Annotated in this window: 145 protein-coding genes, 1 tRNA gene, 3 rRNA genes and 2 pseudogenes (2 of these 151 running past the window's edge); 86 read left to right on the top strand and 65 right to left on the bottom strand. The window is 59.1% G+C overall.

Going from position 1 to position 194680, the window contains the following annotated elements:
- The 3 genes from ACZZ0D_RS23615 to rrf (ACZZ0D_RS23605) all read left to right on the top strand — a co-directional run.
- A 23S ribosomal RNA gene (locus ACZZ0D_RS23615) occupies positions 1-2296 on the top strand; it begins 600 nt to the left of the window's first position.
- A gap of 173 nt (positions 2297-2469) precedes the next feature.
- A 5S ribosomal RNA gene (gene rrf, locus ACZZ0D_RS23610) occupies positions 2470-2585 on the top strand.
- 105 nt (positions 2586-2690) lie between these two features.
- Positions 2691-2806, top strand: a 5S ribosomal RNA gene (gene rrf / locus ACZZ0D_RS23605).
- 72 nt (positions 2807-2878) lie between these two features.
- On the opposite strand, the gene ACZZ0D_RS23600 is transcribed toward rrf (ACZZ0D_RS23605), so the two are convergent.
- The 4 genes from ACZZ0D_RS23600 to ACZZ0D_RS23585 all read right to left on the bottom strand — a co-directional run bounded on the left by ACZZ0D_RS23600 (position 2879) and on the right by ACZZ0D_RS23585 (position 8229).
- Complete coding sequence (locus tag ACZZ0D_RS23600; RefSeq protein ID WP_463554421.1) at positions 2879-4057, bottom strand: PepSY-associated TM helix domain-containing protein; 1179 nt, start codon at positions 4055-4057, stop codon at positions 2879-2881.
- 77 nt (positions 4058-4134) lie between these two features.
- On the bottom strand, positions 4135-6639 hold the full coding sequence (locus ACZZ0D_RS23595; protein WP_463554420.1) for a TonB-dependent siderophore receptor: 2505 nt from the start codon (positions 6637-6639) through the stop codon (positions 4135-4137).
- A gap of 88 nt (positions 6640-6727) precedes the next feature.
- Complete coding sequence (locus tag ACZZ0D_RS23590) at positions 6728-7729, bottom strand: FecR domain-containing protein (protein WP_463554419.1); 1002 nt, start codon at positions 7727-7729, stop codon at positions 6728-6730.
- On the bottom strand, positions 7729-8229 hold the full coding sequence (locus tag ACZZ0D_RS23585; protein WP_026000801.1) for a sigma-70 family RNA polymerase sigma factor: 501 nt from the start codon (positions 8227-8229) through the stop codon (positions 7729-7731). Before ACZZ0D_RS23585 ends, ACZZ0D_RS23590 begins: the two co-directional genes overlap by 1 nt.
- 360 nt (positions 8230-8589) lie before the next feature.
- Between ACZZ0D_RS23585 and ACZZ0D_RS23580 the strand changes: the two are divergent.
- Positions 8590-9615 (top strand): annotated as a pseudogene (locus ACZZ0D_RS23580) (HAMP domain-containing protein); the annotation flags it as partial.
- Positions 9616-9684: 69 nt separating this feature from the next.
- A complete protein-coding gene (locus ACZZ0D_RS23575) occupies positions 9685-10470 on the top strand; it encodes a methyl-accepting chemotaxis protein (protein WP_463554836.1) in 786 nt (261 codons plus the stop codon).
- Positions 10471-10581: 111 nt separating this feature from the next.
- Here ACZZ0D_RS23575 and ACZZ0D_RS23570 read toward each other — a convergent pair whose 3' ends face one another.
- The 5 genes from ACZZ0D_RS23570 to ACZZ0D_RS23550 form a co-directional block, all read right to left on the bottom strand.
- On the bottom strand, positions 10582-11049 hold the full coding sequence (locus tag ACZZ0D_RS23570; protein WP_463554418.1) for an SRPBCC family protein: 468 nt from the start codon (positions 11047-11049) through the stop codon (positions 10582-10584).
- Between the two features lie 22 nt (positions 11050-11071).
- On the bottom strand, positions 11072-14464 hold the full coding sequence (locus tag ACZZ0D_RS23565) for an amino acid adenylation domain-containing protein (protein ID WP_463554417.1): 3393 nt from the start codon (positions 14462-14464) through the stop codon (positions 11072-11074).
- A 10-nt stretch (positions 14465-14474) separates the two neighbouring features.
- Positions 14475-15404: a diiron oxygenase gene (locus ACZZ0D_RS23560; protein WP_463554416.1), complete on the bottom strand. Its 930-nt coding sequence runs from the start codon at positions 15402-15404 to the stop codon at positions 14475-14477.
- Positions 15401-16177, bottom strand: a complete 777-nt coding sequence (locus ACZZ0D_RS23555) for a DUF3050 domain-containing protein (RefSeq protein ID WP_463554415.1) — start codon at positions 16175-16177, stop codon at positions 15401-15403. The genes ACZZ0D_RS23560 and ACZZ0D_RS23555 overlap by 4 nt, the downstream gene beginning before the upstream one ends.
- A gap of 769 nt (positions 16178-16946) precedes the next feature.
- A complete protein-coding gene (locus ACZZ0D_RS23550) occupies positions 16947-17657 on the bottom strand; it encodes a GntR family transcriptional regulator (protein ID WP_053116428.1) in 711 nt (236 codons plus the stop codon).
- Positions 17658-17850: 193 nt separating this feature from the next.
- Between ACZZ0D_RS23550 and lapG the strand changes: the two genes are divergently transcribed.
- Both lapG and lapD read left to right on the top strand, forming a co-directional pair.
- Positions 17851-18543: a cysteine protease LapG gene (gene lapG, locus ACZZ0D_RS23545; RefSeq protein ID WP_053116429.1), complete on the top strand. Its 693-nt coding sequence runs from the start codon at positions 17851-17853 to the stop codon at positions 18541-18543.
- A gap of 14 nt (positions 18544-18557) precedes the next feature.
- The gene (lapD, locus tag ACZZ0D_RS23540) at positions 18558-20504 is read left to right on the top strand and encodes a cyclic di-GMP receptor LapD (RefSeq protein WP_463554414.1); all 1947 of its coding nucleotides are present in this window, start codon (positions 18558-18560) and stop codon (positions 20502-20504) included.
- Between the two features lie 169 nt (positions 20505-20673).
- Here lapD and ACZZ0D_RS23535 read toward each other — a convergent pair whose 3' ends face one another.
- Positions 20674-21012, bottom strand: a complete 339-nt coding sequence (locus ACZZ0D_RS23535) for a hypothetical protein (RefSeq protein WP_053116431.1) — start codon at positions 21010-21012, stop codon at positions 20674-20676.
- 148 nt (positions 21013-21160) lie between these two features.
- The gene (locus ACZZ0D_RS23530; protein ID WP_463554413.1) at positions 21161-38293 is read right to left on the bottom strand and encodes an immunoglobulin-like domain-containing protein; all 17133 of its coding nucleotides are present in this window, start codon (positions 38291-38293) and stop codon (positions 21161-21163) included.
- A 358-nt stretch (positions 38294-38651) separates the two neighbouring features.
- Between ACZZ0D_RS23530 and ACZZ0D_RS23525 the strand changes: the two genes are divergently transcribed.
- From ACZZ0D_RS23525 to ACZZ0D_RS23470, 12 genes are all read left to right on the top strand, one after another.
- Positions 38652-40001 (top strand): TolC family outer membrane protein, encoded by a 1350-nt coding sequence (locus ACZZ0D_RS23525; protein WP_463554412.1) that lies wholly within the window; start codon positions 38652-38654, stop codon positions 39999-40001.
- A 33-nt stretch (positions 40002-40034) separates the two neighbouring features.
- Positions 40035-42191 carry a type I secretion system permease/ATPase gene (locus ACZZ0D_RS23520; RefSeq protein WP_463554411.1) on the top strand — a complete coding sequence of 719 codons (2157 nt, stop codon included), beginning with the start codon at positions 40035-40037 and terminating at the stop codon, positions 42189-42191.
- Entirely contained in the window at positions 42181-43548 is a 1368-nt protein-coding gene (locus tag ACZZ0D_RS23515) for an HlyD family type I secretion periplasmic adaptor subunit (RefSeq protein ID WP_463554410.1), read from the top strand. Before ACZZ0D_RS23520 ends, ACZZ0D_RS23515 begins: the two co-directional genes overlap by 11 nt.
- 361 nt (positions 43549-43909) lie before the next feature.
- A complete protein-coding gene (locus ACZZ0D_RS23510) occupies positions 43910-44806 on the top strand; it encodes a TauD/TfdA dioxygenase family protein (protein WP_463554409.1) in 897 nt (298 codons plus the stop codon).
- An 18-nt stretch (positions 44807-44824) separates the two neighbouring features.
- The gene (locus tag ACZZ0D_RS23505; protein WP_053116437.1) at positions 44825-45850 is read left to right on the top strand and encodes an ABC transporter substrate-binding protein; all 1026 of its coding nucleotides are present in this window, start codon (positions 44825-44827) and stop codon (positions 45848-45850) included.
- Between the two features lie 5 nt (positions 45851-45855).
- Entirely contained in the window at positions 45856-46716 is an 861-nt protein-coding gene (locus ACZZ0D_RS23500; RefSeq protein ID WP_053116438.1) for an ABC transporter ATP-binding protein, read from the top strand.
- Positions 46717-46737: 21 nt separating this feature from the next.
- A complete protein-coding gene (locus tag ACZZ0D_RS23495) occupies positions 46738-47604 on the top strand; it encodes an ABC transporter permease (protein WP_212546384.1) in 867 nt (288 codons plus the stop codon).
- 173 nt (positions 47605-47777) lie between these two features.
- Positions 47778-48695 (top strand): LysR family transcriptional regulator, encoded by a 918-nt coding sequence (locus ACZZ0D_RS23490; RefSeq protein WP_053116440.1) that lies wholly within the window; start codon positions 47778-47780, stop codon positions 48693-48695.
- Between the two features lie 225 nt (positions 48696-48920).
- On the top strand, positions 48921-50459 hold the full coding sequence (locus ACZZ0D_RS23485) for an MFS transporter (RefSeq protein WP_463554408.1): 1539 nt from the start codon (positions 48921-48923) through the stop codon (positions 50457-50459).
- Positions 50460-50486: 27 nt separating this feature from the next.
- On the top strand, positions 50487-51557 hold the full coding sequence (locus ACZZ0D_RS23480; protein ID WP_463554407.1) for an HlyD family secretion protein: 1071 nt from the start codon (positions 50487-50489) through the stop codon (positions 51555-51557).
- A gap of 65 nt (positions 51558-51622) precedes the next feature.
- The gene (locus ACZZ0D_RS23475; RefSeq protein WP_463554406.1) at positions 51623-53122 is read left to right on the top strand and encodes an efflux transporter outer membrane subunit; all 1500 of its coding nucleotides are present in this window, start codon (positions 51623-51625) and stop codon (positions 53120-53122) included.
- Between the two features lie 94 nt (positions 53123-53216).
- Complete coding sequence (locus tag ACZZ0D_RS23470) at positions 53217-54797, top strand: glycosyltransferase family 39 protein (protein ID WP_463554405.1); 1581 nt, start codon at positions 53217-53219, stop codon at positions 54795-54797.
- Positions 54798-54835: 38 nt separating this feature from the next.
- On the opposite strand, the gene ACZZ0D_RS23465 is transcribed toward ACZZ0D_RS23470, so the two are convergent.
- Positions 54836-55594 carry a slipin family protein gene (locus ACZZ0D_RS23465; protein WP_007917711.1) on the bottom strand — a complete coding sequence of 253 codons (759 nt, stop codon included), beginning with the start codon at positions 55592-55594 and terminating at the stop codon, positions 54836-54838.
- 2 nt (positions 55595-55596) lie between these two features.
- Positions 55597-56133, bottom strand: coding sequence for an NfeD family protein (locus ACZZ0D_RS23460; RefSeq protein WP_463554404.1), 537 nt, complete (start codon positions 56131-56133; stop codon positions 55597-55599).
- A gap of 173 nt (positions 56134-56306) precedes the next feature.
- Here ACZZ0D_RS23460 and ACZZ0D_RS23455 point away from each other — a divergent pair, with 173 nt between their 5' ends.
- The 14 genes from ACZZ0D_RS23455 (at position 56307) to pgaD (ending at position 71793) form a co-directional block, all read left to right on the top strand.
- On the top strand, positions 56307-56768 hold the full coding sequence (locus ACZZ0D_RS23455; protein WP_053116446.1) for an aminoacyl-tRNA deacylase: 462 nt from the start codon (positions 56307-56309) through the stop codon (positions 56766-56768).
- A 129-nt stretch (positions 56769-56897) separates the two neighbouring features.
- Complete coding sequence (locus ACZZ0D_RS23450; protein WP_463554403.1) at positions 56898-57143, top strand: DUF2789 domain-containing protein; 246 nt, start codon at positions 56898-56900, stop codon at positions 57141-57143.
- A 91-nt stretch (positions 57144-57234) separates the two neighbouring features.
- Positions 57235-57480 (top strand): hypothetical protein, encoded by a 246-nt coding sequence (locus ACZZ0D_RS23445; protein WP_282353783.1) that lies wholly within the window; start codon positions 57235-57237, stop codon positions 57478-57480.
- Positions 57481-57603: 123 nt separating this feature from the next.
- Positions 57604-58032 (top strand): MarR family winged helix-turn-helix transcriptional regulator, encoded by a 429-nt coding sequence (locus ACZZ0D_RS23440; protein ID WP_159812031.1) that lies wholly within the window; start codon positions 57604-57606, stop codon positions 58030-58032.
- A complete protein-coding gene (locus ACZZ0D_RS23435) occupies positions 58029-60092 on the top strand; it encodes an FUSC family protein (RefSeq protein WP_400751044.1) in 2064 nt (687 codons plus the stop codon). The genes ACZZ0D_RS23440 and ACZZ0D_RS23435 overlap by 4 nt, the downstream gene beginning before the upstream one ends.
- Positions 60089-60298, top strand: coding sequence for a DUF1656 domain-containing protein (locus tag ACZZ0D_RS23430; protein ID WP_007917703.1), 210 nt, complete (start codon positions 60089-60091; stop codon positions 60296-60298). The genes ACZZ0D_RS23435 and ACZZ0D_RS23430 overlap by 4 nt, the downstream gene beginning before the upstream one ends.
- Complete coding sequence (locus tag ACZZ0D_RS23425) at positions 60295-61197, top strand: efflux RND transporter periplasmic adaptor subunit (RefSeq protein WP_463554402.1); 903 nt, start codon at positions 60295-60297, stop codon at positions 61195-61197. Before ACZZ0D_RS23430 ends, ACZZ0D_RS23425 begins: the two co-directional genes overlap by 4 nt.
- Positions 61194-62636, top strand: a complete 1443-nt coding sequence (locus tag ACZZ0D_RS23420; protein ID WP_463554401.1) for an efflux transporter outer membrane subunit — start codon at positions 61194-61196, stop codon at positions 62634-62636. The genes ACZZ0D_RS23425 and ACZZ0D_RS23420 overlap by 4 nt, the downstream gene beginning before the upstream one ends.
- 93 nt (positions 62637-62729) lie before the next feature.
- On the top strand, positions 62730-63365 hold the full coding sequence (locus ACZZ0D_RS23415) for a hypothetical protein (RefSeq protein WP_053116453.1): 636 nt from the start codon (positions 62730-62732) through the stop codon (positions 63363-63365).
- Between the two features lie 294 nt (positions 63366-63659).
- Positions 63660-65165, top strand: coding sequence for a YdgA family protein (locus ACZZ0D_RS23410; RefSeq protein ID WP_053116454.1), 1506 nt, complete (start codon positions 63660-63662; stop codon positions 65163-65165).
- 256 nt (positions 65166-65421) lie between these two features.
- Positions 65422-67902 carry a poly-beta-1,6 N-acetyl-D-glucosamine export porin PgaA gene (pgaA, locus tag ACZZ0D_RS23405; protein ID WP_400646048.1) on the top strand — a complete coding sequence of 827 codons (2481 nt, stop codon included), beginning with the start codon at positions 65422-65424 and terminating at the stop codon, positions 67900-67902.
- A gap of 12 nt (positions 67903-67914) precedes the next feature.
- A complete protein-coding gene (gene pgaB, locus ACZZ0D_RS23400) occupies positions 67915-69912 on the top strand; it encodes a poly-beta-1,6-N-acetyl-D-glucosamine N-deacetylase PgaB (RefSeq protein ID WP_463554400.1) in 1998 nt (665 codons plus the stop codon).
- 1 nt (position 69913) lies between these two features.
- Positions 69914-71269 (top strand): poly-beta-1,6-N-acetyl-D-glucosamine synthase, encoded by a 1356-nt coding sequence (pgaC, locus tag ACZZ0D_RS23395; protein WP_159811944.1) that lies wholly within the window; start codon positions 69914-69916, stop codon positions 71267-71269.
- Positions 71266-71793, top strand: coding sequence for a poly-beta-1,6-N-acetyl-D-glucosamine biosynthesis protein PgaD (pgaD, locus tag ACZZ0D_RS23390; protein WP_159811945.1), 528 nt, complete (start codon positions 71266-71268; stop codon positions 71791-71793). The genes pgaC and pgaD overlap by 4 nt, the downstream gene beginning before the upstream one ends.
- 229 nt (positions 71794-72022) lie before the next feature.
- Here the strand turns inward: pgaD and ACZZ0D_RS23385 are convergent, their stop codons facing one another.
- On the bottom strand, positions 72023-73546 hold the full coding sequence (locus ACZZ0D_RS23385) for an FAD-dependent oxidoreductase (protein WP_463554399.1): 1524 nt from the start codon (positions 73544-73546) through the stop codon (positions 72023-72025).
- A 139-nt stretch (positions 73547-73685) separates the two neighbouring features.
- Here ACZZ0D_RS23385 and ACZZ0D_RS23380 point away from each other — a divergent pair, with 139 nt between their 5' ends.
- From ACZZ0D_RS23380 to ACZZ0D_RS23345, 8 genes are all read left to right on the top strand, one after another.
- Positions 73686-74246: a YbhB/YbcL family Raf kinase inhibitor-like protein gene (locus ACZZ0D_RS23380; RefSeq protein ID WP_463554398.1), complete on the top strand. Its 561-nt coding sequence runs from the start codon at positions 73686-73688 to the stop codon at positions 74244-74246.
- Between the two features lie 88 nt (positions 74247-74334).
- Positions 74335-76020: a vWA domain-containing protein gene (locus ACZZ0D_RS23375; RefSeq protein WP_463554397.1), complete on the top strand. Its 1686-nt coding sequence runs from the start codon at positions 74335-74337 to the stop codon at positions 76018-76020.
- Between the two features lie 30 nt (positions 76021-76050).
- Positions 76051-76632: an RNA polymerase sigma factor gene (locus ACZZ0D_RS23370; RefSeq protein ID WP_212546346.1), complete on the top strand. Its 582-nt coding sequence runs from the start codon at positions 76051-76053 to the stop codon at positions 76630-76632.
- Positions 76629-77225: a hypothetical protein gene (locus ACZZ0D_RS23365; RefSeq protein ID WP_463554396.1), complete on the top strand. Its 597-nt coding sequence runs from the start codon at positions 76629-76631 to the stop codon at positions 77223-77225. The genes ACZZ0D_RS23370 and ACZZ0D_RS23365 overlap by 4 nt, the downstream gene beginning before the upstream one ends.
- 19 nt (positions 77226-77244) lie before the next feature.
- Positions 77245-77511 carry a hypothetical protein gene (locus ACZZ0D_RS23360; protein WP_256218790.1) on the top strand — a complete coding sequence of 89 codons (267 nt, stop codon included), beginning with the start codon at positions 77245-77247 and terminating at the stop codon, positions 77509-77511.
- 399 nt (positions 77512-77910) lie between these two features.
- On the top strand, positions 77911-81156 hold the full coding sequence (locus tag ACZZ0D_RS23355) for a DUF726 domain-containing protein (RefSeq protein WP_463554395.1): 3246 nt from the start codon (positions 77911-77913) through the stop codon (positions 81154-81156).
- Positions 81156-82859, top strand: coding sequence for a LeoA/HP0731 family dynamin-like GTPase (locus ACZZ0D_RS23350; protein WP_053116465.1), 1704 nt, complete (start codon positions 81156-81158; stop codon positions 82857-82859). Before ACZZ0D_RS23355 ends, ACZZ0D_RS23350 begins: the two co-directional genes overlap by 1 nt.
- 746 nt (positions 82860-83605) lie before the next feature.
- Positions 83606-88525, top strand: a complete 4920-nt coding sequence (locus ACZZ0D_RS23345; RefSeq protein WP_463554394.1) for a DEAD/DEAH box helicase — start codon at positions 83606-83608, stop codon at positions 88523-88525.
- A 413-nt stretch (positions 88526-88938) separates the two neighbouring features.
- Here the strand turns inward: ACZZ0D_RS23345 and ACZZ0D_RS23340 are convergent, their stop codons facing one another.
- From ACZZ0D_RS23340 to ACZZ0D_RS23310, 7 genes are all read right to left on the bottom strand, one after another.
- Positions 88939-90726, bottom strand: coding sequence for a DUF927 domain-containing protein (locus ACZZ0D_RS23340; RefSeq protein ID WP_463554393.1), 1788 nt, complete (start codon positions 90724-90726; stop codon positions 88939-88941).
- The gene (locus ACZZ0D_RS23335; protein ID WP_463554392.1) at positions 90723-91592 is read right to left on the bottom strand and encodes a toprim domain-containing protein; all 870 of its coding nucleotides are present in this window, start codon (positions 91590-91592) and stop codon (positions 90723-90725) included. The genes ACZZ0D_RS23340 and ACZZ0D_RS23335 overlap by 4 nt, the downstream gene beginning before the upstream one ends.
- A 132-nt stretch (positions 91593-91724) precedes the next feature.
- Positions 91725-92030, bottom strand: coding sequence for a helix-turn-helix domain-containing protein (locus ACZZ0D_RS23330; protein WP_463554391.1), 306 nt, complete (start codon positions 92028-92030; stop codon positions 91725-91727).
- A complete protein-coding gene (locus ACZZ0D_RS23325; protein ID WP_463554390.1) occupies positions 92031-92303 on the bottom strand; it encodes a helix-turn-helix transcriptional regulator in 273 nt (90 codons plus the stop codon).
- Between the two features lie 101 nt (positions 92304-92404).
- Complete coding sequence (locus ACZZ0D_RS23320) at positions 92405-93322, bottom strand: hypothetical protein (RefSeq protein WP_463554389.1); 918 nt, start codon at positions 93320-93322, stop codon at positions 92405-92407.
- Between the two features lie 175 nt (positions 93323-93497).
- The gene (locus ACZZ0D_RS23315) at positions 93498-94733 is read right to left on the bottom strand and encodes a tyrosine-type recombinase/integrase (RefSeq protein ID WP_463554388.1); all 1236 of its coding nucleotides are present in this window, start codon (positions 94731-94733) and stop codon (positions 93498-93500) included.
- 165 nt (positions 94734-94898) lie between these two features.
- Positions 94899-94975, bottom strand: a tRNA-Arg gene (locus tag ACZZ0D_RS23310).
- A gap of 432 nt (positions 94976-95407) precedes the next feature.
- On the opposite strand from ACZZ0D_RS23310, the gene gabD reads away from it, so the two are divergent.
- The 3 genes from gabD (at position 95408) to ACZZ0D_RS23295 (ending at position 99662) form a co-directional block, all read left to right on the top strand.
- Positions 95408-96850, top strand: coding sequence for an NADP-dependent succinate-semialdehyde dehydrogenase (gene gabD / locus ACZZ0D_RS23305; protein WP_053116466.1), 1443 nt, complete (start codon positions 95408-95410; stop codon positions 96848-96850).
- Between the two features lie 185 nt (positions 96851-97035).
- Positions 97036-98313 carry a 4-aminobutyrate--2-oxoglutarate transaminase gene (gene gabT, locus ACZZ0D_RS23300; RefSeq protein WP_008080000.1) on the top strand — a complete coding sequence of 426 codons (1278 nt, stop codon included), beginning with the start codon at positions 97036-97038 and terminating at the stop codon, positions 98311-98313.
- A 137-nt stretch (positions 98314-98450) separates the two neighbouring features.
- The gene (locus ACZZ0D_RS23295) at positions 98451-99662 is read left to right on the top strand and encodes a response regulator (RefSeq protein ID WP_053116467.1); all 1212 of its coding nucleotides are present in this window, start codon (positions 98451-98453) and stop codon (positions 99660-99662) included.
- 112 nt (positions 99663-99774) lie between these two features.
- On the opposite strand, the gene ACZZ0D_RS23290 is transcribed toward ACZZ0D_RS23295, so the two are convergent.
- Together ACZZ0D_RS23290 and desA are read right to left on the bottom strand one after the other, a co-directional pair.
- Positions 99775-100764 (bottom strand): GGDEF domain-containing protein, encoded by a 990-nt coding sequence (locus ACZZ0D_RS23290; RefSeq protein WP_053116468.1) that lies wholly within the window; start codon positions 100762-100764, stop codon positions 99775-99777.
- A gap of 243 nt (positions 100765-101007) precedes the next feature.
- Positions 101008-102189, bottom strand: coding sequence for a delta-9 fatty acid desaturase DesA (gene desA / locus ACZZ0D_RS23285; RefSeq protein WP_159811956.1), 1182 nt, complete (start codon positions 102187-102189; stop codon positions 101008-101010).
- 146 nt (positions 102190-102335) lie between these two features.
- Between desA and dibA the strand changes: the two genes are divergently transcribed.
- The 6 genes from dibA (at position 102336) to ACZZ0D_RS23255 (ending at position 108824) form a co-directional block, all read left to right on the top strand.
- Positions 102336-104255, top strand: coding sequence for a phosphodiesterase DibA (dibA, locus tag ACZZ0D_RS23280; protein WP_463554387.1), 1920 nt, complete (start codon positions 102336-102338; stop codon positions 104253-104255).
- 322 nt (positions 104256-104577) lie between these two features.
- A complete protein-coding gene (gene oscA, locus ACZZ0D_RS23275; RefSeq protein ID WP_034151822.1) occupies positions 104578-104760 on the top strand; it encodes a sulfur starvation response protein OscA in 183 nt (60 codons plus the stop codon).
- A 148-nt stretch (positions 104761-104908) separates the two neighbouring features.
- The gene (locus ACZZ0D_RS23270) at positions 104909-105922 is read left to right on the top strand and encodes a sulfate ABC transporter substrate-binding protein (RefSeq protein WP_008080017.1); all 1014 of its coding nucleotides are present in this window, start codon (positions 104909-104911) and stop codon (positions 105920-105922) included.
- Between the two features lie 204 nt (positions 105923-106126).
- Positions 106127-106945, top strand: coding sequence for a sulfate ABC transporter permease subunit CysT (gene cysT / locus ACZZ0D_RS23265; RefSeq protein WP_008080019.1), 819 nt, complete (start codon positions 106127-106129; stop codon positions 106943-106945).
- Between the two features lie 13 nt (positions 106946-106958).
- Positions 106959-107831, top strand: coding sequence for a sulfate ABC transporter permease subunit CysW (gene cysW / locus ACZZ0D_RS23260; protein ID WP_034151824.1), 873 nt, complete (start codon positions 106959-106961; stop codon positions 107829-107831).
- Between the two features lie 3 nt (positions 107832-107834).
- On the top strand, positions 107835-108824 hold the full coding sequence (locus ACZZ0D_RS23255) for a sulfate/molybdate ABC transporter ATP-binding protein (protein WP_122594084.1): 990 nt from the start codon (positions 107835-107837) through the stop codon (positions 108822-108824).
- Positions 108825-108938: 114 nt separating this feature from the next.
- Here the strand turns inward: ACZZ0D_RS23255 and ACZZ0D_RS23250 are convergent, their stop codons facing one another.
- A complete protein-coding gene (locus tag ACZZ0D_RS23250; RefSeq protein WP_463554386.1) occupies positions 108939-109466 on the bottom strand; it encodes an Mpo1 family 2-hydroxy fatty acid dioxygenase in 528 nt (175 codons plus the stop codon).
- A gap of 84 nt (positions 109467-109550) precedes the next feature.
- Between ACZZ0D_RS23250 and ACZZ0D_RS23245 the strand changes: the two genes are divergently transcribed.
- Complete coding sequence (locus tag ACZZ0D_RS23245; RefSeq protein ID WP_463554385.1) at positions 109551-110228, top strand: Crp/Fnr family transcriptional regulator; 678 nt, start codon at positions 109551-109553, stop codon at positions 110226-110228.
- A gap of 160 nt (positions 110229-110388) precedes the next feature.
- On the opposite strand, the gene uraH is transcribed toward ACZZ0D_RS23245, so the two are convergent.
- Together uraH and ACZZ0D_RS23235 are read right to left on the bottom strand one after the other, a co-directional pair.
- Positions 110389-110799: a hydroxyisourate hydrolase gene (uraH, locus tag ACZZ0D_RS23240; protein WP_016987599.1), complete on the bottom strand. Its 411-nt coding sequence runs from the start codon at positions 110797-110799 to the stop codon at positions 110389-110391.
- Between the two features lie 12 nt (positions 110800-110811).
- Positions 110812-111297 carry a GlcG/HbpS family heme-binding protein gene (locus ACZZ0D_RS23235; protein WP_426618690.1) on the bottom strand — a complete coding sequence of 162 codons (486 nt, stop codon included), beginning with the start codon at positions 111295-111297 and terminating at the stop codon, positions 110812-110814.
- Between the two features lie 134 nt (positions 111298-111431).
- On the opposite strand from ACZZ0D_RS23235, the gene ACZZ0D_RS23230 reads away from it, so the two are divergent.
- The 4 genes from ACZZ0D_RS23230 to ACZZ0D_RS23215 all read left to right on the top strand — a co-directional run bounded on the left by ACZZ0D_RS23230 (position 111432) and on the right by ACZZ0D_RS23215 (position 115065).
- On the top strand, positions 111432-112112 hold the full coding sequence (locus ACZZ0D_RS23230; RefSeq protein WP_053116476.1) for a heavy metal response regulator transcription factor: 681 nt from the start codon (positions 111432-111434) through the stop codon (positions 112110-112112).
- Positions 112102-113490, top strand: coding sequence for a heavy metal sensor histidine kinase (locus ACZZ0D_RS23225; protein WP_463554384.1), 1389 nt, complete (start codon positions 112102-112104; stop codon positions 113488-113490). Before ACZZ0D_RS23230 ends, ACZZ0D_RS23225 begins: the two co-directional genes overlap by 11 nt.
- A gap of 110 nt (positions 113491-113600) precedes the next feature.
- Entirely contained in the window at positions 113601-113849 is a 249-nt protein-coding gene (locus ACZZ0D_RS23220; RefSeq protein ID WP_007917667.1) for a helix-turn-helix domain-containing protein, read from the top strand.
- Positions 113842-115065, top strand: a complete 1224-nt coding sequence (locus tag ACZZ0D_RS23215; protein ID WP_463554383.1) for a type II toxin-antitoxin system HipA family toxin — start codon at positions 113842-113844, stop codon at positions 115063-115065. Before ACZZ0D_RS23220 ends, ACZZ0D_RS23215 begins: the two co-directional genes overlap by 8 nt.
- A 3-nt stretch (positions 115066-115068) precedes the next feature.
- Here the strand turns inward: ACZZ0D_RS23215 and ACZZ0D_RS23210 are convergent, their stop codons facing one another.
- The gene (locus ACZZ0D_RS23210) at positions 115069-116073 is read right to left on the bottom strand and encodes an AraC family transcriptional regulator (protein ID WP_053116479.1); all 1005 of its coding nucleotides are present in this window, start codon (positions 116071-116073) and stop codon (positions 115069-115071) included.
- 100 nt (positions 116074-116173) lie between these two features.
- Between ACZZ0D_RS23210 and ACZZ0D_RS23205 the strand changes: the two genes are divergently transcribed.
- Positions 116174-117247, top strand: a complete 1074-nt coding sequence (locus ACZZ0D_RS23205) for a fatty acid desaturase (RefSeq protein ID WP_282355922.1) — start codon at positions 116174-116176, stop codon at positions 117245-117247.
- Positions 117248-117351: 104 nt separating this feature from the next.
- Here ACZZ0D_RS23205 and ACZZ0D_RS23200 read toward each other — a convergent pair whose 3' ends face one another.
- From ACZZ0D_RS23200 to ACZZ0D_RS23190, 3 genes are read right to left on the bottom strand one after another with little or no spacing between them, the layout of a single operon-like run.
- Positions 117352-118962, bottom strand: coding sequence for an arylsulfatase (locus ACZZ0D_RS23200; protein WP_463554382.1), 1611 nt, complete (start codon positions 118960-118962; stop codon positions 117352-117354).
- Between the two features lie 14 nt (positions 118963-118976).
- Positions 118977-119792: an ABC transporter ATP-binding protein gene (locus ACZZ0D_RS23195; protein WP_053116482.1), complete on the bottom strand. Its 816-nt coding sequence runs from the start codon at positions 119790-119792 to the stop codon at positions 118977-118979.
- Positions 119789-121387 (bottom strand): ABC transporter permease, encoded by a 1599-nt coding sequence (locus ACZZ0D_RS23190; protein ID WP_212546321.1) that lies wholly within the window; start codon positions 121385-121387, stop codon positions 119789-119791. The genes ACZZ0D_RS23195 and ACZZ0D_RS23190 overlap by 4 nt, the downstream gene beginning before the upstream one ends.
- Positions 121388-121779: 392 nt before the next feature.
- On the opposite strand from ACZZ0D_RS23190, the gene ACZZ0D_RS23185 reads away from it, so the two are divergent.
- On the top strand, positions 121780-122793 hold the full coding sequence (locus tag ACZZ0D_RS23185; RefSeq protein ID WP_463554381.1) for an ABC transporter substrate-binding protein: 1014 nt from the start codon (positions 121780-121782) through the stop codon (positions 122791-122793).
- 97 nt (positions 122794-122890) lie between these two features.
- On the opposite strand, the gene ACZZ0D_RS23180 is transcribed toward ACZZ0D_RS23185, so the two are convergent.
- Positions 122891-123811, bottom strand: coding sequence for a LysR family transcriptional regulator (locus ACZZ0D_RS23180; RefSeq protein ID WP_053116485.1), 921 nt, complete (start codon positions 123809-123811; stop codon positions 122891-122893).
- Positions 123812-123992: 181 nt separating this feature from the next.
- On the opposite strand from ACZZ0D_RS23180, the gene ACZZ0D_RS23175 reads away from it, so the two are divergent.
- Entirely contained in the window at positions 123993-124913 is a 921-nt protein-coding gene (locus ACZZ0D_RS23175; RefSeq protein WP_053116486.1) for a TauD/TfdA dioxygenase family protein, read from the top strand.
- Between the two features lie 104 nt (positions 124914-125017).
- Here ACZZ0D_RS23175 and ACZZ0D_RS23170 read toward each other — a convergent pair whose 3' ends face one another.
- A complete protein-coding gene (locus ACZZ0D_RS23170; RefSeq protein WP_463554380.1) occupies positions 125018-126634 on the bottom strand; it encodes an alkaline phosphatase family protein in 1617 nt (538 codons plus the stop codon).
- Between the two features lie 190 nt (positions 126635-126824).
- Entirely contained in the window at positions 126825-127769 is a 945-nt protein-coding gene (locus ACZZ0D_RS23165; RefSeq protein ID WP_400646099.1) for a LysR family transcriptional regulator, read from the bottom strand.
- A gap of 165 nt (positions 127770-127934) precedes the next feature.
- On the opposite strand from ACZZ0D_RS23165, the gene ACZZ0D_RS23160 reads away from it, so the two are divergent.
- The 12 genes and pseudogenes from ACZZ0D_RS23160 to ACZZ0D_RS23105 all read left to right on the top strand — a co-directional run bounded on the left by ACZZ0D_RS23160 (position 127935) and on the right by ACZZ0D_RS23105 (position 140505).
- A complete protein-coding gene (locus ACZZ0D_RS23160) occupies positions 127935-130295 on the top strand; it encodes a TonB-dependent receptor (protein WP_159811973.1) in 2361 nt (786 codons plus the stop codon).
- Between the two features lie 23 nt (positions 130296-130318).
- Positions 130319-131661: pseudogene (locus tag ACZZ0D_RS23155) on the top strand (aryl-sulfate sulfotransferase).
- A 283-nt stretch (positions 131662-131944) separates the two neighbouring features.
- Positions 131945-132754: an energy transducer TonB gene (locus ACZZ0D_RS23150; RefSeq protein ID WP_400646103.1), complete on the top strand. Its 810-nt coding sequence runs from the start codon at positions 131945-131947 to the stop codon at positions 132752-132754.
- A gap of 45 nt (positions 132755-132799) precedes the next feature.
- Positions 132800-133525, top strand: a complete 726-nt coding sequence (locus ACZZ0D_RS23145; RefSeq protein ID WP_053116492.1) for a MotA/TolQ/ExbB proton channel family protein — start codon at positions 132800-132802, stop codon at positions 133523-133525.
- A gap of 1 nt (position 133526) precedes the next feature.
- Positions 133527-133928, top strand: coding sequence for an ExbD/TolR family protein (locus ACZZ0D_RS23140; protein WP_003220570.1), 402 nt, complete (start codon positions 133527-133529; stop codon positions 133926-133928).
- Positions 133929-134289: 361 nt separating this feature from the next.
- A complete protein-coding gene (locus ACZZ0D_RS23135) occupies positions 134290-134871 on the top strand; it encodes an alpha/beta hydrolase (protein ID WP_053116493.1) in 582 nt (193 codons plus the stop codon).
- Positions 134872-134926: 55 nt separating this feature from the next.
- Positions 134927-135847 carry a sigma 54-interacting transcriptional regulator gene (locus ACZZ0D_RS23130; RefSeq protein WP_463554379.1) on the top strand — a complete coding sequence of 307 codons (921 nt, stop codon included), beginning with the start codon at positions 134927-134929 and terminating at the stop codon, positions 135845-135847.
- A gap of 258 nt (positions 135848-136105) precedes the next feature.
- Positions 136106-136903 (top strand): MetQ/NlpA family ABC transporter substrate-binding protein, encoded by a 798-nt coding sequence (locus ACZZ0D_RS23125; RefSeq protein WP_007918708.1) that lies wholly within the window; start codon positions 136106-136108, stop codon positions 136901-136903.
- A gap of 648 nt (positions 136904-137551) precedes the next feature.
- Complete coding sequence (locus ACZZ0D_RS23120) at positions 137552-138217, top strand: amino acid ABC transporter permease (protein ID WP_053116495.1); 666 nt, start codon at positions 137552-137554, stop codon at positions 138215-138217.
- Positions 138198-138857, top strand: a complete 660-nt coding sequence (locus ACZZ0D_RS23115; protein WP_463554378.1) for an amino acid ABC transporter permease — start codon at positions 138198-138200, stop codon at positions 138855-138857. Before ACZZ0D_RS23120 ends, ACZZ0D_RS23115 begins: the two co-directional genes overlap by 20 nt.
- Positions 138854-139636, top strand: a complete 783-nt coding sequence (locus ACZZ0D_RS23110; protein WP_212550004.1) for an amino acid ABC transporter ATP-binding protein — start codon at positions 138854-138856, stop codon at positions 139634-139636. Before ACZZ0D_RS23115 ends, ACZZ0D_RS23110 begins: the two co-directional genes overlap by 4 nt.
- Positions 139633-140505 carry a transporter substrate-binding domain-containing protein gene (locus ACZZ0D_RS23105; RefSeq protein ID WP_212546434.1) on the top strand — a complete coding sequence of 291 codons (873 nt, stop codon included), beginning with the start codon at positions 139633-139635 and terminating at the stop codon, positions 140503-140505. The genes ACZZ0D_RS23110 and ACZZ0D_RS23105 overlap by 4 nt, the downstream gene beginning before the upstream one ends.
- A gap of 119 nt (positions 140506-140624) precedes the next feature.
- Here the strand turns inward: ACZZ0D_RS23105 and ACZZ0D_RS23100 are convergent, their stop codons facing one another.
- Entirely contained in the window at positions 140625-141821 is a 1197-nt protein-coding gene (locus ACZZ0D_RS23100) for an AAA family ATPase (protein ID WP_463554377.1), read from the bottom strand.
- On the opposite strand from ACZZ0D_RS23100, the gene ACZZ0D_RS23095 reads away from it, so the two are divergent.
- The 4 genes from ACZZ0D_RS23095 (at position 141820) to ACZZ0D_RS23080 (ending at position 147247) form a co-directional block, all read left to right on the top strand.
- Positions 141820-141945 (top strand): hypothetical protein, encoded by a 126-nt coding sequence (locus ACZZ0D_RS23095; RefSeq protein WP_400751297.1) that lies wholly within the window; start codon positions 141820-141822, stop codon positions 141943-141945. The two genes, ACZZ0D_RS23100 and ACZZ0D_RS23095, sit on opposite strands and share 2 nt — an antisense overlap.
- An 87-nt stretch (positions 141946-142032) precedes the next feature.
- Entirely contained in the window at positions 142033-143136 is a 1104-nt protein-coding gene (locus tag ACZZ0D_RS23090) for an efflux RND transporter periplasmic adaptor subunit (protein ID WP_463554376.1), read from the top strand.
- Positions 143133-144197: an efflux RND transporter periplasmic adaptor subunit gene (locus tag ACZZ0D_RS23085; RefSeq protein ID WP_159811981.1), complete on the top strand. Its 1065-nt coding sequence runs from the start codon at positions 143133-143135 to the stop codon at positions 144195-144197. Before ACZZ0D_RS23090 ends, ACZZ0D_RS23085 begins: the two co-directional genes overlap by 4 nt.
- Positions 144194-147247 carry an efflux RND transporter permease subunit gene (locus ACZZ0D_RS23080; RefSeq protein WP_463554375.1) on the top strand — a complete coding sequence of 1018 codons (3054 nt, stop codon included), beginning with the start codon at positions 144194-144196 and terminating at the stop codon, positions 147245-147247. Before ACZZ0D_RS23085 ends, ACZZ0D_RS23080 begins: the two co-directional genes overlap by 4 nt.
- A gap of 97 nt (positions 147248-147344) precedes the next feature.
- On the opposite strand, the gene ACZZ0D_RS23075 is transcribed toward ACZZ0D_RS23080, so the two are convergent.
- Positions 147345-147977, bottom strand: coding sequence for a class I SAM-dependent methyltransferase (locus ACZZ0D_RS23075; protein WP_463554374.1), 633 nt, complete (start codon positions 147975-147977; stop codon positions 147345-147347).
- Positions 147978-148188: 211 nt separating this feature from the next.
- Between ACZZ0D_RS23075 and ACZZ0D_RS23070 the strand changes: the two genes are divergently transcribed.
- Complete coding sequence (locus ACZZ0D_RS23070; protein WP_463554373.1) at positions 148189-150972, top strand: RHS repeat domain-containing protein; 2784 nt, start codon at positions 148189-148191, stop codon at positions 150970-150972.
- 144 nt (positions 150973-151116) lie between these two features.
- Here ACZZ0D_RS23070 and ACZZ0D_RS23065 read toward each other — a convergent pair whose 3' ends face one another.
- The 11 genes from ACZZ0D_RS23065 to ACZZ0D_RS23015 all read right to left on the bottom strand — a co-directional run bounded on the left by ACZZ0D_RS23065 (position 151117) and on the right by ACZZ0D_RS23015 (position 162803).
- On the bottom strand, positions 151117-151761 hold the full coding sequence (locus tag ACZZ0D_RS23065; RefSeq protein WP_039756400.1) for a methionine ABC transporter permease: 645 nt from the start codon (positions 151759-151761) through the stop codon (positions 151117-151119).
- Complete coding sequence (locus tag ACZZ0D_RS23060) at positions 151751-152872, bottom strand: methionine ABC transporter ATP-binding protein (RefSeq protein WP_463554372.1); 1122 nt, start codon at positions 152870-152872, stop codon at positions 151751-151753. Before ACZZ0D_RS23060 ends, ACZZ0D_RS23065 begins: the two co-directional genes overlap by 11 nt.
- Positions 152873-152874: 2 nt before the next feature.
- Entirely contained in the window at positions 152875-153684 is an 810-nt protein-coding gene (locus ACZZ0D_RS23055; protein WP_159811987.1) for a MetQ/NlpA family ABC transporter substrate-binding protein, read from the bottom strand.
- A 117-nt stretch (positions 153685-153801) separates the two neighbouring features.
- A complete protein-coding gene (locus ACZZ0D_RS23050) occupies positions 153802-155160 on the bottom strand; it encodes an LLM class flavin-dependent oxidoreductase (RefSeq protein ID WP_212549997.1) in 1359 nt (452 codons plus the stop codon).
- Positions 155160-156353: an SfnB family sulfur acquisition oxidoreductase gene (locus ACZZ0D_RS23045; protein WP_212549996.1), complete on the bottom strand. Its 1194-nt coding sequence runs from the start codon at positions 156351-156353 to the stop codon at positions 155160-155162. Before ACZZ0D_RS23045 ends, ACZZ0D_RS23050 begins: the two co-directional genes overlap by 1 nt.
- A gap of 36 nt (positions 156354-156389) precedes the next feature.
- Positions 156390-157631, bottom strand: a complete 1242-nt coding sequence (locus tag ACZZ0D_RS23040; protein ID WP_463554371.1) for an SfnB family sulfur acquisition oxidoreductase — start codon at positions 157629-157631, stop codon at positions 156390-156392.
- Between the two features lie 394 nt (positions 157632-158025).
- On the bottom strand, positions 158026-158790 hold the full coding sequence (locus ACZZ0D_RS23035) for a hypothetical protein (RefSeq protein ID WP_463554370.1): 765 nt from the start codon (positions 158788-158790) through the stop codon (positions 158026-158028).
- A 464-nt stretch (positions 158791-159254) separates the two neighbouring features.
- The gene (gene tcyN, locus ACZZ0D_RS23030; protein WP_053116512.1) at positions 159255-160004 is read right to left on the bottom strand and encodes an L-cystine ABC transporter ATP-binding protein TcyN; all 750 of its coding nucleotides are present in this window, start codon (positions 160002-160004) and stop codon (positions 159255-159257) included.
- A 4-nt stretch (positions 160005-160008) separates the two neighbouring features.
- The gene (gene tcyL / locus ACZZ0D_RS23025; RefSeq protein ID WP_249342477.1) at positions 160009-160725 is read right to left on the bottom strand and encodes a cystine ABC transporter permease; all 717 of its coding nucleotides are present in this window, start codon (positions 160723-160725) and stop codon (positions 160009-160011) included.
- Positions 160725-161525 carry a cystine ABC transporter substrate-binding protein gene (gene tcyJ / locus ACZZ0D_RS23020; protein ID WP_053116513.1) on the bottom strand — a complete coding sequence of 267 codons (801 nt, stop codon included), beginning with the start codon at positions 161523-161525 and terminating at the stop codon, positions 160725-160727. The genes tcyL and tcyJ overlap by 1 nt, the downstream gene beginning before the upstream one ends.
- 285 nt (positions 161526-161810) lie before the next feature.
- A complete protein-coding gene (locus ACZZ0D_RS23015; protein ID WP_463554369.1) occupies positions 161811-162803 on the bottom strand; it encodes a D-cysteine desulfhydrase in 993 nt (330 codons plus the stop codon).
- 190 nt (positions 162804-162993) lie between these two features.
- Here ACZZ0D_RS23015 and epsC point away from each other — a divergent pair, with 190 nt between their 5' ends.
- Positions 162994-163920: a serine O-acetyltransferase EpsC gene (gene epsC / locus ACZZ0D_RS23010; protein ID WP_159811993.1), complete on the top strand. Its 927-nt coding sequence runs from the start codon at positions 162994-162996 to the stop codon at positions 163918-163920.
- Between the two features lie 399 nt (positions 163921-164319).
- Positions 164320-166281, top strand: a complete 1962-nt coding sequence (gene betT / locus ACZZ0D_RS23005; protein ID WP_191626939.1) for a choline transporter BetT — start codon at positions 164320-164322, stop codon at positions 166279-166281.
- Between the two features lie 24 nt (positions 166282-166305).
- On the opposite strand, the gene ACZZ0D_RS23000 is transcribed toward betT, so the two are convergent.
- Together ACZZ0D_RS23000 and ACZZ0D_RS22995 are read right to left on the bottom strand one after the other, a co-directional pair.
- Positions 166306-166566, bottom strand: coding sequence for a hypothetical protein (locus ACZZ0D_RS23000; RefSeq protein ID WP_053116800.1), 261 nt, complete (start codon positions 166564-166566; stop codon positions 166306-166308).
- 188 nt (positions 166567-166754) lie between these two features.
- Positions 166755-167792, bottom strand: coding sequence for a LacI family DNA-binding transcriptional regulator (locus ACZZ0D_RS22995; RefSeq protein WP_463554368.1), 1038 nt, complete (start codon positions 167790-167792; stop codon positions 166755-166757).
- Between the two features lie 206 nt (positions 167793-167998).
- Between ACZZ0D_RS22995 and ACZZ0D_RS22990 the strand changes: the two genes are divergently transcribed.
- The 3 genes from ACZZ0D_RS22990 (at position 167999) to mgrA (ending at position 172774) form a co-directional block, all read left to right on the top strand.
- Complete coding sequence (locus ACZZ0D_RS22990; protein WP_463554835.1) at positions 167999-170224, top strand: TonB-dependent receptor; 2226 nt, start codon at positions 167999-168001, stop codon at positions 170222-170224.
- 1 nt (position 170225) lies between these two features.
- Positions 170226-171545, top strand: a complete 1320-nt coding sequence (locus ACZZ0D_RS22985; protein WP_463554367.1) for an LLM class flavin-dependent oxidoreductase — start codon at positions 170226-170228, stop codon at positions 171543-171545.
- A gap of 191 nt (positions 171546-171736) precedes the next feature.
- A complete protein-coding gene (gene mgrA / locus ACZZ0D_RS22980) occupies positions 171737-172774 on the top strand; it encodes an L-glyceraldehyde 3-phosphate reductase (protein WP_331693486.1) in 1038 nt (345 codons plus the stop codon).
- Positions 172775-172975: 201 nt separating this feature from the next.
- Here the strand turns inward: mgrA and tauD are convergent, their stop codons facing one another.
- The 7 genes from tauD to ACZZ0D_RS22945 all read right to left on the bottom strand — a co-directional run bounded on the left by tauD (position 172976) and on the right by ACZZ0D_RS22945 (position 181424).
- The gene (gene tauD / locus ACZZ0D_RS22975; RefSeq protein ID WP_463554365.1) at positions 172976-173818 is read right to left on the bottom strand and encodes a taurine dioxygenase; all 843 of its coding nucleotides are present in this window, start codon (positions 173816-173818) and stop codon (positions 172976-172978) included.
- A gap of 140 nt (positions 173819-173958) precedes the next feature.
- Positions 173959-174798: a taurine ABC transporter permease TauC gene (tauC, locus tag ACZZ0D_RS22970; protein ID WP_158829996.1), complete on the bottom strand. Its 840-nt coding sequence runs from the start codon at positions 174796-174798 to the stop codon at positions 173959-173961.
- Positions 174795-175589 (bottom strand): taurine ABC transporter ATP-binding subunit, encoded by a 795-nt coding sequence (gene tauB, locus ACZZ0D_RS22965; RefSeq protein WP_463554364.1) that lies wholly within the window; start codon positions 175587-175589, stop codon positions 174795-174797. The genes tauC and tauB overlap by 4 nt, the downstream gene beginning before the upstream one ends.
- A gap of 16 nt (positions 175590-175605) precedes the next feature.
- Positions 175606-176583 (bottom strand): taurine ABC transporter substrate-binding protein, encoded by a 978-nt coding sequence (gene tauA, locus ACZZ0D_RS22960; RefSeq protein ID WP_463554363.1) that lies wholly within the window; start codon positions 176581-176583, stop codon positions 175606-175608.
- A 302-nt stretch (positions 176584-176885) separates the two neighbouring features.
- Positions 176886-178469 (bottom strand): glutamate--cysteine ligase, encoded by a 1584-nt coding sequence (gene gshA, locus ACZZ0D_RS22955; RefSeq protein WP_212544757.1) that lies wholly within the window; start codon positions 178467-178469, stop codon positions 176886-176888.
- A 247-nt stretch (positions 178470-178716) separates the two neighbouring features.
- Positions 178717-179100 (bottom strand): PaaI family thioesterase, encoded by a 384-nt coding sequence (locus ACZZ0D_RS22950; protein ID WP_053116527.1) that lies wholly within the window; start codon positions 179098-179100, stop codon positions 178717-178719.
- Positions 179100-181424 (bottom strand): Tex family protein, encoded by a 2325-nt coding sequence (locus ACZZ0D_RS22945; RefSeq protein ID WP_463554362.1) that lies wholly within the window; start codon positions 181422-181424, stop codon positions 179100-179102. The genes ACZZ0D_RS22950 and ACZZ0D_RS22945 overlap by 1 nt, the downstream gene beginning before the upstream one ends.
- Before the next feature lie 360 nt (positions 181425-181784).
- On the opposite strand from ACZZ0D_RS22945, the gene ompR reads away from it, so the two are divergent.
- Together ompR and ACZZ0D_RS22935 are read left to right on the top strand one after the other, a co-directional pair.
- On the top strand, positions 181785-182525 hold the full coding sequence (gene ompR, locus ACZZ0D_RS22940) for an osmolarity response regulator transcription factor OmpR (RefSeq protein WP_008080479.1): 741 nt from the start codon (positions 181785-181787) through the stop codon (positions 182523-182525).
- Between the two features lie 113 nt (positions 182526-182638).
- On the top strand, positions 182639-183952 hold the full coding sequence (locus tag ACZZ0D_RS22935) for an ATP-binding protein (RefSeq protein ID WP_053116529.1): 1314 nt from the start codon (positions 182639-182641) through the stop codon (positions 183950-183952).
- A 130-nt stretch (positions 183953-184082) separates the two neighbouring features.
- Here ACZZ0D_RS22935 and rimK read toward each other — a convergent pair whose 3' ends face one another.
- The 3 genes from rimK to rimA are packed head-to-tail and all read right to left on the bottom strand — an operon-like array spanning position 184083 to position 186261.
- Positions 184083-184988, bottom strand: a complete 906-nt coding sequence (rimK, locus tag ACZZ0D_RS22930) for a 30S ribosomal protein S6--L-glutamate ligase (RefSeq protein WP_007949201.1) — start codon at positions 184986-184988, stop codon at positions 184083-184085.
- A complete protein-coding gene (rimB, locus tag ACZZ0D_RS22925) occupies positions 184985-185464 on the bottom strand; it encodes a retropepsin-like aspartic endopeptidase RimB (RefSeq protein WP_007917936.1) in 480 nt (159 codons plus the stop codon). Before rimB ends, rimK begins: the two co-directional genes overlap by 4 nt.
- A 17-nt stretch (positions 185465-185481) precedes the next feature.
- Positions 185482-186261 (bottom strand): S6 modification regulatory phosphodiesterase RimA, encoded by a 780-nt coding sequence (gene rimA, locus ACZZ0D_RS22920; protein WP_463554361.1) that lies wholly within the window; start codon positions 186259-186261, stop codon positions 185482-185484.
- Positions 186262-186377: 116 nt separating this feature from the next.
- Between rimA and ACZZ0D_RS22915 the strand changes: the two genes are divergently transcribed.
- Positions 186378-186785 (top strand): RNA-binding S4 domain-containing protein, encoded by a 408-nt coding sequence (locus ACZZ0D_RS22915; protein WP_463554360.1) that lies wholly within the window; start codon positions 186378-186380, stop codon positions 186783-186785.
- Positions 186786-186936: 151 nt separating this feature from the next.
- Here ACZZ0D_RS22915 and ACZZ0D_RS22910 read toward each other — a convergent pair whose 3' ends face one another.
- On the bottom strand, positions 186937-187737 hold the full coding sequence (locus ACZZ0D_RS22910; protein WP_463554359.1) for a phosphatase PAP2 family protein: 801 nt from the start codon (positions 187735-187737) through the stop codon (positions 186937-186939).
- A 105-nt stretch (positions 187738-187842) separates the two neighbouring features.
- Between ACZZ0D_RS22910 and hslO the strand changes: the two genes are divergently transcribed.
- Positions 187843-188745, top strand: coding sequence for an Hsp33 family molecular chaperone HslO (hslO, locus tag ACZZ0D_RS22905; RefSeq protein ID WP_008080485.1), 903 nt, complete (start codon positions 187843-187845; stop codon positions 188743-188745).
- Positions 188746-188927: 182 nt separating this feature from the next.
- Entirely contained in the window at positions 188928-190469 is a 1542-nt protein-coding gene (locus ACZZ0D_RS22900) for a phosphoenolpyruvate carboxykinase (RefSeq protein ID WP_053116533.1), read from the top strand.
- Between the two features lie 64 nt (positions 190470-190533).
- Here ACZZ0D_RS22900 and ACZZ0D_RS22895 read toward each other — a convergent pair whose 3' ends face one another.
- The 6 genes from ACZZ0D_RS22895 to ACZZ0D_RS22870 all read right to left on the bottom strand — a co-directional run bounded on the left by ACZZ0D_RS22895 (position 190534) and on the right by ACZZ0D_RS22870 (position 194105).
- Positions 190534-191013, bottom strand: coding sequence for a helix-turn-helix domain-containing protein (locus ACZZ0D_RS22895; RefSeq protein WP_463554358.1), 480 nt, complete (start codon positions 191011-191013; stop codon positions 190534-190536).
- Between the two features lie 99 nt (positions 191014-191112).
- Positions 191113-191385: a type II toxin-antitoxin system RelE/ParE family toxin gene (locus tag ACZZ0D_RS22890; RefSeq protein WP_159812009.1), complete on the bottom strand. Its 273-nt coding sequence runs from the start codon at positions 191383-191385 to the stop codon at positions 191113-191115.
- A complete protein-coding gene (locus ACZZ0D_RS22885; RefSeq protein WP_400649965.1) occupies positions 191385-191828 on the bottom strand; it encodes a hypothetical protein in 444 nt (147 codons plus the stop codon). Before ACZZ0D_RS22885 ends, ACZZ0D_RS22890 begins: the two co-directional genes overlap by 1 nt.
- Before the next feature lie 122 nt (positions 191829-191950).
- Entirely contained in the window at positions 191951-192250 is a 300-nt protein-coding gene (locus ACZZ0D_RS22880) for a hypothetical protein (RefSeq protein ID WP_053116536.1), read from the bottom strand.
- 347 nt (positions 192251-192597) lie between these two features.
- The gene (locus tag ACZZ0D_RS22875; RefSeq protein WP_463554357.1) at positions 192598-193740 is read right to left on the bottom strand and encodes a hypothetical protein; all 1143 of its coding nucleotides are present in this window, start codon (positions 193738-193740) and stop codon (positions 192598-192600) included.
- A 104-nt stretch (positions 193741-193844) separates the two neighbouring features.
- Positions 193845-194105, bottom strand: a complete 261-nt coding sequence (locus ACZZ0D_RS22870; protein WP_053116537.1) for a hypothetical protein — start codon at positions 194103-194105, stop codon at positions 193845-193847.
- Positions 194106-194543: 438 nt separating this feature from the next.
- On the opposite strand from ACZZ0D_RS22870, the gene ACZZ0D_RS22865 reads away from it, so the two are divergent.
- Positions 194544-194680, top strand: partial view of a RecQ family ATP-dependent DNA helicase gene (locus tag ACZZ0D_RS22865; RefSeq protein ID WP_463554356.1) — the start only. It continues 1792 nt past the right edge of the window; only the first 137 of its 1929 coding nucleotides appear in the window; its start codon is at positions 194544-194546; its stop codon lies beyond the right edge, outside the window.

Genomic DNA, 194680 nt, shown 5'->3' with positions numbered 1-194680 from the left:
ACCGAATAGGGGAGGCGTAGCGAAAGCGAGTCTTAATAGGGCGTCTAGTCGCTGGGAATAGACCCGAAACCGGGCGATCTATCCATGGGCAGGTTGAAGGTTGGGTAACACTAACTGGAGGACCGAACCGACTACCGTTGAAAAGTTAGCGGATGACCTGTGGATCGGAGTGAAAGGCTAATCAAGCTCGGAGATAGCTGGTTCTCCTCGAAAGCTATTTAGGTAGCGCCTCATGTATCACTGTAGGGGGTAGAGCACTGTTTCGGCTAGGGGGTCATCCCGACTTACCAAACCGATGCAAACTCCGAATACCTACAAGTGCCGAGCATGGGAGACACACGGCGGGTGCTAACGTCCGTCGTGAAAAGGGAAACAACCCAGACCGTCAGCTAAGGTCCCAAAGTTATGGTTAAGTGGGAAACGATGTGGGAAGGCTTAGACAGCTAGGAGGTTGGCTTAGAAGCAGCCACCCTTTAAAGAAAGCGTAATAGCTCACTAGTCGAGTCGGCCTGCGCGGAAGATGTAACGGGGCTCAAACCATACACCGAAGCTACGGGTATCACCTTCGGGTGATGCGGTAGAGGAGCGTTCTGTAAGCCTGTGAAGGTGAGTTGAGAAGCTTGCTGGAGGTATCAGAAGTGCGAATGCTGACATGAGTAACGACAATGGGTGTGAAAAACACCCACGCCGAAAGACCAAGGTTTCCTGCGCAACGTTAATCGACGCAGGGTTAGTCGGTCCCTAAGGCGAGGCTGAAAAGCGTAGTCGATGGAAAACAGGTTAATATTCCTGTACTTCTGGTTATTGCGATGGAGGGACGGAGAAGGCTAGGCCAGCTTGGCGTTGGTTGTCCAAGTTTAAGGTGGTAGGCTGAGATCTTAGGTAAATCCGGGATCTTAAGGCCGAGAGCTGATGACGAGTGTTCTTTTAGAACACGAAGTGGTTGATGCCATGCTTCCAAGAAAAGCTTCTAAGCTTCAGGTAACCAGGAACCGTACCCCAAACCGACACAGGTGGTTGGGTAGAGAATACCAAGGCGCTTGAGAGAACTCGGGTGAAGGAACTAGGCAAAATGGCACCGTAACTTCGGGAGAAGGTGCGCCGGTGAGGGTGAAGGACTTGCTCCGTAAGCTCATGCCGGTCGAAGATACCAGGCCGCTGCGACTGTTTATTAAAAACACAGCACTCTGCAAACACGAAAGTGGACGTATAGGGTGTGACGCCTGCCCGGTGCCGGAAGGTTAATTGATGGGGTTAGCTAACGCGAAGCTCTTGATCGAAGCCCCGGTAAACGGCGGCCGTAACTATAACGGTCCTAAGGTAGCGAAATTCCTTGTCGGGTAAGTTCCGACCTGCACGAATGGCGTAACGATGGCGGCGCTGTCTCCACCCGAGACTCAGTGAAATTGAAATCGCTGTGAAGATGCAGTGTATCCGCGGCTAGACGGAAAGACCCCGTGAACCTTTACTATAGCTTTGCACTGGACTTTGAATTTGCTTGTGTAGGATAGGTGGGAGGCTTTGAAGCGTGGACGCCAGTTCGCGTGGAGCCAACCTTGAAATACCACCCTGGCAACTTTGAGGTTCTAACTCAGGTTCGGTTATCCGGATCGAGGACAGTGTATGGTGGGTAGTTTGACTGGGGCGGTCTCCTCCTAAAGAGTAACGGAGGAGTACGAAGGTGCGCTCAGACCGGTCGGAAATCGGTCGTAGAGTATAAAGGCAAAAGCGCGCTTGACTGCGAGACAGACACGTCGAGCAGGTACGAAAGTAGGTCTTAGTGATCCGGTGGTTCTGTATGGAAGGGCCATCGCTCAACGGATAAAAGGTACTCCGGGGATAACAGGCTGATACCGCCCAAGAGTTCATATCGACGGCGGTGTTTGGCACCTCGATGTCGGCTCATCACATCCTGGGGCTGAAGCCGGTCCCAAGGGTATGGCTGTTCGCCATTTAAAGTGGTACGCGAGCTGGGTTTAGAACGTCGTGAGACAGTTCGGTCCCTATCTGCCGTGGACGTTTGAGATTTGAGAGGGGCTGCTCCTAGTACGAGAGGACCGGAGTGGACGAACCTCTGGTGTTCCGGTTGTCACGCCAGTGGCATTGCCGGGTAGCTATGTTCGGAATAGATAACCGCTGAAAGCATCTAAGCGGGAAACTAGCCTCAAGATGAGATCTCACTGGAACCTTGAGTTCCCTGAAGGGCCGTCGAAGACTACGACGTTGATAGGTTGGGTGTGTAAGCGCTGTGAGGCGTTGAGCTAACCAATACTAATTGCCCGTGAGGCTTGACCATATAACACCCAAGCAATTTGCTTGCTTCGAAGCTGAAAAGCGAAAGAGCACCAGATTGCGGTGTGTGAAGACGAAACGAACCGAAAGTTCGAAACGCTCGCAAAACACCGAAAGCTGTCACATACCCAATTTGCTGAAGCGAGGCCAACTGGCCACGACTCAGTACCCGAATTTCTTGACGACCATAGAGCGTTGGAACCACCTGATCCCATCCCGAACTCAGCAGTGAAACGATGCATCGCCGATGGTAGTGTGGGGTTTCCCCATGTGAGAGTAGGTCATCGTCAAGATTAAATTCCGAAACCCCAATTGCGAAAGCAGTTGGGGTTTTGTTTTAGTAGAAGTATCTGTTTTTGCTGGCTTGTTACCGTGTTGACGGGCCAGATAAAGAATTTCTTGACGACCATAGAGCGTTGGAACCACCTGATCCCATCCCGAACTCAGTAGTGAAACGATGCATCGCCGATGGTAGTGTGGGGTTTCCCCATGTGAGAGTAGGTCATCGTCAAGATTAAATTCCGAAACCCCTGTCTGCTAACGCAGACAGGGGTTTTGTCATTTCAGGGTCTGCACAATCCAATGATCAAACCGCTTTACGTGCCTTGCTGATACGTCGAGCCTGCCATTTGCGCCACCAGATGTAGACGCCAGTCCCTGACAACCCCGCAATCAAAACACCTAACACCGCGATCATTACTTGCCCCGTCACACCAATGATCCGTCCACCGTGTATCGGTAACTGCAACCGGTAAAACTGTTCACCTAACGTCCCCTGTCCCGCGATCTCCTGACCTAACAATCGCCCATCGGTACCGTGAAAGAACAGCCAGGACTTACCATGTGCTTCAGTGTCATGCTGCCCGAATCCTGCGCCGTAGAAGTTGTACTCAAAGCTGTAATACAACTCCCCAATCGCCGCTGTCAGCCCCAACCTTTTTCCCTCCTCTAATGCCCTCTCATACGCCTGTTGATAACTCAATCGAGTCACCCCCAACTCTGAGGAAGGCATTCGTCCTCGCGCCTCGTAGACGCTCGGCTCAATCGGTGAAAACAGCGACACCGCAGGCTTGAACACCTGACTCGGCAAGTTCATGGCCACGCTGCTTACCGCGATCGGCAGCAACAACAGCCACAGCCATAATCCACCCGCGCGATGCAGATCGAAGTTAAGCCGATAGGCATGCCCGCCCTTGACCTTCCAGGCCGTCGACCACTTCTTCCAGAACGGCTTGCCACGCGGCAACGTCAGCGACAGCGCCACAAAGCAATCGATGACCCACGCGATTGCCACCAAGCCCATCAACCACAGTCCCCAGTTCCCCGGTAGCGTCAGGTTGTAGTGGAATTCGAGAATGAACGGGACGAAATTCTCCCGTTGAAAACAGCACTCGCCCCAATAACGCTGACCCTTTTGTTCAGCATTCACCGGATCCAGATAGAACACCTGATTGCGCTCATCGAACGGCTTGCCCATCGCCGGATCGTTACGTGGCACCGCCGCCAATAGCGCGGTATGCCCGGCCTCATGCGGATACTCCATGTACCAGACCTGCAGCTTCGGATGCGCAGACTGCACCGCATCAACCAGCTCACCCGGCGGCAATCGCGAACCCTCGGCAGACGCCGAATAAAATTGCGGATTCAGCCACTCATCCAGCTCATGGTTGAACGCCAGAATGCTTCCGGTAATCCCGGCCAGCAGCAGGAACACTGCCGTGGCCAAACCGATATAGCGATGCAACAAAACCAGAAACGCACGCATGAAAATTTTCCCCACTGAAACGACAAAGCCAGCCCTGAATTTCAGGGGCTGGCTTTTTTATGCACGAGACAAATGACTTAGAACTGGTAGCTGACCGTCGCCGCGACGTTACGCTCTTCGCCCATGTAGCAGAAGTTCAGACTGGCGCAGGAAGCGACGTAGGACTCGTTGGTCAGATTGTTCGCGTTCAGGCGTACGTCGACGCCCTTCAAGCCAACCTTGCCCAAGTCATAACCGATCGAGGCGTCGAAGAGTGTGTAGGACGGCACCTTCAACGTATTTTCCGCATCCGCCCAGCTGTAACCGACATAGCGCACACCACCGCCCAGACGCAGGCCATCGAGCGCTGCGCTGTCGAACTTGTAGTCAGCCCACAACGACGCCATGTGTCGCGGCGCCTGCGTTGGCGAGTTGCCTTTGTTCTCGATCACATCGGTCGGCGTGCTCAAGGTGCTGATCATCGACTTCGAATATTCGATGTCGGTGAAGGTGTAGCTGCCGAGCACTTTCAAGTTGTCGGTCAGTTGCATGTGCGCTTCCAGCTCCAGACCTTGCGAGCGGACAGCGCCTACAGCGCGGTAGAAGTTTTCCTGCGGCAGTTTGGTCGCCAGGTTCTCCTGGTCGATGCGGAACAGCGACGCGGTGAACAGATTGTCAGTGCCCGGCGGTTGGTACTTCAAACCGACTTCCCACTGCGTGCCATCGGTAGGCGCCAACGGATTACCGGCGCTGTCGGCATAGGAGTTCGGGTTGAACGATTCCGAGTAGCTGACATAAGGCGCCAGACCGTTATCGAACAGGTACAACGCACCCGCGCGGCCGGTCAGTTTGGTGCGTCGGTCGTTGATCTCTGTACCCTCCGGACGCCCCGCTTCAGCGATGCGGTTCTCATCGGAAGTCTCGACCCAATCCTGACGCAGGCCCAGCGAGAAGCGCCATTTATCCATCTCGATCAGGTCTTGCAGGTATACGCCGGTCTGCTCCAGACGACGCAGATAGCTGGTCTCGCCGTACATATCGATCGCCGAGTTGCCGTACACCGGGTTGAACGCATTGATCGGCGCGAGTCCGCCGCTGGTCCAGTCGACCACAGTTTTACGCCGCTGGTAATCCGCACCCATCAACACGGTGTGCTTGGTCGCGCCGGTGAAAAATTCCGCCTGAAGCATGTTGTCGACGATGAACGCATGCAGGCGCTCATCACCGCCGGTGTAGTAGCGGTTCAGCTCGTTGCTGGTCGGCGTCGTCCAGCCATAGGCGTAGACCTGATCCATGTTCACTTTGGAATCGAGGTAGCGGAAGTTCTGTCGAGCGGTGAAGACATCATTGAAGCGATGTTCGAACTGATAACCGAATGACTGCTGATCACGCGAGTAACCGTCAATGCCCGGCTCGCCCTCGAAGAAGTGCGGCGAGATCCGGTTGCCGTTGCGCTGATGGATCGTGCCGTCCGCCGGCACGCCGCCGTGGTAGCCGCCATCCGGATCGTGTTGCAGATACGCCTGCAAGGTCAGCGACGTGTCTTCATTGAAATCGATGCTGACGGTTGGCGACAGCGCAAAGCGTTTTTCCTTGTTGTGGTCGAACTGCGTGTCGGACTGATCCGTTAACCCGATCAGACGATAGGCAATGCGCTTGTCGTCATCGACCGGGCCGCTGAAGTCAAAACCGACCCCGCGCTGACCTTGCGTACCGACGGTGGCTTGCACCTGATGGTAAGCCTCGTAAAGCGGCTTTTTACTGGTCAGAGCCACCAGACCGCCCGGTGAACTGCGGCCATACAGAACCGACGACGGCCCCTTGAGAATGTCCACGCGTTCCAGGAAATACGGATCGACCTGCATGGTGCTGTAAGTGCCGCTGTCGCCCATCGACTTGAGGCCGTCGAGGTAAATGTTATCCACCGAGCCGTCGTTGAAGCCGCGCATCGCCACGTAGTCATAGCGATGGGTCGCGCCATACGGATTGGTCAGCACACCCGGGGTGTAGCGCATGGTTTGCGAGACGGTTTGCGAACCTTGGTCGTCCATTTGCTCGCGAGTGACTACCGACACGCTCTGCGAGGTTTCCAGCAATGCGGTACTGGTTTTGGTGGCGATCTGGCTGTGCGTGGCGTTGTAGCCATCCATGCTGCCCAGCGCGTTGCCGAGGGCGAAGCCTTTGATGTCGGTGGTCGGCAGGGCCAGCGCTTCGGTTTCGGCGGTCGGGCGCAGGACGTAGCTGCTGCCATCCTGACTGACCGCTTCCAGACCGGATCCGCCGAGCAAATGGCTCAGCGCCTGATCGGTCGAATATTCACCCTGTACACCCGGCGATTGCCGGCCCTGAGTTTGCTGCGGCGTCATCGACAAGGTGATGCCGGCCTGACGTGCGAACTGATTCAGCGCTTCGCCCAGCGGTCCGGCAGCGACGTTGTAGCGCTGGCCGACTTCACTGTTAACGGTGTCGGCCGCCACGCTGACGCTTGGCAGCACAGCGACGCCCAACGCAGTGGAAAACAGCGCCGCCCGAACGGCGTGGCGCAACAGGCCCGATTCGCAGGTGAAATTCAGAGGGTTCTTACAGGTGGCGCGGACAGTCATTGTAGGTTTCCGTAGGAAGTCGCAAACGCTTGAATTGAAGTGCTTACTGACTAAGCCGGACTTGCCGCAAAAACCCGCCAAAATAATTTCAGACCACACGTTCCAGGGTCACCCACCAGCGTGTGCGATAGCGCAACTGCACCGGCAAGGTCTGCGGCAGGATGGCCAGCAACTTGTCGGTGTCTTCGAGGCGAAACACGCCGGACAGGCGCAAATCGGAAACCTCTGATGCGCAATTCAGAAAACCCTGACGATAGCGGCCGACTTCCTTGAGGAAATCGCCCAGACGCATGTTGCGCGTAACGATCAAGCCGTCGACCCACGCGCCCGCATCCATATCCAGCGCCGGTGCCGGACGCACTTGATAGGGATCGATCAGATAACTTTGTCCGGCCAGCGCTTCGATAACAGTCCCGGCAGAATGAATGGCCACCTGCCCGTGGGTGACGCTCAGCCGCGTGCAATCGCTGTCCTGACGCAGGATGAACCGCGCATTCTGCGGCTCGTAGGATCCGTCACGACTATGCACGCGCAGCGGCCGCTCGAAGTCGGCGCCTTCATCGGCGCCACCACAGGTGACGATGATTTCGCCACGCGTCAGTTTGATCAGCCGTTGTTGCGCGGTGTAATCCAGATCCACCGCGCTGGCGGTATTGAGTTCGATCCGCGTGCCGTCCGGTAACTGGAAACCACGCCGCTCGCCGGTGGCCGTGGCGTAATCGGCGCTCCATTGCTGCCACGCGGCCGTGTCTTTGGCCAGCCATGCGGCGGAGCCCATCAACACTGCGCCAGACAACAGCTTCAACGCCTGCCGACGATTCAGCCCCTGAGCACTGTTCTCCAGGGTATTGAATGCCACTTGTGCACCCGGCACCGCGCGCAGGTTGTTGCTCAACTCGGCGTGCAGCGACTGCACGCGTTGCCAGGCCAATTCATGTTCATGATGCTCGGCGCGCCACTGTTCGCACTGGCGATTCAGCCGCGCATTGCCATGGTTATTACGCAGACGCAGCAGCCAGTGAATGGCTTGCTTCACTGCTTTTTGCGGAGGTTCGGCGCGACGGCCGAGGGACAAGTTATCCACAGCCATCAGCTTTCGTACCGCAGCACGTAGCAGTGATACAGCGCATCGGCGACGTAACGTTCCACCGAGCGCAGCGACAAACCCATCTGCTCGGCAATCTGCTTGTGGGTCAAACCTTCGCACTGCGCCAGGAGAAATGCCTGACGCACTTTCGGCTTCAATCCTTCAAGCATGCGCGCGATGCTTTCGAGCAATTCGATCACCAGCGCACGGGCTTCGGCACTCGGCGTTTCGGCTTCGGGCAAATGGGCGATGGTTTCCAGGTAGGCGCGTTCGATTTCCTCGCGGCGCCAGTGGTCGATTACCAGACCACGGGCGATAGTTCGCAAAAAGGCGCGGGGCGCTTTCAGTTCTAGGCGTTCGGTGCGTTGCAGCAGACGCACGAAGGTGTCCTGTGCCAGATCCGCCGCATCCGCTGCGTTGCCCAGCCGTGCGCGCAGCCAGGCGTTGAGCCAGCCGTGATGACTACTGTAAAGCGCCTGAACGGCGAACTCGGGTGAGGACATGAACGCGGCTGCCAAAACGTCACAAATGATAATTAGTCGCATTGTTATCAAGGGTTACAGGTTTTGCAACCGCCGCTCGAACATCCGTCCTAAAAAATTTTGCTGCGCAGGCTCTAGCACGCCGTTCGGCGGGAATCCGAGGCAAAAGCCTCCATTTCCCACGCAACCCTAAGATTTCTCCTTCACGTGCCGACAGACTGGTGAGACATGCGTGCACCAAAGTAGAGCGACCGGCAGAACGTTGCCTACCCGTCACTGGAAATCAGAGCGTTTGACTCTTCAGCGCTGCTGAACATCGGAGCTACATGGAATGTTGCATCTGGAACGCATCCCCACCTTCGGCATAAGAAGTCCCATGAAATGAATCTCAAGTTCAGCCATAAAATTTTGTTGGCCGCCTCGGGCGTCGTGGTCCTGGCTTTCGCGTTATTCACCCTCTACAACGATTATCTGCAGCGAAACACCATTCGCCAGAACCTCCAATCCTCCGTACAGCAGGCCGGCGATCTGACCGCCAGCAGCGTGCAGAACTGGATGAGCGGGCGGATTCTGGTGTTGGAAAACCTCGCGCAGAACGTCGCTCATCAAGTCAAAGACGCTGACTTGCCGGGTCTGGTCGACCAACCGGCCTTCACCCAGAACTTCCAGTTCACCTACGTCGGTCAGGCCAACGGTGTCTTCACCCAGCGCCCTGACGCGAAGATGCCGGACGGTTACGATCCGCGTCAGCGCCCTTGGTACAAACAAGCGGTCGCCGCCGATAAAACCATGCTCACCCCGCCGTACATGGCTGCTGTCGGTGGCCTGGTGGTGACCATCGCCATGCCGGTCAAACACAACGGCGAATTGCTCGGTGTGGTTGGCGGTGACCTGAGCCTGGAAACCCTGGTGAAGATCATCAACTCGGTGGACTTCGGTGGCCTCGGCCATGCGTTTCTGGTCAGCGCTGACGGTCAGGTGATCGTCAGCCCGGACAAAGATCAGGTGATGAAAAACCTCAAGGACATCTACCCGAACAGCAACGTGCGCATCGAAAAGGGCAACCAGAATGTGCTGCTCAACGGCGAGGAACGCATTCTGTCGTTCACCCCGGTCAGCGACTTGCCGAATGCGCAGTGGTACATCGGTCTGTCGATCGATCGCGACAAAGCCTACGCCGCACTCAGCCAATTCCGCACCTCGGCGCTGATCGCGATGTTCGTAGCCGTGGGCGCGATTGCCTTGCTGCTGAGCCTGCTGATCAATGTGTTGATGCGTCCGCTGACCACCATGGGCCGTGCGATGCAGGACATTGCGCAGGGCGAGGGTGATTTGACCCGCCGTCTGGTCGTAGAGAGCAAAGACGAATTCGGTGAACTGGGCAGCGCATTCAACCAGTTCGTTGAGCGGATCCACGCGTCGATTTCCGAAGTGTCCTCGGCGACCCGCCAAGTGCATGACTTATCGCAACGAGTGATGGCGTCGTCCAACGCCTCGATCGTCGGTTCCGACGAACAAAGTGCGCGCACCAACAGCGTCGCGGCGGCGATCAACGAATTGGGCGCCGCCACGCAGGAAATCGCGCGCAATGCCGCCGATGCTTCGCAGCACGCCAGCGGCGCGAGCGAGCAGGCCGAAGATGGTCGTCAGGTGGTGGAACAAACCATTCTGGCGATGACCGAGTTGTCGCAGAAAATCAGCCTGTCGTGCACGCAGATCGAAACCCTGAATGCGAGTACCGACAACATCGGCCACATCCTCGATGTGATCAAAGGCATCTCGCAGCAGACCAACCTGTTGGCGCTGAACGCGGCGATTGAAGCGGCGCGTGCCGGTGAGGCCGGGCGTGGTTTTGCCGTGGTCGCGGATGAGGTGCGTAACCTGGCCCATCGCACCCAGGAATCGGCGGAAGAGATCCACAAAATGATCACTTCCTTGCAAGTCGGTTCGCGTGAAGCGGTGAGTACGATGAACGCCAGTCAGGCATCCAGCGAGCAAAGCGTGGAAGTGGCCAATCAGGCCGGTTTGCGCCTGGTCAGCGTGACCCAGCGCATCGGTGAAATCGACGGCATGAACCAGTCGGTGGCAGCGGCGACGGAAGAGCAGACGGCGGTGGTGGAAACCCTCAATGTCGACGTTAACCAGATCAACATGCTGAACCAGCAAAGTGTGGCCAACCTCAATGAAACGTTGAAGGATTGCGATGCGTTGTCGCAGCAGGCGAATCGGTTGAAGCAGTTGGTCGACAGTTTCAAAATCTGACCGCGTTATCGTTCTTCGCGAGCAGGCTCGCTCCCACAGTTGGAATGCGTTCCCCTGTGGGAGCGGGCTTGCTCGCGAAAGCGGTGGTTCATTCACCACACATCTATAGCCTTAAACAAACAGCCTCAAAACATTCCCCATCGCATCATCCGCAAACCCCTGCACAAAATCCCTGAACCCCGGCAGCGCCTCTTCGCCACCGCCGGCAGGCTCGGCAATGATCGTCCACGTCGCGCGGGATTTGCCCGTGCCCAGCGCTTCCACATTCATCGCCGCCCACAGATTCGCCACGCCCAGCGTGTTGTAGATCGTCGTCCAGGTCATGCTCCGCGCCTGGTCGTCGCGGGAGTTGAGTTGCTCGACCACCACGTTGCCATCCTTGAAAAATTTCTTGCGCAGCGAGGACACGCCCTCGCCGGTCATTTCGATGTGCGACAGCGCCGGAATGAAGCGGTCGAAACCGCCGAAATTACCGACCACCGCCCAGACCTGCGCCGCGTCGACCGGCACTTCCACCGAAGACACAACGTGGCAGCCATGGGGGTTTTTGATCAGGGTGTCGGGTTGCAGAGTGCTCATGGTGTTGCTCCTTGTTGTTGGATCAGATGAAGTTGATTTCTTTCAGGTAAGCGCAGCCGCGACGCAGCAGCGCCGGGGATTTCTGCGGGTAGTGCGCGCCCATTTGCTGGACGCCGGCTTCAGCGTTGGCGTGGCCGATCAGGGAGATGTCGCCGATGTCTTCTTCAAAGCCGTTGAGGTAGAAACCGAGCACGCCGAACAGCGCGTTATCGGCGTCGACGCGGCCGAGTTGCTGCTGCCAGTCGGCGACGCTGACCAGTGAGAATTCGCTGCCGGTTTCGCGGAAGGAAGCAACGTAGGCATCCCAGCTCAGCGGCTCTGGGTTATGCAGGTTGAACACCGCGTGATCGGGCGAATATCGGCTGGCATGGAAAGCGATAAACCGCGCGAGAAAATCCACCGGCATCAGGTCGAAATTCAACGCGAAGGCCGGCACCTGGCCGAGCTGAATCGAACCTTTGAGCATCAGCATCAAACGGTTTTTGTGCGGCTGACACACGCCGCTCAGGCTGTTGAAACTGATGTTGCCGGGTCGATACAGATTGACCCGTACGCCGCGTTCCCGCGCGCGTTCGAGGATGCGCTCGCCGACCCATTTCGACAGGTTGTAGCCGTTGCGGATGTAGATCGGCGGCGTTGGCGCGGCAGGCAATTCCAGCACTCGTCCCGCGTCGTCGACCGTACTTGAAGCCGACAGCGTCGAGACAAAATTGAAGACCTTTTTGCTCTGACCTTCGCACAGGCGCAGCAGGGCGAAAATCGGCTCGACGTTGTCCGCCGCCAGTGACTCGTAGTCGAGCACGTGATTGACGTTGGCGGCGTTGTGTACCAGCGCGCCGAACTCGCGATCGAGACGCTGATAATCGTCGTCGGCCAAGCCCAATTGCGGGCGAGTGATATCTGCCGCGTAAACCCGCACCCGACTCAGATCCAGATGCTCCAGACGGTTTTCGCGCAGTGACTGCGCAAAGCGCTGCGCCGCCGTTTGCCCGCCGCCGTCACGCACCAGACACGCGACCTCGCTGGCGCCCCAACCGAGCAGCGCCTCGACGATGTGCACTCCGACAAAACTGTTGGCGCCAGTGACGATGACCTTGTGCACATCGCCCATGCGGCTGATCGGCAGCGGCTCGATTTCCAGCACACGTTCGGCGTCGGCCATCGCTTGAGCGCTGAGTACCGCGCTGTCATCGGTGCCGCGCACCAGCGTCGCGAGTTTGATGATGGTCGGCAGTTCGATGAAGCGATTGATCGAGATGCTGCGACCAAATTCCTCACGCAAACGCAGCAACATCCGCGACAACAAAATCGAATGGCCGCCGAGATTGAAAAAGCTTTCGTCGGTGGAGATGTCGCTGACGGGCAGCTCCAACAACTCGGCCCAGATCTCCAGCAACAACGCTTCATCAGCATTCGCCGGCAGACATTTCGGGCCGTTGTCCTGCACGCTCACCGGCAATTCCAGCAGCGCTTTGCGGTCGACTTTGCCATTGCTGGCGAACGGCATGCTCGGCAGTTCAGTCCACGCCACCGGTTGCATGTAGTCCGGTAAAAACTGCTGGGCGTGGGCCTTCAGTGCATCGCGGGAATCGTCGGATTGTGGCTGGGCGAGGAACGCCAGAATTCGCCGCTGTGGATCAATCACCACGGCTATTTGTCGATACAGCTGGCTTTCGCGCAGGCAGCGTTCGATCTCTTCCGGCTCGACCCGGAAACCACGAATCTTCACCTGATTATCGCGGCGTCCGCACAGCTCGATGCCGTGCTCGCCCCACTTGGCCATGTCGCCGCTGCGGTAAGCGCGCAGGGTTTCGCCATCGGGCAATTGCAGGTTCAGATAACGCTCGGCAGTCTGCTGCGGATTGTTCAAATAGCCGAGGCAAACGCCGGGGCCGACGATGAACAACTCGCCGACGGTGTGCTCGGGCACCGGTTGCAGATCGTCATCGAGAATCAGCACTTGGCTATTGGCAATCGGCGCGCCGAGGCTGCGGTTGCTGTCGCCGGGTGTGAGTTGTCGCGCAGTGATCAACACCGTGGCTTCGGTCGGGCCGTAGAGGTTGTGCAGCGTGCCTTGGCGGGTCAGTTGTTCAATGACGAACGGCTCGCAGACATCGCCGCCGGTCATCACTTGCACGCCTTCCAATTGTTCCAGCGGCAGGATGCTCAGCAGCGCGGGTGGCAGGAAGGCGTGGGTCAGTTGCCGGCGACGGATCAACGCGACCAGTTGCAGCGGATCGCGGCGTTGCGTGTCGTCCGGCACCACCAGTTCGGCGCCTGTGAGCAGGGTCGGGAAGATGTCGATCAGCGACGAATCGAAACTCAGTGAAGAGAACTGCAACACCCGACTCTCGGCGTGCAATTGCACGTAGTCGGCGTACCACGCGGTGAAGTGCGCGAGGTTGTGCTGACTGAGCAATACGCCTTTCGGATGCCCGGTGGTGCCCGAGGTGTAGAGCGCCATGCACGGCGCATCGAGTGCGGGGCGCTGGCGCATCAACACTTGGCTGAGATCTGCTTGGGCGCTGTCGATGCGACTGACGTCCAGCCCTGCCATGGTTGCGCTGAGCGGATGCTCGCCGTCATGCAGCAACAGCAACGCGCCGGCGTTGTGCAGGATGTATTGCTGGCGCTGCAGCGGATGGCTCGGCTCCAGCGGCAGATACACCGCACCGCTGCCGAGAATCGCCAGAATCGAAGCAAACAGCGTCGGGCTTTTCGGCAGGCAGATACCAACCACCCACGGCTGTGGATGCTGCTCAAGAATCGGCAGCAAACGCTGTTGAATTGCTCGGCTGTGGGCATGCAATTGGCGGTAGCTGATGGAGCGTTCGCCGAGGTGCAGCGCCGGACGTTCGGCATGCTCGATCAGGCTCTGTTGCAGCCGCTCGATCAGCGGGATTTGCGCCTGTTTCAGCAGCGCCGGTTTCGCCGTGTGGTTGAGGCGATGGACGTAGGCCAGGCTGTCGAGAAACAGCAGGTTTTCCATCCGCTCGAAATCTGGCGCAGTCACCGTTGAGGCCTGCTGCAGATAGTCCGCATCGCGGGAGAAGCGGCTGACCAGCAACGCCACTTCGTCCACCACGTGTGTCAGCACCCGCTGGCGCAATACCTGGCCGTTGCCCGAAGGCTCGTCGCCAATCGGCACACGGCTGATCAAAGACGAGTCGAGAAAGCACAGCAGATCAAGTGTCGGCAAACCCGCAGCGCTTTGCGCTCCAATACCTAAGCGCAGATGCAAATGCGGAATCGCGCAGAAATCACCGGCGCCGATAAAGCCATCGTCGATGATCAAATCCACCGTCGATTGTGCGGCGCCGCTGCGCGTCAATGCGTGACCGTGTTGTTCCAGTTCCTGCGCCAGGTCGGTCATGGCCTGGCTGGCGCCAATCAGCAAAATGTCGAGACGTTTCATGTCGGCCTCCTCAAACCAGGTAGTCGCGCAGGGCGAGTTGCACGCAAGGCGTGTCGAGCAGCGAGCTGCTGTGGAAGAACTTGACGATGTTGCCCACCAGCGGGTGGTGGCGATTGATCGGGAAGGCCAACCCGGCGATTTCGTCCTTGAGGGATCGCCTTGTGATCTGGCTGACCGGCAGGGCATCGATCAGGCGCAGATCAAAGGATTTCTGGATGTCGTTGGTCAGGTAATGGCCGATGAACACCGGCAGAATCTGCGCGATGGTTTCGCGATCGGCCTCATTGGCGGTGTGCCAATAGATGCGCACCATCCGCGCCCAGAAACTCGAGTGGCGGCCCTCATCGAGCAAGTGGTCGGCCATCAGGCCTTTGATCGACGGCTTGACCGTGTCGTCCCGGGCGAACGCGGCAACGTCGCCGGTCACGGTGTTTTCGGCGATGGCCACGCAGATCAATTCCACGGCGCTGCGCAGGTGTTCCGGGGCCAACGCGACGGCGGCGGGAATCGCTCGGCTGAGTTCGATTTCATCGGGCAACTGGATCGGTTCGATGCCGGTCATCGCCACCGTTTGCTGCATGAAATCCATCGCTACCAACGCGTGGTAATCCTCGTCGACCACCACGGTCATCGCGTCATAACGACAAGCAAACGGAAAGGCCACGGCGAAGCGATTCTTGGCGATGCTGCGCGCGGTCTTGTCGACGATTTCCGTCTCGAAAATCACTACGTCGTTGATGAATTTGTACAAGGTCTGCACCAATGCAAAATCGCGCTGCTGCGGGCACTCACGCAGGAAGGTTTCGCTGAGCACCAGCGGCTGGCGACTGAGCGGATAGATCAGACGCTCATCGTTTTCCAGCACGCGGCGCGGGCGGGTGCGGATGGTCGCGCGGCTTTCCCAAGTGTCGGCGAACGATTGATAGTCGGCGGCATTCATTGCGCGACCTCCGCCAACGGTTCGCGCATGCTCAGGCGCAGGCCGTCCCACAAGGCGATGCGGCTTTCGACAGCGGCGACGGCGCTGGCATAGACCTCGGCTTCGCGCTGCGGATCGCCATCGACCAGACGCTCGAGCAGTTGTTCTGCGGCGGGGCCGTGGTCTTCGGAGTCGACTTCGATGTGCCGTTCCAGGTAGTAGCGGAAGGTCGGTGCTTGCTCGATGCCGATGCCCCAGTCGTCGAGGATGCGCTGGAACATGGTCGGGATCACGCTTTCGCGACCGTGCAGAAACGCCGCTGCAACGCTGTGCCCCGGCGCATGGAGGGCGGTGCGCAGGGTGTCGCGGACAAACTGCGCGGCGGCCGGATCGACGTCGATGCTTTGCAGCGCAACGTCGTAGCTCACGCCTTCCTGTTGCAGCGCGACGAAGCGCTCCACTGCCGTGGTACTCGCGCCGATTTCGCGCATTGCATCCAGGTACAACTCGAAATGGCTGTAGTGACCGTGGGCCAGACGATCGTCCGATTCTTCACCGAGGACGATTTCGTTGATCAGCCGTGCCGCGCGAGAATCACGCGGCGGTAGCCACGGCAAACGCGTGCAGGTCAGTTCCTGCTGCAGGCGTTTGGTCAGCGACATGAAATCCCACACGGCAAACACGTGGGTTTCCATAAAGCGGCGCAAGACCGATAACGAGTTGATCTCGGAAAAGATCGGGTGACTGCTAAGTTCGGCTTTCTTCAGGGCGAGTTGGTGCTTAGTGGGCATCATGATGTCCTTTATCATTGATTATGGAATGGCACTTTTGTTTCAACTGCGCAATCAGTGGAGCGAAGGCTTACATGTGACTTGTCGACAAGCGACAAAGACTTCCAGACGGAAGTTGTTGTACTGGATGTACTGGCGATTAAAGCCTGCGACCTGCTGGAATGCCTCTGTCGTCATGGGTGTGGCATATAGCTTGCGCCGAAGTTTGCAGCGAAGTTCAAACTCGGCGAGAGAAAAGTAATACACGGCAAAAGCATTTAACAAGTGTAATTTTAATTATTTTAAGTTGGATGTTTTTCAAGTATGAGTGCCCCCGATAAAACTTGCGGGTTAAGTTTTATTTGGGCGTAGTTACTCCTTTCAGCCAATAACGGCCAAAATTGATCGACAAGAGTGAATGCCTCACTCGAAGCAACTTTCTAATGAAAAAGATTGGTGTGGTTTGAGGGATGAAAGTTGGCCAGAAATTGCGCCATGACTTTCCTTTTCCCGTGACAAGGCTCCTTCCGTAGGTTCCTGTTGCGGGGGCTGCACCACCAGGCGATGCGCCTCCGTTCTTTATTGGGATTGGCCGTTCAAGAGTGCGGGTAAATGGCCGCGACGGCTATTACCGTTTGGTTATTGCCACGGTGGCAATTTCGTTCGCACAGGCGCAGGGAGGTTAGAGCGAAGACGCCGATCCGCCACAGTGTTTGTGCGCGACCGGTTGAGGGGATTTGTAAGCGGGTTATTCGCCGGGCGGACGCGATGATCCGCGTCCGGCGGGAAGGCTTTAGCGCAGGGCTTTGCGGTTTTGCGCGGCAGGACTGGCGAGATAGCGGGTGATCACCTCGACACCACGGTTGAGGTGCTGCTCAAGTAGCATCACCGAGCGTTCAACGTCGCGCTCGATCGCGGCTTGCAGCAGGGCACGGTGGTCGTCCTGGGAGATCTTGCCCAGGCCCATGGCTTCAAGGTTGAAACGTAGAAAGCGTTCTTCTTCATTGAGACCGTCCTCGACCAGACGCAGCAGGCGCTTGTTCGGCGCCTTGGCGTACAGCGCCATGTGGAACAGGCGATTAAGCCGACCGATTTCGGTGTAGTCGTGTTGGGTTTCGAGTTCGCGGATGTAGCCGGCGGCGAGCTCGTGATCGGCTGCTGTCAGCAACGGAATCGACTGCCGCAGCGCTTCGCCCTCAAGCAGAATGCGCAATTCGTAGGTTTCCGTGGCGTCGCCCTGAATCAGCGCGGCGACCACCGCGCCTTTGTGCGTGGTCACGCTCAGCAGTTCTTGCGCTTCGAGCTGGCGCAACGCTTCGCGCACCGGCATGCGGCTGACCCCGAACAAATCGGCCAAATCCTGCTGGCGCAGGGCGGTGCCGCACGGCAGGCGACCATCGAGAATGGCTGCGCGCAGGGTTTCTTCGATGATCGAGCGGGCCAGGTGTGCAGGAATCGGCCCATCGACTTTAATGCTGTGTAGCGGCTTGGGCTTCTGTGTCACGACTACGCACCCTGTAGGTCGGCTGAATTTGGATCCAAATGACACTAGTGATTGCCCTACAAGTTGTCAAACCGTGTAGAGGAATACTTACCAAACAGTTTAGCGCGATGCCGATGATCTCATCGTGCCATTGTCTTTTAACGGGCTAAGCTTCACCATCAAACGCTTTCCTTCCTGCCCCCGGAAACCTGCTGTGGCGGTACGTTTCGCGATCCCTCGGACTCTGCGCTGGCTAGGCTGCGCACTGCTGCTGGCCAGTCTTATGCTGGGCGGTCTGCATGCCGATTGGGATTTTTCCGCGATCAGCCGCAAAGCCACAGCCCTGTACGGGCCGCTCGGTGCCGGGCAGCAGCGCATCGATGCCTGGCAGAATCTGTTGGCGACGCAGCAACAGGCCAGCGAAATGGACAAGCTGAAAGTGGTGAACCTGTTTTTCAACAAACAGGTGCGCTACGTCGAAGACATCGACCTGTGGCACGAGGTCGATTATTGGGAAACGCCGATCGAGGCGCTGTGGAAGGGCGCTGGCGACTGCGAAGACTATGCGATCGCCAAGTATTTCAGCCTGCGCCATCTCGGCGTTTCCAGTGACAAGCTGCGCATCACCTACGTCAAGGCACTGCGCCAGAATCGCGCGCACATGGTGCTGACGTACTATTCCACCCCCGATGCCATGCCGCTGGTGCTCGACAGCCTGATCGATCAGATTCAACCGGCGTCGCAGCGAACCGATTTGCTGCCGGTCTACTCTTTCAATGCGGAAGGGTTGTATTTGCCGGGCGCCAAGGGCAACAAGAAGGTCGGTGATACCAAACGCCTGTCACGCTGGCAGGATGTGTTGAAGAAAATGCAGGCCGAAGGTTTTCCGGTCGAGACGACTAACTAGGAGCACGCGCTCAGATGTCTTTGTTCAAACAGCTGTTGATCGCTATCTGTCTGTTCCTGGTGGTCGCCTTCACCGGCAGCTTCATGGTCAGTCTGGAAAGCTCGCGTACCCAGTACGTCAACCAGTTGCGCTCGCACGCCCAGGACGCCGCGACGGCGCTGGCCTTGTCGCTGACGCCGAACATCGACGACCCGGCGATGGTCGAGTTGCTGGTCAGTTCGATTTTCGACAGTGGCTATTACGCGAGCATTCGTGTGGTTGATGTGAAAACCGACAAAACCATGGTCGAGCGCAGCGGCAGCCCGGCGGTCACCAACGTGCCGGACTGGTTCGTCAAATTGATCGGCCTGGAGCCCGCCGGTGGCGATGCGCTGGTCAGCCGTGGCTGGGAGCAGGCGGCGCGGGTCGAGGTGGTCAGCCACCCGATGTTCGCTGTGGCCAAGCTGTGGCAGAGCGCGTTGGGCAGCCTTGGCTGGCTGCTGGTCTGTGGCGCGGTGAGTGCGGTGCTTGGTGCGCTGCTGTTGCGCCGGCAATTGAAACCGCTGGATTACATGGTCAAACAATCCCACGCCATCGCCCGCCGCGAATTCCTCAGCCTGCCGGACCTGCCGCGCACACCGGAATTGCGCCGCGTGGTACTGGCCATGAACCAGATGGTCGAGAAACTCAAAGCGCTGTTTCAGGAGCAGGCCGAGCGCAGTGAAAAGCTGCGTGCCGAGTCGTATCAGGACAACCTCACCGGGCTGGCCAACCGGCGTTATTTCGAGATGCAGCTGAACAACCGCGTGAGCAATGCCGAGCAGGCCAGCTCCGGTTATCTGCTGCTGTTGCGGGTCAAGGATCTGGCCGGGCTCAACCAGCGTCTGGGCGGTCAGCGCACGGATGAATTGTTGAAAGCGGTGGGCGAGCAATTGTCCCGCGAGTGCGCCAAATACCCGGAAACCCAGAACCTCGTCACGCGTATTCGTGGCGGTGAATTTGCTGTGTTGGCGCCGGGCCTGGTGCGGGAGGAAGCGCTGCAACTGGCGCAGAATCTCGATACTGCGCTGAGCAGTTTGCACGCCACCGGTGCTACCGATGTCGAGGCCGTGGCATCGATTGGTCTGGCGCCGTTCGCTCATGGTGATTCGCCGCAATCGGTGTTGAGCCTTGGCGATCAGGCGTTGGCGCAAGCCGAAGGGCAGGGCGAGCAGAACTGGGCGTGCCTCGATCAGAGCCTGACCGCCGACGTTGGCGACGATCACCATGCCTGGCACCGCTTGCTCGATCAGGCGCTGACTCAGCAGCGATTCGAGCTGTATTTCCAACCGGTGGTGGCGGCGCAGGACACGCAATTGGTGCTGCATTACAAAGTGCTCTCGCGCTTGCTCGATGAGCACGGCCAGACCATTCCTGCCGGGCGTTTCCTGCCATGGCTGGAGCGCTTCGGCTGGACGGCGCGGCTGGATCGCCTGATGCTTGAGCGCGTGCTGGAGCAGATGAAAGGGCATGAGGATTCGCTGGCGCTGAACTTGTCTTCAGCGACGCTGGCGGATCCGCAGGCGCTGAATAAAGTCTTTGAGATTCTGCGTACGCATTCCAATCTTGGCCCGCGTTTGACCCTGGAAATTGGCGAGGAACAGTTGCCGGATCAGGCTGTGCTGGAGCAGTTGACCCGTCGTCTGCGCGAGTTGGGCTTCTCGCTGAGCCTGCAGCGCTTTGGTGGGCGCTTCAGCATGATCGGCAACCTGGCGCGGCTTGGGTTGGCGTATCTGAAGATTGATGGCAGCTACATTCGGGCGATCGATCAGGAGAGCGACAAGCGTCTGTTTATCGAGGCGATCCAGCGCGCGGCGCACAGTATTGATTTGCCGCTGATTGCCGAGCGGGTCGAGACCGAAGGGGAATTGTCGGTGATTCGCGAGATGGGTTTGTATGGGGTTCAGGGGCAGTTGTTGGGTGAGCCGAAGCCTTGGCAGTAATCTTTTAATTGATGGCGGTCAGTGATGACGCTTTCGCGAGCAAGCCCGCTCCCACAGTGGAATGCATTTCAAATGTGGGACTGGAAAGACAAAAAGATCGCAGCCTTCGGCAGCTCCTACAGGGGAATGCATTCCATGTAGGAGCTGCCGAAGGCTGCGATCTTTTGCTTTAAATCAGCCCGCTCTCATCTTCATCAATCAGCTGGCTCAACCCGCCCAACGCCTCACGTGCCTGGTTACGATCCAGCAGTTTGGCCTGGGCCGCTGGCGGCAGGTCGGTGACGCGGATCACGCCTTTGCTGGTCAGCACTTGAATCAGGTCGTCGAGTACCCGAATCATTTCAAAGTCGCTCTGCTTGAGCTGTTTGAGGCTGTTTTCCACCGCAGCGTTGGCGAACCACGCCTGGATTTCATGGTTGTCGGCCGGCAGCGTTTCCGTGGCTTCGGCGTAAGCCGCCGCTTCCACGCGCGTCAACACACCTTGCGCATCGCGTTGCACGTAAAACATTGAGCATCCCTCAGAAATGAACCAGCGTCATGCTGTCAGCAGCATAGCCAACTGCGCGCGAGTATGCGGTGCGGCGACGCAATCGTCACCGTGACGATTGGCGTAAACGTGACGGCCGCCCCATCAGGGCGGCCGTTTTGTTCATGCATCAGCTGTTGTTGTGGTCGACCTTGATGGTCGGGTCGCTACCAGCAATCAGGTTATGAATGTTGGCACTCGACCAGTTGTTGCCTTCCAGTTTGATCGTCACGTCCGGCGTGGCCGCAGCCGCATCGCCCGAGTTGAACTTGCCTGCCGAGCTGACTTGCAGCGACGACGTGCCATCGACCGTGGTGATCTTCAGGAAGTTGTCGATGGTGCTGCCGGTCTCGCCCTGCAGCAAATCGCGCAGGTCGATGCGGTCACCGTCGGCGGCCTTGAAGTCCTTGATCACGTCGTTGCCGGTGTCGCCCGATTTCCAGACGAAGGTGTCGGCACCCGAACCACCGATAAGGATGTCGTTGCCCGAGCCGCCGATCAGCGTGTCGTTACCGGTACCGCCGAGCAGGATGTCATTGCCTTTGCCGCCATCGAGCGTGTCGTTACCGCCCGAGCCGAACAGGATGTCATTGCCCGCGCCACCCAACAGCGTGTCGTTGCCGTCATGCGCGCCGGACACATCGAACGCCTGATAGTGCTCGGTGATGTACTGGTGCACGTTGCTGGTAGTGACTTTGCTGACGTCGACCCCGGTTTCCTTGGCCACGAACGCCTGCATCGCCTGATAACCCTCGCCGGCAATGCCGTTGAAGCTCACCAGATCGCCGAACAGGATGTCGTTGCCGTCGCCACCGCTGAGCGCGTCGTTGCCCGGCAGGGTCGCTTCGGTGTGGCCGATGATCGAGTTGGCGAGATCCTTCGGATCGATGTTGGTTTGTGGCGTTTTGTCGGAGTCGTAAGGTTTCAGGTCATTAAGGCTGACACCGCTGTTGAGGCCGATGGCTTCAACGTTGGACAGACCGCTGAGCAGCGCGAAACTGCTGGTCGAGTTGTCGGTGGTGGTTGTGCTGGTGCTGCTGCCGCTGCCCGCCAGGTTCGACAACTCATAGGTGCCGTCGCCCTGAGCGTGAACGGTGCCCAGGCTGCTCCAGTTCCAGCTGCCGTTTTTGTACGTTTGCAGAACAGCAGCACCGGCGGCACTGATGCTCAGATAGTGCGTGCTGTCGATGTACGTGGCGAAGCTATCGCCCAGCTTGTAATTGCTGGTCGTCACCACGCTGTCGAACTTCACGCTGTTGTACAGCGTCGGGTTGGTCTGCTCGCCGCTCTGGTAGTAAGTCGGCTGGCCGTCGGTGATGAAGTACGTAAGGTTCTTCGCCCCGGTGTTGGCCACGGCATCAGCGCTCTGGAACCAGTTGGCCGTGGTTTTGAACACGTCCTCGTAGTTGGTGCCGCCGCCGGACGCCATCGAGTCGAGTACGGCTTTGAGCTGCGTCAGCGCGTTCGGGTCGTTGAGGTTCACCGACACCGACTTGTTCACCTGGGTGTCGAAGTCCGCAAGGAAGATGTTCACCGTGCCCGAGTTGTTGCCGCCGAGGCTCTGCTTGAGGGTGTTGAACACCGACGTCAGCGAGTCCTTGGCCGCGTTGATCGACGACGTGCTCATGCTGCCCGAGCTGTCGACCATGAACGCGATGTTGTAGTTGGTGCCCGGCACCACGGTCAGGCCGCCGATGTCAGCGACCATGATGTCGTTGCCGTCGGTGCCGCTGAAGGTGTCATCGCCCGAAGTGCCGACGATGGCGTTATAGACCGCCGGCACCACGGTGACCGGAATGGTCGCGGTGGTGCTGGCCGAACCGCCCAGCGCTTCGGTCGAAGTCGACGTCACGGTCAGGTTGAACTGGCCGTTGTAGTAGGTCGGCGGGGTCACGGTCAGGGTGCCGAGGCTCCAGCCAGTGACGTTGGCGTCGCCACTGGTCGCGGTGACGGTGAAGCTGTGGCCCGCGCCGTCGGTGAGTACCGAGCCGACCGGTGCGCCGCTGATCTTCACGCTCAGGGTTTCCGAGCCGTCGGTGTCGGTCAGGCCCGTGGTCACGGCCGACAACTTGACGCTGGTGCCTTCGGCGCCGGTGTTGAGCTTGTAGCCGTCGTAATAGCCTTCGCCGTTGCTGCCATGCAGATCGGAAACGGTCACGCCGGAGTTCACCAGATCCTGCACGCCGGTGTAGATCGGCACGCCAGCGCTGCTCAGGTCGATCGCCGTGCCGCCGTTGACCGACAGGTTGACGTCATAGCTGCCCGGGCCGCTCTGGTTGTGGTGGTAGATGTCCAGGGTGTAGTAGCCGCTGGTGGTCGGGGTGAACGAGCCGTTGAGGTTGCCGCCCACGCCCCACGTGGTCGAGGCCACGGTTTTTCCGCCAATGGTCACCAGCAGGCTGTCATCACCGATACCGGTGAAGGTGTAGCTCTTGCCGGCTTCCAGATAAATCAGGCCCGAGGTTTTCGATGCGGTACCGGCGGTCACGCTGCCGTCGGACTGCACGTTGGTCACGTTGGTGCTGGAGTTCGGTTTGCCGGCGGCGTCGATGACGTTTTTCAACGTCGTCGCATCGGCGCCGTTGCCGTTGGTGCCGAGGCCCGACAGGCCGGTCCAGACTTCCTTGATCAGGCCGGTGGACTTCACGCTGTTGTCGGCCACGCCCAGAGTCGGTGCATCAGCCACTGGCGTGATGTCGATCTTGATCGTGCCGGTGCTGCCCAGCAGTTGGCCGTCGGTTGGCTGGAATTGCAGTTGTGCGTAATCAGCCTTCTGATCGCCAATGCCCGCAGCATTACCGTTCGCGCCGGACTCGTTGGTATCCGGCATGAAGCGCAGCTTGCCCGCGTCGATATCGGCCTTGCTGAAGGTCTGGTTGTTGGCGACGTCTTTCCACGTCGAACCGTCCAGATACTGCAGTTTGCCTTCGCCCGGCAGCTGGGTGATTTTCACCCCGAGGCTGCTCGCCGGGCTGTCGACATCCGTCACACCGAAGGTCGACCAGCCGAGGATCAGCGGCGTGTCTTCAGTGCCGGTGACGTTGACCGGTGCGGCGATCGGCGCATCGTTGATCGCCACCACGTTGACCGTGGTGGTCGCGGTGTTGGAGTAGTTGCCGCCATCGGTCACGGTGACGGTGATGATGCGCGGCACGGTGCTCGGGTCTTCACTGTTGTTGGTGAAGCTGATGTTCTTGATGGCCTGCATGTAGTCGGCCAGCGTCGCATTACCCGACAAGGTCAGGGTCACGGTGCCGTTGGTGCTGTTGGCATTGATGGTGATGCCGTTGACGCTGTTGCCCAGATTCAGCGCATCGCCGTCCTGACGGTTGGTCAGTACCACGGTGGCGCCGGTGAGCATGGTGCTGTCCGGGTCGGTGATCTTGATATCGGTGTCGGCAATCGACACACCCGCGCCCGGGGTGTTTTCGGTGAAGGTCACCTTGTAATCGGCACCGGTGGCGCCGCTGGAGTTGTTGGCGTCCAGGTCGATGACCGGCGGCGCATCGTTGTCGATGATCGAGGTGCTGACGCTGCCGTTGGTGGCGCTGATCGCGAGGTTCTCGAAGTTGCCGCCCGTGGCCGAATCGATCTTGACCACGAAGTTCTCGGTGCCTTCGGTGATCTTGTCATCGATGGTGGCGACGTTGAACTGCGCGCTGCTCGCACCTGCCGGGATCTTCACGGTGTACACGCCGGTGAAGTCCGAACCGTCGGCGGCGGTACCGCTGTAGACGATTTTCAGGGTCACGTCGGTTTGCGCCGGGTGGTTCAGGCTGACGGTGTAGCTGGCGGTCTGGCCTTCGGTTACCGAGCTGCTGCCGGTAATGCTGACAGTAGTGGTGTCGATGGTGTCGGTGACGCTGGTCACGGCTGGCGTGTTGCTGGTCACCAGGTTTTCGAAGCTGCCACCGGTGGCGTTGCTGATCGTTGCCTGCACGGTGCCGGCGTCTTTGTAGACGTCGTCAGCTGGAGCAGCGACGGTGATGGAGCCAGTGGTTTTGCCTGCGTCGATGGTGATCACCGAGCCGTTGCTCAAGGTCACGGTGACTGGCGAGCCAGCGGCGTTAGTCAATGTTGCGGTGTAGGTGATCTGGCCACCTTCGGCCACGGTGCCGGTTGCCGACAGCGACAGGTTGGTGGTATCGATGGTGTCGGTCACGGTGGTGCTGACCGGGGTTTTGTCGGCTACGAGGTTTTCGTAGTTGCCGCCACTGACGTTAGTGATCGAGTTGGTCAACGGAGTGTGGCCAGTCAACGCATCATTCGGTGCGGTGGAGGTCACGGTGCCGGTGGTTTTGCCGATGTCGATGGTGATGGTCTGACCGTTGGCCAGGGTCACGGTCACTGGCGAGCCGGTGACTTGCGCGCCGACGGTCGCGGTGTAGGTGACGGTGCCACCTTCAGCGGCGGTGCCGGTTGCGGTTAGCTTCACGGTCGTCGTGTCGATGGTGTCGGTGACGCTGGTCACGGCTGGCGCGGTGCTGGTTACCAGGTTTTCGAAACTGCCACCCGTGGCGGTTTTGATGGTTGCCTGCACGTTGCCGGCGTCTTTGTAGACGTCGTCGGCTGGCGCCGGAACGGTCACGGTGCCAGTGGTTTTGCCTGCGTCGATGGTGATCACCGAGCCGTTGCTCAGGGTCACGGTGACTGGCGAGCCAGCGGCGTTAGTCAATGTTGCGGTGTAGGTGATCTGGCCACCTTCGGCCACGGTGCCGGTCGCTGACAGCGACAGGTTGGTGGTGTCGATGGTGTCGGTCACGGTGGTGCTGACCGGGGTTTTGTCGGCCACGAGGTTTTCGTAGTTGCCGCCGGTTACGTTGGTGATCGCGTTGGTCAGCGGCGCGTGGCCAGTCAGTGCATCGTTCGGTGCGGTGGTGGTCACGGTGCCGGTGGTTTTGCCGATGTCGATGGTGATGGTCTGACCGTTGGCCAGGGTGACCACGACAGGCGCGTTGGTTACCGCCGCACCGACTGTCGCGGTGTAGACGACGTTGCCGCCTTCTGCCGCTGTCGCCGTTGCCGTCAACTTCACAGTGGTGGTGTCGATGGTATCGGTGACGCTGGTCACGGCTGGCGTGGTGCTCGGTACCAGGCTTTCGAAGTTGCCACCGGTGGCGTTGCTGATGGTTGCCTGCACGGTGCCGGCGTCTTTATAGACGTCGTCCGCCGGAGCAGCGACGGTCACGGTGCCGGTGGTTTTACCGGCTTCGATGTTGATCACAGCGCCGTTCGACAAGGTCACCGTCACTGGCGAGCCAGCAGCGTTGCTCAATGTCGCGGTGTAAACGATCGAGCCACCTTCGGCGACCGAGTTGGTAGCGCTGAGTGACAGGTTCGTCGTGTCGACGGTGTCGGTCACGGTGGTGCTGACCGGAGTTTTGTCGGCCACGAGGTTTTCGTAGTTGCCGCCGCTGACGTTGGTGATCGAGTTGGTCAATGGTGCATGGCCGGTCAGCACGTCGTTAGGTGCGGCGGTGGTTGCGGTGCCAGTGGTTTGACCTACAGGGATGGTGATCGTCTGACCGTTGGCCAAGGTCACGGTGACTGGCGATCCGGTTACCGGAGCACCGACTGTTGCCGTGTAAACGACGTTGCCACCTTCGGCCGCTGTCGCGGTGGCTGTCAGTTTCACGGTCGTGGTGTCGATGGTGTCAGTGACGCTGGTCACGGCTGGCGCTGTGCTGGTCACCAGATTTTCGAAACTGCCACCGGTGGCGGTTTTGATGGTTGCCTGCACGTTGCCGGCGTCTTTGTAGACGTCGTCAGCTGGAGCCGCGACGGTGACGGTGCCGGTGGTTTTGCCCGCTTCGATGTTGATGACTGCGCCGTTCGACAGGGTCACGGTCACTGGCGAGCCAGCGGCGTTGGTCAATGTCGCGGTGTAAACAATCGAGCCACCCTCGGCGACAGAGCCGGTCGCGGACAGCGACAGATTGGTGGTGTCGACAGTGTCAGTCACATTGGTCGTAACCGGAGTTTTGTCGGCCACGAGATCTTCGTAGTTGCCGCCGGTTACGCCAGTGATCGCGTTGGTCAGCGGAGCATGGCCAGTCAGCGCATCGTTCGGTGCGGTGAAGGTCACAGTGCCGCTGGTTTTACCCACTTCGATGGTGATGCTCTGGCCGTTGGACAGGCTTACGGTGACCGGCGAACCAGTAACCGGAGCGCCGACGGTGGCGGTATAGGTGACGTTGCCGCCTTCAGCGACCGAAGTATCGGCCGTCAGTTTGACGGTCGAAGTGTCGATGGTGTCGGTGACTTGGGTGACCGCCGGAATAGTGCTCGGCACCAGGTTTTCGAAGTTGCCACCAGTGGCAGTGGAGATGGTTGCTTCGACTTTGCCGGCGTCTTTGTAGACGTCATCGGCAGGTGCAGCGACGGTGACGTTGCCCGAAGTTTTGCCTGCCTCGATAGTGATTACGGCGCCATTCGACAGAGTCACGGTCACTGGCGAGCCAGCAGCGTTGGTCAGAGTTGCGGTGTAAACGATCGAGCCGCCCTCTGCCACAGAACCGGTCGCGGACAGCGACAGATTGGTGGTGTCGACGGTGTCGGTAACGTTGGTCGAAACCGGAGTTTTGTCGGCTACGAGGTTTTCGTAGTTGCCGCCAGTCACACCGGTAATTGCGTTGGTGATTGGAGCATGGCCAGTCAGCGCATCGTTCGGCGCAGTGAAGGTCACGGTGCCAGTGGTTTTACCCACTTCAATCGTGATGTTCTGACCATTGGCCAAGGTCACCACAACCGGCGAACCAGTCACAGGCGCGCCAACAGTGGCGGTGTAAACAACCGCACCACCTTCAGCAGCGGTCTCGGTCGCCGTCAATTTCACGGTCGAGGTGTCGATGGTGTCGGTCACTTCTGTAACAGCTGGAACAGTGCTCGGTACCAGTTTTTCGAAGTCGCCACCGGTTGCGGCAGAAATGGTTGCTTCGACTTTTCCAGCATCTTTGTAGACGTCATCGGCAGGCGCAGCGACGGTCACGTTGCCCGAAGTTTTGCCTGCCTCGATAGTGATTACGGCGCCATTCGACAGAGTCACGGTCACTGGCGAGCCAGCAGCGTTGGTCAGGGTTGCGGTGTAAACAATCGAGCCACCTTCAGCCACGGAACCGGTCGCGGACAGCGACAGATTGGTGGTGTCGACGGTATCGGTGACGTTGGTCGAAACCGGCGTCTTATCAGCCACCAGGTTCTCGTAGTTACCGCCAGTCACGCCGGTAATCGAGTTGGTGATCGGCGCATGACCGGTCAGCGCGTCGTTCGGTGCGGTGAAGGTCACGGTGCCAGTGGTTTTACCCACTTCAATCGTGATGTTCTGACCGTTGGCCAGTGTGACGACGACAGGCGAGCCGGTCACTGGCGCACCAACGGTCGCGGTGTAGGTGACGGTGCCACCCTCGGCCGCTGTTTCGGAAGCGCTGAGTTTGACGGTCGAGGTATCGATCGTGTCGGTTACTTCGGTAATGGCTGGAACAGTGCTCGGTACCAGTTTTTCGAAGTCACCACCGGTTGCGGCAGAAATGGTCGCTTCGACTTTACCAGCATCTTTGTAGACGTCATCGGCAGGTGCAGCGACGGTGACGTTGCCCGAAGTTTTGCCTGCCTCGATAGTGATTACGGCGCCATTCGACAGAGTCACGGTCACTGGCGAGCCAGCAGCGTTGGTCAGAGTTGCGGTGTAAACGATCGAGCCGCCCTCTGCCACAGAACCGGTCGCGGACAGCGACAGATTGGTAGTGTCGACGGTATCGGTGACGTTGGTCGAAACCGGAGTTTTGTCGGCTACGAGATTTTCGTAGTTGCCGCCAGTCACACCGGTAATTGCGTTGGTGATTGGAGCATGACCAGTCAGCGCATCATTCGGCGCAGTGAAGGTCACGGTGCCAGTGGTTTTACCCACTTCAATCGTGATGTTCTGACCATTGGCCAAGGTCACCACAACCGGCGAACTAGTCACAGGCGCGCCAACAGTAGCGGTGTAAACAACCGCACCACCTTCAGCAGCAGACTCGGTCGCAGTCAATTTCACGGTCGAGGTGTCGATCGTGTCAGTCACTTCGGTAACAGCTGGAACAGTGCTCGGTACCAGTTTTTCGAAGTTGCCGCCGGTAGCAGTCGAAATCGTCGCTTCAACTTTGCCGGCGTCTTTGTAAACGTCATCGGCTGGTGCTGGAACAGACACGGTGCCGGAAGTTTTGCCCGCTTCGATGGTGATCACAGCGCCGTTCGACAGAGTCACTGTGACTGGCGAGCCAGCAGCGTTGGTCAATGTCGCGGTGTAAACAATCGAGCCACCTTCAGCCACAGAACCGGTCGCTGACAAAGACAGGTTAGTGGTGTCGACGGTGTCGGTCACATTGGTCGACACCGGCGTCTTATCAGCCACCAGATTTTCGTAGTTGCCGCCAGAAACCTCGGTGATCGCATTGGTCAGCGCAGCATGGCCAGTCAGTGCATCGTTAGGCGCAGTGGTGGTCACGGTACCAGTGGTTTTGCCCACTTCAATCGTGATGTTCTGACCATTGGCCAAGGTCACCACAACCGGCGACCCCGTCACTGGCGCACCCACGGTCGCGGTGTAAGTAACGTTGCCAGCCTCGGCCGCCGACTCGGTCGCGGTCAGTTTGACGGTGGTGGTGTCGATGGTGTCGGTGATGTTGGTGACGGCCGGAACGGTGCTCGGCACCAGGTTCTCGAAGTTGCCGCCAGTCGCCGTCGAAATGGTTGCTTCGACTTTGCCAGCGTCCTTGTAAACGTCATCCGCCGGAGCCGCAACGGTCACTGTGCCGCTGGTTTTGCCTGCTTCGATGGTGATCACTGCGCCGTTCGACAGGGTCACGGTCACCGGAGTACCGGCGGCGTTGGTCAGGGTCGCGGTGTAAACGATCGAACCACCTTCAGCCACCGAGTCGGTCGCGGTCAGGTTCAGGTTGGTGGTGTCGGTGGTGTCGGTCACGGTGGTGCTGACCGGGGTTTTGTCGGCAACGAGGTTCTCGTAGTTACCGCCGGACACGTTGGTGATCGAGTTGGTCAGCGGAGCATGACCGGTCAACGCATCGTTCGGCGCGGTAGTGCTCACGGTGCCGGTGGTTTTACCCACTTCGATGGTGATGTTCTGACCATTGGCCAGGGTCACGACAACCGGCGAACCGGTGACTGGCGCGCCGACGGTCGCGGTGTAGGTGACGGTACCGCCTTCAGCAGCAGACTCGGTGGCGGTCAGTTTGACCGTCGAGGTGTCGATGGTGTCAGTGACGTCAGTCACGGCTGGCGTGGTGCTCGGAACGAGGTTCTCGAAGTTGCCGCCGGTGGCGTCCTTGATGGTCACTTCGACTTTGCCGGCGTCTTTGTAGACGTCATCGGCTGGCGCTGCAACGGTCACGGAACCGGTGGTTTTGCCCGCTTCGATGGTGATGGTCGAACCGTTCGACAGGGTCACTGTCACCGGCGTGCCGGCCGGGTTGGTCAGGGTCGCGGTGTAAACAATCGAACCGCCCTCGGCGACGGTGCCGGTCGCGCTCAGCGTCAGATCGGTGGTGTCGACGGTGTCGGTGACGGTGGTCGAAACCGGGGTTTTGTCGGCGACCAGATTCTCGTAGTTGCCGCCGCTCACGTCAGTGATCGCGTTGGTCAGCGGCGTGTGGCCGTTCAGCGCGTCGTTCGGTGCGATGGTGGTGACGGTGCCGGTGGTTTTGCCGACTTCGATGGTGATGTTCTGACCATTAGCCAAGGTCACGACAACCGGCGAACCGGTGACTGGTGCGCCGACGGTCGCGGTGTAGGTGACGGTGCCACCTTCAGCAGCAGACTCGGTGGCGGTCAGTTTGACGGTCGAGGTGTCGATGGTGTCGGTGACTTCGGTCACGGCTGGCGTGGTGCTCGGAACGAGGTTCTCGAAGTTACCGCCGGTGGCGTCCTTGATGGTCACTTCAACTTTGCCGGCGTCTTTGTAGACATCATCGGCTGGCGCTGCAACGGTCACGGTGCCGGTGGTTTTACCGGCCTCGATGGTGATTACCGAACCGTTCGACAGGGTCACGGTGACAGGCGAGCCCGCAGCGTTGGTCAGGGTCGCGGTGTAGATGATCGAACCACCCTCGGCCACGGAACCGGTGGCGCTGAGCGACAGGTTGGTGGTGTCGGTGGTGTCGGTCACGGTGGTGGTGATCGGGGTTTTGTCGGCGACCAGATTTTCGTAGTTGCCGCCGGTCACGCCGGTGATCGAGTTGGTCAGCGAAGCCTGACCGGTCAGCGCATCGTTTGGTGCGGTGAAGGTCACGGTGCCGGTGGTTTTGCCGACTTCGATGGTGATGCTTTGGCCGTTGGCCAGGCTCACCACGACGGGCGAACCGGTAACCGGCGCGCCGACAGTGGCGGTGTAAGTGACGGTGCCGCCTTCAGCCACGGTGGTGTCGGCCGTCAGTTTCACGGTCGAGGTGTCGATGGTGTCGGTGACTTCGGTCACCGCTGGCGTGGTGCTCGGAACGAGGTTCTCGAAGTTACCGCCAGTCGCGTCCTTGATAGTCACTTCGACTTTGCCGGCGTCTTTGTAGACGTCATCGGCAGGCGCGGCAACGGTCACGGAACCGGTGGTTTTGCCCGCTTCGATGGTGATGGTCGAACCGTTCGACAAGGTCACGGTGACTGGCGTGCCGGCCGGGTTGGTCAGGGTTGCGGTGTAGACGATCGAACCGCCCTCAGCCACGGTGCCGGTCGCGCTCAGCGACAGGTTGGTGGTGTCGACGGTGTCGGTCACCGACGTTACGGCCGGGGTTTTATCTGCGACGAGATTTTCGTAGTTGCCGCCGCTGGTGCCGTCGATTTTCACGCTCAGCGTGTTGCCGCCAGCCAGTGCATCGTTCGGTGCGGTGAAGTTGACGCTGCCGCTGCTGGCGCCGACCGGAATGGTGATGGTCTGGCCGTTGGACAGGGTCACGACAACCGGCGCGCCGGTGACCGGTGCGGTCACGGAAGCGGTGTAAACCACCACGCCGCCTTCAACGGTGGCAGCGGTGGCGGTCAGCGAAACGGTGCTGTTATCGATGGTGTCGGTGACGTCGGTGACCGCTGGAGTCTTGTCGATCACCAGGTTCTCGAAGTTGCCGCCGGTGGTCTTGGTGATGCTCGCGTCGACTTTGCCAGCGTCCTTGTAGACGTCATCGCCCGGTGCGGCGACGGTGGCGGTGCCAGAGGTCGCGCCTTTGGCGATGTTGATCACCGCGCCGTTGCTCAGGGTCACGGTCATCGCCGTGCCTGCCGCGTTGGTCAGGCTTGCGGTGTAGACGATCGAACCGCCCTCGGCGACCGAACCGGTGGCGCTCAGGCTGATATTGGTGGTGTCGGTGGTGTCGGTGACGGTGGTAACCACCGCCGAACGGTTGGCATCGACCTGCTCGAAGTTGCCGCCGCTGTGGCTGGCAATCGCGGTCTGTACTTTGCCGCCGTCGATGTACGGGGTGTTGGCAGGCGCGGCGAAATTCACCGAACCGCTGGTCGCACCGGCAGCAATGTTGATCACTGCGCCGTTGGCCAGGGTCACGGTCATGGCGGTGCCGGCCGGATTGCTCAGGGTCGCGGTGTAGGTGATCTGGCCACCTTCGCTGACGGTGTCGCTGGCGCTGAGGGTCAGCGTGGTTTTGTCGACGGTGTCATTGACGGTGGTGCTGACCGGGGTCTTGCTGACGTCGAGTTTTTCGAAGTTGCCGCCGGTGGCATCGGTCATGGTCACGGTGAGCTTGCTGACGTCTTTGTAAACGTCATCGCTCGGCGCGGCGATGGTCACCGAACCGCTGGTTTTGCCAGCCTCGATGGTGATGGTCTGGCCGTTGCTCAGGTTGACGGTCACCGGCGTTTGCGCGGCGTTGGTCAGGGTCGCGGTGTAGGTGATCGAGGTGCCTTCGAGCACATAGCTTTCAGCGCTGAGGGTCAGGTGCGTGGTGTTGATGGTGTCGGCGACGTTGGTCACCGCTGGCGTCGGATTGGCCACCAGGCTTTCGAAATTGCCGCCGTCGGTGCCCTTGATGGTCACTTCGACTTTGCCGGCGTCTTTATAGACGTCATCGGCAGGCGCAGGAACGGTCACGGTGCCGGTGGTCTTGCCGGCGTCGATGGTGATGGTCGAACCGTTACTCAGGGTCACGGTCACCGGGGTGCCGGCCGGGTTGGTCAGGGTCGCGGTGTAGACGATCTGCCCGCCTTCATTGACGTTGCCGGTGGCGGTCAGCGAAACGGTGGTGGTGTCGACGGTGTCGGTCACGGTGGTGCTGACCGGGGTTTTGTCGGCGACCAGATTTTCGTAGTTGCCGCCGCTGACATTGGTGATCGAGTTGGTCAGCGGTGCGTGACCGGCCAACACGTCGTTCGGTGCGGTGGTCGACACGGTGCCGGTGGTTTGGCCGACAGCGATAGTGATGCTCTGACCGTTAGCCAGGGTCACGACGACAGGCGAGCCGGTCACTGGCGCACCAACAGTCGCGGTGTAAGTGACGGTGCCGCCTTCAGCAGCGGTTTCGGTGGCGGTCAGTTTCACCGTCGAGGTGTCGATGGTGTCAGTGACGTCGGTCACGGCTGCAACGGTGCTTGGCACCAGGTTCTCGAAGTCGCCGCCAGTGGCGTCCTTGATGGTCACTTCGACTTTGCCGGCGTCTTTATAGACGTCATCGGCAGGCGCAGCGACGGTCACGGTGCCGGTGGTTTTGCCAGCGTCGATGGTGATTACCGAGCCGTTGCTCAGGGTCACGGTGACTGGCGAGCCTGCTGCGTTGGTCAGGGTCGCGGTGTAAACGATCGAACCGCCTTCAGCCACGGTACCGGTGGCGCTGAGCGTCAGGTTGGTGGTGTCGGTGGTGTCGGTCACGGTGGTGCTGACCGGGGTTTTGTCAGCGACCAGATTTTCGTAGTTGCCGCCGCTGACTTCGGTGATCGAGTTGGTCAGCGGTGCGTGACCGGTCAACGCATCGTTCGGTGCGGTGGCGGTCGCGGTGCCGGTGGTCTGGCCGACGGCGATGGTGATGGTCTGACCGTTGGCCAGGGTCACGACAACCGGCGAACCGGTGACTGGCGCGCCGACGGTCGCGGTGTAAGTGACGGTGCCACCTTCAGCAGCGGTCTCGGTCGCGGTCAGTTTCACGGTCGAGGTGTCGAGGGTGTCGGTCACGTCGGTGACGGCTGGTGTGGTGCTCGGTACAAGGTTCTCGAAGTCGCCGCCGGTGGCGTCCTTGATGCTCACTTCGACTTTGCCGGCGTCTTTGTAGACATCATCGGCAGGGGCTGCGACGGTCACGGTGCCGGTGGTTTTACCGGCCTCGATGGTGATCACGGCGCCGTTCGACAAGGTTACGGTGACGGGCGAGCCGGCAGCGTTGGTCAGGGTCGCGGTGTAAACGATCGAACCGCCTTCCGCCACAGTGCCGGTGGCGCTGAGCGTCAGGTTGGTGGTGTCGGTAGTGTCGGTGACGGTGGTGCTGACAGGAGTTTTGTCAGCCACCAGATTTTCGTAGTTACCGCCGGAAACCTCAGTGATCGACGTGGTCAGCGGCGCATGGCCGGTCAACGCATCGTTCGGTGCAGTGGCGGTTACGGTGCCGGTGGTCTGGCCGACCGCGATGGTGATGGTTTGGCCATTGGCCAAGGTCACGACGACAGGCGAACCGGTGACCGGCGCGCCAACGGTTGCGGTGTAAGTGACGGTACCGCCTTCAGCCACGGTGGTGTCAGCGGTCAGTTTGACGGTCGACGTGTCGAGGGTGTCGGTCACTTCGGTGACAGCCGGAACAGTGCTCGGCACCAGATTCTCGAAGTTGCCACCTGTGGCGTTGTCGATGGTGACTTCGACTTTGCCGGCGTCTTTATAGACGTCATCGGCAGGCGCAGCGACGGTCACGGTGCCAGTGGTTTTGCCCGCTTCGATGGTGATCACCGAGCCGTTCGACAGGGTCACGGTCGCCGGTGTGCCGGCCGGGTTGGTCAGGGTTGCGGTGTAAACGATCGAACCGCCTTCAGCCACAGAACCGGTGGCGCTGAGCGACAGGTTGGTGGTGTCGGCAACATCGGTGACGTTAGTGGAGACCGGAGTTTTGTCGGCGACCAGATTTTCGTAATTGCCGCCGCTGACATTGGTGATCGAGTTGCTCAGCGGCGCGTTACCGGCCAGCGCGTCGTTCGGCGCGGTGGTGGTCACGGTGCCAGTGGTTTGGCCGACCGCAATGGTGATGTTTTGGCCGTTAGCCAAGGTCACGACAACCGGCGAGCCGGTGACTGGCGCGCCAACGGTTGCGGTGTAAGTGACGGTGCCGCCTTCAGCCACCGAGGTGTCAGCCGTCAATTTCACGGTCGAGGTGTCGACGGTGTCGGTCACTTCGGTGACAGCCGGAACGGTGCTTGGCACCAGGCTCTCGAAATTGCCGCCAGTGACGTTATTGATGCTGACTTCGACTTGGCCGGCGTCTTTATAAACGTCATCGGCCGGCGCCGCGACGGTCACGGTGCCGGTGGTCTTGCCGGCGTCGATGGTGATCACCGAGCCGTTGCTCAGGGTCACGGTGACTGGCGTGCCGGCTGGATTGGTCAGGGTTGCGGTGTAAACGATCGAACCGCCTTCAGCAACGGTGCCGGTCGCGGACAGCGACAGATTGGTGGTGTCGACCGAATCGGTAATCGTGGTGGTTGCTGGCGTGGTGTTCGGCACCAGGTTTTCGAAGTTGCCGCCGGTTGCGCCGGTAATCGTGGTGCTGACCGTGCTGCCATTGTTGTAGACGTCGTTGGCCGCTGTCGGCACGTTGACGGTGCCGGTGGTTTTGCCGGCTTCAATGGTGATGGTCGAACCGTTCGACAGGGTGATCGTCACCGGCGTTTGCGCGGCGTTGGTCAGGGTCGCGGTGTAGGTGATCTGGCCACCTTCAACGACGGTGCCGGTGGCGGTGAGGCTGACGTTAGTGGTGTCGATCGAATCGGTGATGGTGGTCACTGCTGGCGTCGGATTTGGCACCAGGTTTTCGAAGTTGCCGCCGGTTGCACCAGTGATCGTAGTGCTGACAGTGCTGCCATTGTTGTAGACGTCGTTGGCCGGGGTCGGCACGTTGACGACGCCCGTGGTCTGGCCGGCTTCGATGGTGATGGTCGAGCCGTTCGACAGGGTGACGGTCACCGGAGTTTGCGCCGGGTTGGTCAGGGTCGCGGTGTAGGTGATCTGACCGCCTTCAGTGACGGTCGAGCCAGCGGTCAGAGTGACCGTGGTGGTGTCGATCGAATCGGTGATGGTGGTCACTGCCGGCGTCGGGTTCGGCACCAGATTTTCGAAGTTGCCACCGGTGGCACCAGTGATGGTGGTGGTGACGGTGCTTCCGTTGTTGTAGACGTCATTGGCCGCTGTCGGCACGTTGACGACGCCCGTGGTCTGGCCGGCTTCGATGGTGATCGTCGAGCCGTTCGACAGAGTGACGGTGACCGGCGTCTGCGCCGGGTTGGTCAGGGTCGCGGTGTAGGTGATCTGGCCGCCTTCGGTGACATTCGTCCCCGCCGTCAGGGTGACGGTGGTGGTGTCGACCGAATCGGTGATGGTGGTCACTGCTGGCGTCGGATTCGGCACCAGGTTTTCGAAGTTGCCGCCGGTTGCGCCGGTAATCGTGGTGCTGACGGTGCTGCCATTGTTGTAGACGTCATTGGCCGGGGTCGGCACGTTGACGACGCCAGTGGTCTGGCCGGCTTCGATGGTGATGGTCGAGCCGTTCGACAGGGTGACGGTTACCGGCGTCTGCGCCGGGTTGGTCAGGGTCGCGGTGTAAGTGATCTGACCGCCTTCGGTGACGCTCGAACCAGCGGTCAGGGTGACCGTGGTGGTGTCGACCGAATCGGTAATGGTGGTCACTGCCGGCGTCGGGTTTGGCACCAGATTTTCGAAGTTGCCACCGGTGGCACCAGTGATGGTGGTGGTGACAGTGCTGCCATTGTTGTAGACGTCGTTGGCCGGGGTCGGCACGTTGACGACGCCCGTGGTCTGGCCGGCTTCGATGGTGATCGTCGAGCCGTTCGACAGGGTGACGGTGACCGGGGTTTGCGCCGGGTTGGTCAGGGTCGCGGTGTAGGTGATCTGACCGCCTTCGGTGACGGTCGAGCCAGCGGTCAGCGTGACCGTGGTGGTGTCCACCGAATCGGTAATGGTGGTGGTCGCTGGCGTCGGGTTCGGCACCAGATTTTCGAAGTTGCCACCGGTGGCACCAGTGATGGTCGTGGTGACGGTGCTGCCATTGTTATAGACGTCGTTCGGCGGCGTTGGCACGTTGACGGTGCCGGTGGTCTGGCCCGCGCCAATTGTGATGGTCGAGCCGTTCGACAGGGTGACGGTCACCGGCGTCTGCGCCGGGTTGGTCAGGGTCGCGGTGTAGGTGATCTGGCCGCCTTCGGTGACATTCGTGCCCGCCGTCAAAGTGACGGTGGTGGTGTCGATGGTGTCGGTGACCTGGGTCGTGGCCGGGACGGTTGGCGGGGTCACGTTGATGCCGTTGCCGCCGGTGGTGCCGGTGACGGTCACGTCGATCTGGGTCGAGTCGTTATAAACAGTGTCGTTCGGCGCCAGCGGTACGTTGACGGTGCCCGTGGTCGAACCGGCCGGAACCACAATCACCGCGCCGTTGGACAAGGTGATGGTCAGGTCGGTCAGCGGCGCCTGGGTCAGGGTCGCGGTGTACACCAGCACGCCACCGGCTTCGGTGATGGTCGGTGTGGCGCTGACGCTAAGAGTCGAATCGCGCAAAGCATTCGTGGTGGTGTCGGTGGTCTGCCCGCCGGTGATGTCTTGCGTGGTCTGACCGGCAGCGTTGATGCCTGCGGTCGGGAAGCCAATCGTCGGGTCAACGCGGCCAGCGGTGGCGTCGAGCATCACGAAACTGTGGCCACCACCGGCAGCACCGCCAGTGCCTGCGGCGCTTGGGCCGGCAGCGGTGGCGTCGAGGGCCGTCGTCGGGTCGACACCGGCGGCGATGGCTTGCTGCAATTCTTCTACAGAAGGCGCTGCCTGCGCGGTGGCTTCGGCCAGGTCAGTGCTGGAGTCGGGCGCGTTGGCGCTCCACTGGGTTTCGCGACCCAGATCGAGGGTGCGGCCATCTGCCAATTCAAGCGACACGGCGCCGGAGAGGCCAGTGTCGATCTGGTCGCCGACAAACAGGCGATCGCCTTCAACGAGTACGCGACGCACGCCCTCTGGTGACACCACGAATACCTGACCAACAATGCTTTTGACGATGGCAACAACACTGCTCATTGAAGACTCTCCGGGTGTCACGTTCAGTTGACTTCCATGGACCTGATGGCATGGGCGCCGATTCAGTCTGGACGTACTTTTAAATTTTGCGTAGCAAGTTTGACGCGTCTAATCGTCAATAATTTGGCTAGATTCTTTCGCTATTAACTTTATGCCAAACTATTGACCTTCTGGGTGCCATCCTAAACAATCGCCCCAGTAATGTCACATTGATATTTCCGCGGCGACCCGTCCTTCAGCGTGTGATCCAGTTCCTGTTTTGAACTTTCCGACATACGGTCAATCTGGTTGCCATCATCCGACGCAGCGCCCCGTTTTTGCTGTGATTCAAGACAAGAAGTTCTGGGAAATTCCTACCATGCGTTCGCCCCTGCTTTTCGCCGTACCCTTCGCTCTCGCCGCCTCTTTTGTACAAGCACAATCCTTACCAGAAGCCATGCAGCAGGCATTGGATGTCCATCCGGAGATCCAGGCAGGGGTCAGCAGTCGTTTGGCGGCGGATTATCAATTAAGAGCAGCGAAAGGTGGATACCTGCCGAAGGTCGATCTGCTGGGTGGTTATGGCCGTGAGGGCACCGACAGCGTGACCACGCGCGCCGATTCCGGTAACCACTACGAAGCCCTGAACCGCAGCGAGTCAAGTTTACGTCTCTCGCAAATGGTTTTTGACGGTTTTGCCACTTCCAGCGAAGTCGGGCGTCAACAAGCCACCGTTAACTCCCGCGCTTACTCGTTGCTCGGCACTTCCGAGCGCACCGCGTTGACCGTCGCCCAGGTTTATCTGGACGTGCTGACCCGTCGCGAGTTCGTGCGTCTGGCCGAAGAAAACCTCAAGAGCCACCAGCGCATCTACGACCAGATCCAGCTGCGCACTCAGCGCGGCGTCGGCAGCGGCGCCGACCTCGATCAGGCCGAAGCGCGTATGGCTCAGGCCCGCAACAATCTGATCACCGAGCAAACCAACCTCGCCGACTCGGAAACCAACTTCCTCAGCGCCGTCGGCCAGATGCCGGATCAGCTGGAGCGCCCGGCGCCGTTCATCGCGATGATGCCGGCCAACCTCAATGAAGCGCGCACGCAGATGGTCGAAAACAGCCCGATCCTGCGTTCGGCCGAGTCCGACATCGCCGCTGCCGAGAAGCAGTATGAGACCGCCAAGTCGACCTTCTACCCGCGTTTCGACGCTGAACTGGGCCGCACCGCCGACAACGATATCGATGGCCAGAACGGTCACAACAACGAGTGGCAAGCCATGCTGCGCATGCGCTTCAACCTCTATTCCGGTGGCAGCAACAAGGCTGATCTGGAATCGAAGTCGTACCTGTCGAACCAGGCGTTGGACATCCGCAACAACGCCCTGCGTCAGTTGAACGAAGAGCTGGGCCTGGCCTGGAACGCCTTGAACAACGCCAACGCGCAGGTGCCGATCGCGCAGCAATACGTCGATCACAGCACCGCCGTGCGCACTGCTTACCAGCGTCAATTCAGCCTCGGCGAACGCACCCTGCTCGATTTGCTCGACAGCGAAAACGAGCTGTTCACCGCATCGCGGCGTCTGGCTGAAATCAAAAACATTCAGTTATTTACTCAGTACCGAATCAAGGCGACCATGGGCGAGTTGCTCAGAAGCCAGGGAGTGGTCGCGCCGTTGGCATCCGTTGTGCAGAACGACGTGAAGCCCAAGGTTCAGCTGCCTGGGATGAATTGAGTTATCCCTTTCAACTGTTAAAGAGTGTCGAGCGTGGAATCAGAAGTCAGTCGAGTTCATCTCAGTCATGATCCACGCGCGTTGCACGACGATCCGTTACTGGATGGTCTGCTCGCCCTTTGCATGCTCCATCAGAAGCCTGCCAGCGCGGCGATGCTGACCACCGGCCTGCCACTGCCCAAACAACGTTTGAGTGTCGAGTTGCTGCCCCGCGCGGCGGCTCGCGCCGGCCTGCAAGGGCGGGTGTTGCAGCGCAAACTGGAAGAAATTCCGGCGATCGCCATGCCCGCGCTGTTGCTGCTCAAGGATGGCCGCAGCGCCGTCCTGTTGGGCTGGCAAGGTGACGACGAAGCGCGGGTGCTGCTCAGCGAAAGCGACGGCGGCGAGTCCGTGGTCAGCCGCGAACTGCTCGCCGACGATTACACCGGCAAAGTCTTCTTCGCCCAGCCGCAACACAAATTCGACGTAAACCACGGCACGCTGATTCCGCGCGCTCGCTCGTGGTTCCGCGACACCCTCAAGCGTTCGCGCTGGCTGTATGCCGATGCGATTGCCGCAAGTTTCCTGATCAACATCATTGCGATGGCCGCGCCGCTGTTTGTGATGAACGTCTACGACCGCGTGGTGCCGAACCAGGCCGAAGCGACCCTGTGGGTCTTGGCCCTCGGGATTACCGGCGCTTACCTGTTCGACCTGATCCTCAAGAGCCTGCGCAGTTTGTGCCTGGATCTGGCCGGCAAGAAAACCGACCTGATCATCTCGGCGACGCTGTTCGAGCGCATCGTCGGCATGTCGATGAAGTATCGCCCGGCGCGAGTCGGCAGCTTTGCGCAGAACATTCACGAGTTTCAGAGCCTGCGCGATTTCCTCGCCTCGCTGACCCTGACCAGCCTGATCGACCTGCCGTTCACCATCCTGATCTTTATCGTCATCGCCATTCTTGGCGGGCATCTGGTGTGGATTCCGGTGCTGGCGTTCCCGATTGCCTTGCTGATCGGCTACGCCTTGCAGAAGCCGCTGGTGGCCACGATGGAACGCACCATGGCCCTCGGCGCCGAGCGTCAGTCGAGCCTGATCGAAACCCTCGCCGGCCTCGACGCGGTCAAGGTCAACAACGCCGAAAGCGAACGCCAGTACCAGTGGGAACAGACCATCGGCACCCTCAGCCGCCTCGAACTGCGGGTGAAAATGCTCTCCGGTCTGGCGATGAACATCACCTTGCTGATCCAGCAACTGGCCGGGGTGATCATGATCGTCTTCGGCGTGTACCAGATCATCGACGGGCACCTGAGCATGGGCGGTCTGATCGCTTGCTACATGCTCAGCGGCCGCGCGCTGAGCCCGCTGGCCTCGCTGTCCGGTCTGCTGACCCGCTATCAACAGGCGCGGGTAACCATGACCTCGGTCGATCAAATGATGGAGCTGCCACAAGAGCGCAACTTCGAAGAGCGCCCGCTGAGCCGCAAGGTTTTGCAAGGCGCCATCGAATGCCGCCAGCTCAACTTCACCTACCCGGAACAACAGAACCCGGCGCTGAAGAACATCAACCTGGTGCTTCGTCCCGGCGAAAAAATCGGCATCATCGGTCGCAGTGGCTCGGGCAAAAGCTCCCTGGCCAAACTGCTGGTTGGCCTCTATCAGCCGGACGATGGCGCCTTGCTGGTCGACGGTGTGGACATTCGCCAGATCGACGTCAGCGAGCTGCGCTACAACATCGGCTATGTGCCACAGGACATCCAACTGCTGGCCGGCACCCTGCGTGACAACCTGGTTTCCGGTGCGCGTTATGTAGAAGACGAACTGGTGCTGCAAGCCGCCGAACTGGCCGGCGTCCACGAATTCGCGCGTCTGCACCCGCAAGGCTATGAGCTGCAAGTCGGCGAGCGTGGGCAGAACCTCTCCGGTGGCCAACGGCAGAACGTCGCGCTGGCCCGCGCGCTGTTGCTCAATCCGCCGATTCTGCTGATGGATGAACCCACCAGCGCGATGGACAACACCGGCGAAGAACGCCTCAAGCAACGCCTCGCGGCAGTGATTGAAAACAAGACCGTGATACTGGTCACGCACCGGGCTTCACTGTTGTCGCTGGTCGATCGCCTGTTGGTGGTCGACCGTGGTCAGATTCTCGCCGATGGCCCGAAAGCCGCCGTGATGGAAGCGTTGAAGAAGGGGCAGATCAGTGTTGCTTAAGTCGGGTTTCAAGGATTCGATCCGTCGTTACTTCAAGGGCTCGGCATCGTTGCAGGGCCAGCCGCTGCCGGAGGTCAACAAGGCGCTGATCGAGGACGCCCCGCGCGTCGTGCGCCTGACCATTTGGGCGATCATTGGCTTCTTCGTCTTCCTCATGCTCTGGGCCAATTTCGCCGTGATCGACGAAGTGACCAAGGGCGACGGCAAGGCGATTCCGTCGTCGAAGATCCAGAAAATCCAGAACCTTGAGGGCGGGATCGTCTCCGAACTGTACGTCAAGGAAGGCCAGATCGTTGAGGCCGGCGCACCGCTGATTCGTCTCGACGACACGCGTTTTGCCTCCAACGTCGGCGAAACCGAGGCCGATCGTCTGTCGATGCTGCTGCGCGTGGAGCGTCTGAGCGCCGAAGTCGATGACCGTCCGCTGAATTTCCCCGAGGACGTGCTGAAAGCCGTGCCGGGCCAGGCGAAAAGCGAAGAGTCGCTGTACATCAGCCGCCGCCAGCAACTGCACGACGAGATCGGCGGTTTGCAGGAGCAGTTGATTCAGCGTCAGCAAGAGCTTCGCGAATTTGGCTCCAAGCAAGGCCAATACCGCCAGCAACTCGGCTTGCAGCGTCAGGAAATCAACATGTCCGAGCCGTTGGTGGCGCAGGGCGCGGTTTCGCCGGTTGAAGTCTTGCGACTGAAGCGCGCCGAAGTGGAAACCCGTGGTCAGCTCGATGCCACAACTTTGGCGATTCCGCGTGCCGAATCGGCGATCAAGGAAGTGCAGCGCAAGATCGACGAGACGCGCGGCAAATTCCGCAGCGAAGCGCTGACCCAACTCAACGAGGCGCGCACCGACCTGAACAAGGCCAGCGCTACCGGCAAGGCGCTGGAAGATCGCGTCAGCCGTACGTTGGTTACCTCGCCGGTGCGGGGCATCGTCAACAAGTTGCTGGTCAACACCATCGGCGGCGTGATCCAGCCGGGCAGCGATCTGGTGGAAATTGTGCCGCTGGACGACACCTTGCTGGTCGAAGCAAAAATCCGCCCGCAGGACATCGCGTTCCTACATCCGGGCCAGGAAGCCACGGTGAAATTCACCGCGTACGACTACACCATTTATGGTGGTCTGAAAGCCAAGCTTGAGCAGATCGGTGCCGACACCATTACCGATGAAGACAAGAAGACCACGTACTACGTGATCAAGGTGCGTACGGAGCGCAGCCATCTGGGTACGGATGACAAGCCGTTGCTGATCATTCCGGGGATGGTGGCGTCGGTGGATATCATTACCGGCAAGAAATCGGTGTTGAGCTACCTGCTCAAACCGATCATCCGCGCGCGGGCTGAGGCACTACACGAGCGTTGATTCTATGGTGGCTTCGCTGGCCTCATCGCGAGCAGGCTCACTCCTACAGGAATCGCATTTCTCCAGATGAAATGCGATCCCTGTAGGAGTGAGCCTGCTCGCGATAGCGTCAGCCGAAACGCCACATCTCTGTCAGCAAGTGACAAAAACCGTCACTCACCACCCAGTCCATTCCTCACCATTCGCCATATCGTTATTCATTAACGGTATTTAATTTCCGATTCTTATAGCTATAAAGTCACTCCCCTGCGTACCTGCCGACCAATCGGCGCGCCGCACGACCTGAACCGACACGCAATCCAGCGTGAGTGTCTGATCGACGAGCGCGCCCATGAGCGCGCCGTGCGTGGGAGATTGAAAGATGTCCGCAGCTACTGCTACCCCAAGCGCCGCGAGCGCCGCGCCGCAAACCTTCGAAATTCGCCCGTTCAGCGGTGCCGTTGGCGCTGAGATCATTGGCCTCGACCTCGCCCGGCCGATCAATGATCAAGACTTTGCGCGCATCCATCGCGTGCACCTCGATCACCACGTTGTGGTGTTCCGCGATCAGCAAATCACCCCGCAACAGCAGATCGACTTCAGCCGCCGCTTCGGTGTGTTGCAGATTCACGTACTCAAACAGTTCCTGCTGGCCAATCACCCGGAAATTCTCATCGTTTCCAACATCGTCGAAAACGGCCAAAACATCGGCCTCGGCGACGCCGGCAAATTCTGGCACTCCGACCTTTCCTATAAAGAGCTGCCGAGCCTTGGCTCGATGTTGCATGCGCAAGAGCTGCCTTCCGAGGGCGGCGACACCTTGTTCGCCGACATGCATAAAGCCTGGGACAACCTGCCCGCCGAGCTGCGTAAAGCAGTCGAAGGGCGCAGCGCCGCGCATTCCTACACCGCGCGTTACAGCGAAACCAAATTCGAAGGCAACTGGCGCCCGACGCTGACCCCGGAGCAACTCGCTCAGGTCGCAGAGGTGGTGCACCCGGTGGTGCGCACGCACCCGGAAAACGGCCGCAAAGCGCTGTTCGTCAGCGAAGGTTTCACCACGCGCATCGTTGGTCTGCCGGACGACGAGAGCCAGCAACTGCTGAGCGAGCTCTACGCCCACAGCGTGTTGCCGCAAAACATCTACCGCCATCAGTGGCAGCCCCACGACCTGGTGTTCTGGGACAACCGTTCGCTGATCCACCTCGCCGCCGGCTGCCCCGCGCACCTGCGCCGCAAGCTGTATCGCACGACCATTCAGGGCGACGCGCCTTTCTGATTTGCCGGAGATTCGATCATGTCCAAACGACTTCCATTTGCCCCGCTGGCCGCCGCCATCGGCCTCGGTTTCAGCCTGATTGCCGGCAGCCTGGTCGCACCGACCGTGGCCCACGCCGAAGGTGAAATCCGCATCGCCGAACAGTTCGGCATTGTCTATTTATTGCTCAACGTGGTGCGCGATCAGGGCCTTATCGAGAAGTACGGCAAGCAAGAAGGCATCGACATCAAGGTCGACTGGACGCAGCTCTCGGGCGGCGCTGCGGTCAACGATGCGCTGTTGTCCGGTTCCATCGACATTGCCGGTGCCGGCGTCGGGCCGCTGCTGACCATTTGGGATCGCACCCACGGCAAGCAAAACGTCAAAGCCGTCGCCTCGCTGGGCAACTTCCCTTACTACTTGGTCAGCAACAATCCGAAGGTCAAAACCATCGCCGATTTCACCGAGAAGGATCGCATCGCAGTGCCGGCGGTTGGCGTTTCGGTGCAGTCGCGCTTCCTGCAGTACGCGGCGGCCAAGCAGTGGGGCGACAAGGAATTCAATCGCCTCGACAAATACACCATCGCCGTTCCGCACCCGGACGCCACGGCTGCGTTGATCGCCGGCGGCACCGAGCTGACCGGGCATTTCTCCAACCCGCCGTTCCAGGATCAGGCGCTGGAAAATCCTAACGTTCACGTCGTGCTCAACTCGTATGACGTGCTCGGCCCGAACTCGCCGACGGTGCTGTTCGCCACCGAGAAATTCCGCGAGGAAAACCCGAAAACCTACAAAGCCTTCGTTGAAGCACTGACCGAAGCGGCGCAATTTGCGCAGAACGATAAGGGCGCGGCGGCCGACACCTACATCCGCGTGACCAAAGCGAAAATCGACCGCGCCGCGTTGCTGAAAATCATCGACAACCCGCAGTTCGAATTCAGCGTGACGCCGAAAAATACTTATCCACTGGCCGAATTCCTCTACCGCGTCGGCGCGATCAAAAACAAACCTGAATCGTGGAAGGACTATTTCTTCCAGGACGCCAAACCGCTGCAAGGGAGCTGATCGAGATGAACGCCCCTTTGCAAGGCCACGCGGCCAGCAACCTGATCGTCAACCGCGAAGCGCTGTTGGCGGTCGATCATGTCAGCCTCGAATACCGCACGCCGCAACGTGTGGTGCGCGCCACGCACCAGGTCAGTTTTGAAATTGACCCGGCCGATCGCTACGTGCTGCTCGGCCCGTCCGGTTGCGGCAAATCGACGTTGCTCAAAGCGGTCGCCGGTTTTATTCAACCGTGCGAAGGCGAGATCCGTCTGCAAGGCCAGCGCGTCGACGCGCCAGGGCCGGACCGGATTGTGGTGTTTCAGGAATTCGATCAACTGCCGCCGTGGAAAACCGTCAAACAGAACGTGATGTTTCCACTGCTGGCGTCGCGTACGCTGAAGAAAAAAGAAGCCGAAGAACGCGCGCTGCACTATCTGGAAAAGGTCGGGTTGGCGGCGTTTGCTGATGCTTATCCGCACACCTTGTCCGGCGGCATGAAAGCGCGCGTGGCGATTGCCCGGGCGTTGGCGATGCAGCCGAAAATCCTCTTGATGGACGAACCGTTCGCCGCGCTGGATGCGCTGACCCGCCGCAAGATGCAGGAAGAATTGCTGCTGCTTTGGGAAGAAGTGCGCTTCACCCTGTTGTTCGTCACGCACTCGATTGAGGAGGCGCTGGTGGTGGGCAATCGCATCCTTTTGCTGTCGCCGCATCCGGGGCGGGTGCGCGCCGAAGTGCACAGCCATCAATACGATCTGCACAGCCTCGGTGGCGTGGCGTTTCAGGAATCGGCGCGGCGCATTCATCGTCTGCTGTTCGACGAAGGCCAGTCGCCGGAAACCGAGCGTGACCACGACTTCAACGACATTCGCATCGCCTATTGAGCGGCCAGGAGGATCAACCCGATGAGCCAGTCATCATCTGTGCGTGAAGAATTCGAAATTGTATTAGAGCCACTGACGGAAGTGCCGGTCGAACGCGAACTGTCCCTCGGTACGCGGCTGTGGCAACAGGGTTGGCTGCGCAAAAGCCTGATCCTGATATTGCTCGCGGTGCTTTGGGAAATCGTCGCGCGGGTGCAGAACAACGATCTGTTGCTGCCGAGTTTTCTGCAGACCAGCCATGCGCTGTACGACGGCCTGCTCAGCGGCGAGTTGTTGAGCAAGGTGTGGATATCCTTGGTGGTGCTGCTCAAGGGTTATCTGATCGGCATCGTTCTGGCGTTTGCCCTGACGACACTGGCCGTGTCGACCCAGTTTGGGCGCGATCTGCTGAGTACACTGACCTCGATGTTTAACCCGTTGCCGGCGATTGCCCTGCTGCCATTGGCGTTGCTGTGGTTTGGGTTGGGGCAGAACAGCCTGATTTTTGTGCTGGTGCATTCGGTGTTGTGGGCGTTGGCGCTGAATACTTATGCCGGGTTTCTTGGGGTGTCTGAGACGCTGCGCATGGCCGGGCGCAATTATGGTTTGAAGGGATTGCGGCTGGTGCTGTTCATCCTCATTCCTGCGGCGCTGCCGTCGATTCTGGCCGGGCTGAAAATTGGCTGGGCGTTTGCCTGGCGCACGTTGATCGCGGCGGAATTGGTGTTCGGTGCGACCAGTGGCAAGGGTGGCTTGGGCTGGTACATTTTTCAGAATCGTAATGAGCTGTACACCGACAAGGTGTTTGCCGGGTTGGCGGTGGTGATTCTGATTGGTTTGCTGGTGGAGAATCTGGTGTTTGACACGCTGGAGCGGGTGACGGTGAAGCGCTGGGGGATGCAGCGGTAATTTGCGGTGGGGCGACGGGCCTCTTCGCGAGCAAGCCCGCTCCCACAGGGGATTGCATTCCAAATGTGGGAGCGGGCTTGCTCGCGAAGGCGTCAGTGATGCCACCGCCACACTTGCAGGATGTTTGCTAGCATTGCACCCAGATCAATCCTGATCCGCCACGAGTGCTCGCCATGCAGCTTCCGGACATGAACCTTCTGGTCGCCCTCGACGCTTTGCTCGACGAGGGCAGTGTGGTCGGCGCCGCGCGGCGGATGAACCTCAGCCCCGCCGCGATGAGCCGCACCCTCACGCGAATCCGCGAAGCCATCGGTGATCCGATCCTCGTGCGCGCCGGCCGTGGCCTGGTGCCAACCCCCAAAGCACTGGAATTACGTGAGCAGGTGCGCGACGTCGTCGAACAAGCCGCGCTGCTGTTCCGCTCCGCTGACACGGTGGAATTGGGCACGCTGCGCCGACGCTTCAGCATCCGCGCCAATGACTTTTTCATCGGCGTCTACGGCGGCAAGCTGTTCGACACCCTCGACCAACAAGCACCGCACTGCGAGCTGCGTTTTGTCCCCGAGGGCGATGGCGATGATGAAGCGCTGCGCGAAGGACGGATCGATCTTAGCGTCAGCAACACCCGGCCGGTCAGCCCTGAAGTGAAAGTGCAGAATCTGTTTTCCACGCATTTCGTTGGGCTGGTTCGTGAAGATCATCCGCTGCTTGACGGGGAGATCACCGCTGAACGCTACGCCGGTTTTTCCCATATCAGCATGTCGCGCCGGGGTATCGCTCGGGGCCCGATTGATACGGCGCTGAACGCGTTGGGGCTGGAGCGGCGGGTGGCGGTGATTGCGCCGAGTTTTCATGCGGCGATGTTTGCCTTGCCGGATTCCGATCTGATTCTGCCGGTGCCCAAGGAAGCGCTGCTCAGCGTGCGGCGATTGGGTTTGAAGCTGCGCTCGTTCGACCTGCCGATTCCGCTGCCGACCTTGATGCTGACACAAGCCTGGCATCCGCGTTTCGACAAGGATCCGGCGCACCGCTGGCTGCGGGAAACCCTGAAAACCTGCTGCGACGAAACCTGGCTGGCTGCTCAACCTTAATCACCAGCCATCACAAAACTCCCTGTGGGAGCGGGCTTGCTCGCGAAAGCTTCATTCGCCGCAACATAGATTTCGACTGATACCGCTTTCGCGAGCAGGCTCGCTCCCACAAGGGTTCTGCATTGCTGCACGAAATGCACTTATAACCTGCCAATAAGTCAATTTTCGTCAGCGTTAAGCCCCACTAAAATGCTCCGGTATTTCCCACCCCCGGAGTTTTCATTCATGACATCCCTGACGGTCTCGGCGCCCCTCGCTGCGGCCAGCCCGGCGACGGCGGCCGCGCCTCCGGTGTTCGGGGCGCGGATCATCACCGGTCTGGTCGGCGTGCTGCTGGCGGTGCTGGTGTCGGGCCTCAACGAGATGGTCACCAAAGTCGCCCTCGCCGACATCCGTGGCGCGCTGCACATCGGTTACGACGAAGGCACCTGGCTGGTCGCCAGTTACACCGCCACCTCAGTCGCGGCCATGGCGTTTGCGCCGTGGTGCTCGGTGACCTTCTCGCTACGCCGTTTCACCCTCTGCGCGATCGCCCTGTTCACCGTGCTCGGCGTGCTGTGCCCGTTCGCGCCGAATTACGAAAGCCTGCTGTTGATGCGCATTCTGCAAGGCCTGGCCGGCGGTGCGTTGCCGCCGATGCTGATGACCGTGGCCCTGCGCTTCTTGCCGGCAAATATCAAACTTTACGGTCTGGCCGGTTACGCGCTGACCGCGACTTTCGGCCCCGGCCTCGGTACGCCGCTCGCCGGTTTGTGGACGGAATACGTCGGCTGGCAATGGACGTTCTGGCAAATCATCGTGCCGTGCCTGATCGCCATGGCGATGGTGGCTTACGGCATTCCGCAGGATCCGCTGCGGCTGGAGCGCCTCAAGACATTCAATTGGAAAGGCCTGCTGCTGGGCTTCCCGGCGATCTGCATGTTGGTGATCGGTTTGCTGCAGGGCAATCGGCTGGACTGGTTTGAATCGAGCCTGATCTGCGGCTTGCTCGGCGCTGGTTCGCTGCTGTTGATAGCGTTTTTGATCAATGAATGGTCGCAACCGATTCCGTTTTTCAAATTGCAGATGCTCGGTATTCGCAACCTGTCATTCGCCCTGATGACTTTGGCCGGTGTGTTGGTGATTTTGCTGGCGGTGGTGCTGATTCCGTCGAGTTATCTGGCGCAGGTGCAGGGTTATCGCCCGGTGCAGACCGCGCCGATCATGCTGCTCGCCGCGTTGCCGCAGTTGATCGCGCTGCCGCTGGTGGCGGCGCTGTGCAATCTGCGATGGGTCGATTGTCGCTGGGTGCTCGGGATCGGTTTGAGCATGTTGGCGCTGTCGTGCCTCGGTGGTTCGCAACTGACGTCGGCGTGGATTCGCGACGATTTTTATGTCCTGCAATGGCTGCAGATTTTCGGTCAGCCGATGGCGGTGTTGCCGTTGTTGATGCTCTCGACCGGGAGCATTTCGCCGCTGGAAGGGCCGTTCGCGTCGGCGTGGTTCAACACGGTGAAAGGCCTGTCGGCCGTGATCGCCACCGGGGTGATCGAAGCGCTGACCACGTCGCGTCTGCATTTCCATTCGAACATGTTGATCGACAGCCTCGGCAATTCGCCGCTGGCCGATCGCAGCGATCCGGGCCTCGCCCATCGTCTGCACGAACAGGCCGTGGTGCTGACTTCTTCCGATCTCTATGTGTGCATGGCTGGCGTCGCGGTGATGCTGATCCTGCTGATTTTCTGGCTGCCGACGCGGATCTTTCCACCGCGCGCGCCGACTTGATGGCTGCACTGAACAATGAAGGTTTTTATGACGACTCAAGCAAAGCAAAAACTCGCCGTGGCCGTGGCCGCCGCGCTGGCCGTTGGCGTGTTGGTGTATCTGGCGATGCCGGGCCTGTTTGGTAAACGCACCCAGCAAAATACCAACGACGCGTTCGTCTCCGCCGACTACACCCTGGTGGTGCCGCGTGTGGCCGGGTTTATCAAAGAAGTCCTGGTCGAAGACAACCAGCGCGTCAAGGCCGGGCAGTTGCTGGCGCTGATTGATGATCGCGATTTGCGTGCGTCCGCCGAAGCGGCGGACGCGCAAACGCTGGTGGCGCGTGCGCAGTTGCAGAACGCCAAAGCGACGCTGGAACGGCAGACCTCGGTGATCGCCCAGGCGCAGGCGTCGGTGGTGTCGGCCAAGGCAGAAATGGCCTTTGCCCAGCAGGAATTGAATCGCTACAACCACCTGGCCGGCGTCGGTGCCGGCACTGTGCAGAACGCGCAACAGGCGCGCACGCGCATCGATCAAGCGACGGCGCACCTCAATACCGCCACCGCGAAACTGGCGGCGGAACGCAAGCAAGTCGACATTCTTGCCGCACAGCGTGATGCCGCCGAAGGCAGTCTGAAACACGCGCAAGCAGCGCTGGAAATTGCCAGTTTCGAGCTTTCCTATACGCGCATTACCGCGCCGCAGGACGGCATGATCGGCGAGCGTGCCGTACGCGTCGGCGCCTATGTAACGCCGGGCAGCAAATTGCTGGCGGTGGTGCCGTTGCAGCAGGCGTATGTGGTGGCGAATTTTCAGGAAACTCAACTGACGGATGTGCAGCCGGGGCAGGAGGTGCAGGTGCGTGTCGACAGTCTGGGCGGTGAAGCCTTGAGCGGTCGCGTCGAAAGCATTGCGCCGGCCACGGGTGTGACGTTTGCAGCGGTGAAGCCGGATAACGCCACGGGTAACTTCACCAAGGTCGTGCAGCGGATTCCGGTGAAGATCATCCTCGAACCGGGCCAGCCGTTGGCCGAGCGCTTGCGGGTGGGCATGTCGGTGGAGGCGCGGATTGATACCGCGAGTTCGGCGAAGTCTGTGCGTGAGGTGACCCAGCGATGAGCCGTGTTGACCGCGCCGACGCCTTCGCGAGCAGGCTCGCTCCCACAGGGAAAACGCAATCCAAAATGTGGGAGCGAGCCTGCTCGCGAAGAGGCCAGTGGCAGCAACTCACTCTAAGTGCCTTGCTTATGGCCAGTCTCACCGCCTGCACCGTCGGCCCAGACTTCCAGAAACCCCAAGCCACACAAATCAGCGACTGGGCCAAACCCGCCAAGTCCGCCCCGAGCCAAGCCGTCAGCGAACCCCTCAACGAACGCTGGTGGGAAGTTTTCCATGACCCGCAACTCTCCGCGCTGACCCAGCGCGCGGTGCGCAGCAACCTCGACCTGCAACTGGCCAGCAGCCGTCTGCAACAAAGCCGCGCTGCCCGCCAGGTCATCAGTGCCGATCGCTACCCGAACACCGCCGCCACCGGCAGTTACGGCCGCGAACGCAACAGCGGCAAAGGCCTGAACGATCCCTCCGGACACAACGGTGATTCCGCCTTCAACCTGTGGGACGCCGGTTTCTCCGCCTCGTGGGAGCTGGATTTCTGGGGGCGCGTGCGCCGCGAAACCGAAGCCGCCGACGCCAACCTCGAAGTCGCCGAAAACGACCGTCGCGGCGTGCTGCTGGCCGTGCTCGCCGACACCGCGCAAAACTACATTCAGTTGCGCGGCGTACAAAACACCCGCGCCGTCACCGAGCAAAACCTCGACGTCGCCCGACACAGCCTGAACCTCTCGCAGCTGCGTCTGGCCGACGGCGTCGCGACTGATCTGGACGTCGCCGAAGCCGCCGCCCAAGTGGCTGCCATCGAATCGCGCTTGCCGGCGCTGGAGCAACGCCAATCGCAACTGATCAACGCGATCAGCCTGTTGATGGGCGAACCACCGCAAGCCCTGGCCAAGGAGTTATCCACAGACGCTGCCGTGCCGCAGTCGCCACTGCAAGTGGCCATCGGTCTGCCGTCGCAACTGGCCGAACGTCGTCCGGATATCCGTCAGGCCGAATCACGGCTGCACGCGGCCACCGCCAATATCGGCGTCGCCAAAGGCGATTTCTACCCGCGCATCACCTTGTCCGGCAACCTCAGCTCGCAAGCCATGCAGCTCAGTGACTTCGGCTCGTGGGGCTCGCGCGCGTTCGGCATCGGCCCGCAATTCAGCTTGCCGCTGTTCGACGGCGGTCGCCTGCGCGGCGTGCTGCAATTGCGTGAAGCCCAGCAACAGGAAGCGGCCATCGCCTATCAGCAAACCGTGCTGCGCGCCTGGCACGAAATCGACGATCAACTCACCGCCTACAACGCCAGCCAGCGCCGCCGCGACAGCCTCGCCGAAGCCGTTCGGCAAAACCAGATCGCCCTGCGCACCGCGCAACAGCAATACGTCGAAGGCGTGGTCGATTTTGTCAACGTCCTGACGGTGCAGGGTGCTTTGTTGGCGACGCAGGAACAGTGGGTGGAAAGCTCGACCGGCGTTTCGTTGGCGATGGTCGGGTTGTACAAAGCGCTGGGTGGGGGCTGGGAGTCGGTGTATCCGGCGGGGGAAGTGGCCGCCGCATCGCCGGGTGTCGTGAAACGCTAAACCTTCATCGACGGTTGCGCTGTGGCTGACCTAAAGTGAGTGGCAGGTTTCGACGCCATACTTTCGTGGCGCCGTGGCGTGGCATGAGGAAGCAATGGCGGCTAACAGAGTCACGCCGGTCGGCGATACCCAAGACCCCTTTGCCGCACCCGGCTCCTGGTTCGGCACGCGGTGGCTGGTGCGCTGGGTCAAAGAACACTGGCTGTGGCCACTGCTGGCGCTGGCTGCGTTCGCGCGATTTTATGATCTGACAGCGGCGGCGATCTGGGGCGATGAAGGTTCCAGCCTGTTGCTGGCGCGCTATTCGCTGAGCGAGATCTGGAAGCACGCGGCCTTCGATGTGCATCCGCCGTTGTATTTCATGCTGCTGCATGGCTGGATCGAACTGTTCGGTGACAGCATTTTCGCGATCCGCTGCCTGAGTGCGCTGGCGGGCATTGCCGCGGTCGGGATGGGCATCTGGCTGGTTGATCGTCTGGCCACTCGCCGCGCCGCTTTCGTCGCCGGTTTGTTGCTGGCGCTGCTGCCGACAGCGGTGCGCTACAGCCAGGAAGTGCGCATGTATGCGCTGCTTGGCCTGTTGCTGATCGCCGCAAGCGTGGCGCTGGTTTATTGGATCAGGCGCCCGCAACGGCACGGCTATCTGGTGATTTACGCGCTGTTGATGAGCGCGGCGTTGTACACCCATTACTTCGCCGTGCTCGCGGCGTTGTGTCACTGGCTTTACCTGATCGTGATTCGCGTCCAGCGCGGTTACCGGTTCCGGCATATCCAGCGCTGGAACTGGTGGCTGGCGAATCTGGCGATCGTCGCGTTGTACCTGCCCTGGCTGCCCAATCTGCTCGACTTGATGCAGCACATGGAACAACTCAAGGCGGGCGGCGATGTGGGCTGGGAGCCGGCGGTGACCCTGAGTTCTCTGCCGTCGATGATCTGGTCGTGGCTGATTCAGGACGATGGCGAGAGCCTGCCGGTGTTGGTTTTCGTCGCGCTGCCGATGGCGTTGTTGGCACTGGCGGTTGTCGCGGTGATGCGCGACCGCAGTGTGTCGCGCGGCAGTGTTCTATTGGCGTTGTACACCGGACTGCCGCTGCTGCTGGTGTTCGCGGTGTCGTTCATCACCCCGGTGTTCATCGAGCGCTACCTGACGGCGTACGCCCTCGGTTTGCCGATGCTGGCGGCAATGGCCGTTGACCGCTTGTACAGTCGCGCACGGTTGTTTGCACTGGCGGTGCTGGTTTCATTGATCGGTGTGGAGCTGGTCGGTCTCAGTAACAACGCCAATGTCGACAGCAATGATCAGCTCGATCGCGTCGTAAATTACGTCAACCAGCATTTCCTGCCGGGTGATCGGATCGTTACCAGCGACATGCTCTGGTACCTAAGTTACGTCTATTACGACCGCACCGGCGCGCAGATCCGCCTCTACACGCCACCGACAGCGGATGGCCAGACGACGCGGCCTAACGAGTACGGCTTCGGCACGTTGGTCAATCGGAATGTATATCTGGACAGCCTCGCGGAGCTGCAAGGTCAAGGGCGGGTGTGGCTGATCGGAACCTTCGACGGCCCGGAAGAATTTTCACCGCTACCGGCAACCTGGCAGCCCAGCGCTGAAATCCACGCGGGAGGCATAAAAGCGCGCCTGTTCACCCCCAAACCCCGCGCAGACTAATCCTGTAGGAGCTGCCGCAGGCTGCGATCTTTCGCTCCTCAAGATTTCCCCGACAAATCCGCCATCCCCTTGAGCAACTCAATCGGCAACGGAAAAACAATCGTCGAACTCTTGTCGCCGGCAATCGAGCTCAGCGTCTGCATATACCGCAACTGCATCGCCCCAGGCTGACGGCCAAGCATTTCCGCAGCCTGCATCAGTTTTTCCGACGCCTGCAATTCGCCCTCGGCGTGGATCACCTTGGCCCGCCGTTCCCGCTCGGCTTCGGCCTGTTTGGCGATGGCGCGCACCATCGATTCATTAAGGTCGACGTGTTTGATTTCGACGTTGGCGACCTTGATACCCCAGGCATCGGTTTGCGCGTCGAGCACTTGCTGGATGTCGATGTTCAACTGCTCACGTTCGGCCAGCAATTCATCCAGTTCATGTTTCCCCAGCACCGCGCGCAAAGTGGTCTGCGCCAATTGGCTGGTGGCCGACAGATAATCTTCCACCTGAATAATTGCCTTCTGCGGATCGAGCACGCGGAAATACAACACCGCGTTGACCTTCACCGACACGTTGTCGCGAGTGATCACGTCCTGCGGCGGTACATCGAGGACGACGGTGCGTAGATCGACCCGAACCATTTGCTGCACCACCGGAATCAGCAGGATCAGGCCCGGGCCTTTGACCTGCCAGAAACGTCCGAGCTGGAACACCACACCGCGCTCGTATTCACGCAGGATGCGGAACGTCGAGCCGGCGAGGGCAATGACTAACAACAGCAGCGCAACAAAACCGATTTGCAGACCCATGATCACTCTCCGAGCGGCGCCGCGTCAGTCGCGGCCACTTCCAGCATCAATCCCTTGCGACCCACCACACGCACCGATTGCCCGGTGTGCAGCGGAGTGGCGCTGAGCACTTGCCAGCGTTCGCCTTGCAGTTGAATCCAGCCGTTACGCGCGTCGCCCGGTTGTACGGTGGTGATCGCAGTCACGCTGCCGAGCAGTCCGGCATCGCCACTGACGGCGTGGCGCGGGCGGGTTTTCAGCGCGCGAATCAGCAAAGCGATCAACAGCACAGCGCTGATCAAACCGAGGCCGATCATCATCGGCACCGGCAATTCGGCGTTGCTCAGAATCAGCGCACCGATGACAAACATGATGATCCCGCCCAGACCGATCACCCCGTAGTTGGGCAGCGCGGCTTCGGCGATCAGGAACACGATGCCCAGCGTGATCAGCCACAGACCGACCGGGCTCATCGCTGGCAATGAGGTGTCGGCGGCGAAGGCGAAGGCGGATGCGCTTGTCAGCAGGAGCAGGGCGAAGGCACAACATCGGCTGTTCACGTGACTCTCCATGAGCGTCAGTGGCGGGTTCTTTCAGTCTAGTTGAGGGTTGCTCTGGATGAATTTTGATCAATGTGCGGATGTGTCCGGTGAGCGGATTTCCCTTCGTCAGCGGCCCGTCGAACTAGACTCAAAACACAGCAACCACCTTCCGCGCGACACCGAGGTGCATCATGCGAATGGCAAAAAAGGTGCAAAGCAGCCTGACCCGGGCGCATTGCGAATATGACGTCGTTGCTCATCGACATTCATCGAGCAGCCTGGAAACCGCGCGCGTCGCCGGCGTGCCAGCGGAACGGGTGGCCAAATCGATCATCCTCGACGACCACCACGGGCATTACCTGATGGCCGTGCTGCCGGCCAGTCGTCATCTGGACTTGAGCAAAGTGCGCAACAGCGGCGAATGGCAACTGACCCGCGAAAGCAACCTGGCGCACATCTTCGACGACTGCGAACGCGGCGCGGTGCCGCCATTGGGTGATTCCTACGGGCTGGACATGGTCATCGACCCGTTGCTGACGCGGCAGAAAGATATTTATCTGGAGGCGGGCAACCACAATTATCTGCTGCACATGAGCATGCCGGAGTTTCTGAAAATGGTGCCGCATGCTGAGGTGCGGGAGTTGAGTCATTAGATTTTGCAGTGGTCTCGCTGGCCTCATCGCGAGCAGGCTCACTCCTACAATGGGATTGCATTGCACCTGTAGGAGTGAGCCTGCTCGCGATTAATCTTCCATACACCCCATTTTTGAAGGAGCTCAGCAATGGAACAACCAACCCACAGCCTCCCATCTCTCTTCAAACAACTCGGCCTGGACAACGACCCGGTCAGCATCGACCAATTCATCGCCACCCACTCCCCGCTTAAACCCGAGCTGCACTTGGCCGATGCGTTCTTCTGGACGGAGAGCCAGTCGCAGTTTTTGCGCGATGAGATTCTGGAGGATGCCGATTGGGCGGAGGTGGTGGATCAGTTGAATGTGTTGTTGCGCAAGGGGCGGGATGCGTAGGGCTGGCGCAAAAACTTATTACATATTGCCTGACTGATTTCAGTCCACATCGGAGTAGCGTTCCGGTTCTGAAAACCAGGAGAGCGAAGCGATGCCCCCGTTTTTGCCTGTTGAAACAATCAATTTTCCGCAATTAGCGGACAAACTTGAGGCAATCATCCAAAGCAGCCAATTCGGGCTGATTGCTGTGCAGAATCAGGATGAAACGGTGACTTATTTGATATCCGCACCGTTGTATGAGGATCTACTGAACACGCTGGATGATCTCGAACTGGCTTCCGTCGTTCACTCACGCCGTAATGAGGTTGGCCTTCCTCACGAGATCGACGAACTCTAAATATTTTCACTCTGGGGAGATTTGTTTCAAAACTTGACTGAAATTCCCCTCCAATGCGATATTGATAGTTAGCAAACTAACAGTGTGCATTTCCCCGTGTCCGATTCCCTCGACGCTCTCCAGATGAACATCAGCAGTGCCATGGTGGTGGCCGCCAGGCATTGGCGGAAGATCTGCCAGACCACGCTGGTCAACTATGGAATCTCCGAAGCCTGCGCCGTGCCGCTCTTGATGATCGGCCGTTTGGGCGAGGGTGTGCGGCAGGTGCAGGTGGCGCAGGCGGCCGGGATGGAGAGTCCGTCGCTGGTGCGTCTGCTCGATCAGTTGTGTCATTCGGGTTACGTCTGCCGTACCGAAGATGCCCACGATCGCCGCGCCAAGTGCTTGAGCCTGACCGACTCCGGTCGTGAACTGGTGCAAGCGGTGGAGATCGAACTGGTGCGTCTGCGTCATGAAGTGCTTGAGGGCATCGACCAGAGCGATCTGGAAGCTACGCTTCGGGTACTCAGAGCTTTTGAGGCGGCCAACCCGCCATTGGTGGTTAATTCTTGAACGGTTTTTTCTCCGGCATTCCGCCGGCCCGGGACTGGTTCTACGGGGTGCGGACTTTTGCAGCGTCGATGATCGCGCTGTACATCGCCTTGCTTATGCAAATGCCGCGTCCGTATTGGGCGATGGCGACGGTGTACATCGTCTCCAGCCCGTTCCTCGGCCCGACCAGCTCGAAAGCGTTATACCGTGCGATCGGCACCTTTCTCGGTGCGGCAGCGGCGGTGTTTTTCGTGCCGATGTTCGTGCAGAGCCCGTATGTGCTGGTGGTGGTCATCGCGCTGTGGACGGGGATTCTGTTGTTCATGTCCCTGCATTTGCGCACCGCCAACAGCTACGCGCTCATGCTCGCCGGTTACACGTTGCCGCTGATTGCCTTGCCGGTGGTGGATAACCCGCTGGCGGTGTGGGACGTGGCCGAGGCGCGTACTGAGGAAATTTTCCTCGGCATCGCTGTCGCCGCCGTGGTCGGCGCAATGTTCTGGCCGCGACGCTTGGCGCCGGTGTTCAACGACGCCGTGAGCAAGTGGTTCGCCGACGCAACCACCTACAGCCTGAAATTCCTCAGCCGCGACGTGCAGCCCGAAGAAGTCACCGCGCTGCGCATGGCCATGGTCGCCAACTTCAACAGCCTCGAATTGATGATCGGCCAGTTGCCCCACGAAGGCTCGCGACCGCAAACCGTGCGCAACACCAAAGAATTGCGCGGGCGCATGATTCATCTATTACCGGTGATCGATGCGCTGGAAGATTCGCTCTACGCCCTCGAACGGCGCACGCCTGAGCTGGTGGAAAAATTCGAACCACTGCTCGTCGCGACCCGCGAATGGCTCGGCCATGAAGACGCCGATCTCGACCGCTGGCAAGCGCTGAAAGATCAGCTCGAAGCCCTGCAACCGAGCGCTGAAGCGCTGGAAGATCGCCGGCAATTGCTGTTCTCCAACTCGATCTACCGGCTCGGTGAATTCATCGATTTGTGGCAGGACTGCCGCAGCCTGCAGGACGCGATTGTCTGCGAGCGCCAAGACAACTGGCGCGCGGTTTACCGCCATTGGCGATTGGGTCGGCTGACACCGTTTATCGACCGTGGGCTGATGCTCTACTCGGTGGCCTCGACCATTCTGGCGATCATCACCGCCTCGGTGCTGTGGATTCTGCTCGGCTGGCCGGACGGCGGCAGCGCGGTGATTCTGGCGGCGGTGGCGTGCAGTTTCTTCGCCTCGATGGACGACCCGGCGCCGCAGATTTACCGGTTCTTTTTCTGGACTGGCATGTCGGTGCTGTTCGCCAGCCTTTATCTGTTTTTGATTCTGCCCAACCTGCACGACTTCCCGATGCTGGTGCTGGCGTTTTCCATCCCGTTTATCTGCGTCGGCACGCTGACGGTGCAGCCGCGTTTCTACCTCGGCATGCTGCTGACGCTGGTCAACACCTCGTCGTTCATCAGTATTCAGGGCGCTTACGATGCGGACTTTTTCGCCTTCGTGAACTCCAACCTGGCGGGGCCGATCGGTCTGCTGTTCGCGTTTATCTGGACGCTGGTGGCGCGCCCGTTCGGTGCCGAATTGGCAGCGAAACGCCTGACCCGGTTCAGCTGGAAAGACATCGTGCACATGACCGAGCCGGCCAACCTTGCCGAGCACCGCAAATTGGGTGTGCAGTTGCTCGATCGACTGATGCAGCACCTGCCGCGTCTGGCCCTCACCGGGCAGGACACCGGCATCGCCATGCGCGAAGTGCGCGTCGGTCTGAACCTGCTCGATTTACTGGCCTACACGCCACGGGTCACCGGCGCGCCGAACGCTTTGTTGCAGCAAGTGGTCAGTGAAGTCGGTGAGTATTTCCGCGCTTGCCTCAAGGCCGGCGAACGCTTGCCGGCGCCGGCCCCGCTGCTGATGACTCTGGATCGCACCCGCCGCGCACTCAATGGCCACGGCGATGATGAAACCCGGCTAAACCTGTTGCACGCCTTGAGCGGTTTGCGTCTGGCGTTGCTGCCCGGCGTCGAATTCGTTTCCAGCGCCGAGCCCGAAGAACCGCTGCCCGATGGAGCGCCCCTATGATTGGTGATCTGGACATCAGCGGCATTTTCCTGCCGACCTTGCTGGTGTTGATGGGCATCACTTATGTGCTGTTTTTGTTGGTGCATGCCGTGCTTACGCGCGTGCACTTTTACCGTCTGGTCTGGCACCGGGCATTGTTCAACGTGGCGCTCTACGCGGTACTTCTGTACGGCGTGGACTCACTCAGTCGATACCTGATGACATGAAAAAACCGTTTTTGACCATCGGTCGCGTGGTACTGACCCTGCTGATCGTGACTTTTGCCGTAGTCCTCGTCTGGCGCATGGTGATGTATTACATGTTCGCGCCGTGGACCCGCGACGGCCACATTCGCGCCGACATCATCCAGATCGCCCCGGACGTGTCCGGACTGATCCAACAGGTTGAAGTGAAAGACAACCAGTTGATCAAGCGCGGCCAGGTGCTGTTCATCATCGACCAGGATCGCTTCAAACTGGCCCTGCGTCAGGCCAAAGCGGCTGTGGCTGATCGCGAAGAAACCCTCGCTCAGGCTCAGCGTGAAGCCAAACGTAACCGTGGCCTCGGTAACCTGGTGCCGGCCGAGCAACTGGAAGAAAGCCAGTCGCGTGTGGCCCGTGCGCAATCGGCACTGGCCGAAGCCACGGTTGCGGTGGACAGCGCTCAGCTCAACCTCGACCGCTCGGTAATTCGCAGCCCAGTCGACGGTTACGTCAACGACCGCGCGCCGCGTCCGCAGGAATTCGTCACCGCCGGACGCCCGGTGTTGTCGGTGGTCGACAGCAATTCGTTCCACATTGATGGTTATTTCGAAGAGACCAAACTCGACGGCATTCATGTCGGTCAGTCGGTGGATATCCGTGTGATCGGCGACCGCGCGAAATTGCGCGGACATGTCGAAAGCATCGTCGCCGGCATCGAAGACCGCGACCGCACCAGCGGCAGCAACCTGCTGCCGAACGTCAACCCGGCATTCAGCTGGGTGCGGCTGGCGCAGCGGATTCCAGTGCGGATTGCCTTTGATGACGTGCCGGAAGATTTCCGCATGATCGCCGGGCGCACTGCCACGGTGTCGATCATCGAAGACTCGAAGGTCGACGATAAAAAGCAGGAGCCCGCGCAATGAGCAGGGCCCTGATGATCGCCGGGTTGGGCGTGATGTTGTCGGCGTGTCAGATGGTCGGGCCGGACTATCACATGCCTGTGAATTCGGCGGTTCAGCGCAAGGATTTTCAGGGCGAACTGGCCGTCGACGGTAAACCTGTGGTCTCGGCACCGGTGCCGGCGGATTGGTGGCGACTGTATAAAGACCCGCGCCTCGATCAACTGGTGCAGCAAGCGATGGCGTCCAACACCGATCTGCGTGTTGCGGCGGCTAACCTGCAACGCGCCCGCGCTCAGGTCGATGAAGCCGAAGCGGCCGGTGGCTGGAGCGCTGGCGTGAAAATGGGCGCTGAGCGTTTGCAGGAATCCGGACAGGCGTTTTTGCTGCCGGAAAAAGTCCCGGTGGCCAATATCGGCGACATCGGCATCAGCGCTTCTTACCAATTCGATCTGTGGGGCACCTTGCAGCGCGGCATAGAAGGCGCCAAGGCCAACGCCGACGCAACGCAAGCCGCCGCTGACACCGCACGCATCACCTTGGTCGCGGACGTGGTTCGCGCTTACACACAGGTCTGCGCGGCCAACGAAGAACGCGAAATAGCTCAGCATTCCCTCGACCTGCAATCGCAAGGCACCACGCTGATCCAGCGTCTGCGCGACGCCGGCCGTGGCGACGAAACCCAGGTCACCCGTTCGCAAACCCAATTCAAATCCCTGCGCGCCGACATGCCGCGCTATGAAGCAGCGCGTCAGGCCGGATTGTTCCGACTGTCGATGCTGCTGGCGAAACCGGTCGATCAATTGCCGGCCGGCACTGCGACCTGCGCCGAATTGCCGAAAATCGCTCAATTGGTGCCGGTCGGTGATGGCGCCGCACTGCTCAAACGTCGTCCGGACATTCGTCAGGCTGAACGGCGTCTGGCCGCCGCGACTGCCGGAATCGGCGTCGCCACTGGCGAGTTGTACCCGGACATCAGCATCGGCGCGACCATCGGCACCGTCGGTATTCTCGATGACCTCGGTGATCCGTCGACCAATCGCTGGGGTTTCGGCCCGTCGCTGAGCTGGAAAGTGCCGACCAACGGCGCCCGTGCGCGCATCCGTGAAGCCGAAGCGACCACCCAAGGCGCGCTGGCGCACTTCGACGGCGTGGTGCTCAACGCCATTCGCGAAACCCAGACCGGCCTCGCGCAGTACAGCGCGCTGCTGCAACGCCGCGATGCACTGGCCGATGCCGAGCAGTCGGCGAAACTCGCCGCCGACCAGACGCACCGCTTCTTCCAGGCCGGCCGCGAGTCGTTCCTGGCGGATCTGCAAGCGACCCGCACCTACACCGATGTCACCGCGCAACTGGCCGCCGCCAACACTCAAGTTGCGATGAGCCAGATCGATTTGTTCCTCGCCCTCGGCGGCGGTTGGGAAAGCGGACGAACGCACGCTCCAAGCCCCGGCAAACCCTGAGGCCGTTGCTATGCTTTGAAGTGTTGGAAGGGCGCCCCGTGCAAAGCACCCTTCCAGCGCACATTGCTAGCGCTGGTCTAGGGGAAACCAATAATGAAAAACCCTTACGCTCTCGGCTTCTGGTGCGCCCTCGCAGCGCTGGTGCTGCTGTCGGCCACCTATTTCTACGGCATCATGCTGGCCCACCAGATCGACAAGGCCATGATCTTTCTCGACAGCGTGACGGCGCTGATCGCGGTCATGGCGATCGTCGGTGTGGCGTGGGCGTCGATCCAGGTTCAGCGGGTGAAAAAGCGCCAGCTCGAACAAGGCAAGACGCGGGTGCTGATCTGGGACACCAAAGTCGCCCTGCGCCGGGTCGAAACCGTGTTCGACCGATATTTCTGGGGCAGCTACTGGCAACCGGGCCGAACGTTCGCCGAAGTCATGGGCGAACTCACCGGCACGCCGCTGGAAAAAAGCCTCGAAGCGCTGAAAAAACAGTGCCTGGAACTCGACAAGCAGATTGATGGCGAGGGCTGGCACTGGCTCAACAACGCCCGCGAACTCTCCGATGTCGCCACAGCCATGGCCCGTGAGCGTTATCAGCTGGATTTCTGCGATCCACGGGCCGATGGGCCGGGCGGGGCGGTGATTGATCGGGATTTTGAAGTGCTCGTTTATACCTGGACGGCGCGGCTGAAGAGCTTTGATCATCAGCTGGATGAGATAGAGGTTCAGTATTCCTGAATCCCGGCTGAATCGGCCGACGCTATCGCGAGCAGGCTCACTCCTACATTTGGAATGCGTTCCCCTTGTAGGAGTGAGCCTGCTCGCGATAGCGCCTTCAAAAACAGCGAAACTCTTCAAGCCTGACCGCTGTCCACAATCCCCATAGACACTCTTTCACCTTTAATCATTGGGTCACTTCCCGCGCCCGGTGCTAATCTCCACCGCTGAATTAAGCGGAGTCGAGCCGCAACCCGGTCACGGGTTCAGGGAAGACGACCACACTCACAGCCACGGAAATCGATCAGGTCATTCATGAATAAATCAGCAGGCGTGCTTCTCGGAATTGTTGTTGCCATCGGCGCGATCAGCGTGGGCGGGGCCTGGTACACCGGGACCAAAATCGAAGGCGTGTTGAACGACGCCGTCAGCAACGCCAACAAAGAACTGCAAACCGCCATGGCCGGCTCCAACGGCACCGCGTCGCTGGAACTGGTGTCGCTGGATCGCCACACCTTCACCAGCACCGCGCACTATCGCCTGAAAGGCGAAGGCGAGATGTTCGGCGACGCGCCGGTCGAGTTGCTGTTCGTTGACCACATCGAACACGGCCCGCTGCCGTTCTCGCGTCTGCTGTCGCTGAAATGGCTGCCGGTCATGGCCACCAGCAACTACGAGCTGGAAAAGAACGCCGCCACCGAAAAATGGTTTGCCGCCACCAAAGGCGCCGCGCCGCTCAAAGGCGTGACCAGCATCGGCTACGACGAATCGACCAACAGCACCCTCGAACTGGTGCCGTTTGAAACCGCGCTGGACGACAAATCGAGCCTGAAATTCTCCGGCCTGAACATGGACATCGCCGCCAACGCCAAGGCGCAGAAGGTCAAGGCCAACGGCTACATGGATAACCTGAAACTGGTGACCGTGGCTGAAGATCAGGCGCCGGTACAGATCGAGCTCAACGGTCTGACCCTGGCCAGCAACCTCGCCAAAAGCACCTACGGCTACTACACCGGCGAAAACACCATCGAGCTGACCAGCAGCAAATCGACCTTCGGGCCGAAGCAGTCGGTGCTCGGCGTGAAGAACTTCGAAATGAAGAACCTCACCGAAGAAAACGGCAGCAACGCCTCCGGTCGCGCCGACTACAAGATTGGCGAAGTGTCGTTCAACGACAAGAAAATCGGCTCGGCGAACCTGGCCATGAGCCTGAAAAACCTCGACATCCCGTCGACCCTGTCGTTGATGCAGATCTACCAGACCAAGCTGCAGCCGTACGAAAAAGCCGCCGCCGAGGCTGCCGCGCAAGGCTTGCCAGCGCCAGAGCTGAACCTGACCGAAGCGGAAGACGCGCAAGTCAAAGCCGATCTGCAAAAACTGCTGGCTGCCGGCCCGCAATTTGCGCTGGAAAACCTCTCGTTCAACACCGCCAACGGTGAGAGCAAGGCCAATCTGGTGATTGACCTGACCAAGCCGCAATCGATGGATCTGCCACCGGATCAACTGGCCAAACAACTGATCGCGCTGCTCGACCTGAACATTCAGGTGTCGAAGCCGATGCTGATCGATCTGCTCAGCGTGCAGGCGCAACTCGACGGCCAGACCGATGCTAAAGCGATCGTTGATCAGTCCAAGGAAGCGGCCGACATGTTCGCCGGCATGGCGGTCGGTTCGCAGTTGGCAGTCGTCGACGGCAGCAACGTCGTGACCAAGCTGCATTACGCGGCCAATCAGGTCGAATTCAACGGCCAGAAGATGACCGTTGAGCAGTTTGTCGGCTTCCTGATGAGCAAGTTCGGCGGCGTCACGCAAGTGCAGTAATTCTGCGCGCTTAATAGCAACGCCCGGCCTCTGTACCGCACAGACGCCGGGCGTTTTGCTGTCTGGGGTTTGGGTTTTTGATGTGCTGGCAGAACCGCTCTGACGATTCTGAACAATTATTGTGTTCTCGATACTGGTCAACGCTTGCGTGCAAAACTGCCTGACTAAGCTTGGCCGAGGCTGCCAGTTTCGGCCACCGTTACGAATGGGCAAGGAGGGCATTGCGACCCGGCTGGCCATGTAAGGATGCTGACGAATGCCGCGTATTGATGTTCCTGTATTGCATCGTGGTTTACGCCCGTTGTTCCGTGTCGCGCTGTGCAGCCAATTGCTTTGGCCGGTCATGGCGTTTGCCGACACACCCTATGATCAGATGGTGCGCGATGCCCGGGCCGGGCAGTACACGCCTGCGCTGACGGTGTTGCGTCAGGTGCCGCCGGGTCAGTCGACCACCGGGCAGATCAGCGATCACCTGCAAATCGCCAGTTGGGCCGGGCTCGACGCTGAAGTTGTGCAAGTCTATGAAACCCAGGGCCGCGACCGCGTGCTGCCGGTGCAGGCACTGACCGCCACCGCGCGTGCCTATCGCAATCTCAAGCGTTGGGATCAGGCCACCCAGGTCTACAACAAGGCCCTCGCGCTGGAGCCGGATAACGCCGACCTGCAACTGGGCCTGGCCCTGACGCAAGCGGATGGCGGCAAACCCGACCAAGCCGTGACGCGCGCCCAAGCGCTGGTGGCTGCCAAACCCGATGACCCTGCACGCCGCCTCGCGCTGGGCTACGCACTCAATCGCGCGGGCAAACAGTACGACGCGCTGTTCGAATACGATCAGGCCTTTATTCGCGCCGGCAACAAACCGGAAGTTGCCCGCGAATACGTGGTCGCCCTGCAAAAGGCCCGTCTGCCAGAACCGGCGCTGCGCCTGGCTAATCAACGTCCGGGACTGATTGATCCGGTCACGCTGCGTCGCCTCGAAGGTGATCTGGCCGCTGAGCGTGTGCGTCTCGCCGAAATGGCCAGTCGCAGCGAAAAGGAACGCTATGTCATCGCCGATCGTGCGCTGGCTGACTACGACAAACTCCTCGCCACCTGGACGCCGGACGCCAGCGCCAAGGAAGACGTGACCCGCTGGCGCATCGACCGCATGGGCGCGCTCAAGGCCCGCGCGCGCACCGCCGACGTCATCGCCGAATATCAGAAGCTGCAAGCCGAAGGCGTGAAGATTCCGACCTACGCATTGCGTTGGGTCGCGGCGTCTTATCTCGATCAGCGTGAGCCGGAAATCGCCACTGACCTGTATCGCCAAGTGCTCGCCGCGCCGGACGCCGACGTCGGCAACCGCCTCGAAGACAGCACCGCGCTGTATTACGCGTTGCTGGAAAGTGACCGTGCCGACGAGGCGCGCAAAGTCGCCGAAGACGCCGCCAAATCGCAGCGTCCGCGCATCGAGCTAAAGGGCTTGCCAGTCGGCAACCCGAACGATGAATGGATGGACGCCCAGCAACTCGCAGCGCAGGCCGGCACCTACAGCTCCGATCTGCCCCACGGCGAACAAAGCCTGCAGACGTTGGTCGATCAGGCGCCGGGCAATACCGGTTTGCGTCTGGCCCAGGCCGATTTGTACCTGGCCCGCAACTGGCCACGCCGCGCAGAAATGCAGCTCAAGGAAACCGAGAGCATGGTGCCGCGCGACATGGGCCTGGAAATCGGTCAGGCGCACACCGCGATGGAATTGCAGGAATGGCGGCAGATGGATGCGCTGACCGACGACGTCGTCGCACGTTATCCGGACAACCGCCAGGTGCAGCGTCTGGCCCGTGAACGTGAAGTTCACGACATGTCCGAACTGCGTGTCGAAGCCTACGGCGGCAAGGCCAACGGTGGCGGCAGCAGCGGTGCAGGCGCCGTCAGTGGCAGCCGCGATTTCGGTATTCAGAGCACGATTTACAGCCCGCCGATTGATGAGGATTGGCGTGTGTTTGCGGGCGTCGGTTACGCCACCGGTGATTTTGCTGAAGGCACCGGCAACCATCGCTTCCAGCGTGTCGGTCTGGAACGGCGCACCCGCGACATGACCCTCGAAGCCGAAGTCTCCAATCACGATTACGGCTACGGCGACAAACAGGGCGCGCGTCTGGCGATCGCCCGCGACATCAACGACCACTGGCAGTACGGCGGCAGTCTCGAATACCTCTCGGCGGAAACACCGCTGCGCGCGCTCAACAGCGACATCAAGGCCAACGGCGGCAGCGGGTTCATTCGCTGGCGCGCCAACGAAAGCCGCGAGTGGCGTCTGTCGGTGAGCCCGTCGCACTTCAGCGACGGCAACGACCGCGTCGAGGCCTTGCTCACCGGCCGCGAAGGCGTTTACAGCGCGCCGAACATTCAGGTCGATGCCGGTCTGGAAGTCGGCACCAGCCACAACTCGAAATCCGATGACGTGCCGTACTTCAACCCGAAATCCGACTTCAGCGTGATGCCGCTGGTCAACGTCAATCACGTCCTTTACCACCGCTACGAAACGTCCTGGAGTCAGCAATTCCAGGCCGGCGCGGGGACGTATAGCCAGCGTGATCACGGCACCGGCGGCATGGCCCTGCTCGGTTATGGCCAACGCTATGCCTGGAACGACGTGTTCGAGGTGGGCGGTTTGTTCAGTGTGATCAACCGGCCCTACGACGGTGATCGGGAGACCGATCTGCGTCTGCTCGTCGACCTCACTTTCCGCTTCTAGAAGAGTTTGAAGATGCCATTGATTTCGCGTTTCATCCTTCTGCTGGGAGCGCTGTTGATCAGCGCTTGCGCCCAGCAAGCTCCGGCCTTCGCGCCGCCGTCCGAGCGTCCGGTGGCGGCCAGCGAAAAACCGTGGCCGAAAAACCACGTACTCGGTATCGCCTACCACGATATTGAGGATCGCGATCCCGATCAGGCCGTGGTAGCGGTGCGCACCGAGCGCATGATCGAACAACTCGCCTGGTTGCGTGAGAACGGCTACAAACCGGTCACGGTCGACCAGATCATGGCTGCGCGCAAGGGCGGCCCGGAGCTGCCGGCGAAAGCGATTCTGCTCAGCTTCGACGATGGTTATTCGAGCTTCTACACCCGTGTGCTGCCGGTGTTGCGCGCCTATAACTGGCATGCGCTGCTGGCGCCAGTCGGCAGCTGGATCGACACGCCGCTGAACCAGCCGGTGGATTTCGCCGGCACACCGCGTGCGCGTTCCGACTTCCTCACCTGGGATCAGGTGCGCGAAATCTCGAAATCCGGTCTGGTGGAAATCGCTGCGCACACCGACGCCAACCACAAAGGCATTCTGGCCAACCCGCAGGGCAACATGCAGCCTGCCGCCGCGACCCGTCGCTACGATCCGGTGATCAAACGTTATGAATCCGAGGCCGATTTCCAGGCGCGGATCCGCACCGACGTAACCAACATCTCGGAGAAAATCCGCAAGGTCACCGGCAAGAAACCACGGGTCTGGGTCTGGCCGTACGGCACGGCGGACGGTACTTCGCTGACCGTGGTCGGTGAGCAGGGCTATGAAATGGCCCTGACCCTCGATGACGGCCTCGATACCCTCGACAACCTGATGAGTAGCCCGCGCTTCCTCGTCGCCTCCGATCCTGACGGCGAGCATTTCGCCAACAGCGTCGTCGCGGTGCAGTCCGATTTCGCCATGCGCGTGGTGCACGTCGATCTGGACAACGTCTACGACCCGGATCCGGCGCAACAGGACATCAACCTCGGCAAACTGGTGCAGCGCATGGCTGACCTCGGGGCCAACACGGTGTTCCTGCAAGCCTTTGCCGATCCGAAGGGCGATGGCCTGGTGCATTCACTGTACTTCCCCAACCGTCATTTGCCAGTGCGCGCCGACCTGTTCGACCGCGTCGCCTGGCAACTGCGTACTCGCGCTCACGTGAAAGTCTTTGCGTGGATGCCAGTGCTGAGTTTTGGCCTCGATTCGAAGCTGCCGCGCGTGACGCGCTGGGATCCGAAAACCGGCACCACGTCGGTCGATCCGGATCAGTACAAACGCCTTTCGCCGTTCGATCCGGAAGTGCGGCGGATCATTGGTGAAATCTACGAAGACGTGGCGCGACTGACCTCGGTCGACGGCATTATTTATCACGACGATGCGGTGCTCTCGGATTTCGAAGACGCCGGCCCGCAGGCGCTGAAGGTTTACGCCGCCAACGGTCTGCCGGGTTCGATCGCCGCACTTCGCGATGATCCGGCGGCGATGCAGCGCTGGACGCGTTTCAAGAGCAAATACCTTATCGATTTCACCAACGAGCTGACTGCCAAAGTCCGCGCCATTCGTGGCCCGCAAGTGCAGACCGCGCGCAATATTTTCGCCGAGCCGATGATCAATCCGGCCAGCGAAGCGTGGTTCGCGCAGAACCTCGACGACTTCCTCGCGACCTACGACTGGACGGCGCCAATGGCCATGCCATTGATGGAAAAACAGACGCAGGCGCAGTCCGGGCCGTGGCTGGAAGCGCTGGTCGAAATCGTCAAAAAACGTCCCGGGGCACTGGATCGCACCGTGTTCGAATTGCAGGCGCGGGACTGGACGAAAAAAGACCAGGCTGACATTGACGCAGCGGTGATGGCGGACTGGATGGGCCGTCTCAAGCGTCAGGGCGCGACCAGTTTCGGTTACTACCCGGACAACTTCCTCGACAACCTGCCAGACCTGAAAATCGTAAGGCCTGCACTCTCCAACAAATGGAATCCATAACATGCTGGATAGACTGTTAGCCCTGCTTGTTCTGGCGATCGTCCTCGGCGTTCCGCTGGGGCTGATCTTCCTGGTGACCGGGCAGTTCCTGATGGACTTCGTGTTCTTCTACCCGTTGTTCATGTCCGGGTTGTGGATTGCCGGTGGCCTGTATTTCTGGCTGCACTGGGAACGCCACTGGCCGTGGAAGGACGACACTCTGCCGCCACCGCTGGAAGGTGAACCGCTGATCTCGATCCTGATCCCTTGCTACAACGAAGGTGACAACGCTGCCGATACGATCCACGCGGCGCTGGCTCAGCATTACCCGAACATCGAAGTCATCGCGATCAACGACGGCTCCAAGGACAACACCGCGCAAGTACTCGACGCATTGGCCAAGGAAGATCCGCGCCTGCGTGTTCTTCACCTGGCGGAAAACCAGGGCAAGGCTGTGGCCCTGCGCATGGGCGCAATTGCCGCGCGCAGTGAATATCTGGTGTGCATCGACGGTGACGCGCTGCTGGCGCCGAACACGGCGGCCTATCTGGTTGCGCCGATGCTGGACAACGCACGCCTTGGCGCGGTCACCGGTAACCCACGGATCCGCACACGTTCGACGCTGGTCGGGCGAGTGCAGGTTGGCGAGTTCTCCTCGATTATCGGTTTGATCAAACGCACGCAACGGGTGTTCGGGCGAATCTTCACCGTGTCCGGTGTGATCGTCGCGTTCCGCCGTACCGCGCTGAACCGGGTCGGTTACTGGAGCCCGGACATGATCACCGAAGACATCGACATCAGCTGGAAGCTGCAACTCGATCACTGGAGCATCTTTTACGAGCCGCGCGCGCTGTGCTGGATTCTGATGCCGGAAACCCTTGGCGGCTTGTGGAAGCAGCGTTTGCGCTGGGCCCAGGGCGGCGCCGAAGTGCTGTTCAAAAACATTCGCGGCATCTGGCAGTACCGCCATCGTTACCTGTGGCCGCTGCTGTTCGAATACTGCCTGTCGACCGGTTGGGCGTTCACCTTCCTGCTCTCGGTGATTTTCTGGGGCGTTGGCAAATTCGTGGTCATGCCGGAAGCGATTGCGGTGGATCACCTGATGCCGCCGGCCTTCACCGGTTTGCTGCTGGCCTTCGTCTGCCTGGTGCAGTTCGCGGTCAGCATCATCATCGACCGCCGCTATGAGCCCGGTCTGGGCAAGACCATGTTCTGGGTGGTCTGGTATCCATTGGTGTTCTGGCTCATCAGCCTGCTGACCACGCTGGTCAGTTTCCCGAAAGTGCTGTTCGGCCAACATCAGAAACGTGCGCGTTGGGTCAGCCCTGACCGGGGCATCAAACCGCTCGGCGACGACGAAGAAGAGGTCATCAAATGAAAATCATCCGGACTCGCCAGCGGCCATTCCTGGTAGTGATCGACGTGATCCTCACCGTGTTGGCGTGGGTTGGCCTGCTGTATCTGCTGATTCGCGGATTGTGGCCGTTGATCGAGACGCATGCGGGCGCGCCGCGTATCGACAACTCGGCGTTCGATGCGCTGGGCACGTTGCAGATCTACATGTGGATTGCCTTGGTCAACGCGGTGGTGCTGATTTCCTGGGCGCGCTATCAACAGCGTAAAAGTCGCAGCTTTGCCCAGCGTCGTCTGCCGTCGCCGGTGATTGACGATGAAGGGCTGAGCAAGAGCTTCAAGCTGTGCGATGACCGTTTTCAAAAGCTGCGCACGCCGGGCGTGATGACCATTCACAACGATCAGGACGGCGACATTAGTCATGTGGTGACGCATTTCTGGCCAGTCAAACAGGCCGAATTGCCAGCACCGCTAGCACCACTGGAGCACCCCCGGGTGATCTTTCTGCATGCCGAAGATGACGAAAATCGCGAGCCTTTGACCCGGTAACCCAGTGCTTCGATCGTTCCCACGCTCCGCGTGGGAACGCCTCTTGGGACGCTCCGCGTCCAGTGACGCGGAGCGTCACGGGCTGCATTCCCACGCAGGAGCGTGGGAACGATCAGATGGTAAAACCCTATGTAGGAGCTGCCGAAGGCTGCGATCTTTTGATTTTAAAGATCAAAAGATCGCAGCCTCCGGCAGCTCCTACGCGGGATACGGGACACAGGATCGGTGATCAGATCTGGATGAGGGCCCAGGCTTCTTCCATCATCAGCGGTTGTTTCATGCGTTCGGCGAGCATTGCCATCGCTCGTTCCTTTTCGCAGGCCACCGCGGCGACCAGAATGCCGTTTCTGCCGAACAACCCAATAAACGGCGGATGCTCCGGCTCGCCAAGAAACTCGACCTCATCCCAATGCTCGGCATGGCCAAGGTAGTCGTAGTTCTTGCCGAAATGCCACGTCCAGAAAAACGGCACGTCCAGATAATGCTCCTCGCCGCCAAGCATATTGGCCGCCGCGATGCGCGCGTGCTGCTGAGCCAGTCGCCAGTGTTCGATGCGTTGTGGCTGGCCGTGCAGCGGGAAGGTGGCGATGTCGCCAATTGCCCACAACCCTTCAGTGACGCGCATGCCGTCATCAACGCGCAAAGATTGATCCTTTTCCCTCGGCAGTGACGCGAACGCCTCGGTCGCCGGGTGCACGCCAATCCCCGCCAGTACCAGATCCGCTGAAATCCGCAAGCCATTGTCCAGCAGCACCGCCTCGACTTTGCCGTCGCCAATAATCTCTGTCGCCTCATGATCGGTGATGAATTTCACGCCTTTTTCTTCATGCAGCGCGCGGATCGCTTTGCCCACCGCCTCACCGAATTGCGCCGCGAAAGGTATCTCGTGGCGCGCCAGCACCGTGACGTCGAGACCGTACTGGCGCAGGGCCGAGGCGCATTCGAGGGCGATAAAGCTGTCGCCGATGATCACCGCGCGTTGATCGGGGCTGGCCGCTTTCATGAACTGTTCGGCCTGGGCTTTTGAGCGCAGGACGAAAACTTGTGGCAGGTCGGCGCCGGGCAATTCCAGTGGATTGGGTTCGCCGCCAGTGGCCAATACTGCGGCGTCGTAACTCAACGTTTGGCCGTCATTGAGGTGCAGTGTTTTAGTCCCGGCATTGATGTCAGTGATTTCGCCTTGCAGACGTTCGATGCGCTGCTCTTTATAGAAAATTTCATCACGCAGCGGCGGTGTTTCTTCCGGCGGCATGTCCCCGGCGAGGACAAATTTGCTCAGCACGGTGCGGTCGTAACCGGCGTCGGGTTCGCGGTCGATCATCACGATGCGGCCACCAAAACCCTTTTCCCTCAGGGCCGCCGCACACGCGGTGCCTGCTGCCCCCGCGCCGACAATCACGAAAGTGCGTGAATCGTCCGCCGGCGGGGTGTGCGGATCCGCCAGCGCTTGGTCATCGACCCAAACCTCATCGCCACGCAATTCCAATGGATAACGCTTGAGACTGTCGAGCGCCGGTGGCTCGCACAACGCGCCGTCCTCCGCCCGAAAAGCAGCCTTGTGCCACGGGCAAATCAGCCGTCCGTGACACAACGCGCCGTCAGCCAGCGGCGCGCCGGCGTGTGGGCATTCGCCCTGAAATGCACGTAGCTGGCCTCCCGCACGCAGCAACACGATCTTGCAGTCGCCGATTTCAACTTGCAGGCCACGGTCTTCAGGGACATCGGCGAAGCGGGCGACACGGTGCAGGGACATGATCGGCTTCCTCACGGGCATTTCTCTTACGAGTTTGCGCCGTGGTGCGAGGTTCAGCGATTTCCTGGTGCCACCGCACGAACGGTACAGCTATAGTCTGCAAGCCGACGACGGCCCAACTGCACAAGGTGCTCCCGGAATGACCCGATTGACCTCTCTCAACCCTTGGCTGGCGGCCGTTGCCGTCGCCCTTTGCGTGCAGTTTCCGGCGCAGGCCCAGGAGCGTTTCACCCTGAGCATCCCGGGTGTTTCCGACAACCGTCTGTTCACCTCGGCAGCGGCCAGCGATGCGGCCGGTTGCGGCGGCAAGAATCAGTCGCCGGCGCTGAGCTGGAACGCCGGCCCGACGGGTACCCAGAGCTACGCGATCGTCATGCACGATCCGGACGGCCAGAAAGGCCTGGGCGTCGATCACTGGATTCACTACGGCATCAAAGCCACTACGCACCAGATTGCAGCCGGTGTTGGCGCCAAATCCGCGTTCGAAGGCGTCGGCGGCACCAACAGCAAGGGCAACACCCATTACATGGGCCCGTGCCCGCCCGTGGGCGATAGCGCGCACCACTACATCATTCAGATATACGCCCTTGATCTGGCCCCTGATACCTTGCCGGCCGGTCTGACCCGCGCCGAACTGATGGAAAAAATCAAAGGTCATGTGCTGCGCAACAGCAGTGCGGTGCGGCGTTATCACCGCTGAAAATATTTTCAGCGGCGTTTAACCCGAACTGAAGGGGCGGCCCGTCTCAGTGGATGAATGATCAATTTCATCCCCGAGGTCAGCCCCCATGTCCCGTCCTGTGTATTTCTTGCGGCCCGTTGCTGTTGGTGTGTTGCTGGCGGTGGCCGGTTGCGGCGTTTCCTCCAACCCGGAATCCGCTGCCGTGCCGGCGCCCGCTCAGCCTGCGCAATTGATCCAGCAGGAAGCGCTGATGGCCGACAGCACAATGGCTAAACGCGCGTTGTACAAAATGCCCAACGCGGGCAGCGCGCCGATGCCGCAGAGCGAAAGTTATCCACAAGGCTATCGCGACGAGCAGCGCGAGCAATATCAGGTCTTGGCCGATAACCCGATTCACAGCGTCGCCGAATCCCCGGTTTCAACCTTCAGCGCCGACGTCGATACCGGCGCTTATGCCAACGTCCGCCGTTTGCTCAATCAAGGACGGCTGCCGCCGGAAGGTGCGGTGCGGCTCGAGGAAATGGTCAATTACTTCCCTTATGACTACGCGCTGCCGAGCGATGGCTCGCCGTTTGGCGTGACCACCGAGCTGGCCGCGTCACCGTGGAACCCGCACACGCGCTTGCTGCGCATCGGCATCAAGGCTTCCGATCGCGCCGTGGCGGAACTGCCTCCGGCCAATCTGGTGTTTCTGGTCGATGTGTCCGGCTCGATGGATCGTCGTGAAGGCTTGCCGATGGTGAAAAGCACGCTGAAATTGCTGGTCGATCAATTGCGCGATCAGGATCGCGTGTCGCTGGTGGTCTACGCCGGCGAATCGAGAGTGGTGCTTGAACCGACTTCCGGACGGGAAAAAACGAAAATTCGTACAGCCATCGAGCAGTTAACCGCTGGCGGTTCGACCGCAGGTGCTTCAGGCATCGAACTGGCTTATTCATTGGCGCAGCAGGCCTTCATCGGCAAAGGCATCAATCGCATCCTCTTGGCCACCGACGGTGATTTCAACGTCGGGGTCAGCGACTTCGACAGTCTCAAGCAAATGGCTGTGGATAAACGCAAAACCGGAATCTCGCTGACCACTCTGGGTTTTGGTGTGGATAACTACAATGAACATTTGATGGAGCAGTTGGCCGATGCGGGCGATGGCAACTATGCCTACATCGACAACCTGCGCGAGGCGCGCAAAGTGCTGGTCGATCAACTCGGTTCGACACTCGCCGTGGTCGCAAAAAACGTTAAGTTGCAGGTGGAGTTCAACCCGGCGCAGGTCAGCGAATATCGCCTGCTCGGCTACGAAAACCGCGCGCTGAAGCGTGAGGATTTCAGCAATGACAAGGTCGATGCCGGCGAAATCGGTGCAGGCCATACGGTGACCGCGCTGTACGAAATTGTTCCGGCAGGCGAGAAGGGTTGGTTGGAGCCGTTGCGATACGGTAAATCGACGCCAGCGGTTTCTGAGGCGAACGGGGAATTGGCGATGCTGCGTGTGCGATATCAACAGCCCGAAGGTGGGAAAAGTCTGCTGATCGAGCGGCCGATTGCCAACCAGGTGAAAAGCGCCAGCGAGGATCTGCGTTTTGCCGCTGCGGTCGCCGCGTTTTCCCAGCAACTCAAGGACGCTCGTTACACCGGCGATTTCAGCCTGAAAGACACCGAAACGCTGGCCCGTGGCGCTCGCGGCGACGACCGTTTCGGCTTGCGCAACGAGTTCGTGCAACTGGTGCAGCTGGCGCAGAGTCTGCGCACTTCTACCGCATCGAATGCGCAGGCCACTGAACAACGGATTGAATAAGTGAATCGTCTGAAGGGTTTTATCAGCCAGCTGTTTGCTTCGGCAGACAGCCCGACCGCCAGCAGCGATGAATCGCTGCTGGCGCGTTATCGCGAGGGCGACAGCGCGGCGTTCGAGATCTTGTACGCCCGTCATCGACAGGGTTTGTACCGGTTTCTGCTTGGGTTGAGCGGTAAACCGGAATTGGCCGATGAGGTGTTTCAGGAAACCTGGCTCAGCCTGATCCGCAGCGCCAGTCAGCCACAAGGTCGCGCGACATTTCGTACGTGGCTATTCCAGATTGCGCGAAATCGCCTGATCGATCACTGGCGCAAACATGGCGCGCAACAACCGTTGCACGACAGTTATGACGAACAAACTCACGCGGTCAGCGATGAAGCGAGCGATCCCGAGCAACTGCTGAGCCTCAGCCGCGACAGCCAGCGCCTCGAAAGCGCCCTGCAAACCTTGCCCGCCGACCAGCGCGAAGTGTTCTTGCTGCGCGCCCACGGCGACCTCGACCTGGCACAAATCGCCAGCCTCACCGAAACACCGCTGGAAACCGTCAAAAGCCGCTTGCGCTACGCCCAGCAAAAACTGCGTCGGCTGCTGGCCGAGGAGGTACTCACATGACTGACGCCCGCCAGACACCCGAAGATCCGCTGATCAAACACGTGCGCGAACAGCACAGCGCTGAACCGCCAGCGCATCTCGATGCGTTCATCCTCAATACCGCGCGCCGCGAAACACCTGCGGTGCAACCGAGCCTGTGGCAACGCTGGCTCGACGCCTGCCGCAAACCGCGCTGGCAAGTCGCATTCGCCAGCCTCGTTGGCGTCGCGTTGATGTTGTCGCTGGTGCAGCGCACGCCCGAACCGCTGCGCCAATACGACTACGCCCCGGCGCCGAAACTCGCTGTGCCGATGGCCGAAGCGGATTCCGCGCAACTGCACCGATTGTCTGCCCCGGCAGCGCCCCGAGCCGCGCCCGCGCCGATGATGGAAATGGCCGCGCCAATGCAAAGCCAGGCGATCAGCGCCGATGAAGCCAAGGTCAGCAAGCGCGCCGCCGCCCCACCCAATGGCCTCGACGAACAACTGCGCGAAGTCCTGCGCCTGCGCGAATCCGGCCAATCGCAAGCCGCCGACAGCCTGTTCAACAACCTGCACAAACGCTACCCGAACGTCGATCTCGACACCCGACTCGAACAGTTGCAAGAAAAATGACCCTGTAAACCTCAGCCATTTGGCAATGCCCCGCAAAAACGCGCACTATCGGGGCATTGCCAATACGCCGGAGGACAACGTGGCATCGAAAATTGACCGCATTGCCCAACTGCTCAACTGCCCGCAAAAGGGCGAAGAGATGCGGCGCGCTATTACCGAGGCACGTAAGGAATTTCTGCTGAACCAGCCGGAAGAAGACGTCGTTGATGAGGACGAGGTTTTTGAGGAGGTTGAGGGGGAAGAGGATGACGATGAATATGATGAGTTTGATTGGACGACGGAATAGAACAGCCCTTTAGGGCTCTGTTCATGAGCCGATTGGTCAGGTTGACTCGGTCTTATCAACCCTTATAATCGGCACCAACACGGCCCCTGTCGGTTGATGCGCTACGGCGCTGAGACTGCTCAGGGGTTTTTTTTGTTTGTTTTTTCTCACCAGTCCCGGTTTTTCCCCCGTCCCCAACCCCACCCCTTTAGATGGCAACTTGCCATATTTTTAAGGTAGATTAGCCAAAGAAGTGACGCCAACAAGGCCACTGTCCCCCAACAGCACAAGGATGTAGCCATGCCTGCCCGCAATGATGGTTCCCACGGGCCTGCGATGTCGCACCCGCTGCCCAAGCGTCCAGGCGAATAAGTCTGACGGCCACGCCTCGAAACAGCATGGCCTGGATAAGGAGAATCCATGCCTCACCCTTTTCAGTTTCAAACCTCCCCACTGGCCGGATCGGATAACACTGAAGCCAACGTTTTCGTCCATGGTTACAGTGCCGGGCATAGTGATGAGGACAAGCAGTTCCTGCTCGACAAGATCCCCGATCATCTAAAGCACTACACCAATATCTTTGCGTTCTGGCCTTCGAATCATCTTCTGCGTTTCGACAAGTCTTCGCTTTGGGCAATTGGCGGGGCAGGTCTGAATTTAGCCAAAACCCTATCCAGTTCGCCCCTAGATTCTTTCGGTCTTGCGGGGGCATTCGCCAAGGATCGGCTGGGCAACTTCACTCAGGCCCGCACTCGGGCGGAGCAAATGGGAGCGGTGCTGATTGACCAGTTGCAGGATTACCTGCTTAGCAATCATCCAAATATCAAGACCATCAACCTGATCGGACACTCGCTCGGTGGGCGACTGGTTATCAGCAGCCTGAAGAGCTTTTCATATCGAAAACAGTTGGCTGTCAACGATGTGCTGCTGATGGCCGCTGCCGTTGAGGTTACCGCCATGGAAGCGCGGCGGCTGCGTGAACGGTTCAAGGGCAGACTTATTAATGCCTATTCCAAGGCAGACAGAACCCTGCTGTTGAATTGGGGTGAAACCTGCCTGGGACGTAACGAGGTCGAGCACTTCGAGAGCATCGAGATGAACGATTTCGGACACACCGACTACTGGGAACGACTGCCGGAAGTATTGGCGCAGACTCGTTTCAAAGCCCACGCTCTAGGCTTGTCTGAGCGCGCTCAAACAGCTTCAGAAGAACTCTTGCCAACGTTGGCGCCCGAACAACCCGCCGAAGAACACGATATGAAACTCGAACTGAATAGCCCTCATGATGTTTACCAGCAAATCAACGACGAGCTGGCGCTCATTATCGGTGAACTGAGACATTCTTCGGACGACGAAGCCTTGAACCTCGCCCGTGAGGAGGCGCTCCGGCGGCTGACCGAGCATCGGACGGCGCTGTTTGAGCGCCTCGCGGAACTCGAGAAGAATGCCGAGTGGAACACCTTCACCATTGCCTTCTATGGTGAAACGGGTGCAGGCAAGTCGACCCTTATCGAGACCTTGCGCGTCCTGCTTCAGGAGCCCGGTAAGCGGGCGAGCCAAGAGGCGTTTCGTAAGCTGCGCGACCAGCACGGGCTGACTGAAGAAACCCTGCAGGGGCTGCAACAAAGCATTGAACAAGCTGAAGCTCGACTGCAAGAACTGACGCAGCAACTGAGTGCGACTTTATTGCAGTTCGAACAACCCTTCCGGGACGCTCAGAGCGCGCTGGATCAGGCCAATGTCCGATCCAGCGAGGTGAAGCAACGACTTGGCAGTGCGTTTGAGCAACACGAGCAGTCACATAAAGAAGCCCTTGCCGCCGTCGCTCGCCTTCACACGCTTCTTGCAACACGCAAAAGCAACGTTTCGCTCTGGCAAGCGCTGTTGAATCTTTTCAGAACGATGCCGGAAGAGCTTCAGTTGAATGAGGCCACCGCTTCGTTGATCGCTACTACTGCGGCACGGGACAGTGCCGCCGCGACGCTGGACGTCGAACAGACGAAAGCTGAGCACGCACGCCTTGAGATGGAGCGACAGTTGGGCGAAATCGCAACCAGGCGCGACGACGCTTGTGCAGCGCTGTCCGCGCAACAGGCTGAGGCGACGCAGCAGCAACGAGCGCTCACACTGGAGCGACTCGAACATGAAACCCGCCTGGCGCAGTTGCTGGGGGAGTTGCAAGTTCATGCTGACGGTCAAATCATTGGTCATGGCTTGAGCGACTTCACCCGCGAGACTCAACGCTATGAATTCGAACTGGATGGTCAACCGTTCGCGCTGCTGGATGTACCCGGTATCGAGGGCAAGGAAGGCTTAGTACTCGACCAGATAGAACGTGCCGTGCAGACCGCTCACGCGGTGTTCTATGTCACTAACCAGGCCGCGCCGCCACAAACGGGTGACGGGAAACACCAGGGCACGCTGGAAAAGATCAAGCAGCACCTGGGCGCGCAGACTGAGGTGTGGACCATTTTCAACAAGAAGATCACTAATCCCAAGCACTCACTGACTGACCGACCGCTGGTCTCCGACGACGAAACCGCCAGTCTTGCCGGACTTGACCAGAAAATGAGCGAGCAGCTCGGCAAGCATTATCAAAATGTGTTTCCACTGAGCGCGCTTCCTGCCTTTCTCGCCTCGACCGACCATTTTTCGCCAGGATCGCAGAATGCCAAGCGCCGCAGCAAAGTGCTCGAGGATTTCGGTGCCGACGAATTGCTGGAAAAATCCCGTCTGCGTCTCTTCTTGGATCTGCTGGGCCGCCAACTGATTCACAACGGCAAAGCCAAGATCATTCGGGCCAACTTTAACAAGGCCAATGACGCGCTCAACCACACCACCCAGACGCTCTCAGGCGTTCAGCAGACTCTAAAAGCGCTGTCGGAAAAGCTTTCCCAAGAAGAGCAAAGCGCCAAGAGCCAGTTGACCAGCAGCTTTGGGGCGCTCAAAAAGCGTTTGGAATCGTGCGGCGAAACCTTGATCGACAACTTCGCCAGCAAGGTGCGTAACGACGTTTACGCGCGGATTGACAAAGACATCAGCAACGACGCTTTCAAAAGCGCCCTGACCGAGCAGCTTGAAACTCAGCAGCGCCAGCTCAGCAAGCAGCTGCCCCTGGCAGTGCACGTAGAGGTGGATAAATTCCAGAAGGCTGCCGTGGATATTCTCTCCCGTTTTGAAAAACACGCCCAAGAGTTGACCTCAAGTTACGGAAAGCTTGGCAGCATGCGATTCAACCAGCCTTTCAACCTCAACATAAAAATCGACAACGGCATCAACGTTGCGGGGCTGCTGGCCAGCCTTGTGGGTATCGCCGCGGCACCGTTCACCGGCGGAGCCAGCTTGTGGCTAGTTGGAGCCTCAGTACTGACCGCGCTGGTCTCGATCGGCAAGGCAATCTGGAGTGCGCTCAGCACGGACTACAAGATGTCCCAACAACGCCGGGCCCTTGATACGAATCTGCGCAGCGCCACCGAGCAATTACGCAGCATGCTGCGCGAAAGTCTGGACAGCGCCATGAGCGAAATGCAGAAGACTATCGACCAACTCGACCTGGCACTTGAGGCGCCTGCCAAACAGGCGGCCAATCAAGTGAGCACGCTGTCGCGCTCGACCATTCGCCTGAAAACCCTCTCCCGCCAAATCGAACTTGCAGGAAATTTGTAATGGAAAACACTCTTAAAACGTTCAAGGCTCAACAGACCAATGCGCTGACGCTGCTGGACAGGCTGCAGAATTTCCTCGGTCAGGGCGCGGAGGCCGGCGTACCGATTGACCCGGCGTTGAGCAGCAAGCTGCAGAATGTCATCAGCAGCGTGTCTGGTGAAAAACTCAAGGTCGCCCTGATTGGCGGCTTCTCTGAAGGCAAGACTTCGATTGCCGCGGCCTGGATGGAAAGGCTGGACAGATCCAGCATGAAGATCAGCCATCAGGAATCCTCCAATGAAGTAAAAATCTACGAAGTCGATGAAGACTTCGTGCTGATCGATACCCCCGGGCTATTTGGCTTCAAGGAACAGGAAAATGCCGAAACTCACGCCATCGAGAAGTACAAGGACATCACCAAAAAGTACGTGAGCGAATCTCACCTGGTGCTCTATGTGATGAACTCGACCAACCCCGTCAAGGAAAGCCACAAGGATGACCTGACGTGGTTGTTCCGCACCTTGGATCTGCTGCCACGCACTGTGTTCGTCCTCAGCCGCTTCGACGAAGTGGCTGACGTAGAAGATGATCAGGACTACTTGGCCAACCTGCAGGTCAAACGCGAAAACGTGACACGCCGGCTTCGTGAACACATAGCGCTGACAGACCAGGAAGCAGTCGAAATATCCATTGTCGCTGTCGCCGCCAACCCCTTCGACATGGGTGTAGAGCACTGGCTGGGCAACCTGGAGCAGTTCAAGGCGTTGTCTCACATCGACACACTTCAGACGGCCACCACAGGAAAGATCCAGCAGAACGGAGGCAGCGCCGCGCTAGTCAACGATATGCGCACGAGCGTCATCCGTGACGTGCTGAGCAACCAACTGCCCGTTGCCATCGAGAACGATCAGAAGGTTTCGCTGGAGGTCGGCAGGCTCGATGAACTCAATGCTCGCCTGGGCAAGCAACTGGCAACGACCGGGCAGCAAATCGAAGAAGCGCGGATCAGTCTTCGCGATTTCGCCACTCGTTACTTCTCCGACCTGATCCTTCAGGTTAAAGGATGCAGTCTGGAAACCTTCGCGGACTTCTTTGAGCGCGAGGTGGGCGCTGAAGGCATCATCGTGTCCACCCGTCTGCAAAATGAATTCAGCCGCCAGACCCAGTCGATCACCCTTGAGGTCGAGAAAATGCAGGTGGGTTTCGACAGCGAGGTCAACCACTTCAACACGACCGTCAAGGCTTTGGGCAAACAGGGCATTAACCATGTGCTCAAGGGCAACTTCATCAATAACACCACGGTGTTGGCTGCACGGGATGGCCTTACCACCATCGCCAAGACGGTAGGCATGGATATCGGCAAGTACCTGAAATTCAAGCCGTGGGGGGCGGTGAAGTTCGCCAAAGGTGCCAACAGCGCGTTGGCCATACTCGGCGTGGCCCTCGAGGCCTGGGACAGCTGGGAGCAATACAAGCGCGAAGAAGCCTTCAAGAAAGCCGTCGTTACGATGGTCGGTAACTTCGAACAGCAGCGTCAGGACTTTCTGGCCTTGGTGAACTCGGAGCGTTTTAAAGAAGAGTTCTTCCCTGATTACCTGCTGCTCAACACACGTCGACAAGAACTGCAAAGCAACGTGGATGAAAGCCGTTTACGTCAGCAGCGCTTTCAGGCATGGCGCGTTGAAGCTGAAGCCATTGATGCCGAGTTCAAAAGACTGAACTGACCTGTTCAGACGCCAGTGCTCCCCCGCATAGGCAGGTTATTGCTCTTGCGGGCTCGGTTCAGGTATAGAGTTGGCACAACCTTCAGACAGCTAGAAAATAGCCGATGAGGGCTGTGCTCATCACTTTACTGGCGGCGGGTGTCGGGGATGTTTTGGGGAGAGAACCGATCCAGGAGCTGGATCGGTAAGGCCGTAGAAGGCCAGACATCAAAGAAATATGGTGCCCAGGCGAGCCTCTAACCTGTTATGTAACATAATGTATTTAAACGATTTTATGTGTGTATTTTTTTCTTGGCATACAGACTGGCATACACGGCTCCGGCTGCTGGGTTGGTTTTAACTGTTTTGGGGGTGCCTCGCGCGCATGCGCGTACTGCTCTCGAAACTCTGGGCGCCAATTGCCAAAAATCTTTGCTGCAGCAATCTGAACGACAGATTTTGACCGGTCGGCCAGGGCATTCAGGAGATGTTTCCCCAAACGTAGGGGGAAAGGAACTCGCCTTGATCTTGCCGTACCTCGCGCGCACTCTCGTATTGCTAAAGAAACTCAGAATTTTCAGGTCGGAAATATCCGTTTGAATGTCGCTTAATTGAGCTCCAAGTCGCTGCCTTCAGCGTCGCCCACTCATGCGTACCGTCACGGGTACGCCTGTGCATCTTTTCGGCCATCAGCATCAGCTAGCTTACCTACACCAACCCACCAATTTCAGGTAGCCTGCGCCGGCATTCAAAATGGAGCTTTACCGATGTCCGCTCTCGCAACTCTGCTCAATACCTACCGAAGTGCCGCAGTCAGCGAGCGGGAGAAGGGTACATACTTTGAAGAGCTGATCATTTGCTACCTGCGCAATGAAGCCACTTATCGCGATTTGTATAGCGACGTGTGGACTTACAACAGCTGGGCGGATCACCAAGGGCTGGACAAGCGCGACACCGGTATTGACCTCGTAGCCAAGACACATGGCACGGGTGAGTTTCACGCCATTCAATGCAAATTCTACGCAGACAACTACCGCATCCAAAAAAGTGACATCGACAGCTTTTTTACCGCATCGGGCAAAAAAACCTTTGCTCATCGCGTCATCGTCACCACCACCAACAACTGGAACGAACACGCCGCCGACGCCTTGCAAAACCAGCAACCACCGGTTAGTAAGATTGACCGGCAAGATCTGGATAACAGCCAGATTGATTGGGCGCGCTATCAGCCGAACCAGGTGGTTACTTTCAAGGCCAAGAAGACGTTGCGCGATCATCAGAAGCGCGCCTTGCTATCCGTGGCCAGCGGCCTACAAAACGCCGAGCGGGGCAAGCTAATCATGGCCTGCGGCACCGGTAAAACGTTCACCAGTTTGAAGATTGCCGAACAATTAGCCGGTGCTGGCAAGCGCGTGCTATTTCTTGTGCCCAGCCTGTCGCTGCTGTCGCAGACCCTGACCGAGTGGACGCAAGAGAGCGAGACTCCGCTGCACAGCTTTGCCGTTTGCTCCGACAGCGATGTGGGCAAGAAGCGCAAAAAAAACGACGACGCCGTGCAAACCTTTGCCCATGAGTTGCGTTATCCCGCCACTACTCAGCCGGGTCGACTGGCAGCAGAGATGCTCAAGCGTCACGACGATCATCACATGAGTGTGGTGTTCAGCACTTACCACTCCATCGGTGTGATCAGCGACGCCCAGCACCAGTATGGTCTGGCCAACTTTGATCTAATCATCTGCGACGAAGCCCACCGCACCACGGGTGCAACCTTTGGCGACGATGACGAAAGCGCTTTTGTCAAAGTCCACAATGCCGATTATATCCGCAGTGCCCAACGCCTTTACATGACGGCCACGCCCCGTATTTACGGTGAGTTGGCTAAGGCTAGCGCTGAAAAAGACGATGTTGCTCTGTGCTCCATGGATGACGACAGCCTGTACGGCAAAGAGCTGTTCGTTATTACTTTCAGCGAGGCGGTAAAGGCCGATCTGCTTGTCGATTACAAAGTTTTAGTTCTGGCTATGGATGAAAAACACATCAGCAGTCGTCTGCAAAAATTGCTGGCCGATGATGACAACCAAATCAAGCTGGAAGATGCCGCCAAGATTGTTGGTTGCTGGAAGGCTCTAAGCAAACAAGACACCCGCGAAGATCTTGTCGACGATGGCGACCCCATGCGCCGCGCTGTGGCTTTCTGTCAGGTGATCGAGTACCAAAAATTTGCCAAAACGCACAAGGTGAGTTCTAAAAACATCGCCAACATGTTCGATCAAGTTATCGAGGCGTATAAAGCCAGTAATCCAGAGAACACTGACACCGCCGCCACGCTCAACTGCGAAGCCTCCCATGTGGACGGTGGCATGACCGCTAGCCAGAAGGAGGCCGAACTCGACTGGCTGAAGGCCGAAGTGCCTGATAACACCTGTCGCATCCTCAGTAATGTGCGCTGCTTGTCTGAAGGCGTGGACGTACCCGCGCTAGATGCTGTGTTGTTCCTGACTCCACGCAATTCACAAGTGGACGTGGTGCAATCGGTTGGCCGAGTCATGCGCAAGGCTGACGGTAAGAAGCGTGGCTATGTAATTTTGCCGGTAGTCATTCCAAGCAACGTGAGCCCTGAAGCAGCGTTGAACGACAACAAGACGTACAAGGTCGTTTGGCAAGTGTTGCAAGCCCTGCGTTCACACGATGACCGCTTCGACGCTATGGTCAACAAGCTCGACCTGATCGGCAGTGACCCGTCCAAGATGGAGATCATCGCCGTCACCGAAAAGATCAACAAAAAATCCGATCGCACCAACATTGGTAAAGATAACGGCAAGAACACCTATGGCATTGGCGAAGCGCGTGGCAAATATGACCATGGTCCGAAGCCTGAACAGTTCGGCTTGGAGTTCGAGATTGGAGAAATTGAGCGCGCCATCTATGCCAAGGTGGTACAGAAGTGTGGCAATCGCAACCATTGGGAAATATGGGCCAACGACATTGCGAGGATTGCTCGCACACACATCACTCGCATCAGCAGCATCATTGACGACGAAACCAACACCCGCGAGCGCGATGCCTTCTTTAGCTTTGCCGAGGAGCTACGCGACGACCTGAACGACAGTATCAGCGACAGCGAAGTGATCGAGATGCTCGCCCAGCATTTGATTACCAAACCAGTATTTGACGCACTCTTTGAGGGTTACAGCTTCGCCAGCAATAACCCCATGTCCTGTGCCATGCAAAACGTCCTCGATGTGCTGCAGGAGCACAGGCTGGACAAAGAAGCCGACACTCTCAATCGCTTCTACGACAGTGTGAAAATGCGCGCCGAGGGTATCGAAAATGCCGAAGGTAAACAGAAAATCATCGTCGAGTTGTATGAAAAGTTTTTCAGTAATGCTTTTCCGCGCATGAGAGATCGACTGGGTATCGTCTACACCCCAGTACAAGTGGTGGATTTCATCATTCATAGTGTCAATGACATCCTACAAAGCGAGTTTGGTCAAACTTTGGGCAGTGATGGCGTGCATATCATCGATCCCTTCACCGGCACTGGAACTTTCATCACTCGCCTGTTGCAAAGCGGTCTGATTAGCAAAGAACAGCTACAAAGCAAGTACAAAGACCAAATCCATGCCAACGAAATCGTGTTATTGGCCTATTACATTGCCGCTATCAATATCGAGGCCGTGTATCACAGCATTGTCGGTGGCACATACCAGCCCTTTGAGGGCATCTGCTTAACCGACACCTTTCAACTCTATGAAAAAGACGATCTGGTCAGCGAGCTGCTGGTAGATAACAGCGCTCGCCGCAGCCGCCAGAAAGCCCTGGATATTCGCGTCATCATTGGCAATCCGCCATATTCAATTGGACAGGCCCGCGCCAATGACAATAACGCCAATGTGGCCTACCCACTTCTGGATAGCCGGATCGAAACGACCTATGCGTCTAGATCCGCTTCAGTAAATGCTAGGGGGCTATACGACAGCTACATTCGTGCCATCCGGTGGGCATCTGATCGTATTGGTGATAGTGGCGTAATTGGGTTTGTTACTAATGCCGGTTTTTTGGAAGCGAGCACGGCGGACGGTTTGCGTAAATGCTTGACGGAGGAGTTCAGCAGCATTTACGTGTTTCATTTACGTGGGAACCAACGTACATCAGGCGAATTATCCCGCAAGGAAGGCGGCAAGATCTTCGGTGGCGGAAGCCGTGCTCCTATTGCTATTTCACTTTTAGTGAAAAACCCTGCTGCCCAACAGCACGGTCAAATTTATTGGCATGATATTGGCGACTACCTAAGCCAAAACGAGAAGTTTGAAAAAATCAGCAACTTTGGCAGCATTGCGGGCATTACCGCAGCCAACGCTTGGCAGCAGATTTCTCCTGATGAGCATGGTGACTGGCTAAAACAGCGTGACGACAGTTTTGGGAAATTCATTGTACTGGGCGATAAGGCTGGCGAATCTGCCAAAATTTTCGAAAGCTTTTCTCTCGGACTAGGCACTAATCGCGATGCATGGTGTTACAACGCCAGCAAATCCGGCGTAACTTCCAATATGAGAAGCTTGATTTATTTCTACGATGCGGAAGTTTCGCGATTTAACGCTGCCCATACGGGGCTGGACAAAAAAGCGCGTGAGTCAAAACTAGAAGGGTTTATCAATACAGACGCATCGCAAATCAGTTGGACACGATCGCTGAAACAACATCTCGCCAAAGATCAGCGCTTTACTTTTCAGCCCGACAACCTCGCCCTGAGTATGTATCGGCCATTCTGTAAACAGTGGGTTTACTTCAACCGCCAGTTTAATGAGTATGTTTTTCAGCTTCCACGGATCTTTCCTAGAGCGGGAGTGGAGAATCGGGTGATTTGTGTGCCTGGGAAAGGAGGGAACAAAGGTTTTTCCGCTTTCATTACTGATGTGATCCCGGACTTGAATCTGGCTCCAGGAATGGGTGGTTATCAATGCTTCCCGCTTTACCTATATGACAGCCCAGAAGACCAAGCCAAGGCCGTCGCAACAGTACCAGGTCTGTTTGACGCTCCGGCACAGTCCAGCGCGAGCACGCGTCGTGATGCTATTACTGATGAGGGGCTGATGCACTTTAATGCCGCTTATCCAAATGAAGTTATCAGCAAGGAGGATCTGTTCTATTACGTCTATGGTCTGCTGCATTCGCCCGAGTACCGCGACAAGTACGCTGACAACCTCAGTAAAGAGTTGCCGCGAATACCAGCGATAAAAGTGGCTGCTGACTTCTGGGCCTACTCCGAGGCGGGCCGTGCACTAGCTGATTTACACTTGGGTTATGAAACCGTCCCCATGTACCCCGTCAACGTGCAAAGCAGCGCAAGTAGCGACAGCGACTACCGTGTCGCGAAGATGAAGTACGGCAAGAAGGGTCAAGACAAAGACCTTAGCACTTTGCACTACAACGCCAAGATCACCGTCACCGGCATCCCACTGCAAGCCTACGATTACATCGTCAACGGCAAGCCCGCACTAGATTGGATCGTCGAGCGCCAATGCGTCAGTACCCATAAAGATAGCGGTATCACCAACGATGCTAACGACTGGGCCATCGAAACCATGGAAAACCCGCGCTACCCGTTGGAGTTGTTCTTGCGCGTGATCACGGTGAGCTTGGAAACGATGAAAATCGTCAATAGCTTGCCGAATCTGGAAATTTAAAAGGCCAGCACCTAACGATCTGCCGCTTCTAGGTCGATGGGGAGGGTAATGGCAGATCGCGCTTAGGAACATGCGCGACCTGAACCGAAGAGCGCGTTTGATCATGTGACACTGATTTCAAAAGCACCGGCAACAGTGGCAACACCGGCAACAGCCCCGAATGGCACCGCCTGTAGAGATTGAAAATTGTTATCAGGAGATTTTGACTGGCAACAGTAGTAACCCAAAAGCTTGGGTGTGTGGAAACACATACTTAAAAACAAGATTGTGTTGCCACCTGTTGCCACTTTTTTATAGAGCGGCAACTGCAATAAGCCCCGCGTAGCGGGGCTGTTGCCGGCGTTGCCGGCGTTGCCAGTGGTTTTAGGTTAGGATGAGTTATGTAGGTGTCTACGTTAGTGCCTTGGATGCATTCATGCGCCGCCGATCTCCACGTCCATGGCTTCTGGGTCGAGAACATAAAGACGAGCTTGGCCGCCACCGGGAAGACGGTAATTCTTAGTTTTCCGTTCGTAGTCGCGGCGCGCCAAGGCATCAGCCCCTTCCAGCGCTTTGACCACCCGGCTGAGGCCATAACCATGCGCCGCCTCTACCAGTCCCGATTTGTTGAACAGGTACAGGCGCTTGGTGCCAACCAATTCCCAATACCCGGCGCGATTGGCCACCTTAGTGTCAGGCATCTGGTCATTCACGTCGGAGAAACGGCTGCTGCCGTGTTTGTCGATGAAGTCCACAACACCGGCCAAGATCTGGCGATCCTCGGCATTGCCACAGCCCACCCGGCCCAACCACTCTGCGTAGAGTCGCTGGCAGTCGGCCAAGGCACTACCCGATGTCCACGGCAACAGGCCGTAGGCAATGGCCATTTCACTGGCCAGGGCGATAACGGCGAAGCGGTCAGCCACCCGTCCCGCCTGTGCGTTGACTTCAGTGAACTGAGCGCGTACCTCGGCAAAGTTTTTCTGAAGGCTAAGGCGGTCATCGTCAGCCAGCAAGCGTTCAACAAATGCCGCGCCCAAGTGCCCATGATGGCGGCTCACTGCAACGGTAAGCTGGCGGTGAAAGTCGGCACCCTCCAGGCCGTGCAATTCATCGAATGCTCGGTGAACGCGGGTGCCAGCGTTAACGTCCACCATGCGCAGCTCAGCGCCAGCATGGGCGGCGTTACCTGAAATGGCCGCGTGTTCAGAGAGCGAACGCTCACCGCTGGACAAGGCAAGCACGCGCCAAGTTAGTTTGGCCCGGGCTTCGCGCTCGCGTGTCATGGTGCCCTTGCCTTGCCCGTTAGCCAGTGCGTAGGCCATCTCCTGCACGCGCTTGGGGTCAGCCCGTTTGATCTCGTCCAATGGCAGCAAGGTATCATTGCGGGACGCGGCCTCAATCTCCAACCCGCCTTTGGTCATATCCCAGCTCGCAGCAAATGCGGCGGGATTACCCCAAACTGACGAGCCCACCAGCTGCGCCAATGACTTGCCGCTGGAGCTGTCGCCAACCAAGTGGACGCCGCCACCGACCACGCCCACCAGACTCAGGAGCGGGCCAGCCAACGCGCAACCGATGGCCAGAGTCAGTACCGGATTACCTGCACATTTGGCCGCGATCTCATCTTGCCACTCTACCAAACCTCCGCTGGTGCTGTAGAGGTTTACGCCGCGATTGAGTGACTGATAGCGCACGGCGTCGCTGCCAATGGTGCGATGGGGCAACACGAACGCGCCAGACACATGCCAGCCGCTGCGCGATGTGGTGGCGAGCGCTTGAATGGGGCGTTGCTCCAGCAAATACTCCATAAACAGGCCGCGTCGACGCGGGGCAATGATGGCTCCCATGCCGAAAAGCGACCGCCGGGCTTCTTCGCCACTACCGCCAAACACCTCCATGGGAATAATCCACTCCTTTGCACCGCTTTCTGTCATCAGGCGCAACAAACGACCTTCGCTACCATCGTCGCTATTGATAGTACGCGCTGTTACGGTCACCGGGGTTGCCAGCCAGTCGTCAGAAATCATGCGGCCGTTTTCTTCATTGTCTTCCTCAGCAACGCTGCGCTTGAAACCATGCAAGTACACACCAGGGCGCAGCTTGCGACCCACCTCATTGATCACCCAATGCTCATAGACACCCCAGGAGGGGCGGTTCGGTGCGATGCTGGGGGCGGTAGCAGTGGGCACAAGGACTGAAGCTTCATCAAGCTTGCTCATTGCGTCGCCTTCCAGTTGAACAGGTCATTAAAGTCGGACAGATCCAAGGGTTCATCGCCCGACCAGGGCGGCATAACCACTCCAGCGCCAAGCGCGGCGGCAGCCTTGTTGGCAGCACTGCGCCCAGGATTGCCTTGGGTTTCCCGGTCATCATCACCGGCCACGACGAGCACAACCTCCGGATGTTGGCGCTTTAGTCGCTGACCAGCTTCCAGCAAGTTGCCGGCATTCATGGCGCACGCGACGGCAGCCCCGGTATGTGCGTGGATAGTTGCGGCGGTAGCCCAGCCTTCGCAGATATACAGCGGCTCTCCGGGGGTGATTGTGCCGATAAGTGAGTAGCAACCCTTGACCATGCCACCGGACAGAAAGAGCTTGGAGCCGTCGGGATAAATTCGTTGCAGGTTCATCAGCACGCCGTCACGGAACAGCGCCACCAACAACATGTTCCCCCGCTGACGTAGGTTGTATGGGCTCACGCGTTTGGCGAGCAGGTACGGGTGTTGAGGGTTGGCGCAGGGGGCTTCATGCCACAGCCGTCGGGCATATTCGGCGGCGGTATGCTGAAGCAGGTGTTGCTCTGCTTCACGCTGGTGACGGGCATGCTTGATATGCAGGCTGATTTGATAGGCTTCGTGCTGATTGGCAGGCTGGCGACTCGTCCAGATGTGAGAGCCTTCCGCTTTCCATGAGCCGTATACGCCACAAGGGATGCCGTCCGGGAACAACACATACCAGCCGTTCTTGGTGCGTTTTTTATCGCCAGGAACATGGAAACGGTGAATTTTACCATCTGCAATAGGCAACAAATAAAGCGACCCGAAGACGGCCTGCAACACATTAAGGAATTGAATTACGCAATCCATAGCAGCACCTCCAAAACGAACGACAGAGACAGATCAGCACCATTGAGCGCACTGATTGACGGGGCGAGGTGGGTCAAATTTTGGCAAGCCTTCGGCACCGGCGGGCTAGAACCGTTTTGGATTTTCATTTAGTTAAACCTCGGTTTGGACGGGGTCGGTGCTGATGCTAAGGAAGTACAGCGCGATGCCGTGGTGGGTGCGGCCTTGATCGTCGGTCAGAGTGATGAGGTGGCGGCGGATGTCGTAGCCCTTGTCGCGCAGCTCCTTTACCCGGGCCGCTGGCATCATGATGTTCAAGTCACGGCGCGCCGTGATGGTGTCCACTGGTTGCAAGCGCAGACGCGCAAGCAAACGGACGCGTTGAGCGTTGCTGCTGGTATCATCGATATGCATTTTCTTTTGGCTGGCCAATTGGTCGGCCTTATTTTTGTTCGTCATTTATGCGGCCTCCCCGCGAAGTGCAATGCGCTTGCGCACCCACTCTTGAACTTCGGCCAACACCCAGCCGACAGGTGCACCGCGCGACTTGCTATTGCTCAGGGGGATCGGACGCGGGAAAGTTGGGTCATCTTTAAGGCGCTTGTAGACGGTCGGCCGGGCCAAGCCGGTAATGACCTCCAAATCAGGCATGCGAATGATGATTGCAGCTGGGTCGAACTGCATAAGGCTGGCCGCGCAGCTGGCGGCCTTGATTGGCTGGATACTGGTCATATCTGTTTCCCGTTATTGGTGAAGACGGGAAGAGATTGGCGAGGCAATACAGGTCTGTGCCCTATTGGGGTCGAGCAAAACCCCAATGGGGTTTCAGGGGCTCAATTTTTGTTGTTGCGAGCAGCAGCATCCTTAAGGAACTTGGTTACGGTTTCTGGGCTATCAGGAAGCTCTAGACGGTGCTTTGCAGCAACAGCCCTAAGAGTTTCATCTGCCTTGTAGGGGGCTGACAAATCAAGCCCAGCCATTGCAGCCAGAGCACTAATGATTTGGGCAGTACTTTTGCGCTCGCTTGAATGAAGAGGTTTTTCTGGAGGTACTTCATCGGCAAGCAGCTTTTCCTCAAACTCTCGCAGCGCGGCAGTTCGCACAACAAATATGCTGTCCTCCGGCAACCCCCCGGCTGGGTAATACACGGTTTCAAATTTCAGACGGGACAGGACTTCTTCCTTCGGTTGCTTGGCGGTATCGAGACCAGCCAAGAAATCCATCCATTCAGCAGCCGACATTGTTGGTTCGCGAACGGGTTGTTTATAACTGTCTAGTAACTGAAAAATCTTGCTTCTGTCTGAACTGGCAACCAATGGGCCGCCAAGGCAGATCAGCTCCACCGTCGGCCCGCCGGTAAGCTGCTGATATGCATGTTCAACGTCTAGGCATTCCGCTCCGAGCATCAATAAATCCCAGACGCCCTCAAGTCGTTCTGGATTTTGCTCGTCGCCTTCGTAAATGAGCACATCTTCATTGTTGGGGAGCGTTGCTGCCCTGATCGTTGGATATCTGGGCGGGCCGTACTCAAAAAGCAGAGGGGCGTTACAATAATGTTGTATGCCGAGAGGCTCGATTCGGGCTGGTCGTCCTCGTGCGTGATTCACAAAGAATACGGACAGTGTGAGATGTCCGTCGATGGCGAAGCGCAGAATATCCGTCTTTGTAACATCCTCCCCCGCGCTGATAGTGAGGCGCTTCGCGGCATCCTCAATCGACAGCCATTGCTTGAGTTTTAGAAGCTTACTCAATTTCTCGTCTCCCAAGCGCTTCAATCCCGGATAGATCGACTGGCTGGGCGGATGAGGAGTCCACTTTCCATTCCGTCGGGCTAGGCCAGCCAAAAACGCTGATACTGTCAGTTTGAAGGTATGGCGCGAGTCTATATCCCTCTACAAGGCATAGGGAAGGGTGCGAGTCGCTTACCTACACTGGCCTACCGAAGTTGCCTTGCACCACATTGCTTTTCTCCAAGTCGTCCAGGTGATCGGCATACCACTGCATCATGGTTCGGCGTTGCTCCACGTAGGTGGCCTTGTTGTAAACGCCGGAAACACCATCTTCAACATGAGAGAGCTGCGCCTCTACATGATCCTTGGCGAAGCCATTCTCTCGCAGAGTGGTGGACGCGATATGGCGAAACCCATGGCCTGTTTGGCGGCCTGCGTAACCCATCCTGCGAAGAGCCATATTGAATGCCATATTGCTGCGTGGTTTGGTGCGGTCATTGCGCCCCGGGAACAGCAACGGGTAAGCCCCAGTTAATTTTTGCAATTGCTCTAGAGCATCGAGAGCCTGGACAGAAAGAGGCACGGTGTGAGGGCGGCGTTTCTTCATTCGATCGGCGGGAATCAGCCACAGACCAGCCTTGCGGTCGAACTCATCCCAGCGGGCTTCTCGAAGCTCACTAGGGCGCACTCCGGTCAGCATCAGCAGGCGCAGACCAAGTCGCAGATCGTGGGCGTGAGGGTACGCACTGATAGCCCGCAGAAGTGTGGGCAGTTCCTTAGCGGAGACGTGGGCATAATTCTCAGCGGGCTTGGATTGAAGGAAGCGGCTCAGTCCTTCCAGCGGGTTATGTATGGTGCGTCCCGTGACGCGGGCCAAGTCATAAATCTCTTTGCAGGATCGGCGGACTCGGCCCATCTGTTCGATGATGCCAAGCCGCTCCATGCCTTGCAAAAACTCCATCCATTCGATGGGAAGAATGCTGGCATACACGCGCCGCCCAAACACTGGGAAGACATGCAGTTCCAGCGCACCGATGGTGCGAGTGGCAGTGCTCTGCGCCCAGCCCGGGCGGCGGATCTCGATCCACTCCCGCGCCAGTGCTTCAAAGGTGCTATTGGCGGCCTCTAGCTCGGAAGCCTTGCGCGCATGCTTGGCGGTCAGTGGATTGATTCCATCGGCGGCATCGGCTCGCAGATCCGCAGTCTTCTTCCTGGCGCCTGAGCCGCTGACCTCGGGGTAGCTGCCAAGGCCAAGCCATGACCACTTACCGTCTGGCTTCTTGTAACGCAGTTCCCAAGACTTCCCGCCGTTTGGCTTGACCCGGAAGTACAGGCCTTGGCCGTCATGTTCACGGTAGGCCGCGCGCTCTGGCTCAAGACTGGCGAGGGTTGTGTCGGCCAGCGGGCGGCGTTTTATCTCGCTACGCTTCATGCCTGTATGCCTCAGGTTCGAATTTCTAACCAGCATACAAGCTGGCATACACGAAGGGAAGATATAGAAATGAACTAGGAGATATAGCCAGAAACAAGAAAGCCCGCACTGGGCGGGCCTCTTGGAGGTTTCGAAAACTGTTAGAGACAGGCCGAAACAGATATTTGGTGCACCAGGCGGGATTCGAACCCACGACCCCTGCCTTCGGAGGGCAGTACTCTATCCAGCTGAGCTACTGGTGCAGCGGGCGACATCATACCTAGGTCGGCTCGGGGCGTCCATGCTGGGGTTTGTCAGTGCGCGTGTCCGCTGAAATCACTGTATTCCTTAAAGCTGTAACGTCCTGCAAAACCCTCGCTTGGCGCTTTCCCGGGGTTGATCTATGGTTTTGCTGCGGCAACGGGTTTTGGCTCGTTGATCTGAAAAATCCGGCAAAAGCGGCGTTTTTGTTCTTTTTTTCGAACGACCTATTGTCCTTTAACCCCTTTGATCCTACGATCCGTTTGAGATTTCAAACGCTCGTTGAGCGGGTGTTGAAGCGCCAGTGGTTCGAATCGTCCACGGTTGATGCGCCACACCCGGTCACTGATTTCCCTGACGGCAGCCTTGCGAGGCGCCTTTCTACAATCATAATTTGCTCCGCGCAGGCCGCGGTGCTGTTAAGGAAAGCCGACATGCAGCTTAAAGACACCCAGTTGTTCCGCCAGCAAGCCTTCATTGATGGCGCTTGGGTCGATGCGGACAACGGTCAGACGATCAAGGTTAACAACCCGGCCACCGGCGAAATCCTCGGTACCGTGCCAAAAATGGGCGCCGCCGAAACCCGCCGTGCCATCGAAGCCGCTGACAAAGCGCTGCCGGCCTGGCGTGCACTGACCGCCAAAGAGCGTGCGGGCAAGCTGCGTCGCTGGTTCGAACTGATGATCGAGAATCAGGACGACCTCGCGCGCCTGATGACCCTCGAACAGGGCAAGCCACTGGCCGAAGCCAAGGGCGAAATCGTTTACGCCGCTTCGTTCATCGAGTGGTTCGCCGAAGAAGCCAAGCGCATCTACGGTGACGTGATTCCGGGCCACCAGCCAGACAAGCGTCTGATCGTGATCAAGCAGCCAATCGGCGTGACCGCCGCGATCACCCCGTGGAACTTCCCGGCCGCGATGATCACCCGTAAAGCCGGCCCGGCACTGGCTGCCGGTTGCACCATGGTGCTCAAGCCTGCTTCGCAAACACCGTTTTCCGCTTTCGCTCTGGCCGAACTGGCTCAGCGTGCCGGCATCCCTGCGGGCGTGTTCAGCGTGGTGTCCGGCAGCGCCGGCGACATCGGCAGCGAGCTGACCAGCAACCCGATCGTGCGCAAACTGTCCTTCACCGGTTCGACCGAAATCGGTCGTCAGCTGATGGCTGAATGCGCCAAGGACATCAAGAAAGTCTCGCTGGAACTGGGCGGTAACGCGCCGTTCATCGTGTTCGACGACGCGGATCTGGATAAGGCCGTCGAAGGCGCGATCATTTCCAAATACCGCAACAACGGCCAGACCTGCGTCTGCGCCAACCGTCTGTACATTCAGGATTCGGTCTACGACGCGTTCGCCGAGAAGCTGAAAGTGGCTGTGGCCAAACTGAAGATCGGCAACGGTCTGGAAGACGGCACCACCACTGGCCCGCTGATCGACGAAAAAGCTGTGGCCAAGGTCAAAGAGCACATTGCTGACGCCGTAGCCAAAGGCGCGACCGTGCTGGCCGGTGGCAAGGCGATGGAAGGCAACTTCTTCGAGCCGACCATTTTGACCAACGTGCCGAAAAATGCTGCTGTGGCCAAGGAAGAAACCTTTGGTCCGCTGGCGCCGCTGTTCCGCTTCAAAGACGAAGCCGAAGTGATCGCGATGTCCAACGACACCGAGTTCGGTCTGGCTTCTTACTTCTACGCTCGCGACCTGGGTCGTGTGTTCCGTGTCGCGGAAGCGCTGGAATACGGCATGGTTGGCGTCAACACCGGGCTGATCTCCAACGAAGTCGCGCCGTTCGGTGGCATCAAGGCTTCGGGCCTGGGCCGTGAAGGCTCCAAGTACGGCATCGAAGATTACCTGGAAATCAAATACCTCTGCCTGGGCATCTAAGCCCGGTCAAAGATCGCTGCAAACGCAAAGGGCACGAGAGCGCTGTCCCTTTGCGTCGTTTCAAACCGGATTTTTCTCTGCGGCCGGGAACGCCGTGGCAGTCGATCATCGCATGCTGCCACCGTCGCTTCCTCCCGCTTAATCCTTGAACAACGCCGCCCGATGAGCGGTGAATGAGGACTGTAATGAGCAAGACTAACGCTGAACTGATGGCCCGTCGTACCGCAGCTGTTCCACGTGGTGTTGGCCAGATTCACCCGATCTTCGCTGAGTCGGCAAAAAACGCTACCGTGACTGACGTTGAAGGTCGTGAGTTCATCGACTTCGCCGGCGGTATCGCAGTACTGAACACCGGCCACGTGCACCCGAAAATCATCGCTGCCGTGACCGAACAACTGAACAAGCTGACCCACACTTGCTTCCAGGTTCTGGCTTACGAGCCGTACGTAGAAGTGTGCGAAAAAATCAACGCGAAGATCCCGGGTGATTTCGCCAAGAAAACCCTGCTGGTCACTACCGGTTCCGAAGCCGTCGAAAACGCCGTGAAAATCGCCCGTGCCGCCACTGGCCGTGCCGGCGTGATCGCCTTCACCGGCGCTTACCACGGTCGCACCATGATGACCTTGGGCCTGACCGGTAAAGTCGTGCCTTACTCGGCCGGCATGGGCCTGATGCCAGGCGGCATCTTCCGCGCGCTGTACCCGAACGAACTGCACGGCGTGAGCATCGACGATTCGATCGCTTCCATCGAACGCATCTTCAAGAACGACGCCGAGCCGAAAGACATCGCCGCGATCATCATCGAGCCTGTGCAGGGTGAAGGTGGTTTCTACGTCGCGCCGAAGGAGTTCATGAAGCGCCTGCGCGCTCTGTGCGACCAGCACGGCATCCTGTTGATCGCTGACGAAGTACAGACTGGCGCTGGCCGTACCGGTACCTTCTTCGCCATGGAACAGATGGGCGTTGCTGCCGACCTGACCACCTTCGCCAAATCCATCGCTGGCGGCTTCCCGCTGGCCGGTGTCTGCGGCAAGGCCGAATACATGGACGCCATTGCTCCAGGCGGCTTGGGCGGCACCTACGCCGGTAGCCCGATCGCTTGCGCCGCTGCGCTGGCCGTGATGGAAGTGTTCGAAGAAGAGAACCTGCTGGATCGCTGCAAAGCAGTCGGCGAGCGTCTGGTGACTGGCCTGAAGGCTATCCAGGCCAAGTACCCGGTGATCGGTGAAGTCCGTGCGCTGGGCGCGATGATCGCTGTCGAGCTGTTCGAAAACGGCGACAGCCACAAGCCGAACGCTGCAGCAGTGGCATCGGTTGTGGCCAAGGCACGCGACAAGGGTTTGATCCTGCTGTCTTGCGGCACCTACGGCAACGTTCTGCGCGTACTCGTACCGCTGACCTCGCCGGACGAGCAACTGGACAAAGGTCTGGCGATCATCGAAGAGTGCTTCTCCGAGCTCTGATCACCCAGTGTGACCTGATCGACAAAAAACCCGCTTCGGCGGGTTTTTTTACGCCCCTTGAAACACATCGGGGGCTTTAGCACTGTATCGAAAGGCCAGCATTGGCTAAGGTTCAGGCATTGCAAGGGAGAGCGCGCATGACTGCCGTTGATTTACCCGCCGTACCCCGAGTGCTGATTGCCGAGGCCGACCCGTGGTCGCGCGACCTGCTCAAACAAGTGCTGCTGAACGTGCGTTGCGATGCGCGGCTGGATCTGTGCGCCGATGGCCAGCAAGCGATGTCGTTGCTCAGCGAAGTGCCGTATGACCTCGCCATCGTCGACTGGGAGCTGCCCGGCGTCGATGGTCTGAATGTGCTGCGCAGCGTGCGGCAGCGCAAACGCAATCCGCCGCTGCCGTTCATTCTGATGAGCAGCCGCAACGACAGCGCCAGCGTGCGCGAAGCGATTCCGCTGGCGCCGACAGCGTACCTGACCAAACCGCTGAACATGGAAAGCCTGACCCAGCGTTTGCAGGGGTTGCTGCTCAATGCCGGGGAAGAGGTGTTCTGCGAAGTGCCGGCGCTGGCGCCGGGTATGACGTTGTCAGTGTTTCTCGAGCGACGCCGTGAGCAGGCCGACGGCGCGCCGCTGATGACCGATGTGCAAGTGGCGGTGAAGCGCAGCCTCAACCCTGGCGGGCTGGATCTGAAGGTGCTCGAAGATGAGATAAAAACCGATCCGCAGATCACTGCCGTGTTGATCGCTGCCGCCAACAGCGCGGCGCAGCACCATGGTGCGCCAGTGCAGACATTGGCGCAGGCACTGCACCGGCTCGGTACCGGGCAGAGCATGAACTTGATTCTGGGGCTGGCGCTCAAGCGTAGCGCCAGGCTCAGCGATCCGTGTCTGGCGGATTATGCCGAGCGTTATTGGGGGCTTTCGCTGCACACCGCTGAATACGCGCGCACGTTGGCGCGTTTGCTCGATCTGGATCAGGAGCGCTGCTACTGCGCGGGGATGCTGCATCGGTTGGGTGATCTGGCGTTGCTGCGTTGTTTGCAGGAATGGCAGCAGGCCGGTGGGGCATTGGACGAGCTGGAAGAAGTCGGCGAGGCGCTCGCGGAGTTTGGTGCGGCATATGGCTCGGCGTTGCGCACGCGCTGGCGATTGCCGCTGGAGCTGCGTGAGTTGATTGCGGCGGTGTATCAACTCGGTGGCGGGGTGTATTCCCGTGAAGCGCTGGTGATGAACATGGCGGCGCAAATGGCGCACCTGACTGAGCATGAAGGAATCGAAGAGCTGGCGAAGAGCCGCACGGCGCGGTTACTCAAGATCGGCTTGCCGGAGTTGATGCGGATGCGTAAGTAACATTTCACACAACTCCCCTGTAGGAGCTGCGGCACGCTGCGATCTTTTTATCTTTAAAACAAGATCAAAAGATCGCAGCGTGCCGCAGCTCCTACAGGGTTTGTGTTCGTGTTCAGGCAGAGATAATGCGGTTCTTGCCTTGGCGCTTGGCTTCGTACATCGCTGCATCCGCGCGGGCGAACAGGCTGTCGAGGCTTTCATCTTCGTCGGTGAGGCTGGTTAGGCCCTGGCTGACGGTGATACTGAACGTCTGGCCATCGTGGTTGAAACTCAGACGTTGAATCTCCTGTTGCAAGCGTTCCGCGACTTGCATCGCCATGTCCGGCGCGCACCCTGGAAACACAGCCGCAAATTCCTCCCCGCCAATCCGCCCAAACAGATCACCGCGACGCAAAGATCCCCGCCCGCACTCGGCGACTCGCTGCAACACGTTGTCGCCCTCGGGATGCCCGTAACTGTCGTTGATCACTTTGAAGTCATCAATGTCCAGCAACAGAAACGCCATCGGCGAACCTTGCAGCCGCGCCTCTTCAAACTCGCGGTGGGCGCATTCGAAGAAGTGTCGGCGGTTGCTGCTTTGTGTGAGTACGTCGGTGGTCGCCAGGCGATGCAGCTCGGTTTCCATCTGCTTCTTTTCGGTGATGTCTTCGGCAATGCCGACGATGATCACCGGTTGCCCGCTATCGTCCTGACGATTGATGAAGCATTTGTCGCTGAGCCAGCGGATCTGGCCATCGGCGGCGATGATGCGGTATTCGCGATCTTCCACCGCGCCCTTGTGCAGGACTTCGGCGAGGCTGCGTTCGGCGTATTCGAGGTCGTCGGGGTAGATGCTGTCGCGCCACTGGTTGTAGTCGGCGAGGAGAAGGCCGGCGGAGCGGCCGAAAATTCGTTCATACGCGGGGCTGACGTACAGCACCTGACGGGTTTCCCAGTTGAACGCCCAAAGCACGGCGTTGACGCTGACCAGCAGCGAGCTGAACAGCTGTTCGCGTTCGCTCAAACGGGCGACTTCGCCTTGGGCGTGCATCAAGGCCATGAGGGTTTGCGCGGCTTCGGGCCACTGCGGGAAAGATGAGTCTTTTTGGTTGTTATTGACCATCGGCACAAGTCTCAAAGGGCGTGCCGCAATCGACAACGGCCACAGAACAGCCCGCCGGGATGGCGAAGTGTCTTTGAGATAGGGGATTATGGGCGAAGTTCCCGGTTTTTAACGGATCCTGCCAAGTGGCCATCGCGGCACACCTGTAGGAGCTGTCGAGTGAAACGAGGCTGCGATCTTTTGATTTCAACAAATAGAATCAAAAGATCGCAGCCTGCGGCAGCTCCTACTTGGGGCCGGTGTTTAGGCGGTAGGGCGCAGGGAGTAGGTTTTCAACTGGCCGGCGAAGTCGCGCAGAGACTGGATGCCGCTGGCTTCCGCTTCGTGAACCCACTCTTTGATGGCGGCGAGCATGTCGTGTCCATTGGAGCTGGTCTTGACCCAGATCTGCTGCAGGGCCAGGCGTTTTTCGTAAATCACCTTCAATGCCTGGCTGTGCTCGAGCATGTTCTGGATGCGCAAGTGGTGGCGGTCTTCCAGCAGGCTGGTTTCCCGCGACAGCAGGCGCTTGGCCCGGTGGAACTGGTGACGCACCGAGTGATCGACCTTGGCCAGTTCTTGCTGAACCAGTGGGCCAATCACCAATTTGCGGTACTGCGCCATGATCTGGAAGCGGTTGTTGAGGATCGCCATCGCGGTGTCCATGTCCAGATTGCCCTTGCCTTCGACACGGTGGGCGATCGGTGCAACGCGCTGAACCTTGGCCAGACGGAAGAAGCTGAAGACTTTGATCCACGCCCAACCGAGGTCGAACTCCCACTTCTTCACCGACAGCTTGGCCGAGTTCGGGTAGGTGTGATGGTTGTTATGCAGTTCTTCGCCGCCGATCAGAATGCCCCACGGCACCAGATTGGTCGCCGCGTCGCGGCATTCGAAATTGCGATAGCCAACAGCGTGGCCCAGACCGTTGATGACGCCAGCGGCCCACACCGGGATCCACATCATCTGGATCGCCCAGATGGTGATGCCGATGGTGCCGAACAGCATCAGGTCGATAACGCCCATGATCGCCACGCCCAGCAGCGGATAACGGCTGTAGACGTTGCGTTCGATCCAGTCTTCCGGGCAGTTCTTGCCGTAGATGCGCAGGGTTTCCGGGTTCTGCGCTTCGGCGCGGTACAACTCGGCGCCGGTACGCAACACGGTGGAAAGACCCTTGATGACCGGGCTGTGCGGGTCGTCTTCGGTTTCGCACTTGGCATGGTGTTTACGGTGGATGGCTGTCCACTCGCGGGTGTTCTGCGCCGTGGTCAGCCACAGCCAGAAACGGAAGAAATGTTTCAGGCCAGCATTCAGCTCCAGCGAGCGATGGGCCGAATAACGGTGCAGATAGACGGTGACGGCTACAATCGTCACGTGGGTCATCAGCAGGGTGACCGCGACCAGAGACCAGGCCGACAAGCCAAGAAAACCTTCGTACCACATAGGCTATAGGGCCCTCGATAAAGATAAAAACAGCCGTTGCATTATCACTAAGCACACAGATAAAACCAGTCGCCCTTTCAGATAAGAGTCGCTGGATGTTACTTGGCCTATAATTCCAACCTTTTTGTAGGGACATGGACAGCCGAATGTCTGCCACTTATCGCGATGCCTTGCGTGCAGCGCTGCTCTATCTCGTGCTTGCCGCTGTCTGGTTGCAAGGTTCTGATTATTTATTAAACAATTTCTTCGATAACTCCGTCGATCTTGCTCGTTGGCAACTGATCAACGGTTATCTGTTTGCGGCGGTCAGCGCCGGGCTGATTTTTCTGGCGCGCGCGCGGTTGTGTGAGTTTCTCGGTATCGGAGCGCGGTTGCGCGAACGTCACGCTGATCGCGAGCGTCTGCGGCAGGCGGCGGCCGTGTTCGATTGCACCCGCGAAGGCGTGTTGGTCACCGATCGTCAGGGGCTGATCGTCCACGTTAACCGCGCCTTTATCGAAATCACCGGTTATCAGCGTGAAGAGGTCATCGGTCAACGGCCGAGCCTGTTCAAGTCCGGCCACCATCCGCCGGGCTTCTATCAGGCGATGTTCGCCACGTTGGCGTCGCAGGAAGAGTGGAGCGGCGAAATCTGGAACCGGCGTAAAAGCGGCGAGATTTATCCACAATGGCAAACCATTCGCGTCATTCACGATGATCGCGGTGAGGTCAGCCATTATGTGGCGGTGTTCTCCGACATCACCGCGATCAAGGATTCCGAGCACGAACTCAAACACCTCGCCCACCACGACCCATTGACCGATCTGCCCAATCGCCTGCTGTTCAGCGATCGCGCCGAGCAAGCGCTGACGTCTGCGCAGACCCACAAACGTGGCTGTGCGCTGCTGCTGATCGATCTGGATTTCTTCAAAATGATCAACGACAGCCTCGGGCATAACGTCGGTGATCGGCTACTCAAAGCGGTGGCGTCGCGGTTGCAGGAACTGTTCGGCCCCGGCATCACCCTGGCGCGGCTCGGTGGTGATGAGTTCGCGGTGCTCGCGGAAAGTTGTCCACAGCCTGCGCAAGCGGCGGCGCTGGCCCAACGCGTTCTCGATGGCTTCAAAGAACCGTTCTGCATCGACGGCCACGAACTGTTCATCAATGCCAGCATCGGCATCAGCCTGTTCCCCAGCGATGCCTTGAGCGCGGAACAACTGCTGCGCAACGCCGATGCCGCGCTGTTCAAAGCCAAGAACAGCGGGCGCAACGGTTACGCCTTGTACACCGAAGAGCTCACCGCTCACGCTCAGCAACGGGTCGAAATCGCTTTCGAACTGCGCCGGGCGCTGGAACTGCAAGAGCTGCGCGTCTACTACCAACCGGTGCATGACCTGAAAACCAGTCGCCTGATCGGCGTTGAAGCGCTGGTGCGCTGGCAGCATCCGCAGCGTGGACTGGTGTCGCCGGCGGAATTCATCCCGATTGCCGAGCGCACCGGGTTAATCGCCGAAATCGATGCCTGGGTGATGCAGCAGGCTTGCCAGCAAATGTGCGAGTGGCAGCGGGCCGGGGTGGTGCTGTCGTTTGTCGCGGTAAATGTTTCGTCGCGATTGTTTGCGCGGCGTGAGCTGTATCAACAAGTGGCGCAGGTGCTGCGCGATACTGGGCTGGATCCGGCGTATCTGGAGCTGGAAGTTACAGAGAGCGCGGTGATGGACGATCCGGAAGTGGCGCTGGAGCAGATGCACCGCTTGCGTGAATTGGGGATTCGTCTGGCGATTGATGATTTCGGTACCGGTTATTCGTCGCTGTTGCGGCTCAAGCGCTTGCCGGTGCAGAAGCTGAAGATTGATCAGGGTTTCGTCGCGGGTTTGCCGTGGGATGAAGATGATGCGGCGATTGTTCGGGTCATCATCGCGCTGGCGCGCAGCATGGGGATGCAGGTGCACGCCGAAGGGATCGAGCAGGCGGAGCAGGCGGTGTTTTTGCTGGAGCAGGAATGTGAGCTGGGGCAGGGGTATTGGTTTGGGCGGCCGAGCCCTGCGACCGAAATTGACTGGACGAAAGCCCCCGTTATTGGCTGACAGCTGACACAAAACCTGGGTGCACACAAAACCTGTGGTGAATACAAAACCTGTGGCGAGGGGATTTATCCCCGTTGGACTGCGCAGCAGTCCCAAATTTTCGGGGTCGCTTCGCAACCCAACGGGGATAAATCCCCTCGCCACAGGGTTATCTGTCGCTCACAGATCGGCGCAAACCCTTGCCCCGCCACATAATGTTTTTCAGTTATATAAACATTCTTAAATAGTCTTTTTAAGAATATCCGCGCCTCTCTTATATTGCTCCCACGCCGAACGCAGTGCCGCCCACTGCCAGGCATATCCCATTCAAAGGAGCAGCACCATGAGCGCATCCCTTCGCAGCGTTGACGGTCAGGACGAAACCACCATTTTGCGTGAAATCCAGAGCGCTCTGCGCGATCTGCGATTTGGCGCGGTGGAGATCACTGTGCACAACGCGCAAGTCGTGCAGATCGAACGCAAAGAGAAATTCCGTTTGCAGCAACCGGGTAAGCAACCGGGCTGAGTGAAGATCAAAAGATCGCAGCCTGCGGCAGCTCCTACAGGGGGCTGTGTGTGTAGGAGCTGCCGAAGGCTGCGATCTTTGAACCGGCACCACGATTTGCGAAATACATAAGAAAAAAGCCACCACCCGAATTCCAGGAGCTTTCACCATGTCGTCGATTCGCCGTTACGCTTTGGCCGCCCTGGCCAGTGCTGTGTTTGCCGGTTCTGCCGTTGCCAAGGATTACGAGCTGCTCAACGTGTCGTATGACCCGACGCGCGAGCTGTATCAGGACTACAACGCCGAGTTCATCAAGTTCTGGCAGAAAGATCATGCCGGCGACACCGTGAAAATCCAGCAATCCCATGGTGGTTCGGGCAAGCAGGGCCGTGCGGTGATCGACGGTCTGCGCGCTGACGTGGTGACTCTGGCCCTGGCCGGCGACATCGACGAAATCGCCAAACTCGGCAAGACCCTGCCGGCCGATTGGCAGAAGCGTCTGCCGGAAGCGAGCACGCCGTACACCTCGACCATCGTCTTCCTGGTACGCAAGGGCAACCCGAAAGGCATCAAGGACTGGGGCGATCTGGTCAAGAACGACGTCTCGGTGATCACCCCGAACCCGAAAACCTCCGGCGGCGCACGCTGGAACTTCCTCGCCGCGTGGGCCTACGGCCTGAAAGCCAATGGCGGTGACGAAGCCAAGGCCAAAGAATACGTACAGACCCTGTTCAAGCACGTGCCGATCCTCGACACCGGTGCGCGCGGTTCGACCATTACTTTCGTCAACAACGGTCAGGGCGACGTGTTGCTGGCCTGGGAAAACGAAGCGTTCCTGGCCCTGAAAGAAGACGGCGGTGCCGACAAGTTCGACATCGTCGTGCCTTCGCTGTCGATCCTCGCCGAGCCACCAGTGGCCGTGGTCGACAAGAACGCCGAGAAAAAAGGCAACGAGCAGATCGCCGAAGCGTATCTGAAACACCTGTACAGCCCGGCCGGTCAGGAAATCGCCGCGAAGAACTTCTACCGTCCGCGTGACAAAGAAGTCGCCGCCAAATACGCCCAGCAGTTCCCGAAACTGGATCTGGTGACCATCGACAAAGACTTCGGCGGCTGGAAAACTGCGCAACCGAAATTCTTCAACGACGGTGGCGTGTTCGACCAGATTTATCAGGCGCAGTAATCTGACTACAAAACTGTGGGAGCGGGCTTTTGTGGCGAGGGGATTTATCCCCGTTGGGCTACGCAGTAGCCCCAAAATCGGCAAATGCGGAAACCAGATACACCGCATGTGATGGTTTTGGGGCAGCTTCGCTGCCCATCGGGGATAAATCCCCTCACCACAGGGTTCACTCCCACATTGATGCGTTTTTAACCAAGGACTTTTATGTCGCGTCGTATCTCCCCCGTCATACCCGGCTTCGGGCTGACGCTGGGTTACACCTTGGTGTACCTCAGCCTGATTGTGCTTATCCCGCTGGCGGCGATGTTCGTCCACGCCGCTCAACTCACCTGGGATCAGTTCTGGGCGATCATCTCCGCACCGCGCGTGCTGGCGGCATTGAAGCTGAGCTTCGGCACCGCGCTGTGTGCCGCGATCATCAACGGCATCATCGGTACGCTGCTGGCCTGGGTGCTGGTGCGTTACACGTTCCCGGGGCGCAAGGTGATCGACGCGATGATCGATCTGCCCTTCGCGCTGCCGACCGCCGTAGCCGGTATCGCGCTGACCGCGCTGTACGCTCCGGCCGGTCTGGTCGGGCAATTCGCCGCTGACCTTGGTTTCAAAATCGCTTACACCCCGCTCGGTATCACCCTGGCGCTGACTTTCGTCACGCTCCCGTTCGTGGTGCGCACGGTGCAGCCGGTACTGGCCGACATCCCTCGTGAAGTCGAAGAAGCCGCCGCGTGCCTCGGTGCGAAACCCCTGCAGGTGTTCCGCCACATCCTCGTTCCCGCGCTGCTGCCCGCCTGGCTCACCGGTTTTGCCCTGGCGTTCGCCCGTGGCGTCGGCGAGTACGGTTCGGTGATTTTCATCGCCGGCAACATGCCGATGAAAACCGAGATCCTGCCGCTGCTGATCATGGTCAAACTCGACCAATACGATTACACCGGCGCCACCGCTATCGGCGTGTTGATGCTGGTGGTTTCCTTCGTCCTGTTGCTGCTGATCAACTTGCTGCAGCGGCGCATCGAAACCCCATAAGGAGGCGCGAACAATGTCCCAATCGTCTATTGCGGCCGCCTCTTCGGCCAACGCTGCACGCCGTGGCAGTGCCACTTCGCGCAGAGTCCTGATCGGCCTTGGCTGGCTGGTCTTTTTCCTGTTTCTGCTGCTGCCGTTGTTCATCGTTGTATCGCAGGGTTTGAAGAATGGCCTCGGTGCATTTTTCACCGCGATCTTTGAACCGGACGCACTCTCGGCACTGAAACTCACCGTGTTCGCCGTGCTGATTTCGGTGCCGCTGAACCTGGTGTTCGGCGTCAGCGCCGCGTGGTGCGTGAGTAAATACTCGTTCCGTGGCAAGAGCATGCTGGTGACGCTGATCGACCTGCCGTTCTCGGTGTCGCCGGTGATCGCCGGTCTGGTCTACGTGCTGATGTTCGGCGCGCAGGGCCTGTTCGGGCCATGGCTGCAGGATCACGACATCCAGATCGTCTTCGCCTTGCCGGGCATCGTACTGGCGACGATTTTTGTCACCGTGCCGTTCGTGGCCCGTGAGCTGATCCCGCTGATGCAGGAACAAGGCACGCAGGAAGAAGAAGCCGCGCGACTGCTCGGCGCCAATGGCTGGCAGATGTTCTGGCATGTCACCGTGCCGAACATCAAGTGGGGCCTGATCTATGGCGTGGTGCTGTGTACCGCGCGGGCCATGGGTGAATTCGGTGCGGTGTCGGTGGTTTCCGGGCACATTCGCGGGGTGACCAACACCTTGCCGCTGCACGTCGAGATCCTCTACAACGAATACAACCACGTGGCCGCGTTCGCCGTGGCGAGCCTGTTGCTGATCCTGGCGCTCTTCATCCTGCTGGCCAAGCAGTGGAGCGAAAACCGTATCAACCGCCTGCGCGCCAGCGCCGCGGAGGAATAATTCATGTCGATCGAAGTGCGTAACGTCAGCAAGAATTTCAATGCGTTCAAGGCGCTGGACAACATCAGCCTGGACATTCACAGCGGTGAACTGGTCGCGCTGCTCGGCCCGTCGGGCTGCGGCAAGACCACGCTGCTGCGGATCATTGCCGGCCTGGAAACCCCGGATCAGGGCAACATCGTTTTCCACGGCGAAGACGTCTCGGGCCACGACGTGCGTGATCGCAACGTCGGTTTCGTGTTCCAGCATTACGCCTTGTTCCGCCACATGACCGTGTTCGACAACGTCGCGTTCGGCCTGCGCATGAAACCGAAAAACCAGCGCCCGAGCGAAAGCCAGATAGCGGTCAAAGTTCATGAGTTGCTGAACATGGTGCAGCTGGATTGGCTGTCGGATCGTTATCCGGAGCAGTTGTCCGGTGGTCAGCGTCAGCGTATTGCGCTGGCTCGCGCCTTGGCGGTGGAGCCGAAAGTGTTGCTGCTGGATGAGCCGTTCGGCGCCCTTGATGCCAAGGTGCGTAAGGAATTGCGCCGCTGGTTGGCGCGTCTGCACGAAGACATCAACCTGACGTCGGTGTTCGTGACCCACGACCAGGAAGAGGCGATGGAGGTTGCTGACCGTATCGTGGTGATGAACAAGGGTGTGATCGAGCAGATCGGTTCACCGGGCGACGTCTATGAAAACCCGGCCAGCGATTTCGTTTATCACTTCCTCGGCGATTCGAACCGCTTGCTGCTGAGCGACGACAATCACGTGCTGTTCCGCCCGCACGAAGTGTCGTTGTCGAGGCATGAGCTGGAAGATCACCATGCGGCAGAGGTGCGCGATATCCGGCCGTTGGGCGCGACCACGCGGGTGACGCTGAAGGTTGAGGGGCAGACGGATTTGATCGAGGCCGAAGTGGTGAAAGACCACGACAGCCTGATCGGCTTGGCCAAGGGTGAGACCCTGTTCTTCAAGCCGAAGGTCTGGCAGAAAGTCGCCAGCCTCTAAGATCAAAAGATCGCAGCCTGCGGCAGCTCCTACAGGGGTTTCGGTTGGTCACACATTTTGTGATCGACCAACCCCGCGGTAGGAGCTGCCGCAGGCTGCGATCTTTCAAGCGGCCTAAACCGCCGCTTTGCCGTTCGGATTAACTCGCACAACCCCCGCCCGCGCCTCGATTTGCTCTTTCAACTCATGCCGCATCCCGAGCATGAACACCAGTTCGGCCACGACAAACAGCGGCCCGACAATCAGCCCCGACACATCATCTACAAATGCCGGTTTGCGCCCTTCATAGTGATGCCCGACAAACTGGATCACCCAGCCCACCACAAACATCGCCAGCCCGCTGCTAAGCCAGACCATGGTGCTCTGCTGCGCCAAGACGTGCCCGGCCCAGACCGACAGGCCCATCAGCGCGGTCATCAATACGCCGAGCTTCACTTCCAGTCTCAGGTAAAACCACGCCGAGGCCAGCGCCACGATAACGGCTGGAGATATCCACAAGCCGCCAAGCGACCATTCCGGCCGCGACAACAAAACCGCCACAGCCACCACAATCAGCGGAATGCCGATAAAGTGGCTGGCGATGTTGCGCGGATCACGGTGGTAGGCGGCGTATTGACTGAGATGGTCGACGAGGCTTTTCATTGTTGTTCCTCCGGTAGGGTTGATCGCATCATCCCTCGGGATCAGGGTTCGCTCTGTCAGGCAGGCGACAATCCAGGAGTGTTTATGCAAATTCGTTCACGGCTGATGAGCGGCCAGTGGTTCAGTCATCTGCCGGTGTCCTTTCAGGATAGCTTGCTGGCGGCGGTCCGGGAGCGGCGGCTGACGGCAGGGCAGCGTTTGTTTCAGCGTGGCGATGCGCCGTGCGGTTTGTACGCGGTGCTCGAAGGCGCGGTGCGCATTGGTGCGGTGAGTGAGCAGGGCAAAGAGGCGCTGTTGAGTCTGGTGGAGGCGCCGCATTGGTTTGGCGAAATCTGCCTGTTCGATGGTCAGCCGCGTACCCATGATGCGTATGCAGTCGGGCCGTGTACGCTGCTGAATATCCCGCAGGCGACGTTGCTGAAATTGCTGGATGAACACCCGGTTTATTGGCGTCACCTGGCGCTGTTGATGAGCCACAAACTGCGCCTGACCTTTATCAACCTGGAACAACTGAGCCTGCTACCAGCCCCGGCACGCCTGGCGCACCGCTTGCTGATGATCGCTGAAGGCTACGGCGAACTCGACGCGCCGCGCCGAGTGCTGCAGCTGCCGCAGGAGCAACTGGCGTCGATGCTGTCGCTGTCGCGGCAGACCACTAACCAGATCCTCAAGGATTTGCAGGGGCAAGGAATTATCGGGCTCGGGTATGGTGAGATCGAAATCCTTGATGCTGCGCGATTGCGCGCCCTGGCCACGATCTAGAATTTCACGCCGATCCACTGTTGGAACTGGCCCCTGTGGCGAGGGGATTTATCCCCGCTGGGGCGCGCAGCGGCCCTGAAAAATGGGACTGCTGCGCAGTCCATCGGGGATAAATCCCCTCGCCACAGTTGCCAGTTCCAACAAAGGATCTGTGTTTATCTTACGAGCCGCGATAGGTCGAGAAACCGTACGGGCTCAGCAGCAGCGGGATGTGGTAGTGCTGATCGGTCTGCTTCACTTCAAAAATCACCGGGATCTCCGGGAAGAACGTGTCGTGCTTGACCTTCTTGAAGTACTCGCCAGTCTTGAACACCACGCGGTATTCACCCGCCTCAAAAGGCTGCTTGGCCGGGAACAGTTCGGCGATGCGCCCTTGTTCATTGGTGGTGCCCTGAGCCAGCGGCTGCCAGTCCTGACCAACGTGTTTCTCCAAAGTCACGTTGATGCCCGGCGACGGCAGGCCGTTTTCCAGATTGAGCACGTGCACGCTCAACGGGTTGCCAGCGGCCAGCGCCAGGCTTGAGAAAGCACTCAGGCCGAGCGCGGCGAAAGTCATGCGCAAAGTATTCATCGATGCATCTCCTTATTGGGAACGGGTGGTGGCCAAGCCGGTTTTTTCGGCAGCCTTGATCGCACAGTTTTCGTCTTGCTCACCGCCGCCGGAACCGGCCACGCCCATCGCGCCCACTAGTTCAGTGCCGAGGAACAATGGAATCCCGCCGCCGAGCAACAACAATTCGTCGAGGGTGTTGAGGTTGGCGGTTTCCGGGTTACTGCGAGCACGCTCGGCGAACAGTCGGGTGGCGGTTTTGGTCGACAGCGCGGTGTACGCCTTGCGTTGGCTGGCAATGGTGTTATGCGGGCCGACGCCGTCGCCGCGCAAGGTCACCAGCAAGTTGCCGCCGCGATCGAGCACCGACACCGTGCCGGTGCAATTGGTCATGGCGGTGTCGGCGAGCAGACGTGCGGTTTTCAGGTCGAGGTCAGCGTGACGCGGCAGTTCCGGGCTGGCGTAAACCCCGGCGCTGAGGCCGAGGGTCAGGCTGGCGAGCAAGAATTTCAGGGTCATGGACAAGCTCCAGAAGCGAAGGCCGTACCTTAATCGCCGGTCTTCGTCAGAACCTCGTCAGTTGGATTACAAGTTTGTAATGGGCAACGTCGCCGAAGGCGCCTAGCCTGTGTGCCTATCAATCGAGGTGTGCCATGCGTTTGCTGGTCGTAGAAGATGAAGCCAAAACCGCAAATTTCCTCGCCAAAGGCCTGGGCGAGTCGGGTTTTGCCGTGGACGTGGCGCTCAATGGCCTCGATGGGCGCTACTTTATCGAGCAGCAGGAATATGACCTGATCATCCTCGACGTGATGCTGCCCGGCCTCAATGGCTGGCAATTGCTGCAGCTGATCCGCCAGCGCGGCGCCACGCCGGTGCTGTTCCTCACCGCCAAGGACGCCATCGAAGACCGTGTGCGCGGCCTCGAACTGGGCGCCGACGATTACTTGCTGAAACCCTTCGCCTTCGCCGAACTGCTCGCGCGCGTGCGCACCTTGCTGCGCCGCGGGCCGATGCGCGAAGCCGAGTCGTACAGCATCGCCGATCTGGAAATCGATGTGCTGCGCCGCCGCGTCAGCCGCAATGGCCAGCGCATCGCCCTGACCAACAAGGAGTTCGCCCTGCTGCAACTGCTCGCCAGTCGCCAGGGCGAAGTGCTGTCGCGCACGCTGATTGCTTCGCAGGTGTGGAACCTGAATTTTGACAGCGACACCAACATGGTCGAAGTCGCCGTGCGGCGTTTGCGCTCGAAAGTCGATGATCCGTACATGCCCAAACTTATCCACACCGTGCGCGGTGTCGGTTATCAACTGGAAGCGCCGGACGATGCGCTCTAAGTCGATCGCCTGGCGACTGGCGCTGGCGTTCGCCATTGTTTGCGCCTTGGTGCTGAGCGCGATTGGCGTGTTTCTCTACCGCTCGCTGGCCTCGGAAATCGCCTACCGCGACGACCTCGCGTTGCTCGGTCGACTCGAGCAAGTGCGCGCCTTGCTCGCCGACAGCGACAGCCTCGGCGCTTTGCAGGCGCGGCCTCGGCTGTATCAGAACATGCTCGGCAATCTCGACAGCCTGTTGCTGGTGCGCCGCGCCGACGGATCGAGCGTGATCGCGATCAATCCACGGCAACGCGAGTTGCCCGCACTGAACGCCATCCGCCGCGAGCAAACGCCGCAGCGTCCCGATGTACTCACGTGGCAAGCGCCGGACGGTGCTGAACTGGCGCTGTTGTCCGGCGAAGCGCAGGGGCCGAACGGCGAGCCGCTGACGGTCATTGCCGGCAAAGTGCTGAGCGAGCGTGAGCAGATGCTCGGCAGCTATCGCATGCGCTTGTACCTGTCGGTTGGCCTCGGTGCGTTGCTCGCTTTTGCCTTGGGCTTGCTCTTACTGCGCCGAGGCCTGCAACCGTTGCGGCAGTTGAGCGAAGCGGTGCGCGGCATCGATCTGCGTAGCCTTGATCAACGCCTGCCTGCCAATGGCACGCCGGCAGAATTGCTTGAACCGGTGCAGGCGCTCAACGGCATGCTCGCGCGGCTGGACGACAGCGTGCAGCGCCTGTCGCAGTTCTCCGCCGACCTCGCCCACGAAATCCGCACGCCGTTGCACACCTTGCTCGCCAGTAACGGCCAGGCGCTGAATCATCCGCGCAGCACCGAGGAATATCAGGAAGTGCTGGCCTCGAACATGGAAGAGTTCGAACGACTCAAGCGCATGGCGGAAAACCTGATGTTCCTCGCCCGGGCAGAACAGGCCGAACGCGCGCTGAGTCTGCAAACCCTGGATTTGCACAGCGTTGGCGGTGAGCTGTGTGATTATTTTGAAGCCTTGGCGGATGACCGTGACGTGCGGCTCGACAATCAATTGCACGGTGAACTGCTTGCCGATCAGCAACTGTTGCAACGGGCGCTCGGCAATCTGCTGGCCAATGCCGTGCGTCATGCCGATCAAGGATCGGTGATCAGTCTGCGTCGCCGCGACGAGCCGGGTGAGTGCTGGTTGCAAGTGCACAACCTTGGCCCGGCGATTGCGCAGGAACATCTGAGCAAACTGTTCGACCGCTTCTACCGCGTCGATCCTTCACGGGCAGAACCGGGGGATTCGGGTGGCTTGGGGCTAGCGATTGTGCAGTCGATCATGCAGTTGCATGGGGGACAGGTGCGGGTGAGTAGTGATGCTGACGGCACTGTTTTTGAGCTGGGGTTTGTGCTGAGCAAGTGATTGCTTCGTGATCACTGGGAACTAGGCTAATCTTGTTCAGTGAGTGCATCAAATGCGATGCAAATTAAACATATATCTAAATTTGCACCATATTTGATGCAGGAAGCCCTATGGAACAGCTTGGCGAGTTGATCAAAGCCCTGCGCAAGGCGAACAAAATGACCCAGCAGGCACTGGCTCAGCAATACGGAATGAGCCGCGCGACGATTTCGGGGATCGAAAACAACACTATTTCGGAAATCGGCCTACGCAAAGTCGAAGCGATCCTCAACGGTTTTGGCTATGAGCTGACTGCGGTTCCGCGTCAGTCTCGTCGACCGACACTCGATACGCTGCAAAAGGTCAACTTCCATGATTGAGTCGTCAGATCGATTAAATGTCTGTGTCGGTGGGCAAGCGGTGGGAACGTTGGCGCGCGGGCAAGATCGAGTCGACAGCGTCTTCAGTTACCGCGAAGAAACCAGTGCTGGAAATGCCGTGTCACTGACAATGCCGTCCCGGCTGGAGAGTTATCGTTGGGAGCATGGCATTCATCCGGTTTTCGAGATGAATCTGCCCGAAGGCGCCCTTCGTGATGAGCTGGTTCGGCGTTTCAGCAAAGCAGTTCGCGGCTTCGATGACTTTGCATTGCTGGCCATTGTCGGCCCCTATCAGCTCGGTCGGTTATCCATTGCCAGCCCATCGATGACGGATCGCCCGCCTGAAACGTCGCTGGCCGATCTGCTGGTGCACGATGGTGCGCAAGGCCTGTTCGAGGATCTGTTGCAAACCTATGGCCAGTATTCCGGAGTGTCCGGGGTGCAGCCTAAAGTGCTGGTACGTGACAGTGCGGCTGCGATTGATCGTCTGACGCATCGGGGATCGACCCATTTGGTCAAAGCTTTTCGGGCTGATGAATATCCGCACTTGGCGACCAACGAATACTTCTGCATGCGTGCCGCGCAACACTGCGGGCTAGAAGTGCCGAACTTCGAGCTCAGCGAACATGGCAGGTTTCTGGTTATCGAGCGCTTTGATTTGAGCGCTACGGGCTACCTGGGTTTTGAGGACTTCTGCGTACTCAACGGTTGGCCGTCGAAAGCCAAATACGACGGCTCTTACGAAGGCGCGGCCCGGCAGATCAAAGCGTTTGTTTCGCCTGCATTGCTCAATCTGGCGCTGGAAGCTTTTTTCAAGATTGTGGCTTTGTCCGCAGGCGTGAAAAACGGCGACGCTCATCTCAAAAACTTCGGCGTGCTTTACGAAAGCTGCGGCGAGGAATCGACAATCAGACTCGCGCCCGCATACGACATCATCACCACATCGGTCTACATAAAGAACGACAGTATGGCGTTGCTCTTGGGTGGCTCGAAGGCTTGGCCCAAGCACAAAATGCTGATGCGGTTTGGTCGTACGGCCTGCAATCTGACGGAGGCGCGTTGCAATGAATTACTGCAGCAAGTCGCTAACGGTATGCAGGTGGCAATGGGCGAAATGGCGGAGTACGGCGCCAGTCATCCGGCGTTCGCCGCGATGGGTGCTGCGATGATCGAACAATGGTCATCCGGTATGGAACGCAGTCTGGCTAAAGGCTGACGATCAACGCAACCCATCGCGAAACTGCCCCGGCGTCATCCCCGTCCAGCGCTTGAACGCGCGGCTGAAGCTGCTGGTATCGGCGAACCCGAGCAAATAACTGACCTCACTCAACGAACACTGCGGATCCCGCAGGTGCAACAGCGCCAGGTTCTCGCGGCTCTCGTTGAGCAGTGTGTCGAAGCGACAACCCTCATCCGCCAGATGCCTTTGCAAGCTGCGCAAACTCAAATGCAACGCTTGAGCAATACGCTCAGCGCTCGGCTCACCTTCCGGCAATTGTTCTTCGATGGCATCGCGCACCTTGCGCTCCCAGGTCAGCGGCTGGAGCTGAGCCATGGTGCGTTTGAGCACTGCCTCATTGTGTTCAGCGAGTTCCGGGTTGGCGTCGTCGAGGTGGCTGTCGAAGTCGACGAGGGCGAACTCCAGACGATCCTCGGCACAACCAAAATGCACCGGGGCGCGGAAGACTTTGTGCCATTGGTGCGCGTCGGTTGGTTCCGGACGGCGCAGATACACGGCGAGTGGCGCGTAATCGCGGCCGAGGCGATTGCGGCAAGTGCGCACGTAGATCGCGGTGAACGCGTCGATGGCTTCGAAGGCTGGCGCCGGATTGCCTGACGGAATTTTTAGACGGAATTGATAGCGGTCGTCGCTGCGGCTCAGTTCCAGCTCCAGCGCATCGCTGACCACCGGGTGATAGCGCACGATGCGTTCAAACACTTCACGCAAACTGCCGCTGGCGACCAGCGCATAACCGAGGGCATGGAACGTGGTCGGGCTGACGAACCGCGACACGCGCAGACCAATCGCCGGGTCGCCGCTGACCTGCACGGCGATTTCCCACAGGCGCGTGGTCCCGGACAGTGGATAGCGCGCGTTGGGGTCGTCCATCAAATTTGGATCAAGCCCGGCCTGTTGGCACAGGGCAATGCTGTCCAGCCCCAGCGCATCGAGTTGTTTGCGCAAGGCACGGGTCCAGCTGGCGAGGGAGGTCGGTTCCTTCATGCTGATTGGCGCTTCCGGTCAACAGGTTGGCGTTCTCGGCTACCACAATTGAAGCACTGGCGAGGCACGATGCGAACATCATAAACCCGAGGATGGAAGCATGGACGGTACTTCTGCAAGTCCCCAACGACACAATGCGGCCCAGCGATCAGCACATATTCGCGAAGTGGTGCTGGCTAAAGGCGTCGAATTGCGTGAGCGCTACCCGATTCTCAAGCATCAGGATGCGCTTGGGGCGGGGATTCTGGCCTTTGCCCTGATCGGGATGATCGGCTCTGCGACGCTGTACATCACCGGCCATATGGCGTGGTGGGCATGCCTGTTGCTCAATGCTTTTTTTGCTTCGCTGACCCATGAGCTGGAGCACGACCTGATCCACAGCATGTATTTCCGCAAGCAGCGCGTGCCGCACAATTTGATGATGGGCCTGGTGTGGCTGGCGCGGCCGAGCACGATCAATCCGTGGATTCGTCGGCATCTGCACCTCAATCACCACAAGGTTTCCGGCACTGAAACCGACATGGAAGAACGCGCGATTACCAACGGTGAGCCATGGGGTTTTGCGCGCTTGCTGATGGTTGGCGACAACGTGATGTCGGCGTTCATCCGCATGCTGCGAGCCAAGACCTGGGCGCACAAGTTCAGCATCATCAAACGCACGTTGAAGGTGTACGCGCCGCTGGCGCTGGTGCATTGGGGTGCGTGGTATGTGTTTCTCGGTTTTCATGCGGCCAATGGCATTGCGTATCTGCTGGGCGCGCCGATTGAATGGTCAGCGACGACGTTGTCGGTGATGCAGGTGATCGATATCGCCGCTGTGGTGATCATCGGCCCGAATGTTTTGCGTACGTTTTGCCTGCACTTCATCAGCTCGAACATGCATTACTACGGCGATGTTGAACTGGGCAATGTGCTGCAGCAGTGTCAGGTGCTCAACCCTTGGTGGCTGTGGCCGTTGCAGGCGTTCTGCTTCAACTTTGGCAGTAGCCACGGGATTCATCATTTTGTGGTGAAGGAACCGTTTTATATCCGCCAGATGACCGTGCCGGTGGCGCATAAGGTGATGCGTGAAATGGGGGTGAGGTTTAATGATTTTGGGACGTTTGGACGGGCGAACCGGTTTGTTCGCAAAGATGCGGTTGCGCAGGAAGAGGTGCGTATCGCTCAGGCATAACGGTTGACTGCAAAGGCCTCTTCGCGAGCAGGCTCGCTCCCACATTTAGAATGCGGTTCCCTGTGGGAGCGAGCCTGCTCGCGAATGCGGTATTTCAGGCAGCATCAATCCGGCTGAAACGGCGACTCACTCAAAATCACCCCGGTCTCTTCGACATACTGCTGCCAATGCCCGATTAGCGCGCTGAGCTTCTCCGGCTGACTCAGCGCCAGATCATGAATCTCCCCCGGATCACGGCTCAAATCATACAGCTGCCACGTCGCCGGCCCCACTGGCCCGGGGATCCACACCGCTTTCCACGATCCCTGCCGAATCGCCCTTCGCCCAAACAATTCCCAACCCGTCACCGTGTGCTCGTCGTGCACCTGCGCGGTCTCGCCCGACAAGAATCCCAGCCACGATTTGCCACGCAATGGCGCCACCGGTTTGCCGTGCCACAGCTTGCCCGGATGACGCATACCGGCCAGATCGAGAATCGTCGGCGTGATGTCCATCACCGTGCCGAAGCCATGGCTGATCTGCCCTTTGATCGCTAATTGCGGATAATGCAGCAGCGCCGGCACGCGAATCCCGCCTTCGGTGGTAAACGCTTTGAACAGCCGCGACGGCGCAGTCGCCACCTGCGCCCAGTTCGGCCCGTACCAGACGTAAGAGTTGGCCCGACCAATGTTGTCGAGGCTGTTGTCGTAATGCTGGCTGAGGTACGTCACCAGTTCCGGGCCGAATTTCGGGAACGCTTCGAGCAGTGCGCCTTCGGCACCGTTATCGGACATGAACAGGATGAAGGTGTTGTCGAGTTGGCCCTGCTGGCGCAGGTAATCAACGACCCGGCCAATGTTCCAGTCCATGCGCTCGACCATCGCCGCGTAGACCTCCATCGCCCGCGCGGAAATCTGCTTTTGCTCGTCGCTTAACGCGTCCCACTGTTTGGTCAACTGAATCAGCGGATGCGGCTCGACGTCTGGCTCAATCAGGCCGAGGGCTTTGAGTTTTTCCAGCCGTTCAAGGCGCAACACTTCCGGGCCGGCGTCATAGCGGCCACGGTATTTCTCGACGATGTCAGCGGGCGCCTGCAACGGCCAGTGCGGCGCGGAGAATGGCAGGTAAGCGAAGAACGGCCGGGTTTGATCACGCTCCTTGAGGTATTGCAGCAACTTGTCGCCGAAGGCATCGGAGGAATAGAAATCCTTCGGCAATTCGTCAAGAAACTGGTCATCTTCGATGTACAGCGCCGGGGTCGATTTCAGCAGGCCGGGGGTTTGCTCATCGTAGGTCGGCTCGAAACCATAGTGGTTGGCAGCGCCCGGTAGCAGCGAAAACGAGCGCTCGAAACCGCGCGCATGCGGCGCCAGTTCAGCTTTCAAGCCGAGGTGCCATTTGCCGCTCATCAACGTTTGATAACCGGCCTCGCGCAGCAGCTCGGGCAGCGCGACGACGCGGTCGTTGAGGTAACCCTCGTAACCCGGTTTGCCGATCAGATCCGGGGTCAGCGTCTCGGCCATGGTGCCGATGCCGGCGATGTGGTGGTCGGTGCCGGTGAGCAGCATCGAACGGGTTGGCGAGCAGGTCGGCGCGGTATGAAAATCGGTGAGGCGCAGGCCGTTGTTGGCCAAGGCATCGAGGTGCGGCGTGGCAATTTCGCCGCCGAACGCACCGATGTCGGAGAAGCCGAGATCGTCGGCCAGAATCACCAGAAAATTGGGACGTTGCGGCATTGCGAAACTCCTGTTCAGCAGGCAATGAACGTCAGCGGCAGATCGCGGATCTGCACCGGCACGCTCGGTTGGTAATGGTCATCACTGGTCAGTTCGTGGAGCAGTTCTTCACGCAACTGATGGAAGTCGAAACTGCTGCGCTGGCGCGGATGGGGCAGGGCGATGTCGACCACTTGCTTGATCCGCCCCGGACGCGGCTCCATCACCACCACGCGGTCGGCGAGGAAGATCGCTTCTTCAACATCGTGGGTGACGAGGATCGTGGTGATCTTCGCGCGATTGCGGATCGCTAACAGCTCGTCCTGCATCTGCTGGCGGGTCAGCGCGTCGAGGGCGCCGAAGGGCTCGTCGAGCAGCAGAATGCGCGGGCTGGCGACGAGGCCGCGAGCAATCGCCACGCGCTGCGCCATGCCGCCGGAGAGTTGGTGCGGATAGGCGCGGGTGAAGTCGCGCAGGCCGACCAGATCGATGAAATCGTCGATGCGTTTTTGCTTTTGTGCCGCGCTCAGCGGCTCGTTGACCAAGCCGAGGCCGATGTTGTCGGCGACGGTCAACCACGGGAATAAACGGTGTTCCTGGAAGACAATGCCGCGCTCGCCGCCGATGCCGCTGACGGCTTTGCCATCGACGGTGATCTGCCCGCGAAATTGCGTATCAAGACCCACCAACAAACGCAGCAAGGTGGATTTTCCGCAGCCGCTGGAACCGACGATGGCGACGAATTCGCCCTCGGCGATGTCCAGGTTGAATTCGCGAATCGCCTCCAGTTCGAAACCGTCGACGTCGAAGGATTTGCCTACGTGGGTAAAGCTGACAATGGGTGCGTTCATGCGTGTCTCCAGCGGGTCGCGCGAATTTCCAGGCGTTGGCCAATAAGGTTGAGCAGGGCGCCGGTGAGGCCGACGAAGAGCATGCACGCCATGATCAGATCCATGCGCAGCAGTTGTTGCGCGCCGATCATCTGGCTGCCGATGCCGCCGTTGGACGGCATGAAATATTCGGCACCGATGGTGCCGAGCCAGGCGTAGATCAGGCTCAGGCGCAGACCGGCGAAAATCCCCGGTGCCGCGCCTGGCAGCACCAGTCTGCGCAGGCGTTGACCAAGGCTCAGGCGCAGCACTTGTGCGGCTTCGTTGAGTTGCGGCGAAAGGTTGGCGACGCTGCGTTGCGTGGCGATAAACAGCGGAAAGAATGCGGCGAGGGCGACGAACACCCACTTCGCCAGTTCCCCCAAACCGAACCACGCGGTGAGCAGCGGCACCCAGGCGAAAATCGCGATCTGACGCAGCGCGGCGAGGGTCGGGCCGAGCACACGTTCGCTGGTGCGTGACAAGCCCAGCAGCAAGCCGAGGGCCAAACCGAGTCCGCCGCCCAACAACAACCCGCCGAGGGTGCGACCCAGGCTCAGGGCCATGCCGTTGATCAACGTGCCATCGAGCAGACCGTCCCACGCCGTAATCAGCACGGCCAGCGGGCTCACCAGAATATTCGGATCGACCCACTGTTGATCGTTCGCCAGTTGCCAAAGCGCGAGCAAGCCCAGCGGCAGCAGCCACGGTTGCAAACGCTGCCAGCCTTCATAGCGCGGGCCGCGACGAATTTCTGCAGTGGCCGGGTGCGGCCAGTGCACCAGTTTTTTATCCAGCAGACCGATGCCGCGATCCATCGCCACGCCGATCAAACCGATCACCACGATGCACACGAAAACGATGTCGAGCATGAACAGCTGGCGCGCCCAGACCATGAGGTAACCGATGCCTTCGCTGGAGGCGAGCAACTCGACTGCGAGCAACGATGTCCAGCCAGCGGCCAGCGCCAAACGCACACCGGCCATGAACGCGGGCAGGGCGGCGGGCAGCACCAATCGACGGATCAGCAGGCGCGGTGGCAGTCGCAACACGGCAGCGGCTTCGCGCAGTTTCGGCTGAGCGTCACGCACGCCGACCAGCGTGTGCAAGGTCACCGGGACGACGATAGCTTTGATCAGCACCACCAGTTTCAACACTTCGCCGATGCCGAAAAACACCATGAACAGCGGAATCCACGCCAGCGTTGGCACCTGCGCCAGACCGGCGAAGGTCGGGAAAATCAGACGCTCCAGACGGCGGCTGAAACCCAGCGCAGCACCCAGCACTGCACCGGCGGAAATCCCTGCGAGCAAACCCCAGAACAAGCGTTGCAGGCTGATCCACAAATGGCTCCACAGCTCACCTTGCGACAGCTCGACGGCGCTGCTCCACACCAGCGACGGCGCCGGCAGGATCTGCTCGCTCATCCATTGGTTGCGCGCGGCCAGCCACCATAGAGCGAACAGACTGATGGGCAGCAGCCATGGCAACAGGCGTTGGTTGATGCTGGGCCAGGAGCGTCGGCTTTTCAGCGGTGGCGCTGGCAGCGGCAAACTGAGCAGAGATTGACGGGCCATGGGTGACCTCCGTTGTCGGGTTGGATCGAGATCGAGTCAAGATCAAAAGATCGCAGCCTTCGGCAGCTCCTACATGGGATTGCGTTGCCCCTGTAGGAGCTGCCGAAGGCTGCGATCTTTAGCGGTATTAGCTACAAACGAAAAGTTATAAGCAGTAGTTAAAAACGTATTTAAAGAGATAAGCAGCGCCATTTAAGGCCTCCAGCCCACAGGCATCCAATGCATTCGAAGAATATTTTCGATGCTGTTAATGCATACGCCGCTGTAAGCCCCGGCGTTGTTCGCTTAGCGTTAAAAGCTATAAAAATGTGCATTTATAGTATTTAAGCGAAGGTGTTGCTTCGGCCTACTTTCGGCTCCTTAACGCCTGTATTGATCAAGGAGCCGCACCCATGAACCTTCCTTTCAAACGTGTCATCAGCCTGTTTGCCGCCCCGGCGCTGGCGGGTTTTCTCACGCTGACGGCGCAGGCCGATGAGCTGAAGGAAATCCGCATCGCCGTGCCTGATCTGAGCGCCGGCACTCAACACAGTGGCGGCGGTGTGGTCGACGTGCTGCGTGATCAGCAGATCTTCGAAAAGGCCTTTGCCGATCAGGGCATCAAGATTCAGTGGAATTTCTTCAAGGGTGCGGGGCCGGTGATCAATGAGGCGTTTGCCAATGGTCAGGTTGATCTGGCGTATCTCGGGGATCTGGCGGCGATCATTGGCAAGTCCAACGGCCTCGATACGCGGCTGCTAAATGCCGGTGCACGTGGGGTGAAGCAGTATCTCGGCGTGGTGCCGGGTTCCGGGATCAAGACCTTGCAGGATCTGAAGGGCAAGCGTGTGGCGATCTTCAAGGGCACCGCGACGCAGTTGTCGTTTGACGCGGCGCTGGCCAGTCAGGGCTTGAGCGAGAAGGATCTGAAGGTCATCAACCTCGACTTCACCGGCGCGACCGCTGCACTGGCGGCGAAGCAGATTGATGCGTCGTGGGGCAGTTCCGGGTTGGCGGCATTGCAAATCAAGGGCTTGGCCGAGTTGCCGTTGAACACCAAGGATTTGGGCGGGGCCGGCAGTGTGCAGTCGGTGTTGGTGGGCAGCGGCAAGTTTGTTGATGGGCATCCGGAAGTGGTGGCGAAGTTGTTAAAGGCGCAGCAGCAGGCCGTGGAATGGCTGACGCAGGACAGCAACAAGGATGCGTACGTGCAGTTGGTGTCAGGGCTGGCGAGTTATCCGCCGGTGATTCTGACTGAAGATCTGAAAGATCAGAAACTGAGCGAGGTATTCCCGTCGACGCTGGATCCGGCGTTCTTGGGTAGCTTGCAGGACAAGGTCGATCTGGCGGCGCAGCAAAGGCTGATTCGCAAGCCGTTCAAGGTTAATGAATGGGTGGCGCCTGGGTTGGCAGCGGCCAAGCTCTGAATTTTTATTGCTTTAAAGGGCCTCTTCGCGAGCAAGCCCGCTCCCACATTTTGGAATGCGATTCCCTGTGGGAGCGAGCCTGCTCGCGGAAAGTGTCCTAAACAGCGACGCGATGTTCCTCTCGATCCACCGCCACCAACGTCTCAATCATCGCCCGCGCCGCCGGTGACAGCCGAAACCCGGTACGGCTGACGATCCCGCAACGCGCATTCATGCTCTCCAGGTTCTGCGGCAAATTACGCCAGTGCAGCAGCACCAGCGAACCCTTGGCAATGTCCTCGACAAATGCCTCCTCCGTGCCCACGCCAATCGCATTCGATTGCAGCACCACTTTCACCAGCGCCGGAAAATGCTCGGTCTCGATGGTCGGCGAAAAATCGATCCTGCCGCTGAGATTCGCCAGCAGTTTACGAATGCCCGGCGGGATCCGCGTGGTCGCCAGCGGGTAGTCGAACATGTCGTTGGTCGACAGGCTTTCCTTGGCCAACAACGGATGCCCTGGACGGCAGAAAAACACTCCACGCTTGGGCGTCAGAGCTTGCGTCTGAAAGTTCGGATCCGCCTCGAAATGACGAATGTCGGCGATGAAAAATTCGATCTCTTCACGGCTCAGCGCGCGGCTGAGTTTTTCCCAGTTATCCACTTGAAAACAGGTGCGCACTTTCGGGTGCGCATTGATGAATTGCGCCACTGCATCCGGCACCAGTTTCACCGCCGGCGCCGGGCCGCAACCGAAGTGCACTTCGCCGGCATCAAGCTTGGTCATCTGCGTCACTTCCGCGCTGAGCATCGCCGCGCCTTGTACCAGGCTCAGGGCGTGTTGCAGCACCACTTGGCCTTCGGGGGTGGGGCGTAAATCCTTGTTGCCGCGATCCACCAGCACGCAGCCGAACTCCTGCTCAAGCCCTTGAATACTGCGGCTGAACGCCGGTTGAGTGATGCCCATCGCGTCCGCCGCACGGACAAAACTGCGGTGTTCGTTGAGGGCGATGAAGTAGCGCAACTGGCGAAGATCCATATGCTTTTCCGGCATCCTAAAAATAGCTCGAAGGCATTTGCGACGAGGGTTGCTAGAGGTTTTAAATGCAAGCTCTTATTCCGTCAACGAAGCATGTGAATATCTATTAGATGTAAATGGAATATAGATAGAGCAATGTTTCGCTGCCGCCCAACCATAAGCAGTCGATGAGGGTCTACCCATGAGCAATGCCGCACTCGCAGTAAAACCCGCTGTCCACGCGCTGGAAATTCACCCGGTGGCCGGTCGTATCGGCGCCGAGATTCGTGGCGTGCACTTGTCCGGTGAACTGGACGCCGCCACCGTCGAAGCCATTCAACAGGCGCTGGTTCAGTACAAAGTCGTGTTCTTCCGCGAACAGACTCAGCTCGACGATCAGCGTCAGGAAGCCTTTGCTCATTTGCTCGGCGAACCGGTGGCGCACCCGACCGTGCCGTCCCGTGAAGGCACGCGTTATCTGCTCGAACTGGACGGCGCTGAAGGTCAGCGCGCCAACTCCTGGCACACCGACGTGACCTTCGTCGACGCCTATCCGAAAGCCTCGATCCTGCGCTCGGTGGTGGCCCCGGCCTTCGGTGGCGACACCCTGTGGGCCAACACCGCGACGGCATACAACGGCTTGCCGACTGAGCTGCGCGAACTGGCCGATAAACTGGTCGCCGTGCACAGCAACGAGTACGACTACGCCAGTGCGAAACCGGACGTGTCGGCAGAGAAGCTGGAGCGCTATCGCAAGGTCTTCACATCGACTGTTTACGAGACTGAGCACCCGGTGGTGCGCGTGCACCCGATCAGCGGCGAGAAGAGCTTGTTGTTGGGGCATTTCGTTAAACGCATCAAAGGTTACTCGCAGGCTGATTCGGCGCATTTGTTTGGGCTTTTGCAGAGCCATGTGATCCGTCAGGAAAACACTGTGCGCTGGCGCTGGAAGGCGGGTGATGTGGCGATCTGGGATAACCGTTCGACGCAGCATTATGCGATTGATGATTACGGGACTCAGGATCGGGTGGTGCGTCGGGTGACGTTGAAGGGTGAGGTGCCGGTGGGGGCGAACGGGCAGCGTAGCCAGACTATCAAAGGCGCGGACATCGTCGGCGTCTGATCGGACTCGATACCTGTAGGAGCTGTCGAGTGAAACGAGGCTGCGATCTTTTGATTTGAAGATCAGGATCAAAAGATCGCAGCGTGCCGCAGCTCCTACCGGAATCACCAAACGCCGATCTGAACGACTTTCTCGGATTCCGGCTCACCGTAGCGAAACCGCTGACCACGCCCATCAATCTCCTGATGACTGATCGTCGTGCGCCGCTTCAACCCCCGCACCCACTCAAACAAATACCCTGCATGCTCCTCGCGCACCGCCGCGAATTCCGGATCCTCGCCCAAATCACGCAGCTCCTGCGGATCATTCAGCAAATCAAACAACTGCGGCCGAAAGCCGTCGTACGCCAGGTATTTCCAGCGTTCGCTGCGCACCATGGTCATGCGGCAACGATCGATCGGCTGGCCCAGTCGCTCCCGCGCAGGCGCCTGAAACGCGTAGTCGTATTCGCTGATCGCATAGCGGCGCCAGTCCGGATTCTCTCCGTGCAGAAGCGGGATCAACGAACGACCCTCAAGTCGATGCTCCGCCGCCGGCAATCCCAGCGCTTGAAGAAACGTCGGCAACGCATCAATGGTTTCCGCCAGCCGATCATCCACCGTGCCGCGCGTGGAATCCGCCGCCGCCCGAGGGTCGCGCACGATCAGTGGTACGCCCACCGCCTGCTCCAGCAAAAACTCCTTCTCGCCGAGCCAGTGATCGCCCAGAAAGTCGCCGTGATCGCTGGTGAACACGATCAACGTGTCATCCCAACGCTCATTGCTCTGCAGAAAATCGAACAGACGCCCGAGTTGATCATCGACTTGCTTGACCAGGCCCATGTACGTGGGGATTACAGTCAATCGTACTGAATCGCGGGAGAAGTTGAGGCTTTCCTCATGCTGGCGAAAGGCAGTGTATACGGGGTGTTTGCTGGCTTCGGAGGGCGTCGCGCGGATCGGTTCGAGAATCGATTTCGTACTGTACAAGGTGTGGTACGGCGCTGGTACGATGTAGGGCCAGTGCGGTTTGATATAGGAAAGGTGTAAACACCACGATTTCTCGCCTTGCTCGGTGATGAAGTCGATGGCTCGATTTGTAGTGTAGACAGTCTCTGAGTGCTGCTCGGGAATTCGTGCTGGCAATTTCGAATGACGCATTTGCCAGCCGCTGAGGATTTCGCCGTTGTCGCCTTCGGCGGCGTTGGCCCAGTCGTGCCAGGGATTTTTGCCGTCGAAGCCCTGTTCACGCAGGTAATGGGTGTAGGGCGCAGATTCGCGTTTGTCATCGAACAGCGGATCGTCGGGATAGATGCCGTCGTGGCGCATGTATGGTTCGAAACCGACTTCGTTGAGAATTTCGGCTTGCTCGCTCTCGGGGTTGATCGCCAGACGTTGCAAGGCATCCACGTTCGCCGTTGCGTGAGTCTTGCCAACCAGTGCAGTGCGGATGCCGTGCGGGCGCAGGTAATCGCCGATCGTCAGTTCTTCCAGCGGCAGCGGCACGGCGTTCCAGGCGACTTGATGACTGCTGACGTAACGCCCGGTGTAGGCCGACATCCGCGATGGGCCGCAGATCGTGCCTTGGGTGTAGGCGCGGCTGAAACGTACGCCGGCGGCGGCGAGGCGATCGATGTTCGGCGTGTGCAAATGTGGGTGGCCGTAGCAGGACAGGTAATCGCGGCGCAGTTGATCGCACATGATGTACAGCACGTTGCGCACGGGGTTTGGCGGGGTGGGCATGGGATTCACCGGTCAGTGGGACAGGCGAGGGTTTTCGCTTTCGGTGGGGGTGTTCGGCAAGTGCATTTGGGGAATGGGGTTTATGCAGGGAGTGCATCGGTGCCTGCGCAGCAGCCTTCGCGAGCAAGCCCGCTCCCACATTTGAAATGCGTTCCTCTGTGGGAGCGGGCTTGCTCGCGAAGGCGGTCGATCAGACGGCAAGTCTATCCAGCGAACACACCTCCTCATCCACCGCATCAATCACCTTGATCTGCTCAATCATCGCCTCCGCCAACGGCGACAACCGATACCCCGCGCGGCTGACTATCCCATAGCGCGTATACAGCTCCTCCAGATCATCCGCCAAACCCTCAACCCGCAAACACACCAGCTCACCCTTGGCCTGATGCAGGGCATCCGAATACGCGCCGACAATCCCGATCGCCTCCGAACGCAGCACCACACTGAGCAGACTTGAGCTGTTTTCGCACTCCACATTCGGGGTGAAATCCGGGCGGCCGCTGAGGTCGACAATCACCTTGCGCAGGTTCGGCGGGCGGATGCTCACCGCCAGCGGATAACTCATCAATTGCTCGGCGGTGACTCGATCAAATGCCGCCAACGGATGCCCCGCGCGGCAGCAGAAATGCCATTTACGCGGGCGCAACCGATGCGTCAGATAATCCGGATCCGCCTCGAAATGCCGAGTGTCCGCAACGAAGAACTCAAACTCTTCGCTCAACAAGCGTTTGCTCAAACTCTGCCAATCATCGACCTGAAACTGCACCCGCGCTTTCGGGTAGCGACCGATGAAGCTGCCAATTGCGCGCGGGATCAAACCCGCCGCTGGCGCCGGCCCGCAACCGAAGCGCAATTCCCCTGCCTCCAGCCCATTGAACTGGCTGATCTCGTTGGCCATTTGCTGCGCACCACTGACCAGCCGCCGCGCGTGTTCGAGCAGCACCTGGCCCTGTTTGGTCGGCGGTAATTCCTTGCGCCCGCGATCGACCAACTGGCAGCCGACGCTGTGCTCCAGCGCCTGAATGCTGCGGCTGAATGCCGACTGCGACAGGTTCACCGCCTGCGCGCCGGCGACGAAGCTGCGTTGCTCAGCCAAGGCGATGAAGTGACGAAGTTGTCGCAAGTCGATATGCATTTTTCACATAAAAAATATCCGGGAAATGCATTGGATATGCATTAGGTCGACTCCTTATAAAGGCATTCTCTTATGCAGTAAATATTTGTAAATCCATAAATAAATAACTTAAAAGAATATGCAGCGCTGAAGATGTCTGTGTGTTTTTTGACCAGGAGCCGCGCCATGAGTCCGTTGAACCTAGCGTCACCCTTAACACCACGACGGCTCAAACGCCTGCCTCTGGCCTTGTTGCTGGCAGGGAGCGCCAGTTGGACTCACAGCTACGCCGCCGAAACGGAAACCCCGACGCCGGTACCCGCAGGCAAACCGGCGGCCAACAGTTCGCAGCTGGAAACCGTGACCGTGACCACTCGCCGCCGCGAAGAAAGTTCGCAGGATGTACCGACGCCAATGAGCGTGGTCAGCGGCCAGAATCTGGAGACGCAACGGGTTTACCGGATTCAGGATTTGCAGCAACTGGTGCCGAGCGTCAACGTCGCCTACATGCATGCGCGGCAGTCCAGCGTGTCGATCCGAGGCCTGGGCAATAACCCGGCGAGCGATGGTCTGGAAGGCAGCGTCGGGCTGTACATCGACAACGTGTATCTCGGCCGTCCAGGCATGGCGGTGTTCGATTTGATGGACATCGAACAGCTCGAAGTTTTGCGTGGGCCGCAGGGTACGCTGTTCGGCAAAAACACCACCGCCGGGGTGATCAATATCAGCACCCGCGCGCCGACCTTCACGCCTGAGCGCAGCATCGAAACCTCGGTCGGCGAAGACGGTTATTTCCAAACCAAAGGCACGATTTCTGGGCCGCTCAACGATGAGCTGGCCGGACGTTTTTCGGCGTATCGCACACGCAGTGACGGCGACATCAAGAACGAATACAACGGCCATGATTTGAACGGCGGCTCGCGCGATGGCTTCCGCGCCCAGTTGCTGTTCAAGCCGAATGAAGACTTCAACCTGCGCTGGATCGGCGACTACAACGAAGAGGATTCCAGTGCCGGCACCCGCGTGCTGTACGACACCGGGCCGACCATCAACGGCGTCAATCTCTATTCGGCGCGGGCAGCGGCGGCCGGGGCAACGTTGGTCAACGGCTCGCACCGCAAGGTCAATCTGGACAGCGATCAACACGTCACCGTGCATCAGGGCGGCACCTCGGTTGAAGCCAATTGGGCACTGCCGAGCGATTTCACCCTGACCTCGATCAGCTCGTATCGCTTCTGGAATTTCACCCCGAAAAATGACGATGGTCTCAACGTCGCGTCGACTTACAACGCTGGTGTTTCGGTAGAAGACAAACAGTACTCACAGGAATTTCGCCTGGCGTCGCCCAAGGGCGAGTTCTTCGATTACGTCGTCGGCGCCTACTACTTCGGCAACGATCTGGACAACAAATCCTTCGCTTATTACGGCCCGCAAGCGGACATCTGGAACGGCACGCCGGCCGGTGCGCTGGCCAACATTGGCAGCGTCGGCAACGGCCATATCAAGACCGACAGTTTTGCGCTGTTTGCCCAAGGCACCTGGCATCTGACCGAGCGCCTGGATTTCACCGCTGGTGTGCGCGGCACTTATGAAGAGAAGAACGCCTGGGTCACTCGCGATGCGCCGGTCGGTGGCGCGGCGGTGACGGGTGCAGCGGCAACGGCGCGGCGCGGTCGTGCCGGCGCCTACGATTCCGGCGATTTGAATCAGTACAGTTCCAGCCCGTCCGGTTTGCTCAACCTCAGCTATCGCATCACCGACGATGTGCTCGGTTACGCGACCGTGTCCCACGGTGAAAAATCCGGTGGCGTTAACCTCTCGGTCGGCTCTGCACCCGCCGCCGGCGCCGACTCGTTGTTGATCGGCACCGAGCGCGCAAACAACGCGGAGCTCGGTTTCAAAAGCACGCTGTGGGATCGTCGTTTGCAGCTCAACGCCAACGTCTTCTGGACACAGGTCAACGCCTATCAGACCAACGCTTACGACGACGTCAACCGCGTGCAATACCTGACCAACGCCGGCTCCGTACGCTCGCGCGGCGTCGAGTTTGAAAGCACGGTGATCCCGCTGCGCGGCCTGACCCTGAACTTCAACGGCTCCTTCAACGACGTCAGCTACCTCTCCTACAAAGACGCGCCGTGCCCGCCGGAAATCAGCCAGGCACCGGGTGCCCCAGCCTCTTGCGACCTCAGCGGTCACCAAGTGGTCGGCGCTTCGAAATGGATCGGCAACGCCAACGGCGAATACAAATGGAATCTCGATAACGGCTTCGAACCGTACGTCACCGGCAGCTATGCCTTCCGCTCGAAAGCCGTCGGCACGGTCGAGGATTCCGACTATGGGCAGATCCCGAGTTACGCGGTGGTCAACCTTTCCACCGGCCTGCGCGGCGACTTCAACCAAGGGCAGTGGGACATCTCGCTGTGGCTGAAAAACGCCTTCGACAAAACCTACTACACGACCCTGTGGACGGGCGGCAACGGCGGCTATGAAGGCCTGCTCGGCACACCGCGAACCCTCGGCGTCACCGGTCGCTACGACTTCTGATAAGTCATTCAAGGAGCTGCATCATGTTGCGCATCAAAACGGCTTTTCCGCTGTTGTTGTCCGGCGCGGTGTTTAGCGCTGGCGCCTTCGCCGCACCGAGCGTTTACCCGACCGGCGTCACCCGTTACGACCCGGACAAAGCCTTCAATCAGTACGTGATTTTCAGCGGCGCCGACAAGCAGACGCACCTGATCGACATGAACGGCAACGAGGTCAAGAACTGGCCGCAGGCAGGTTTTCCTTCAGCGATCATCGACCCGAAACTGGTCGGCGGCGAGCGCGGGCATGTCCTGCTGCAACTGAGTGACAAGGACCCGGCAAACTCGGTTCGGCCGGCAATGGCCTGGGCAATCAGAGCGTCGGCGAACTGGACTGGAATGGCAAAGTCGTCTGGCAGTGGGGCGACAAGGCGCCCGGTGGTGCGGCGCAGCAGCATCACGATCAACGCCGGTTGAGCAACGGCAACACTGTGGTGCTGGCGAACAAAGTGCACCCGATCAAAGGCTTCAAAGTCCCCGAGGTGATCGACGATGCGATCTATGAAGTCAGCCCCGACGGTGCGGTGAAATGGCAATGGCTGGCGTCGGAGCACCTCAACGAATTCGGCTTCACCCCAGAGCAATTGAAACTGGTGCGCGGCAGCGAGGATGCGGACTATCTGCACATCAATAACCTCAGCGTAGTCGGGCCGAACAAGTGGTTCGATGCCGGTGACAAGCGTTTCAATCCCGACAATCTTTTGTTCGATTCGCGCAACGCCAACTTCATCGCAATCATCGAAAAAAGCAGCGGCAAAGTGGTCTGGCGTCTGGGGCCGAATCTGCCCTTGGCCAGCCCGAAAACCGCGCGGGCGCTCCCTCGTCCGGTCGATCAATTTGTCGGTCAGCATGACGCCCACATCATTCCGGCCGGGCTACCGGGCGCGGGCAATGTGCTGGTGTTCGACAACCAGGGTTCGGCGGGTTATCCGAACGTCACCCTCGGGCTGATTTCCGGCTCGCGAGTGCTGGAAATTGATCCGGTAAAAAACGAAATCGTCTGGCAGTACAGCGCCGCCAATTCGAAGCAGCCGGGGTGGGCGTTTTACAGCTCGTTCATTAGCAGTGCGCGGCGTTTGCCCAACGGCAATACGTTGATTGATGAAGGCATGAACGGACGGTTTTTCCAGGTCACGGCCAGCGGCGAAAACGTCTGGGAATACGTCAGCCCGTATCTGGGCAAAGCCCCGGGCAGCGATGCCGTCAGCAACTGGGTGTATCGCGCGTTACCTGTGAGTTACGACTGGGTGCCGCAGGGTACGCCGCGCTCCGAAACCGCTGTGATTGCACCGGTGGTGGGCGTGCAGCAGACCAACGCCAGTCGCTAGTCGAGGCGCGCATCGGGTCTTTGTTGATGCGTTGCGCGAATACTTTCAATGCCTGAAAAGCATGCTGTTTTCACCACATGGCTACAGCCCTTATGGGCCGTGGCTTTGGTGAAAGTGATCAGCTCGTATATTCCATAAAAGCCTATGGATAACGTTAAAGATTACTTTCGGAGATAAGCGTCTAAGCCAATGATTCACCCATCGATCGCGGTGGGGGCTTCAACAAACGGCGAATCGACGGCTTGGTAAAGAGAACGCAAAAAAGACCGCAGGGAGTGAATCAATGGGCAATGTCCAGACCGCCGCCAGCGCAGAGGAATTGCTGTGGCGTCAGACGCCGAGTGGCGAACTGGTCGATCTTGGCCGGCCGCACCGTGTGCCGTTGGGGCAGCAAAGTTTGCAGCGTGCCCCCAAAGGCATCTTGAGTCGGCGCGAGGCAATCCTGCTGGGTGTGTTGGCGTTGTTGGCGCATGGCGCGGTGATCTACTGGATCAACCAGCAGCCGACGCCGACGCTGCCAATCGTGCCGCCAGAAATTCCACCGATGACCATCGAGTTTTCGCGCCCGGCTCCGCCAGCGCCACCGGTTGTCGAGCCGCCACCTCCAGCGCCTGTGGTCGAACCACCGCCGCCGGTTGAGGACGAGCTTGCAGTAAAACCACCGCCGCCGAAGCCAATTCCAAAGCCGAAACCGGTGGTTAAACAGCCACCGAAACCGGCGCCGAAAGCGGTCGAGCAACCACCGGCGCCGCCTAAACCGGTCGCTCCAGTCGCTGCGCCAGCGCCACCTGCACCACCGGCGCCGGCTCCGGTAACCCCGGCCTCGGCCAACGCCGCGTACTTGAAAAACCCGGCGCCGGAATACCCGTCGCTGGCTCAGCGTCGCGGTTGGGAAGGCACGGTGTTGCTGCGTGTGCATGTGTTGGCCAGCGGCAAACCGGGTGAGATCCAGATAGCAAAAAGCAGTGGTCGGCAACAGCTCGACGATGCGGCGCTGAACGCCGTGAAACGTTGGAGTTTCGTCCCGGCCAAGCAGGGTGATGTCGCCCAGGACGGCTGGGTCAGCGTGCCCATCGATTTCAAGATTCATTAAACCGAAACCAAATTCGCGCGAAATGTTTACACGAGGGAATACATCATGACGTTACTGGCATCTCCACTGGAATCCATCGAAAGCGCGGTGATCTGGCTGCTGGTGGTTTTTTCCGTCGCCACCTGGGGCCTAGCATTGCTCAAGGCTGTGCAGTTCGGGCGTCTGAAGGCGCAGGATCGCCGGTTTCACAAACGCTTCTGGGCGGCGTCGAGTCTGGATTCCGCTGCTGAATTGAGCGAGACGCAACCCGGTGCTGCAGCGCGAGTAGCGCAGGCTGGTTACGCAGCGATTCAAGTGGGTGAGGCGCCACAGGCCACGGATTTGAGCCAGGCGATCAACCATCAGGATCGACTGGAGCGCGCCTTGCGTCAGCAGATCGTCCGCGAACGCCGTTCGCTGGAAACCGGTCTGGCAGTAGTCGCCAGTATTGGCAGTACGTCGCCGTTCATTGGTTTGTTCGGCACGGTGTGGGGAATCATGGAAGCGTTGAAAGGCATCAGCGCGGCCGGTTCGGCGAGCCTGGAAACGGTCGCCGGCCCGATCGGTGCGGCACTGGTCGCCACAGGTGTGGGGATCGCCGTCGCGGTACCGGCGGTGCTGGTTTACAACTACTTTTTACGTCGTCTGAAACTGACGGCGGCGGATCTGGATGACTTCGCCCACGACTTCTACAGCCTGGCGCAAAAGAGCTCGTTCCGCGTGTTGATTCACCCGACCGCGCACAAGGTTGCAGCGCAGGGCAACGCGGCAAAAGTGAAGGAGGCGTCCTGATATGGCCTTCTCCACGCAAGACAGTGATGAGGTACTCAGCGAGATCAACGTGACCCCGCTGGTGGACGTAATGCTGGTGCTGCTGGTGGTGTTTATCGTCACCGCGCCGCTGCTGACCAACGCGATACCGATCAACCTGCCGAAGACTGAGGCGGTGGCGCCGGTCGAGCAGAAGGATCCGTTGGTGGTGAGCATCGACGGTGCCGGCAAACTGTTTATCAACAAGGATGAGATTCAGCCGGACTTGCTGGAATTCAACCTCAAATCGGCCAAGGCCAAGGATCCAGAAGTGCGCGTGCAATTGCAGGCGGATGACGGAGTGAATTACGGCGAAGTGGCGCGAGCGATGGCTTCGATTGAGCGGGCGGGGATTACCAAGTTGTCGGTGATCACGGCGCGGTAACAGGCTTTACGTTTTTCCGGGGCCGTCTCCTTGGCAGGGTGCGGCCCTTTTTTTATTTCTACTGTGGGAAGAGCCCCTCACCCTAGCCCTCTCCCGGAGGGAGAGGGGACTGATCGAGGTGTTTGGTAGACATACGCCGACGTGGGATATCGAGTCGAACTCAGGATATGAACGGCATGAAGATCGGCTCCCTTTCCCCTCGCCCCCTTGGGGGAGAGGGCTGGGGTGAGGGGGAAAAGATTTCAAGCCATGCACAAATCTCATATTCAATTCAGGTCTTAATAAATAGCTTCTTATTCCTTAACGAATATAAATCCCCTCCCTATACTCCTTCAGGAACAGACACGCAGGAGAGCTCCCCATGCGCAACGAATCAATTCGCTATCTGATTGTGCCGGGCTGGCAAGGATCGCCGGAAGATCATTGGCAAAGCCATTGGCAGAACAGCCTGCCGAACAGTGCGCGGGTCGAACAGGCCGATTGGCTGACGCCGCGTCGTGAAGATTGGGTCGCCGCGCTGGCCGAGGCAATTGCAGCTGACAGCACGCCGGTCATCCTCATCGCCCACAGCCTCGGCTGCGTCACCGTTGCCCATTGGGCGGCCACTGCGCCCGTGCAATACCTGCGTCAGGTGCGCGGCGCCTTGCTGGTCGCGCCGGCGGATGTCGAACGTCCGGCCTGCGCACCCGCGCTGCGCAATTTCGCACCGATTCCGACAGATCTGCTGCCGTTTCCAAGCCAGGTCGTCAGCTCCGACAACGATGCGGCCGTGAGTGCGCCGCGTGCCATGGAACTGGCGCGCAACTGGGGCGCCGAGGCGGGGATTCTCGCCGGTGCCGGGCACATTAACGTCAAGTCCGGGCATCAGCGTTGGGAGCAGGGTTTTGCTTATCTCTATCGCCTGCAAAACCGTATGGAACACCACGCTCGCCGTCGCGCCTGATTTGTTTTTTCTTTGATCGCCCCCGTCTCCCGGCGGTTTTGGGCGGGAGTCTGCCATGAGTTTCGACACTTTCGGTCAGCCGTTGCTGACCTTTCCCGATGCAGAAAAAAGCCCCCTGAGCATCCGCGCCAAAGCGCTGGTGTTCGTCGATCCACGCTCGCGCCAGTTGCGCGAAGAGCTGGAGCAATTGGCCCCGCGCTCGATCTCGGTATTGATCCGTGGCGAGACCGGCACCGGTAAAGAATTGCTCGCCCGCCATATCCATCGCGCCAGTGATCGCAGCGGTTTATTCGTCTCGGTCAATTGCGGCGCGATCAGCCCGACCTACGCCGATGCCGAATTGTTCGGCTATGCCGCCGGCACGTTCAGCGGCTCGGCTAGCAGTCGCGCGGGGTGGTTCGGTTCGGCTAACGGCGGGACGTTGTACCTGGATGAAATCGGCGATCTGCCGCTGCCGATTCAGATCAAATTGCTCGCGGCTCTGGAAAACCACGAGGTCACTCGCGTCGGTGCGCATCAACCGAGCCCGGTGGACGTGCGCCTGGTCGCGGCCACCAGCATTGATCTGGCACAAGCGGTGGATGCCGGGAAATTCCACGAGCGGCTCTATCACTATCTCAGCGAAGGGCATCTCGAGTTGCCGGCGTTGCGCGCGCGGATCGGCGATATCCTTTCGCTGGCCGAGTATTTCCTCGGCATCTATAGCCAGCGCCTCGACCTGCCGGTGCCGCTGATCAGCGAAGCGGCGCAACACGTGCTCGAACAACACAGCTGGCCGGGCAACACCCGCGAACTGGAAAACGTCATTCATTTTGCGTTGCTGGTGAGCACGGGCGACGAGATTCTGCCGGAGCATCTGAACCTACCGCCGCTCTTGACGCAGATCGAATCCCAGATTAACCAGATCATCGCCACCGGCTCCACGACTGACCAGGCCGCCCTCAAACAGCTCCTGAAAAACGCCGGCCTCCTGTAGGAGCTGGCGCAGCCTGCGATCCTTTGATCTGGCTTTTCGACGTTTTAACTTATTGAAAATCAAAAGATCGCAGCCTTCGGCAGCTCCTACACGTCTAAACCGCGTGTATGAACAAAATGGAATATCAACGTGAATAAACGTTATTGTCCGGGAATATAAAATCCCGGTATTGTCCGACCCACGCCAGCGATATCACTTCACTGGCACTCGTATTAGATGCCGTCGTCGATGACGACCGATTTTCGATAAGGACACTGCATGAAAAAGGTTCTGTTGTTTACCGCATTGGCGGCTGCTCTGACGGCTTCCCTGGCTAACGCTGGCGAGAAACTGGTGGTTGCCGCAACGCCGGTGCCGCACGCTGAAATTCTTGAGCTGATCAAACCGACCCTGGCCAAAGAAGGCGTGGATCTGGAAATCAAAGTCTTCACCGACTACGTTCAGCCGAACGTGCAAGTGGGCGAGAAGCGTCTGGACGCCAACTACTTCCAGACCCTGCCGTACCTGAACAGCTTCAACCAAGGTAAATACAAGGACGACAAATCCAAGTACCTGGTGACTGTGCAAGGCGTGCACGTTGAACCGTTCGGTGGTTACTCGAGCAAGTACAAAACCCTGGCTGAACTGCCAGACGGCGCGACCATCGCTATCCCGAACGAAGGCAGCAACAGCGGCCGTGCGCTGATCCTGCTGCAGAAGGCTGGCCTGATCGAGCTGAAAGATCCGAAAAACGCTCTGGCAACGCCGAAAGACATCGCCAAGAACCCGCACAACTTCAAGTTCAAGGAACTGGAATCGGCCCTGCTGCCACGCGTTCTGAAGGAAGTTGATCTGGACATGATCAACACCAACTACGCGCTGGAAGCCAAGCTGAACCCGCAGAAAGATGCGCTGGTGATTGAGGGCGCTGACTCGCCGTACGTGAACTTCCTGGTGGCCCGTGAGGACAACAAGAACAGCGACGCGATCCAGAAACTGGCCAAAGCCTTGACCAGCCCGGAAGTGAAAGCGTTCATCGAGAAGAAGTACAACGGCGCGGTACTGCCGGCGTTCTGATCTGACGCTTGAACCACCCCCTTCAAGGTGTGAAAACGCCGATGGCCAGTGATGGGCATCGGCGTTTTTGTGTGCGTTAGAAAAGCCCCTCACCCTAGCCCTCTCCCGGGGGAGAGGGGACTGATTGGGGGATGTCGTAGAAGTACGCCGACGTGAAAGAACTCTGCTGAATCCATAATCGACTTGATCTTTCAGGTCGATGTTTGACGAAAGACAACTCGGTCAGCCCCCTCTCCCTCCGGGAGAGGGCTGGGGTGAGGGTGCTCCTGATTCTCAGGCCACTTGAGCCTTCAACGCCCGCCTCAACGCCACCAACAATTTCAAAATCTCCTGCGGATCCAGCCGCTGCGGCGCTTTTACGTCCATGTTCTCTTCCTTGTAATTGGTTTCGGCCGAGGAGTCTGGCCAAAAGCTGTGCGTCCTTGGAGGGCCTGAATCAAAAAAAGATCCGTCCTACAGCGCAAGGAAAAATAGCCTTCTTATTCCTTCCCGGCAAACCGACAGGATAGTTTTTTGAGTGATATCAATATGCTTTAACGGTATTTAAATTCTTGTTTTTATACCTATAAAGTCAGTGCCTGCCGGACAGCCACCCGCTGTCCATGGACTGCACGACCGTCGCTTACCGAGCGATGTCCAGGACGCTTCATGACCTTCGATTACGCTTTTATTCTCAGCACGCTGCCGGCGTTTCTCAAAGCCGTGGGTGTGACGCTGCAGGTCGGTTTCATCGCCATTGGCACCTCGCTGGTGGTGGCGCTGCTCAACGCGACGATTCTGGTGTTCCGCACGCCGTACCTGCAAAAACTGGTCGGCCTGTACGTAGAACTGGCGCGCAACACGCCGCTGCTGATCCAGTTGTTTTTCGTCTACTTCGCTTTGCCGGCAGTGGGGATTCAGGTGTCCGGTTTCACCGCCGCGATCATCACCATGACTTTCCTCGGCGGCGCCTATCTGACTGAAGTGCTGCGCGCCGGCGTCGACGCGGTGCCGCAGGCGCAACTGGAATCCGGGCGCTCCATCGGCCTGTCCCACGGCCAGTTGCTGCGCTACGTGATCCTGCCACAAGCGGGGATTCTCAGCCTGCCGTCGCTGTTCGCCAATTTCATTTTCCTGCTCAAGGAAACCACCGTGGTCTCGGCGGTGGCGGTGCCGGAAATTCTCTACACCACCAAGAGCTACATCGCGCTCTATTACAAAACCTACGAAATGCTCGCCGTGCTGACGCTGATCTGCGTGCTGTTGTTCTTGCCGCTGTCGCTGTTGCTCAGCCGTCTGGAAAGGAGGCTCCAGCATGGCCAGTTCGGGTCTTGAATTACTCTGGGTATCGTTGCCGCAACTGGCCAAAGGCGCCGGTCAAACCTTGTCGATCTCGTTTCTGAGCATCGCCATCAGCACCGTCGGCGGCGTGCTCTACGGTGTATTGCGCACGTTGAACGTGACGTGGTTGAACGCGATTCTGCGGGTGTATCTGGAGCTGTTCCGGGCGATCCCGGTGCTGGTCTGGTTGTACCTGTTGTTCTTTGGCTTGCCGATTTTCTTTGGCCTGAGCATTCCGAGTTTCTGGTGCGCGGTGCTGGTGCTGTCGCTGTGGGGCGCCAGCGAGGTCGGCGAAGTGGCGCGCGGTGCGCTGCATTCGTTGCCGCGCGGGCAGCGTGAAGCGGGGCTGTCGATTGGTCTGAACGCCGCGCAACTTTATGGCTACGTGCTGCTGCCGCAAGCGCTGAAACGCATGACGCCGCCGACCGTCAACGTCTACACGCGGATCATCAAGACCAGTTCGCTGGCGGTGTTGATCGGTGTGGTGGACGTGATCAAGGTCGGCCAGCAGATCATCGAACGCACCTACGAATCGGTGCTGATCTACGGCGTGCTGTTTCTGTTTTTCTTTTTCATCTGCTACCCGCTGTCGGCCGCTTCGCGCGTGCTGGAGCGGCGCTGGACGCAAGCATGAGCGCATTGATCGAGTTTCACGGTTTCAACAAATTCTACGGCGAGCAGCAGGTGCTCAACGGCATCGATCTGCAAGTGCAGAGCGGTGAAGTGATCGTCATCCTCGGCCCCAGCGGCTGCGGCAAAAGCACCTTGCTGCGTTGCCTCAATGGCCTCGAAGTCGCCCACAGCGGCAGCCTGAAATTTCTCGACCGCGAGCTGCTCGACAAGGCCACCGACTGGCGCGATATCCGCCAGCAGATCGGCATGGTGTTTCAGAGTTATCACCTGTTTCCGCACATGAGCGTGCTCGATAATTTGCTGCTCGGCCCGCTCAAGGTGCAAAAGCGTCAGCGTCGCGAAGCGCAGCAACAAGCCGAAGCGTTGCTCGAACGCGTGGGTCTGCTGGACAAGCGCGATGCCTTCCCGCGTCAGCTCTCCGGCGGGCAGCAGCAACGCATCGCCATCGTCCGTTCGCTGTGCATGAACCCGCGCGTGATGCTCTTCGACGAAGTCACCGCCGCCCTTGATCCGGAGATGGTCAAGGAAGTTTTGCAGGTCATTCAGGGCCTGGCCCGTGAGGGCATGACCCTGCTGATCGTCACCCACGAAATGGCCTTCGCCCGCGCGGTGGCTGACCGCATCGTGTTCATGGACGCCGGGCGCATCCTTGAACAGACCCCACCCGAGATTTTCTTTACGAACCCGCAAACCGCACGCGCGCAGCAGTTTCTGGAGAAGTTCTCCTTCGTTGCAACACTGCCCAAAACGAATCCGACAAAGGAACTGGAACTGTTATGAAAACTGCCGCTTTTTTACTGCCCCTATTGAGCCTCGCCTTGCTTGCCGGTTGCAGCAAAACCGAAGAACCGCCAAAGCCGAAAGTCGCCAGCGAAAGCACCGCGCCGGCCGGTTATCTGGACAAGATCAAGGCCCGCGACAAACTGATCGTCGGCGTGTTTACCGACAAGCCGCCGTTCGGTTTTGTCGATGAAGCGGGGCGCTACGTGGGTTTCGATACCGACATCGGCCGTCGTTTCGCCAAGGATCTGCTCGGCGATGAAAACAAGGTCGAATTCGTCGCGGTCGAACCGGCGAGCCGCATTCCGTTTCTGCAAAGCGACAAGGTCGACCTGATCCTCGCCAACATGACCGTCACGCCTGAGCGCAAAGAAGCGGTGGAATTCACTAATCCGAACCTCAAGGTTGCAGTGCAGGCGCTGGTGCCGCAGAGCAGCTCGGTGAAAAACCTGGATGACCTGGCGACCCGCACCACCATCGTCACCACCGGCACCACTGCCGATATCTGGCTGACCAAGAATCACCCGGACTGGAAACTGCTGAAGTTCGAGAAAAACTCCGAGTCGCTGCAAGCCCTGGCCAATGGTCGCGGCGATGCGTATGCGCAGGACAATCTGGTGCTGTTCAGCTGGGCCAAGCAGAACCCGGGCTATCGCGTGCTGGACGACAAACTCGGTGCCGAAGCGCCGATTGCACCGGCGGTGAAGAAGGGCAATATCGAACTGCGTGACTGGGTGAATACCGAGCTGACGAAGTTGGGTGAAGAGAAATATCTGCTCAAGCTGTACGACCAATACGTGCGTAAAGAACTGAGCGATGACACCAAGCCTGAGAGCGTGATTGTTGAAGGGGGCAAGTGGCAGGGGTGATTGCCTGATAAATTCTCGCTGTCCCGAGGGCCTCTTCGCGAGCAAGCCCGCTCCCACATGTGAAATGCATTCTCCTGTGGGAGCGGGCTTGCTCGCGAATGCGGTTGTTCAAACGCCACTCAATCCGGCCAATACCACGCCGGCGTCTCCAGCACTTTCTGCCCGACAATCCCGGTCTCCCCCAGCGTCTTCTCCAGCACAATGCAATTGCACTCCGGATCCTCCTGCAACGCCGAAATCAACCGCCGCGCATGCGACACCACCCACACCTGACATTGCACCGACGCACGAATGATCAACCGTGCCAACGCCGGCAGCAGATCCGGGTGCAGGCTGGTTTCCGGCTCGTTCAGCACCATCAGCGACGGCGGCCTCGGTGTCAGCAACGCCGCGACCAACAACAAATAACGCAACGTCCCGTCCGACAACTCCGCCGCCGACAGTGGCCGCAGCAAACCTTCCTGATAGAACTCGATGGCAAAGCGTCCACCCGCCTGAGCGTCGATATGCAAGCGCGCCCCCGGAAAGGCATCAGTAATCGCCGCACGCATCGCGTCGCCGTCACCGATTTCAATAATGGTCTGCAACGCCGCCGCCAGATCGCGGCCGTCGTGGTGCAGCACCGGCGTGCGCGTGCCCAATTGCGGTTGGCGCACCGGTGCGTCGGCGTCGCTGCGAAAGTGATCATAAAAACGCCAGCGGCGAATGAACTCGCGCATCTGGAACACTTCCGGCGAGCTGCGCAGACTGCCGACCTGATCGAACAGGCTGTCGAAGTTCGGCGTGTGCTGCGCCAGCACATCCCATTGGCGCTCGTTGCGCGCGCGAATCATCGGGCCGTCACGATCGACCAACAGGCTGGCGGGGCGGTAATGCGGGCCGGCCCAGATGCATTCGCGCTTGATCTGCGGGTCGAGGCTGAAGCGCGAAGGGATTGGCCGCGAGTGCTCGGGCAGCATGAAATGGCCGTTGGAATCGGGCAGGCCGAGGCTGATCGAATAACTGAAATCTTCCCCGGCAAAGCCCAGGCGCAAACGCTTCACGCCTTGGTGCACCGTCGACTGGATCGGCACCTCGCCGTTGCGCATGCGCCGGCTGATGGTTTCCGGCCCGGCCCAGAACGTCGAATCCAGTCCGCCTTCACGCGCCAGTGCATTGACCACACCGCCCTGCGCGGTTTCCGCCAGCAGGCGCAAGGCCCGATAGAGGTTGGACTTGCCACTGCCATTGGGGCCGGTGATCAGGTTGAGCCGGCCCAGCGGAATCACCAATTTGTTGATCGAGCGGTAATTGGCCACCGCCAGGATGTTGAGCATGAATGAGATCCTCGGAATCCGTCGCAGAATACCCCCTGTAGGAGCTGCCGAAGGCTGCGATCTTTTGATCTTTTCCGCAAAAAAGCAAAAGATCGCAGCCTTCGGCAGCTCCTTCGGTGTTTAATCTGCATTCGCATGAGCAATGGTTGAACCCTGTTCTAAGCTCTGAAGTCGTATCGTCCTGATCGTCTAAAAATGCCAAGGAGTCTGCATGGCGGGTCCCGGAATTAAAGTGGTAATGGCTTTGAGCGCCATTGCCTTGCTGACCGCTTGCGGCGAAAAGAAGGCTCCCCAGGAGTACCTGCCGAGAGTCTTTGTTCAAGAGGTGAAACCCGCGGATTACGCGGCCTCGGTGACACTGACCGGTGATGTGCAGGCGCGCGTGCAGACAGAATTGTCGTTCCGCGTCGGCGGCAAAATCATCCAGCGCTCGGTCGATGTCGGCGACCGTGTCACGGCCAAGCAAGTGCTGGCCAAACTCGATCCCAAGGATTTGCAGACCAACGTCGATTCCGCTCAGGCTCAGGTCGTCGCCGAACAGGCGCGGGTCAAGCAGAGCGCGGCGGCGTTTGTGCGTCAGCAAAAACTGCTGCCCAAGGGCTACACCAGCCAAAGCGAATTCGATACCGCCCAAGCTGCGTTGCGCAGTAGCCAAAGCGCCTTGAGCGCGGCTCAGGCGCAACTGGCCAATGCCAAGGATCAGCTCAGCTACACCTCGCTGATTGCCGATGCGCCGGGCGTCATCACAGAACGTCAGGCCGAAGTTGGCCAGGTCGTGCAAGCCACGGCGCCGATTTTCAGTCTGGCCCGCGATGGCGATCGCGATGCGGTGTTCAACGTCTACGAGTCGCTGCTGGCCGAGCGGCCTACCGACAACAAAATCACCGTCAGCCTGCTCGACAATCCCGAGATCAAAACCACCGGCACCGTGCGTGAAATCACCCCGTCGGTGTCCGCGCAGTCCGGCACCGTGCAAGTCAAAGTCACCCTCGACAAACTGCCGCCAGGCATGCAACTCGGTTCGGTAGTGAGCGCGACGGCCAAGGGCACCGGCAAATCGGCGGTGGCTTTGCCGTGGTCGGCGCTGACCAAAAATGTCAGCGAACCCGCCGTGTGGCTGGTCGACGACAAGGGCGAAGCGCAATTGCACACGGTCACGGTCGGCCGTTACCTGACCGGCAAAGTGATCATCAGCGAAGGTCTCAATGGCGGCGAAAAAGTCATCATCGCCGGCGGCCAGTTATTGCACCCGGGCATGAAAGTAGAGATTGCCGAGAACACCTACAAGGATCTGGAAATGGGAGCGCAGCCATGAAGCGTTTCGGGCTGTTGGCCGTCGGGCTGTTGCTCGCGGCATGCTCCAAGAAGGAGCCACCTCCGGAGCCGGTGCGCCCGGTGTTGTCGGTCAAGGTCGAGGCCTTGAACGAAGAAACCCTCGGTCGCTTCGCCGGCAGCATTCAGGCGCGTTACGAGAGCAACACCGGTTTCCGTGTCGGTGGGCGCATAGCCAGCCGTAACGTCGATGTCGGCACCGAAGTGGAGAAGGGCACGTTGCTCGCCACCCTCGACCCGTCCGATCAGCAGAATCAGCTGCGTTCGGCGCAGGGCGATCTGGCAAAAATCGAAGCGCAACTGATCAACGCACAAGCCAATGCGCGACGTCAGCAAGCGCTGTTTGATCGCGGCGTCGGCGCGCAGGCGCAACTCGACGAGGCCACCACTAACCTGAAAACCACTCAGGCCTCACTCGATCAGGCGCGGGCGGCGGTCAATCAGAGCAAGGATCAACTCGGCTACACCGAACTGCGCTCTGACCACAAAGCCGTGGTCACCGCGTGGAACGCCGAGGCCGGGCAAGTGGTGACGGCAGGTCAACAAGTGGTGACGCTGGCGCAACCGGACATCAAGGAAGCGGTGATCGATCTGCCGGACACTTTGGTCGATCAGATCCCCAAGGACGTGGTGTTTCTGGTCGCTGCGCAACTCGATCCGAGCATCAAAACCACCGCGGTCATCCGCGAAATCGAACCGCAGGCACAGAGCGCCACGCGCACCCGCCGCGCTCGTCTGACCCTGACGGATACGCCGGAAGGTTTCCGTCTCGGCACCGCGATCAGCGTGACCCTCAGCTCGGCGATCAAACCGCGCATCGAACTGCCGGCAACCACGTTGCAGGAAGTCGATGGCAAAACACGGATCTGGGTGATCGACACCCAAAACAAAACCGTCAGCCCCCGCGATGTCACCGTCGTCAGCCGCACCGACAGCACCGTGGTGCTGGCCGGTGGCGTGAAGAACGGCGAGCAAGTGGTCAGCGCCGGCGTCAACAGTCTCAAACCCGGACAATCAGTGAAACTTGACGAGGACAGTCAATGAAAGGCTCTTTCAACCTCTCCGAATGGGCCCTCAAACACCAGTCCTTCGTCTGGTACCTGATGTTCGTCGCGTTGCTGATGGGGGTGTTTTCCTACTTCAATCTGGGCCGCGAAGAGGACCCGTCGTTCACCATCAAAACCATGGTGATCCAGACCAAATGGCCGGGCGCGACCCAAGAGGAAACGCTCAAGCAGGTCACCGACCGCATCGAGAAAAAACTCGAAGAGCTGGACTCCCTCGACTACGTGAAAAGCTACACGCGCCCCGGCGAATCGACGGTGTACGTGTACCTGCGCGACACCACCAGTGCCAAGGACATCCCGGAAATCTGGTACCAGGTGCGCAAGAAGATCAACGATATTCGCGGGCAGTTTCCCCAAGGCATTCAAGGCCCGGGGTTCAACGACGAGTTCGGTGATGTGTTCGGTTCGGTCTACGCGTTTACCGCCGACGGCCTGACCATGCGCCAGTTGCGCGACTACGTGGAGCAGGCGCGGGCGGAGATTCGCAACGTGCCGGGGCTGGGCAAGATCGAAATGGTCGGCCAGCAGGATGAAGTGATTTACCTGAACTTCTCCACGCGCAAACTGGCTGCGCTGGGCATCGATCAGCGCCAGGTCGTAGAGAGCCTGCAATCGCAGAACGCCGTGACCCCGGCGGGTGTGATCGAGGCCGGGCCGGAGCGGATTTCCGTGCGCACGTCGGGGCAATTCGCCTCGGAGAAAGACCTGGCCGAGGTCAACCTCAAGCTCAACGATCGCTTCTATCGTCTGGCCGACATCGCCGAGATCAGTCGCGGTTACGTCGACCCGGCCACCCCGGAATTCCGTTTCGACGGCAAACCGGCAATCGGTCTGGCGATCGCCATGCAGAAGGGCGGCAACGTTCAGGCGTTCGGCAAGGCGTTGCATGAGCGCATCGATCAAGTCACCGCAGACCTGCCGGTAGGCGTTGGCATCCACACCGTTTCCGATCAGGCCGTGGTGGTGGAAGAAGCTGTTGGCGGCTTCACCAGCGCGCTGTTCGAAGCGGTGATCATCGTCTTGGTGGTGAGCTTTATCAGCCTCGGCGTGCGCGCCGGTCTGGTGGTGGCGTGCTCGATTCCGCTGGTGCTGGCGATGGTCTTCGTCTTCATGGAATACAGCGGCATCACCATGCAGCGGATTTCCCTCGGTGCGTTGATCATCGCCCTCGGCCTGTTGGTGGACGACGCGATGATCACGGTGGAGATGATGGTCACGCGCCTGGAAATGGGCGAGACCAAGGAGCAGGCCGCGACCTACGCCTACACCTCGACCGCGTTCCCGATGCTCACCGGTACGCTGGTGACCGTCGCCGGTTTCGTGCCGATCGGCCTCAACGCCAGCTCGGCTGGTGAGTACACCTACACGCTGTTTGCGGTGATCGCGGTGGCGATGATCGTCTCGTGGATCGTCGCGGTGTTCTTCGCGCCAGTGATCGGCGTGCACATCCTCAGCGCCAACGTGAAACCCCATGCCGCAGAACCAGGGCGCATTGGCCGCGCATTCAACGGCGGTTTGCTGTGGAGCATGCGCAACCGTTGGTGGGCGATCGGTATCACCGTGCTGCTGTTTGCACTGTCGATTTTCTGCATGCGTTTCGTGCAGAACCAGTTCTTCCCGGCCTCGGATCGTCCGGAAATTCTCGTCGACCTGAACCTGCCGCAAAACGCCTCGATCGACGAAACCCGCAAGGCCGTCGACAAACTCGAAGAAACCCTCAAGGGCGACCCGGACATCGTGCGCTGGAGCACCTACATCGGTCAGGGCGCGATCCGTTTCTACCTGCCACTCGACCAGCAATTGCAAAACCCGTACTACGCGCAATTGGTGATCGTCAGCAAAGGCTTCGAGTCCCGCGAGGCTCTGAGCGCACGGCTGCGTGAGCGTCTGCGCAAAGAGTTCGTCGGCATCGGCAGCTACGTGCAGGCACTGGAAATGGGCCCGCCGGTAGGGCGTCCGATCCAGTACCGAGTCAGCGGCAAGGACATCGATCAAGTGCGCAAGCACGCCATCGACCTCGCCACCGAACTGGATAAAAACTCGCACATTGGCGAGATCATTTACGACTGGAACGAGCCGGGCAAAGTCCTGCGTATCGACATCGCACAGGACAAGGCGCGGCAGCTCGGGTTGTCGTCCGAAGACGTCGCCAACCTGATGAACAGCATCGTCAGTGGCTCGCCGTTGACCCAGGTCGATGACGATATCTACCTGATCAACGTGGTCGGTCGTGCGGTGGATTCCGAACGCGGTACCCCGGAAACCCTGCAGAACCTGCAGATCGTCACGCCGAGCGGCACCTCGATCCCGCTGCTCGCATTCGCCACGGTTCGTTATGAGCTGGAGCAACCGCTGGTGTGGCGTCGCGATCGTTTGCCGACCATCACCATCAAGGCTTCGGTGCGAGACGAGATTCAGCCGACCGACCTGGTGAAAATCCTCAAGCCATCGATTGATGCCTTCGCGGAAAAACTGCCGGTCGGCTACAAAGTCGCCACTGGCGGTACGGTCGAGGAAAGCGGCAAGGCCCAAGGCCCGATCGCTAAGGTGTTGCCATTGATGCTGTTCTTGATGGCGACGTTCCTGATGATCCAGTTGCACAGCGTGCAGAAGATGTTCCTGGTGGCGAGTGTCGCGCCGCTGGGGCTGATCGGCGTGGTGCTGGCGCTGGTGCCGACCGGTACGCCGATGGGCTTCGTGGCGATTCTGGGGATTCTCGCGCTGATCGGCATCATCATCCGCAACTCGGTGATTCTGGTGACGCAGATCGATGAATTCGAACGCAAAGGCTATGAGCCGTGGGATGCGGTGGTGGAAGCGACCGAGCATCGACGCCGGCCAATCCTGCTGACCGCTGCGGCGGCGAGCATGGGCATGATCCCGATTGCCCGTGAAGTGTTCTGGGGGCCGATGGCCTACGCGATGATCGGCGGGATTGTGGTGGCGACGCTGCTGACGTTGCTGTTCCTGCCGGCGCTGTATGTGGCGTGGTACAAGATTCGCGAGCCGAAAAAGGATGCCGCTTAACAGCGAGTGCTGCGCACTCTATTCGCGAGCAAGCCCGCTCCCACAGTTGAAATGCATTTCCCTGTGGGAGCGGGCTTGCTCGCGAAGGCGTCAGACCTTACGACACCGTCTTACGCCAGACACTCGCCAACCAAGGCTGCTGCTCGCGCGGCAGCCCCGCCGGCCGGAAGTAATGCTCCAGCTCGACAAACCCCGCCGCCGTCAACAAACCCTGCCACGCCGCCAGATCGTGATACGAGCCATAACGCGGCCCGTTCCAGCCCTCACGGTTATCCCCGCGCGGATTGGAACTGAACAACACCCCACCGGGTTTTAAAGCGCCATGCAATTGCTTGAGCACCCGCGGCAACTCCTGCAACGGCACATGAAACAGCACCGCATTGGCAAAAATCCCGTCAAAGCGTTCAGCCGGCAGATCCAGCTTCAGAAAATCCTGCTGTAACACCTCACAGCCGCTGTCCTCCCGCGCCATCCGCGCAAATTCCTCAGAGCCATCCAGCCCCACCGCAACGTGACCCATACGCGTAAACGTCTGCAAATCCCGCCCCGGCCCGCAGCCGAAATCCAGAATCGTCAACGGCGCTGAACCCTGAATATGCCGCAATAGCGCATCAATATTCTGGCTGACATCGTGATCGCGGGTGCCTTCACGGAAATCTTCGGCCACCGAGTTGTAATGGCCGAGGGTGGTGGCGGTGATCTGTTCGAGGTCGGTGGGAGTCTGCTTCATGGTCGGGTGCATGTTCAGGGAGAGATGTGCCGACTATAAGCGAAAAGATCGCAGCCTGCGGCAGCTCCTACAGGCGTTCATCCAGCGGCCGACCTCGATCCTGTAGGAGCTGCCGCAGGCTGCGATCTTCTACCGACCTGTTACTTCTTACAGTATCGACCCGATGAAAAAACCTTCAGGCTACCCCTAAGCCTGGAGGACGTTCACAGCCATGAAGGCGACTCAGCACTCATCTCATCCCACACTGTCCGTCGTCGACCCGCGAGCATTGGCGATTCGCAGCGTTGCCTACTGCCAACACCCGGACAAACCCGACGTCGAACCGCGCATCACTCGGCAGATGTTCGATGAGGCGGGGCGCGAGGTGGCGGCGTGGGATCCTCGGTTGTGGGGACTCGCGCCGAAACCGAATCTGAGCACCGTTTACGCCTTGAGCGGTCAGGTGTTACTGACAGACAGCGTGGATGCCGGTTGGCAGTTGAATCTGTGCAATGACGCAGGTTCGCAGCGTTCTTTTTGGGATGCACGGGGTAGCCAATGTCATCGTGAGTTTGATGATTTGCAGCGTCCGGTTGCACTGACGGAGCAGGCCTTTGGTAAGCAACTTCAAGTCGTTGAGCGCTGGACTTATGCCGACGCCACGGAGAGTTTTGCCCAGCACAATCAGTGTGGGCAACTGATCAGGCATGACGACCCGGGCGGTGGCCAGCTCCTCGGCGATTATGGTTGGTCGGGTGCAGTGCTGGAGGAGTCTCGACGGTTTCTCATTGAGCTGGATGCGCCGGACTGGCCGCTTCTACTGGACGCCCGAGACGAACTTTTCGAAGAAAAAGCCTACGTCACCCGATACGCTGTCTATCCAACGGGCGAGGTGCAGCGTCAGATCGATGCAGCGGGTAATGCACAAATTTTCCATTACAACGTGGCGGGAAAATCCTCTGCGACATGGCTTTTGCAATCCGGTGAAGGTCAGCATCCACAGTGTCTTGTCAGCGAAATTCGTTACAACGCCCAAGATCAGATCGAAAGTGAAACGGCCGGCAACGGCGTAGTCTCAAGCGTAGATTACAGCCTTGAGGATGGTCGCCTGCTGAGGCTTTTCGCAGGTGTCGTAGGGCAACAGCCTTTGCAGGATTTGAATTACGTCTACGACCCGGTGGGCAACATTGTCGAACTCGAAGACAAGTGCCAAACCGTAAGCCACTTCAACGGCCAGCGCATCGACCCCGTCAGCCGTTATCGCTACGACAGCCTGTACCAATTGGTCGAAGCTAAAGGTTGGGAGGTCAGCAAACCGAGCCATGGCCCGGCGCTACCCGATCTGCTGCCTTTGCCGCTGGATCCCGCTCAGCGGCGCAATTACACGCAGACGTTTGCTTACGACGCGGCAGGTAACTTGATCACGCGGCATCACAGTGGCGCGCCTGGGTTTTCGATGTTCACTTCTGCGCGCAGCAATCGGAGTCTGGCGCAGCTTGACGATGGATCCCTGCCGGGAGAGGCGCAGATAGCGCTTGGATTTGATGCGGCGGGTAATCAGCTGGAATTGCAGCGTGGGCAGGCCATGGCGTGGAATGTGCGCAATGAGTTGAGTCGGGTGACGCTGGTGCGGCGTGGGGCTGAGGCGGATGACTTTGAGTGTTATGTCTACGATCAGCCGGGGCATCGGTTGCGTAAGACGCAAATCAGTCGGGCATCCGGGCAAACCCTGACAACAGAAGTGCGTTATCTGCCGGGTCTTGAGATTCATTGCGAAGTCGGCGGTGTCGAGCGGCATGTCGTCAGTGTCGAAGCTGGGCGGAACCACGCGCGATTACTGCATTGGCCCGCTGGTGCTGAAAGCGATCAATGGGGTTACAGCCTCGGTGATCATCTTGGTTCCAGCTCGATGGAGCTGGATGAGCGCGCGGGGGTATTAAGCCAGGAACACTATTACGCGTTCGGCGGTACGGCATGCTGGTCTGGCAAGAGTGATTTGGCAACGAAGTACAAATCTGTCCGTTACTCGGGCAAGGAGCGCGATGCGAGCGGCCTTTATTATTATGGGTATCGATATTTTGCGCCGTGGTTACAACGTTGGATATCGCCTGACCCCGTGGGCACTGCAGAAGGAATCAACCTGTTTTTGTTCGTAAAGAATGGAGTCATGTCATATAAAGATAACAATGGATTAGCGCGAGATAACGTGACGGATTCCTTGATGTTGAGTGCTGAACGCGCCAGTTTTAATGCTGATGGAGCAAGGAGAACGTTTAGATCGTTAAGTGCGTTGTCGAATCTAAGGAACGAAAACCATACCAAAGAAAAATTTGTGAGTTTGGTGAGAATTATAATTGAGAGGAATAAAGAGTTTAAGAGTCTGGGAGCATTTGTATTCGGTTCTGATGTAAAAACGCCTGCCGACGGCGCTTTTTTTTGGAATGGAAATGGTGTAGATGCAGCTGGAAATGCCATCAGTGCGATGTACACAGCGCAGTTTATAGCTCAGAGGGCGAGAGGGATGACTGTCGAAATGACGCACGGTGGAGGTCAGTTAAATGTATATAAAAACCCGAGCTTTACGAATGTTAGCCATTATGCTTCAGGCTACATGTATCTAAATGAGCGTTTCAATTACATGGATTCGCCAACGGCAAGGGGCGATTTGCTTGCTAAAGGTGCTTCGATGGCGGGCGTGGGCGTTCGAACAACACTTGGAGAAATATTTTTTCGTACCAATGAAAATCCTTTGAACGCACCTCATAGTTGTGTTGCAGGTGCATTGTGGGATGTGATTTCTATTAGATTTGCTCGCGCAGCGACGGGTGTGGTGAATGTAATTCATGCGGCCCCATCGAATGACCCATATTTTAGCGGTGCAGTTTATAAAAGAAGCACTTGGTTGACGAGAGAAAAAGTAGCTATGCAACAAGAGGCAAAAACCAGGATCGTTGAGCGTTTCTCTGAAAATCTTAAAACTTGGGAGTTAAGACGATTCGGATCCGGTACTCCATGAATTGGCGCCGGGAAAATGTAAATCGGTCATTGGTAAGAGGAGTGTTCGCGCCTGATTGCGGGATTCTGCAGTCGCATCGTCAATGAATAACAGAAACACACGAGCATCCAGGCGCGACAAGAACTCCCAACGAAGTGGTTGAGCTCAGCGCTTATTCAACCCCCGAGCCAACCGATCCCCACCCAACTGAATCACCGCCACCAACGCCACCAGCAACACAATCACCGTCAGCATGATCTGGCTATCAAACCGCTGATACCCGTAGCGATAAGCAATATCCCCCAAACCGCCCGCACCAATCGCCCCGGCCATCGCCGACGAGTTGATCATCGTCACCAGCGTAATCGTGAACCCGCCGACAATTCCCGGCAGCGCTTCCGGCAACAGCACGTGCCAGACAATGTGCCAACGCCGGCACCCCATCGCTTGCGCCGCCTCGATCAAACCATGATCAACCTCACGCAAACTCACTTCAGCAATCCGCGCAAAGAACGGCGTCGCCGCAATCGTCAGCGGCACAACCGCCGCCCAGACTCCGTACGTAGTGCCGACAATCAACCGGGTAAACGGAATCAGCGCGACCATCAGAATCAGAAACGGGATCGAGCGGAACAGGTTCACGAAGGCGCCCAACGCACGGTTCAACAGCGGTGCTTCGTAGATACCGCCCTTGTCGCTGGTGACCAGAATCACCGCCATGGGAATTCCCACCAGCAGCGCGATCAGCGACGACACGCCGACCATCAGGAACGTGTCGATAAACCCCTGCAACAAGCGATCAAACCACATAACCCAACACCTCCACTCGTTGCGCCCACGGCGCGGCGCGTTCGCGCAATTGTTCGGCGCTGAATGCTGAGCCGCTGACGGCCAATAACAGTTGCCCCAGTGCATGCCCCTGAATCCGTTCGACGCCGCCCTGCAGCAGCTTCACCCGGCCACCGAGGGCTGTAAAAAGTGCCGCCAGATCCGGCTCGTCGCTGGCACTGCCGGTGAACTGCAAACGCAGCACCACCGCTGCGTCGGAGGGGGGCGGCTGCGGGTGCAAACGGCTCTGCAATTCTTCCGGTAAGGCGTGTTGCAGCGGCGCGAGCAAGGTCTGGCTGACCTCGTGTTGCGGATTGCCGAACACTTCCCACACCGGGCCTTGTTCGACGACGCGGCCATGCTCAAGCACGACGACGCGGTCGCAGATTTCGCGGATGACTGCCATCTCGTGAGTGATCAGCACGATGGTCAGGCCCAGGCGTTTGTTGATTTCGCGCAGCAGGCCGAGGATCGACTGGGTGGTCTCTGGATCGAGCGCCGAAGTCGCCTCGTCGCAGAGCAAAATATCCGGGTCATGCACCAGCGCGCGAGCGATGCCGACGCGCTGTTTCTGGCCACCGGAAAGCTGCGCCGGATAGGCCTTGTGTTTTTCTTGCAGGCCGACAAGTTCGAGCAATTCGCGTACCTTTTTCTCGCGTTGCTCTTTCGGTACGCCAGCGACTTTCAGCGGCAGTTCGACGTTCTGCCAAACGGTCTTGGCCGACATCAGATTGAAGTGCTGAAAGATCATGCCGATGCGTCGGCGCAGCGCCACGAGATGGTCTTCATCGAACTCGCCGATGTCGACCTGATCGATCAGCACGCGCCCCGACGTTGGTTGTTCCAGACGATTGATGGTGCGGATCAGCGACGACTTGCCGGCGCCGCTGCGACCGATGATGCCAAACACTTCACCGCGCTGAATCGCCAGATCAATGCCTTGCAACGCGGCGACCGGGCCTTGTCGACCGTTGTAGGTTTTGCCCAGCCCGATGAAGCGCACATGAGCGCGATTCAGCTCCGGGTGCAGTTCGGTTTTTTCAGCATTGTGTGGCTCTGGAATTTCCAGTCGCCGTTGGATCGCGGCCGTCATGCTCAGCTTTCCCAACCGGCTTGATACAGCTTGCCGTGGGCCTTATCCAGCGCCGCGCGAACGGCTGGCGAATGCTGGTAGATGTCGACGAATTTGATCAGGCGCGGATCGGTTTTGCTCTTCGGCTGGATGACGAACTGGATCACGTATTCCTTGTGGTCTAGGCCGTCGAACAGCAGTGCCGAACCGGCATCGAAAGTCTTCGCTAACCGAATGTAGGCCGGGTAGCCCTGCACCAGATCGGCGTCGTCATAAGCGCGCACCAGTTGCACCGCTTCGACTTGCAGGATTTTGATTTTCTTCGGGTTGGCGACGATGTCGTCTTCGGTGGCTTTGTAACCGACGCCCGGTTTCAGGGTGATCAAACCAGCCTTGGCCAGCAGCTGCAAACCGCGACCGCTGTTGATCGGATCGTTGGCGATGGCGACGCTGGCGCCTTCTGGAAGCTCGTCGAAGCTTTTGTATTTTTTTGAGTAGAGACCGACGTTGTTGATGATCCCCGGCGCGAACGGCACCAGATCAAAACCGGCAGCGGCTTTGGCGTTTTCGAGGAACGGGATGTGCTGGAAGTAGTTCACGTCGATGTCGCCGGCGGCAAGGCTGACGTTGGGTGCGATCCAGTCGGTGAACTCCACCAGCTCGACTTTGAGGCCTTGTTTGGAGGCTTCTTCAACGGCGGCTTCCAGCGGGATGGCGAAGGCTGCGGTGGTGCCGACTTTTAGCGGGGCGTCGGCGGCGAAGAGGGTCGAGCTGAACAGGCCGAGGGCCAGGGCCAGTGCTTTGACTGGGTGGGACAGGAGTTTTTTGGTCATGGTGGTTTTCCAGTCAGTGCATAGATTTTTGGTGTCTGGTAGGGCCTCTTCGCGAGCAAGCTTTGCTCCTACGGGGATCGTGGTGCCTTGTAGGAGCAAAGCTTGCTCGCGAAGCTTTTAATGCCGGTACGAAGAACCGGTGTGTTGCTCAGGTAGCTGCGCCTCACCGTGAAACAGCTTCTCGCGCAAGCTGCCGCTGTCGTACGCGGTCTTGTACGACCCACGCCGCTGCAACTCCGGAATCACCAGCTCAATAAAATCGACATAGCTTTCCGGCGTGACAATCCGCGTCAAATTGAAACCATCAAGTCCGGTCTCAGCGATCCACGATTCCAGCTCATCCGCGACTTGCTCAGGCGAACCGACCACGGTGATGTAGCGGCCACCGAGCGCGTGCTGGTCGAGCAATTTGCGTCGCGTCCAGTCGTTGTTCTGCAGGTTTTTCGTGGCCGATTGAATGGCGTTGCTCTTCACGTACTGGATCGGTTCGTCGATTTCGTACTGAGAAAAGTCGATACCGGTCGACGCGGAAAAATGCGCCACGCCGGCCTCGGCACTGGCGTAGCTCAGGTACTCGGCGTGCTTGGCCCACGCCGCTTCTTCGGTCGCGCCGACGATCACGTTGAGGCCCATGAACACCTTGATGTCCTCAGGATTGCGCCCCGCCTCAACGGCGCTGGCGCGCACCTTGTCGACCTGAACCTTGGTCGACGGTTTGTTCTGACCGCTGATGAACACGCACTCGGCGTGACGCCCGGCAAAGAGCAAACCGCGATCGGAGCTACCGGCCTGAAACAACACCGGCGTGCGCTGCGGCGACGGCTCGCAGAGGTGATAACCCTCGACCTGATAGAACTCGCCCTTGTGCTCGACCTTGTGCACTTTCTCCGGCTGCGCGTAGATCCGCTGCTCGCGATCGTTGAGCACCGCGCCGTTTTCCCAGCTGCCTTCCCAGAGTTTGTAGAGCACTTCCAGATACTCGTCGGCCTGATCGTAACGACGGTCATGCTCGACTTGTTCGCTGAGGCCCATGGCTTTGGCAGCGCTGTCGAGGTAGCCGGTGACGATGTTCCAGCCGACACGGCCGCGACTCAAATGATCAAGCGTCGACATGCGGCGGGCGAACAGATAGGGCGGCTCGTAGGTGAGGTTCGCGGTGAGACCGAAGCCGAGGTTCTTGGTCACGGCGGCCATCGCTGAAACCAGCAACAGCGGGTCGTTGACCGGCAACTGGATCGACTCTTTCAGCGGCACATCGACCGAGTTCTGATAGACGTCGTACACGCCGACGATGTCGGCGATGAACAGTCCGTCGAACAGGCCGCGCTCCAGCAATTGCGCCAGTTCCGTCCAGTACTCAATGGTGTTGTAGCGCGTCGAGGTGTCGCGCGGGTGCGTCCACAAGCCGTGGTTGATGTGGCCGATGCAGTTCATGTTGAACGCGTTGAGCAGGATCTTCTTTTTCGCTGCGCTCATCAGATCGTCCCTCGCAGCGGAGGGTTTTCATCGTTGAGGTAATAGTTGCCGACGGCGTGATATTTCCAGCGCACCGGATCGTGCAAGGTGTGCACGCGGGCGTTGCGCCAATGACGGTCGAGACCGTGCTCAATCAGCGTGGCCTGACTGCCGGCCAATTCGAACAATGTGCTGCCGGCGGCTAGGGAAATTTCAGTGCTGATCGCGCGGGCTTCGGCGACAGCAATCGATGCCGCAGCGACGGTTTCGGCATTGCTCTCGGCTTGTGCGGCGTCGAGAAATTCGCCGGCGCGTTCGAGCAAGGCTTCGGTGGCGTGCAGACGAATACTCAAGTGGCCGAAGCTCTTCAGCGTCAGCGGATCTTCGGTGGCTTTGTCGTTGCCGGAATCGATCCATGGCCGGGTTTTGCTGCGCACAAAGTGCAGCGCGTCTTCGTACGCGGCGCGGGCGATGCCGGTGTCGATGGCGGCGTGAAGGATCTGCGCCAACGGGCCAACCGTGGTCGGACGTTCGAAGGCGCTTTGAAACGGGATCACGTCTTCGGCCGCGACGTAGACGTCTTCAAACACCACCGAACCGCTGCCGGTGGTGCGCTGGCCGAAGCCGCTCCAGTCGTCGATCACGCTCAGCCCTTGGCTGTCACGCGGGACGAACGCCAGTTGCTGCACACCGTTTTCATCGACGACCGAGGTCGGGATGCGCTGCGCGTAAATCGCGCCGGTCGCATAGAACTTGCGGCCGTTGATGCGATAACCGTCGCCGTCGCGTTTGAGGCTGGTGACGCGGTCGTGAGCGGTTTTGGTGCCCAGTTCCGCCAGTGCATTACCGAAGCGCTGGCCGGCGAGTACTTCGGCGTACAGCCGTTGTTTTTGCGCGTGGCTGCCGTTTACCCGCAGCACTTCCAGTGCATAAAAATGGTTCTGTGGAATCTGCCCGAGCGAGCCGTCAGCCTGAGCGATCAGGGCGATGACTTTCGCCAGAGTGACGTTGGACACGCCAGCGCCGCCGTATTCCTTCGGCACGCTGATACCCCACAGACCCGAGCGGGAAAACACGTCGAGCTCCGGCAGTGGCAAGCGACGTTCACGGTCGCGCACGGCGCTGTCGCGTTTGAAATCTTCGGCCAGGTCGCTGGCGACGATCAGGGCTTGTTCATCGCTGGTGATGACCGCGACGTGATGGGAAAAAGTCATAGGTTTCTCCATTGCACTTGAGAAAGTGTGCGGTCGTCAGATCCAGGAATGGCGAGCCGGTAAAGTACCGTTGAGGTGATAGGCGCCGACTGCGTGATATTTCCAGCGCACCGGGTCGTGCAGCGTGTGCACGCGGGCGTTGCGCCAGTGACGGTCGAGGTTGAATTCGGCGAGGGTCGCGCGGCTGCCCGCGAGTTCGAACAGCTTTTCGCTGGCTTGCAGGGAGATCTCGGTGGTCAGCACTTTCGCTTCGGCCACGGCAATCGAGGCGCGCGCGGCGGATTCGGCGGTGAGCGGCGCGGCGTGCACCTGATCGAGGACTTTGCCTGCCTTGCGCAGCAGGGCTTCGGCGGCGTGCAGTTCTATTTTCAATTTGCCGATGTCGGCGATCACGTAGAGGTCATCGCTGGCTCGCTCGACCTTGGCATCGATCCACGGCCGTGCACGGGTTTTGACGAAATCGATAGCGTCGTCGATGGCGCCACGGGCGATACCGGCGTCGATCGCCGCTTGAATCAGCTGCGACACCGCGCCTTGGGTGTTGGGGATTTCGTTGATCTTCCAGTTGTCGACGACCAGGCTCGATTCGACGCGAACGTTGTTCAGCAAAATCGTGCCGCTGGCGGTGGTGCGCTGACCGAAGCCCGACCAGTCATCGACGATGCGCAAACCCGGGGTGCCGCGACGGACGAAGGCCAGCACTTGCTTGCCGTCATCGTTGAGCGCTTTGACCGCAACCCAGTGCGCAAACAGCGCGCCGGTGGAATAGAATTTTTGGCCATTGATCACGTAATCGTCGCCGTCGGCGGTGATGCGCGCTTTCAATTCCAGGGTGTTTTTGGTGCCGCGTTCCGGGCCGGCATTGCCGATGCGCCAGCCTTCCAGAACGCTCTGGAACAGCTGCTTTTTCTGCGCTTCGGTGGCGCTGCCGAGCACCAGATTGATGATGCCGAACTGGTTCTGCGGGATTTGCCCCAGCGCCGGGTCGGCGGCGGAAATGATCGCGAACACTTCGGCCAACGTGATGAATGAAACCTGCGGGCCGCCGTATTCACGCGGAATGGCAATGCTGCCTAAACCGCTGCGGGTGAACTGCTCGATTTCCGACCACGGCAGCTTGCGCTGACGGTCGCGTTTGGCGGCCTGCAGGCGGGCAACTTGCGCCAGCTCATGGGCGGCCTTGATGGCTTGTGCGTCGTTGCGCAAAACCTGCGCGGGCAACAACAACGGGGCGATGTCCAGATCCGATTGGACGTTTGCGTCTGCCAGACTGGACATCAGTGCCGCTCCTTGGCTACACGCAATGCCCTGGCGATCTGCACTGGGGTGATTGTGTTCCGGACCATACTACCTACCTCACATCTTATGAAAAACGCCGCAAAAGTGCGGCGAACGAAAGAATGTCCGGTGGTCCGGTTCATATACCCTAAGCGTGTATAAATATTAAATAAACTAACTTTTAGGAATATGCATAGAAGGGGTGATGGTCGGGTTGGTTAACAATATTTGTAAGCGCCAACGCGATCCCTGTGGCGAGGGGATTTATCCCCGTTGGGCTGCGAAGCGGCCCCAAAATCAGACAACGCGGTGCATCAGACACACCGCGTGTTATGGGTTTACGACTGCTTCGCAGCCGAGCGGGGATAAATCCCCTCGCCACAGGGGAGTGAAGTCAATATTTGCGGGATTCGGCGGCCTTGAGTTCGGCCTTCAGCGGCACTTTCAGATAAGGATTCGCACAACCAATCTTCAATGTCCGTGGCGGCGCCCAGCGCGAGTTGTTGCCCACCCGATCAATCACGCAGTACGTCACGTCCAGGCGCAAATCCTCGCCCGCTTCGACAATCACCGCCGGCGGCACCCACACCTGAATCGCCCGCCCGACATCGGCCGCCGTGACTGCCGGCAGATCCATGCGCACATCGCCCCAGCGCAAGGTGATTTCGTCGTCTTCGGCCATGTTCACGTAAGGCTCGATGGTCAGCGGCACACCGCGTTTGATCTGGTTCGGATTCACGCCCTGACGGCGAATAGTGTCGGGCAGGGTGACGGGTGCCAATTGCTGGTTTTCGTCCCCAGACAGCGCTGGGGGCTGGCCGCCCGGGCAATCGAGTTTGACCTGCACCCGCGTCGCCGCCGACAGCGCCGGGCCTTGGCCAACCTGCATGAGCCGGTAATGAATGCTCGCCGTACCGTCGACGATAAAACTCTCCGGTACACGCAGACTGACGGCCTCGCCCACCTCGTCGCGGGTGAGTACACGGGAGGCGACGTAGCAGCAATTCCAGAACAGTTCGATCAGATCGCCGGCGTCCATGCCGGGGTAGGGCGCCACCTCGATCAGCAGGTGTGCAGCCGCAGACAGGTTGATGCCGGTTTTTTGCGCGGACGCCAGGATCGGCGCCGCCAGTTCGGGGGTGTTCGAAGTGCGAGTCATCGGTTTCTCTCCTTGAAGCCTTGCAGCGAAGTCCGTTTCTGAAAAACAAAAGGCGTGAATTGCCAGGCAATACAACAGCGAACTTCTGTTGCGTCAGAATGCTGGTTGATTGAACTAATAAACGTCGGTTGGCGACTAGATAAGAGCGTGCGGGAAGTGGAGTCAATAGAGGCGCTAAGCTAATCCGTGAATTACGAATTAATCAGAACCTTCCTACGCTTGCGAGGCATTCTGCCTAGGAGGATTGGCGAATGAGACCACGATTATCCGGGCGTTTTGCCGGTTTCGAGGGCGAGACTGTTTGAACCCAATCATGGTTTGAGCAGGGTTTTCTATTGATATGTGTCTGTTGCAGAACATATAAGTGCACTGCATTTAGGGTGTTTGTTATTGCAGGAAGTTTATTCGGGGGGATAAGCGTAACTTCCATCCGTGGAAGTTAATGCTTAACGCATTGAACAGACTCAGGCGTGATTCAGAAACTTGCTGAGAAACTGTTTGGTGCGCTCTTCTTTCGGGTTGGCAAACAACGCTTTGGCTTCGCCTTGTTCGACAATCACGCCTTTATCGAAAAACACCACACGGTTGGCCACGTCGCGGGCAAAACCCATTTCGTGAGTCACGATAACCATGGTGCGTTTCTCTTCGGCGAGACCACGAATGGTCGCCAGCACTTCACCCACCAGTTCCGGATCAAGGGCTGAAGTCGGCTCGTCGAACAGGATCACTTCTGGCTCCATCGCCAGCGCCCGGGCAATCGCCACACGCTGTTGCTGACCGCCAGACAGACGACGCGGATAAGCGTCCTCTTTGCCCGCCAGACCGACCTTGGCCATCAGCTTTTTGCCCAGGGCAATGGCGGCGTCGCGTGGCATCTTCTTGACCACGACCGGGCCTTCGATGACGTTTTCCAGCGCGGTGCGGTGCGGGAACAGATTGAAGTTCTGGAACACGAAACCCACGTGCTGGCGCAAATTGCGCACCAGACCCTGCTGCTGGTTCAACGGGCGGCTGGTATCGATTTCGATATCGCCGACCTTGATCCGGCCGCTGGTGGGCTGTTCAAGGAAATTCAGGCAGCGCAGGAACGTCGTTTTCCCCGAACCGCTGGGGCCGATGATCGCGACGACTTCGCCTTCCTTGACCTCGAGGTCGATGCCGTTGAGCACGACCTGACCCTTGAATTGCTTGGTCAGTTTTTCCACGACAATCATCGCGTCAGGACTCCTGGTCGTGCCGATTGACCCGCTCTTCCAACTTGTTCTGGAAGTGCGAAAGCACCGTGGCCAGAATCCAGTAGATCAGCGCGGCGGCAAGATACATGGTGAAGACTTCGAAAGTCCGGGCGGTAATCAGTTGCGCCTGACGGAACAGCTCCGGCACCTGAATGGTGGCGGCCAATGCCGTGTCCTTGACCAGCGAGATGAAGCTGTTGCCCAGCGGCGGCAGCGCCGTGCGCATTGCTTGCGGCAGGATGGCCCGACGCAAGGTTTGCGCGCGGGTCATGCCGATGCTCGCGGCAGCTTCCCACTGACCACGTTCGATCGAACCGATCGCGGCGCGCAGAATTTCACAGGCGTACGCGGCCATGTTCAGCGAGAAACCGATCAGCGCTGCTGGTAACGGATCCAGTTCGATTCCCAATTGCGGGAAGCCGTAATAGATCACGAACAACTGCACCAACAGCGGCGTCCCGCGAAAGAACGACACATACACGCGCGCCAGCCAGCTCACTGATTTGAAGCGCGACAGGCGCATCAACGCCAGGCCGAAGCCCAGCAGCAAGCCGAAGAACATCCCGCCGAGGCTGAGGACGACCGTGTAGTACGCGCCCTTGAGCAGAAAGGGCGCGGAGTCCAGCAACAGCGCCGATGTCTCGGCGAGTTGCTGGCTCAACTGCGGGAAGTGCGCTTCGAATTGAAGTCCAACTTCCATTATTTAGTGACGTCTGCGTTGAAGTACTTCTCGGACAGCTTCTTCAACGTGCCGTCTGCACGCAGTTCGTCGATGGCCTTGTTCACGGCAGCCAGCAGTTCCGGCTCACCTTTGCGCAGGGCAACACCGGCTTCCTGACGGGAGAACGCTTCACCGGCGGCGACGGTTTTCGGGGCTTTCTTGGCGTATTCCAGCGCGGCCAGACGGTCGATCAGGATGGCGTCGGTGCGACCGTTGTTCAGGTCGGCGAACTTGGTCGGATCATCATCGTAAGTGCGCACGTCAGCGCCCGGCACGTTGGCGCGAACCCATTGTTCGTAGTTGGTACCCAGGCCCACACCGACTTTCTTGCCGGACAGGTCAGCGGCGGTCTTGATGTTCAGTGCGGACTCTTTGCTCTTCAGCACCAGCGCCTGAATACCGGAAACGGTGTACGGCTCGGAGAAGTCATACTTCTTTTTGCGCTCGTCGGAGATGGTCACCTGGTTGACCACAACGTCCAGACGCTTGGATTCCAGCGCGGCGAGGATGCCATCCCATTTGGTCGGCTGGATCTTCGCTTTGACGCCGAGTTTTTGCGCGATCGCTTCCGAGAGCTCGACTTCGAAACCGGACAGTTTGCCGTCGGCATCGACGAAGCTGAACGGAGGGTAAGTGCCTTCCAGGCCGACGTTGATAACGCCTTTGTCCTTGATCTGTTGCAGCTGCTCACCGGCCACGGCCTGGCTGATCAGACCGGCGCTCAGCGCCAGACCCAGTGAACCCACCAGCAGATTGCGACGTAGTGCGGAAAAATTCATGACGAGCCCCTGTGTTTTCTTATGGAAGACGCTAAAGGAAAGTTGGCGAATTCGTGATTCGTGCGCCTGCGTTATCGTGCCCTAAAGCAGCTTATGCGTCTTGCGCGAAATTCGCCTGCGGCGAGACTATAAGATGTCTGCGTTAGACTTGAAAATACTCAATATTTAATTTGTTAGATCTTATTTGAATATGGCTTCTCTTTAGAAAAGATCGCAGCCTGCGGCAGCTCCTACACGGGATCACCTGTAGGAGCTGCCGCACGCTGCGATCTTTTGATCTTGCTCTTACAGAAAATCCCTATAGGCAAACAACGCCGGCGCGCCGCCGGTGTGCAGGAAAATGATCGGGCCTGCATCAAAGCGCTGACGACCAATCCCATCCAGCAACCCCGCCATCGCCTTGCCGGTATAAACCGGATCCAGCAACACCGCCTCCTGACTCGCCAGCAACTTCACCGCCGCCAACGTCCCGGCATTCGGCTCGCCATAGCGCGGGCCGAAATATTCGTCCCACAACTCGACCTTGAAATCCGCCGGCAGTTCGACGCCGAGCAGCACCGCCGTACGCTCAGCCAGCCCTTGCACCTTCGGCCGCTGATCTTCTTCACTGCGCGAAACCGTCACGCCGATCACCGGCAACTGTGGCAACACTTCGCTCAACGCCAAGGCCAGACCACTGTGCGTGCCGGCGCTGCCCGAGGCCAAGACCACTGCGGCGAAATTCAAGCCGGTGTCTTTGATTTGCTCGGCCAGCTCCAGACCGGCGCGCACATAACCCAGCGCACCGAGGGCGTTCGAACCGCCAATCGGCACCAGATACGGCTTCTTGTCGTTGCTGCGCAAACGCGCGGCGAGGGCGGCGAGTTGTTCATCCGCGTTGTCGAGGTTGTCGACCAGTTCGACCTTGGTGTCGAACAGATCCAGCAGCAAGCGATTGCCATTGCCGGTGTAGTTGCTGTCGTCGGTGCCCAGCGGATTTTCCAGCAATGCTACACAACCGAGACCGAGCTTGGCGGCCAGCGCAGCGGTCTGGCGAACGTGGTTCGATTGCAGCGCGCCGGCGGTGATCAGCGTGTCGGCGCCTTCCGCCAAGGCATCAGCGGCGAGGTATTCGAGCTTGCGCAGTTTGTTGCCACCCATGGCCAGCGGCGTCAGGTCATCGCGCTTGATGTACACCTCGCGACCGAGCCATGCGGACAGGCGTTCGAGTTTTTCCAGCGGCGTTGGATGGCCGAGCAGGTCGAGGCGGTTAAAGCGTTCCAGCTGATTCTTGATCATGAGTCCGTACTGGCGGAGAAAGATGAAAGGACTATAGGCACGGGTTTTTGCAGGGGCAACCGCGAATCGCTTATAGCCAAATGAACTGAGCCCAGCACTATCGGTTCTTAATTCGCCCTCATGAGCATGCCGTAAAGTAGTCGCCGTTGACGCGGCCAGACAGTCCGGCCGCCCGTGAGGAGTCTTTACCGTGAGCGAGCGTTCCAGCCATTGGCAATTGCAGACCATCGTCAGTCAACTGCGCAGCGCGCGGGATCAGTGGCGGGCACAGAACGGCCGGGCGTCCGGCGAGCAGGGTGGTCGCGAGTTGCCGTCGCGGGCGGCGATGGCGGAGATTCTCGAAGCGCTGTGCGGCGCGTTGTTCCCGATGCGTCTGGGGCCGGTGGATCTGCGCGAAGAGAGTGAAGATTTCTACGTCGGTCACACCCTTGATGTCGCCCTGAATGCCTTATTGGCGCAGACGCGCCTGGAGCTTCGTTATGTCGCCCGCCACAGCGCTTCGGCTGACACCGAAGTCGAAGCCCGTGCGATTGAGATTATTCAGGACTTTGCCCTGGCCTTGCCGGGCTTGCGCACACTGCTCGATACCGATGTGCTGGCCGCTTATCACGGTGATCCGGCGGCGCGCAGTGTTGATGAAGTGCTGCTGTGCTACCCGGGGATTCTGGCGGTGATTCACCATCGTCTGGCGCACCATTTGTATCGCGCCGGGCTGCCGTTGCTGGCACGGATCAGCGCGGAAATCGCGCATTCGGCGACCGGGATTGATATCCATCCGGGCGCGCAGATCGGCCGTAGCTTCTTTATCGATCATGGCACGGGCGTGGTGATCGGCGAGACCGCGATCATTGGCGAGCGTGTGCGGATTTATCAGGCGGTGACGTTGGGCGCCAAACGCTTCCCGGCGGATGAGGATGGGCAGTTGCAGAAGGGCCATCCGCGTCATCCGATTGTTGAAGATGATGTGGTGATTTACGCCGGGGCGACGATTCTTGGGCGGATTACCATTGGCAAGGGTTCGACCATTGGCGGCAATGTGTGGCTGACGCGCAGTGTGCCGGCGGGGTGCAATCTGACCCAGGCCAACTTGCAGCACGATGACGGCACGCAGAAGTAGGCTCTGAAATTGCGTTGCGGCATCTGGCCTCTTCGCGAGCAAGCCCGCTCCCACAATGGAATGCATTTCAAATGTGGGAGCGGGCTTGCTCGCGAATGTTTTCAAGCCAAATCGAGATAATGGCAATCAGCCAATTCTGCAGTGAACGAATCCCCTCAAACCCGCGTCATACCCATCCTTGAGCTAGCGTAGGAAAACTACCGCCTAGCCGTACGATTAGTCCTTACCCCCCCATCCATGTTTAACTTGAACGTTCATTCAAGTTAAACCGGTGGTTCGCTGCCCGCTCACAACAGGAGGCTTGCCTTTGCTGAGTCCGATCATTTCAGCCACGTCTAAACCCCTCGAGGTGCACGTTTCATGAGTGCATCGTCTACCCCCGCCAGCGGTCTGGTGCGCATGAATCCGCCGGTGTTCTATTTCGCCGCGACGGTCATTCTGCTGTTTGGTCTCGTGGTCATCGCCATGCCTGAACAGGCAGGCGCCTGGTTGCTGGAAGCGCAAAACTGGGCGGCCAATACGGTCGGCTGGTACTACATGCTCGCGATGACTCTGTATCTGGTCTTCGTGGTGGTCACCGCCTTATCCGGCTACGGCAAGATAAAACTCGGTGCCGACCACGACGAGCCCGAATTCAGTTACCTGTCCTGGGCCGGTATGCTGTTCGCCGCCGGGATCAGCATCACGCTGTTTTTCTTCTGCGTCTCTGAGCCGCTGACCCACATGCTGCAGCCGCCGCAAGGCGAGGCCGGCACCGCGGATGCGGCGCGTCAGGCGATGCAGATTCTGTTTCTGCACTGGGGCCTGCATGGCTGGGGCGTGTTCGCCTTCGTCGGCATGGCGCTGGCCTACTTCGCCTACCGCCACAACCTGCCGCTGGCGCTGCGCTCGGCGCTGTATCCGCTGATTGGCAAACGCATCAACGGCCCGATCGGTTACGCGGTGGACGGCTTCGGCATCATCGCCACGGTGTTCGGTCTGGGTGCCGACATGGGCTTTGGCGTGCTGCACCTCAACTCGGGCCTCGACTACCTGTTCGGCATCGCGCACACCCAGTGGATTCAGGTCGGCCTGATCACGCTGATGATGGGCGCGGCAATCATCGTGGCCGTTTCCGGCGTCGATAAAGGCGTGCGGGTGATGTCCGACATCAATATGCTGCTGGCCTGTGCGCTGTTGCTGTTTGTGTTGTTCGCCGGGCCGACTCAGCACCTGCTCAACACCTTGATCCAGAACCTCGGCGACTACCTCGGCGCCTTGCCGATGAAGAGTTTCGACCTCTACGCCTACGACAAACCGAGCGACTGGCTCGGCGGTTGGACAGTGTTTTACTGGGCCTGGTGGATTGCATGGTCGCCGTTCGTGGGTCTGTTCATCGCACGGATTTCCCGTGGCCGCACTATCCGCGAATTCGTTTTTGGTGTGCTGTTGATTCCGCTCGGTTTCACCCTCGCGTGGATGTCGATCTTCGGCAACAGCGCCATCGATCAGGTGCTCAACCACGGCATGAGTGCGCTGGGCATGTCGGCTCTAGACAACCCGTCGATGAGTATTTACCTGCTGCTGGAAACCTATCCATGGAGCAAAACCGTCATCGCCGTGACGGTGTTTATCAGCTTCGTGTTCTTCGTCACCTCTGCCGACTCCGGCACCGTGGTGCTCTCGACGTTGTCGGCCAAGGGCGGTAGCCCGGACGAAGACGGGCCGAAATGGCTGCGGGTGTTCTGGGGCGCGATGACCGCGCTGATCACCAGTGCGCTGCTGTTCTCCGGCAGCATCGATGCGCTGAAGTCAGCGGTGGTGCTGACCTCGTTGCCGTTCTCGCTGATTCTTTTGTTGATGATGTGGGGCCTGCATAAGGCGTTCTATCTCGAGTCGCAGAAGCAGATCGCGCAGTTGCATTCGCTGGCGCCGGTTTCGGGATCGCGGCGTGGCACGGGCGGCTGGCGACAGCGTCTGAGTCAGGCTGTGCACTTCCCGTCACGCGACGAGGTGTACCGCTTCATGGACACCACGGTGCGCCCGGCGATTGAAGAAGTGACGGCGGTGTTCGTCGAGAAAGGCCTGAACGTGGTCACCCAGCCGGATCCGGCAAATGACAGCGTCAGCCTCGAAATCGGCCATGGCGATGCGCATCCATTCATCTATCAGGTGCAGATGCGCGGCTACTTCACGCCGTCGTTCGCGCGTGGCGGGATGGGCTCGAAGCAGCTCAACAATCGCCGCTACTACCGCGCCGAAGTGCATTTGAGCGAGGGCAGTCAGGACTACGATCTGGTCGGCTATACCAAAGAGCAGATCATCAACGACATCCTCGATCAGTACGAACGCCACATGCAGTTCCTGCATCTGGTGCGTTGATTGGTACCTGAGCGCCGGGACGTTTTACGACTCGGCGCTCAGCACCATGAACAACACCATCGCCGCCATCGGCACGCCAAATACCGCACTGCCAATCGCTATCTCCGAACCCAGCGGTTGCTTCGCATGCACCACACCCACCGCGCCATTAATGACCGTCAACGCCAGCCACAGGGCAGCGAAGCTGTAGGCCATGGTCTGCCGGCTGAAGCCGATGCGCTCGCCGATGTAGAGCATCAGGGCGAGCAGAACCAGGCCGAAGAAAATGATGATGGCGGTGTGCATGGCGGGTTCTGCCTGGTGGATGTGTATTGCCTGAAAGACCGCTATCGCGAGCAGGCTCACTCCTACAGTGGAGCGTGGTTGGACATGAATTTTATGTACAACGCAGCCCCTGTAGGAGTGAGCCTGCTCGCGATAGGGTCACCTCGGTGTCCTTTAGAGCATAGACAATCCGGCCCCCGCCATATTCATCAGGTGCTTTCCCGTTCGATGACTTGGCACTGCAGCAGATTCAGCCGTTGCACTTCATCGCTCGGCAACACACCAAGACTTTCCAGCACGCGTGTCGCCGCCAGCACACCGATCTCCAGCGCCGGCGGCTTGATCGTGCTTAGGCTCGGCAGCAGCATCTCGGCGAACGGGTAATCACCGAAGCCGAGAACGGCGCAGTCTTCAGGGATTTTAATGCCCGCGCGTTGCCCGGCGAGGAGGCCGCCGGCGGCGAGGTTGTCGTTGGCGAAGATGATCGCGTCGGGGCGCGGTGAGGCGTTCATCAGGGCGTCCATCGCCTGTTTGCCGGCTTCGAAGGGCGTGCGATCAGCGTCGGGGGCAAAGACCCACGGCTCCACGCCGGCCTCTCGCAAGGTCGCCGCGTAACCGTCGCGGCGTTCCAGGGCGCTGAAGTCGCCCGGCGCGCTGTTCTGGACGAAGGCAATGCGTCGATAGCCTTTTTCCAGCAGATAATTCGCCGCCGTCACGCCGACGTCGAAATGCGAAAAACCGATCTGCATCGGCTCACGTTCCGGCTGATAATCCCAGGTTTCGATCACCGGAATATCCGCCTCGGCGATCATTTTTTCCGTGCCCGCGCTGTGAAAGTGACTGGTCAGCACCAGTGCTGCCGGCGACCAGCCGAGAAACGCGCGCACCGCATTTTCTTCCTGCTCGGTGCTGAAGTAACTCGACGCCAGCAACAGCTGATAACCGTGACGGCTGAGCGTATCGCTAAAGCCCTGAATGGTATTGGCGAAGATCGGCCCGGAAATGTTCGGAATGACCATGCCGACAATTTTCCCCCGCGCCGAGGCCAGTCCGCCGGCCACCAGATTCGGCACGTAACCCAAATCAGCCACCACTGCCGCGATCCGCTCGCGGCGTTCAGGCGACACCTGTTCGGGCTGATTGAAGTAGCGCGACACGGTGATCGCCGAAACCCCGGCCTCGCGCGCCACCGCATTCAGGGTCACGCGTCCGGCGCCACGGCGTTTGCGCGGCTTTTCTTCGCTCATGGTTCGATCCTTGTTAAAAACCAAATCGCATATAAAACTAATTTTTCAGTATTGGACGGTCTATGTGCGGTTGGCCAATATTGGCGATGTTAGCGCTAACAAAGCGCGTTGTCTGCTACTCGCTCGAGCGAATGCCCAAGACACCGATTCAGGCGCTGTCGTCGCAGAACGGCAGCGGATCAGGGCCAATTTCGAGCGGGCAGAACATGCACAACATTCCTGGGGCGACACACAAACTGGCGCAGTCGATTCGCGCCGCTGGCTGGTTACTGACGGGGTTGGCGGCGTTGCCGTTGCCCAATGCATTCGCTGCGGACAGCAGCGAGCAGGAGCCGACGCTGAAGTCGGTCACCGTCACCGCGACCCGCCGCGAAGAGTCGCTGCAAAAGGTGCCGGTCGCGGTTTCGGTGATCGACGGCGAGCAGCTCGAACGCGATAACCGCAACGGCGTGGCGAGTATTGTCCAGCAAGTGCCATCGCTGAATTTCCGCACCGGCGCATCGAACAAGGACACCTCGTTATTCGTGCGCGGCGTCGGCACGATTTCCACCTCGCCGGGCGTCGAGCCGACCGTGGCGACGGTGATTGATGGCGTGGTGTATGCGCGTCCGGGACAGGCGACCCTGGACCTGCTGGATCTGGAGCGCGTCGAAGTTTTGCGCGGCCCGCAAGGCACCTTGTTCGGCAAGAACGCCTCGGCTGGCGTGCTCAACATCACCAGCAAGGCACCCACCGCCGAGACCCACGGCTACATCGATCAGTCGTATTACAGCGGCAACGAAAGCCGCACCCGTTTCGGCCTCGGCGGCAGCCTGATTCCTGAGACGTTGAAGGGCTCGATCAGCACGCTGTTCGGCACCTACGACGGCAACGTCGACAACCAACATAATGGTCAGGAGGTCAACGGCTACAACCATCGTGGCGTGCGCGGCAAACTCGAATTCACCCCGAATGACGACGTCACCTTCACCCTGATCGCCGACTACATGCAGTCCCACGACGACGGCCCCAATGGCGTCGTCAGCAAGTCGCTGACCCCGGCCTTCGCCAATGCGCTGAGCCCGGCGTATGCCTCCAGCCACAACCGCGACATCAACACCGACACTCGCTCTCACGTTGAAGACGTCAACAAAGGCCTGTCCGGTCAACTTGACTGGCAACTGGGCGATTACACGCTGACGTCGATCACCGCGTGGCGTGGCTGGGACAACACCCAATATCAGGACGGCGACCGTCTCGGCACGGTGACCGCAGCGTTTCCCGGCACGGCAGACAAGGGTGATCTGGCCTTCGATCAATACTCGCAAGAGCTGCGCCTGGCCTCACCGAAAGGCGAATTCCTCGAATACGTCGGCGGCCTGTTCTACATGCACGGCAAGGACGACGAGACCTATCAGCGCACATTGACCACGACAACGCGCACTGACCGTGGCGTCGCCAACTACGGCACCACCAGCGACAGCTATGCGGTGTTCGGCGAGAGCACGCTGAACTTCACTTCGGACTTTCGCGGCATCGCCGGCCTGCGCTACACCCACGATGATCTCGAATACGATCACCGCCGCGTGTCGACGTCGGCCACCACCGTCAGCGGTATCCAACCGGCGACCAGCAGCTCAGGTTCCGTCGATGAAGATGGCTGGTCCGGCCGCCTCGGTGTGCAGTACGACTTGAGCGATGCGGTCACCACGTACCTGACCTATTCGCGCGGCTACAAAGGCCCGGCCTACAACGTGTTCTTCAACATGCAGCCGCGCGACACCGAAGCGCTGAAACCGGAAACCTCCAACACTTGGGAGGCGGGCATCAAAGCCACGTCCTGGAACAACCGCCTGACCACCAACCTCGCGGTGTTCCACAGCGAGTACGACAACTATCAGGCGAACTTCTTCGACACCGTCGCCGGGCAAGTGGTGACGCGTCTGATCAACGCCGGCAGCGTCAGCACCGAAGGCGTCGAGCTCGATTACGCCCTGCAAGCGACCCAGCAACTGAAACTGTCCGGCGCACTGGCCTACACCCGTGCACGCATCGACGAATTCGCCTGCCCGGCGGGCGCGGCGGCGTCCTGCAACGTCAACGGCAAACCGCTGCCATTCAGCCCGGACTGGAAAAGCTACGTGCGTGCCGACTACACGATTCCGCTGGATAACGGTCTGGATATCGAACTCGGCACCGACTACAGCTGGCAGAGCGAAGTGCAGTACGACATCAGTCAGAACGTCGACACCAAACAGGGCGCCTACGGTATCTGGAACGCCAGCGTCGCACTCGCCGATTACAGCAATGGCTGGCGTGTTGCGCTGCTCGGCAAAAACCTCACTGACAAGTCTTACTCGCCGGTGCTCGCCAGCGGTGGCAACTACATCTACCGCGCCGTGCCACGCGACGACGAACGCTACTTCGGCGTGCAACTGCGCAAGGATTTCTGAGATGAGCAGACAGTTGAAACTCGGCGCATTTCTCATGGCCACCGGGCACCACGTCGCAGCGTGGCGGCATCCTGATGTGCCGGCGAATGCGGGACTGGATTTCGCCCATTACAAACGGCTGGCGCAGATTGCCGAAGCGGCGAAGTTCGATGCGTTGTTTGTCGCTGACAGCGTCGCCGCGCCGACCCAGGACATCGCCAGTCGCATGGCGCGCTCAGATCACTTTGAGCCGCTGACATTGCTCTCGGCGCTGAGTGCGGTGACCGAACACATCGGCCTGATTGCGACGGCAACCACCAGCTACAACGAGCCGTATCACGTGGCGCGCAAATTCGCTTCGCTTGATCACTTATCAGGCGGCCGAGCGGGGTGGAATCTGGTGACCTCGGACAATGCTGCCGAGGCGCTGAATTTTGGTCGTGATGAGCATATCGGCCATGCCGAACGCTACAGCCGTGCGCGCGAATTTCATCAGGTGGTCACCGGGCTTTGGGACAGTTGGGAGGACGATGCCTTTGTGCGCGACAAGGCGAGCGGTGCGTACTACGACCCTGCGAAGTTGCATGTGCTGGATCATGTCGGCGAGCACTTCCGGGTCAAAGGCCCACTGAACGTTGCACGTTCGCCGCAGGGGCAACCGGTGATCGTGCAGGCGGGATCCTCCGAAACCGGACGCGAGTTGGCGGCGCAAACGGCTGAGGTGGTGTTTACCGCGCAGACATCTCTGGCCAACGCTCAGGCGTTCTACGCCGACCTCAAGGGACGTCTGCCCAAGTACGGTCGCAGCGCCGATTCGCTGAAAATCATGCCCGGGGTTTTTGTCGTGGTCGGCCGCACCGAAGCCGAAGCGCAGGAAAAATGTGAAACGTTTCAGCAATTAGTCGAACCCGAGGTTGGCGTGGCTTTACTTGGGCGTATGCTGGGCAACTTCGATTTATCGAAGTACCCGCTGGACGGGCCGTTGCCCGAATTGCCACTGACCGAAAGCGGCCAGCAGAGTCGGCAGAAATTGCTCACTGAGCTGGCGGGGCGGGAAAACCTCAGCCTCGCCGAGTTGGGCCGCAAGATTGCTGGCGGGCGCGGGCATTACAGCCTGGTCGGTACGCCTGAGCAGATTGCCGATCGTTTGCAGGAATGGTTCGAACAGGGCGCGGCGGACGGCTTCAACGTGCTGGTGCCGCACCTGCCGGGCGGGCTCGAAGACTTCGCCAACGGCGTGGTGCCGGAACTGCAACGGCGTGGGTTGTTCAGAACGGAATACGAGGGCCGGACATTGCGCCAGAACCTCGGCCTGGCCCGACCTGTAAATCGCTTTGCATGATTGGTAGAGCTTTTGTGGTGAGGGGATTTATCCCCGTTCGGCTGCGGAGCAGTCGTAAAACCAGCGCATTCGGCGCACCTGATTCATCGAAGTTTCAGGTTTGGGGCGGCTTCGCCACCCAACGGGGATAAATCCCCTCGCCACAAAGGTGTCCGGTTTCAGATGACTAAAGACAGACAAGAGAGGATTCGATGACTTACACCGCTGCCGAAAATCGCTATGACTCCATCCCTTACCGCCGCGTCGGGCGCAGCGGTCTGGTGCTGCCAGCGCTGTCGCTGGGCCTGTGGCACAACTTTGGCGACAGCACGCCGATCGACACTCAACGTGCCTTGCTGCGCACCGCGTTCGATCTGGGCATCAACCACTTCGACCTGGCCAACAACTACGGCCCGCCGTACGGCAGCGCCGAGATCAATTTCGGCCGCCTGCTGCGTGAAGACTTCAAGCAGTACCGCGACGAACTGATCATCTCCAGCAAGGCCGGTTGGGACATGTGGCCCGGCCCTTACGGTCAGGGCGGCGGCTCGCGCAAGTACGTGCTGGCCAGCCTCGACCAGAGCCTGCAACGCCTCGGTCTGGACTATGTGGATATCTTCTATTCACACCGCTTCGACCCGGACACCCCACTGGAAGAAACCGCCAGCGCCCTTGCCACTGCGGTGCAACAGGGTAAGGCGTTGTACATCGGCATCTCGTCGTATTCCGGGGTGAAAACCCGTGAGATTGCTGCGTTGTTGAAAGAGTGGAAAGTGCCGCTGCTGATCCATCAACCGGCGTACAACTTGCTCAATCGCTGGGTGGAAAAGGATCTGCTCGATACCACCGACGAACTCGGCACGGGCGTGATTGCGTTCACTCCGTTGGCGCAAGGTCTGCTCACCGACAAATACCTCAACGGCGTGCCGGCGGATGCGCGGGTCAATCGTCCGGGCGGTGGTTCGTTGCAGGCTTCGCACTTGTCCGAGGCCAACATCGCTCATGTGCGGGCGTTGAATGAGATCGCCAAGCGTCGCGGTCAGAGTTTGGCGCAATTGGCGCTGGCGTGGACGCTGCGCGATCCTCGGGTGACCTCGGCGTTGATTGGTGCGAGTCGGCCGGAGCAGATTATCGAGAACGTTGGGGCGTTGAAGAATCTGAGTTTTAGCGCGGAAGAGCTGGCGGAGATTGACCGGTTTGCCCAGGAGGGCGGGATCAATCTGTGGGAGAGGCCTTCGACGGCGGAGTGAGTCACCCTCACCCCAGCCCTCTCCCTGAGGGAGAGGGAGCCGACCGAGGTGTCTTGCGTCATACATCGACCTGAAATACCGAGTCGATTATGGATTCAGCAAAGCAATATCAGGTCGGCGTACTTCTACAGCATCCCCCAATCAGTCCCCTCTCCCTCCGGGAGAGGGTTAGGGTGAGGGGCTTTTGGCTGTAAAAACGGCTCAACGAAAAAACGGCACATCCCCCAACACCGTCGCCCGCTGCATCACCCGCCGCGCCGGGCGGTAATCATCTACCGCGTAATGCTGGGTCACGCGGTTATCCCAGAACGCAATATCGTCCTGTTGCCAGCGCCAGCGAATGGTGAATTCCGGCCGTGTCGCATGGGCGAACAGGAACTTCAGAATCGCCTCGCTCTCGGTTTCCGACAGTTCATTGATCTTCGACGTGAAGCCTTCGTTGACGAACAGCGAACGCCGCCCACTGACCGGATGCGTGCGAATCACCGGGTGTGACAGCGGTGGATTCTTGCGCCGTGCTTCTTCCCACTGCGCCAATGCTTCTGGCGTGTTGCCGTAGCGTTCCAGCGGAAACGAACGAGTGAAATCGTGAGTCGCGGTCAGCCCTTCGAGCAAACTTTTCATCGGCGCCGACAGCGCTTCATACGCAGCAATCCCGCTGGCCCACAACGTGTCGCCGCCAAACTCCGGCAGCAACTTGGCGCTGAGCACCGCGCCCATCGCTGGCGTCGGCAGGAAGGTCACGTCGGTGTGCCAGATCGCGTTGTCGCGCACGTCGGTGACGGCGGTGTCGAGAATCAGCACTTGCGGTTGTTCCGGCACGTTCGGGTAGATCGGGTGAATGTGCAGGTCGCCGAAATAGGCAGCGAAACGCGCCTGTTGCGGTGGCTCGATTGGTTGGTTGCGGAAGAACAGCACTTGATATTTGAGCAGCGCCTGCTCGATGGCGTCGCGGTGTTCCAGGGACAGCGGCTGGCTGATGTCGACGCCGCTGATCTGTGCGCCGAGGGCCGAGCTTAATGGGGTGATGGTGAGGCTGCTCATGGTCTTTCTCTTCAATTGCGGTCATCACCCTATGTAGGAGCTGCCGAAGGCTGCGATCTTTTGATCTTGATCTTTTTAAAAACAAGATCAAAAGATCGCAGCCTGCGGCAGCTCCTACAGGGGGGATTCAAAAAGATGTTTTAGTGGGCCTGGCCGTGCCATGGCACCAGTTTGCGTTGCAGGGCGCGCAGGCCCATTTCCATGGCGAAGGCGATCAGGGCGATGACCAGAATCCCCAGCACCACCACATCGGTGACCAGGAACTGCGCGGCCGACTGCACCATAAAGCCCAAACCGCTGGTGGCCGCGATCAGCTCTGCGGCGACCAAGGTCGACCAACCAACCCCCAGACCAATGCGCACACCAGTGAGAATGTCCGGCAACGCGCTCGGCAAAATCACATGGCGAATCAGCTGCAAACGCGTCGCACCCAACGACTGCGCCGCGCGCAATTTCGCCGGGTCAACTGTACGAACACCGGTTGCGGTAGCGATGGCAATCGGGGCGAAAATCGCCAGATAAATCAGCAGCACTTTCGACAACTCGCCGATGCCGCACCAGATCACAATCAGCGGCAGATAAGCCAACGGCGGAATCGGCCGGTAGAACTCGATCAGCGGATCGAGCACACCACGGGCGATGCGGTTGGCACCGATCGCAATGCCCACCGGCACAGCGGTCAGAATCGCAAAACCCAGACCCAGACCGATACGGCTCAGGCTCGCACCAAGGTGCTGCCACAACGTCGAATCCATGTAACCGGTAGTCGCCAGCAACCAACCCTTTTGCAGCACGGCGGACGGCGGCGGCAGGAACAGCGGCTCGATCAATCCAGTGGCAGTCACCGCCCACCAGATCGCTAACAATGCAAACAAGGTCAGCAAGCTGATCCAGCGCGTGCTGAGGCTGCGGCGCACGGGAATCACCACCGATGCGCTGACCGGTTTTACCGCAGCCGAGGAAACGTCGTAACTGCTCATGCGCGCTCCTGCCGTTGCCCGGCGCTGCGTTGCGAGAAGACTTTGCTCAGCACGTGCTCGCGGGTTTCGATAAAGCGCGGATCGGATTTGATCGCGCGGGCGGACTCGCCAGCGGCGTAACGCTGACCGAAATCCAGCTGCAGACGCTCAACGATCTGCCCCGGATTCGGCGCGAGCAGAATCAGGTCAGTGGCGAGGAACACCGCTTCTTCAATGTCATGGGTAATCAGGAAAACCGGCTTGGCGGTGCGCTGCCAGACTTGCAGCAACAGCTCCTGCATCTGTTCGCGGGTGAACGCGTCGAGCGCGCCGAAGGGTTCGTCCATCAGCAATACGCGCGGGTCAGCGGCGAGGGCGCGGGCGAGGCCGACACGCTGCTTCTGGCCACCGGAGAGTTGCCAGATGCGGCGGCTTTCGAAACCGGAAAGATCGACCAGCGCGAGCATTTCACGGGCGATTTTTTCGCGTTTGTCCTTGGCGACGCCGGCCAGCTCCAGGCCGAATGCGACGTTGGCCAACACATCCTGCCAAGGCAGCAACGCGTCGTCCTGGAACACCACGCCACGTTCGGCGCTCGGGCCTTTGACCGGCACGCCGTCGAGGGTGATGCGCCCGGCGCTCGGTTCGACGAAACCGGCAATCAGGTTCAACAGCGAAGTCTTGCCACTGCCGGACGGGCCGAGGGCGACCAGCAATTGCTGAGGCCCCAGGGTCAGAGAAATATCCGCCAGCACCGGTTCGGGGCTGCCCGGGTACTGTGCGCTGATGCGCTCCAGCTGTAGCAAGGCCATCGCGGTTAACTCCCGATCAGTTGGTGATGAATTTGGCGCTGACGTACGGCGCGTAGTCCGGCAGAACGGCTTCGACCTTGCCTTGCTCCTTGAGGAACGCAGCGGTGTCGGTAATGGCTTTGGTGGTCGGCGCGCCGAGGGTGACGACCTGATCAGCCGCGAGCGGGTAGACGTTGCCTTGCAGCAGCAGCGGAATATCGCTGGCCTTGGCGCCGGAGAGTTTCACCAGTTTGTCGACGTTGGATTGATCGGCGAGCCAGGCTTTCGGGTCTTTGCGGTAATCGGCGTAGGCGTCGAGGGTGACCTTGGCGAACGCGGTGACAATTTCCGGGTGCTTCTCGGCGAAGTCTTTGCGCACGATCCACGCATCGAAAGTCGGCGCGCCGAACTTGGCCAGTTCGCCGGAGGTGATCAGCACTTTGCCGTTTTCTTTGGCTACGCCCAGCGCCGGATCCCACACGTAAGTGGCGTCGATATCGCCGCGTTTCCACGCAGCAACGATGGCTGGGGGCGCGAGGTTGAGCACGGTGACTTTCGATGGATCGATGTTCCAGTGCTTCAGTGCGGCGAGCAGGCTGTAGTGACCGGTGGATACGAACGGCACGGCGATTTTCTTGCCGACCAGATCCTGCGGGGTCTTGATGCCGGAACCGTCGCGGGCGACCAGTGCTTCGGCAGCGCCGATCTGAGTGGCGATGAGGAATGTTTCGACCGGGACTTTGCGGGTGATCGCGGCGGTCAGCGGGCTCGAACCGAGGTAGCCAATCTGCACGTCGCCGGAAGCGATGGCGGCGATGATGTCGGCGCCGTTGTCGAACTTGCGCCAGGCGATATCGGCTTTGGTGGCTTTCTCGTAAGCGCCGTCGGCCTGAGCGACTTTCGCCGGGTCAACGGTGGTTTGGTAGGCGACGGTGAGGTCGGCGGCCTGAGCCAGAAAACTCGCGGCAGCCAGAGAGGCTGCGGCGAGCAGGCGAAGCGGGATATTCAGTTTCATTGAAGAGCTCCATATCAGGCGACCGAGCGTCGGCGTGAAAGGAGACTAAATGATCTAAGAATCAGTAAATAAATAACTTTTTCGAATGAGCTTATGAGCGGAAAAATCTAAGCCTTAGGGGGAACTGGCGCTTTTGTGGCGAGGGGATTTATCCCCGTTCGGCTGCGCAGCAGCCGTAAGACCTTCCTGTGCGGTGTATCGGATAAATCGCGTATCTGGCTTTTGGGGCTGCTGCGCAGCCCAACGGGGATAAATCCCCTCGCCACAGGAGCCTGTCAGCACACAATTTGTGTTCTGACAGATCAGTTACTGATCGCCAGAATGCTCGCCTGATACGACCCAACAAACACATCAAAATCCCCCACCTCGTTCTGCTCAAGCTCAGCCTGCGCAGCCAGCGAAGTACGCGCCAGCTCCTCAAACTTCGCCTGTTCATCCGCCGCCAAAGGCTCGCTACGGAAAAACTCCGCGTGCGCCTGACTCTGACGCAACGAGAACTGCGCAAAGCTTTCCTTATGCTCAGCCATCGCCGCCAAAACCTGCGCGGATGGCGTCAGGGACGGATCGCTGACCTTAGCCAGTTGCGTATCCAGCGCCTTGCTGTGCGCATCGCCGCCATGGCTCTGATCCAGCAACGCCGCTAGCGGGGCGATTTGTTCCAGCAGTTCGGCAGCCCAGGTCTTCATCTCGACCGACTCACCATCACGCTGCAACTCCAGACCCGGACGACGACCTTCTTTAACCACACTGAGGAAGTTCGACGTGGCGTTGCCACACGAAGTATTGGTCAGCAGCGGGCTGTCGTTCAGCGCGCAGAACAGCAGGAACGCATCGAGGAAGCGCGACTCGGTGAGGTCGATGCCCATCGGCAGGAACGGGTTGATGTCCAGACAACGCACTTCGACGTACTGAATGCCACGGGCCACCAGCGCCTGAATCGGCCGCTCGCCGGTGTAGGTCACGCGTTTCGGGCGGATGTTGGAGTAGTACTCGTTTTCGATCTGCAGGATGTTGGTGTTCAGCTGAACCCACTCACCATCCTTGTGCGTGCCGACTTCAACGTACGGCGCGTACGGCGTGGCCACGGCTTTGCGCAGGCTGTCGGTGTAACTCGCCAGATCGTTGTAGCACGGCGTCAGACCGGCCTGAGCGTTGCTCTGGTAACCGAGGTCGCTCATGCGCAGGCTGGTCGCGTACGGCAGATACAGGGTGTCCGGATCGAGTTGTTCCAACTGATGCGAACGACCACGCAGGAAACCGGCGTCGAGCGCTGGCGAGGCACCGAACAGGTACATCAGCAGCCAGCTGTAGCGACGGAAATTACGGATCAGCGCGATGTAGGAAAACGACTGGAAATCGCGATCCGTGCCGACAAACCCTTCGGTTTCGCGCAGCAGCGGCCAGAGCTTTTCCGGCAGGGAGAAGTTGTAGTGAATCCCGGCAATGCACTGCATGGTCTTGCCGTAACGCAGGGCCAGGCCCTTGCGGTAAACGTACTTGAGCTGACCGATGTTGGAGGTGCCGTAATAGGCGATCGGGATGTCTTCTTCGGCCGGCAACGGGCACGGCATCGATGGACTCCACAGGTACTCGTTGCCGAGTTTGCTGTAGGCAAAACGGTGAATCTTGTCCAGGCTCGCCAGCGTATCAGCCGGGTCAGGCAGGGCGGGCGTGATGAATTCCAGCAGCGACTCGGAGTAGTCGGTGGTGATCTGTTCGTTGGTCAGCGCGGAACCCAAGGCTTCGGGGTGCGGCGTTTGCGCCAGGCGACCTTCGCTGGTCACGCGCAGGCATTCACGTTCGATACCGTGCAGGCACTGCTCGAGCAGAGAGAGGTTAGCGCGCTCGCCGAGCAGAGCCAGGCGGCGGTTGAGAAGTTCGCTCAATTTGGATTCCTTCACGCGTCAGTCGCCCCAATATGGGGGTGGGCAGGACGGTCTACAAGGGTGAAGTTAAAACTGGCGTTTTCGCCTGGTTTTTCTAACCGGTCAGCCGCACACATACTCTGTAGGAGCTGCCGCAGGCTGCGATCTTTTGATCTTGCTATTGAAAAACAAAATCAAAAGATCGCAGCCTGCGGCAGCTCCTACAGGATTCGTTGCGCCGAAATTAACTCAAAATGATGACCGGTAGCTACAGGACAGCGAACGTGCCTTGTGCTTTTGCGACCAGTTTGTCGCCCTGCATCACGTCGGCTTCAACCACCAACGTGCGGCGGCCCGGGTGGATGACCCGCGCCGTGCACATGACCTCGCCGTCGGAAACGGCGCGGATGTAGTTGATCTTGCACTCGATGGTCGCGCTCTGCTGATCGAAGCCGTGAGTGCTGGAACAGGCCAGCCCCATGGCGATGTCGACCAGACTGAACAGCGCGCCACCGTGCAATTTGCCGCCGCGATTGCGCAGTTCCGGTTCCAGCACCAGGGCGACTTGCGCCACCCCGGTTTCCAGGCTGTGCAGGCGGCAGCCCAACAGCTTGAAAAACGCGCTCTCGACGAGCCCGGCCGGAATTTCCATCAGCGTTTCTTCAATTGCTTGGCGTTGGCGAACAGCGAAGCCATCGCGTTGTTCACCGGGGCGGCGGTGACGGTTTCCTTGCGTGGCGCGTTGTTCGACGGCTGGCGTTGCGCCGAGCCCGGACGCGAGCCACGGGCACCGTCGATCTTCTCGCCCGGAGTGTCGCCCATGCGCATCGACAGGCCGACGCGTTTGCGTGGTATGTCGACTTCCATGACCTTCACTTTCACCACGTCACCGGCCTTCACCGCTTCGCGTGGATCCTTGATGAATTTCTCCGAGAGCGCCGAGATGTGCACCAGACCGTCTTGATGCACGCCGATGTCGACGAAGGCACCGAACGCGGTCACGTTGGTGACGACGCCTTCAAGGATCATCCCCAGTTGCAGGTCTTTCAGGTCTTCAACGCCTTCCTGGAACTCGGCAGTCTTGAACTCCGGACGCGGGTCGCGGCCCGGTTTTTTCAGCTCTTGCAGAATGTCGGTGACGGTTGGCAGACCGAAGGTCTCGTCGGTGAATTTCTTCGGATCCAGACGCTTGAGGAAGCTTGCGTCGCCGATCAACGAGCGGATGTCGCGGTCGGTTTCAGCGGCAATACGCTGCACCAGCGGATAAGCTTCCGGGTGAACCGCCGAGGAATCCAGCGGGTTGTCGCCGTTCATCACGCGCAAGAAACCGGCCGCCTGTTCGAAGGTTTTTTCGCCCAGACGCGCGACTTTCTTCAGGGCTGCACGGGTTTTGAACGCGCCGTGCTCGTCGCGGTGAGCGACGATGTTCTGCGCCAGCGTCGAGTTGAGGCCGGAGATACGTGCCAGCAGCGCTACCGAAGCGGTGTTCACGTCCACGCCGACGGCGTTCACACAGTCTTCAACCACTGCATCCAGACCACGCGCCAGTTTCAGCTGCGAAACGTCGTGCTGATACTGGCCGACACCGATGGATTTCGGATCGATTTTCACCAGCTCGGCCAATGGATCCTGCAGACGACGGGCGATGGACACGGCGCCACGGATCGATACGTCGAGATCCGGGAATTCCTTGGCCGCCAGTTCCGATGCCGAGTACACCGATGCGCCGGCCTCGGAAACCATGACCTTGGTCATTTTCATCGCCGGGTATTTTTTGATCAGCTCGATCGCCAGTTTGTCGGTTTCGCGGCTGGCGGTGCCGTTGCCGATGGCGATCAAGTCAACCGAGTGCTTGGCGCACAGGGCGGCCAGGATGGCGATGGTCTGATCCCACTTGTTGTGCGGCACGTGCGGGTAAACCGTGGCGTGGTCGAGCATCTTGCCGGTCGAGTCGACCACGGCCACCTTGCAACCGGTACGCAGGCCCGGGTCGAGGCCCAGAGTAGCGCGCGGGCCGGCCGGGGCGGCCAGCAGCAGATCGTGCAGGTTGTGGGCGAAGACGTTGATCGCTTCGGTTTCAGCGCCGTCACGCAGTTCGCCGAGCAGGTCGGTTTCCAGGTGTGTGTAGAGCTTGACCTTCCACGTCCAGCGCACCACTTCGCCGAGCCATTTGTCGGCCGGACGGTTCTGGTTCTGGATGTTGAATTGCTGGCCGATCATGCCTTCGCACGGGTGCATGGTGCCCGGCAGCTCGTCGCCGACTTTCAGCGCGGAGCTGAGAATGCCTTCGTTGCGGCCACGGAAAATCGCCAGCGCGCGGTGCGACGGCATGCTTTTCAGTGGTTCGTCGTGTTCGAAGTAGTCGCGGAACTTGGCGCCTTCCTCTTCCTTGCCAGCGATAACGCGGGCACTGAGGGTGGCTTCCTGTTTCAGGTAGTTACGCAATTTTTCCAGCAGACTGGCGTCTTCGGCGAAGCGTTCCATGAGGATGTATTTCGCGCCTTCCAGCGCAGCTTTCACATCGGCCACGCCTTTTTCGGCATCGACGAAACGTGCCGCTTCGGTTTCCGGGGCCAGGTTCGGGTCGTTGAACAGGCCATCCGCGAGGTCGCCGAGGCCGGCTTCCAGGGCGATCTGGCCCTTGGTGCGGCGCTTCTGCTTGTACGGCAGGTACAAGTCTTCGAGGCGGGTCTTGGTGTCGGCAAGCTTGATGTCGCGCTCAAGTTGCGGGGTGAGTTTGCCTTGCTCTTCGATGCTGGCGAGGATGCTGATGCGCCGTTCGTCGAGTTCTCGCAGGTAGCGCAGACGCTCTTCCAGGTGACGCAACTGGGTGTCATCGAGGCTGCCGGTGACTTCTTTCCGGTAACGGGCGATGAAGGGAACGGTTGAGCCTTCATCGAGTAGCGCGACGGCCGCTTCGACCTGTTGTGGGCGTACGCCGAGTTCCTCGGCGATGCGGCTGTTGATGCTGTCCATAAAACCACCTGACATATTGTGAAAGCAGGCTCGCAGGCGCGAAAATAAAGGCCCGGAGTCTGGTTGAGCGGCATGAAGATGGCCGCTGCCTGGATCAAAAGGCACCCCATTGACCCGTGAAATCGAACAATTACTGCGGTTGCCATGAAAAAAACCGGCGATCACCTGCGGTAACGATTCAGACGTTGCCTGGCACAAAACGCCGCGCATTATAACCAGCGTTCTGCCATTCGGGGGTGTTGCAGTCTGTAGGCATAAACCCCGGTTTTCTGGCAGTGAAGGAAAAATCTGCTAACAATGCACACGGTGCGTATAACGGCAGCTACGCCATAATGCGCGCCGAGCTAAAAGGAGCATCTAATGAGCAGCACTGCACAAACTGCTGAAGGCGAAAAAATTCTTATCGTTGATGACGATCCGGGGCTGAGCAGCCTGCTGGAACGTTTCTTCGTCAGCAAGGGCTACCGCGCCCGTACCGTTCCGAACACCGAACAGATGGATCGTCTGTTGTCGCGTGAAGTGTTCAATCTGGTCGTCCTCGACCTGATGCTGCCGGGCGAAGACGGCCTGACCGCTTGCCGCCGCCTGCGCGCCGCGAACAATCAGATCCCGATCATCATGCTCACCGCCAAGGGCGATGAGATCAGCCGCATCAAGGGCCTGGAACTGGGCGCCGATGACTATCTGGCCAAGCCGTTCAACCCGGACGAGCTGATGGCCCGGGTCAAAGCCGTTCTGCGCCGTCAGGCCGCTCCGGTGCCGGGCGCGCCGGGCAGCGAAGACGAAAACGTCACCTTCGGTGATTACGTGTTGTCGCTGGCCACCCGCGAACTGAAGCGCGGCGACGAAGTGCACATGCTCACCACCGGTGAGTTTGCGGTACTCAAGGCCCTGGTGATGAACGCGCGTCAGCCGCTGACCCGCGACAAGCTGATGAACCTGGCCCGTGGCCGCGAGTGGGATGCCCTCGAGCGTTCCATCGACGTGCAGATCTCGCGTCTGCGCCGGATGATCGAACCCGATCCATCCAAGCCGCGCTACATCCAGACTGTCTGGGGCGTGGGCTACGTGTTCGTACCGGATGGCGCCGCCACCAAGTGATCGGCGATTTGTAGGAGCGGGTCTGTCGGGCCGGGTTGAATGACCCGGCCCGCAGACTCGCAATCCGCAATATGCGAGCATTGCTCGCTCCTGCAAGTGTGTAGCGGTTATTCATGAAAACCCCCGTCTGGTTCCCCCAAAGTTTTTTCTCCCGCACCCTCTGGCTGGTGCTCATCGTCGTGCTGTTTTCCAAAGCGCTGACCCTGGTTTATCTATTGATGAACGAGGACGTGCTGGTGGATCGTCAATACAGCCACGGCGTCGCCCTGACGCTGCGCGCTTATTGGGCCGCCGACGAAGAAAACCGCGCGAAGATTGCCGATGCCGCGACCCTGATCCGCGTGGTCGGCGCTGGCGTGCCGGAAGGCGAACAGCACTGGCCATACAGCGAAATCTATCAGCGGCAGATGCAAGCGGAGCTGGGTGCCGACACCGAAGTGCGTTTGCGCATGCATTCGCCGCCAGCGCTGTGGGTTCGCGCGCCGAGCCTCGGTGATGGCTGGCTGAAAGTACCGCTGTACCCGCATCCCTTGCGCGGCCAGAAAATCTGGAACGTGCTCGGCTGGTTCCTCGCCATTGGTCTGCTGTCGACGGCGTCGGCATGGATTTTCGTCAGTCAGCTCAATCAGCCGTTGAAACGCTTGGTCTTCGCTGCGCGGCAACTCGGTCAGGGCCGCAGTGTGCGTCTGCCGATCAGCGATACGCCGAGCGAAATGACCGAGGTGTATCGCGCGTTCAACCAGATGGCTGAAGACGTCGAGCAGGCCGGACGCGAGCGCGAGTTGATGCTAGCCGGGGTTTCCCACGATTTGCGTACACCGTTGACGCGTCTGCGGCTGTCGCTGGAATTGATGGGCGATCGCAACGACCTGACCGACGACATGGTGCGTGACATCGAGGACATGGACGCGATTCTCGACCAGTTCCTCGCATTTATTCGTGATGGTCGTGACGAATCGGTGGAAGAGGTCGATCTCAGCGATCTGGTGCGTGAGGTGGCAGCGCCTTACAACCAGAATGAAGAGAAAGTCCGTTTGCGTCTTGAGCCGATCCAGCCGTTTCCGCTGCGTCGGGTGTCGATGAAGCGCTTGCTCAATAACCTGATCGGCAACGCCCTGAACCATGCCGGCAGCAGTGTTGAAGTTGCGGCTTATGTGAGCGGTGATGTCAGCGCGCCGTATGTGGTGCTGAGCGTGATGGATCGTGGGGCGGGGATTGATCCTTCGGAGCTCGAGGCGATCTTTAACCCGTTTACTCGCGGCGATCGTGCTCGGGGCGGGAAGGGCACTGGCTTGGGTCTGGCGATTGTGAAGCGGATTGCTTCGATGCATGGCGGCAATGTCGAACTGCGTAACCGGTCCGGGGGTGGATTGGAAGCGCGAGTCAGGTTGCCGTTGGGGTTGATGTTGCCGCGGGATGCTGTTTAAGGATTGAGAGTTCCGGTGGGGCTGATGGCCCCTTCGCGAGCAAGCCCGCTCCCACATTTTGGAATTCGTTCCACTGTGGGAGCGGGCTTGCTCGCGAAGGCGGCCTTTCGGCCATCACATCTTTAGAGGATTAACCTTTACCCTTGGTGCGCGTCATATTCGGCCCACCATTCTTTTCCAGATGCTCAATAATAATCCCCGCCACATTCTTCCCGGTGGTGGTCTCAATCCCTTCCAGCCCCGGCGACGAGTTCACTTCCATCACCAGCGGCCCGTGATTGGAACGCAGAATATCCACACCCGCCACCGCCAGGCCCATGACCTTCGCCGCTCGCAACGCGGTCATGCGCTCTTCCGGCGTGATCTTGATCAGGCTCGCGCTGCCGCCACGGTGCAGGTTGGAACGGAACTCACCCGGTTTCGCCTGCCGCTTCATCGCCGCGATGACTTTGTCACCCACCACGAAGCAACGAATATCCGCGCCGCCCGCTTCCTTGATGTACTCCTGCACCATGATGTTCTGCTTCAGGCCCATGAACGCCTCGATCACCGATTCCGCGGCAGTCGCGGTTTCGCATAGCACCACACCGATGCCCTGGGTGCCTTCCAGCACTTTGATCACCAGCGGCGCGCCGTTGACCATGTCGATCAGATCGGGAATGTCATCCGGCGAGTGAGCAAACCCGGTGACTGGCAAACCGATGCCGCGACGCGAGAGCAATTGCAGCGAACGCAATTTGTCCCGGGAACGGGCAATCGCCACCGATTCGTTGAGCGGGAACACCCCCATCATTTCAAACTGACGCAACACGGCGCAGCCATAGAACGTCACCGACGCACCGATCCGCGGAATCACCGCGTCGAAACCTTCCAGCGGTTTGCCGCGATAGTGGATCTGCGGCTTGTGGCTGGCGATGTTCATGTAGGCGCGCAACGTGTCGATCACTACCATTTCATGCCCGCGCTCGGTTCCGGCTTCGACCAGACGGCGGGTGGAATACAGACGCGGGTTCCGCGACAGCACAGCGATCTTCATGCAACACCTGTGGAGGAGGTAGATACCGGGAACACCGGCTTGTCTTGTACATATTTGATACCCGGATTGACCACCAACTGGCCATCGATCAGGGCTTTGGAACCGAGTAACAGGCGATAACGCATGGACTTGCGGCAGGCGAGGGTGAACTCGACCGGCCAGACCCGATCACCCAAGGCCAGGGTGGTGCTTATCACGTAGCGCACCTGCGCATGGCCGTTGGAGCTCTTAATGGTTTTGCGCGTCACCAGCGGCGCTTCGCAGCGGCGGTGACGTAACTGCACCACCGTGCCCAGGTGCGCGGTGAAACGCACCCATTTCTCGCCGTCGCGTTCGAACGGTTCGATGTCGGTGGCGTGCAGACTGGAGGTGCTGGCCCCTGTGTCGATTTTCGCCCGCAGGCCCGCGACTCCCAAATCCGGGAGCGCCACCCACTCGCGCAGACCGACAACGGTCAAATGGTCAAATGTCTTCAATAGATAAAAACCAACGATTAACGCGTCCAGGCCTCAGGTGCTACCTGGGCCAACGCTTTGAATGCAGGTCTGGCGAACCAGTAGCCTTGCATCAGAAATATTCCACAGTCCGCCAGGAAATCCCGTTCACCGGCGCTCTCAATGCCTTCGGCAATGACTGTAACGTCCAACTCCGCACAGATTGTGACAATCCCCCGAACGATCGCCTGACGAACACGGTCGCGATCGACATCGCGGATCAGCGCCATGTCGAGTTTGATCAGATCCGGTTGGAAATCAGCCAGCAGATTGAGCCCCGAATAACCGGCACCGAAGTCATCGATGGCGGTCTTGAAGCCGAATTCGCGGTATTCACGCAGAATATTGGTCAAATGGCGATAGTTATCTACGTGCTCGCTTTCCAGGGTTTCGAAAATCAATCGGTCGATCGGGAAATTGTGTTTTTTTGCCGCCTCCAGAGTGCTGCGAATGCATAACTCTGGACGATAGACCGCGTTGGGCATGAAGTTGATCGACAAGTGTGTCTGCATATTTAGAGTGGCCGCGCCTTCGATGGCCCGGGTGCGGCAGAGCTGGTCGAAACGGTAGCGGTTGTCTTCTGTAACTTGATCCAACACGGTGAACGCGCCTTCAGCGGCCACACCCCGAACCAGCGCTTCGTGGGCGAAAATCGACTGATCGCGCAGATCGACGATGGGTTGATAGGCGAAGGCAAACTCGAAGCCCAGCGGCTCGCTTTGCTGGCAGCCTTGGCAACCGGCCTTGGGCGAAGTTAATGAAGATGGAAATTTTGTCACTCGATCTCTCCGTGCCGATGAACCGGCCTGGATCACAGTCTATCTGGAGGGCCGAGTTGTTGCGCCCGACAGAAACGGTAGTACAGTTCCGACTACTGGCTGACCGAGGAATTCATATGGCGCAAAAACAGGAAGAGGACGACAAGGTTCGTCTCGACAAGTGGCTGTGGGCCGCACGTTTCTACAAGACTCGCGCGTTGGCCAAAGCCGCCATCGAGAGTGGCAAGGTGCATTGTCGGGGCGAGCGCTGCAAGCCTGGCAAAGAGCCACGCATTGGCGATGAGTTCGAGATTCGTATGGGGTTCGAAGTGCGCACGGTGAAGGTCGAGGCGCTGTCGATCGTGCGCCGCGGTGCGCCCGAGGCGCAGACCTTGTACGCGGAGACTGCCGAGAGTGTTGTCAAACGTGAGGCGGCAGCGGCGATGCGCAAGGCGGGCGCGTTGGGCATGAGCACCGATGGCAAACCGAGCAAGAAACAGCGGCGGGATTTGTTCAAGTTTCGTGGCAGCAGCCACGACGAGTGAGAGCGACGTTTTTGCGTTGTTGGTGCCGGCCTCTTCGCGAGCAGGCTCGCTCCCGCATTGGATTGCATTTCAACGGAAGGAATGCGGTCAATTGTGGGAGCGAGCCTGCTCGCGAATCGAGGGCGCAGCCCTCGCCGAAGACAGCTCGGTATCAGGCGCTACGCACCACACTCATCCGCGAAACCACCGGCAACTTGCCCAGCAGCGCAAAAACCGGCGCCGTCACCTTCAACCAGATATTCGCCGCGTGATACGCGAACGGCGTGTAATAACCCCAGCCCAACGCCCACACCGCCAGCAAAACCCCACCGATGTAATCGTCCTGGCCCCAATGCGCACCAGCCACCAGTCGCGGCAACATGAACAGCACCGCCAAACCCCACACCGTCAAAAATTGCCCGACCGTACGGCTGAACACGCCCATGAACAGCGCCCAGATCAACAACACCGAGGCGTGATCACCGGGAAAACTCTGGCTGGAGCGATCTTTAATTTCCCAGGTTTTTTCCAGATCCGGGAAGTAGTCGCTGATGTGCACGGCGCCCTCAAGCACCATCGACGGGCTGCTGTGCTGCCAATCCATAGAGTCGGCGAACTTGGAAAACAGTGCGCGAATCACCACCATCAACAACAGAATTGACAGAAAACCGAAAAAAGCCCGGCGCACGTCAATCGCCTTGAACACCCAATCGCCCTTGATCAGCAGCGTCAGCAGGATCAGGCCAACGACGATGTCGAACGGACGCATACTTGCAATTGCCCAGATGTGGAGCCATATGGGGTTGCTGGCCAGCGGTGTATTGAGTGAGCGAAACAGCCACTCGTCGAAAATCATACACAGCGCGTTGCCCGTAGGCCATAACCAGAAAGCCAGTAGTGCTAATGGCACCACGTTGCACAGAACCAGCCGGCCGAGGTTCCACCTTGATTGGAACGAACCCGGATTGTTCATAAAATGCCTCCCATGGCAGAGCAGTCGGCACCAAAAGGGGTGCCAAGAAGCGCAAATTTTCACGTCTTGTAACCATTTTGTCACCACTTTCAGATACCCAGACCTATGACCGACCTACCGGATACCGATTTCACCCAACGCTTCATCTTTGATGACAGCGACACCCGTGGCGAACTGGTCGCGCTTGAGCGCAGCTACGCCGAAGTCCTCGCCAAGCACCCGTACCCGGAGCCGGTTGCGCAATTGCTGGGCGAGCTGATGGCCGCCGCCTCGTTGCTGGTGGGCACCCTCAAGTTCGATGGACTGCTGATTCTGCAGGCGCGTTCCGAAGGCCCGATCCCGATGCTGATGATCGAGTGCTCCAGCGACCGCGACATCCGTGGTCTGGCGCGTTATCACGCCGATCAGATCGCGCCGGATGCGACCCTCGCCGACCTGATGCCGAACGGTGTTCTGGCCCTGACCGTCGACCCGACTGTTGGCCAGCGCTACCAGGGCATTGTCGACCTCGACGGCGAAACCCTGTCCGATTGCTTCACCAACTATTTCGTCATGTCGCAACAGGTCGGTACGCGCTTCAAGCTGTTCGCCGACGGTCGTCGCGCCCGTGGTTTGCTCCTGCAGCAATTGCCGGCCGATCGTCTGAAAGACGAAGAAGATCGCGCCGCCAGTTGGCAGCACATCACCGCGCTGGCCACCACCCTGACCGCCGATGAATTGCTCAGCCTGGACAACGAAACCGTGCTGCATCGCCTCTACCACGAAGAGCAGGTGCGTCTGTTCGATGTGCAGAATCTGCGCTTCCGTTGCAGCTGCTCGCGGGATCGTTCGGGCAATGCGCTGGTCAGTCTGGGTCTGGAAGATGCGCAAGCGTTGGTCGCCGAACAGGGTGGCACCGTCGAGATTGATTGCCAGTTTTGCAACGAGCGTTACCTGTTCGATGCAGCCGATATCGCTCAATTGTTCGCTGGCGCCGGTGTCGACACGCCATCCGACACCCGGCACTAAAACGGTTCAGCGCAGGTAAATTCACTGCTCAAACGCGCAATTACGCCGTTACGACGGGAGGGCCCTACTCTTTTTGGGCGTTTCTGGCATAATCCGGCCCACTTTTTGTCGCGGTAGTAGTGCACGACTTTCTACTACAAAACGTTTGGAGCACACTCGGCCACTGGCCGACGGGGAATCTCATGACGCAAGCCAATAACGCCGTGTACACCGATCTGAGTGTCGATGATCTGGTAAAAGAAGCCTTGAATCGCGGTGAGGGCGAGCTTGCCGATACCGGCGCTCTGGTTGTTCGCACCGGTCACCGCACCGGTCGTTCGCCTGTTGACCGTTTCATCGTTGAAGAGCCTTCCACCCAGGCTGCTATCGCCTGGGGCCCGATCAACCGCAAGTTCCCGGCCGACAAGTTCGACGCGCTGTGGGCTCGTGTCGAGGCGTTCAACAACGCGCAAGAGCACTTCGTTTCCCACGTGCATGTAGGCGCAGCTGAAGATCACTACCTGGCCGTGAAGATGACCACCCAGACTGCCTGGCAGAATCTGTTCGGTCGTTGCCTGTTCATCAACCCGGCCCAGTACAACCCGGCCGGTCGTGAAGAGTGGCAAGTGCTCAACGTCGCCAACTTCGAGTGCGTGCCAGAGCGTGACGGCACCAACTCCGACGGTTGCGTGATCCTCAACTTCGCACAGAAAAAAGTGCTGATCGCCGGCATGCGTTACGCCGGTGAGATGAAGAAAGCCATGTTCTCCGTGCAGAACTTCCTGCTGCCGGCCGCTGACGTGCTGCCGATGCACTGCGCTGCCAACATCGGCGAAGAAGGCGACGTGACCCTGTTCTTCGGTCTGTCGGGCACCGGTAAAACCACCCTGTCGGCCGACGAAAGCCGTTACCTGATCGGTGACGACGAACACGGCTGGGGCGAAGGCGTGGTGTTCAACATCGAAGGCGGTTGCTATGCCAAGTGCATCGACCTCTCCGAGAAGAACGAGCCGGTTATCTGGAAAGCCATCAAGCACGGTGCTGTACTGGAAAACGTCGTTATCGACGACGCCAAGCACGCCGACTACGCCGATGTCAGCCTGACCCAGAACAGCCGCGCCGCTTACCCGCTGGAGCACGTTGCCAAGCGTTCCGAGCAGAACCTCGGTGGCGAGCCAAACGCGGTGATCTTCCTGACCTGCGACCTGACCGGCGTGCTGCCGCCAGTGTCGATCCTCAACGAAGAACAAGCGGCCTACCACTTCCTGTCCGGCTACACCGCACTGGTGGGCTCGACTGAAATGGGTTCGGGCAGCGGCATCAAGTCGACCTTCTCCACCTGCTTCGGCGCACCGTTCTTCCCGCGCCCGGCTGGCGAATACGCAGAGCTGCTGATCAAGCGCATCCGCGGTTTCGGTTCCAAGGTTTACCTGGTCAACACCGGTTGGACCGGCGGCGGCTACGGCGTCGGCAAACGCTTCAACATCCCGACCACCCGCGCGGTGATCGCAGCGATCCAGAGCGGCGCGCTGATCGGTGCTGACACCGAACACCTCGACACCATCAACCTCGACGTGCCACTGGCCGTACCGGGTGTTGAAACCAACCTGCTCAACCCACGCAACACCTGGGCTGACAAGGCTGCGTACGACGAGGCTGCCAAAGCACTGGCCGGTCTGTTCATCGAGAACTTCAAGAAGTTCGAAGTGAGCGACGCGATCAAGGCTGCCGGGCCGAAGTTGTAAGATTGGTTTGATGTGAATGAAAAAGCCGCCCTTTTGGGGCGGCTTTTTTGTGGTCGGCTTTTCATCATGGGGTTCGTTGTCGATTTTTCATCAGCAGTGCAGACAGTGAATGAGTATTCAGCGGGAAGGCTTCTAGACGATCCTCGCTAACGAGTGCCGCATCAAGAACACTCGTCTTTGACGTCGGAATTTTTTTAACTTTTTGGATCTCGCGTTTTAGTTCTCTCGCGGATTTGTTGCTTGAGGAATTTCTAGAGCAGAGAAGCTTGGCATCCTGCATTCGATTGCCGAGTTTATCCGTGGCGCCCAGTAGCGTCAGATCCTGCTCTAACCCCAAAACTTGCATCACTGCCAAGTAAGCTCCCATTGTTACGCCCGAACTGCCCGATTCCAGCGACCGCAAAGTCATGACAGACATTCCTGCACGCTCGGCGACCTGCTTCGCTGTGAGTCTGCGTCGCAGCCGGGCGAGTTCCAAGCGCTCACCAAAATCGACTAGTAAGCGTGCGATCCTTGGGAGCAGCGGTGCGGTTTTTCTGGCCATAACGCTAATATTCCTTCGCTAGGTGGGTCAAAACGCCAGAATAATTGCAGGTGTTTGGTTGATCTGGCAGTTGGGATCTTATCGGCTCTTTTTGATTGGTCAGGGCCACTGCTGCCGGGCATGCATTATTCGCAGCACTTGCACGCATTCATCTTTAAGCATGTAGACGATGATGTAATTAGAAGCTGCAACGATTTCTCGTGTGCCTTCAACCCTGCCTTTTCTATACAAGGTCGGGCGCTGTCGAGCGACTTCCCCTTTTGATTCGAATATTTCGTCGAGATCGGCCGCTGCAACAGGGTTGTCCTGACTAATGCGATCCATGATCCGGTCTCGGTCGTCATGCGCCTCGGGGCGCCAGACCAACTTCATCAGCGCGCTCGTTGACGGAGAGCATCGCGTTTGGCTGCAAATATTCGGCGACTGTCTTCATCGCTGATGCTCGGCCTTGGGTCATCAATGCTGAGTTGCACCTGACGCTTGAACCATTCCTCATAAGCAGCCGCCTCGTGGGCCTGTTTCATTGCTTCGGCACGATCAGGCCGAGCGTAGGTTTTCAGTTGCTGCGGGTCATAACTGGAGGCATCTACATGGAAGTGGCTGATGCCCAGTCCTTGCAAATAGCTCACCAGCGTTTCAAGCCGCTTGAACAGTCGTACCTGACCACTACGCTGTGCTGCCAGCGAGCATTCTTTTCTTCCCTGCAAAATTTGAATCGACCAGCCACCCGGTTGAGCGACGATATTTGTGCTGCTGACTGACCCGTTTTCAATCAAGCGAGCGAGGGTGCTGTGATCGATAGTTTCAGTGGTCATGAAGATGAGCCCTTGATTGAACAGTGGCTCCCATCGTACGCAATCAATAGTAGTTTGCAAAATTCAACTCCTGCTTTGGACGTTGGTTTTCGAGCATTCATGCTCTCTGGTGTGGGGGATTTTTAAGCCGGAGCTTTCCAGTTGAGCATTTGCTGCTGGGCAACTTGCAGCAGATCACAACCATCCTGCGTCAGCAGATAGAGGGCGTGGGTGATGTGGGGGATGTCTTCGACGTCGGCTTGTTTGAAGTTGAGGCAGTAGAGGGTGCGTAGCAGGTCGCTTGATGCGCGTAAACGCTGGACGGCGCATTCGAGGATGTCTTGGGGGTTGGCTTCTGTGTCGATGATCAGTGGGTTGGTGTCAGTGAGGTTGGACTCGAGTGTTCGGTAGCGGTCGGTGGTGAATTGATTCCATGTTTTCATTCTATTGATCCTCAATTGCTTCCGGGAGAAGCCACCACATCGTGACCAAGCGACAGGAGGCGACTGTGTTCGGGTTGGTCAACCGGTGAGGATCGTGCACATACCCGGCACACCCGAAGGTGTCCCAAACACAGTCACCATAAACTGCAGGCAATTGAGTGCCGGCAGCATACAGCGCATGCGTGCGCACGATCCATTCGGGTGACCAAGCCCGAGTCGCTGATTGGCAGCGACAGTCACAACTATAGATTCGCGCCCTCAAATCCCGATAGTCGACAAAGCGGTCTGTTCTTGTAGGAACTGGACGAAGATTGCATCGGACGTTCCTACCGATCCTTCAACGTTTTTCAACGCAAATGCACATACGCAGAAATATCCAGCAAACTCGTCGCCAACCCTGTCGCCGGTTGGTAAATCGGGCTTTTCACAGTCGAGAACGGCACGCCTTTGCTGCCGAGGGAAACATAACGTTCGCCCTGATCCAGTTCGGTGAAGTAGGTGTAGGAATAGTTGTGCATTAATTGATATCTGGTCTCGTCGCGGGCGATGCCGTTGGCGAGGTTTTCCAGGTCGGTCTGGGTCAGGTTGAGGGTTTTGCCGAGTGTTGTGCCCCAGCGGGTCAGGCAGATCTCGGCGAGGTGGCGAACGATGCGGCCGGGTTCGGTCAGCACTTTCAGGTCGCTGGCATTGGTCGGCACGCCGCCAGTGGAAGTGGCGTTGCCCGCGAGGGTAGCGTGGCGACCGGCCATTGGATAAATCGAGGTTTTGGTGCCGGTGGCGGTCTGCGGGATCACGCAGCTGAAACCTTTGGAGCGCTCGTCGCGGGCGTAGACGCCGACGTACTCTTTGACGTTGCTGCCGAGTTTGACGCGTTGCTCCTGAAAGTTGGCGATGCCCGGCACCGGGTCAATGGCAAAAATATTCACCGGGATATTTTTCAGCGCGCTGTCCTTGAGCATCGCGTTGGCCAGCATGTGGCAACTAATGCCGCCACGACTCCAGCCTACCAGGTTAACCGTGGTCGGAATAACGCCATCTTTACGGAAAGTCTTGATGATTTGTTCTTGTAACTTCTGCTGGGTGACGCTGCGGTCGCCGTAGTTATATTTACGCCAGAACCACGAGCCTTCCACTTTTACATCTTCAATGGGAATGCCGGCGGCTTTAAGTCGGTTGTATCCGGCTTCGGTCAGTTGCTCTCGTTGCCATTCACATTGGCCCTTGATGATGTTCAAGGCATGCTGAACGTTTTCTTCCCAGCCCTTGCCGAACAGCGTGCCGCTTAGGCCGTAGTCTTTGTTCTCGGTGAATAGATCATCGGCCTGCAGGTTGCCGCTGCCGGGGCCGTCGACGACGATCCATTCGGCGAACTCGCGGCCTGTATGGTGCGAGGCAAGGGTGGAAACCAGTTCGCCGTCCCAGAAGTTTTCATGTTGGGTATCGAACTTGTTAGAACCTGTGCCGCAAAAAAATATAGTGACGACTGTCATGATGTTGGCCTTGTTGGTGATAAGAGCCAACAAGTTAGTGCGTACACTGTTAATTAATAAAGCGTCGGGTTGTATCTGGGTTTGTAAAGTTTGTGTTGGGGTTTTTATTTAAGTTGTAGTTTGGCGACTTGCAGTAAGTCGCAGCCGTCCTGCACCAATAAATAAAGCGCATTGACTATGTGCGGAATATCTTTCGCGTCGGCCTGTTTGAAACACATACAGTAAAGTGTTTCCAGCAGATCACTGGCGGCGCGCAAGCGTTGGTCGGCGGCATCGAGCAAATCGCTGTGACTGGCGGCGGTGTCGATAAGCATCACGGGTTTTTCGCTGTAGCAGGTTTTGAGTGGCTGGTAACGGTCGATCATGGTGAGGCTTGTCCTGTTCGAAGACGCTCGGGTCGGCCGACAGAGTGCTTTCAGCCGCGCCGGCCACTATAGAAGGGCGCTGCGCAGAGGGACAAGACGGCCGCAATGGACAGTGTTTGTAGGGGTTTTTCCGCGTTTTACGGATTTTCCCTACGTGATTTTTCGGCATATTCGAGGCAAAACCTCTACGCGGAAAACTCCTACCTGCTTGTCAGGTAATTCGCCGTATACGGCTGTACGGTGCGCGACAGAATCTGTAGGGCGTTTCCAAACGTCAGACACGCGCTTAAAGGGAAAACGGCGGGCGTGCAGGCTGCTCCCACAGAATTTGCGTGACCGCTGTATCATTCCGAATCGATTTGGCCCCGACCTTTTCTCGACTCGTTGCGATCGCCGGCTAGGCTGTTGGCATGGCAGCGGTCAAAGGAGTGACAGCGAATGCACAACACCCTGGAACAGGTTTTTGGTTATCCACAGTTTCGTCCCGGACAAGAGGCCGCGATCAGCGCGGTGCTGGCCGGGCGTTCGGCGGCGGCGATTTTTCCCACCGGCTCCGGCAAGTCCCTTTGCTATCA

The sequence above is a fragment of the Pseudomonas sp. AC193 genome (assembly GCF_979258075.1).
The sequence above is the reverse complement of the archived record's forward strand: the minus strand, read 5'-3'. Positions and strand labels throughout refer to the sequence as shown.

Excerpts from the sequence above, each read along its gene's own strand:
- ACZZ0D_RS23600 (WP_463554421.1), bottom strand. The coding sequence starts at position 4,057 with ATGCGTGCGTTTCTGGTTTTGTTGCATCGCTATATCGGTTTGGCCACG.
- ACZZ0D_RS23595 (WP_463554420.1), bottom strand. The coding sequence starts at position 6,639 with ATGACTGTCCGCGCCACCTGTAAGAACCCTCTGAATTTCACCTGCGAA.
- ACZZ0D_RS23590 (WP_463554419.1), bottom strand. The coding sequence starts at position 7,729 with ATGGCTGTGGATAACTTGTCCCTCGGCCGTCGCGCCGAACCTCCGCAA.
- ACZZ0D_RS23585 (WP_026000801.1), bottom strand. The coding sequence starts at position 8,229 with ATGTCCTCACCCGAGTTCGCCGTTCAGGCGCTTTACAGTAGTCATCAC.
- ACZZ0D_RS23575 (WP_463554836.1), top strand. The coding sequence starts at position 9,685 with ATGGCGTCGTCCAACGCCTCGATCGTCGGTTCCGACGAACAAAGTGCG.
- ACZZ0D_RS23570 (WP_463554418.1), bottom strand. The coding sequence starts at position 11,049 with ATGAGCACTCTGCAACCCGACACCCTGATCAAAAACCCCCATGGCTGC.
- ACZZ0D_RS23565 (WP_463554417.1), bottom strand. The coding sequence starts at position 14,464 with ATGAAACGTCTCGACATTTTGCTGATTGGCGCCAGCCAGGCCATGACC.
- ACZZ0D_RS23560 (WP_463554416.1), bottom strand. The coding sequence starts at position 15,404 with ATGAATGCCGCCGACTATCAATCGTTCGCCGACACTTGGGAAAGCCGC.
- ACZZ0D_RS23555 (WP_463554415.1), bottom strand. The coding sequence starts at position 16,177 with ATGATGCCCACTAAGCACCAACTCGCCCTGAAGAAAGCCGAACTTAGC.
- lapD (WP_463554414.1), top strand. The coding sequence starts at position 18,558 with ATGTCTTTGTTCAAACAGCTGTTGATCGCTATCTGTCTGTTCCTGGTG.
- ACZZ0D_RS23535 (WP_053116431.1), bottom strand. The coding sequence starts at position 21,012 with ATGTTTTACGTGCAACGCGATGCGCAAGGTGTGTTGACGCGCGTGGAA.
- ACZZ0D_RS23530 (WP_463554413.1), bottom strand. The coding sequence starts at position 38,293 with ATGAGCAGTGTTGTTGCCATCGTCAAAAGCATTGTTGGTCAGGTATTC.
- ACZZ0D_RS23525 (WP_463554412.1), top strand. The coding sequence starts at position 38,652 with ATGCGTTCGCCCCTGCTTTTCGCCGTACCCTTCGCTCTCGCCGCCTCT.
- ACZZ0D_RS23510 (WP_463554409.1), top strand. The coding sequence starts at position 43,910 with ATGTCCGCAGCTACTGCTACCCCAAGCGCCGCGAGCGCCGCGCCGCAA.
- ACZZ0D_RS23505 (WP_053116437.1), top strand. The coding sequence starts at position 44,825 with ATGTCCAAACGACTTCCATTTGCCCCGCTGGCCGCCGCCATCGGCCTC.
- ACZZ0D_RS23500 (WP_053116438.1), top strand. The coding sequence starts at position 45,856 with ATGAACGCCCCTTTGCAAGGCCACGCGGCCAGCAACCTGATCGTCAAC.
- ACZZ0D_RS23495 (WP_212546384.1), top strand. The coding sequence starts at position 46,738 with ATGAGCCAGTCATCATCTGTGCGTGAAGAATTCGAAATTGTATTAGAG.
- ACZZ0D_RS23490 (WP_053116440.1), top strand. The coding sequence starts at position 47,778 with ATGCAGCTTCCGGACATGAACCTTCTGGTCGCCCTCGACGCTTTGCTC.
- ACZZ0D_RS23485 (WP_463554408.1), top strand. The coding sequence starts at position 48,921 with ATGACATCCCTGACGGTCTCGGCGCCCCTCGCTGCGGCCAGCCCGGCG.
- ACZZ0D_RS23480 (WP_463554407.1), top strand. The coding sequence starts at position 50,487 with ATGACGACTCAAGCAAAGCAAAAACTCGCCGTGGCCGTGGCCGCCGCG.
- ACZZ0D_RS23475 (WP_463554406.1), top strand. The coding sequence starts at position 51,623 with ATGTGGGAGCGAGCCTGCTCGCGAAGAGGCCAGTGGCAGCAACTCACT.
- ACZZ0D_RS23470 (WP_463554405.1), top strand. The coding sequence starts at position 53,217 with ATGGCGGCTAACAGAGTCACGCCGGTCGGCGATACCCAAGACCCCTTT.
- ACZZ0D_RS23465 (WP_007917711.1), bottom strand. The coding sequence starts at position 55,594 with ATGGGTCTGCAAATCGGTTTTGTTGCGCTGCTGTTGTTAGTCATTGCC.
- ACZZ0D_RS23455 (WP_053116446.1), top strand. The coding sequence starts at position 56,307 with ATGCGAATGGCAAAAAAGGTGCAAAGCAGCCTGACCCGGGCGCATTGC.
- ACZZ0D_RS23450 (WP_463554403.1), top strand. The coding sequence starts at position 56,898 with ATGGAACAACCAACCCACAGCCTCCCATCTCTCTTCAAACAACTCGGC.
- ACZZ0D_RS23445 (WP_282353783.1), top strand. The coding sequence starts at position 57,235 with ATGCCCCCGTTTTTGCCTGTTGAAACAATCAATTTTCCGCAATTAGCG.
- ACZZ0D_RS23440 (WP_159812031.1), top strand. The coding sequence starts at position 57,604 with ATGAACATCAGCAGTGCCATGGTGGTGGCCGCCAGGCATTGGCGGAAG.
- ACZZ0D_RS23430 (WP_007917703.1), top strand. The coding sequence starts at position 60,089 with ATGATTGGTGATCTGGACATCAGCGGCATTTTCCTGCCGACCTTGCTG.
- ACZZ0D_RS23425 (WP_463554402.1), top strand. The coding sequence starts at position 60,295 with ATGAAAAAACCGTTTTTGACCATCGGTCGCGTGGTACTGACCCTGCTG.
- ACZZ0D_RS23420 (WP_463554401.1), top strand. The coding sequence starts at position 61,194 with ATGAGCAGGGCCCTGATGATCGCCGGGTTGGGCGTGATGTTGTCGGCG.
- ACZZ0D_RS23415 (WP_053116453.1), top strand. The coding sequence starts at position 62,730 with ATGAAAAACCCTTACGCTCTCGGCTTCTGGTGCGCCCTCGCAGCGCTG.
- ACZZ0D_RS23410 (WP_053116454.1), top strand. The coding sequence starts at position 63,660 with ATGAATAAATCAGCAGGCGTGCTTCTCGGAATTGTTGTTGCCATCGGC.
- pgaA (WP_400646048.1), top strand. The coding sequence starts at position 65,422 with ATGCCGCGTATTGATGTTCCTGTATTGCATCGTGGTTTACGCCCGTTG.
- pgaB (WP_463554400.1), top strand. The coding sequence starts at position 67,915 with ATGCCATTGATTTCGCGTTTCATCCTTCTGCTGGGAGCGCTGTTGATC.
- pgaC (WP_159811944.1), top strand. The coding sequence starts at position 69,914 with ATGCTGGATAGACTGTTAGCCCTGCTTGTTCTGGCGATCGTCCTCGGC.
- pgaD (WP_159811945.1), top strand. The coding sequence starts at position 71,266 with ATGAAAATCATCCGGACTCGCCAGCGGCCATTCCTGGTAGTGATCGAC.
- ACZZ0D_RS23385 (WP_463554399.1), bottom strand. The coding sequence starts at position 73,546 with ATGTCCCTGCACCGTGTCGCCCGCTTCGCCGATGTCCCTGAAGACCGT.
- ACZZ0D_RS23380 (WP_463554398.1), top strand. The coding sequence starts at position 73,686 with ATGACCCGATTGACCTCTCTCAACCCTTGGCTGGCGGCCGTTGCCGTC.
- ACZZ0D_RS23375 (WP_463554397.1), top strand. The coding sequence starts at position 74,335 with ATGTCCCGTCCTGTGTATTTCTTGCGGCCCGTTGCTGTTGGTGTGTTG.
- ACZZ0D_RS23365 (WP_463554396.1), top strand. The coding sequence starts at position 76,629 with ATGACTGACGCCCGCCAGACACCCGAAGATCCGCTGATCAAACACGTG.
- ACZZ0D_RS23355 (WP_463554395.1), top strand. The coding sequence starts at position 77,911 with ATGCCTCACCCTTTTCAGTTTCAAACCTCCCCACTGGCCGGATCGGAT.
- ACZZ0D_RS23350 (WP_053116465.1), top strand. The coding sequence starts at position 81,156 with ATGGAAAACACTCTTAAAACGTTCAAGGCTCAACAGACCAATGCGCTG.
- ACZZ0D_RS23345 (WP_463554394.1), top strand. The coding sequence starts at position 83,606 with ATGTCCGCTCTCGCAACTCTGCTCAATACCTACCGAAGTGCCGCAGTC.
- ACZZ0D_RS23340 (WP_463554393.1), bottom strand. The coding sequence starts at position 90,726 with ATGAGCAAGCTTGATGAAGCTTCAGTCCTTGTGCCCACTGCTACCGCC.
- ACZZ0D_RS23335 (WP_463554392.1), bottom strand. The coding sequence starts at position 91,592 with ATGGATTGCGTAATTCAATTCCTTAATGTGTTGCAGGCCGTCTTCGGG.
- ACZZ0D_RS23330 (WP_463554391.1), bottom strand. The coding sequence starts at position 92,030 with ATGACGAACAAAAATAAGGCCGACCAATTGGCCAGCCAAAAGAAAATG.
- ACZZ0D_RS23325 (WP_463554390.1), bottom strand. The coding sequence starts at position 92,303 with ATGACCAGTATCCAGCCAATCAAGGCCGCCAGCTGCGCGGCCAGCCTT.
- ACZZ0D_RS23315 (WP_463554388.1), bottom strand. The coding sequence starts at position 94,733 with ATGAAGCGTAGCGAGATAAAACGCCGCCCGCTGGCCGACACAACCCTC.
- gabD (WP_053116466.1), top strand. The coding sequence starts at position 95,408 with ATGCAGCTTAAAGACACCCAGTTGTTCCGCCAGCAAGCCTTCATTGAT.
- gabT (WP_008080000.1), top strand. The coding sequence starts at position 97,036 with ATGAGCAAGACTAACGCTGAACTGATGGCCCGTCGTACCGCAGCTGTT.
- ACZZ0D_RS23295 (WP_053116467.1), top strand. The coding sequence starts at position 98,451 with ATGACTGCCGTTGATTTACCCGCCGTACCCCGAGTGCTGATTGCCGAG.
- ACZZ0D_RS23290 (WP_053116468.1), bottom strand. The coding sequence starts at position 100,764 with ATGGTCAATAACAACCAAAAAGACTCATCTTTCCCGCAGTGGCCCGAA.
- desA (WP_159811956.1), bottom strand. The coding sequence starts at position 102,189 with ATGTGGTACGAAGGTTTTCTTGGCTTGTCGGCCTGGTCTCTGGTCGCG.
- dibA (WP_463554387.1), top strand. The coding sequence starts at position 102,336 with ATGTCTGCCACTTATCGCGATGCCTTGCGTGCAGCGCTGCTCTATCTC.
- oscA (WP_034151822.1), top strand. The coding sequence starts at position 104,578 with ATGAGCGCATCCCTTCGCAGCGTTGACGGTCAGGACGAAACCACCATT.
- ACZZ0D_RS23270 (WP_008080017.1), top strand. The coding sequence starts at position 104,909 with ATGTCGTCGATTCGCCGTTACGCTTTGGCCGCCCTGGCCAGTGCTGTG.
- cysT (WP_008080019.1), top strand. The coding sequence starts at position 106,127 with ATGTCGCGTCGTATCTCCCCCGTCATACCCGGCTTCGGGCTGACGCTG.
- cysW (WP_034151824.1), top strand. The coding sequence starts at position 106,959 with ATGTCCCAATCGTCTATTGCGGCCGCCTCTTCGGCCAACGCTGCACGC.
- ACZZ0D_RS23255 (WP_122594084.1), top strand. The coding sequence starts at position 107,835 with ATGTCGATCGAAGTGCGTAACGTCAGCAAGAATTTCAATGCGTTCAAG.
- ACZZ0D_RS23250 (WP_463554386.1), bottom strand. The coding sequence starts at position 109,466 with ATGAAAAGCCTCGTCGACCATCTCAGTCAATACGCCGCCTACCACCGT.
- ACZZ0D_RS23245 (WP_463554385.1), top strand. The coding sequence starts at position 109,551 with ATGCAAATTCGTTCACGGCTGATGAGCGGCCAGTGGTTCAGTCATCTG.
- uraH (WP_016987599.1), bottom strand. The coding sequence starts at position 110,799 with ATGAATACTTTGCGCATGACTTTCGCCGCGCTCGGCCTGAGTGCTTTC.
- ACZZ0D_RS23235 (WP_426618690.1), bottom strand. The coding sequence starts at position 111,297 with ATGACCCTGAAATTCTTGCTCGCCAGCCTGACCCTCGGCCTCAGCGCC.
- ACZZ0D_RS23230 (WP_053116476.1), top strand. The coding sequence starts at position 111,432 with ATGCGTTTGCTGGTCGTAGAAGATGAAGCCAAAACCGCAAATTTCCTC.
- ACZZ0D_RS23225 (WP_463554384.1), top strand. The coding sequence starts at position 112,102 with ATGCGCTCTAAGTCGATCGCCTGGCGACTGGCGCTGGCGTTCGCCATT.
- ACZZ0D_RS23220 (WP_007917667.1), top strand. The coding sequence starts at position 113,601 with ATGGAACAGCTTGGCGAGTTGATCAAAGCCCTGCGCAAGGCGAACAAA.
- ACZZ0D_RS23215 (WP_463554383.1), top strand. The coding sequence starts at position 113,842 with ATGATTGAGTCGTCAGATCGATTAAATGTCTGTGTCGGTGGGCAAGCG.
- ACZZ0D_RS23210 (WP_053116479.1), bottom strand. The coding sequence starts at position 116,073 with ATGAAGGAACCGACCTCCCTCGCCAGCTGGACCCGTGCCTTGCGCAAA.
- ACZZ0D_RS23205 (WP_282355922.1), top strand. The coding sequence starts at position 116,174 with ATGGACGGTACTTCTGCAAGTCCCCAACGACACAATGCGGCCCAGCGA.
- ACZZ0D_RS23200 (WP_463554382.1), bottom strand. The coding sequence starts at position 118,962 with ATGCCGCAACGTCCCAATTTTCTGGTGATTCTGGCCGACGATCTCGGC.
- ACZZ0D_RS23195 (WP_053116482.1), bottom strand. The coding sequence starts at position 119,792 with ATGAACGCACCCATTGTCAGCTTTACCCACGTAGGCAAATCCTTCGAC.
- ACZZ0D_RS23190 (WP_212546321.1), bottom strand. The coding sequence starts at position 121,387 with ATGGCCCGTCAATCTCTGCTCAGTTTGCCGCTGCCAGCGCCACCGCTG.
- ACZZ0D_RS23185 (WP_463554381.1), top strand. The coding sequence starts at position 121,780 with ATGAACCTTCCTTTCAAACGTGTCATCAGCCTGTTTGCCGCCCCGGCG.
- ACZZ0D_RS23180 (WP_053116485.1), bottom strand. The coding sequence starts at position 123,811 with ATGGATCTTCGCCAGTTGCGCTACTTCATCGCCCTCAACGAACACCGC.
- ACZZ0D_RS23175 (WP_053116486.1), top strand. The coding sequence starts at position 123,993 with ATGAGCAATGCCGCACTCGCAGTAAAACCCGCTGTCCACGCGCTGGAA.
- ACZZ0D_RS23170 (WP_463554380.1), bottom strand. The coding sequence starts at position 126,634 with ATGCCCACCCCGCCAAACCCCGTGCGCAACGTGCTGTACATCATGTGC.
- ACZZ0D_RS23165 (WP_400646099.1), bottom strand. The coding sequence starts at position 127,769 with ATGCATATCGACTTGCGACAACTTCGTCACTTCATCGCCTTGGCTGAG.
- ACZZ0D_RS23160 (WP_159811973.1), top strand. The coding sequence starts at position 127,935 with ATGAGTCCGTTGAACCTAGCGTCACCCTTAACACCACGACGGCTCAAA.
- ACZZ0D_RS23150 (WP_400646103.1), top strand. The coding sequence starts at position 131,945 with ATGGGCAATGTCCAGACCGCCGCCAGCGCAGAGGAATTGCTGTGGCGT.
- ACZZ0D_RS23145 (WP_053116492.1), top strand. The coding sequence starts at position 132,800 with ATGACGTTACTGGCATCTCCACTGGAATCCATCGAAAGCGCGGTGATC.
- ACZZ0D_RS23140 (WP_003220570.1), top strand. The coding sequence starts at position 133,527 with ATGGCCTTCTCCACGCAAGACAGTGATGAGGTACTCAGCGAGATCAAC.
- ACZZ0D_RS23135 (WP_053116493.1), top strand. The coding sequence starts at position 134,290 with ATGCGCAACGAATCAATTCGCTATCTGATTGTGCCGGGCTGGCAAGGA.
- ACZZ0D_RS23130 (WP_463554379.1), top strand. The coding sequence starts at position 134,927 with ATGAGTTTCGACACTTTCGGTCAGCCGTTGCTGACCTTTCCCGATGCA.
- ACZZ0D_RS23125 (WP_007918708.1), top strand. The coding sequence starts at position 136,106 with ATGAAAAAGGTTCTGTTGTTTACCGCATTGGCGGCTGCTCTGACGGCT.
- ACZZ0D_RS23120 (WP_053116495.1), top strand. The coding sequence starts at position 137,552 with ATGACCTTCGATTACGCTTTTATTCTCAGCACGCTGCCGGCGTTTCTC.
- ACZZ0D_RS23115 (WP_463554378.1), top strand. The coding sequence starts at position 138,198 with ATGGCCAGTTCGGGTCTTGAATTACTCTGGGTATCGTTGCCGCAACTG.
- ACZZ0D_RS23110 (WP_212550004.1), top strand. The coding sequence starts at position 138,854 with ATGAGCGCATTGATCGAGTTTCACGGTTTCAACAAATTCTACGGCGAG.
- ACZZ0D_RS23105 (WP_212546434.1), top strand. The coding sequence starts at position 139,633 with ATGAAAACTGCCGCTTTTTTACTGCCCCTATTGAGCCTCGCCTTGCTT.
- ACZZ0D_RS23095 (WP_400751297.1), top strand. The coding sequence starts at position 141,820 with ATGAATGAGATCCTCGGAATCCGTCGCAGAATACCCCCTGTAGGAGCT.
- ACZZ0D_RS23100 (WP_463554377.1), bottom strand. The coding sequence starts at position 141,821 with ATGCTCAACATCCTGGCGGTGGCCAATTACCGCTCGATCAACAAATTG.
- ACZZ0D_RS23090 (WP_463554376.1), top strand. The coding sequence starts at position 142,033 with ATGGCGGGTCCCGGAATTAAAGTGGTAATGGCTTTGAGCGCCATTGCC.
- ACZZ0D_RS23085 (WP_159811981.1), top strand. The coding sequence starts at position 143,133 with ATGAAGCGTTTCGGGCTGTTGGCCGTCGGGCTGTTGCTCGCGGCATGC.
- ACZZ0D_RS23080 (WP_463554375.1), top strand. The coding sequence starts at position 144,194 with ATGAAAGGCTCTTTCAACCTCTCCGAATGGGCCCTCAAACACCAGTCC.
- ACZZ0D_RS23075 (WP_463554374.1), bottom strand. The coding sequence starts at position 147,977 with ATGAAGCAGACTCCCACCGACCTCGAACAGATCACCGCCACCACCCTC.
- ACZZ0D_RS23070 (WP_463554373.1), top strand. The coding sequence starts at position 148,189 with ATGAAGGCGACTCAGCACTCATCTCATCCCACACTGTCCGTCGTCGAC.
- ACZZ0D_RS23065 (WP_039756400.1), bottom strand. The coding sequence starts at position 151,761 with ATGTGGTTTGATCGCTTGTTGCAGGGGTTTATCGACACGTTCCTGATG.
- ACZZ0D_RS23060 (WP_463554372.1), bottom strand. The coding sequence starts at position 152,872 with ATGACGGCCGCGATCCAACGGCGACTGGAAATTCCAGAGCCACACAAT.
- ACZZ0D_RS23055 (WP_159811987.1), bottom strand. The coding sequence starts at position 153,684 with ATGACCAAAAAACTCCTGTCCCACCCAGTCAAAGCACTGGCCCTGGCC.
- ACZZ0D_RS23050 (WP_212549997.1), bottom strand. The coding sequence starts at position 155,160 with ATGAGCGCAGCGAAAAAGAAGATCCTGCTCAACGCGTTCAACATGAAC.
- ACZZ0D_RS23045 (WP_212549996.1), bottom strand. The coding sequence starts at position 156,353 with ATGACTTTTTCCCATCACGTCGCGGTCATCACCAGCGATGAACAAGCC.
- ACZZ0D_RS23040 (WP_463554371.1), bottom strand. The coding sequence starts at position 157,631 with ATGTCCAGTCTGGCAGACGCAAACGTCCAATCGGATCTGGACATCGCC.
- ACZZ0D_RS23035 (WP_463554370.1), bottom strand. The coding sequence starts at position 158,790 with ATGACTCGCACTTCGAACACCCCCGAACTGGCGGCGCCGATCCTGGCG.
- tcyN (WP_053116512.1), bottom strand. The coding sequence starts at position 160,004 with ATGATTGTCGTGGAAAAACTGACCAAGCAATTCAAGGGTCAGGTCGTG.
- tcyL (WP_249342477.1), bottom strand. The coding sequence starts at position 160,725 with ATGGAAGTTGGACTTCAATTCGAAGCGCACTTCCCGCAGTTGAGCCAG.
- tcyJ (WP_053116513.1), bottom strand. The coding sequence starts at position 161,525 with ATGAATTTTTCCGCACTACGTCGCAATCTGCTGGTGGGTTCACTGGGT.
- ACZZ0D_RS23015 (WP_463554369.1), bottom strand. The coding sequence starts at position 162,803 with ATGATCAAGAATCAGCTGGAACGCTTTAACCGCCTCGACCTGCTCGGC.
- betT (WP_191626939.1), top strand. The coding sequence starts at position 164,320 with ATGAATCCGCCGGTGTTCTATTTCGCCGCGACGGTCATTCTGCTGTTT.
- ACZZ0D_RS23000 (WP_053116800.1), bottom strand. The coding sequence starts at position 166,566 with ATGCACACCGCCATCATCATTTTCTTCGGCCTGGTTCTGCTCGCCCTG.
- ACZZ0D_RS22995 (WP_463554368.1), bottom strand. The coding sequence starts at position 167,792 with ATGAGCGAAGAAAAGCCGCGCAAACGCCGTGGCGCCGGACGCGTGACC.
- ACZZ0D_RS22990 (WP_463554835.1), top strand. The coding sequence starts at position 167,999 with ATGCACAACATTCCTGGGGCGACACACAAACTGGCGCAGTCGATTCGC.
- ACZZ0D_RS22985 (WP_463554367.1), top strand. The coding sequence starts at position 170,226 with ATGAGCAGACAGTTGAAACTCGGCGCATTTCTCATGGCCACCGGGCAC.
- mgrA (WP_331693486.1), top strand. The coding sequence starts at position 171,737 with ATGACTTACACCGCTGCCGAAAATCGCTATGACTCCATCCCTTACCGC.
- tauD (WP_463554365.1), bottom strand. The coding sequence starts at position 173,818 with ATGAGCAGCCTCACCATCACCCCATTAAGCTCGGCCCTCGGCGCACAG.
- tauC (WP_158829996.1), bottom strand. The coding sequence starts at position 174,798 with ATGAGCAGTTACGACGTTTCCTCGGCTGCGGTAAAACCGGTCAGCGCA.
- tauB (WP_463554364.1), bottom strand. The coding sequence starts at position 175,589 with ATGGCCTTGCTACAGCTGGAGCGCATCAGCGCACAGTACCCGGGCAGC.
- tauA (WP_463554363.1), bottom strand. The coding sequence starts at position 176,583 with ATGAAACTGAATATCCCGCTTCGCCTGCTCGCCGCAGCCTCTCTGGCT.
- ACZZ0D_RS22950 (WP_053116527.1), bottom strand. The coding sequence starts at position 179,100 with ATGGAAATTCCGGCCGGGCTCGTCGAGAGCGCGTTTTTCAAGCTGTTG.
- ACZZ0D_RS22945 (WP_463554362.1), bottom strand. The coding sequence starts at position 181,424 with ATGGACAGCATCAACAGCCGCATCGCCGAGGAACTCGGCGTACGCCCA.
- ompR (WP_008080479.1), top strand. The coding sequence starts at position 181,785 with ATGAGCAGCACTGCACAAACTGCTGAAGGCGAAAAAATTCTTATCGTT.
- ACZZ0D_RS22935 (WP_053116529.1), top strand. The coding sequence starts at position 182,639 with ATGAAAACCCCCGTCTGGTTCCCCCAAAGTTTTTTCTCCCGCACCCTC.
- rimK (WP_007949201.1), bottom strand. The coding sequence starts at position 184,988 with ATGAAGATCGCTGTGCTGTCGCGGAACCCGCGTCTGTATTCCACCCGC.
- ACZZ0D_RS22915 (WP_463554360.1), top strand. The coding sequence starts at position 186,378 with ATGGCGCAAAAACAGGAAGAGGACGACAAGGTTCGTCTCGACAAGTGG.
- ACZZ0D_RS22910 (WP_463554359.1), bottom strand. The coding sequence starts at position 187,737 with ATGAACAATCCGGGTTCGTTCCAATCAAGGTGGAACCTCGGCCGGCTG.
- hslO (WP_008080485.1), top strand. The coding sequence starts at position 187,843 with ATGACCGACCTACCGGATACCGATTTCACCCAACGCTTCATCTTTGAT.
- ACZZ0D_RS22900 (WP_053116533.1), top strand. The coding sequence starts at position 188,928 with ATGACGCAAGCCAATAACGCCGTGTACACCGATCTGAGTGTCGATGAT.
- ACZZ0D_RS22895 (WP_463554358.1), bottom strand. The coding sequence starts at position 191,013 with ATGGCCAGAAAAACCGCACCGCTGCTCCCAAGGATCGCACGCTTACTA.
- ACZZ0D_RS22890 (WP_159812009.1), bottom strand. The coding sequence starts at position 191,385 with ATGAAGTTGGTCTGGCGCCCCGAGGCGCATGACGACCGAGACCGGATC.
- ACZZ0D_RS22885 (WP_400649965.1), bottom strand. The coding sequence starts at position 191,828 with ATGACCACTGAAACTATCGATCACAGCACCCTCGCTCGCTTGATTGAA.
- ACZZ0D_RS22880 (WP_053116536.1), bottom strand. The coding sequence starts at position 192,250 with ATGAAAACATGGAATCAATTCACCACCGACCGCTACCGAACACTCGAG.
- ACZZ0D_RS22875 (WP_463554357.1), bottom strand. The coding sequence starts at position 193,740 with ATGACAGTCGTCACTATATTTTTTTGCGGCACAGGTTCTAACAAGTTC.
- ACZZ0D_RS22870 (WP_053116537.1), bottom strand. The coding sequence starts at position 194,105 with ATGATCGACCGTTACCAGCCACTCAAAACCTGCTACAGCGAAAAACCC.